Genomic DNA, 230,686 nt, shown 5'->3' on the forward strand with positions numbered 1-230,686 from the left:
GTAGGACCGCAGCCACAGCTCGCCGCGCTCCTGGCAGACCTGCAGGCAGTCGACAAGCAGCGTCTCCGCCTCCTCGAACTCGCCCTGCGCGAGCAGCACCATGGACAGCTCGACGATCGCCGGCAGCAGGCCCGGGTTCAGCTCCCGGCCGCCGCGGTGGAACTCGATCGCGACGCCGAGCAGCGCGGTCGCCTTCTTCGCGTCGCCCTGCAGCATGGCCGCGGTGCCCTGCATCTTGGTCGCGAGCAGCACCGCGCCCGAGTCGCCCACGCGCACCGCGTCGGTGCTGCACTGCTCGGCCGCGGCGAGCGCGCCGGCCATGTCGCCCTGGGCACTGCGGATGTAGGCCAGCACCCACAGGGCCTTGCAGCGTTCCTTGCTGGGCGAGGGGCTGGCCTTGAGCGCACGCTCCAGGTAGATCACGCCCTCACGGGCGAAGCCGCAGGAGACCCACAGGAACCACAGCGCCGACAGCAGCTCGAGGCCGACGCGCTCCTCGCCCGCGGTGGACAGGCAGTAGTCGAGGGCGACGCGGATGTTGTCGTGCTCCTGGCGCATCCGCGTGTACCAGTGGACCTGGCGCGGTCCCGACCACGAGTGTTCGCTGCGCTCGGCGAGCTGGAGGTAGTAGTCGCGGTGGCGGCGACGAAGGTCCTGCGTCTCGCCGAGCTTGTCCAGCCACTCGCCGCCGTACTGCCGCAGCGTGTCGATCAGCCGGTAGCGCTGACCGGCCGGAGTGGGGAAGCTCAGCAGGACCGACTTGTCGACCAGGCCGCCGATCACGTCGAGGATCCGTTCGGAGGGCAGGGCGTCGCCCGCGCAGACGTGCCGGGCCGCCTCCAGCTCGAAGTCTCCGGCGAACACCGACAGCCGCGCCCACAACAGCCGCTCGGCCGGTTCGCACAGCTCGTGGCTCCAGCCGATCGCCGCGCGCAGCGTCTGGTGGCGCGGCAGCGCCGTACGGCTGGCTCCGGCGAGCAGGCTGAACCGGTCGGCGAGCAGCGCGAGGATCTGCTCGACCGACAGCGTGCGCAGGCGCACGGCGGCCAGTTCGATGGCCAGCGGGATCCCGTCGAGGCGCCGGCACAGCTCGGCGACGGCCGTGATGTTGTCCTCGTCCACCCCGAAGTCGGGTACGACGGCGGAGGCCCGCGCGCCGAACAGCTCGACGGCCTCGTTGGTGAACGCGTTGTCCGAGGGGTTGTCGCCGGGCACGGTCAGCGGCGGCACGGCGGCCGTGTACTCGCCCGGCGCGTTGAGCGACCGCCGGCTGGTCGCGAGGATGCGCAGGTGCGGCGCCGTGTTGAGCAGTTCCTGGGTGAGCTGGGCGCACGCGTCGACCAGATGCTCGCAGGTGTCCAGGATGAGCAGGAGCTCCCGTTCGGCCAGCCATTCGGCGAGGGTGTCCGCCCCTCCGCGCGGCGACTGGTCGGCGATGCCGAGCGCGGCCGTGATCGTGTGGTAGACCATCGCGGGGTCCTGCAGCCGGGCCAGGTCGACGTACCAGACGCCGTCCCTGAACTGCCGTCGCACCTGGTGCGCGAGACGCAGCGCGGTGCGCGACTTGCCGACCCCGCCGATGCCCGTCACGGTGATCAGCCGGTACTCCTGCAGCCTCTGTCGCAGCGATGCGAGCAACCGCGTCCGCCCGACGAAGCTGGTCAGCTCCACGGGCAGGTTGCCCTCTTGCCGCCATCCTGCTGGCGTTGCCATGCCGCCTCACGGGGGGGTTCGTCCGGCGTGCTCCCTGCTCCCGCATCGTACCTTTGCGTGCGGTTGGCTGTCCGGTGGTACGGGCGTGACGTTTGCCCGGCGATGAGGCGGCGTGATCTCCCCTCGGGGGAAGGAGTCCCAGCGCCCGCCCGGCCGTGGGCCCGGATCCACGGCTGCCCGGGACTCACCGGTCCCCTGGCCGCGCGGCTCCACGGCTCCCCCGCCTCTTACGGCTTCGCGCCTCTCGCGGCTTCGCGGCTCCGGGGCGGAGCCGGTAGCATTGGCCGCGTGAGTGTGCAGCATCCGGATGACATGCGTCCGGTGGACCTCTTCGACGAGGGGCTGCCGGTGCTGCCTGACCAGACGAGCGACGACACCGACCTCGGGTGGGGCGATTGGCGCTCCGACTCCGACGTCTCCCGCCTGCTGGAGGAACGCCCGCCTCACTGGAGCTAACACCGCACCGCCAGCTCGAACCAGACGGCCTTCCCCCTGCTCGTCGGGTGCACGCCCCAGGCGCGGGACAGGGACTCGACGATCAGCAGCCCCCGGCCGCTCTCGTCCTCGTCCGGTGACCCGTCGCGGGCCCGCAGCGGAACGCGGGCCTCGTCCTCGACCTCGCACCGCAGGACGCCGTCCCGCAGCAGGAGCGTGAGGACAGGTTCCCCCCGCCCGTGCCGCAGGACGTTGGCGACCAGCTCGCTGACGAGCAGTTCGGCCACCTCGGCCACCTCGGCCACCTCGGCCACCTCGGACGCCTCGCCCTCCGCGCTGCCCGCCCAGTCCCGCAGCACGGCGCGGACGAGCCGGCGCGCCCGGCTCGTGGAGGACGGGACGGCGGGGAGGACCCAGGAGGCCCGGCGCACGTTCGGCACGCCGTCGTCGGCCGCGTTGTCCGGCGCGGCTGGGAGCCGTTCCCCCGGGAAGGCGCCGTGCGGCCGCCGGGTCGTGGGGACGAGCGTGGCCACCCCTGCCACGCCCGTGGACTCACGCGGCCCGCGCATAGCAGGCCCGGTGCGGGAGAAGGCTCCGGCCGTCGGGCAGCAGTTCGCCGGTGTCCTCGAACACCACGACACCGTTGCAGAGCAGTCCCCACCCCTGCTCGGGGTGGAAGGCCACGAGACGGGCGGCGTCGTGGTCGGGGGCGTACGCGGGCGGACACGGCGGGGTGTGCGGGCACATGCGTGTCACCTCGATCCTTCAGCAGGCGGCGGACAGTTCACGAAGAGCCGGTTCTAGTGATCTCACCTGCCGCACGGTCGCTCGCTGACACCTCCCACGATGGCCTCTGGGAGGTCCCGCCGTCTGCGCTGGCAGCCCCCATGCGCCGGGCGTGCCCGCGGCACCTCGGCATGCCAGCTAGCTGCAATGACGCGGACGCGCTCCGATGTCACTCTGAAGACGTGCCCCTGCGGTGTCTGATCGTGGACGACAGCGATCACTTCAAGGAGGCCGCCCGCCTGTTGCTGGAGGCGGACGGCGTCGCCGTCGTGGGCGTCGCGTCCACGATCGCCGAGGCGCTCGGCCGGTTCGGCGAGCTCCGGCCGGACGTCGTGCTGGTCGACGTCGACCTGGGCGAGGAGAACGGGTTCGACCTGGCCCGGCGACTGCACGACGCGGGCGACGGGGAACCGCCGCCGGTCATCCTGATCTCGACGTATGAGGAGCAGGACTTCGCCGAGCTGATCGCGACCAGCCCGGCCGTCGCCTTCCTGTCGAAGCCGCACCTGTCGGGACGGGCCATCGACGAGATCCTGCGGGGCGCGGACGCCTGAACCGGCCGCGCGGGCAACACCGGTACGGGCCTCAGCGGGCGTCGAGGAACGCGAGCACCGCGAGCACGCGGCGGTGGTCGCTCTCCGTCTCCGGCAGCCGCAGCCTCGACATGATGCTGCGCACGTGCTTTTCGACCGTGCCCTCGGTGATCCAGAGTTTGTGCGCGATTCCGGCGTTCGAGCGGCCCTCCGCCATGAGGGAGAGCACCTCGCGCTCACGCTGGGTGAGCAGCTCCAGCGGATCGTGCCGTCGGCGGGCGTTGAACAGCTCGGCCACGAGGCTGGGGTCCACGACCGATCCGCCGTGGACGATGCGTTCGAGCGTCTCGACGAAGTCGGACACCGCGGTCACCCGGCTCTTGAGCAGGTAGCCGACCCGGCGCCCGGTGGCGAGCAGCTCCATCGCCTGGTCGACCTCGACGTGCGCCGACAGCAGCAGGATGCCCACTTCGGGCAGCTCCGCGCGGATGACCTTGGCCGCCTCGACGCCCTCCGTCGCGTGCCCGGGAGGCATCCGGATGTCGACCACGGCCAGGTCGGGGCGGCGTTCCCGCACGAGGGCGAGCAGCTCGGCCGCGTTCCCCGCCTGGCCGGCGACCTCGAACCCTGATCGCTCCAACAGGCTGGCCAGCCCCTCACGCAGCAGGACGTCGTCGTCCGCCAGCACCACTCGCGTCGGAGTCTCGTCCACCGCTCTGCCGCCTTCGTCGCGTGCCGGTCCGGCTCGGCGGGCGACGGCGTCGACCAGGGCTTTCGCCCGTACCTCTAGCCGTCCTGCGAGAGTAGTGTGGCCTTGTGCACGCGCGGTTGCTGTCGTTGCTGCTACGCGCGAGCCGCCCGCCTCTCCTGTGGGGCATCCTGACGGGCGCCGCATGCGTGGCAGCCGAGACGTTCATAGCCTTTGCGCTGGTGCAGGTGGCGCCCAGCAACGCCCTGGACGTAGTTTACCTGCTCGGCGTTCTCGTGGTCGCCTACCTCTGGGGTATGTGGCTCGGTGTGATCGTCGCCGTGGCCAGTGCCGTGGTCTACGACTTCTTCCAGGTCCCGCCCCTCCACCAGGTCACCATCTTCAGCAGCTGGACGTGGGTGCCGCTGCTGGTCTTCCTGGTCGTCGGGGTGCTGGTGAGCGCCGCCGCCGCGCTGATGCGGTCCCTGGTCGTCGAGGCGGAGGAACGCCGCCGCGAAGCCGATCTCGACGCCAGGACGGCCCGTCTCCTCCTGCGCGCCGAACACCTGCGCGCGGCGCTGCCGGTCGTGGCCCGGCGCCTGGCGCAGGGACTCGGACTGCCGTTCCTGGCCATCGAACTCGGGCCGGTCGGCGACGACCCACGCCACACCGCGCTGCCGCTGACCGACGACGGCGCCGGGATCGGCACGCTCGTCGTGCCCGCGGGCCTGCCGGCGGCCATGACGCGCCGTCTGCGGGAGCGGGTGGTGCCCTCGCTGGAGGCGGTGCTGGTGGCTGCGCGCGACCGTGAGGCCATCAGCACCGCCCTGGCGGCGAGCCGGGACGAGCTGGCCAGGATCGCCGAGGAGCAGGCCGCCCTGCGACGGGTCGCCACCCTGGTCGCGCGCGGGGTCTCGCCGACGGAGATCTTCGGCGCGGTCGCCCATGAGATGGGATTGATCGTGAACGCGGACCACACCGCGATCGAACGCTACGAGCCCGACCGTACGGTCGTCCTGGTGGGCTCATGGAGCGCGTCGGACCGGGGGGCTCCGCCGCCGGTGGGCTCGCGCCGCCCGATCAGGGAGAGCGGCCTTTCCGCCCTCGTCCTGTGGACGGGACAGCCGGGCAGGATGGCGGCAAAAGAGGGCGCGGCAGGGGAACTGGACGGGTGGGCCGGGGATGAGCAGGTCGTCTCCGCGGTCGCCAGTCCCATCGTCGTCGAGGCCCGCCTGTGGGGCGTGATGATCGCCTTCTTCCGCGCTCCCGAGCCGCAGCCGGACGACGTCGAGGAACGCATGCGGGACTTCACCGAACTGGTCGCCACCGCGATCTCCAACGCCGAGGCCCGCGACGAGCTCGCCGCCTCGCGGGCCCGCGTGGTCGCCGCCTCGGACGAGACCCGGCACCGGATCGAACGCGACCTGCACGACGGGGCCCAGCAGCGCCTCGTCTCCCTGGGGCTGCAGTTGCGCATGGCGGAGACCGTCGTGCCACCGGATCTGCCCAAACTCAAGGAGCAGCTGTCCCACACGGCCGAGGGCCTGACGCTGGTGCTGGAGGACCTGCGGGAGCTGTCGCGCGGCATCCACCCGGCGATCCTCTCCAAAGGAGGCCTCGGGCCGGCCCTGAAGATGCTCGCGCGCCGCTCGGCCGTCCCCGTCGAGCTGGACGTACGGGTCGACGGGCGCCTGCCGGAGCGGGTCGAGGTGGCGGTCTACTACATCGTCTCCGAGTGCCTGACGAACGTGGCCAAGCACGCGCAGGCCTCGACGGTGTACGTCGAGGTCGAGGCGGCGGGCGACGCGGCGAGGGTCGGGGTCCGCGACAACGGTAAAGGAGGCGCCGACCCCGGCAGGGGTTCGGGGCTGATCGGTCTCATCGACCGGGTCCAGGCGCTCGGCGGTGCGATCGAGGTCACCAGCCCGATCGGCCATGGCACCACGCTGACAGCGGTGATTCCGGTCGGCGAGAGCTGACGGAGCGGTCACGCCCCCTCGCCGGGCGGGGTATCGGCGAGTGGCAGGCGGACGACGACGCGGGCGCCGCCCTCCGCCGCGTCCTCCACGCCGATGGTCCCGCCGTGGGCCCGCACGATCTCCCGCGCGATGGTCAGGCCCAGGCCGGAGCCGCCCCGGCCGCGGGACTTCTCCAGCCGGGTGAACGGCTCGAACACCCTCTCCCGGTCGACCTCGGCGATGCCGCCGCCGTCGTCGGAGACGGCGAGCTCCGCATGGGCGCCCTCCTGCCGGACCTCCACCAGCACCCTGCTCCTGGCGTGCCGCTGGGCGTTGTCCAGGAGGTTGCCCAGCAGGAGGTAGATCTCGTGCTCGACGGCGTGGACCGCCAAGCCGGGGATGAGCCGGAGCAGCACCGGCGACCGGTGTGCCCGGCTGGAGACCTCCGTCCGCACCAGCTCGGCCAGGTCGGCCGCTCTTCTTCCGCAGGGCGGCTTCGTCCCCGCCTTCAGGAGCAGCAGCAGGTCGCAGACGACCGCCTGCAGACGGTCCACGTCTCTCAGTGAGCAGTCGACGAGCTCGGCGAGGTCCGTCTCGGCCGGGTGCAGCCGGGCCTCCTCCAACTGCGCCCGCACCCCGGCGAGCGGGGTGAGCAGCTCATGGGAGGCGTCGACCAGGAACCGGCGCTGCCGCTCGGCCTTACGGTCCAAGCGCCCTCCGTCGTCGGCGAGCCGCTCTGGCATCCTCTCGGCGTGCGGCGGCACGGCGGCCCCGTCCTCGCCGATCGGGGCGGGGACGCGGGCACTCGGATCGCCGACGGAGGCGGAGCCGCTGTGGCACATGACGCTCATCGCGACGCTGCCGTCGATCTCGTGGCCCCCACAGGCCCGCCCGGACCGGGAACAGGCCTGCGGCGGCCGGGTGATGCGGGCGCACCCGGCGAAGGCGCCCGGCACGGCCAGGGAGCGGTCGGTTCCGGGAGTGTCCTCGGCATCTGATCACCTCCGGCTGCGGTCGTGTGCTGTGGCGACGTTCTCCTACGTCCTGCGGGGCGGCCGTGGCCGATCGAGAACCACGCCGCCAGGCGTGACGGGCGCCGACCCGGATGTCCTGATCGGTTCCGATATCAGCTTGTCTCCGCAAGCGGTGGCCTGTCTTCGCTGGCAGCCTCCATTCCGGTCCCACCGCCAGCGGTCCCCGGGCCTTCCGGCTGGCCGGAACGGCCCGGGGACGGCGCGGGTTTCGCATCAGGACACGATGTCCCGGCGCCGGAAGCGGCGGAAGGCCAGGGCGACGAGGACCGCCGAGTAGGTCACGGAGACCGCCACGCCCTTCACCATGCCGCTGTAGTCGGGCTCCGGCGCGAGCGCGTCGAGCCACGCGGAGTTCCAGAACGTGGGAAGGAACTCGCGCAGCGAGCCCAGCGCCTCGACCGCCTGCAGGATGCTGCTGACGATCACCAGGCCGACCGCGCCGCCGACCGCGCCGAGCGGGGAGTCGGTGCCGACCGACAGCAGGAAGGCGACCGCGGCGACCACGAGCTGGCTGACCAGGGCATAGCCGATGACGACGGCGAACTTGGGCAGCACGTCGGCGGCGGGGATCACCTCGCCGGTCCCCGGCACGGTGATGTCGTTCCACCCGAAGGCCAGCGTGCCGGCGAGCAGGGCCATCAGCGGAAGCACGGTCACCGCGGCGGCCGAGTACGCCAGCGCCACCACCAGCTTCTGGCGCAGCAGCCGGTCGCGGGGAACCGGCGCGGCCAGCAGGTAGCGCAGCGACGACCAGCTCGCCTCGCTCGCCACCGTGTCACCGCAGAACAGCGCCACGGCGACGACCAGCAGGAAGTTGGCCGACACCGACAGGGCGAACGCGGCGAAGTTGAGCCCGCCCGCCGTGGCCAGATCCGACAGCCGCAGGCTGCCCTGGCCACGCCCGGCCGGCCCGAACTGGAACGCCACCACGAGCACCCACGGGAGGGCGAGCAGTACGGCGAACATCGCCATGGTCCGGCGCCGCCGCAGCTGCCGCACGAACTCCACCCGCAGCGGCAGCGTGCGTCCCGGAGCGTAGCCGGGCGCCCGGCCTCCCACGGCGTCACCGCGCGTGTCCGGTTCGTCCTGGGTGGCCGGCGTGGCCCGCCCGCCGTCGTGGATGTGTTCGGTCAGGTCCGGGGCGGGTCGTTTCGCCGGGCTCAACGGCTCTCTCCGATCAGGTCGAGGAACACGTCCTCCAGGCGGGGGCCGGCGCCGTTGGCGGCCGGCGCGGTGCCGAGCAGGTCGCCGACCGGCCCGGCCGACACCAGCCGCCCGCGGTGCATGACGACCACATGGGTGCAGGTCTGCTCGACCTCGGCGAGCATGTGGCTGGAGACGATGACGGTGCGCCCCCGCTCGGCGTACGCCTTGAGCACCCGGCGCATCTCCGCGATCTGCGGCGGGTCGAGGCCGTTGGTCGGCTCGTCCAGCACGAGCAGGTCGGGGAGGCCGAGCATGGCCTGCGCGATGGCGAGGCGCTGGCGCATGCCCTGGGAATAGGTGCGCACCGCGCGCTCCAGGGCCGCGCCGAGCCCGGCGATCTCCAGCGCCTCCTCCATGCGGGCGTCCTGCGGCGGTCGTCCCGTGGCCTGCCAGTACAGCTCCAGGTTGGCCCGGCCGGACAGGTGCGGCAGGAAGCCCGGCCCCTCGACGAACGACCCCAGCCGCGACAACACCGGAGCCCCCGGCCGCACACGGGTGCCGAAGATCCGGATCTCGCCCTCGTCGGGGTGGATGAGACCCATCAGCATGCGCATGGTGGTGGTCTTGCCCGCGCCGTTCGGCCCGAGCAGGCCGAGCACTTGGCCCTTCTCGACCCGGAACGACAGGCCGTCGACCGCCCGCTCGCCGTTGCGGTAGCGCTTGCCCAGCCCGCTGATCACCAAGGGCACATCGGCCGACTCGGCGTCCACCGCCGGGTCGTCGCCCGCGTCCCCGCCGCGCCTGGCCCTGCCGGTCAGCAGGAGCACGGCCGCGACCGCGATCGCGGCGAGCGGCATGGCCCACGTCCACCACGCCGGGCCGGTGGCGGGCGTCCGCAGCGCCGCGTCCCCGGGCAGCTCCAGCGTGGGGGACTCCAGCGCGACGCGGTAGACGGCGGGGGCGGCGGGCGTCGCGTAGCCGAGATCGGTGGTCGAGACGACGACTCGCATCCTGTGCCCCGCGTCGAAGCGCCTGTCGATGGCCGGAAGCGTCACGGTGACCGGCGTGCCCGCCTCGCTCGCGGTTACCCGCAGTGGAGAGACGAGGCTCGACGGGAGCACCGGAAGGGACCCTCCGGAGACGTCGTAGAGCTTGGCGAACAGCGTGGCCTCACCCGTGCCGTACACCCTGATCGTGACGGTCGGGCTGCCGGTGACCTGCGCGGGCCTGGTCAGCGGGGCGGACTCGAAGGCGGCCGCCTGGCCGGGCATGTCCAGCGCGATCGACGCGCCGCCGCCGTTTCCGCCGAGCAGCCCGCCGAGGCCGGGGACCGCCGAGATCGACGACGGCGACCCGCCCGCCGGGTTGGCGATCGGCTGCTGGGGGCCGTTGAGCGCGACCGTGGTGCGCTCCCCGCCCGGCAGGCCGGGGTAGCGGTCGGCGGTGGCGTGCAGGAGCACGGGGCGGCGCGTGCCCGGGTCCCGCCCGCCGTCCCTGGTCACGGTGAACGCCGTCGAGTCGCCCTCGCCGGCGGAGGACCCCTTGAGGTAGCGGTCGAACCAGCCGGTCGTACGGTCGGACAGCCAGTCCGCCTCGCCGTCGCCGCCGTCATGGCCGCCGTTGAACCAGGCGACCTCGACCGGAGCGCCGGTGGCGGCGATGGCCCGGGCGTTGGCGTCGGCGTGCGAAAGCGGGAACAGCGAGTCGCGCTGGCCCTGGATCAGCAGCGTCGGCACCTTGATCCGGCCGGGCACCGAGATCGGGCTCGACCGCCGCAGGAGATCGACCGCCTCCTTGGTGGCCCGGCCGGTCTCGGCCACCTTCTGGTACATCTCGCAGATCTGCGGCAGGAACCGCCCGCACTGGACCTGCTCGATCCCGGGCGTCCGCCCGGTCACCCGGCCCCCGGACGTGTCGCCTGCGGAGCCCGAAGCCGCGCCGGCGAGGCCGGCCAGACCGCCCGCGCCGAGGCCGCCGTCCGGGGCCAGCCGATCGGCGGCGGCGCTGAAGAAGATGCCGGCCCACATCTTCTTGAAGACGCCGTTGAGCGGACCCTTGCCCGAGGCGTCGGGGAAGAGCGCGTCGGCGAGGTCGTACCAGGTGATCTGGGGGACGATCGCGTCGACGCGGCTGTCGTAGGCCGCGGCCATCAGCGCGATCGCCCCGCCGTACGAGCCGCCGGCGATCCCGACGCGCGGGTCGCCCGGGGCGTCGAGACGCACTTCGGGGCGTTTGGCCAGCCAGTCGATCAGCCCCCGCATGTCCTTGACCTCGTAGTCGGGGGAGTTGAGCGCGATCTGCCCGGTCGAGCGGCCGAACCCGCGGGCCGACCAGGTCAGCACGGCGTAGCCCTGCGCGGCGAGCCGTCCCGCCTGCTCGCGCATGCTCTCCTTGCTGCCGCCGAAGCCGTGGGCGAGCAGCACGGCCGGAGCCCTGCCGCCGGAGGCCGGGGGATAGAAGGTGGCGTCGAGATCGACGTGCTGGTCGTCGGCCGGTCCGTCGACGACGGGGATGACCAGGCCACGTCCCTTCACCACGGGGCCAGAGGGCCATAGAGCCCACGCCACGCCTCCGGCCATCAGGATGACCAGCGTGACCACGATCGCGAGGGCACGCCGCCCACCCGGAAACGTCATGTCGCGATGCTACTTGTCTCTGCTGAGAGACCGCTGAGGAGCCGCCGCGCCTGTGGATAACCGCCACGTCAGCGGGCGCCGACCCGGTCCGCGCACGAATCGTGATGATGCATCGGGGTAAACCCTGATTGCGTCCCACCATAGGGAACGGCATCATTTCGCGCGTGAATGGAACGCCGCTCAAGCAGATCCCCGCTCGCGCGATCGAGTGGGCTCTTCCGTACTGGACGCGGGGGGAGGCGGGCAGGCAGACGCCGCAGGATCTTTTCCGGGTGCTCTACCTGGGCTGGCTCGCGGCGTTCGTCCTCAAGGTGCTCGGGTCGAGCTGGGACGTGTCGTGGCACTTCAGGTGGCTGCGCGACGACCTGGCCCCGCCGCATCTGCTCAACACGGTCGGCACGGTGATCGCCGTCGCGCTGACCATCGTGCACTGGTACACCGGCTACGGCGTGGACCGCACGTCCTCCCGCCTGATCGTGTGGGGCACCGGGGTCTTCCTCATCGCGATCCCGCTCGACCTGATCAACCACCGGGTCAACGGGATCGACATCACCGCGTGGAGCCCCTCTCACGCCCTGCTGTACATCGGCACCGCACTGATGCTCGCCGGAGCGATCCGCGGCTGGTACCTCGGCTCGGGCCGGTACGCCGGGATCACCCGCGGCCGGCGTGCGCTGGTGCTGGGCGGCCTGTTCGCGTTCTTCCTGGAGAACGCGCACTTCCCCGAGTTGCAGCAGGAGTACGGCGTGCTGGAGCTGGCCTCCTGGGATCGCGGGCAGCCGTACGCCGAGCCGACGCTGCTCGAATTCGCGGCCAACCAGATGGGCCGGGGCGTCGACCGGGCCATGGTGCTCAAGTTCTCGCTGCCGATCCCCGACGTCGTCTACGCCCTGTACGCGGGGGTCGTGGGCGTCGCGATCCTGGTCTTCGCCCGCGTCATGGTCGGCCGCCGCTACACGGCCACCGCGATCGCCGGGGTGTACGTGGCCTACCGGTGCCTGATCTGGCCGCTGCTCGTCGGTGGCGGGTTCCCGCCGTCGACCATCCCGTTCTTCTTCCTGCTCGCCGGACTCGCCGTCGACCTGGCCTTCCTGGTGCCGATCCGGCAACTGCGGCCGCTCGTGGGCGCGCTGCTCGCCACCGCCGCGGTGTACGGAGGGCTGCTGGCGCAGGACCGGGTGCTCGAAGCCCCGCCGTACGCGCCGCGGGCCTGGCCGGTGGCGCTCGCCGCGCTGGCCGTCGTGTGGTACGCGGTGGAGTGGTTCGCCGGCCGCAAGGGGCTGACGGCCGCCGCCGCGGAGGACAGGATCGCCAAGGAGACGCGGCCCGCGGAGAGGCAGGTCACGGCCGAGCCCGGCGCGTCGCGCGATGCCGGGCCGGAGACGGCGTCCGAGGCGGCGTCCGAGGCGACCCCCGCGCCCGCCGCCGTGTCGGAGCCGACGGCCTGACGGCCCGCATCCGCGCTCACCCGCCTTTCCTGAGCCGCTCCCTCGCCGGGGGCGGCTCTCGGCGTCTCCGCGGCGGGGCGGGCTGGGCCGTGGGTCAGGCGACCGGGGTCTTGGTCAGCGCGACCGCGACGCCGTACGCGAGGCCCATCACGGTGAGTTCCAAGGCCGCCCAGGCGGCGAACGCGGTCGGGGCCTGACGCGTGACCGCCGGCAGCAGCCGCCAGCGGATGTTGCCCCCCAGCAGTGCGATCACGCCGGTGAACACCGCCTTGGCGACCACGAGCCGGCCGTACCCCGTCGTGACCAGCGACGCGGGGAAGCTCTCGCCGGGCGTGAGCAGAAGCTCCACCAGGCCGTTGAAGAGCCCGGACAGCCCCACGACGACCAGCGCGTAGGTCGCCAGCCGGGAGAACCGGGGCAGCGTGCGGGCGAGCAGGTCGCGATGACGCGGCAGCAGGACGGCGAGCGCGACCAGGCCGCCCACCCAGGCACACGCCCCGATGACGTGCAGCTCCATCGAGACCATGCTGAGGTCGTGCCAGTACCAGTTCGAGGCGTGGCCGGTGACCGGGAGCGGCAGCAGCCCGAACCCGGCGACGAGCACCCGCAGCTCGGCCGGCACCTTCTCGCCGAACCGCACCGCCAGCATCCCCACGGCGGCGCTGGCCAGGGCGCACGACGCGCTCACGATCATGCCCTGCCCCGCGCCGATGCCGTCGACGTACGCCGCCACGTCGGGAAACGCGCCCGGGGTGACCTCGGCGGCGCTGAGGACGGCCGACACCAGCGCCGCCGCGCACCAGACCAGCGAGAACAGCACGGCCCAGTGCCGGGCCCTGGCGGCGAGCGGCTCGGTCCGGTCCGGGTCGTCGAAGCCGAGGAGCTTGGGGAGCAGGCTGAGTCCGATGGTCGCGGTGGCGGCCAGGTCGAGCACGAGCCGGACGACCGGCAGTCCGTACTCCACGATCGTGCCCGGCATGGGAAGCCCGGGCACCGTTCCTGGCAGGGTGAGCCAGGTCGCGATCACGACCGCGAGCAGGGCGCCGGCGGTCAGCCCCGCCGCCGGGACCCGGGCGCGGGCGTGCTCGGTTCCGGAGCCGGACCGGTCCGCCGAGACGCGAGGTTCCGAGGTCGTGGTCACGCGGCGCCGCCCGAGGCCGGGGAGCTTCCTGCACCGGTCCCGGCGGCGGTGGAGCGTCCGGCGGCCGGGCCTTCCGCCCCGGATTCCGCCGCCGGTGCCCCCGCTGCCTCTGTCTCCGACGCGGGTGTGTCCGACGCGGGTGTGTCCGACGGCTCCGGGCCGCCCGGAGAGGCCGCCCGTGGCGTCCCCGCCGCCGGGGGAGCCGGGATCGTCCCGTCGCGCAGGCGCCGGTCGTGCCGCACGAGCACGCGGGCGCACAGCGCCAGCAGCGCGGCGGTGACGGCCAGCAGCCCCCATACCCAGCTTCCGCCGCCCTGACCGGCCGTCCCCACGCCGGCCGTCCCCACGCCGGCCGTCCCCACGCCGGCCGTCCCCACGCCGGCCGTCCCCCCGCCGGTCGTCGGAGCGCCGGGGTTCGCGGTGACGGGGTTCGCCGTGCCGGGCGCGGGGGTGGTGGTCGGCGCGGTGACCGCCCCGGGGGCCGCGCCCCCGCCGGTCACGGTGAACTTCACGGCGCCGGTGACGGGGTGGCCGTCGTTCGACACGATGCGGTAGCCGATCGCGTACGCCCCCGCGGGGGTGCCCGTCCGCACACCGATGGAGACGTTCCTGCCGTCCACCGTGATCTCGCCCTGCTCGTAGTGGGCGCCGTCCGGCCCGGTGACGGCGAGCCGCGCGAAGTCGCGGCGTACGGCCTGGTCGAAGGTGAGCGTCACCGAGGCGGGCATGGCGCCGAGGACCGCGCCGTCCATGGGGTCGCTGGCGACGAGCACGTCGTGGGCCCGCGCGGGCGTCGCGATCAGCATCACCGAGAGCAGAGCCAGCAGCGGCACGGCGAGCGCCCGCAGCCGGCCACGCGCCACGGCGAGCACCCGCGGCGGGTTACGCGGCGGGACGGCGCGCGCGGCCGCCGGGGGCGGAGCGGTCCGTCCGGTCCTTCGCCGACCGCCGCGCGTGGTCGGGGCGTCGTTGCACATCCGGGCGACCTGGTCCACCTGCCTTGCCTTCCTTTTGCCGGCGCCGACCCAGCCATGGTCCCACTGATCGCGGCCCGTGCATGCCGCGCGGCGGACCGGCGACGGCTGCGGACCGTGCCGTGGTGATCGGTTACGGTGATGTGCCGGACGGCGTACGCATTCTCCTGGTTGAGTGGAATCCGGCCTGACGACACCGCGCGAAGGAGGGCTCATTGACCCCCCAGCCGACCGTAGGCGGATCCGAGCGGAGTGCGGCGCCGGTGCGGCGCTCGCCGTGGCTGACGATCGTCGTCATCTACCTCGCCGGCGTCGTGGCGGCGATGAGCTACGGCAAGTTCGCCGCGGTCGGGCCGTCGATGGCCGGCGAGCTCGGGCTGTCGCTGTCGCAACTGGGCTGGGCGATCTCGGCGGTGGTCGGGGTGGGCGCCGTCGCGGGGCTGCCCGCGGGCTATCTGGTCCGCCGGTTCGGTGCGGGCAGGTCGCTCGTCGCCGCCCTGGCGCTGATGGTGGCGGCGAGCGCGCTGAGCGCGGCCGCGGGAAGCTTCGCCTGGCTGCTGGCCGCCCGCGTCGCCGAGGGCGCCGGCTATCTCGTGGTCACCATCGCCTGCCCGGCGCTGGTCCTCCACCTCGCCGAAGAACGGGACCGGGGGGTCGCCCTGTCCGTCTGGGCGACGTTCGTCCCGGTGGGCATCGGCGTGAGCACCCTCGTGGGGGGCGCCGCCGGCGAGGTCCTCGGCTGGCGCGGCTGGGTGCTGCTGATCGCGGGGCTGACGCTGCTGATGACGGTGGCCGTCCGGGTGCGGCTGCCGCGGACGTCCGCCTCCGGCGCGGCCGCCGGGTCCGTGCCCGGTGCGCGGGCGCTGGCGTGGCCCGCGCTGCTCACCGTGTGTTTCTGCCTGATGGTGCTGGTGACGATGCCGGTGGTCGTGCTGCTGCCCACGCTCCTGGTCGACGAGCACGCGAGCTCCGCCGGCGCCGCCGGGGCCCTGACCTCGGCGATCTCGTTCGTCGGCGTTCTCGGCGGGCTGTCCGTGGGCGTCCTGCTCCGGCGGGGTGTGCCGCTCGCCGCGCTCGCCGTGTCCGGGCTGCTGGTCGTGCCGGCCGCCTGGCTGGTCTACGGCGCCGACGGTCCGCTGGCCGCCGCGGCAACCGGCGCGGGGATCGTCTCCCTGGAGAACGGGGTGCTGGGCGCCTTGGCCTTCGCCGCCCTTCCCTTCGTGCTGGAGCGTCTCGACCACGCCGACGTGGGCACCGGGATGGTGGCCCAGATGGGCAGCGTGGGCGCGCTCCTCGGCCCTCCGCTGTTCGGCCTCGTCGCCGGGGCCTCCGGGTTCGGGGCCGTCGTGCCGGTCATCGCCGCCGGGATGCTGGCCTCGGTCGGCGGGATGCTGCTGGTGAGCAGGAACGTCGCCCGCCGCGCCCGGCGTCTGAGCGCGGAGGGATGAGAAGGTCCCGGACGGCGCGACGCCCGGCGGTCTCTCGACTCGTGATCGGCTGAGACCGCCGGGCATCGGCTCCGGGCCGTACCGGTGTCACCGGTCCGGGACGGCCCGGAGGCTGTGCCGTACGTCCGGGCGAGTCGCCGCGGGACGTACGGGCAGGGGCGTGGGTCAGAGCCTGGTCCAGAGGGCGGGGACGTTCGGCGGCTCCCAGCCCGCCAGGGCGGTGTGCGGCTGACGGCACTGGTAGACCGCGCCGCCGTAGGTCACCCGGTCACCCGTCGCGTACGCCGTGCCGGCCGCCCAGCCGGGGTAGCCGCCGGGGCTCGCCGACGGCGAGACCGAAGGCGACGCGGACGGCGACGCGGACGGCGAGGCGCTCGGAGACGGGCTGGGCGAGGCACTGGTGGAGGCCGAGGGGGAGGCAGAGGGCGAGGCGGACGCGCAGGGCCCCTGGTCCAGCCACACCTGCGCGTTGCCGGGCGTCTCGCCCTGGGTCCACCACTGCGCCTTCCACGTGTGACCGGTGTACGAGACGAGGTTGCCGCCCGTGTAGACGGTCGTGGACGACCACGCGGGAGCCGTGCACGTGCCGGCCGACGGCGACGCGCTGGGAGACGCCGACGGGGAGCCGGACGGGGAAGCGGAGGGTGAGGCCGTCACGCCGCCCCTGGCGAGGTCCTGACTGATGCCGTAGGTCGCGCCGCCGAAGGAGACCGTCCAGTTGGAGGGGGTCGAGGTGGGCAGATAGTAGACGAAGGCGACGTCCACCGAGGCGCCCGGCGCGAGGGCCTGCCAGCCCGGCAGCTTCAGCGACACCCGGTTGTAGTCGCCCTTCAGACCGCCGATGTTGTCGGGCGCGGTGTGGTCCCTGCGGATGACCGTGGAGCCGAAGCCCGACTGGTCGGCCGCGTTGCCCGGAGCCGAGCTCGCGTAGTCGAACTGGAACTCCGTCCCGCCCGGCAGCGTCACGCCCGAGTTGTTGGTGATGTGGATCTTCGGGTTGATCGGGTAGTTGTTGTCGCCCAGGGCGAAGTCGCGGAACTCCACCGAGATGTCCAGCTTCTGCGCCGGGATCGGGGTGGTCGCCCGCACGTTCCCGTACGGCGTGGCGGCCTTGAACTTGTCGTACATCAGCGTGGTCAGCGTGGCGCCGGGCTCGTACTGGCCCTTGGCCGAGTTCCAGCCGTAGTCGCCGGCCAGCTCCCAGATCATCGTGCCGCCGATGCCCTTGGAGATCACGTAGTCGGCCTTGGCCGCCACCGACTGGTCGTCCTCGGTGGACAGGAACACCTTCTTGGTGGAGTTCCACAGCCAGGGAGCGGTGAGCGTCGAGTCGTAGTAGCGGGCGTAGGCGCCGGTCAGCGAGGTGTCCGTGACGCCGTAGGCGGCCAGGTAGTCGCCGAGGATGCCCTTCTCGAGGTTCTTTGCGTGCCACATCGGGTTGGAGCCCGCCGGCGACTCCTTGCCGTTGTCGTCGAGGTCGTGCCACAGGTTGTCGATGCCGATCGCGCCGTCGCCGCAGGTGGTGAGGCCGGAGCCGGCCGGGCAGGTGGTGGCGGGGGCGGTCCCCCACAGCCCGCTCGTGCCGCCCTGCACGTTCTTGAACCCCCGGGTGTAGTACGGCAGGCCGATGTTGATCCGGCCCGGCTGCATGGCCCCGCGGAAGTAGTGGTAGGCCCAGTCGGTGTTGAGGTAGCCGATGCCGCCGTACTGCCCGGCCCCGTACACGCCGGCGGCGGCGAGCTCGCCGTCCTTGCCGTCGTCGAAGAGGTACGCGTTGGGGCCGACGTACTTGTTCCACGCGCCGTGCAGGTCGTACGACATGATGTCGACGTAGTCGAGGTACTGCGTGACCTGGTAGGTCTCCATGCCGCGCAGCAGCCAGCCGGACGCGGGCGCGGCGACGGTCAGCATGTAGTACTTCCCGTCGGCGGCGGAGGCGCGGTCCAGCCTCTCGCGAAGCGTCTTCACCAGCGCGGCGTAGCCCTTCATCAGGGTCGCGCGCTTGGAGTTGGCGATCGGCCAGTCGAGCGGGTTGCCCGCGTCGTTGTTCGACGTCGGGTACTCGTAGTCGATGTCCACGCCGTTGAAGCCGTACGTGCGCAGGAACGACACGACGGAGTCCGCGAACGTGTCGATGCCCGCCTGGGTCGACGTCATCGTGTAGAAGCCGCCGCTCGCCTGCCGCGTGCCCGCGTCGTCGAAGTAGCCGCCGGTCTCGGCCCAGCCGCCCACGCTGATCAGGGTCTTGGTGTCCGGAAACTGCTTCTTGAACTTGCCGAGCAGGTTGAAGTGGCCCTTGTAGGAGTACGCCGGGTCCATCTCGGCGCCGGCGACGCCGGGCCAGGTCATGCCGACGGCGGGATTCTTGGCGGTGTCCGACCCGACGGAGATCTTGTCGTCCGGCCCCACGTGGGCGAACGCGTAGTTGATGTGGGTGACCTTGCCCCACGGGATGTCCTTGACCAGATAGCGGGTCTGCCCGTTGGAGCCGTCGCGCCAGCCGGTGAAGTAGCCGATGACGCGGCGGGGGTGGTCCCCGCCCATCTTCTCGCGGCCGTCGGTGTCGTAGGCCAGGCAGTAGGGGACCTGCACGCCGGGCGTCCGGTAGAGCCCGTCGGGCCGGCACGCCTCGTCGACGGCGGCCGCCCCGGCGGCCCCGCCGGTCGCGGCCAGTGCCGCCGCCCCGGCGGCGAACGCGACGCAGACCGCCGTAGCGGTCCGTGCCAACGATGATCTCAACAGGCGCACAGCCATACCTCCGACAGGCGAAGTGCCGATCCTTCACACCCCGCCCCCCAGGGGTTGATCGGAACGTAAGCCGCCGGAACAGCCGCGTCAATGCTCTCTATTAAGAAACTTTCCTTTTAATAAGCGCTTAAGGCGGGCTTGATCAAGACAGCAGCCAGCCGTACAGCCAGGCGAGGAACGCGAGGCCGGTCAGGACGGGGACGATCCGGGCGGCGGCGGCGTTCAGCCGGAACGCCTCGACGATCGACAGCCCGGTGGAGACGAGGGCCAGCAGGCCATACCAGGCCAGGGCGTGCGGCACCCCGATCGCGAGCGTGGTCCAGTCCTGGATCGCCGACAGGCTGAGCGCCGACAGCGCGCACAGCGCGACGCCCGCCAGGCCCGCGAGCGCGCTCAGCCCGCCGCCGCGCCTGCGCAGCAGGGAGACCAGCCCCGCGACGAGCTGGACGGCCGAGACGAGCAGGAAGGCCGCGGGGACGCCCAGCGGGATCGGCGACCGGGACAGCCGGTAGACCGACGACGTGAGGAGCAGACCGCCCGGACGCACGATGGGGTACGGCGCGGCGCCGGGGTCGCACGCGCGGGCCGTGGCGGCCGGATCGTCGAGGAACGCGGCGATCATCTGACGGCTGCAGGCGTTCGCCAGGAAGACGGCGTGCCCGACCCCGGCGAACTCGGCGAACCGCGCGCCCGGCACGGCCGACACCGCCTGCCGCGCGGCCTCCGGCGGGGTGGTGGGGTCGTACTGGCCGCCGAGGACCAGGACCGGCGGCGCCGCCCCCTCGGACGACGCCCCCTCGATCGGCGCGCCGTCCGACGAGGCCGGGGTGACCGACGCGTGCGGGGTCAGCAGGTCGGCGTCGGCCCGCGCGGCCGGCAGATCCCAGGCGTCGCAGACCGCCGCGTCGACGACCCCCGTGAACAGCCGGGGGCCCCGCGAGTCGGAAAAGGAGTTGTACGGCGTCTCGTCCTGGCACTGGACGGCGTAGTACAGGCCCCACTCGTGCGAGGTCAGCCCGTCGCCGGCGGCGTCGACCAGGGGTTGCAGCAGTTCGGTGCGCCCGGAGGCCAGCCCGTCCACGAGGGCCGGCACGATCGGGATCACGTCGGTCTCGTGCAGCGCCTCGCCGAGGATCGTCGCGACGTCGTCCCCGTTGAGCTGCACCGTCAGCCGCTTGCGGGTGAGCGGGTCCCGGGTCTCGTACGTCGCGGGGTGCGCGTTGAGCGCTTTCACCATGGCGTCGAACCGGGCGGCGATCCCCAGTTTGGTCATCGTCGCCGAGAGCGCGGCCGACGACTCGTCGTACCAGCGGGCGCCCGCGGGAAGCAGCGAGTCCAGCACGACCCCTCGGGTGCCCTGCGGGTCGCGCGCCGCCGCCAGCAGCATCGGGCGGGTGGAGTAGCTGACGCCGAACAGGTACCACCGCGGGTAGCCGAGCGCGGCACGCAGGTCCACGACGTCGGCCGCGATCTCGGCGGTCCGGTAGCCGCGCAGGTCGACGTGCTCGCCCTCAAGGCGCGACTGGCAGGCCAGCGCCTGCCGGGCGAGCGGGGCGGTCTCGGCCGACGCGGGCCCGGGCGTGCGCAGGGTGTCCACGACCCCGCGGACGATCTCGGGGCAGCTCAGTCTGGGCTCGGAGTAGCGCCCGCCGCGCTGTTCGAGGACGACCACGTCGCGGCCGGGGAACATCTGGGAGAGGAACCCGGTGAGCTGGAGCGAGGCGGATCCCGGCCCGCCGCTCATGTAGACGACCGGGTCGGCCGCCTGTCCTGAGGCCTGTGACGCCCGGTGCACCGCGTAGCCGACCTTGATGGTCCTGCTGTTGGGGACGTCACGCCGCTCGGGGGCCAGGAGGTAACCGCAGGTCGTGCCGGACGGCACGGCGACCGGACAGGGATGCTCCTCGACGGACGGGCCTTCCGCCGCCCCGGCCGCCCGCCTGCCGGGAAGCGCCGGCACCGGGGCGGCCGCCGCATGCTCCGCGCCCCGCGCCGTCCCGGACCACACCGTCTCGGCCCGCGCCGTCCCGGACCACACCGTCCCGGCGCCATGGCGGACCGGCGCCGCGAGGGCCGCCGACCCGGAACCTCCCAGAAGCATGAGCGCCGCGGCGAATGCCGTGACGGCCGCTCCACGCGAACTCCGCAACCGTCAGCCCCGTCCCGCGAACCCGGCGATATCCGCAGAAACCTTAGCGTGTTCGTCGGTCATCCCGCCCCCATTCGTCCAAGCGCTCCCATTTTGGACGATCATGGGACGAGCTCCGGTTTCACCGGGGCCGTGCGGTGCTCTCCCGGACCACCAGATCGGTGGACAGCTCGACGCGGCGCGCCTCGGTGTTCTCGCCCCGGCCCATGGCCAGCACCATCCGCGCGGCCAGCGCGGCCATCTCCTCCAGGGGCTGGCGCACGGTGGTCAGCGGCGGCCACGCGGACCGGGACAGCGGCAGGTCGTCGAAGCCGACCACGCTGAGGTCCTCGGGCACCCGCAGGCCCCGCTGCCGAGCCGCCTCGAACACGCCGAACGCCTGCATGTCGCTGCCGGCGAAGATGGCGGTCGGGGGGTTGTCCAGCGAGAGCAGCGCGTGACCGGCGTCGTGGCCCGAGTTGACCAGGAAGTCGCCGTAGCGAATGAGCTCGGGCTCGATGGACACCCCGGCGGTCTCCAGCGCGGCGCGGTAGCCGTCGATCCTGGCCCGGCTGCACAGCATGTCCGGCGGACCGCCGATCATGCCGATCCGGGTGTGACCGAGGTCGAGAAGGTGGCGCGTGGCCGCGAGGCCGCCGTGCCAGTTGGTCGCGCCGACCGACGCCACGCCGGGCGGCGGCTCGCCCTCGGGGTCGACGACGACGAACGGGATCGAACGGGCGCTGAGCTGGCCCTGCTGGCGCACCGAGAGCCGGGAGCTGACGATGATCACACCGTCCGTGCGCCGCGCCGCGATGCGCTCCAGCCAGTCACGGCCGGGGCCCGCGTGCGTGTGCAGCACGGAGATCACCACGCTCGCGGCGGCCTCGTGTGCCGCCTGCTCGGCCCCGCGCACCAGTTCCATGGCCCACGGGCTCTCGATCTCGGCGAACACCAGGTCCAGTAACCCGACCGGGCCGTCGCCCTGCCCCGTCCTGCGCTGGTATCCGTGCTTCTGGAGGAGGCGCTCCACCCGCTGACGGGTCTCCGGCGCGACCTCGGGACGGCCGTTGATCACCTTGGACACGGTCGGAACGGAGACTCCGGCCTCCTCCGCTATCTGGGCGATGGTCACCCGCCTCTTCACTGGCATGATGCAGATCGTAGCCGAAAGTTTCGGGAGACCTGAACCGGTTCCCCCTGATGAGACGCGTGACCGCCGTGATCATGCCTTGAGTGCCCTTGACGCTTAACCTTAGCTTTACTTATTCTCCGGACCACGAAACATTCGGCTGTTAGCCGAAACTTTCAGCGCGACTGTCGACAGCGGGTAGCGGAGGAGAAGGCGGGGCCGTCGCTCTCCGGCCACGCCGCCGGTTTCGAGGATTGAGGAGAATCTATGACGCTGCTGCGCGTGTCCGGATCCCGGCTGGTTGACGAGGCGGGCGACCCGGTGAGGCTGCGGGGTGTCGGCCTGGGCGGCTGGCTCAACATGGAGAACTTCATCACCGGTTACCCCGCCAACGAGTCCTCGATGCGCGCGGCGGTGCGGGAGGTGCTCGGCGAGGAACGTCACGAGATGTTCTTCGACCGCTTCCTGACCTCGTTCTTCACCGAGGCCGACGCCGACCTCCTGCGGGACATGGGCGTCAACTGCGTGCGGATCCCGGTGAACTACCACCACTTCGAGGCGGACGACCGGCCGATGGAGATCGTCGAGCGCGGCTTCCACCACCTCGACCGGGTCGTCGACATGCTGGGTGAGCGCGGCGTCTACAGCGTCATCGACCTGCACGCGCTCCCGGGGGCGCAGAACCAGCACTGGCACTCCGACAACCCCACCCACGTCGCCTCCTTCTGGGAGCACCGGCACTTCCAGGACCGGGCGGTTCACCTGTGGGAGGCGCTGGCCGACCACTACAAGGACAACCCGTGGGTGGCGGGCTACAACCCGATCAACGAGCCGGGCGACCCCGGCGGCCGGGTGGTCGGGCCCTTCTACGACCGTCTGGTCAAGGCGCTGCGCGCGGTGGACCCCGCCCACGTGCTGTTCCTCGACGGCAACACCTACTCCACCGACTTCTCGGTCTTCCACGAGGTCTACGAGAACACGGTGTTCGTCTGCCACGACTACGCGCTGGCCGGGTTCGCCCACGGCGGCCCCTACCCGGGCTTCACGAGGGGCGAGTGGTGCGACCGCGACGAGCTGGAGCGCGCCTTCGCCCGCCGCACCGCCTTCCAGCGGGAGACCGGCACGCCGATCTGGGTCGGCGAGTTCGGGCCCGTCTACACCGGCGACCCCTCCGTGGACGAGCAGCGCTACCAGATCCTGCGCGACCAGCTGGAGATCTTCGACGCGTACGAGGCCGGCTGGTCCATCTGGACCTACAAGGACGTCGGCCTGCAGGGCCTGGTCTGCGCGGGCGGGTCCTACATGGAGCGGTTCGGGCCGTTCATGGCGAAGAAGAAGCGGCTCGGCGCCGACCGATGGGGCTCGACGATGGAGGAGACGGCGAGCGAGCTCGCGCCGCTGCACCGGCTGATCGACACGGAGTTCCCTTCCTGGAACCCTTACCCGTGGGGCGCCCGCTACCAGACCGACGACCTCATCCGGCACATCCTCATCGCCCAGGCGCTGCTGCCCGAGTACGCCGAGCTGTTCCGCGGGCTGGACGACGACGAGCTGCTCGCGCTCGCCGACTCCTTCGCCCTGTCCACCTGCACGCGGCGCGAGCCCCTGATCCGGCTTCTCGCCGACAACCTGGCCACGCGCTAACGCGGCACGAGGAGACCCCCCGATGCGCAGCCTCCTTCACCGGGCGGCCGCGGCCGTACTGCGTTTGCTCGCAGTACGGCCCGCTGTCGCGGCCGTACTGTGCTTGTTCGTGGGACTGCCGGCGGTCGCGGCGAGTGCGACTCCCGCCGGCGCCGCTGCCGTGCAGGTCGCGAAGTACGACTTCGAAGACGGCACCACCCAGGGATGGGGGGCCAGAGGCGACGGGGTCGAGGTCGGCGCGACCTCCGACGCCGCGCACTCGGGGTCGCGCTCCCTGCTCACCTCCGGCCGCACCGCCACCTGGCACGGGGCGTCCATCGGCCCGCCCTTTCAGAAGGGCGTCACGTACCAGGTCACGGCGTACGCCCGGATGGTGAGCGGGGAGCCGTCGAGCACGATCGCGCTGACCGTGCAGCGCACACCCGACGGGGGCGACACCACCTACGAACGGGTGGCCGCCGCCACCGTGACCGACGGCGGCTGGGCCGAGCTGTCGGGCACCTACTCCTTCGGCGCCGACTCCACCGACGTGCAGCTCTACGCCGAGAGTTCCGAGGCCACCGCGAAGTACTACATCGACGACATCGTCATCACCTCGGACACCGACCCCGCGCGTTCGGGCCTGAGCACCGACTTCGAGACCGGCACCGCCCAGGGCTGGTCGCCGCGCGCCTCGGCGTCCCTGGCGGCCACGACCGACGCCGCGCACGGCGGCGCCCGCAGCCTCGCGGTGACCGGCCGCTCGGCCTCCTGGGACGGCCCGGCGATCAGCGTGCTCGGCAAGATGGCCAAGGGGTCGAAGTACACCCTGTCGGCCTGGGTGCGGCTCGGTCCGGACACGGCCTCGGGCAACCTCGGCCTGTCGATCGAGCGCCGGACGAACGGCACCCCCAGCTACGAGCGGGTGGCCGCGCCGAAGGCCGTCCCCGAGGGAGAGTGGGTGCAGCTGACCGGCACCTACACGCTCGCCTACGACGTGGACTTCCTCGGCGTCTACGTGGAGTCCGACGCCGGCACGTTCCCCTTCTACCTGGACGACTTCACGCTGACGTACGTCGAGCCCAAACCGATCCAGACGGACATCCCCGCGCTCAAGGACGAGGTGCCGTTCACCCTGGGGGCGGCCGTCGCCCGCGCCCAGACGCTCGGCGAGCACGGCGACCTGCTGCTCAAGCACTTCGGCGGGGTCACCCCCGGCAACGACCTCAAGTGGGACGCGACCGAGCCGCGCGAGGACGAGTTCACCTTCGCCGAGGGCGACTACCTGGTGAACTACGCCGTCCAGCACGGCCTGACCTTCCGCGGGCACACGCTCGCCTGGCACAGCCAGACGCCCGACTGGGTGTTCAAGGACGGCGACCGCGACCTCACCTCCTCGCCGGAGGACAAGGCGCTGCTGCTGAAGCGGCTGGAGAACCACGTGAAGACGCTGGTCGGCCGCTACAAGGGCACGATCGCGGTCTGGGACGTGGTCAACGAGGTGGTGGACGAGAACCAGCCCGACGGCCTGCGCCGGTCGAAGTGGTTCCAGATCACCGGCCTCGACTTTATTCGCACGGCCTTCCGCGTCGCGCACGAGACCGACCCGGCCGCCAAGCTGTTCATCAACGACTACAACACCGAGTTCCCGCGCAAGCGGCAGGCGCTGTACGACCTGGTGAAGAGGCTGAAGGCCGAGGGCGTGCCGATCGACGGTGTCGGCCACCAGCTCCACCTCAACATCGAGCAGCCGCCGGCGTCGGACGTCGAGGACACGATCTCGACGTTCGCCACGCTCGGGGTGGACCAGCAGATCACCGAGCTGGACGTGAGCGTCTACCCCGACTTCGTCTCCACGTACGACGAGGTGCCGGCCGAGGTGCTCGCCGAGCAGGGCTACCGCTACAAGGAGCTGTTCGACGTCTTCCGCAGGCACAAGACGCAACTCAGCTCGGTGACCGTGTGGGGCCTGGCCGACGACGCCACCTGGCTGTCGACCTTCCCGATCACCCGGCTGAACGCCCCGCTGCTCTTCGACGACGCGCTCCAGGCCAAGCCGGCCTACTGGGGCGTCGTGGACCCGGCGAAGCTGCCGCCGCTGGTGCGCAGGCTTGAGGCCCCCGCCGCGACCCCCGAGGTGGACGGCAGGCGCGACCTCGAATGGGACCTGCTGCCCGACACGTCGATCGCCCGCGTCGGTGACGTGTCGGCCGGGTTCCAGGCCCGCTCGTCGGCCAGGTGGCTGTACGTCCTGGCCGAGGTGCGCGACCCGAGCGACGACAGAAGCGACCGGGTCACGTTCACCGTGGGCGGCACGCCGTACGCCGTCCGGCGCGACGGCGGCCACCCGCGCGGCGTCGACGCGGCCGTGAGGAAGACGACCGGCGGCTACCGGGTGGAGGCGCGGCTGCCGATCGGAACCGACGTCGCCGTGGCGGTCACGGACGCCTCCGGCGGCTCGCAGACCTCCTGGACCGGAAAGCTCACGGCCACGCCCGCGGTGAAGCTGACCACCGCGCCGGGCCGCCGGCCGGTGGTCGACGGCGCCGTCGACCCGGCCTGGGCGGCGGCGCCGGAGATCCGCACCGCCACCTGGATCCAGGGCACGTCGGGGGCGACCGCGCGGGCCCGGGCCCTGTGGAGCGGCGACACGCTGTACCTGCTGGCGCAGGTCGCCGACCCCACGCTCAGCGAGCAGTCGGCCAACCCGTGGGAGCAGGACTCCGTCGAGTTCTTCGTGGACCCCGGCAACGGCAAGACCAGGGGCTACGGCGACGACGACGGTCAGTATCGGATCAGCTTCTCCGGGAGGACGTCGGTCGGAGGTCCGCTCGACCCCGCCGCCATCGCGGGCAACCTGAACGCCGCCGCCAAGGCCGTCCCCGGCGGCTACGTGATCGAGGCCGCCGTGAAGCTGCCCACGATCACGCTGCGGGACGGCACGCTGCTCGGCTTCGACGTCCAGGTCGACGACGCCACGGGCGCCGCCAGGACCAGCGCGGCGACCTGGAACGACGCCACCGGGCAGGGATACCGGGACACCAGCCACTGGGGCGTGCTGCGACTGCGGCGCTGACCTCACGTACTCAGTTCACACACTGATCTCCGGCACGGGATCGGACACCGGAGCCCGGCAGACGGGGCCTGGCGCAGGGAGGCCCCGCGCTGAAAGGCTCTGGCGCACCGTGCCGGTGCCGGACGGCCCGGTTCCCCGCATGGGGGACCGGGCCGGTCACGTTCGAGGAAGGGACAAATGATCGACGAAGTCGACGGGTGGGAGTACCGGAACCCCGTCATCCCCGGATTCCACCCCGACCCATCGGTGTGCCGGGTGGGCGAGGACTACTACCTGGTGACCTCCAGCTTCGAGTGGTTCCCAGGCGTGCCGATCTTCCACAGCCGCGACCTGGTCAACTGGCGGCAGCTCGGGCACGTGCTCGACCGCCCGTCCCAGCTCGACCTGGACGGCATGCGGCCCTCGGGCGGCGTCTACGCCGCCACCATCCGCCATCACGACGGCGTCTTCTACGTCATCACCACGCTGGTGGACGGGCCGGGCAACTTCATCGTCACCGCCACCGACCCCGCGGGCCCCTGGAGCGAACCCCGATGGCTGCCGGGAGCCCGCGGCATCGATCCCTCGCTGCTGTTCGACGAGGGCCGGGTCTGGCTCACCGGCACGAGGGAGAAGGACGCGGGCCGCTACCCCGGGGAGACCGAGGTCTACCTCCTGGAGCTCGACCCGGCCACGCTGGAGCCGTGCGGCGAGGAGCGGGTCGTCTGGGAGGCCGCCCAGCGGGGCGCCGTGTGGGCCGAGGGCCCCCACCTGTACCGGATCGGCGGCAGGTACTACCTGCTGACGTCGGAGGGCGGCACGTCGTACGACCACGCGGTCGTGGTCGCCAGGGCCGACCACGTCACCGGGCCGTACGAGCCGAACCCGCGCAACCCGATCCTCACCCACCGGCATCTGGGCCTCAACCACCCCATCGCCTGCACGGGCCACGCCGACCTGGTGGAGACCCCGGACGGCGAGTGGTGGATGGTGCTGCTGGCCACGCGCCCGTACGGCACTCCCGGCGACCTGGGCGCCGGCAACCTGAGAGGCGACAACCTGGGCAGGGAGACGTTCCTCACCCGGGTCTCCTGGGAGGACGGCTGGCCGGTCGCCGCGCAGGTCGCGCCCGTGGCCGCGGGACCGGCGCTGCCCGAGCACCGCTGGCCCGCCGTGCCCGCCTGCGACCACTTCGACGCCGACCGGCTCTCGCCTGTCTGGAACCACCTGCGCACCCCGCGCACGCCCTACTGGAGCCTGGGCGACAGCCGCCTGCGGCTGCGGCTGCGGCCGGAGACGCTGGCCCAGCGGGTCAACCCGAGCCTGGTCGCCCGCAGGCAGCAGCACATGGACTTCGCCGTCCACGCCGCGCTCGACTTCACGCCCGCGGCCGGGGAGTGCGCGGGTCTCGCGCTGGTGCAGGACGACGACCACCACGTGCTGCTCGTGCGGACCGCGCGCGGCCTCGAACTCGTCCGCAGGAAGGCGGGCGGCGACGACCTGCTCGCCTCCGTACGGGTGCCCGGCCAGCGGCGGCTCTACCTCGGAGTGGAGGCGCGCGGGCAGGCCTACCAGGCCAGGTACGCCGTCGCGCCGGGGGAGTGGACCGACCTCGGCGACCCGGTGGACGGCAGGATCCTCAGCAGCGCCGTGGCCGGCGGCTTCACCGGCGCCTACATCGGCATGTACGCCAGCTCCAACGGCCGCCCGAGCTCCAACGTCGCCGCGTTCGACTGGTTCGAGTACCTGCCGCTCGGCCCGTGATCCGGCCCTGACTCAGCGCATGATGCGGCGGAAGGCGGAGCCGGCCGCCCGCACCGCCAGGGCGGGCGAGAGCCGTACGGCCCGCCAGGTGGCGCGGGCGGACGCGGGCGCGACGATGAGCGCCTGGTTCCTGGCCACGCCGCGCAGCACGTCGCGGGCTAGCGACTCCACGGGATACAGGCGGCCCTGGGCCCGCACGGCCGTCGTGCGGGCGCGCAGCCCGATCTCGGTCTGCGGCAGCCCGGGGTTGGCGTTGTCGAGCAGCGGGGTGTCGGTGAACCCGGGGCAGACCACGCTGACCTTCACGCCGTGGACCGCCGCCTCGGCCCGCAGCGCGAGCGAGAGCCCGACGACGGCGTGCTTGGTCGCCGTGTAGGGCAGCATCATGGGCGCGGGGGTCAGCCCGGCCAGCGACGCGGTGTTCACGATGTGCCCGTAGCCCTGCTCGATCATGAGCGGGTACGCCGCGTGCACGCCGTGGACCACCCCGCGCAGGTTCACGTCGATCGTCCGGTTCCAGTGGTCGAGCGTGAACTCCTCGGCACGGCCGCCCACCGCGATGCCGGCGTTGTTGAACAGGAAGTCGAGCCGCCCGTGCTCGGCCGCCACGCCGGTGACCAGTTCCCGCACGGCCTGCGCGTCGGAGACGTCGCACACGACGCCCGCGCAGCCGAGATCCTTGGCGGCGTCCTCGGCCCCCCGGACGTCGGCGATCGTGACGTGGGCGCCGCGCCGTACGAGCTCGGCGGCGACGGCCCGCCCGATCCCCGACGCCCCGCCCGTGACGACGGCGGTCTTCCTCACGCGTTTCCCCTCGCCTGAGCCTTCGGCTCGTCCCAGATGCCCATCGCCCGCCACAAACGGCGGCTGATCGGGTTCATCATGCCCAGATCTGAGCAAAGCTCTCTCGTCCTGGACACCGAGTCACGGGTCTGCGCGGCCGTCTCGGGGTTGTCGAGGTAGACCTCGCGCACGACGTCGTCCGGGATCCGGAACGCCCTGATCATGGAGCCGGGCGGGGACAGCATGATCCGCGCCATGAGGCCGATGATCAGCGGCGTGAGCAGGCTCAGCGCGAAGCGCCGGTAGCGCGGCATGCGCGGCACCCGCCGGCGCAGGTAGTGGCGGGCGAAGGAGATGTGCCGCGCCTCCTCCGCCACGTGGATGCGCATGATGGTCTCCTCGAGCGGATGCCGGATGCGCCCGCTCTTGAGCGTCGTGCGCTGCACGTGGTCGATCGGGTCCTCGCCGCCCAGCACGAAGACGAAGAACAGCTCGGTGGAGATCAGCGGAATCCACGGCACCACCTGGGCGAGCAGGCTGAGCGGCCCGGGGATGCCGCGAATCGGGAGCTTCGTGCGGTTCACGAACTCCTGGAACATCATCCCGTGATGACCTTCTTCGATCATCTCGTGGTAGACGTACCGGAACTCGGGAGAGCCGTTCGGCAGCCGGTAGGCGTAGTTGAGCAGCCCGCGCTTGAGCAGGTTCTCGAACTGCAACCCGATCTTCATGGCGGTCGCGACCCGCCAGAGGCCGATGCGCGCCCTGACCTCCGGCGGCCGGCTCCGATACCAGGAATGGCCGCCCAGCCTGTCGGCCGGCGGCAGCTCCCAGCGCGGGTCGGTCTGGTCCACGTGGAACTCGGGGTCGTCCCAGGGGATGTCGACGTACGGCTCCCAGTGCTTGTCGACCGAGGCCTTCGACAGGCGTTCGATGACGGCCTCGTACGCGCTCCGGTCGGCGACGTGCTCGTCCTTTTCCCTGGTCGCGGTGGTCTTCGGCGCGGCGGACATGCGGCCCTCCCTTCCGGCGCCGCAATTGTACGACCCATCCAATAACTGGGGAAGAGGTCGCCGTGACGCGACTCGGCGGAATTCCCGGCCGGCAAGATTCCCGCGCGGTACAGTTCGGCGAGGTCACCCGTGTGTGACCTTCTTGAACGGCCCTCCCTCGCCTACTGTCGAAGCGAGGGGACGGCGAATTGGAGCCCGCGTGCCTGAGACCTGCGACGTCGTGATCATCGGTGGTGGCGTGATCGGCTGCGCGATCGCGCACAGGCTCGCCGCGCGCGGCACGAGCGTGGTGCTCGTGGACGCGGGGCAGCGTCTCGGGCTCGGCGCCTCCGACGGCGCGATGGGCGGCATCCTGACCCAGACGGAGCCCTCCTGCCTCGGCCCGCTGAGCAGCGTCATCAAGCGCAGCCGCGACGTCTACCCGCAGTGGCTTGAGGAGATCCGCGCCGCCTCCGGCGTCGAGGTCCCGGTGCTGGACGGCGGCGACATCCAGGTCGCGCTGGACGAGGCCGAGATGGAGCGCCTGGAGTCCAAGGTGCTGCCGCAGTGGAAGAACTCGCCGTTCGCCGTCGAGCGGCTGACGGCGGCCGACGCCAGAAATCTCGAACCGCTGCTGAGCGAGCGCGTCGTCGGCGGTTTCCTGCTGCCGGAGGAGCTCGCGCTCGACCCGCGGGTGCTCATGGCCGCCCTGACGACGGCCGTGCTGTCGGGGCGCACGCCGATCCGGGTGCTGAGCGCGGTGCGCGCCACCGGCCTGCGGACCGGGCCCCGCGGTGTCGAGGTGGACCTCCACGACGGCCGCCGGGTGTCGGCGGAGCAGGCCGTCGTCGCGGCTGGGCACCTGAGCGGGGTCTTCCTGCCCCGCCACCGCGCCCACCTGTTCCCCATCAAGGGCGTGGCCTTCGACGTCCGCCCACCCGGGGCCGTCACCTACCCGCTGCGCCACCACATCTTCGCGGAGATCAAACAGGACGGCCGGGAGTACTTCCCCTATCTCGTCCCCCGGCACGACGGCAGGGTGGCCGTCGGCGTCACCTACGAGGAGAACGTGGGGGACGTGACGGTGACCGCCGCGGCGATCGAGGAGATCCGGCGGGGCGTCGCCGCCCTCATGCCCAGGGCGGCCACCTGGCCCATCGGCCGGCGCTGGGCCGGACTGCGGCCGGGCAGCGCCGACCACATGCCCATCCTCGGCCACGTGGACGACCACGGCCGGGTCGTGGCGGCGACCGGCCACAGCGGCCTCGGCGTCACGCTCGCCCCCGTCACGGCGGAGCTGGTGGCGGCCCTGGTCGGCGGGACCGCCGGCGCCCGGGAGAGCGAACTGCTCGCCGTCTGCCGGCCCGACCGCCCCTTCCCGCCCGCGCCGGCCGCGCCTGCGCCGCCTGTCCCGCCTACGCCGCCGGTGTCGCCGCCTCCCACAGTTCGGTGAACCGTTCGGCCCGCTCCCGCACCCTCTCCTGATCCTGTACGAGGATCGTGCTGTGGATCACCGGGGCGATGCCGTCGCCGACCTGCGGGGCGGGGTTGGACTCGTAGTAGACGACCCCGTCGAACAGGATGAAGTCGGACAGCGAGCCGCGCAGCAGGGGCGGCGCGTCGGCGAGGAGGAGCGTGCGCACCTCGATCCCGACCGTGGTCTGCCACTTCCACACCCGGCGGAACGCCTCGGAGTCGAGCCGCTCGGAACGATCCACCACGAACACCCGGCGCACCCGCGCCCCACGCTGGACGAGGTCGCGCTGGAGCTTGACGTAGCGCTGCCCGAGGTCGGTGTGCCAGAAGCCGCCCTCGAACTCGGTGTCGCGGGCGTCCACGCTGGTCAGGCTGATCGCGTCGAGACTGACCCGGGCGTTGCGCGCGAGCGCGAGCAGCCAGTCGCGGTCCTCGCCCTCGTACAGCGCGTACCTGCCGTCGGACAGCTCGCCGAGGAACTTCGCCATCCGGGTGACCTCGTGGTGCACCAGGCTCTTGACGAGGTCGGGCATGTCGTCGCGGATCTTGGCGGCGTTCTGCACCAGCTCGGCCACCCCCCTGGTCTCCAGCGCGGACATCTCCACGACGCCGAACAGCTTGCTCGCCTCGTTGATCTTGGCAAAGCTGTCGGCCACCAGATTGTGGGTCTTCGTATGCTGCCTGCGCTGCTCCTGCAGCACGGTCTCGAGCTGGTCGTCCACGTCCGCGAGGAACTGCACGACGAAGACGACGCCACTGATGAACGTCGCGAGCAGCAGGCTCCACAGGTCCTCGTTCGGCACGCGGATGAGCGCGTTGCTCACGACGTAGCTCACGCCACCCACGAGCACCGTCACGAGGACCTTGCGCACGATCCTCGGGACGAGCGACGGGGAGGGCTCGGGTGCTGCTCCGGTCACGGTCACCTCCGTCCGGCTTCGGCGGTTGCGCTGAGCAGGGCCAGGGCGTTCATCGCGACCTGGTCGCGGACCCGGTCGACCAGGGAACGCCACTGCCGGGTGAACCCCGGCCGCCGCTCCAGGCTCTCCCAGAACGGCGTCAGCCACTCCTCGACCCGGGCTGCGGGCATCCACAGGTGCATGAGGTGGTCGATGGCGGGTGCCAGGCGGGCCGCGGCCTGGGCTCCCGGCGTCCCGCCGATCCGCGCCCGCTCGACGATGACCAGCAGCGACGTCAGCAGCCAGTCGTGCGTCGCCAGGTCCTCGCACAGGTCGACCACGGCGGGGGTGAACGGGCCGGGATGCGTCAGGCGCAGCGTCCGCTCCTGCTCGGTGTGCAGGGTGAACCGGATCGACGGCTCGCCGGTCTCCGCCACCCACCGCAGGCTCGTACGCGGGATCTTGAAGGGGGCCCGCCGGTCAAGCAGCGGGGACGCCTGGACGAGGTCGAGGAAGCGTCCGCTGACGGCCCCCAGGTTGAGGCAGCCGGGTGCGGAGTCGCCGGTGAACCCTTCGGCGAGGTCGGCCGCCTTCGCCTTTCCCAGGACCTCCACGACCCCCGGCCGGGCCAGGTAGTGCGACCAGGGCAGCCTGCGGTCGGCCTCCGAGCGCACCAGCCGGACGTACGACGATCCCTGGGCCACCCGGCCCCCGGTCACCGCGCAGCGGGATACCACCGTGCCGACGCCCCTGACCCGGGAACGGGACGCGGTGGGCAGCGCGCAGTCCACCCCGGTCAGTCGTTCGGGCGACAGCGCGTGGACGATGGGACGGCGGGAGACGCGCACCGTCTCCCCGGTCATGAGCCCGAGCACCTGACGGCACGTCGACTCGGAGATCTCCCCGGAGTTCTGCAGCAGCCCGGTGTGGACTTCCCCCATCACCAGCATCGGGCCCCTCAGATGAAGACGTAGGAGATGCGGTCGACGAGCTCCTCTTCGAGCCGGACTCCCTCGCTCTCGCTCCGGGTGACGACCTGCCGCAGGACCTCGTCGTCCACCGCGACCTGGCTCAGGATCGTCCGTACGGCCAGCTCGACGGGCAGGAACCGGGGGGAGAGGACGGACAGCGTGGTGTACGCGCTGAACGGCGCGGCCTGGGGGTTGAGCCGGACGACCGCGGGCAGCCCGTCCCAGTCGCGGGGCCAGTCGCCGTCCAGGGCGACCGGCGGGAGCGGCACGTGGCCGTCGCTGCGCAGCAGCCCCAGCCGCAGGAGCTGCCAGACGGCCGCGAGGAAGGGGCACGACCAGGTGCGCCGCGGTCCCTTCTCGTCCCACAGCTCGACGTCCACGAAGATCGAGTGGCCGCGCTTGGCGTTCTGCGCGGGCGGCTCCCACGGCCGGGTCTTCCCCATCGCCTGCATCGGCGTGGTGCGGGGCGAGCGGGAGCCGTTGCACAGCCAGCCCGTCTCCTTCACCGGCGGGCGGGACCCGTCGGTCTCGGGCGGCGGGTCGTCCACGAGCCGGTCCTCCACCAGCCGGGCCAGCTCGACGCCGCCCGACTGTGCGTCCTCGAACTCGGCACAGGCCGACTCCCTGGCCAGGTAGTCGATGGTCAGGTCGTGCTCGGCCGCCGCCTCGAGGACCATCGGCACCAGCTCGGCGGGGGTGCTGAAGCGGCTGAAGTAGTCGTCCACCAGGAAGCAGGTGCTCACCCGGGCCCGGCCCCCGGGCACCCGCTCCCGCCATAAGGAGCGGACCGTGGCGAGCCACGGCGCGACCCTGCGGAACTGCTCGCGCAGCCGGTCGGGCCCCGCCTCGTAGTCCTCCATGTACAGGTGCCCGAGCTCGACGGACACATGGGAGAGGGGGACGGAGGCGATCCTGCGCTCGGCCGCCACCTCGCCGAACGTCGCCTGCACCGGCGTCACAAGCCCTCCCACGCGCTGTCGTCGACGATCTTCTTGGCGAGATCGTCGAACGCGGCGGCGGTCTCCGCGTTGGCGATCTTGCTGGCCAGTACGTCCTCATCGGTGATGAGCTGCTCGCGCCACTGGAGGACGGGGTCCAGCGGGATCTTGCCGAGCATGGCCGTACGGCCGACACCGTGGCGGCCCGCCAGCTCGCGCAGCTCGCTGTCGCACGCGCTCAGCCAGGCCCGCTGCTCGTCGCGCAGTCCGACGAGCTCCGCCGCGTCCGGTTCGAGCACGGCCGTGCGCACGAAGCGGATGCGGTCGCGCAGGTCCTCAGGGTCGTGGCCGAACCTGGTGCCGACGTCGAGCAGCCCGTCGGCGCCGGTGACGAGCCCGTCGGCCGCGATGATGTGCTGGCGCGTCCAGCGGTGGAAGACCAGCCAGCGGAACGGGATCGCGGGCATCCGCACGGTCGCCGCCAGGACCAGCTCAGCGGTGAACGACCGGCCGGCGCTGACGTCGACCACGCAGAGGTCGAACTCCTCGTCCAGCCGCCCGAGCAGCTGGACGCAGCGGCCGACGACCTCGTCGGTGAGGGCCGACAGCTCGCCGCCGCCCTCGCTGCCCGGCAACAGCACGAGCCGCCCCGCGCCGGGCGGGCGGGCGCGCAGCCCCTCGCGGTCGGACTCGGCCCACACGTCCACCCGCCGCGGCTGCGGGCACTCGCCCCGCAGGTAGTGGTGCAGGCCGTTCTCCCGGGTGCCGCGGGCCACCGCGCTGACGCTGAAGATGGCCCCCGCGGTCGGCGAGCCGAAGTCGAAGTCCAGGTAGCAGACGTCGTTGCCCTGCAGGGCGTGGCGGTACACGATGTTGGTGCCGGTGACCGAGCGCCCGGTCCCTCCCTTGTCGGAGATCGCGAAGACCAGCATCTAGATCGCCTCCGACGCGCTGTCGCGGGCGGCGGACAGCCGTTCGAGGCCGAGCAGGGCGTCGTTGATCAGCGCCTGGGCGGTGGCCGGCCGGTCGCTGACGATCGCCCTGGCCCGCTGCAGCGACGCCTGGATCGAGCGCAGCTTGGGCTGGATCGTCTGCCCGCCGATCAAGGGCCGGGTGACCAGCTCCTGGTCCAGCAGGTGCTCGGCCTCCCCGAGCATCTGGAGGGCGAGCTCGACGAGCTGGGGGCTGCGCAGCGGCGGTTCCCCGCTGGACGTCGCGGCGGAGACGAGGAACTCGACGACCCGCTCGCTGAAGTACCAGGACGGCTCCTCGTCGCGCACCTCGATGTCGGTGAAGACGTTGCCCGGCTGGTCCCACAGCCCGGCGGCCGAGCCGTCCGTGTGGCGGCGCAGCATGATGTGCCGCCAGATCTGGTCGGCGAGGGCGACCAGCCGCTCGCGCATCCGCGTGTTCTGTGCGATGGAGGCGGCCCAGATGGTCCGTTTCAGCAGCGTGATGGCGAAGTCGGAGACGACCCAGAGCAGGTGGGGGCCGAGCGCGTCGCTGCCGTTCAGGTTGATCGGGACGCCGGGGGAGTGCATGAGCACGGGCGGGTCGCCCGGCACCGCCCTGCGGATGATCCTGGCGCGGACGGCCAGCTCCTCCAGCACGGCGGCGACCCGGCCGAGGTCGACGTCGGCCGCCCGGTTGTTGACCAGGCTCTGCACGACCATGGCGGTGACGCCGAGACTGTAGTAGTCCGACTCCTTCTCGTCGACCGTCCGCCAGGGGATGTCCTCCAGCGGCCAGGTGCCCCGTCCATACGTCGCGATGGTGCGCCAGTAGGACTGGGTGAGGTCCCAGCGGCGCTGGATGGCCTGGGCGAGGGTGATCTGGTCGTCGTTGAGCAGGCTCAGGACGCGGGTGCGGGCGGAGAACAGGTCGGCGATGCCGACGAGGGCGTTGACGGTGAAGTACAGGAACGGCGTGTCGGCGGCCACGCCCTTGGGCTGGGGGCCGATGTCGAGCGGCGTGACGATGTCGGGGGCGTCCTTCACGATGCCCCACGTCCAGCCGCACTCGAACAGCAGGTTCTCGTTGTCCAGGTCCACCTGGCTGCCCGAGCCGATCGTCAGGTCGCGCAGGCCGGCGCGTACGGGCCGCAGCTCGCGCCGCAGGTCGTCGAGCACGCGGCGGGTGGGCGCGCCGGTCTGGTTCACGGTGCGCAGCAGCGCGCGGCCCGCCGTGGAGCCGGGGTCGAACGCGTTGACCGTGAAGCTGCGCAGCAGGCCCGCCATCGCGGCCGACAGCCGTTTGCTGGCCAGGTCCTCCAGCTCGCGGATCTCGCGGCGGATCGACTCGCGCCGCACGCTCTGGCGGAAGACCTTCAGGAAGCCGAGTGTGCCGAGCGCGAGCGTGACCGACATCGAGAAGGAGTCGACCACGTCCAGCTGGAGCTGCTCGGGAGTGACCTTCGCCTCGTCGTCCAACGGCCGGAAGTAGCTGCCGCCGGAGAACAGGGGCCGCCCGTCATCGGCGGTGTAGGTGCGCAGATACTGGCCCATCACCCGCAGCAGCAGCTTGGGGATCTCCACAGAGTCGCCCAGGACCGCGAGCGCGGCCAGCACGTCGTCGGCCGTCTCGTCCGGTGTGTCCAGGCGGAAGCCCGGCAGTTCCGAGGCCGGGTACATGAAGCACAGAAGCTGCTCCGCGTCGGAGATGGAGTTCGACCCGTCCCGGCCGCCCCACGTCCAGACGCGGTCCCGGTAGGAGGCGCGCGCGGCCGCCTCCCACAGCTCCAGAAGCTGCTGTCGCGGCTGGAGTTTCATTCGCGGCCCTCTCTGCGACTGTGCCGTCCTGCGTGCCGTCCTGCGTGCCCTCTCCGTGCTGCCGTCAAGGAGAAAGGCATGCTCGTGTGGCCGGGCGGGACCGAGGCCGGGGTCCCCAGACCCTCCCCAGGGGTTTCCTTTTCCGATTCAGGTGGAGACGGAACCACCACAACCCTTATACCATTGGATTCCTGCTCCGTCGCCTGGACCATCCGTGGTATTTCATGCACCGCCTGGTTGTCGTGATTGGAGAGATACCACAGAGAAAAACAGACATATATGTCCTAAGTCTGAGAGATATTTGAAATGTCCCAAACTGCGGCTCCAAGGGATATAACGGACTATCGTCCCGCGCGGCCGCGGCCGGCGGCCGGAGCGGCGCGCAGGGATGGGACGGTCCTGGTGACCGGCGCCGGCATCGACGGGGCGCTGCTGGAGCCGCTCGCCAGGCAGGGGCTCACGGTGCGGCGGCCCGCGTCGCCGCTGACCGAGGACCTGCTGGCGCGCGAGCTGCGAGGGGCGGTCGCCTACCTGCACGGAGGCGAGGAGCGGGCGACCGCGCGGGCGCTGCGCAAGGCGAAGACGCTGAAGGTCGTGGCCTTCCTCGGCGTGGGCTACGAGAACTTCGTCGACGTGGCGGCGGCCGACCGGCTGGGCATCGCCGTCACGAACACGCCGGGGGCGGCCACTGACGCGGTCGCCACGTTCACGGTCGCGCAGATCGTCAACGCCAACCTGGGCATCCCCCGGCATCTGGGCGAGCGGGTCCCCGGCTGGCAGGGCTCCGACGAACTGCCGCACGAACTCGCCGCCCGCAGCGTGGGCATCATCGGCATGGGCGCGAACGGCCGGCGGATCGCGGAGATCCTGCGCCGGGGCTTCGGGGTCCGCGTGTCCTACTACAGCCGCACCCGCAAGCCGGACGCCGAGCGGGACCTCGGCATCTCCTACCTGCCCCTGCTCGACCTGGCCGCGGCCAGTGACATCCTCGTGGTCATGGTGCCGGAGACCGGCGAGACCAGATCGATGATCGACTCGTCGGTGATCAGCCGGATGCCGGAGGGCGCGATCCTCGTCAACACCGCCCGCCCGGCCATCGTCAGTCCCGGCGCCCTTTACGCCGGTCTGGAGAAAGGCCGCGTCAGCATGGCGGTCTTCGACGGTTTCTATGGCCGGGAATGCGAGGAGGCCGGCGAATTGCGGCGGGATTTTCCCGACCGCCTCCTGGTCACCGGGCACATCGCCTCCCACACCGCCGAGGCGATGCACCGGATGGTGCGCCAGGCCGTGCAGTCCATTGAAAATGTGCTGACGTACGGATCGGACGAACACGAGGTGGGAACGCGTCCCCGTCCCCGTTTCTGAAAAATCCGGCACGCGGAACGGTAGGGCGGTGCCTGGAAGGGGAAACCATTTTGGGAAACCCAAGGGAAACCCCTCCGCTCTCCCGGGAAGTGATACGTGGACGGCCATGACCCGATCCCCCCTGCGGGGACGATCACGACGCCCACGGGGGCGCGCGCCCTGGTCGAGGCACTGAGGCTGCACGGCGTCGACACGATCTTCGGCATTCCGGGCACTCACAACCTCGCGATCTACGAGGAGCTCGACCGGGCGGGCGTGCGCTGCGTGACGCCCCGGCACGAGCAGGGCGCGGGATACGCCGCCGACGGGTACGCCAGGGTGACCGGCAGGCCCGGCGTCGTCGTCACCACCACCGGGCCCGGCGTGGTCAACGCGGCCACGGCCCTCGGGCAGGCGTACTCCGACTCCTCCCCGATCCTGCTCGTCTCCCCGGGCGTTCCCACCGGCCATCCCCGCGACGGCCGCGGCTACCTGCACGAGAGCAGGGACCAGTCGCGGGCGATCGACGCGCTGTGCGCCTGGAGCCACCGTGTGACGACCGTGCGGGAGATCCCCGCCGCCGTCGCCCGGGCCTTCGGCCGCTTCGCCGAGGGACGCCCCCGGCCGGTCCACATCGAGATCCCCTTCGACCTGCTCGACCTGAGGGGCCCGGTCAAGATCGTCCCGCCGTACCGGATCACCCGCCGCGGGCCCGATCCGGTGGCCCTCGACGCGGCGGCCGGGCTGCTGCGCACGGCGCGCCGCCCGGGTTTCGTGCTCGGCGGCGGCGCCCAGTGTCCGGGTGAGAGGCCCCCGGGCGAGGACGAGCCCCCGGTGGGGCGCCTGACGATGCGCCTGGCGGAACGGCTCGGCGCGCGGGTCGTGACCACGGTCAACGGCAAGGGCGCGGTGCCGGAGAGCCACCCGCTGGCGCTCGGCACCACGCTGCACCTGGCGGCCGTCCGCCGGTGGCTCGCCGCGTGCGACGTCGTGCTGGCCGTCGGCACCGAGCTGGGCCCGGCCGACCTGTGGGACGACGCCTTCACCCTCTCCGGCCGTCTCGTGCGCGTCGACATCGACCCGGGGCAGATGCACGGCGACCACGTGGCCGACGTGGCGATCGTCGCGGACGCCGAGCTCGCCCTGCGCGGGCTGGCCGAGCGGCTCGACCGGCAGGGCGTCGTGCCGCGTCCGCGCCGGGAGCGGGATGCCGGCGCCGGCCACGAGGCGGAGCTCGAAGAGCTCACCCGCAGGTGGTCGGACCAGCTCGCGGCGCTGCGCCGGGCCCTGCCGCAGGAGAGCGTCGTGGTGGGGGACAACTCGATGTGCGTCTACCACGGCGCGCTCGTCGGCATGCCGATGGACCCGCCCGGCCGGTTCCTGTTCCCGACCGGGTTCGGCACACTCGGCTTCGCCCTGCCGGCCGCCATCGGCGCCAAGCTCGGCCGGCCCGACGTCCCCGTGGTGGCGCTGGCGGGCGACGGGGCGTTCCAGTTCAGCCTGCAGGAGCTGGCCATGGCGGTGGAGCTGCAGCTGAGCCTGCCGATCGTCGTCTTCGCGAACGGCGGCTTCGGGGAGATCCGCGAGGAGATGCGGGAGCGGGGCATGCGGCCGGTCGCCGTGGACCTGCACGCGCCGGACTTCCCCGCACTCGCCGCCGCGTACGGCGCGCGGGGCCGCGCCGTCAAGACGCCGGGGGAGCTGGAGGAGGCGGTCGCCGAGGCCCTGCGCACCCCGGTGCCCACCGTGATCGTCGTACCCGAGGAGGAGTGACCCGTCAGCGGGCCGGCGCGAGCGGGAGCCGCAGCACGAAGCGGGCACCCTGGTCGCTGTCCTCGATCGTGAGCGTCCCCCCGTGCGCCTGGGCGATCTGGCGGGCGATGGACAGTCCGAGCCCGGTGCCGCCGGCGTCCTTCGACCGGGCGGCGTCGAGCCGGGTGAAGCGCTGGAAGACCAGCTCCCGCTTGTCCGGCGGGATTCCCGCGCCGTCGTCGAGCACCTCCAGCACGCCCTTGCCGCCCTCCCGCCGCACGGTCACGGAGAGCATGGACACCGCGTGCCGCTCGCCGTTGTCGAGGAGGTTGTTGAGCAGGCGGCCCAGGGCCAGCCGGTCGCCGACGACGACCACACCGGGCGTCAGGTGCCGCACCACCTCCACCTTGCGCGACCTGCGGTCGAGCTCACGGGCGACGAGGCCACCGAGGTCGGCGGGCTCACGGCGGGGCGGCGCGCCGGAGTCGAGCCGGGCGAGCTGGAGCATGTCGGTCACGAGCGCCTGCAGGCGGTCGCAACTGCCCAGCAGGGCGCGCCCGGTGGCCGGCCAGTCGGCGTCCTCGCTGTGCAGCAACGCCTCCTCGATCTCCGTACGCATCGCGGTCAGCGGGCTGCGCAGGTCGTGAGAGGCGTCGGAGGCGAAACGCCGCTGCCGCTCGACGGCCGTCTCCGCCCGGTCCAGGGTCTGGTTGGCGGTCTCGGCGAGCCGCCGGATCTCGTCGTGGTACTTCGGCACCGGCACGCGCTGGCTCAGGTCGGTCGCGGTGATCCTGGCCAGGTTGCACGTGATCGCCTCGACCGGGCCGAGCGCCTTGCGCACCGTCTGGTAGGTGCCGAGCGCGGTGAGCGCGACCAGCAGGAGCGAGCCGCCGATGAGCGCCGCCAGCAGCGGGCCGCTGACGTACCACGGCACGGTGTCGTCGGCCGTGTAGATCGTCCAGAGCCCGCCGGTGTTGTGGAAGCGGAACGCGACGACGACCATGCACCGGTCCGGGAACGCAGGGGAGGCGCACAGCACCTTGCTCGTCTCCGGGGTCGTCAGCTCCGGCCGGAACGCGGCCATGCGCGGGCGGCCGGTCAGGGTGTCGCTGACGGAGACGATCCGGCCGCTGTAATCGATCACCTGCACGCCGGCCACGCCCGGGTCCAGCAGCACCGGAGGCAGCCGGTCGCGCTTGGCCTGGTAGGCGAGGCGTACGGCGGTGGTGGTGATCTCGTCGGTCTTGTACCGCTGGGCGGTGCCGTGCAGGACGCCGAGGACCAGCAGCACGGCGACGGCGCACAGCAGCGCCATCACCGCGCTCGCCAGCACCGTCAAGCGGATCCGCACCGAGGATCCCCGCCACCCGCTCATCTGATTCCCCCCGGTAATCAGATGATCAATAAGGCCTCGTGGCCGCCGCCGGGTGTCCCCACCCGGCTCACCTGGCACGTTACCTCTGCCGGTGATCGCCGCCGTGGCCGGGACGCCGCTGTCCGGTCCCTACCCATTCCGGCCCCGTACCCAGCGCCCGGTCACGCCGCCCGTCTCACGCCGCCTGTCTCACGCCGCCTGTCTCACGCCGCCTGTCTCACCGAGGGGCGGGGGAGCGCCGTTCGACGACGTAGCAGCCGCCGGCGAAGCCCGTCACCGGACGGCCCTGCGCCATCAGCCCGCCCAGCACCTCGCGTACGGCGTGCCGCCAGGCCTTGGCCGTCTCCGGGGCGGCGCGGCGCAGGGTCTCCACGTCCGCGGGCACGGCGACGAGCACGGCAGGGCCGTCCGCGGGCAGGAACTCCGGGCACCCGTCCCGCTCGGCGAGCACGGCCACCGCGCCGTCCGCCCCCGCGGGCCGGTGCGGCAGGCCGTCGCACGCCCGCGCCACCCGCGGGTCGTCCAGCCGCCACACCGCGAGGACGCGGTCGGACTCGTCGCCGGCGTTGACCGCGTCGCCCATCGGGCCGTAGAAGTCGGGCAGGTACTCCTCCGGCAGAGCGGCCAGCTTGGCCAGGTTGAAGTGGGCGTTGCGGCGGACGAGGGGATCGAAGGTCCAGGTGACCCGGCTCAGCCCGCGCTCCAGGGCCCAGGCACGCTGGTGCAGCTTGAGCGCGAATCCGGCGCCGGGCCGCACGGCGCCGGTCACGTGCGAGTGCAGCGCCTGCCCCGCGGGCGCCGCGAGGAAGGCGACGGCGGCCCCGACGAGTTCAGGGCCGTCGAACGCCCCGGCGACGTACCCGCCGGCGTGGGTCAGCGCCCGCATGAGCTCCGCCGTGATCGGAGGGTTCCACGGCTCCGGACGCCAGATGCCGTCGAACAGCCGGACCACCCGCTCGAACTCGGCGACCGTGCGCAGCTCGGCGATCCGCAGGCCGCGCCGCGCGGCGGCCCCGTCCGCCTGATCCCGGGCGGCGGCGGGGTCGCACGGGTTCACGCGGTCTCCCCGGCGGTCTGCCTCATGTCCCGCGGCGCGGGATCGGCGCCGCCGGTGACCGGCCCGCCCGACAGCACGTACGCGGCCAGCGCCGCGACCAGATGGGCGCGGACCGGCATCTCGGCGACCAGGACGTGCTCCTCGGCGGCGTGCGCGCCGCCTCCCACCGCGCCCAGGCCGTCGAGCGTCGGGCAGCCGACGCCCGCGGTGAAGTTGCCGTCCGAGCCGCCGCCGACCGGCACCCCGCGCAGCGGCGCCATGCCCAGCTCGGCGGCGAGCCGTACGGCGACATCGAAGAGCCCGGCGGAGGCGGCGGGGTCGAGGGGCGGGCGGTTCGGCCCGCCGCGCAGCTCCAGCCGGACGCCCGGGGTGCGCGGGGCCAGCGCGCGCATCAGCTCGTCCACCCGGCGCTGCGCCGCCCGGTCGGGCACGCGTACGTCGACCGCCACCCGGCCCCGGGCCGGCACCGTGTTGGTGCTCGTCCCCGCGGTCAGCATGGTGGGGGTCACCGACGTCGCCCCCGCCCTGGACGACGACTCGATCTGGGCCGCGATGCCCGCGATGGCCAGCACCTGGTGGGCCAGCTCGACCCCGGCGTTGGCCCCCAGCTCGGGTTCGAGGCCGGCGTGCGCGGCCCGGCCGTGCACGGTCAGCTCGTACCGCGAGATGCCCTTGCGTGCCGTCTTCAGCGCGCCGCCGTCCGCGCTGGCCTCAAGCACGAACGTGGCGGCGCACCGCGACGCGATCGACTCGATCAGCGGGCGGGAGGTCGGCGAGCCGAGCTCCTCGTCCCCGACGACGAGCACGGTCAGCCCGTCGGGGGACGGCAGCGAGGCGACCGCGTGGAAGAGCTGCACGAGACCGGCCTTCATGTCGAACACGCCCGGCCCCCGCGCGACCCCGTCCCGCACCGACCAGGGATGCTCGCGCAGCGTGCCGACCGGCCAGACCGTGTCGTGGTGGCCCAGCAGCAGGACCCTCGGCAGGCCGAACGACCAGCGCAGATGGGTGACCCCGTCGATCACCAGGGTCTCCGGCTCGGCCCCCAGCAGCCTGCGGCCCAACGCCCCCACGACGCGGGCGCTGCGCGCCACCGCCTCGTGGTCGGTGGAGTATGACTCGCAGAGCACCAGTTCCTCGAGGTCGGCCAGCATGGCCTCCAGGTTCACGGCCGCGGCCGTCCCGGCTCGGGCCGTTCCCGGGCCCGGTCGTGAGCCGGGCGGCCCAGCTCCGCGCGGAACAGGCGCATCACGTTGGCGCCCAGGATCTTCTGGATCTCCTCGTCCGAGAAACCCCGCTTGACCAGCGCGTCGGTCACCAGCGGCAGGCCGCGCGGGCCCTCCAGTCCCGGGATGGCGGCGTTGGAGTCGATCCCGGAGTAGCTGAAGCCCTCGCAGCACGGCGGGGTGAGGTCCTCGTTCACCTCGCGCATGAAGTCGGGGCCGAGGCCCACGTGGTCGATGCCGGCGACGCCCGCGACGTGCTCGATGTGGTCCACGAGGTGGTCGATCGTCGCCGAGCGGGCGTCCTCGGTGAGGAAGGCGGCGAGGAAGTTCACGCAGACGACGCCGCCGCCCGCGGCGACGCCCCTGAGCTGCTCGTCGGTGAGGTTCCTGTGGTGGTCGCGCAGGGCGCGCGCGGAGGAGTGGGTCGCGATGACGGGCCGGGTCGCGATCTCCAGCACGTGCGCGACGCCCGTGGCGCCCAAGTGCGAGATGTCGAAGAGCATGCCGAGCCGCTCCATCTCGCGCAGCGCCTCGACTCCGTGGCTGGTGAGCCTGGAGCCGGTGCCGTCCTGGCCGCTGCCGTCGGCGAGAGCCGTACGGCCCCAGTGGGCGATCGAGGCGACGCGGACCCCGAGGCGGTGCAGGGTCGGGATCAGCTCGACGCTCTCGTCGATCCCCGGCATGCTCTCCAGGGCCGGCACCAGGGCGATCCTTCCGAGGGCGAGGGCCTCGTCGATCTGCTGTCCGTCGTGACACAGCGCCACCGCGTCGGGGTTGCCCTCGGCCAGCACGTGGGCGCACTCGATCATCCGCAGCGTCTGGCGCAGCGCGCCCTCCGGGCGGAACCGGCTCTCCACGAACACGGGCAGCACCTGCACGTCGACCCCGCCCTCGACGAGCTGGGGGAGCCACCGCTCGCGGAAGAACGAGGCCCATATCGCGGGCGGCCGGGCGGAGACGGCCATGAGCAGGTCGTTGTGGGTGTCGGCGACCACGGACCTGACGTGCAGGCTCTGCTGATCAACGGGCACGGTGTGGACGGGCACGCTGGGGATCCTTCCTGACGGCGGGGTCAATGGGGACGTTACTCTTCCCGGGTCGTTCCGCCAGCAGGCTGTAGTGTGCGCGGGTGGAATCGATCTCCTGCACCCTCGCCGAGGTGGTCGAGCGCCTGGAGGCGCTGTACGACCCCTCGTGGGCCGAGTCCTGGGACGCGGTGGGCCTCGTCTGCGGCGACCCGGAGCAGGCCGTACGGAAGGTCCTGTTCGCGGTCGACCCGGTCGCCGTGGTCGTGGACGAGGCCCTCGGCTGGGGGGCCGACCTCGTCGTCACCCACCACCCGCTCTACCTGCGCGGCACCACGAGCGTCGCCGCCACGACCTTCAAGGGCCGGGTCGTGCACCGGCTCATCCGCGGCGGCACCGCGCTCTACGCCGCGCACACCAACGCCGACGTCGCCGACCCCGGAGTCTCCGACGCGCTCGCGCGGGCGGTCGGCCTGACGGGGAACCTGCGGCCCCTCCAACCCTCCGCCGACGACCCGCGCCGCGGGCTCGGCCGGATCGGGGACCTGACCGCTCCGATGCCGCTGCGGGAGTTCGCGGCGCTGGCCGCCTCGGGCCTGCCCCGTACGGCGGGGCCGCTGCGGGTCGCGGGCGACCCCGGCCGGCCGGTCCGGACCGTCGCCGTCTGCGGCGGCGCGGGCGACTCCCTGCTGGGCACGGCCAGGGCCGCGGGCGTGGACGTCTTCCTCACGGCCGATCTGCGGCACCATCCGGCGAGTGAGCACATGGAGGCGGACGGGCCGGCGCTGGTCGACGCCTCCCACTGGGCCACCGAGTGGCCGTGGCTGGCGGACGCCGCCGGGCGTCTGACGTCAGCGTTGGCGGCCAGGGGCATTACTGTTGAGGCGCGCGTCTCGGACGCCGTCACGGACGCCTGGACGGCGACGACCACCGACTTGGACCCCCGAGCATCTTGAGGGATTTGGGATGAAGGCCGCACCGGAAGCACAGAAGCGTCTGCTCGATCTCGCTGAGCTCGACACCGGTCTCGACCGGCTGCGGCACCGCCGCCGCAGCCTGCCGGAGCTCGCCGAGATCGACGAGCTGTCCAAGAGGCTGGCCCAGGTCTCCACGCAGATCATCGCCGCCGAGACCGAGGCCGGCGACCTCGCCCGCGACCAGGCCAAGGCCGAGTCGGACGTGGACGCCGTACGCGTCCGGGTCGAGCGTGACCAGAAGCGCCTCGACTCCGGGCAGGTCTCCTCGCCCAAGGACCTGGCGAGCCTCCAGTCCGAGATCGTCTCCCTGCGGCGCAGGCAGTCGGACCTGGAAGAGGTCGTGCTGGAGATCATGGAGCGCCGGGAGGCGGCCGACGCCCGGGTCGCCACGCTCAAGTCGGAGCGCGAAGAGGTGACCGGCTCGCTGCACGCCGCCGAGGACCGCAGGGACGCGGCGTTCGCGGAGATCGACAAGGCAGCCGGCGAGCTGACCTCCGGCCGGTCCGCGATCACCGCCGACGTTCCCGCCGACCTGCTCGGGCTGTACGAGAAGATGCGCGAGCAGACCGGAGTCGGCGCCGCCATGCTGCACGGCGGCCGGTGCCTCGGCTGCCGCACGAGCCTGTCGATCGCCGACCTCAACCGGATCCGGGCCGCCGCCCACGACGAGGTGGTCCGCTGCGAGGAGTGCCGCCGCATCCTGGTCCGTACGGCAGAGTCGGGTCTGTGACGGTCGCCGTGGAGTTCATCGTCGAGGCCGACGGCGGGTCGCGGGGCAACCCGGGCCCGGCCGGGTATGGCGCGGTGGTCAAGGACGACGCCGGGCGGGTGCTCGCCGAGGCCGCCGAGTCGATCGGCACCGCGACCAACAACGTGGCCGAATACCGCGGCCTGATCGCCGGGCTCCGTGCGCTGCTCGCGCTCGGCGCGGAGGGCGGGCAGGTCGAGGTGCGGATGGACTCCAAGCTGGTCATCGAGCAGATGGCCGGCCGGTGGAAGGTCAAGCACGAGGGCCTGCGGCCGCTCGCCCTGGAGGCGGCGGGCCTGGCCCGGCGGTTCCGGATCACCTGGACGTGGATTCCGCGCGAGCGCAACAGTCACGCCGACCGGCTCGCCAACGAGGCGATGGACGCGGCGGCCCGGGGGGAGACCTGGCAGGCGAGCGCGATCACCTCCGCGCCGGAGTCCGCTCCCGCCTTCGAGCCCGGCGCCGAGCCGCCCAACATCGACGCGCCCTCGCTGTTCGACGACGATTCCGGCGCCCCCGCTCCCGTCGCCCAGACTCCGGCCGACGCCGCTGGTCGCACGGGGACTCCCGGCGCGACCGGTGCGGGGACCGCCGCCGCAGATGCGGGCACGGCGGCAGGAACGGCCACGTCCCACGACAGGCGCGGGCACGGGTGGATGCCCAGGGCCACGCGCGTCGCCACGTCCCTGCTCCTGCTCAGGCACGGGCAGACGCCGCTGTCGGTGGAGAAGCGGTTCTCCGGGCTGGGCGACCCGTCGCTCACCTCCACCGGGCTCGCGCAGGCCGAGGCCGCCGCCCTGCGCCTGTCGCGGCAGCCGTACGAGGTCGAGGTGATCGTCAGCTCCCCGCTCGCGCGCGCCCGGCAGACGGCGGAGGCGGTGGCCGCCCGGACGGGCCTGGCGGTGCTGGTGGACGACGACCTGCGCGAGACCGACTTCGGCGAGTGGGAGGGACACACGTTCGCGGAGATCCAGCAGCGCTGGCCCCGCGAACTGGCGTCCTGGCTGGCCGACCCCGACGTCGCGCCGCCCGGCGGGGAGAGTTTCGCGTCGACCGCCCGCAGGGTCGAGCAGGCGAGGGACCGCGTCGTGAAGGCCAACGAAGGCCGCAGCGTCGTCGTGGTCTCCCATGTGACCCCTATCAAGATGCTCGTCCGCTTCGCGCTGGGCGCTCCGCCGGAGGCCCTCTATCGGATGCACCTCGACCTGGCCTGCCTGTCGGCGATCGACTACTACGCCGACGGGCCCGCCGTCGTACGGGCGCTCAACGACACCGCCCACCTTTCCTGACACCGTCCCCGCAGGGGACGACGCGCCGCGGGACCGCACGCTCAGCCGTGCCCCCGCGGCGTCGGCGTTTTCCGACCCGGACAAGCCGTGCCCGCGCGCCAGGGGCGCTTGAAGCCGCCAGTTGAGGGTTTCCCCCGATTGTTCTGGCGATTCGACGGACAAGTCTCTACGTGAGAGTTCAACGATACCGTTGAAGGTATGGATATCGGCATCGTGGACACCGCCCATCCCGTCGAGGCCGCCTCCGTCATGAGGCTGCTCCCGGCCCGGCCACGGCTGCTCGCCCTGGGCGAGCCCACCCACGGCGAAGACCTTCTGCTCGAGGTGCGCAACGAGCTCTTCCGGCAGCTCGTCGAGCAGGAGGGCTACCGGACGATCGCGATCGAGAGCGACTGCCTGATGGGCCTGGTCGTGGACGATTACGTCACCTCGGGCACGGGCCGCCTCGACGAGGTCATGGAGCGCGGCTTCAGCCACGGCTGGGGCGCGTCCGCGGCCAACCGGGAGCTCGTGCGCTGGATGCGCGCGTACAACGCGGGCCGGCCCGCGGCCGAGCGGCTGCGCTTCGCCGGTCTCGACGGTCCGCTGGAGATCAGCCACGCCGCGAGCCCCCGGCGGGCCCTCACCGCTCTCCACGGCTACCTCGCGGCCCGGGTGGACGCGGACCTGCTCCCCTGTGACGCGGAGACACTCGACCGCCTGCTCGGCCCCGACGACCGCTGGGCCGATCCCGCCACGATGATGGACCCGTCCCGATCCGTGGGGCAGTCGGCCGAGGCCGGCAAGCTGCGGCTGCTCGCCGACGATCTCGTGGCGCTGCTCGACGCGGAGACGCCGCACCTGACCGCGGTGTCCTCCCGGGACGACTGGGACCGGGCGCACCTGTACGGGCGCGCCGCCACCGGCCTGCTGCGCTACCACCACTGGATGGCCGACACGTCACCGGGCCGCATGCCGCGGCTGCTGGGCCTGCGCAGTTCGATGATCGCCGCCAACCTCCTCGCCGTCGCCGAGCGGGGCCCGGCGCTGGTCCACGCCCACAACGCGCATTTCCAGCGGGACAAGAGCACGATGCGGTTGGGCGACCTGCCGTTCGAATGGTGGAGCTCCGGCGCGATCGTGAGCGCCCACCTGGGTGAGGGATACGCCTTCCTGGCCACGGCCATCGGCACGATCCGGCACCAGGGAGTGGACGCCCCGCCCCCGGACACGCTCGAAGGGCTCCTGTACGCGCTCCCCGAGGACCGCTACGTGGTCGACGCCCGCCGCCTGGCCGCCGCCCTCGGCGACGCGCGGCCCGCCCCCCGCGAGTCCCCCTGGTTCGGCTACTCCGCGCTGGACCCGGCCCACCTCGCCGCGTACGACGGGATCGTGTTCGTCAAGGACGTCACGCGAAGCTAGGCCCTGCCCGGCCCTGTCCGGCCGCGTGGCGGGAGTCCCTCGCGGGGCAGGACGACGCGGAAGGCGGCCCCGGCGCCGGGCCGCGTCCGCAGCTCCACCCTGCCTCCGTGCGCGGTGACGATCGACCGGACGATGGCCAGCCCCAGCCCGGCGCCTCCGGCGCCGCTGCGGCTGCGTGAGCCGTCGACCCGATAGAAGCGGTCGAACACCCGGGCGGCCTCTTCCGCGGGCATCCCCGGCCCCTCGTCGGCGATCACGAGGACGCCGTCCCCGCCGGCCGTGCCGACGCCGATCCGCACCGGCGTGCCCGGCGGGGTGTGGGCGACGGCGTTGCCCACGAGGTTGGAGATCACCTGTCGCAGCCGCGCCTCGTCGCCGAGAACCGGCGCCTCGCCCGGCGGCCCGCCGTCCGGCCCGGTCAGTGTGACCTCCCGCCGGGGGTCCAGCGTACGCAGGTCGTTGTGGGCGTCGGCGGCGAGCGTCCGCAGGTCCATGGGCGCGAGATCCATGGGCAGGGCGTCCTCGCCCTCGTCCAGGCGGGCCAGCAGGAGCAGGTCCTCCACGAGCCGGACCAGGCGTCCCGCCTCGCTCTCGATACGGTCGAGGGTGAGGTCCACGTCGGGCAGCCCGCCCATCCGGTGCAGTTCCGCGAACCCCTTGATGCCGAAGAGCGGGGTGCGCAGCTCGTGGCTGACATCCGCGACGAAGCGTCGCATCCGGGCCTGGGCCCGTCCCCGCGCGGCGAAGGCCCCCTCCAACTGGCCGAGCATGACGTTCAGGGCGGCCGCCAGCCGCCCGACCTCGGTCTGGGGTGCGGCCAGCGCGGGGACGCGCCGGGACAGGTCGCCCCCGGCGATGGCCGCCGCGGTCTCCTCGATCGTCCGCAGTGGCCGCAACCCCCGCCGGACGGCGAACCACCCGATGACGGCGAGCGACGTCATGAGCGCCGCCGCGGTCGCCGCGCAGACCATCGTCAGGCGGCCGACGGTCGACCTGACCCCGCCGAGCGACGCCGCCACGACGACGCTGCCCCGGCTTGTCGCGGGCGTGGCCGTGAGTGCCGTCGCGGGGGCGGGCTCCGTCGTGGGGGTGGGCCGGGGGACGGCGACGACCCGCCATCCGCCGTCGGAGCCGGTCGCGTCGAACGGCCGCCCGCCCAGCCGCTCGACCGCGGCGGTGTCGAGCCGGGGCAGCGCCGGGCCCCGATCCCGCGGCCCGTCCCGCAGCCACCGGACACTCTCCTGTTCGACGCCGCCGTCCGCGCTCAGATAGGCGACGTACACCTGGTCGATCAGGTCCATACCGGGCACCGTGCTCAATGATTGCGGGCTCAGCGGTTGCGGGCTCTGCCGCTCGGACGGTACGGCGATCAGCCGGGCCGGGATCCGCGACAACACCGCCGCCATCGGTGTGAGCTGCTGATCCACGCGTCCGATGAGGTGGGCCCGCAGCGTGGCGACCGCGACCGCGCCGCTTACGGTCAGGCCCGCCGCGAGCAGGGCCATGGTGGTCAGCAGGAGCCGCCCGCGCAGCGACAGGCCCTTCGTCCACGGACGTGATTCCGGACGCTTCCAGGACCCGGACGGCGTCGTGGTCACGGCCGTGGCCCGCGCAGGACGTAACCCACGCCGTGCATGGTGTGGATCAGCTTGGGCCCGGCCCTGTCGATCTTGCGGCGTACATAGCTCACGTACGTGTCCACGATGCTGGAGTCGCCGGCGAAGTCGTACCGCCAGACATGCTCCAGGATCTGGGCCTTGGACACCACCCTCCCGGCGTTGAGCACCAGGTAGTGGAGCAGCCGGAACTCGGTCGGCGACAGCCGCACGGGGGTGCCCGCCCGAATCACCTGATGGCCCTCCGGGTCGAGTTCGAGGTCGGCCACCCGCAGCGTGCGGTCCTCGGGAGCGGCCCCGGCCCGCCTGAGCACGGCCTCGATCCGGGCGAGCAGTTCCTCCAGGTCGAACGGCTTGGTGACGTAGTCGTCGCCGCCCAGACGCAGACCGTTGATCTTGTCCTGCGTGGTGTCGCGCGCGGTCAGGAACAGCACCGGCACCTGACCGGGACGGCCGCCGAACAGCGGGCGGGGAAGCTCCCGGAGACGGCGGATGACCTCGAAACCATCCATGTCGGGCAGCATGACGTCGAGGAGCACGAGGTCCGGCGGCGTGGTCTGCGCGGTGTCCAGGGCCTGCGACCCCGACGCGGCCGAGGTCACCTCGTATCCCGCGAAGCGCAGTGTGGCCGCCAGCAGTTCCCGCACCACGGGTTCGTCGTCGACCACCAGCAGGTGCCGCCCGTCCACTCCGGCCTCCCTCCGCCGATCATCGGAAGAATAGGTACGCGGTGCTAAGCCCGCCGTACAGGCCGGCGCGTCACGCGTCCCGCCCGCGGAAGACGGCGACGGCGGCGCAGAGCAGGACGAGCACGGTGGCGGCCAGCACACCCGCGCCCGCGAGCGGCGTGAGCAGCTCGGTGCCGGGATGGACCGCGAAGATCCGAGCGCCCGCCGCGCTCGGCCACCAGGTGACGATCCACCTGGCCACCGGCTTCGGGAACAGACTCGCCATGCCGGGCAGGATCAGAAGGAACGTCCCGAGCGAGATGGCCCCCGCCGACCTGCGCAGCAGGAACCCGAGCGCCATTCCGTACAGCCCGATCAGGCCGGTGAACAGGCCCGCGCCCAGCAGTGCTGCGGGCACGCCGGGATCACCGGGTCCCACGCTCGGCACGCCCTGCGCCGCCAGCGCCGCCTGGCTGAGCGTGAACGACAGGAGCGCCAGCGGCGGCCCGACGAGGAGCGTGGTCAGCGCGACGACGGCCCCCTTGCCGAGGAGGAGGAGTCCGCGTCTCGGCACGGCGGTGATGCTGACCGGCATCGTTCCCGCGGCGTACTCGCTGGTCACGGCCAGTACGCCGACCGCGCTGACGAGCACCCCCACCAGCACGAGGGCGCGGAAGGCCGTCTCGGTGGGGTCGAAGGCCGCCCGGTCCGCGGCCGACGCGCCGAGGTACTCGCGTGCGGCCGCCGTGCCGAACAGATAGCCGTACGATCCGGCCGCCACCACAGCCCCAGCCAGGCAGCCGAGCATGGCCCGGACGCTGCGGAACTTCACCCACTCCGAGCGCAGCACGCCGTACGCGGTCATGAGACGACCCCGGCGGCACTCGTGGCGAACTCGACGCTGTCGCCGGTCAGCTCCAGATAGGCGTCCTCGAGGGAGGCCCGCCGGGGCGTGAGTTCGTGCAGGACGATTCCGTGCGCACCGGCGAGACCACCGACCTCGGCACCGGACAATCCGGTCACCATCAGGCCGCCGTCGACGCCCGGCCGCACGGTGGCGCCGGACTCCCGGAGCAGTGGGGCGAGCCGTCGCGCGTCGGGGGTGCGCACGAGCACCCCCTGCCGCGCGGCCGCCTGGACGAACGCCTCCAGCCCGGTGTCGGCGATCAACCGCCCCCGGCCGATGACGACGAGGTGGTCGGCGGTGAGGGCCATCTCGCTCATCAGGTGGCTGGACAGCAGGACGGTTCTGCCCTCGGCGGCCAGGCTCCGCGTCAGTGTGCGGATCCAGCGGATGCCCTCGGGGTCCAGCCCGTTGACGGGTTCGTCGAGCAGGACCACCGGGGGATCACCGAGCAGCGCCACCGCGATGCCGAGCCGCTGTTTCATTCCCAGGGAGAACCCGCCGGGACGCCGGCCCGCCACGTCGGCCAGGCCCACGAGCCCGAGCACCTCCTCGACCCGGCGCCGTCCGATGCCGTTGCCGTACGCCAGGGAGAGCAGATGGTCGAACGCGGTCCTGCGCGGGTGCACGGCATGCGCGTCGAGCAGCGCCCCCACCTCCCGCAGGGGTACGGGCAGGTCGGCGTAGCGCCGCCCGCCGATCGTCGCGCTTCCGCTCGTCGGCCTGTCGAGCCCGAGGATCATCCGCATCGTGCTCGTCTTGCCCGCGCCGTTCGGCCCGAGGAAGCCGGTGACGACGCCCGGCCGTACGTCGAAGCTGAGGCCGTCCACGACGGTGACCTCGCCGTACCTCCTGGTCAGCTGCCGCAACTCAATCATGGGACGCAGCCTCGCCCACCGGTCTGCGTGACCTCTGAGAGGATCTGTGCGGTTCCTGTGAGCGGTCGGCCCCCGACCTGCGCCGGTGCCGTCCCACGCTCCCGCCCGGCGGGAGAACTCAGAGAGTCTTCACATGATCCCGGGCCGGTCCGGGGAAGGATTCCGAAGCCGCTAGGCTTACCTTCACGGTGGACGAGCCGGCCGGGCGGCCGCGTCAGGGCTTCACGGCCCTGCCGAGGAAGGTCCGGGCTCCACAGGGCAGGGTGGTCGGTAACGCCGACCCGGGGTGACCCGCGGGACAGTGCCACAGAAAACAGACCGCCCCCTTCGCGGGGGTAAGGGTGAAACGGTGGTGTAAGAGACCACCAGCGCCCACGGTGACGTGGGCGGCTCGGTAAACCCCACCCGGAGCAAGGTCAAGAAGGGACGTTCTCCGGAACGTCCCGCGCGCGACGTTCGAGGGCTGCCCGCCCGAGCCGCGCGGGTAGACCGCTTGAGGCCGCCGGCAACGGCGGTCCTAGATGGATGGCCGCCGGTCAGCCCTCACGGCTGATCACAGAACCCGGCCTACAGGCCGGCTCGTCCACCTTCACATCCCTGACCTGGGTCTGAGTGCAGGTCAGGTGCCACTGTTCCGGTCCTGTTCCGCCAGCAGCGCGGCGATCAGATTTCGACGGCACCTCTGCCAGGTCTTCATCGTCAGGCAACAGGTGGCCGTAGCGGCGTCCGAACCTATGTGCGGGTTGTGGGGTGGTTGGGGCGCTCCGCGGTGGGTCGACGGCGAACGGGGTGGACACGGGGAGAGATGCACTGGTCCACCATCACTTGCTACATTGCTGGGTCGAAACCGGTCTCGTGGCGTACCTCGCGTCGTTCACCATAAACAGGAATTCCTCGGCGGCCAGCGCGTACCCGCGGTTCGGAGCATCCTTCGACTGTGCGAAAACCATCCCGGTGACCGTGCCCCCGGGAACGACCAGTGGCGCACCGCTCCAACCTGGGGCGATGTTGGCACCGGAGAGTTCGAGGACTTCCTTGGTGACTTTGCGTTTCTCGTAGATGTCCAGGCTCTCTGCCCCGATGTGCCGTTCGATTTTGATCGGCTGTACCACCTCACGCTCTGCGCCCTTCGGATAGGCGAGCGCGTAAGCATCGCCGGGCGGCGCGTCGGCGATGACGAGCGGAGGCGCGGACAGATCTGGTACGTACAGGACCGCGACGTCAACACTCGGATCAAAAACGACGACGCGTGCCGGATAAACCTCACCATCGTCGGTAGTAACGCTGAAGGATCGGGTAACGCCGGCTACCACGTGCGCCGCCGTCACCACCCGCTGGGGGGCATATACGAAACCCGTCCCTTCGATCCTCTTGAAGCAAGCCGGCGCTCGTCCCGAGAAACGCACCACACTCTGCTTTACGCTGACGATCTCAGGCGGGAGAGCGGCCGCACCGGCCGGCGCCGAAGCGCGGATGGGCGGCGGCGAGGAGGGGATCGTGATCGAGCACCCGCCGAGGACAAGAAGGATCGGCAACCACAGCCAGCGCATCATGCCTTCCATTTCTTTCTGGGACACCCCCTGATAGACCCCCTGTCCTGGCCAAGGTCACTCTCCGGGGCATTTCACCCGATCAAGCTACCGAGGTCTGATTGCTCCGCAGAGCGACATCACCTCACACAGGCACCCGCGGCCGAGCCTCAACCACCTATCGAGCAGGGCAAGCATCTCTCTACGGCGTGACTGGCCCCCGTTCGAAAGCAGGAAGTCAGGGAGTGTCCCGCCGGCCGGGACACTGGGCTTTCCCCCAGAGCGTGGACATCCGGATTCACGCAGCCATTTCGGTCGCTCTAGCAACCCGATCTTCGTGAACGGACTGAAGTGGGTTCTCGGTCGCCGAGTGCGTTCACCGGTTGTCGCACCAGGCGATCCGGAGGAAGATCTCCGTCACAAGCGGTCTCATTCCTCGTCGCGGCCATGCAGGTAGTCCTCGAAGGTGGGGCGTCGATCCCTTCGGCGCGACAACACGATGGCGGCCATCAATGCGGCAGGGACCATTGCGAGCCTGAGCGCCCGGCGGCCCAGTCGACGGACCACCCTGAGCAGTTCCTTGAGCGACTGCCAAGGGTGTCTCAGGGCCATGACGGTCAACATGAGGGCCGCGCCGCCGAGGCTGATCCCCGAGAAGTCGTCGGGGTCGTCTCGCTCCTTCTCCTTGGTCACGGTGCGGAACTGAAGCTGCAGGGCAGGAGCTTGATGCTGCGGACCAATGGAATCCTCCCAAGTCAGCATGGACATCAGGGTCGCAATTGAGCCGTGATCGTGAGCGTACATCAGGGAGCTTTACATGGCTCCGGACCATTGGCCCGACGGCATTCCAAGGCGCTTCGGTCGGGGTAGGTCGATACCCTGCTCGCGTTGGGAACGGTCAGAGCTCCCCTGTTGTGGATCCACGGTGCACGCAGGGCGGGTACGGAGCCGACTGAGGTCGGCCAGCGGCGCTACGGTCACCGAGGTCTGGGCCGGCTCTGCGTGACTAACTGCGTGACAACGACAGCGAACACCGCTGAACAGCCATTGGCCATGGCGGACGATTTCAACAGGAAACGCACGAAGCGGGCCGTACGTGATGCATCCGTTGAGGGCAGACCTGGGCGCCCGTGGACAAGCCATCCCTACAGGTGAGCCGCCCAGAACCAGTTGAGACACGTGCTGTCGTTGCCCGACGGGAAAGCAGCGTGCCGGTCCATCACTGTGCCCACTGCATCAGGGTTGCGGACCGTAAATATGGCTACGGAGCATTTGTTCCGCTTCGAGGATATGGTCGACCACCTCCCAGTACTCCTTCAACATCGGGTGCGAAAGAGCTTCGTTTCGCGACAGTTTGTGCCCATAAAGGGGTTCGTCGGGAGCCACGGCAGCCGCGTTGACGAGAGTGCAGGCCGGGAGCGGGCTGTTTTCGACCGGTCCGACTCTGCAACCGAAGGTGACCCGCCGATCACAGGGCAGCTCCAGGTGCTCGGCGCCCCACTGATCATCGAAGATTACGTCTATCCACGCTTCATGGATGCCTTGATGGTGGTAGCAGGTGGCGAAGAAGACCGCGTACTGGCCGACTCCCTGCTTGTGTACGAAACCGCGGGACTGCCGGCGCTGTTCGCCGCAGCAGTCGCACCTCGAATCCTGGATCGTGTAGCCACGATCGATTTGGAGCATCAGCACATTATGCCCGTGGTGCTACGAGCCCGGCGTGCGCTTGGTGGGCGGGCGGTGCGGCGGCATTGTGCTCGGGCTTCCGGCACCCGCGCGAGCCCGCTCGGAGGCTGGCCGTCGTAGTCCAGTCGGCCCATCGGCTCGTCATGTGGATGCCGTGGGCGTCGGCCCTTCCACGCTTGCCGACAAGCCTGCCGAAATTGGTTGGCGTGAGGGGTCTCCGAGTGCTTAGCGTTGATTTCCCTATGGGCGCGGAGGACGTGCCCTGTCTACGGCTTTGATCAGCGAATGGAGGTGCGGAGCGGAATGACATCTCACCTAGTCGCGCTCTGCTTCGATGCGCACGACCCGCTACGTCTCGCGCGCTTCTGGGCCGGCGTCCTGGGCTGGGAGATGACCGAGGACCCCCAGGACGGCATCACGCTCCTGCCGAGCGATGACACCGGGTTCCGGATCCGATTTCTTCCTAGTCAGGAGCAGAAGACCGGCCAGAACCAGATGCACTTCGATCTGACGAGCACGTCCCTTGAGGACCAGCAGCAGACGGTGGAGAAGGCGATCGGGCTCGGCGCCCGGCACATCGACATCGGTCAGGGCCCGGACGAGGATCATGTCGTGCTCGCGGACCCCGAAGGCAACGAGTTCTGCGTCATCGGGCCGGACAATCAATTCCTCGCCGACTGCGGGTTCATCGGAGCGCTGGCATCCGACGGTTCGCAGGAGGTCGGGTACTTCTGGAGCAAAGCACTGGGCTGGCCGTTGGTCTGGGATCAGGACCAGGAGACCGCCATTCGATCGCCGCACGGCGGTCCGAAGATCACCTGGGGCGGTCCGCCACTCATGCCGAAGACCGGGAAGGAGCGGCTGCATTTCGACCTCGCTCCACCCGCCGACGGCGATCAGCAAGCGGAGGTCGACCGTCTCATCTCCCTCGGGGCGACGCGCATCGACATCGGTCAGGGCGAGGTCAGCTGGGTGGTCATGGCCGATCCCGACGGCCACGAGTTCTGTGTGCTGACACCGCGATAGCGCGAACGCGGCGCCCAGGGCCGGGCCGTTGCTTCCGCCGATCGCGAGTCCCTTCTATACGGGAAAATTGGTACAAACCTCGCCGGATTGGGTGCAAGGCTGAGCGCGTGAACCCTACGCACACCGTGGTCCTTGTCGAGGGGATCAGTGACAAGTCGGCCATCAAGGCGTTGGCCGAGCGCCGGGGCCGGAACCTCGCGGCCGAAGGCATCTCCGTCGTGGCGATGGGCGGCGCCACGAACATCGGGGCGTACATCGGCAAGTTCGGCCCTCCCGGTCGCGATCTCCGGCTGGCCGGTCTGTGTGACGCCGGCGAGGAAGGAGCCTTCCGGAGGGGTCTCGAGCGCGCCGGCTTCGGATCCGACCTCACCAGAAGCGATCTGGAGGCGCTCGGATTCTTCGTATGCGTGGCAGACCTGGAAGACGAGCTGATCCGCGCCCTCGGCACCGCCACGGTCGAATGCGTCGTCGATGCCCAGGGCGAGCTCGGCTCGTTTCGCACACTGCAGAAGCAACCCACATGGCGCGAGCGCAGCACCCACGACCAGCTGCGCCGGTTCATGGGAGCGGGCAGCGGCCGCAAGATCCGCTACGCGGGCCCGCTCGTCGCGGCACTGGAGCCCGACCGTGTGCCGCGACCGCTGGACGGGCTGCTGGCCCACCTATGAGGCTGCTCATGCACAGGACGAGCCGGCTGCCGGAGGGCTGCGCCAGGTCGAGGTGTGGATCCCATCGTCAACCTGCTGCGCGGCGCGTGACCCATTCGCCGCGACGCCGGGCTTGACCTCCCGTCACCGGCCCACTGTCCTGTGAATGGCGCCGGGGCAGACGCGTGGGATCAGGCCAGCGGATGCTGTGTGCCCGCACGAGCGTGGGAGAACTCGGTGGTTCAGAGGCGGATTCCCGCACAGGAGGATCTCATAGGCCTGATGAGCGTGGCGTTCATGGAGATTCGCACCATGGGTTACCGTCGTGGTCCGACGCTCATGGAATGGCCTGACGCCCCGGATGATTACCACGAGCAGATACGAGTGATCGCCGATATATGCCACAACCTGCCCGGAGATCTTCGATCCCACAGCAAGCGGCAACGGGAGCGAAGGGCCATTGAGAGCTTGAGAACCCTCCTGGAACGAGCAGACGGCCCGTATGCTCAGTGGATCCGGACCCGCCTTGACATGCTCGGATATGACTACCACCGGTTGCTCGAGAAGGCTGATCGAGAAACCTGAGAAAGGGCTCCTGCGTAAGCGCGACCGGCGGGTTCAGCAGTGAGCGCCATCTCGTGTACGGCTAGCCCGGGAAGAACATGGGCCCCTCACCCCACAGCGAATGCCACATCAGCGCCAGCGCCAAGAAAACGCCTCCTCCGATCGTGGCACCCAATAAGAGAGTCACAACGACCAGCTTCACCAGCGCGTGCGGAGAGCGCCGAGTTTCGCGCAGGGGAAGCGTCATACCAACAATCCTTCGTCACCAGCCCCGACCGGTCAATCCTGTTTCCGGGAGAGTTCCGGACCGTACATGGCTTCGGCAGACGATGGGAGGGACGGCGACGAACGGAAGCTTTATCGCGGGCCCATTGTGGTTCCGAGCAGATCCGTGCAGGTAGCGAGCATCACGAAGGTGAACAACCCCACCGTCGTCCAGATCATCCCGAGCGCGATGACGGGCCCGTCCCGAAGACAAGCGTCCCGGAGACGATGATCAGCCTCGCGGCCAGGGCGCCCGGCAGGACCGGCCGGTCGAGGACCGTGTAGTGCCCGATGGCGCCGACCAGAGCGCCCGTCACCGCAATGACCGCCAGGACGAAGAGGACACCGACCGCCCGTGTGCGTGCCTGCGAACTCATGGCGGCGCGCTACGAACCGGGCTTGCGATGCACACCGGGAAACGGGTCAGACCGGGGCCCGGCCGGTACATCCGCGTGACGCCGCGTTCGACAGTGCGGCGTTCTCCGGCGGCGCGGTCACATCCCAACGGGCGAGGCTCGGCGATGGCGAGGCTCGCGCACCAAGTTGCCGTGGCCGCTCCTCACGAGCGAGGCTGAATGTCGGTAGAGCTCTATATTCCGTGAAGGACGCGCGAGGGACGGTCGTCTTCCACGTACGAGCCACGTCCTCGGCCACCGGTTCTCGGATCTCGGCGATTTGCCGCGCCTCGAAGACCCGCAGGTAACGCAGAACCACATCCGCATCGCGTTTACTGATGTCTTCAGGCATGTTTAGGTCCTGCCGGAGGGACCCTATTTCTGGCCGGAAACAAGTCGTAGATGCTGATTTTAGCTGTCCATGGGAATCGTCGTGGATGGGTCAGGGAATCTCGGAGACGTGACATCCCTCCGCCACCTCCGTGAATGTCTCGGCGAACTCGATGAGCTGGAGCGCAGCATCAAGCACGGCATCGACAGCATGTGCGGCAAGCTGTATCGGGCCATCGACTGGCAGCGGCGGTTCGAGGCCGACGTGTCGCACGAACTGCGCACCCCGATCGCGGGGCTGCGGGCACAGCTGGAGGAGGCCCGGCTGCATCCCAGCGAGATCGACGTGGACGACCTGCTCGAACGGGCGCTCAACGACGTGGAACGGCTGCAGACGCTGGTCGACGACCTCTACCTGCTGGCTCAGCTTCAGGCCGCCGCGCAGCCGGCCGAGCCGTCCCTGCTGGACCTCGGGGATCTCGTGCAGAGCGAACTGGCCCGGCGCTCCGACAGGCTCGACGTGAAGGTGCAGGCCGTCCCCGGGGTTCTGGTGCGCGGTCTGGACGCGCGGCTCAGGCGAATGCTGTCCGAACTGCTCGACAACGCGCAGCGGCACGCCAAGACGGTCGTGTTCGTCCAGGTCCGGCGTACGGCCGATGTGGCGGAGCTCGTGGTGGCCGACGACGGCGACGGAATCGGGGAGGAGGATCGGGAACGGATCTTCGATCGATTCACCCGTCTCGACGCCGCCCGCTCCCGCGACCGCGGCGGGACCGGCCTCGGCCTGGCCATCGTGCGGAACATCGCGTACGGCCACGAGGGCGAGGTGCACGTGGAGCGGACATCGGCCGGCGGTGCGGCCTTCGTCGTCCGGCTCCCACTGGCCTGACCGGTCGCGCTCGCCGGAACCGCGCAACCGTGCAGTGGCACACGGCTGTCTCGCGCGTGCGTATCGTGCGCACCGTGCTGGTGGAACAGCACCCACGCCTGGATCGGCCTCCTTCCAGGAAGGGCGGCCGGGTCGCGGCGTACGGGGAGGCGTAGCCGGGCTTCACAGCCCGGCTGAGGGCCTCAGCCCTGCGGAGAGTCCACCGAGCCGTCCGCATAGGTGATTTCCGGCATCGGGGGCGACGACGCGCCGGTGAGCATCGCGCAGGTGACCATGCCGACCCCGCCCCCCGCCGGATCCTCGGTGGCCACGCAGGCCACCCGGGACGTGGTGGGGGTCTTCGCGGAGGTGTCGACCGGCCGGGACACGCGCTCGGCGTCCATGGTCACGGTGCAGGTCCGCGACTTCGGTCCCTCGTCGCAGCCGTACCAGTAGGGGGTGTTCATCGGCCGGTAGTTGGGATTGTTCTGGGCCCGCATCGGGTTGGGGTCCGGGCCGTGGATCTCGGCGGTGAGCCGGATCCGCTGCCCCTCGGCCAGCTTGAAGCGGCACTGCCGTCCGTCCGTGGAGGTCTCGTTGGTCTCCGCGGCGCAGCTCACCGGAGCGCCCGACACCTTCACACCCCACCCGGTGAGCATCACGACGGAGAAGTCGTACTGCTTCCTCTCCTCGCTCGGCTCAGGGGCCGGGGTGTCACCGGGGACCTTCACGTGGCTGGCACCGGCGGGGCCGGGGATGGTCAGCTTGTGCAGCACCGTGGTGAGATCGTCGGCCGACGTGGCGAACCGCGGTTCGGGTGCTCCGGTGGCGGCGGCGAGCTGCCTCAGGCCGTCCTGCCGGCTCTTGGGCACCTGGTAGCCGACGAACCGGAACTCCAGGGTCAGCCCGGCGGCGGTGATCCTGTCCCGGATGGCTTTCCGCAGTGCACCCTGGTCCTCGGTGCACGCGTCCTCGCCGTGGCCGGTCACCACGACGATCCGGTTGACCTTCTTGCCACGGAACGGATACAGGCCGGAGAAGTCGTCGATCGCCGCGAGGACGCCGTCCCCCAGGGTCGCCGCGCCGGACGGGGTGAGGGTGCGCGCCTCGGTGGCGATCCGGTCGCCCTGGCCCCGGCCCGTGGGCACGACCTCGGCGGTGGTGCCGGTGGCGCCGCAGGTGCCGCCGAACCGGCGCATGGAGAGCGCGTCGCCGTCTCCGGAGTTGCGGGCCGCGGAGCCCACGGCGGCGGCGATCGCGCCGAACCGGCCGGCCGGGCCGGCCGAGGCGTCCACCAGAAACGCGGTGCGGTAGTCGGGAACCAGCACGAACCAGACGTAGGCGCCCGCGCCCGCGACCACAGCGGCGACGGCGAGCAGCACCGCCACCGCGCGACGGCCCCTCCTGCGCGGCCCGGTCATCGCGGGGCCTTCGGCAGAGTGAGCCGGAGCGCGGCGAGTGCTCTGTTCATGGCGTCCACCTCGTCGTTGTAGCGGTCGGCGATCGCGCTGTAGTCCGTGGGTGCGACGGTCCTCGACCGGGCGGCGTCGAGCAGGTCCCTGGCGGCGGGGACCAGTTCCTTCTGCAGGTCACGCAGGCCGATGGCCCTGCGCTGGATGTCCCGGGTGGCAGGGGTCCTCGCCCGGTCGGCGAGCACCTTGAGCTGCGCGTCGGCGTCGCCCGTCCCGGCCCGGTCGAGCTCGCGCTCGGCCACGTCGAGCCGGCCGGCGCCGATCGCGGTCACCGCGGCGTCGACCCGCTTCGCGGTGGGGTCGAGGATACGGATCACCTCGTAGGCGTTCGTCCGCACCGGTTCGGTGTTGGTGAGCCAGTCGAGGGCCACCCGCAGCTGCTCCGGGGTCTCGGTGAAGACAGGTTCCGGCGCGCCGGCGGCCGAGGCGATCCGGCTGAGCCGGTCCCGCTGGTCGTCCGGCACCCGATAGCCGACCAGCCGAAACTGGATCTTCAGGCCGGCCGAGGCGATCCGCTGCCGGATCTCGTCCTCGGCGTACTCGGCGTCGCAGGCGTCCGCACCGTGCCGGGTGACGACGACGACCCGGTTGACCTGGGTGGCGCGCAGGGGCCAGAACCCGGAGAAGTCGCCGGCCGCCTCGACGATGCCCTTCACCAGCGTCGGCCTGCCGCCCGCAGGCACCCGGCGCGCCGCGTCGGCGATCCGGCCCCGGTTGCCGGTGCCGAAGTCCACCAGCCGGGTGGTGTTGCCGTCCCGGCCGCACTCGCCGCCGAAGCTGCGCAGGCCCAGCGCGTCGTCGTCTCCGGAGTTGCCCACGGCGGTCCCCAGCGCCCCTGCGATGTCGGTGGCGTCCGCGCTGGTGTCGATGAGGAACTGGGTCTTGTACGCGGGGGACAGGGCCGGGATCAGCCAGTTCACCGTCGCCCAGCCGCCGCCGGCGATGAGGGCGGCTGCGGCGACGGCGAGGACCAGGGGTTTGAAGTCGACGGCCAGATGGATGATCAGGTCGCGGCCGGCCTGGAGGATCCAGCCCAGGCCGAAAACGCGCGCCTCCTGCCGCACCTCGTCAGGGCCGGTGTCCGTGTCCTGGCTCACCCCCGGCCGATCCGGATGTCGCGGCCCGCCTGGTTCACCCGGCCGAACCCGGAGACCGTGGCGTTCTGGTTGACGGTGATCTGCCGTCCGGCCGGGGGCAGCAGCGGGGTGAGCTCCTCGTCCACGATCCGGCGCAGTTCCCGGGCGGCCTCGGGGTCGGCGGCCGCCAGCCGGCGCAGGCGTTGCCGCCACTCCACCACCAGGGCCTGTTCGGCCTGCTCGTCGCCCGCCTCCCGGGCGGCCAGCAGTTCCGTACGGGCCTCCGCGAGGTCGGCCTCGACCGCCGGTGCCTGCTCCGGGCGGGCGCGCCGCCACAGCGCGACGACGGCCCTGCGGCCGTCCTGCCACCCCTCGCTCGCCAGCACACTTACCAACGCGGAGGCCGCGGCCAGCGCGAGCGCATCCATTGCATCCCCCAGACGAGCGTGATCGGCGGGCCTTCCGAGCCCCGGCTCATGAGCCAGGATCGGCCGGGGTGGTGGCGAAGTCGAAGACGGGCTGCCTATGGGGCATAGGCGACGGCTATGCCCGCAGGTCACCCAGGTCGGAGGAGGCGGGCACCTTACCCGGGGCGGAACGGGCCAGCCCGCGGACGGTCCGGGCCGCGAGCGAGCAGAACGCCTCGGCGAGCCCGCCCCGGTCCTCGCGCCGGCGGGCCGCGACGACCGTCGCCGGCGGCAGGCCGGTGAGCTCGATCATCCGCAGGCCCGTCGGCAGCGCGGTGTCCCTGTAGTTGTACGGGGCCGGGCACACCACCCGGTTCAGGCGCACGCTGAGCAGCATTTCCTCGGGGGTGGCGCCGGGCGCGCCGCGGTATCGGGGCGGCTCGTCGTTGCGCTGCTCGTCCATGGTCCACCAGCGCACCGCGCGGGCCGGGACCTCGGCGTGTGCCGGGGCGAAGGCCTGGCCGAGCACGTCGGTGAAGTGAACGGCGTCCACGTCCCACAGGTCGTGCCCAGTGGACACGGCGAGCCCCCGCGGTTCGTCGAGCACCGGCTCCCAGGCGAGGCGTTCCGGGTCCACCGGCATGAACATCAGCGCCACGTCGATCTCGCCGTGGATCAGCGGGCGGTCGAAGTCGACCAGGCCGAGCTGCCGGGGGCTCACCTGCACCTCCGCGTAGGCCTCGGCGAAGGCGGTGAGCACGGTGAGGTGGATCTCACGCGGCATCGGCAGCGCCACACCTACCCGCAGCTTGCCCTCCCGCAGGCCGGCCACGTACCGGGCGGTCGAGGCCGCGTCGTCCACGGCGTGCAGCACCCCGCGAATCCGCTCGTAGAAGGCGGCCCCAGCGGGGGTGAGCCGGGTCCCGGACGGGTCGCGGACCAGCAGTGGGGTGCCCACCTGGCGTTCCAGGTCCCGGATTTGCTGGCTGAGCGTCGGCTGCGACACGTGCAGGCGGGCGGCGGCCCGGGTGAAGCCGCCGTACTCGGCGACTGCCACGAAGTAGCGGAAATGGCGCAGTTCCATGTGTCCGTCCCCGTGGCCGCTTGTCGGGAGGTACCCGATGTGGACGCTCATCCGGATGTCGCGGCGACGTGCCCCGGCGTTACAAGGAGTCGCTGACCGACCATGGAACGCAGTCGCGCGACGACCCTCGCCGAAATCGCCTGCCGCCTCCCGGGGGTGGCGTCCTACGATCAGGGGCCGGTCCGGGCGGCGGCGATCGCCGCCACGGCGTCGGCGATCTGCGCCCGCAGCGTGGCGGGGTCGGCGGCCAGCCCGGGGCTGAGTCTCGGGCCGAAGGGGCTCGCCGCCGACCAGGCGGTGGAGAGCGCCAGGATGGCCGTCAGCAGGAACTCCGGCGCGAAGCGCGCACCCTGGCCGTCCGCGCGCCGCGCCGCCGCCTCCAGCGCCGACACCTTCGCGCTCTGCGCCGCGTTGCGCAGGGCGACCTCGCCGGTCTCCTGCTCCAGGCCCGCCCACGCCATGAGCCGCATCAGGCCGGGCTGGGCCATCGCGAAGTCGAAGACCCGCGCCGCGTACCCGGGCAGGTCGCCGGGCGTGAACGGCAACTCGTCGTAGACCCGTCGCAGGTTCTGCTCCAGGACGGTGGCGAACAGGGTCTCCTTGCTGTGGAAGTAGATGTAGAGCAGGTTCTTGTTGCAGCCGGCCGCCTTGGCGATGCGGTCGACGCGCGCCCCGGCGATGCCGTGAGCGGAGAACTCGTCCCTTGCCGCTTCGAGGATGCGTGCCCTGGTCGCCTCGGCGTTACCTGTTGCCACGGCGCCATCCTAGCGTTGACTAACCGGTTAGAACATGGCGTATGCTAACTAACAAGTTAGCTAGTGGAAGGGAAATGAAGATGAACGCACGGACCTGGCTGATCACCGGGGTGAGCAGCGGCTTCGGCCGGGAGATGACGGAACAGCTTCTCCGGCGCGGCGACCGCGTCGCCGGGACGGTCCGGCGGATGGAGGCGATGGACGACCTGAAGGCGGAGTACGGCGACCGGCTGTGGCTCGCCCGCCTCGACCTGACCGACGGCCCCGCCGTTGAGGAGGTCGTGGGCCGGGCGTTCGCCGACCTCGGCAGGATCGACGTGGTCGTCAACAACGCCGGGTACGGCCTGTTCGGCGCGGCCGAGGAGCTCACCGACGAGCAGATCGTCCACCAGATCGACACGAACCTCCTCGGCTCGATCCGGGTGGTCCGCGCCGCGCTGCCTCACCTGCGCCGCCAGGGCGGCGGCCGCCTCATCCAGGTCTCCACGTACGGCGGTCAGGCCACCAACGCGGGCGCGTCCGCGTATCACGCGAGCAAGTGGGGCATCGAGGGGTTCATGGAGTCGACGGCCAAGGACGTCGCCCCGTTCGGCATCGGCGTGACCATCGTCGAGCCGGGCAGCGCCCGTACGCGATTCCGCGACGGGAGCTCAAGGCTCGCCACGCCGATGAGCGCCTACGACGCCAGCCCGGCCGCGCTGACCCGAGGCATCCGCAACCCCGCCCTGCCGTCCGTCGGCGACCTCGCGAAGACGGCCGCGGCGATTGTCGGCTGCGCGGACCTGGACCCCGCGCCCGTACGGGTTGCCCTGGGCAGCGACTCCTACGCCCACATCCACAAGGCACTCACCGATCGGCTCGCGGAACTGGAGGCGGGGCGGGACCTCGCCTTCTCCACCGACGCCGGCGCGGCGGCCGCGCGCCGCTGAATCGCGCGCACGCGACGAGCCGGAGCCGGGTCAGGAGAATCGTTCGACGGTCACGGGGACCGGTCCCGCGTGGCGCATCGCCGTCGTCAGCCGCCGCAGCAGCGGCCCGAGGGCTTGGCCGGACGCGGTCCCCAGGTGGGCCGTGAGGTCGAGGCAGCAGGCGACACCGGGCCCGATCCGGCGCACCTCCCAGGTGAAGACGTCCGGGTCCGTTCGCAGTTCGCCCGAGCCGATGACCCGGGTCCGCGGGTCGCCGGTCTCCCCGGCGAGCGTCACCACGTCGGCGAGGCGGGAAAGGCGGGGCTCACCGGCGAACAGGACGCGGTAGACCCGCGTGTCGTGGAACCCGTCGGGGACCCGGGGCGGGCTGAGACGCAGCGGAGGCGAGTCCGGCAGAGGCTGGTGGTCGTGGAACAGCGCGCGCAGCCGCGTCTCGCCGGGCAGTTGGCCCCCGCCGAGACCGCGGTACGCGGCCTCGGCATCGAGGCGGCTCACCGCGCGGGCCCGGGAGCGCAGTCCGGGGTCCTCGCGCATCGCACGTCCGAAGGCCGCGGAAGTCCACCAGACGCCGTCGGCCGCGGTCCATCCGGCGGTGTCCAGGCCGACGGTCCTGAAGTCGCCGGTGAGCGCGAACTCCTCGACGACGATTCCCTCGGCCGGGGCTCCGTCCGCGCCCGCCGAGGTGATCAGGTAGTAGTCGAGAGCCGCCTGCGATTCGGACTCGGCGGTGACCGCCGCCCGTCCGCGCCCGCGCGTGTCGCTGGTCATGGGCGCACCCTACTGACTCTGATCGTGGGTGGCCCGCCCGGCGTACGCGGGGGAGCGGGGCGGGATCAGTTGTGCGACATGGAGCTCATGTCCGAGCCGCTGCCGGAGCTCATGCCGCCCATGTCGTGGCCGGGTACGTTCCCGTTCTCGTCGGCCACCATGAACACTCCGGCCATCCCCATGTCCGAGTGGCTCTGGACGTGGCAGTGGTACATCCAGGCCCCGGGCCCGACGCGCTCTCCGGCGATCACCTGGAAGCCGAACGACTCGGCCGGTCCGGTGATCTTGGTGTCGATGATCCGGGTCTGGTCCTGCGGGTTGTCCAGCAGACCGGTGCGGTTGTCCGCCCAGCGGTGCCCGTGCAGGTGCCAGGTGTGGAAGAAGTTCCCGTGGGTGACCACGATGAACTCCACGCGCTCGCCGATCTTCGCCATGAAGTGCGGGGCCTCGCCGGCCTTGGCGTTGTTGACCGTCATGTCGTTGAAGAAGACGACGGCCTGCTTGTCCGGGAGGATGTCGCCCTTCCGGCGGACCACCAGCGCGCCGTAGAGCCCTCTGCTGATGCCGCCGGTGCCGTGGTCGGTCCCGACGACGTGGTCGTGGTAGTGCCAGTAGCCGGCGCTGCCGGGCTCGATGGTGCCGCCTGGGCGGCGGCCCGGCGCATGGGTGCGCCAGACGTAGGTGCGCCGGCCTCCCGGCTCCACCACGCTGTCGCTCATCCTCGTGCCGTCGCTGGTGATCTCGTAGTCCACGCCGTGCACGTGCAGGCTGGCGGTGACGTCGGTGTTGTTGACCAGTTCGATCTCGAGGGTCTCGCCTTCGACCATCTCGATGAGCGGGCCGGGGATCGTGGCCTTGCCGGGCTCCAGGCCGTATCCCAGCAGATTGTTCGGCAACTTCTCCGCGTAGAGCGTCATGCGGCGGACGTCGTTCCCGGCCTTGCCCGTGACCTTGTCGGACGGCGCCGCGTTGGCCTCGCCCGCCCCGACCAGCGGTGCGAACGCGGCGGCCGTCGCGGCCGTGGTGAAGGCGCGCCGGGAGAACAGGCCTCGCGTCGTACCCCTGCCTACCTCGGTCATGGTTCCCCAATCCGGTCATGACGCCTCACTGCCGTGAGGCGAACGGCATCTGTTCGTGGCGCCGGCCCGGGGGACCGGCCTGGTCGGCGTGACGCCTCGATGCGGCCCCTAGTGGGGCGCGTTCCGGCCGGTGAGCGACCGAGGGGACCGTCAGGGAGGCTTTCGACGCCGTTGATAAAGCTTTTGATGGAAGTAGGCGATAGTTCTGCCAAAAAGTCAAGAAGTCAGTGTGTAAGCAAGAGAACTTTGTCACAGGACTGGATGAAGTGCGGTGAGGCTGCTACGTTGAGCCCAAACCGCCCACTTGACGCAACCGGACTGTCGCGGTCCGGTCCGTCTCCTGGGCATCACCTGGCCCTCGTCCACCCGCCTACGCAACCATCCGCGACTCTCGGAAAGGCTCAGCGGTGCTTCGGCGACACCCCCCACGGCCGACATCCGCCCTGCATGGCCCGCCCTCTCACATCCCGGCGGACCTGCGGCTCAGACATGCCGGACCACGCCCCGGCGCCGCCGGGCGTCGCCGGCTCGGCGGCGCCCCGGTCTGAGATCGGGAAGACGCCCCTCATTTCGGTCGCCGTCCCGACGGGACGGCCGGCTACCGCTGCACGCGATCCGTCCCCGGCGCCCGCGACGACGGGCTCCGCGGCGATCGCCCGCAGAACAGCGCGACGAACGGCGATGCCGCACGCCCGCGACGACCCGAACCGCCCTGACCGCGTCACCGCGATGCCGGGATCAGGGATCAACCGGCGAGCGAGAGGAGAAGGAGACCGGCAAAACCCTCGTGTCCTCCCGGCATCTGCGTGCCCGGTCGCCGCCATGGCCGACCGAACGACCTCCGCAAGGTGCTGATCCAACCCCCCAACCTGAAGGAGCGAACGATGGGTCGCAGAGACCTGCTCGTACACCCCCGGCCACCCGTCTGGCGCCGCGCTCTGATCACGGCGTCGAGCGCCGCCCTGACGCTGGGACTGGCGACGGTCCCCGCCGCGCAGGCGCAGGCCGCACCGGCCCTCCCCGCCGCGCAGCTGCAGGCCCAGGCCAACCCTCCCGAACCAGACGCCGACAAGCCCGATAAGCCTGATACAGATGGCAAGTCGGTCGGTGTGCTGGTGTTCCACGGCCCCGCCAAGGAACAGAGCGACCCGGTCGAGAAGGCCGCCGACTCGATCAAGGACCTGGGCAAGGACAACGGTTTCTCCGTCGAGGTGTCCGAGGACCCGGCGGTGTTCACCTACAGCAACCTGGCGCGTTATCGCGGCGTGGTGTTCCTGTCCGCCAAGGGCGTGACGCTGAACGCCGCCCAGGAGGCCGCCTTCCAGGCGTACATCCGGGACGGCGGAGGGTTCGTCGGCGTCCACGACGCCGTACGCGCGCAGCCCGACTCGTCCTGGTTCACCGAACTGGTCGGCACCCGCCCCGCCGGCAGCCTGCCCCCGGCCGAGAAGGTCGTGGAGATCACGGCGAACGGGGACAACCCGCCGAACGAGACCAAAGAGAAGCTGGTCGACGGGAACAACAACAGCAAGTGGCTGACGTTCAACCCGACCGGCTGGGTCTCGGTGAAGCTGGAGCAGCCGAAGGCGATCGCCCACTACGCGCTGACCTCGGCCAACGACTTCCCCGGCCGTGACCCCAAGGACTGGACGCTGCAGGGCTCCCAGGACGGGAAGAGCTGGACGGACCTGGACAAGCGGACCGGGGAGACCTTCCCCTCGCGGTTCCAGACCAAGGAATACAAGTTCACCAACGGCACGGCGTACGCGTACTACCGGCTGAACATCACGGCGAACAGCGGTGAGCCCCTCATCCAGCTGGCCGAGCTGCGGCTGTTCGGTCCCGACGCCGGGCCTCCGCCGGACAGCCAGGTGCAGAAGGCCACGGTGGACTTCACCGACCGGCAGCACCCGGCGAACAAGGGCCTGCCGTTCAACGCGACGCGGTCCGACAAGTGGATGAACTGGAGCCCGAGCCCGCTGGGCAAGGTCCAGACGGTCGCGCAGGTCGAGGAGTGGACCTACAAGGCGGGCCTGAACGGCAACGGCGCCTTCCACCCGATCTCGTGGTGCCGCGACTACGACGGCGGCCGGTCGTTCTACACCGGCATGGGCGGCACCGAGGACAGCTACACCAAGGACGAGCAGTTCAAGAGCCACCTCGGCGGCGCGATCAAGTGGGCGGCCGGCCTGGTCCGCGGCGACTGCCAGGCGACCATCGCGTCGAACTACAAGACCGAGCGGCTGACCGCGCAGAACCAGTCGGGCCAGCTCGACCAGATCGGCGAGCCGCACGGCCTCACCGTCGCCCCCGACGGCAAGGTCTTCTACGTCGGCAAGGCGGCCTGCCCCAGCGGCCCCATCGCCGACTGGAACAACCCGAAGGTCGGCCTCGGCTGCGGCACCATCCACCAGTGGGACCCGAAGACCAAGCAGGTCAAGCTCCTCACCACCCTCGCCGTCATGGGCAACCGCGGCAGCGGCGACGAGCTGGTGAAGAACGAGGAGGGTCTCCTCGGCATCGTGCCCGACCCCAAGTTCCAGGAGAACGGCTGGCTGTACGTCTACTGGATGCCGCACGAGTCGATCGACAGGGACAAGCGGATCGGCAAGCGGACGATCTCCCGGTTCACCTACGACTCCGCCACCCAGACGATCGACCAGAAGACCCGCAAGGACCTGCTGCAGTGGGACACCCAGATCCACAGCTGCTGCCACGCGGGTGGCGGCATGGCCTTCGACAAGGAGGGGAACCTCTACGTCGGTTCCGGTGACAGCAACTCCTCCGGCGGCTCGAGCGGTTACTCCGGGAACAACTGGACGCAGGACTACAAGGGCACCTCGTTCCAGGACGCCCGCCGCACCGCCGGCAACACCAACGACCTGAACGGCAAGATCATCCGTATCCACCCGGAGGCCGACGGGACGTACACGATCCCGAAGGGCAACCTGTTCACGGGTAAGGAAGAGGGCGGCGGCAAGGCCCGCCCGGAGATCTACGTGATGGGTGTTCGCAACATCGCGCGGCTCCAGTGGGACAACGTGAACGACTGGCTGACCGCCGGATGGGTCGGTCCGGACGCGGGCGGCCCGAGCGAGATCTGGGGTCCGGCGAAGTACGAGACCGCGACGATCCTCACGTCCGCGGGCAACCAGGGCTGGCCCTACTGCATGGGCAACAAGCAGCCCTACCGCGACCGCAGCAACGTCGACGCCAACCAGCCCGCCGACTGGTACAACTGCGACAACCTGAAGAACACCTCGCCGCGCAACACCGGCCTGGTCGACATCCCGCCGGCCCGCGACAACATGATCTGGTACTCGCCGCAGGGCGGCGGCCCGGTCTACCCGAAGCGGACCGACGGCAGCGGCCTGCCGACCTACAAGCTGGGCGACGAGACCTTCACCGAGCCCTACCTCTCGGGCGGCGGCCAGGCGGTCATGTCCGGGCCGACCTACCACCGCTCCGAGGTCGACACCGACAGCGGTGTCGCGTGGCCCGCGTACTGGGACGACAAGTGGTTCATCGGTGACGAGTCCAACGCGAACAACCGGGTCGCCGTCACCGTCGACCCGAAGGGCGTCAAGGACGCGAAGCCGCCGGTCTTCGCGGAGGACCTGCGCTCCATCATCCAGCCCGGCGGCGGCGCCACCCAGCTGCAGTCGTGGATGGACGCCAAGTTCGGCAAGGACGGCGCGCTGTACATGCTGGACTACGCCGGTGGCTTCTTCAGCCTGCACCCCAACCAGAAGCTGATCCGCATCACCTACCAGGGTGGTCCTGCGACGCCGAACCCGAGCCTGGCGACGGTGCGGCCGGAGCGGCAGAGCACGCCGAAGACGGTGGTGTTCTCCCACACCAGGGCCGGCGGCGTGAAGTGGGAGTGGGACTTCGGTGACGGCAGCAAGCCGTCGACCGAGGCCGACCCGACGCACACCTACAAGGACTTCGGCACCTACAAGGCCAAGCTGAAGGTCACCTACGCCGACGGTGAGGTGGCGACCGGCGAGATCACCGTCGAGATCGGCTGCCCGGCGCCCGACGCCCGGCCGACGGTCCGGCTGCTGGACACCGACACCGGCGTGGCCAACCGCGTCGTCGCCGGCGGCTGCACGATCAACGACCTGATCGACGACGAGCGCACGTGGTCGAACCACGGCGAGTTCGTCAGCCACGTCAACGACCAGGTGAACGAGTTCCGCAAGGCCGGCGTCATCGACAACCGCGAGGCCACCACGCTGAGCAAGGCGGCGGCGCAGTCCGAGATCGGCAAGACGAACGGCTACGAGACCGTCTTCGACGGGACCGCGCAGTCCCTGCAGGGGTGGTCGCAGGCTCCGACCGGCCAGTTCATCCTGCAGCAGGACGGCACCCTCCGCACCTCCGGCGGTATGGGCATGCTGTGGTACTCCGCCAAGGCGTACGCCGACTTCTCGGTGCGGCTGCAGTTCCGTGACGTCGCGCCCGGCACGGCTCGGGCCAACACCGGCGTGTTCGTCCGGTTCCCCGACCCGCGGACCCCGCTGGACCAGCGACCGGCCGGGAGCTGCGGCACGGTCGGGTCGGCCCGTACGTCGGAGGCGTGGGTCGCGGTCTACTGCGGCCACGAGATCCAGATCTACGACGGTGACACGGGTGAGCCGCAGAAGACGGGCTCGATCTACAACTTCCAGCCGAACACGATGGACAAGGCGGGGGCGACCCCGAAGGGCCAGTGGAACGACTACGAGGTCCGGGTGGTCGGGCAGCACTACACGATCATCCGCAACGGCGTCGTGATCAACGAGTTCGACAACACCCCGGGCAAGTCGTCGTCCCGCGGCGGCGACCCCGCCACGGACCTGCGTCAGTTCGTCAGCGGGTTCATCGGGCTGCAGAACCACAGCAACACCGACCTGGCGGAATTCCGCAACGTACGCGTGCGGGAGCTCTGACCCGGTAGCCGGGCGGGGGGAGTCCCCCCGCCCGGCCCCCACCCCATGACCTCAGGCGGACGGACGCCGTTCGTCCGCCCACATGCACGTTCTGTGAGGTGCGACCTCAGATGCAGTTATTGACAGGAAGGCTACGCGGGGCGCTACGCGCCGCCGTGGCCGTGGTGCTGTTGTGCGTGGCGCTGCCGGCGCTGTGGCTGTCGCCGGCCGAGGCCGCCGCGCCGCAGCCCGAGGCGCGGCAACAGGTCAGCCAGGCGGCGGCGCAGGTGCTCACCTGGACCGCCGACAACGGCATGACCGCGTACAAGGACGCGCCGACCACGGCGGTCGCGGGACCCACGACGATCGTCTTCGAGAACAGCATGGCGACCGGCAGCACGTTCGGGATGACGCACACGCTGACCTTCGACACGACGACGCCCGGATACAACCACGACGTCACCGTCAACATCATCGCGAGCCCGTACGACGCGGACGGCGGCCGGCACGAGGTCCAGGTGAACCTCACCCCCGGCACGTACCGCTTCTTCTGCGCGATCCCCGGTCACCAGATGGTCGGCGAGCTCGTGGTCACCGCCGGTGGCTCCACCGACACGACCGCGCCGCAGGTGTCCGCCAACGTGTCGGGCGAGAAGGACGCCGACGGCAACTACGTCGGTTCTGCGACGGTGACGGTCTCGGCGAGTGACACCGAGTCGGGTGTGGACAGGGTGGAGTACGCGCTGGACAACGGGGCGTTCACCACGTACTCGGCTCCGGTGTCGGTGAACACGGCAGGGTCGCACACGGTGCAGTATCGAGCGACCGACAAGGCGGGCAACGTCTCGCCGGCCGGGTCGGTGTCGTTCAAGGTGGTCGCTCCGCCGGCGAAGGACACGACCGCGCCGCAGGTGTCCGCCAACCTCTCGGGCGAGAAGGACGCCGACGGCAACTACGTGGGGTCGGCCACCGTCACGATCTCGGCGAGCGACAGCGAGTCGGGGGTCGACACGGTGGAGTACTCCCTCGACTCGCAGCCGTTCGCGCTCTACTCGAAGGCGCTGACGGTCGACCAGCCGGGGGCGCACCGGGTGAGCTACCGGGCCACCGACAAGGCGGGCAACACCTCGGCGGTGGCGTCGGTGACGTTCACGGTCGTGGTTCCGCCGGCCAAGGACACCACGGCCCCGCAGGTGTCGGCGCAGGTGTCCGGTGACAAGGACGCGGACGGCAACTACGTCGGTCTCGCGACGGTGACGGTCTCGGCGACCGACACCGAGTCGGGCGTCGACAAGGTCGAGTACGCGCTGGACGGCGCGGCGTTCGCGACGTACTCGGCTCCGGTCTCGGTGAACAAGACCGGCTCGCACACGGTGCAGTATCGGGCGACCGACAAGGCGGGCAACACCTCGCCGGCCGGGTCGGTGTCGTTCACGGTGGTGGCTCCGCCGGCGAAGGACACGACCGCGCCGCAGGTGTCGGCTCAGGTGTCCGGTGACAAGGACGCGGACGGCAACTATGTCGGTTCTGCGACGGTGACGGTCTCGGCGAGTGACACCGAGTCGGGCGTGGCCACGGTGGAGTACTCCCTCGACGGGCAGCCGTTCGGCCTGTACTCCGCGCCGGTGGCGGTCAAGCAGGCGGGCGCGCACACCGTGAGCTACCGGGCCACCGACAAGGCCGGGAACGCCTCCGACGTCGCGTCGGTGACCTTCAAGGTCGTCGCACCGGAGCAGAAGGACACCACACCTCCGCTGGTGTCGGGGCAGGTGTCCGGTGACAAGGACGCCGACGGCAACTACGTCGGTTCCGCGACGGTGACGGTCTCGGCGAGTGACACCGAGTCGGGTGTGGACAGGGTGGAGTACGCGCTGGACAGCGGGGCCTTCGCGACGTACTCGGCTCCGGTGTCGGTGAACACGGCCGGGTCGCACACGGTGCAGTATCGGGCGACCGACAAGGCGGGCAACACCTCGCCGGCCGGGTCGGTGACCTTCAAGGTGGTCGCTCCGCCGGCCAAGGACACGACCGCGCCGCAGGTGTCGGCGCAGGTGTCCGGTGACAAGGACACCAACGGCAACTACGTGGGGTCCGCCACCGTCACGATCTCGGCGAGCGACAGCGAGTCGGGGGTCGACACGGTGGAGTACTCCCTCGACTCGCAGCCGTTCGCGCTCTATTCGAAGGCGCTGACGGTCGACCAGCCGGGGGCGCACCGGGTGAGCTACCGGGCCACCGACAAGGCGGGCAACACCTCGGCGGTGGCGTCGGTGACGTTCACGGTCGTGGTTCCGCCGGCCAAGGACACCACGGCCCCGCAGGTGTCGGCCGGCGTGTCGGGCACGAAGGACGCCGACGGCAACTACGTCGGTCTCGCGACGGTGACGGTCTCGGCGACCGACAGCGAGTCGGGCGTCGACAAGGTCGAGTACGCGCTGGACGGCGCGGCGTTCGCGGCCTACACGGCCCCGGTCTCGGTGAACAAGACCGGGTCGCACACGGTGCAGTATCGGGCCACGGACAAGGCGGGCAACACCTCGCCGGCCGGGTCGGTGACCTTCAAGGTCGTCGTACCGGAGCAGAAGGACACCACGGCCCCGCAGGTGTCGGCCCAGCTCAGCGGCAGCATGGACTGGGCCTGGAACTACGTCGGCTCCGCCACGCTCACCATCTCGGCGACCGACGGCGAGTCGGGCGTGGCCACGGTGGAGTACTCCCTCGACGGGCAGCCGTTCGCGCTGTACTCCAAGCCGGTGGCGGTGGGCCAGCCGGGGGCGCACACCGTGAGCTACCGGGCCACCGACAAGGCCGGCAACACGTCCAACGTGGGCACGGCGAAGTTCAACGTCGTCGGCGCCGGACCGGGCTCTGACTGCACGAAGCCGGGCAAGGACAAGGGCTGCAAGGACGACTGAGTTCCTTCAGCCACTGACGGCCTCGGTCCGGCGACGGGCCGAGGCCGCCTCTTTTCCCGTCCGCCGCACCCGTGTGGAGTACGCACGAGGCGCGGCTGCGCATGGTGGTCCTGCGCTCGTTGTCGTACGGGTCCCAGCCGGGGTTGCCGGTCCTGGCGAACCTGACCCAGGTCTCGTGCATGCGGGCGGCAAGATCCGCCGGTGGCTCGCCGGGGCCGGCCAGAGCCCACCGCAGCTCTCGAAGATCATTCGGCCCGGAAGGGGTCGTGCTCGGCGAGGAGCTTGTCGAGCCGGGCCTGGTCCACCCGGCTGACGACGGTCGCCTCCTCCTGCCGGTCCCGTACGCACTTGGCGAGCGTGAACGTCGAGGTCACCACGTACATCAGCCCGAGGGCGAGGAAGGAGCGCACCCAGGTCGTCACCGGAAGGTAGAGGATGCCGGCCGCCAGGCCCACGAGGGAGATCGCGAACGAGATGACGGCCTGGACGTAGAAGGCCGTCGTCGTCGAGGGTTTCACCGGTTTCGCCATGGTGCCATCGTCCGCGGCGTACGCCTGCCGGGACATGAGCGCCGATACTCAGTTACCGGTGAGTACGAACCCCCGCTTCAGTGGTCCGGGTTCAGGGCGTTGCCGATGTACATCGCCGCCAGCATGGTGAACAGGAACGCCTGCAGGAACTGGATGAAGATCTCCAGCCCGGTCATCAGGACGGCCATGACCACGCCGAGGAGGCCCACCGGGAACCCGGGCACCGTGGGGTGCTCGGCGAGGAACCAGAATCCCACCGCGCTGAAGAACGCCAGCAGCAGGTGCCCCGCGAACATGTTGGCGAACAGCCGTACGGCATGCGTGAACGGCGCGAAGACGAACGTGTGCAGCAGTTCGAGGGGCGCGTAGAACGCGAGGGCGAGCGGCTTCGGCAGGCCGGGCGGGAACATCAGGCTCTTGAGATATCCGCCCACCCCGTGGTGCCGGAAGCCGAGATAAAGCTTGATCACGTACACGACCACGGCGAACACCACCGGGAACGCGATGTGGGAGTTCACCGGGAACTGCACTCCCGGGATCACGCCGAACAGGTTCCACAGCAGGATCAGCGAGAACAGGCTGAGCAGGAACGGCATCCACCTCTCGGCGTCCGCGCCGAGGAACGGCCGGGCCACCTGGTCGCGGACGAACAGGTAGCCGTACTCGCCGAGGTGCTGCAGGCCGCGCGGGACGAGCGCCGGCCGCGCGAACGCCCCCCACGCGAGCACGCACAGCAGGATCACGCCGACCGCGGCCAGCACCACGGGCTTGTTGAGCCAGTGTGGCGCGCCCGGCCACAGCGGCGGAAAGTCGAACAGTTCGAGACCGGGAACCGTGAAGTCGTCCCCGGCGAGGCTTGCGGGCATGGGGGATCCCCTCGTCCGGCCGTCCAAAAAACTGAGTACGACGTACTCACTTTCTCAATGAGAGCCTACATACCGGGTACCGTGTACGCAATAGCGCGACGACCTGGGACGATCAACCATGACGGGCCACGAGAACCTGTGGATGCGACCCGAACGCCCTGCCCGCGGGCCGCGGCCGAGCTTCAGCCGCGCCGCCCTCGCGCAGGCGGCGATCCGCATCGCCGACGCCGAGGGGCTGGAGGCGATCTCCATGCGGCGGCTCGCCGCCGATCTCGGAGCGGGCACGATGTCCCTGTACCGCTACGTGACGAGCAAGGACGAGGTGTTCGACCTCATGGTCGACACCGTGGTGGGGGAGTACCTGCCGGAGGACCGGCGGCCGCCGGACGACTGGGTCGAAGGACTCCGCCTGCTCGCCTGGCAGGCTCGGCGCACCATGCTGCGCCACCCATGGCTCGCGCCGCTGGCGGCCGGCCGCCCGCAGGCCGGCCCGAACAGCGCGCGCCTGACGGAGACCGCCCTCGGCATGCTCGACGCTCTCGGCCTGAGCGTCGACGAGATGCTGACCCTCGTCGGCGCGGTCTTCGCGTACGTGAACGGCTATATCCAGAGCGAACTGGCCGAGGCCGAGGCGCTCCGGCGGTCGGGGCTCACGCTGGCGCAGCGGCTGGCGCAGCACCTGTCCTACATCCAGTCGCTCATCGCGACGGGGAACTATCCCATGCTGGAGCGGATGACGAAGGAGGGCGGGCGGGAGTACATGGGCACCGACGACCGCTTCGCGTACGGCCTCGACCGGCTGCTCGACGGCATCGCCGCGGGTCTGCCGCCGCGCGGCGGCCCGGAAGGGCCCGCGTCGTCACGGTGACGCCGACGGCCGGTCTCGGAGGCGGGCCCGGTCTCGAAGGGGTATGGCTCAGTTCGGGGTGATCTCGTGGAGGCGGCAGACCTGCCGCCAGACGCGCGCGTCGAGCGTGCCCGCCCTGTCCTGGAAGTCGGAGACGGGCACGCGGACCGGGCCGGTGAGGTCGAGGAAGCTGTTGTGGTCGGCGTCCGGGTCCCAGGTGCGGGTGGGGATCTCCACGTGGTCGGAGCGGTCGCTGCGGTCCTGGCTTGTGATCTTCAGGACCTCGGCGCCGCCCCGGTGTGTCCTGAGCACCACGCAGGGGCGCACCTTGTGGCCCGGCCCGTCCTCGTAGGGCACGTCGGCCCACCAGATCTCACCCGGACGCGGACCGGCCTGCGTTGCCGCACCGCCGCGCGCGCCCGCTTCGCCGCCCGTCGTCCGGCCCGCAGCCCGGCCTCCACCTTGGCCTCCACCCGGGCCTCCACCCTGGCCTCCACTTCGGGCCCCGGCCCCGGAGGTGGTGCCGCGCCTCGTGCCGGGAGCGGTGCCGCCACCGGGCCTGGTGCCCGGCCGCGCGGTCCCGGCCGGGGCACGCCCACCGGGCCGCGCGGTCCGGCCGGCGCGGCCTGACGGGCGGCCGCCCGACGAAGGGCGCGGCGCGGACCGCCGGTGTGAGGTCCCCGGCAGGCGCCCGGTCGCCCCGAGCGCCCCGACAACGACCAGCACGGCCACGATCACAACCACCCAGATCATGGCCGACAGCCTACGGCTCCCCGCGGGCAGCTCAGGTAGGGGAGTCCACCCCCTGCCCGGCGCGCTCGGTTCCACCGCCACCCTGCCCACGCCGCCCTGCCCACGCCGCCCCCGCGCGCCGGCACGCGGGCGGGCACGCGGGTCGCGGTCAGGGGCGGGCGTCCCAGGCGGCGAGGATGCCCGCCTCCTTCTCCGGGGCGATGCCGTGGTGCATCCGGCCGCCGAAGCTGCGCCGCTCCTCGGGGATGTCCTTCAGCCACTCCCAGGTGTCCCGGACGGTCTCCCGCACCGGCCGGCAGGTGAGACCCGCGGCGATGGCCTTCGCCGAGGAGTGCGTCCACACGCCCTCGCTCTCCCCGGAGGCGGACCACAGGGGAAGCTCGGTCCACTGCTCCACGCCCTGGTCGACCAGGAACGCGTCGTCGGCCCAGACGAACTCCGCGTCGGAGCCGGTGACCTCCACGCAGTCGTTCAGCCAGCCGCCGAAGGTGGCGTTGCCCTGCACCCCGCCCGTCATGTAGCGGCCGGTCGTGCCCTTGGTCGCCTGGTCGAGGGTGAACGCCGCGATGTCGCGGGCGTCGATGAGCTGGATCGGCCGCGCCGGGTCGCCGGGGGCGAGCACGCGCCCACCCCTGGAGATGCGGGTGAGCCACCAGGGCAGCCGGCCCACGTTCTCGTGCGGGCCGAGGATCAGGCCGGGCTGGATGACCAGGGCGCCGCCGTCGAAGTGCTGCTCGACCGCCCGCTCGCAACCGGCCTTCAGCACGCCGTAGTCGCCGAACTCGGCGTCCGCGTCCGGCGGGCACTCGTACAGGGGGAAGGTCTCGTCGACGCCGGGCTTGTCCGGCCAGTCGCGATAGGCGGAGATGCTGGAGATGAACGTGTAGTGCGGAGCGTGCCCCGACAGCGTGCGCGCCGACTCCAGGACGACGCGGGGGACGAACCCGCACACGTCGATCACCGCGTCCCACTGCCTGCCGTCGGCGAGCCGCCGCAGGTCGTCGGTGCTCTCGCGATCGCCGCGCACCGCCTCCACGCCGGGCAGGTCCGTTCCGCTCCTGCCCCGGTTGAACGTCGTGACCTCATGACCGCGCCGCAGCGCCTCGTCCACTATGGCGCGTCCGAGAAACACCGAACCGCCGATGACCAGAATCTTCATAACGGTCATCCTTGGCCCGCCCCCGTCACACGTCTGCCCCGTTTCACGGTCGGCGGACACGATCCGCTGACAGCGGAAGGCGGGCGCCGGGACGCCCTCCGGCGCACCGCCGTACGGCCGTTCCCCTCGGCTCGGCCGTGCGGCGCTCAGCCGGTGCGCAGCTCGGGGACCGGCGTGAAGCGCTCCTGATCCAGCAGGTGCACCCGCGCCGCGCCGATGTCGAAGTACAGGCCCGTGAGCTCCAGCTGCCCTGCCCGTACGAGGGTGTCCACGAACGGGTGGGTGCGCAGATTGTCGAGCTGCTGGATCACGTTGGTCCGGCAGAGCCGGTCGAGCGGCCCGGTGTCGTCGTCACACGGCTCGGCGGCCACGAACCTGGCCAGGCTCTGCCGCCCGTGCCGCAGCCAGTTGCGCAGCGCGGGCAGGTCGGGCACCTCGCCCAGCAGGGCGGCCATCGCGCCGCATCCCGAGTGCCCGCAGACCGTGATCGTGCGCACGTCGAGCACCTTCACGGCGTACTCGATCGTGGCCGCTACCGAGTCGTCGGCGGGGACGGCGCCGGCGCGCGGCACGAGATTGCCGATGTTGCGCAGCGTGAACAGGTCGCCGGGACCGCTCGCGGTGATGATGTTCGGCACGATGCGGGAGTCCGCGCAGGTGATGAACAGGTGCGACGGCGACTGCTTGCGGGCCATGCGGTGGAGCACCGGGCGGACCATCGGCGCGGTCCTGCGCTGGAACTCCCGCGTCCCCTCCAGCAGGTCGGGCACGCCCTGCGGCTCGCAGAGCACGGGGACGTCGTCGTGGCTTCCGCCGTCCGCGCCGATCACCGCGTAGGACCCGGCGTTCCCGGTGCCGGCGTGAACGGGACGGGAGTGGCGCCGGTAGGCCCAGGGCAGCCACCAGCGGTCGTGCCGGGGGGGAATCCTGGCCGGGAACAGGCGGACGCCGTTGATCGCGGCGGAGTACCACTCGCCGTGCGGCTCGTCCACGTCGATGACACCGCCGGTGCGTTCGTGCTCAAGCCGCCAGGCGTGCAGTGCCTCGAAGGCGGCGTTGTCCATGAAGTCGAGGTGCAGGTCGAGCTCGACTGCGGCCCCCGCGGGGATGCCGCGCAGCGCCTCGGTCAGCCGGGGCACGCCGAGGAACGTCAGCGACCCGGTGACGACGACCCGCCAGCGCCGCTCGCCCGCCTGCCGTACGTCGACCGAGACCCAGGCCAGGCGGCGCAGGGCGAGCAGGGCGGCCAGCCCGAGGCCGATCGCCACGCCCTCGGCCAGTCCGATCAGCACGACTCCGGCCATCGTCACGAAGTAGACCGGCATCTCGCGGTGGCTGCGCAGGTTGCGGACGTGCCCGAGGTTGACCATCTGCACGCCGATGAACAGCAGCAGCGCCGCGAGCGCCTCCAGGGGGATCAGCGCGATCATCCAGGCGAAGGCCGTGGTGAACAGCAGCACCCACACCCCGTGGAGCACCGTGGACCAGCGGCTGCGGGCGCCCGCCCGCGCGTTGGTGGTCGTGCGCACGACGACGCCCGCCACGGGAAGGCCGCCCAGCGCGCCGGACACCGCGTTCGCCACGCCCTGCGCGGTCAGTTCACGGTCGAGGTCGGCGCGGGGGCCGTCGTGCAGGCGGTTGGACGCCACGCAGGTCAGCAGCGACTCCACTCCGGCGAGGAGGGCGACGAGCAGGACGGCCCCGGCGATCGCGTGCCAGTCGCCCTGTGGCATCAGAGGTCCCTGGACCGAGGAGAACCCGCCCTTCAGGTCCACCTTCGTCAGGTCCCAGCCCGTCGCCGCGGCCGTCAGCGTGGCGACCATCAGCGCGGCGAGCGGGGCGGGCACGGTGCGCAGCCGGGGGATCCGGCCCCATACGAGCAGGACCCCGATGGTCAGCACGCCGATCATGACGGCGTGCGTGTGGTTGTCGAGGATCTGGGCGGGGAGTTCGAGGACGTTCTCCAGCGCGGAGCGCTGCGGCGAACCGCCGAGCACGATGTGCAGCTGGGACAGCGCGATCACCACGCCGACCCCGGCGAGCATGCCGTGGACGACCGCGGGGGAGACCCCGAGCGCCGCCCGCGCCACCTTGAGCCCGCCGAGGACCAACTGGAGCAGACCGGCCATGACGGTGATGGCGCACGTGGCGCGCCAGCCGTAGGTGTGGACGAGCTCGGCGACCACCAGGGACAACCCCGCGGCCGGACCGCTCACCTGGACGACGGACCCGCCGAGGGCGCCGGCCACCACGCCGCCGACCACGGCGGCGACGAGCCCGGCCGCCACCGGTGCGCCGGACGCGACCGCGATGCCGAGCGACAGCGGCACCGCCACCAGGAAGACCACCAGCGATGCCGGCGCATCGTGCCGGAGCACGGACTTCCAGTTACGTGGCGAGATCGTGTCGTCACTGAGTGTCATGGGCTGACAATATGTCAGCCGCGGAGGCCGTCACCAGGCAGGGAACGGGAAAATCACCGGTAGTAGTCGGGATAGTCGCTCTCCGGGTCGCGGTGGCGGCTGCCCCGCCGCCGCCCGCCCGCCGAGGTGGGGGTGTCGCCGTGGACCTCGTCGTAGGAGGGCCAGCTTCCACCGGCGTCCTGCTCGGGCCACGACGGCTGGGCGCCGCCGTATCCCTGCTGTTGCTGCCGGTCGTAGCCGTACTGGCTCTGCCCCGACGGCGCGTCGTAGCCCGCCGACTCGTACGGCGAGGCGGTTCCCGGGGCCGAGCCGGTCACCGTGTCCGAGGCGTCGATCGTCGCCCAGCCCGTGCTCACCTCGTACGACGGGGTGGAGGGCGCGGCGGGTGACGGCGCCGAGGCGGCCGGGTAACCGCCCTCCGCCGGGTAGGTGGACGAGTAGCCGTCGTAGGCCGGGGTCTGGTAGGTCTCCGCGTTGGGCCAGGAGGACGCGCCGTGCGGCGGTTCCGGGTCGTCGAGCACGTCGCGGGCGCCCGACCAGGAGGAGGAGCCCGTCGTGGGGGCGGAGGCGGGGGCCGGCGGGTAGCTGCCCGCGACCGGCCAGCCGGGGTCGGTGGCGCCGCCGGCGTCAGGGCCGGTCACCGCCGCACCGGAGCCCGTCGCACCGGCGCCCGCCGGGTTGGGCGGGTACGACGGCGAGGCGTCGGCCGCGCGGAACGGGCCCGTCGCGGCGCGGGACGGATCGTAGGCGTCGGATCGGGGCGTGTCGTAGCTCGCCGCCCACGCGTCGAAGGAGCCGCCGGTCGAGCGGGACGCGGGGTCGGCGAGGGAGTCGGCCGGCGAGGCGGTGGGCGCCGCGGCCTCGAACGCGCCGCTCGTGCGGGCCGGATCGTACGCGCCGGCGGCGAAGGACCCGGTGGCCGGGATGGGGGAGGACGGCGCCGTGTCGTAGCGTCCGTCGGGGGAGCCCGCGCCGCCCTGCGAGGCGAACGGCCCGGTGCCCGCGGGCGTGTCGTAGGCGGGGGCCCCGAACGGGCCGGTGCTCGCCGCGATCCCCAGAGGGTCGGCGCCCGGCTGCGTCCCGTACGAGGCCGTGCTCGCGGACGACGGGAACGGGCCCGTGGCGCGCTGGCCGTCGTAGGAGCCGCCGGCCTGCCCGGCCTCGCTCGCAGCGGTCGCCGCGGCGGCGCGGCGGGCCGCGGCCCGCGACGAGCGGCCGGACCTGCTCGACCTGCGGTTGGACGCGCCCGGCGCGCCCGACTGGGCTCCGGCGGCGGCCGCGAAGGGGTCGCCGGCCGGGGACGCGGGGGCGCCGCTCACCGCGGGGGAGTCGAACGGGCCGGTCGTGCGGCTCGCGTCGAAGGGACCGGTCGAAGGGGAGCCGGCCGGAGCGGCGGGGACGTCGAGCAGGTCGGGCGTCGGCGCGGAGAAGGTGACGGTCTTCTGGTCGGCGAGAGCCGAGGCGGAGACGGGGGCGGCGGGAAGCACGGGCTCGTCGGCGTCGGCGCGCCGGGCGCGGCTCGGGCGGGCGGGCAGGGGAGCCTGCACGGTCGCGGCGTCGGGGTCGGCCGCCTGGGCCGCCGCGCCGGCGGTCTCGTCCACCGGCCGGGGGGTGGCCATCCTCGCGGCGATCGTCCCCCCGAAGCCGCCGTCGTCGGCGCGTACGCGCGACCAGTAGTCGTCGTCGTAGTCGTCGGCCCCGCCCCACTCGTCCACGCCGCGCTTGCCGCGGGCGGCGGCGGGCTGTTTGCCGCCGCGCTGCGCGGGCCGTGCCGCCTGCCGCCCGCCGGGGCGGGGGGCGGGGCGGGGCGCCGGACGCTGCTTCTCCGGCTCCTCGAAGGCGTCGAACCCCTTGGGGAAGCTCTCGAAGAACGTCTCCTCGGCGGGCCGCCGGGGCTTGGGGCCCTTGTTCTCGGCCATCGCCTTGATGCGCTCAGCGGAGAGAGCGCTCTCCCTGCGGTTCATCGACCGCATGCCCAGCGCCACGACCAGCAGCACGAGAAGCACGACGGCGACAAGACCCACAATGACCGCAGTCATAGCACCACCCTCAAGGCCATGGCCTTTCTGCGGCGCCGGTGAGGTCGCGCGGCCATCGACGCGACCTGCCCCCTTTGATCACCTGCGCTCAGCAATTGGATCCGATTCTGCTCGACCACAATGACCGTTGTCACACCCTAGGTGAAGATTGGTGTAGCACGACTACCTCCGGTGCCCAGCATGTCACTCGATCGTGTTCGCCGTGAGGCGCCCACGGGCGATGGTGTGACTCGCGATGCCCTCCAGGGTCTCCGCGAGGTCGGCGCCCTGCTTCAGGTCGAGCTTCGTGTTCAGCGCGTAGACAGTGAAACGGTAGCTGCCGTCGGCCTGACATGGGGGCGCATAGCCCACCTTCCCGCTCGACGTCATGCCCTGCCGGGCGCCCCGGGGGACGTCGTCCATGCCCAGCTCGGTCGTCGCGGGGTCGATGTCGAACACCACCCAGTGCACCTCCGGGCCGCTGCGGGGATTGTTGTCGTCGACCACGAGGGCCACCGACTTGGCGCCCGACGTGCCCGACCAGCGGAGAGGCGGGTTGCCCTGCCCCCCCTTACAGGAGTAGTCGTCCGGCAGGGGGGCGCCGTCGCGGAACTGCGGGCTCGACACGCTGATGACGTCGAGGTTCCTCGGCGATCCCCCGCCCAGGATTCCGCAGCCCGTCGCGGCCAGCGTGAGCGCCGTCACCGTGACGGCGGCTCGCGTGACCGCTGATTTTCTCGGCGACCCCATGCCCGATGATGCTACGCGGATTGGACAGGTGCCCCGACCGGATCGCGGTGATCCGTACCGATGACCGGGCCCGCGTGAGCCGTTGACCTCCGTGTTCTCCCGAATCGATCGGTACGTGCGGAGAACCGGTATGTGGGGGTGTGAGGCCCCGGGCGCCCTTATCCGCCACAATCGAGGCATGCAGGGGGACACGCCGGGAGCGGGCACGAGCTTCGCCGTTCTGGGCCCCCTCGACGTCCGGCGCGACGGGCGGCCGGTCGAGGTCGGCGGGCAGCGGCTGCGGGCTCTGCTGACACAGCGCGGCGCTCCGCTGACCGACCTGCCGAACGCCGAGGTCGAGGTGGCCCGGCTGGAGGAGCTCAGGATCGCGGCCGCGGAGGACAGGATCGAGGCGGAGCTGGCCCTGGGCCGGCACGCCGATCCGATCTCGGAGCCGCGGCTGCTCGTCACCGCCCATCCGCTGCGGGAACGGCCGCACGGGCAGCTCATGCGCGCTCTCTACGTGGCGGGCCGCCGGGCCGAGGCGCTGGCCGCCTACGAGGAGGCCCGGTCCGTGTTCGCCGACCGGCTCGGGGCCGACCCCTCGCCCGCGCTGGCCGAACTCCGTCTCGCGATGCTGAGGGGCGAGCTCTCCGAGGAGGGAACCCGGCCGCCACCGGCGGTGACGCCCACCGGGCCTGCCCGGAGCGAGCAGGCGCTCGCCCGGAAGGAGCAGGCGCTCGCCCGGATGGACCGGCCGCCGCCGCGCGCTCCGCGCCGGGGCGACCTGAGGGCCCGGCTGACCAGCTTCGTCGGCCGGGACGACGACGTCGGCAGGATCGGCGGGCTCCTCGCCGCCGACCGCCTGGTCACACTGCTCGGCCCGGGGGGTGCGGGCAAGACGAGACTCGCGGTGGAGTCGGCCGAGGCGATCGCCGCGCGCGTGCCCGACGGCGTCTGGCTGGTCGAGTTCGCGCCCGTCGGGGACGCGGCGGAGGTGCCGCGGGCCGCCCTGACCGCGCTCGGCCTGCGCGACACCGGCCTGGTGCCCGTGCGCGCGGTGCCCGCCATGCCGTCCGCGCCGGGTGGGGAGTCCGACCAGGTGACCCGGCTCGTCTCCGCTCTGGCGGCGCGCGACACGCTGATCATGCTGGACAACTGCGAGCACGTGGTCGAGCCGGCCGCCGTGCTCGCCGACCGGCTCCTCGCCGAGTGCCCCGGCCTGCGCATCCTCGCCACCAGCAGAGACCGCTCGGCATCACCGGAGAGCGGCTGTGGCCGGTCGGGCCGCACGGTGCCGGTCCCGCCGTGCGGTTGTTCGCCGAGCGGGCGGCCGCCGTACGGCGATGTCCCGCCACCAGACGCTCCGCGCGGTCGTGGAGTGGAGCTGGGACCTGCTCGACGCCGGCGAGCGCGCGCTCGCGGCGCGGCTGGCGGTGTTCGCGGGCGGGGCCACGCTGGAGGCCGCCCAGCACCCCCTCGTGGCGATCGCGGTGCCGGTCATGTCGATGTTCTCCGGCCTGCAGGAGGAGGCGGAGTTCCAGCTGGAGCCGCTGCTCGGACATCCGGACGGCTGGGTGGCCGCCTCCGCCCGTATCTTCCGCGCCCACCTGTGCTGCAACGCGGGCCGTTCCGAGGAGGGCGAGGCCGACCTGGTGCTCGCGCTCGACGAGTTCAGGACGGTCGGAGACCGGTGGGGGGTGGCGCTCACTGCGGGCGAACGGCGATCGATTCGGCGGAGAGTGTGACCTCGACGGTGATGTGCGGATTGTTCAGCTGCGGGAGCTGAAGCCCACGCGTGAACTCCTCCGCATCGTCCGGCATCACCTTCGGCTGAACTGTGACCTTGACTTGGCCGGTCTCGTCATCTGGGTGCGCCGTCATCGTGGCCACCTCAGGACGGGATCGGAGCCAGGAGACGACCGTGTCCTGGGCCCGCCGGAGGTCCGCGGCCGAGAATCCCTTGCCGCCGATCAGGGTGACCTCCATCGGGAGGGTCCTGGCCAGCTCGATCGCGCGAGTCGGGATGGGGCCCTTGAAGCCGACGCGCAGTCCCCGCTGGTCGTCGACGTATCTGACGCCGGAGATCTCGTCGGGGAACTCCGCATTGAGTTTGTCGATCACCCGGCTGTTGGACGACTGTGAGCCGAAGCGGTCGATGGCCTCCTCGTAGGAGATGCCCTCCGATTTGGCGATGGTCCCGAGGTCGACCAGCTCGGCGTAGGGAATGCCGTCGATCGCCACGTCCGGGTCGGTCACCGCAGGGTCGTATCCCTCGAAGTCCGTCGGCTTGGGCGACGAGGTAGCAGCCATCCGGGTCGCGTACCGCTTGACGACCTCCTCCAGGGGCCGGCCCGACGCCGCCGCCTCTCGCTTGAGCCGCTCCAGGGTGGGTCGATGTGCTTTGGGCTGATCGGCCCGCTGCAACACGATCGTCTCGGTCCCGGCCACAGTGGTTACCGGACCAGCACCGGACTGGCCGCAGGCGCACAACGACGCAAGCACCGCGATGACGGTCAAACGCGATCCCTTCATACCTAAGGGACGCGTCACCGGCCTGGAGGGGTTCATCCAGGCACCCCATCCAGCGGGGGCCTTTCAGACGCGGTTGCGATGTCGACGTTCAATCCGACGGCCGCGGTCATGCTCGCGAACAGCACGTTCTGCGCGACCAGGCCGGGCTGCGCGAACTGGTCATCTTCTCTCCTCGTCGCTTCGTGCGTCCTGTGACCCCCGTCGCGGCCTCACGCCGCGGCCCCGGCACGGTGCCCGGTCAGCGCGAGGTGCCGTCCGGCGGGCTCGCGATCACCTTCCCGTGGTCGAACACCACGATGTCGTCCGCGAGCTGGTCGGCCTCCTCCAGGTACTGCGTGGTGAGCAGTACGGTCACGCCCTCGTCCTGGAGGCCGCGGACGACGCCCCACAACTCGGTGCGGCTGCGCGGGTCGAGGCCGGTCGTGGGCTCGTCCAGGAACAGCACCTGGGGCGGCCCACGAGGCTCGCGGCGAGGTCGAGCCGGCGGCGCATGCCGCCCGAGTAGGTCTTGGCCGCCCGCCCGCGCCGGTGAGCTGGAAGCGGTCGAGCAGGCCGTCGGCCCGGCGCCGTGCGTCCGGCCTCGTCAGGCCCAGCAGGCGGCCGGTCATCACGAGGTTCTCGACTGTCGAACCCGCCGGAGAGTCGGCGAGGCCTCAGGGGCGGCGGGCCAAGACTCCGATGTAACCGCTGTTGCTTGGGTCGCCCGGGTACTGGTCGTGGCGGGGACGCCAGAGCTCGACGGGCACGACGCCGGGCTCCAGAACCTCCATGCCGTCCAGCATGGCGGCGAGTTGCTCGGGGCCACGGTGCACGAAGCCCCCGGCGGAGGTCTTGCCGTAGACCGACTGCGCCTGCTCCACCTTGTTCTGCTCGGAGCGCCGGACAAAAGTGTGGGAGATGGCGAGGTAGCCGCCGGAGGGCAGCCCGTCCTGCAGATTCGAGACGATCCGGCTCACCTCCGCGTCGTCGGTGAAGAAGTGCAGGACCGCCAGCGCGAGGATCGCCACCGGCCGGTTGAGGTCCAGATGCGCGCGGATCCGCTCGTCGGCGAGGATGTCGCCGGGCCGCTGCAGATCCCCCTCCACCACGACGGTGTCGGGTGTGTCGGCGAGGATGGCGCGTGCGTGCACGAGAACCGTCGGATCGTTGTCCACGTAGACGGTGCGGGAACCGGGACCGAACATCGCGGCGACCTGGTGTACGTTCTGCTGCGTGGGCAGCCCGGTCCCGATGTCGAGGAACTGACGCACGCCGGCCTCGGCCAGTTCCCTGACCACCCGCACCAGGAAGGCGCGGTTGGCGCGGGCCAGCGCGGGGATGTCGTACCCCTGCTCGCGCCCGAGCCGGATGACCTGGTCGGCGGCCTCGCGGTCGGAGGCGAAGTTGTCCTTGCCGCCGAGGAAGTAGTCGTAGATGCGCGCCACGCTCGGGACTTTCGGATCAACACCCTTCGGAACGCGTCCTGTCTCCGTCATTCGTCGCCTTTCGCGCGATCGGTGCTTCGGGTGATGAATCCATGCGTTGACGATCATAGGAGGTGTGGGCGCGCCTCACCCGCCGTACGGCGCGGAACCCGGACGAAGGGTCATGCGCGGGCAGGAGGACGAGGGCGACGGGCGCACGACGGTGACATCACGGTGCCGTCGGCCTGGCCGGGATACGTGAGCCGACCTGCACCGCGACTCGTGGAAGCCGCGGCGGGGACGCCCGTACCGGCGGGGGTGCCGGGGACCGCCGACCGGTAATCAGGCGTGGGCCGGGCGGGTGCGGTGGGCGCGCGTCCAGGCCGGGACGGGCACGGGGCGGAAGAGGAACACCTGGTCGCGCCGTCCGGTGCAGGACTCCTGGGCGAGCTCGGCGCCGGGGGCCACGTCGGGCTCGCCGTACAGCGCTCCCAGGCACATTCCGCTGTGCAGGGGACGCAGGGCGAACCCCGCCCCCGCGGGCTGCAGCAGGAACCGCTGGTGCGCCGCCCCGGAGCAGTTCTCGGGAGCGACCAGCGCGCCCGGGCCGCTCAGCGCCTCGTCGACCGTGAGGCAGCCGACGCCCTCCTTGGGATGGTGCCACCGGATCTCGTAGGCGCCGCCGCCGACCGACTGCATGTAAGTGTCGGGGACGACACCCCGGCAGGGCCGCTGCACGGCCAGTGGCCGGTCGGTCCGCCTGTTGCGCTCGCGTCCCTCCCCGACGCACAGGTCGCGATCGGCGACGTGCGACGGGACGACGTGATACCACCCGTCGGGCAGGGTGCGGCCGCTTCCCGCCGTCGGGGCGGGGGAGGCGGAGGGCGGGGTGCGGCCGCTTCCGGACGTCGCGGCGGCGGGGGTGGTCGAGGGCCGTGCGTCGCCGCCGGCCCAGGAGACAGGCAGTTGCGCCAGGACCACGCCCGTGGCGAGGAGCAGGACCAGGACGCCGGCCCCGGCCACGACGAACCGCCGCAGCGCCCGGGTCTTCGGCCGTACGGCGTCTCCGCCCGGTCCTGCCGGGTCGCCCGGCACGGCGGGATCCGCGGGATCGACCTGTTCGCGCCCGTCGAGACCGCCGGGCTCGAGGCGATCGGCCTGATCGGGCCGGCCATCCGGGCCGGGCTGCTCCGGCGGTCCGGGCGGTCGGTCCGGACCGGCGGCCGCGTCGTGGGGATCGGCCGGAGGCGTCATGCCGGCGGCCAGCCGTTTCCTGTGCGCCACCCAGCGCGCCGTCTCGGCCTCGCCGAGCCCGCAGGCTCGTACGAAGGCCGCCACGAACTCCTCCCTGGGAAGGGTCGTGCGCCCGAGGGCCCCCGCGATCGTGCTGGTGGGCAGCACGTCTCCCGACGCCTTCGCGGCGGCCGTGAGCTGCCGGTAGGTCAGCCCGGACCACTGGCGGAGACGGCCCAGCGCGGCGACGAATTCGGCCGCGGTGGTCACGCCGTCGGGCTGGGGAGGCACGCTGAACGGCCCTGACACGACGATCCTCCCAAGCCACGCTTCGGCGTCGATCCGGGCGAAACACTAACAAAGATCGTCGACGCGAGGCAGCCCCCCGGGTCAGCGGATTGCGCCGCCCGGAGGGCCTGGAGGTCGTGCTCGTGTTCCTATCCCTGGTCGCGCTTGGTCACGTAGACGAAGTCACCCAGGTTGAATCCCGCGTCGAGGCCGCGGTCTGCGTCCCAGCGGTAGTGGACGCCGAGCCAGAGCCGGCTGAGGGCGTCCTCCTCTGCGGCCTGCTCGAAACTCGTGAAGGTCCTGGTCTTCGGGTTGGCGTTCGGATCGTCGGTGGGCGCGGTGAAGGTCAGGTCGTGCCCGAACCACCTCTGCATCACGCCCGCCCACGCCCCCGCGAACGTGGCGTGCCCCGATGTGTACGCGGGGAAGGGCGGCGAGAAGTGCTGTCCGGCGGCGTTCATCGACAGCGGCTCCCAGGAGGGATCGGGTGTGATGGCGGCGTTGAGGCTCGTGTCGGCCAGCTTGATCGCGCTCTCCGGCCGCCACAGGTCGATCGGCGAGTCGAACTTCGCTCCCCAGGCGACGATCGACGCGTCGGCCAGTGCCATGGACACGAGGTTGAACAGCTCGGCCGTCTCGTTCTGCCTCAGCCCCTTCTGCCTGGCGACCGTCTGGGTGATGGCGAACAGCTGCCCCACCGGCCGGTAGGTGCCCTTGCCGTCGTTGGCCCAGAAGAACGCCGCCTGAGTCTGGTCGGCGGACCGCGAGGTGGGGTTCTTCGCCCCGCCGTACGCCTTGACCTCGTTGACCTGCTGTGCGTACTGGGAGCTGCGTACGAGCTGGTCGTAGGAGGTGAAGCCGCCGGGCGGCGGCGGCCGGAACTGCGTGGGGGACGTCATGGCGAACGGCTTGAGCTTCCACCAGTTCGGCGCCACCGCCGGTCCGGAGCCCGTCTGCCGCCACGCGCCGGGGACCGTGCCCTCCGTGTACGAGAGGTCGAACGCCGGCCCGTCCCCCGACCTTTCGGCGATCATCAGGTCGCCGATCCTCTCGCCGTCGGCCCGGCCGCCCTGGACGTAGGAGGACGGCACCGACGAGGGGATCTGCGCGAGCGCGTAGGCCAGGTTGGCGTCGAAGTCGATGTACGGATAGAGGTGTTCGAGCACGCGGTGCGCCGCCGCGTCCATCGTGGCCTCTATCGAGTCGTTCGGGTTCTGCTGCGTGATCTTCGGCAGGTACGTGACCGGCGCGGCCGGCCAGTTCGCGTCGTGGAGGGCGATGTGCAGCATGGCGCCGGCCCGCGCGAGCCGGGTCGGGTCCCCGTCGTGGCTGTACTGCGGGTCGACGCCGTCGCGGGGGAGGGTGCGGATGGTGTCGAGGAAGACGCTGTTCCAGTAGAGCACGTGATCGAAGGCGGACGCCTGCGGCGGTGGCCCCGTGACCGCCGCGTGCGCTGCCTGGGGGAGCGCGACCAGCGTGCCGGCGGTCACGACAGCGGCCGCCGCGATCACGCGTACGCGTTCCCACCGTGATCGTCGATGCAAGGAGAACCTCCGTGGGGAAGGCCCCGAGCCCCGGCCGGGTGCCGGGAGAGGGGTGCATCACGGAAGATCCTTGATCTACGGGATCGAGGACAAGGTTCATGATCGTGCGGAACTGTTCCGTACGGTCTCATATGACCCTGCTCGCGTGGGATGCCGGGAGAAGCGCGTCTGGTCACGCCGCGAATCGAGCGTCCCGGGACGCGTCCTGAGGCGACGGGGAGTTCGCGGGCACGGCCCGGACAGACGGCGGAAGGCCGGTCGGCGAGTTCGCGAACTCGCCGACCGGCCTTCTCTCGCCGTTCGTGACGACGCCGACGCAGTGGACGGCTCCGACGCCGTGGACGGCTCCGCTCCCGGCGCCGGAAGACGCCGGGTCCTGCGCGGTCAGTCCTGCTTGCGCGCGCCGAACATGATCTCGTCCCAGGTCGGCACCGACGCCCGGCGTCCGCGCGACTTGCGGGGCCGCGGGGGAGCCGGCTTCGGCACCGGCGGGGCGGGCGTCTCGGGCTTGGCGTCCTTCGGAGCCTCCTTCTGCGCCTCCTTCGCCCCGTCCTTGGACCCGCCGCCCGGGTGCTGGCTCTTCCCGGCGTCCCCCGTCCGGGGCGCCGGGGCGGCAGCGGGCGCCTGGGCCGCGGGTTCCTGCCGCGCCGGTGCCTGCGGCGCGGGTGCGGCCTCGGCCGCGGGCTGCGCGGGCGGCGTGGCCTGTGCCGCCGGAGCCTCTGGCGTGGCCTGTGCCGCCGGAGCGGCAGGCGTGGTGGTCTCTGCCGCCGGAGCCGCGGGCGTGGTGGCCTGTGCCGCTGGAGCGGCAGGAGTCGCCTGTGCGGCTGGAGCGGCAGGCGCCGCGGTGGGCTTCGGGGTGGGCACTGAGGTGGGTGCCGGGGTGGGTGCTGAGGTGGGTGCCGCGGTGCTCTCTGGGGGCGCGCTCGGCGCGGGCACGCTCACCGCCGTGGCGTCCGCCGTGGTACCCGCAGCGGGTTCCTCCGCGGACTCCGCCGGTGGAGCGGGCGCGGGGACGGCAATGGGAACAGCGGCCGTCGGCGACGCCTCGGCCGTCGCGCCGCCCGCGGCCGTGTCCGCCGCCGTGTTCGTGTCCGCGGCCGTGTTCGTGTCCGCTGCCGTGCCCGTGGCCGCCTCGGGGGCCGGCTGCGACGCGGGCGCCTCGGCCGATCGCTCGGCCGGACTCGCGGCCTCAGCGGCTGCGGTGGTCTCCACGGCGGCCTCCGCGCTCTCGGGGCCGGAGGCGCCGCCCTCGGCGTCCTGAGAGGACGCCGCCGCGGCCACGACGTCCGTCGCCCCGGAGCCTGTCGTCCCGGAGTCCGGAGTGGAGTGCGGAGTGGAGTGCGCCGCGGAGTCCGCAGTGGAATCCGGGGTGGTCGTGGTGGTCGTGGAGTCCTCGGCGGCCGCCCGCTCCGTGGGCGTCGCCGGACGCACGGCCTCCTGTGTGTCCGCCGCTCCACCGGATGACGTCACGCCGGTGGAGGCGTCGGGCGCCACGTTCGGGACGACGGGCTCCTGCGGGCGGGACGCCGGTCCGGTGACCGCGGTCTCGCCGACGGCACTGTCCCCGCCGGTCACAGGGACCGATGCGGCGGCGTCCGCCACGGGCGCGGGTGCGACGGCATACGCGGGCGGCTGGGACGCGGCCTGCGGTCCCGCGGCGTCCTGACCGTCCACGCGGACCGCGCCGTCTCCGGCGGCGTCCGGGCCCGGAGCGTACGGAACGCCGCCGGTGGCCGGGTCGGGGTCGGCGGGCGTACGCGGAGGAGCGGCCTGCGCTGCGGATCCGGTCTGCGGTGTGGGCTCCACCCTGGGTTCGGCGGCGGGCGGCGGGAGCACGGGGTCGGGGGTGGCGATGAGCGACTGCGGCAGCCGGAAGGGCACCGGGGTCAGCTCGGGCCGGTAGGCCGCCGGCTCGTCCGCGTACGGCTCGGGCCGCTCGGGCCGGCCGGTCTCCGCGCGCAGCGGCGGGCTCAGCCGCGGCGGCGCCACGGGCTCGGGGAGCGCGGCGGGCTCGGAGCGTACGGCGGGCACGCTGAGACCCGGCTCGTCGCGACGGGGAGAGGTCTCCTCGGGCAGCGGCGGCACCGGGGCGAGCTTGGACGCGAGGCGGGGCACGAAGGGACGCACGGTTGCGTCGTCCCGCTCGGGCTCGACGTACTCGGCCGCCGACAGGCGCATGGCCTCGTCGTCGTTCGGGGTGATGTGGCGGCGGCGCGGGTCGAAGAGCCACTCGGCGTGGCGGGTGTGACCGTTCCAGACGAAGCCGAGCCGCACCCGCCACAGGTTGTCGTCGCGCTTGGCGGAGTCCCAGTCGATCTCGTCGGCGGGCACGCCGCGCCGGGTCAGCCGCTCGGCGACCAGCTCGCCGAGCGTGGGCCCGGGGGTCGTCTCGCCCGGCATCCGGACCGAGACGCGCTGGGCCTGCTGGGCCATGTACTCGCGCTCCTGGAGAACCGGTCCCTCGAACCAGCGGACTCTCTCCACCGGAATGCCGGCGGTGGCCGCGATCTCCTCGGCCGTCTCCCCGGCACGGATGCGCGCCTGGATCTCCTTGGGACGCAACGGGCTCTCCACTTCGATCTCGTACTGGCCGAGACGGGAGAAGTTGCCGCGAACCGCAGCGCGGAGCCGGTCGTCGACGGGCAGCGTGAAGCGCGTGCCCCGCCCGGCGGTCGCCAGGACGAGGTACGTTCCGTCTTCACTTACCGCGACGAGACGGAGCTCCTGCATGCGAGTCCCTTCGTCGTCGTGCTCTGTCTTCCCCCGGACCCTTGAGTCTCTCGCGTGAGCCGGTTGCCTTCCAGCACCGTACCCGGCATGTCCGAACATCGCCTCGCCAGGGGGCGAGGCAGATGTTGTGACCCCGGTCACATTTTTCGCGTTCACCTTTCCGCAACCTGTCGGTCGTCCGGGAGCGGCAGCCCATAGGCGGCGGCCGCGCCGTCGATCCGGCCCAGAAGGCGAGAGCGAGGGTCGTGTCTCCTCAGGTGGTGCGCGCCCACCGCCCGTCCGTACGGCGCGGGCGCGGCGCACGGCGGCGTGACCGTGCCGTACGCCGTGCGGCCGGACCTGCGGGAGGGTCTCATTCCTGCTTGCTCCCTCGGGTTCGAGTGGCGCGCCGGGCTCTGGTGTGCCCGTGCTCCGCAATGTGCCTGCCCGAGGGCCGGCGCGGGCAACGCGACACGCGGAAGACGCCGGACCGTGGAGAGGGACTTTACGCGGCCATGGGGTCAGCCTTCCCGCGACGCGCCGAGCACCCGGTCGAGGTAATCGTTGGAGAACAGCCCGTTCGGGTCCATCTCGCGGCGCAGCGCGAGGAAGTCGCCGAACCTCGGATACACGCCACGCAGGTAGTCCGCGTCGCGGGTGTGCAGCTTGCCCCAGTGGGGCCGGCCCCCCAACCTGGCCATGATTTCCTCCACGCCCTCGAAGTACGCGGGGTTGGGCGCCTGGCGGTAGACGTGGCAGGCGACGTACGCCGAGGGCCTGCCGTACGCGGTGGACAGCCAGGCGTCCGAGGGCGGCGTGACCCGCACCTCGACCGGGAAGGTGATCGGCCAGCCCGACCGCTCCACGAGGTCCCGCGTCTCCCGCAGGGCCTGGGCGAGGTGGTGGCGCGGGACGGCGTACTCCATCTCCAGGAAGCGGACCTCGCGCACCGAGGTGAAGATCTTGTAAGAGGTGTCGACGCACTCCGACGAGCCGAGCATGCGCGCGGAGATCCCGTTGATCGCGGGCACCGCGCCGGGGAGGCGGGCCCCGAGAGCGCAGGCCGCGCCGAACAGCGTGTTCTCCAGGAAGACGTTGTCGAGCCAGCGCTTGAAGGCGGCCGGCGGCCGGGCGGGGCCTGGGTGGCGGTTGTTGCGCTTGACCAGGCAGGTGTCGGTGTGCGGGAGCCAGAAGAAGTCGAGGTGGTCGTCGGCCTCCGTCAGGTCGTCCAGCGCGTCGAGGATCCGGCTGAACGCCATCGGCTCGCGACGGTTGCGCAGCAGGAACGCGGGTTCGACCCGGAACGTGACGGCGGTCAGGATGCCGAGCGCGCCGAGGCCCACCCGGGCCGCGTCGAACAGGTCGCCCTCGCGCACGGTCGTCACGGAGCCGTCGGCGAGCACCATCTCCAGCTCGACGACCTGGTCGGCGAGACCGCCGACGTGCCTGCCGGTGCCGTGGGTCCCGGTCTGGATCGCCCCGGCGGCGGTCTGGGCCGTGATGTCGCCCATGTTGGCCAGCGCCATCCCACGCCGGTGGAGTTCCTCGTTGAGCGCGTGGAGCGGGGTGCCCGCGGCGACCTTGACCCACCCGTCGCCCGCGTCGAGGACACCGGTCAGCGCGCCGGGGCGCAGCAGGATGCCGTCGGTGAGCGCGACCCCGGTGAACGAGTGCCCCGTGCCGGTCATGCGCACCCGCCGGCCCGTCTTCGCGGCGTCCCGTACGGCGTCGGCGACCTCGGCCGCCGACGCGGGGGCGCGGACCTCCGCGGGGGTGATCGACTGGTTGCGCGCCCAGTTGACGAAGGCGTCCATGCTCCTCCTCGCCCCGGCACCTGCCCCGGGGTGAACATGAACACTACTCATGAATCGCCCCGCTGCCTACGGGGCCGGCCTCGGTCTCAGTTCGTGTGCTGGTGACGCACCCGGACCAGCGCCGAGCCGGCGAGGCCCACGACGGCCGCGAGCAGCGCGCAGGCGTAGGAGAAGCCGTACGCGTTGGACGCCCCGAACACGTCGGTCAGCCGTCCGCCGGCCCAGGAGCCCACCGCCACACCGAGGTTGATCGAGGTGGTGATCCACGCCATGCCCTCGTTGAGCTGGGCCGCCGGAACCAGGCGCTCCACCAGCGAGAACCCGGTGATGATGGTGGGTGAGATGGACAGGCCGGCGACGAAGAGCGCCAGCGCCATGACCCGCACGTCGCGCATGAGCAGCACCGGCGTGAGCCCGGCGGCGAACAGCGACAGCCCGCGGACGAACCGGGCGCGCAGGCTGATCTTCCACTGCCGGGAGCCGTACCACAGGCCGGAGACCGCGCTGCCGCACGCGATCGACGCGAGCAGCAGACCGGCCGCGGCCTTGCTGCCGTGCTCCTCCGCGAAGGCCACGGTGGTGATGTCGACGGAACCGAACACCGCGCCCATGGCCAGGAACACCGCCGACAGCAGCGCCACGCCCGGGATCGCGATCGGGGACCCGGCCGCCCCCCGGTGCCGTACGGCAGGCGGTTCGGTGGCGCGGAGCGAGGCGAACGCCACCGTGCCCGACACGGTCAGCACGATCGCGGCGATCAGGCCCGCGTAGGGGTTGATCGCGATCGTGAGGGCGGTCACGAAGGCGGGGCCGCCGACGAAGATCACCTCGTCGGCCACGGACTCGAACGAGAACGCGGTGTGCAGCTTGGCGGGGTCACCGAGCACGTGCGACCAGCGGGCCCGGACCATCGAGCCGAGCGAGATCCCGGTGGCCCCGGCCGCCGCGCCGGCGGCGTACAGCGTCCATTCGGGGGCCCCGGCGTGCGCGCACAGCATCAGGGTGGTGAGCGAGCAGGCGTGCAGCAGCACCAACGGGAGCAGCACCCGCGCCTGGCCGAACCGGTCCACCAGCCGCCCGGTGAGGGGCCCGGCCACGGCGACCGCGATGGAGAAGGTCGCCGCCACGGCCCCCGCCTTCGCGTACGAACCGGTGATGGCGGTGATCAGCAGGATGACGCCGATGCCGAGCATCGACATGGGCGCCCGCCCGACGAACCCCGCGATGACGAAGCCCTTGACTCCGGGCGTGCCGAACAGCCCGCGATACGGCCCGACCATGGTGTGTTCCCCTTCGGCACTGTGGTGCGTGTGCGTCCGGGCCGGTCGTTCGACAGCGGCGGCGGCCCCGGGCGGTCCCGGGACACGCGGACGGCGTTTGTCTCCGTTTCGACCATCGCCCACCCGCATATCATGAGGCAAGTGATTTTTCCGCGTCGGGGGTGGAGGGGCTGAGGTGAGGTCGTCCACTCATTCCGCCTCCATGCGGCTCCGCCCGATCGTGACCGGCCTCGCGGTCGTGATCCTGAGCGTCATCGCCGCGGGCACCGCCTTCCTGGTCACCTGGCCCGGTGACGGCGCGCTGGCGGCCGGCGGCGGCCGGGCGGAGACGGACCGTACGCGGGCCGACAACCCCCTTCCGGCCGCGCGGGCGACGGCGGGAAGCCTCATGCCCGACCGTACGCTGCCGTCGAGCGCGCCCGTCGTCGGCGGGCCCGGCGTGCAGGTCACGCTGCCGCACCTCCTGGCGATCTCCCCGAAGCGGGTGCCGCAGAGCACCCTGTTGAAGATCGCCAAGCTGCGGCACGTGCAGAAGGTGGTGGTCGCCGACGGCGGCGCGGTGCACGTGTCCGGCACGGCCCTGCGGCTGCTCGCGGTCGACCCGGCCACGTTCCGGTCGTGGACGCCGAAGAACGTGGCCGATCACCCGGAGGTGTGGAGCGCGCTCGCGCGGGGCGAAATGGTCGCCGACGCGGCCACGGTCAAACGTCTCGGCATGCTGCTCGGCGCGGAGTACCAGATCGACCGGGGCCCCCGGCTGCGCGTCGCCGCCTCGGCCTCGCTCGGGCTGCCCGGCGTCGACGGCCTGGTCAGCCAGGACCTGGGCCGCAAGCTCGGCTTCCCCGGCGGCGTCGTGGTGCTGGTCCACGGCGACCCGGGCAAGGTGAGCGACAAGGCGGTCGCGCGATTGCTCGGCAAGGGCGCGCAGGTCGAGAGGGTCGGCGCGGCCGCCGTCCGGCCGCGGGCCACGGCCACGCCGGGGCGGGCCCTGGTGGGACGGCCCACGAGCTACCTGGACCTCTACCAGCGGTCCGCCACCGTCTGCCCCGGCCTCTCGTGGACCGTCCTGGCCGCCATCGGCCAGGTCGAGAGCAGCCACGGCCGCAACAACGGCCCCTCGTCCGCGGGGGCGCTCGGGCCGATGCAGTTCATGCCCGCCACCTGGAAGGTGTACGGCGTGGACGGCGACGGTGACGGCGAGGCGGACATCTGGAGTCCCTACGACGCGGTGCCGTCGGCCGCCAAATACCTGTGCGCCAACGGGGCCGGCGCAGGCGGCGACAAGCTCAGGAAGGCCGTGTGGTTCTACAACCACTCCTGGGACTACGTGAACAAGGTCCTGTCGCTCGCGGAGGCGTACGCCCGCACGTACGCCTCCTGACGCGCGGGAGGGACCCGCGACGGCGGGTCCTGCCGTCCCGCTCCGGCGCCGCTAACGGCCCGGCCGGTGGGCGGGCCGGACGGGCGCCGGGCAGCAGGTCGCCGCGCACGGCGCGGGCTCGGGCTCGGCGAGCAGTTCGCCCACCATCGACACGAACCGCGGGTGGGTGCCCGCGGTCGAGGCCCTGGTGAGGGCCATGCCGAGCTTCTCGGCCGTGGCCGCGGCCTCCACATCGAGGTCGTAGACGACCTCCATGTGGTCGGAGACGAACCCGATGGGCACCAGGACGGCCGACCGCACGCCCTCGGCGTGCAGCGCCTCCAGGTGGTCGCAGACGTCGGGCTCCAGCCAGGGCACCTGCGGCGGGCCGCTGCGGCTCTGCCAGACCAGGTCCCAGGCCCGCCCCTCGTCGACGTGCGTGGTCACCAGTTCGGCGGCCCGCCTGAGCTGGGCCTCGTACGCGCCCCCCGCGGGTCCGGCCGTGCGGGCCATGGAGACGGGGATGCTGTGCGCGGTGAACACGAGGCGGGCCTGTTCGCGGGCGTCGGCGGGCAGCCGGTCGAGGGCCTCGCGGGTGTGGTCGGCCATCGCCGCGATGAACCCGGGATGGTCGTAGTAGTGGCGGAGCTTGACGATCTCGGGGGCGCCGGGGACGGCGGCGCGGGCACGGGCGATGTCGTCGAGGTACTGCCGGCAACTGGAGTAGGAGCTGTAGGCCGCGGTGACGAAGGCCGCCGCCTTGCGGACGCCGTCCTCCTTCATCCGCAGGACCGTGTCCTCGAGGAACGGGTGCCAGTTGCGATTGCCCCAGTAGACGGGCAGGTCCACGTCGAGCGCGGCGATCAGGTCGCGGCACTGCCGGTTGATCGGGCTGACCCCGCCGAACCTCTGGTAGTGCGCCTCGACCTCCAGCAGCCGCTCGCGCGGCACGCCCCGGCCGCGCACGACGTTCTCCAGGAACGGCATGACGTCGTCGGGTTTCTCCGGCCCTCCGAAGGAGACGACCAGCAGGGCGTCGTATCCGTTGGTGCTCCCCATGCGCCACACCTTACGCGGACGGTACGACGGTTCCGCCCGCGCCTGTATCGCTTGGGTGGTGCGTGCGTCAGCGAGTAGGTTCGAGCGGTGAGCCAATTTCCGGACATCCGCGAATACATGGCCCTGCCGCGCGTGAACGCCCTGCGGCTGTCGCCCGACGGGACCCGGCTCGTGTCCGTGGTCCAGTCGCTCAACCCCGACGGCAAGTCGTACGGCGCCGCGCTGTGGGAGATCCCCCAGGACCCCGGAGGCGAGCCCCGCCGGCTGACCCGGTCGGCGAAGGGAGAGGCGGGGGCCGAGTTCGCCCCCGACGGGACCCTGTTCTTCGTCTCCCGGCGGCCCGACGAGACGGCGAAGGAGAGCGGCGGCGACACGGCCGCCCTGTGGCTGCTGCCCGAGCGCGGCGAGCCGGTGCGCGTCGCCACCCGCCCCGGCGGGATCGGCGGGGTGCGGGCGGCGGGCGGCGCGGTCGTCTACACCTCCGAGGTGCTGCCCGGCGACGCCGCCACCGAGGAGGAGCGGCGCAAGGCCCGCGAGGAGGCCGGGGTCAGCGCGATCCTGCACGAGGGCTACCCGGTGCGCTACTGGGACCACGACCTCGGCCCGGCCGAGACCCGGCTGTTCGCCGGCCGCGCCGTACGCGAGGGCCTGGAGGACGTGCGCGATCTCACGCCCGCACCCGGCGGCGCGCTGAACGAGCACCTGTCTTTCGACCTCACCCCGGACGGGCGGACCGTGGTCGCGACCTGGCGGGTGCCGCTCCCGAACGGCGACGTCCGCTGGGACCTGGTCGCGATCGACGTCGCGGACGGGTCGCGGCGGACGCTCGCGACGTCCGAGGGGCACGACTTCGCCGGGCCGGTCACGGTGTCGCCGGACGGGCGGCGGGTCGCCTGCGTGCGGGAGCGGCACGGCGCCGAGGAGACGCAGGTCGCGCTCGACCTGTGGGTGATCGACCTGGCCACCGGTGAAGGGCGCGCGGTCGCCCGGGAGATCTTCCCCGCCTCGGTCGCGTGGGCGCCCTCCTCGCGAGAGCTCTTCTTCGCCGCCGACCACCGGGGCCGCAGGCCGGTCTTCCGGGTCGGCACAGAGGTCGGCACAGAGGTCGGCACAGAGGGCGAGCCCACGCGGCTGACCTCGGACGACGGCGCCTACGCCGAGCTGTGCCCGGCGCCCGACGGCTCGGTCTACGCCCTGCGCGGCGCGATCGACTCGCCGCCGCGGCCGGTGCGGATCGCGGCCGACGGCTCCGTGACGACCCTGCCCTCGCCCGTGCCGCCGCTGGACCTGCCCGGCACGCTGACCGAGGTGACCGCGACGGCCGAGGACGGGACCGAGATCCGCGGCTGGCTGGTCGTCCCCGCGGAGGCGACCGCCGAGGACCCCGCACCGTTCCTGCTGTGGATCCACGGCGGTCCGCTGTCGAGCTGGAACGACTGGAGCTGGCGCTGGAACCCCTGGCTCATGGCCAGGCACGGCTACGCCGTGCTGCTGCCCGACCCCTGTCTGTCCACCGGGTACGGCCAGGACATGATCAAGCGGGGCTGGGGCGACTGGGGGCCGGTGACCCACGCCGACCTCATGGCGATCACGGACGAGTGCCTCAAGCGGCCGGAGATCGACGAGCAGCGGACGGCGGCGATGGGCGGCTCGTTCGGCGGCTACATGGCCAACTGGGTCGCCGGGCACACCGACAGGTTCCGGGCGATCGTGACGCACGCCTCACTGTGGAACCTGGACCAGTTCGCGGGCACCACCGACGGCGCGAACTACTGGCAGCGGGAGTTCGGCGCCCTCGGGTCCGCCCGCTACGCCCGGTTGTCGCCCCACCGGTGGCTCGGCGAGATCAGGACGCCCATGCTGGTGATCCACGGCGACAAGGACTACCGCGTGCCGATCGGCGAGGGCCTGCGGCTGTGGTGGGACCTCCAGCGCTCGGGGGTCGAGTCGAAGTTCCTCTACTTCCCCGACGAGAACCACTGGGTGCTCAAGCCCGGCAACGCGATCGCCTGGTACGAGACCGTTCTGGCCTTCCTCGCGCAGCACGTCCTGGGCGAAGGGTGGACCCGGCCGCCGTCCCTGAGCTGACCGTTGAGTGGCGGTACACCCTGATTTGGGAGGATGTCACCCATGCGGCCGACGCCCGAGCCGGGCGCCGGCCGCTTCGATGTGAGCACGTACGAGGAGGGGGCAGGCCAGGATGGACGAGCGGGAGTACCGGCATGACCGCGCGCGGGCGGAGGAGCTGCTGGAGCTGGCGACCGGCATAGCGGAGGAGGCCGGCCAGATGCTTCTCGCCAAGCGGCCCGCGCGGCCCGAGGTGCTCGCCACCAAGTCGAGCCCCACCGACGTCGTCACCGCGCTCGACCGGGCCGCGGAGGAACTGATCCGCAGCAGGATCGCCGAGGCCAGGCCGCGCGACGCGGTCCTCGGCGAGGAGGGCGGCGACACCCCCGGTGAGGGAGGCGTCCGGTGGGTCGTCGACCCCATCGACGGCACGGTCAACTTCCTGTACGGCCTGCCGGACTGGGCGGTCAGCATCGGCGTCGAGGTGGACGGCGAGATCGTCGCCGGAGTGGTGCACAACGTGCCGCGCGGCGAGTTGTTCACCGCGTCGAAGGGCGGCGGCGCCTGGCTCAGGGGCGAGCGGCTGCGCTGCAACACCGGTGTCCCGCTGGCCAAGGCCCTCGTCGCCACCGGGTTCGGCTACGCGGCGGGGCGGCGCCGGGTGCAGGCCGAGGTGCTGGCGCAGGTGGTGCCCCAGGTCAGGGACATCCGGCGCGGCGGCTCGTGCGCGGTCGATCTCTGCTCGGTCGCCGCGGGCCGCGTCGACGCCTACTACGAGCGCGGCGCCAACTACTGGGACCACGCGGCGGCCGGCCTGATCGCCGTGGAGGCCGGAGCCCGCCTCGGCGGCCTGAACGGCAGGCCGGTCAGTCCCGACATGGCGCTGTGCGCGGCCCCTGGGCTCTTCGAGGAACTGCACGACCTGCTCGTTCCCCTCGACCCCGAGCGCGACTGAGGACCCGCACGTCTGTCTCGGAGCCGCCGTGAATTCGCGCCGCGTTCGCGCTGACTTCGCGCGGACTTCACGCTGACTTCACCCTGCGCACAGGCGAGGGGGCCCGCCGTACGGCGGGCCCCCTCGTCAGTGTCGGTTCCGATCAGCGCTGGATGTCGATGCCGTGATCCTCGGCGAGGCGGTGAAGGTCCTCGATCTCGGCGGTGAGGGTGTCGGCGAGGAAGTCGTCCCCGCTCGTGGTGGCCTCTTCAAGACCCTTGTAGGCCTGGTCGAGCCTGGTTTCGATCGTGGTCGTGAACTCGCCCATCTCACCTTCTTTCTCAGGGGGCGAAACGTGTCACGGGGGGCTACGGCACGGGTCCTACGGAGAGGCGCGCCCTTCCCCGGCACACGACAATGGAGGGTGTCACGGGCCTACCCATGTCCGGGTCGGGCGTAAACCTGTGAATTTCTGTGCTCTACGTCACGTAGAGCGCCGGAACCGCTTACCGGCGGCTTACGTCGAATATGGCCACAATGAGGGGCGTCGTACCAGCTAGGAGGACTTGATGCGCGTGCTTGTGGTGGAGGACGAGCGGGTGCTCGCGGACGCGATCGCCACCGGCCTCCGCCGGGAGGCGATGGCCGTGGACGTCGCCTACGACGGCGCCACCGCCTTGGAGAAGACCGGCTACATCGACTACGACGTGATCGTGCTCGACCGCGACCTGCCCAAGGTGCACGGCGACGAGGTGGCCCGCCGCCTGGTCGCCCAGCGGTCGGCTTCGCGGATCATCATGCTGACGGCCGCGGGCGACGTGGACGACAAGGTCGAGGGGCTGGAGCTGGGCGCCGACGACTATCTGGCCAAGCCGTTCGTGTTCATGGAGCTCGTGGCCCGGGTGCGCGCGCTCGGCCGCAGGTCCGCGCCGCCGCTGCCGCCCGTGCTCGAACGCGCCGGCATCCGGCTCGACCCCGGCAAACGCCAGGTGGCGAGGGACGGAATCGAGGTCAACCTCACCAAGAAGGAGTTCGCGGTGCTGGAGGAGCTGATGCGGGCCGAGGGCGCCGTCGTCAGCCAGGAGGACCTGCTCGACAAGGCGTGGGACGAGAACATCGACCCGTTCACCAACGTGGTCAGGGTGACCATGATGACGCTGCGCAAGAAGCTGGGCGATCCGCCGGTCATCGAGACCGTGCCCGGTGTCGGGTACCGGCTGTGACGACCCGCGCCATCACCGCGTCCCGGGAGAGGGGGCCCTGTGAGCGAACCGCGTGACGCCTCCGAGGGGAGGACGCCCCGGATTCTCCCGCCGCCCGCTGAATCGGACGCCGCCACGACCTCGCCGGACGTGGTGGCTCCGCCGGCCGGCGGGCAGGCCCCGGCGGGTCGCACCCGGCGGATGTCGAACCCGATGGGCACCGGCCCCTACCGCAGCCAGGTGCCGCCGCCGCCCAGCGGCCCGCCCGCCTGGGACGGCCCGCCGCCCCTGGTCGCCCACCCCGTGCAGCGGGGCACCCTGCTCAACGAGATCAAGTCGCTGCAGAACCGCGTCAGCATCCGCTGGCGCCTGACCCTCACGTACGCCGCGCTGGTCTTCGTCGCCGGCGCGCTGCTGGTCATGGTCATGTATGTGCTGATCGGCCAGGCGATCGACATCGGCTGGCAGAGTGTGCCGCAGATCATATTCCCGCGGGGGAGCGTGCCGCAGGAGTGGATCGACGAGGCCAACCACCAGTTCGCCCAGTCGCAGGCGGAGGTCACCGCGGTGGCGCGGGCCGAGCTGCTGAAGCGGGCGCTGCTGGCGCTGCTGGGCGTGGGGATCCTGGCGCTGATGCTGGGATACCTCGTGGCGGACCGGGCGTTGCGGCCCGTCATCAAGATGACGGCGACCGCGCGGAAGCTGTCGGAGACCTCGCTCGCCCACGAGCGCATCGACCTCCAGGGCCCCGACGACGAGCTGAAGGAGCTGGCCGACACCTTCGACGCGATGCTCACCCGGCTCAACACCGCCTTCGACGCGCAGCGGAGGTTCGTGGACAACGCCTCGCACGAGCTGCGGACGCCGCTGGCGATCAACCGTACGGTGCTGGAGGTGGCCCTGTCCGACCCTGAGGCGTCGGACGATCTCAAGGTGCTGGGGCGCACGCTCCTCGGCACCACCGCACGCAACGAGCGGCTGATCGAGGGCCTGCTGCTGCTCGCCCGCAGCGAGCGCGAGCTGTCGGTGCGAAAGCCCGTGGACGTCCAGGAGGTCGCCAGGACGGCGGTGGAGCAACTGGCCCCCTTCGCCGGGGAAGAGGGCGTGACGGTCGAGCACGACCTCCACCCGGCGGCCACGACGGGTGACCCCGTTCTCATAGAACGCTGCGTCTCCAACCTCGTCGAGAACGGCATCAAGCACAATCTCGGCGAGTCCGGAAAAGTATGGGTCCGGTCGGGAATTGTCGACGGGGGTGCGGTTGTTCAGGTCGCGAACACGGGACCGCACGTTCCCGCGTACGAGGTGGAGAGCCTGTTCGAGCCGTTCCGGCGCTTGAATGCCGACCGGGTTCAGTCCGCCAAGGGCGCGGGTCTCGGCCTGTCCATCGTGCGCGCGATCGTCCGCGCGCACGGCGGAACGGTCGCCGCCGTCCCCCGCGACGGGGGCGGTCTCGTGGTGACGGTGCGTCTCTCCGGGGCCGGGGCATCTCCGGGGACGCCGCAGTCGGCGCGCTGATGGAGCGTGCACGCCGCACATGTGGTTGGATGTGCCGTCGAACGCGGTGGGGATACCGCCGATACTGTGGTTTTCGCCATATTTGGCTAACCGCAGCCCCCGGTGGGATGCCCCTCGCGTGTCGGAAGGTTCAGTGTTCGTTCAAGCGGGTACCGAATGCACAATTTACCGGCCCCCGCGGGCACAACACCGGCCTTCCGAGCGTTATCCACGCGCGACATCAGGCGCAGGCAGATAGATGAGGGGGATGGAGTAGCAGATGGCTACCGACTACGACAGCCCGCGTAAGACCGACGACGACCTCAACGAGGACAGCCTCCAGGAACTCCAGGCGCGCAGGAGCGACAAGTCGTCGGGCAGCATCGACATCGACGAGACCGATCTGGCCGAGTCGTTGGAGCTGCCGGGGGCGGATCTGTCGAACGAGGAGCTCTCGCTGCGGGTGATTCCTCGGCAGGCCGATGAATTCACCTGCTCGCGGTGCTTCCTGGTGCACCACCGCAGCCAGCTGGCCTCGGAGAAGAACGGCCAGCAGGTCTGCCGCGAGTGCGCCGCCTAGGAGACCCTTGGGAGGGTCCGTGACTTCAGCAGCGGATGAATCAAACAACGAGGTGGCCGACCTGGTCGGCAAACTCGTCGCCCCTGAGGAGACGGACGGGGCCGAGCGGCGTCGGCTGCTCGGCCGCCTCAGCGGGGCCTTGGCAAGGTCCGCCAGGAAGGCACGTGAACGGGGGGTCGGCCGGGGCCGATGGCTGGCCGACGTCTTCATGAACATCGCCCCGCGGTTACCGGTCAGGGATTACGAGACGCTGCGGGAGCACCACTACGGGCTCACCGGCGAGCAACTCGCCGACGATCTCGTCCGCACCGCCGCGAAGGCGACGACGGCGGTCGGCGCGGTCGGCGGAGCGCTCGCCGCGGCCGAGTTCGCCGCCCCGCCGCTCCTGCTTTCCGCACCCGCCCAGATCGTGGCCGAGACGCTGGTCGTCGCGGCCATCGAAGTGAAGCTCCTCGCCGAACTGCACGAGGTGTACGGCGTGAAGGTCCCCGGCAACGGCACCCAGAGGGCGGCCGCGTTCGCGCTCGCCTGGTCGAAGCAGCGGGGCGTCAACCCCCTCGCCCCCGGCTCGGCCACGCTCGCACTCGGGGCCGCCGCCAAGACCGCCCTGCGCAACCGCCTGATGCGCACGCTCGGCCGTCACCTCACCACGCTCGGCCCCTTCCTCACCGGCGCCGTGGCCGGCGGCGCGCTGAACCGGGTCGCCACCAGAAAACTCGCCGCCGCCGTGCGCGCGGATCTGCGCCGCCAGCACGCCCTGCCGCCAGGCTGACCCCCTCCCTCCGGGCCGATCTCCCCTCCCGTGCCGGTCCCCGTACCGCGGTCTCGGCCCTTTCCCGTCCGGTCTCCGTCCCTCCGGTGACGCGCGGCGGCCCGGTGCCCGTCCCAATCGGCACTCTCCGGCCGTCCTGATCTTCCAGATAGAGAAGTGTCACCGATTGGTCTAAACCTCTTGCCGACCCCGTATGAGCTGCGTGAGATCATTCTCACAGTCATAGGCGTGGATTGTGCACGTTCTTACGGGTATGGGGGTCACTGGTGACTTTCCGTATGGTGGTCACAGGCGACCACCTGGAGGGGATTCATGCGTGGCACCAGCTCATTTCTGATCGTCGCGAACCGGCTGCCGGTCGATCGCGTGGGCGAGAACGAGTGGCGGCGCAGCCCGGGCGGGCTCGTAACCGCCATCGCGCCCGTCATGCAACGCCGTGACGGGGCCTGGCTCGGCTGGACCGGGGCGGCGGGAGAGGAGCTGAAGCCTTTCGACCACGACGGGATGCACCTGATCCCCATCCCGCTGTCGCAGCTCGAGGTCGAGCTGTACTACGAAGGCTTCTCCAACGCCACACTGTGGCCGCTCTACCACGACGTGGTCGCCACGCCCGTCTACTCGCGTGTGCTCTGGGACGCGTACCGGGCGGTCAACGACCGGTTCGCCCGCGCGGCCGCGGACGCCGCCGCGCCCGGCGCGGTCGTGTGGGTGCAGGACTACCAGCTCCAGCTCGTGCCCGCGATGCTGCGGAAGCTGCGGCCCGACCTGAAGATCGGGTTCTTCCTGCACATCCCGTTCCCGCCGGGCGAGCTGTTCTACCAGCTGCCCTGGCGCAACGAGATCCTCGAAGGACTGCTCGGGGCCGATCTCGTGGGCTTCCAGCGGCCGGGCGGCGCCGCCAACTTCCTGCGCCTGTGCCGCAGACTGCTCGGCGTGCAGTACCTCCGCAACGAGATCCAGCTCGAGGACCGGACGGTCCGTGCCGAGTCGTTCCCGATCTCGGTCGACTTCGGCGAGCTGGACCAGCTCGTCCGGGAGCCGCGCGTCCAGCAGCGGGCCAAGGAGATCCGCGCCGAGCTGGGCGATCCCGAGCACGTGCTGCTCGGCGTCGACCGGCTCGACTACACCAAGGGCATCGGCCAGCGGCTCAAGGCGTTCGGCGAGCTGCTCGACGACGGCTCGATCAAGCCGGACGAGGCGGTCTTCGTGCAGGTCGCCACGCCCACCCGCGAGCGGGTCGCCGAGTACATCCGGCTGCGCAACGACATCGAGCTGCGGGTGGGCCGCATCAACGGCGAGCACGGCGTGCTCGGCCGCATGCCGATCTCCTACCTCCACCAGTCGTACAACAAGGAGGAGCTCGCGGCGCTCTACTGCGCGGCCGACGTCATGGTCGTCACGCCGCTGCGCGACGGCATGAACCTCGTCGCCAAGGAGTACGTCGCCTGCCGCCACGACCTGCGCGGGGCGCTCGTGCTGAGCGAGTTCGCCGGGGCGGCCGACGAGCTGCGCCAGGCCTACATGGTCAACCCGTACGACATCGCCGGCATGAAGCGGACGATGCTGGCGGCGATGCGGGCGACCCCGCACGAGCTGGCGCGCCGGATGCGCTCGCTCAGGCGCAGGGTCGCGACCTACAACGTGGACAGGTGGGCCAGCGACTTCCTCACGGCCCTGGAGTCCGGGGAGCCGGCCGCTCCTAGGGAGTGAGGTCCCGGGCGGCGTCCTTCCAGGAGCGCCACTTCTTCGCCGCCGACCGCGTGACGACGATCCGCGTGATCTCCATGCCCAGGCCCATCACCACGGCGTACGCGATGGCCTCGCCGAGCCCGATGTCGGGGGAGTCGGCGCTCGCCGGCGGCTTCTTGCCGGTCGCCTTCTCCCACGCGAACGACAGCACCTTGCGCGAGCAGAAGCCCACCGCCAGGCCGAGCAGGCCGCCGACGATCCGCCACTGCATGTCGGGCTTGTCCGTCGCGCCGAGTTCGCGCTTGGCCTCCCGAGCCATGTCCGCCATGATTCCTCCTCGATAACGACCTTAGTGTCTCCCCGCGGGGTGACGGTCCACGCCATACCATGTGGTGGCATGACCGAACAGCGACTCCCCGCAGCCATGCCCGAGAAACCAACACTCGACGGCTTGGAGGCGGTATGGGTAGCGCGCTGGGAGGCCGAGGGCACCTACCGGTTCGACCGGTCCCGGAGCAGGGACGAGGTCTACTCCATCGACACCCCGCCGCCCACCGTGTCCGGGTCCCTTCACGTGGGGCACGTCTTCTCCTACACGCACACGGACACGATCGCCCGCTACCAGCGGATGCGGGGGCGCGAGGTCTTCTACCCGATGGGGTGGGACGATAACGGCCTGCCCACCGAGCGCCGCGTGCAGAACCACTTCGGCGTGCGCTGCGATCCCTCAATGCCGTACGACCCGGGCTTCACGCCGCCGGAGAAGCCGGACGCCAAGCGGCAGGTGCCGATCTCGCGCCGCAACTTCATCGAGCTGTGCGAGCGGCTGACCGCCGAGGACGAGAAGGCGTTCGAGGAGCTGTGGCGCCGCCTCGGCCTGTCGGTGGACTGGTCGATGACCTATGCGACCATCGACGCCGACGCCCGGGCGGCATCCCAGCGCGCGTTCCTGCGCAACCTCGCCCGCGGCGAGGCGTACGTCGCCGAGGCCCCGACTCTGTGGGACGTGACGTTCCGCACGGCGGTGGCCCAGGCCGAGCTGGAGGACCGGGAGTGGCCCGGCGCCTTCCACCGCATCGGGTTCGAGGGTCCGGACGGCGGCGGCGCCGACGGCATGGTGTGGATCGAGACGACCCGGCCCGAGCTGATCCCGGCCTGCGTGGCGCTGGTCGCCCACCCCGACGACGAGCGCTACCGGCCGTTGTTCGGCACCACCGTCCGCACCCCGGTCTTCGGGGTCGAGGTGCCGGTCGTGGCCCACCACCTCGCCGAGCCCGACAAGGGCTCGGGCATCGCGATGATCTGCACGTTCGGCGACGTCACCGACGTGACCTGGTGGCGCGAGCTCGACCTGCCCACCCGGCCGATCATCGGCTGGGACGGCCGCCTGCTCCCCGAGCCGCCGCAGGGCGTGCCGGTCGAGCCGTACGCCGAGCTGGCCGGCAAGACCGTGCACAGCGCGCGCGAGCGCATCGTGGAGATGCTGCGCGAGTCCGGCCACCTGGACGGCGAGCCGCGCAGGATCCAGCGGCCGGTGAAGTTCTACGAGAAGGGCGACCGGCCCCTCGAGATCGTCACCACCCGGCAGTGGTACATCCGCAACGGCGGCAGGGACGTCAAGCTGCGCGCCGAGCTCCTGGAGCGCGGCCGGGAGCTGGAGTGGCACCCGCCGCACATGCGGGTCAGGTACGACAACTGGGTGGAGGGCCTGGCGGGCGATTGGCTGATCTCCCGTCAGCGGTTCTTCGGCGTGCCGATCCCGGTCTGGTATCCGCTCGACGCCGACGGCGAGCCGATCTACGAGGCGCCGGTCGTCCCGCCGGAGTCGGCGCTGCCGGTGGACCCGTCCAGCGACGTCCCGCCCGGCTTCTCGGAGGACCAGCGGGGCAAGCCGCTCGGCTTCACCGCCGACCCCGATGTCATGGACACCTGGGCGACCTCCTCGCTGAGCCCGCAGATCGCGGCCGGGTGGGAGCGCGACGACGACCTGTTCCGCCGCGTGTTCCCGATGGACCTGCGGCCCCAGGCCCACGAGATCATCCGCACCTGGCTGTTCTCCACGATCGTGCGGTCGCACCTGGAGCACGGCGGGCTGCCCTGGCGGCACGCGGCGATCTCCGGGTGGATCCTCGACCCCGACCGCAAGAAGATGTCGAAGTCCAAGGGCAACGTGGTCACGCCCATGGGCCTGCTGGAGGAGTACGGCTCCGACGCGGTCCGCTACTGGGCGGCGAACGGGCGTCCCGGCACCGACACGGCGTTCGACACCGGGCAGATCAAGATCGGCCGCCGGCTGGCCATCAAGATCCTCAACGCGTCGAAGTTCGTGCTCGGCTTCCGGTCCGAGGGCGGCGGCGAGGTCACCGAGCCGGTCGACCTGTCCATGCTCGCCGCGCTGGGGGCGGTCGTCGCCGAGGCCACCGAGGCTTTCGAGTCGTACGACTACACCAGGGCGCTGGAACGGACCGAACGCTTCTTCTGGTCGTTCTGCGACGACTACCTGGAGCTGGTCAAGGCCCGCGCGTACGACGGGGACGCCTCGGCCGTCGCCGCCCTGCGGCGGGCGCTCGGCGTGCTGCTGCGGCTGTTCGCGCCGTTCCTGCCGTTCGTGACCGAGGAGGTCTGGTCGTGGTGGCGCGAGGGCTCGGTGCACCGCGCCGCCTGGCCGTCCCCGGACGAGCTGCGCGAGGCGCGGCACGGCGATCCCGCGGTGCTGGACGCCGTGGCGGAGGTGCTCCGCCGGGTGCGGCGGGCCAAGTCCGAGGCGCGGCTGTCGATGCGGGCCGAGGTCGCCCGGCTGACCGTGTCGGGGGACCAGGCGGACCTCGTCCGGGTGGCCCAGGACGACCTGTGCGCGGCCGGCAACGTCGAGGAGTTCGTCCTCGAATACGGTGACGGCCCGCTCGACGCGGTGGCCGAGCTAGGTCGTGTCCCGTGATCTTTCTCGCCTACTGCGGTCGCTACGGCAAAAGATCACGGGACACTCCCTGACCGCGTGAGGCCACCGCCGGCCACCGCCGCGCCTGCGGGTGACGGCGGTGGCCGGCGACGCTTTGGGGCGTTCCAGGGCGTTCCCGGGTATTTCGGCGCGCGGCCGGGGGCCCGCGGAGGGTTGGTGGCGAAACGACCGCCATACGCGGGTAAAACGACTGCGCGTCCCGCCCGCCGACATGCCAGGCTGGATCCGTGATCCCGTCTAACCGCAGTACCACGGACAGGGTTCCGCCGACGCTGGCCACGATGGCCGCGTGGAGCTGGCGGCTGCTGCTGCTCGGCGGGATGGTCTACGTCCTGTGGCTGATCATCGAGAGAATCAGCTTCGTCGTCATGCCGGTGGTGGTCGCGCTGCTGCTCGCGGCCCTGCTTCATCCGCTGACCCGGCGGCTGCGCGCCACCGGGCTCCGGCCGATCTACGCGACGTGGATCACGATGCTGCTCGGCCTCGCGCTGATCGTCGGCATCGGGTTCCTGATCGGCGTGCGGGCGAACGAGGAGTTCCCCCGGCTGGTCCTGCAGATCCAGGTGACCGTGCGCAACGCGCAGGACTGGCTGCTGCACGGGCCCCTTCATCTGAAGGAGGCGCAGATCGCCGACTTCGTGGACCAGCTCAGCAGCCAGGTGACCCAATACCGCAGCCAGATCACCAGCACGCTGCTGAGCGGCGCCACCGCGGTCGTCGAGGTGCTCACCTCCATCGTGCTGATCCTGTTCGTGACCTTCTTCCTGCTGAAGGACGGCGAACGGATCTGGGCCTGGTTCCTGCGCTCCTTCGGCCGCGCCGCGCCGCGCGTGGACCGGGCGGGCCGTGCCGCATGGGCGACGATCTCCCACTACGTGCACGGCACGGTCGCGGTCGCGGCCATCCACGGGCTCGTGATCGGAGTGGTGCTCGCGGGGATGCAGGTGCCGCTGTGGGCGCCCCTCGCGGTGCTGGTCTTCGTGGCCAGCTTCATCCCGATCGTCGGCATCCTGTTCGCGGGCACCATCGCGACGCTGGTGACCTTCGGCTCCCGGGGCTGGTTCCTGGCGCTGATCTTCGTGGGCATCCTCGTGGTCGAGCAGCAGCTGGAGAACCACGTGCTCCAGCCGCTCATCGTGGGCCGGGCCCTGGAGTTCCACCCCTTGGCGATCATCCTCGTCCTCGCGGTGGGCGGCGTGCTCGGCGGCATCGCGGGCGCCGTGGTGGCCGTGCCGCTCACGGCGGTCATCTACCGCGCGCTCCCCGAACTGCGCCGCGGCCAGCCCGCCATCGAGCCACCGGCCGAAGGCGGCCCGCCCGGCGCCGCGGAGGCCGGAGCCGGGGACGTGCCCCCGCACCCGGAGCCCGGCGCCGAGGAGCTCGCGCACTCTCACGCGTCCCAGCCCGCCGCTTCAGGGCACAGCGAGCAGAGCGGACAGGGCGGGCAGGAGCCGGAGACGGCACGCCCGTCCTCCGGAGCGGGAGAGGCGGTGTCCCCCCAGCGCAACGGGTAGGGTCTTGCCCCATGAGCGACCGCATCAGGGAACACGTCGAGGCCGCCCGGTGAGCGTCGAGATCCTGATCCACCGGCTCGACCCGGACCTTCCGCTCCCGTCGTACGCGCATCCGGGCGACGCCGGGGCCGACCTGTACGCGGCGGAGGACGTCGAGTTGCTGCCCGGCGAGCGGGCGGTTGTGCGGACCGGCGTCGCCATCGCGCTGCCGGACGGGTACGCCGCCTTCGTCCATCCGCGTTCGGGTCTGGCGGCCCGGCACGGCGTCACGCTGGTCAACGCGCCGGGCACGATCGACGCCGGCTACCGGGGCGAGATCAAGGTGACGATGATCAACACCGACGCCAAGGACCCGGTACGGCTCCGGCGCGGTGACCGCATCGCCCAGCTCGTCGTCCAGCGGGTGGAACGGGCGGCGTTCTACGAGGTCGACCGGTTGCCCGGCTCCGTACGGGGCACGAACGGGTTCGGCTCGACGGGGAGCTGACACCGCGGGGCCCGGGAACCGGGCCACGATGCGAGGAGAGTGAGAGAAGTGGTGCGACGCCGGCAACGCGCTGAGGAGGAGACCGCACAAGCCGTCGTGCGGGGGGAGAGCCCCGCCCCGGTGCGGACGACGGGCCCCTGGGACGCCGATGACGACTACCCGGAGGCCGAGCGCGTGGACCTGGGGGGCCTGCGCCTGCCCGTCGGCCCCGGATTCGAGATCCAGCTCAGCATGGCGGGCGACCAGGTCGACGGTGTGATCGTCCTGGTCGAGGAGAGCGCCCTGCAGGTGAACGCCTTCGCCGCGCCCAAGCGCAGCGGGATCTGGGACGAGGTGCGCGCCGAACTCGCCCGTGAGGTGGTGGCCGCCGGCGGCTCGGCCGATGACCGGGACGGCCCGTTCGGCCCCGAGATCGCGGCCGAGGTGCCCGCGCAGGGCCAGGCGCAGGGACGGCAGCCGGTGCGCTACGTCGGCGTCGACGGGCCGCGCTGGTTCCTCCGCGCCGTGATCAGCGGCAGGGCGGCGGTCGACCCGGAGGCGGCGCGGATCCTGGAGGACGTCGTGCGCGGCATCGTCGTCGTGCGCGGTGACGAGCCGATGCCGCCCAGGGAGGCGATCCAGCTCCGTCTGCCCGCCGAGGCGAGACAGGCCATGGAGGAGCAGCAGGGATCCGGGCGGGAGGAGTTCCGGCCCTTCGAGCGCGGTCCGGAGATCAGCGAGATCCGCTGACGCCCGTCCGGGATGCGCCGGTTGACCGAATCGGGGGGCAAGCCCATCCTGACCGTCCTTCTGACCCGTAAGCGGCTCACGTATGCTGCGGTGGGAAACGACCGGCCTAGGCTGGAGCCAGGACGACGAATCCCTCCGAAGGGGATCGCGAACGAGGAAGCTGGGTGAGTGACCGATGGGCACGCCGGAGCCTGCCAGACGCGGCGGACTGCGGGGCTTCTTCCGAAGGCTGACCACCAGCCAGGCCGAACTGGAGGCCGCCGAGCTCCAGGAGGACCTGGAGCAGCAGGGGGCCACTCCCATCGCGCGGTGCGGTGAGCGCCAGCGGACGTGCGTGGCGGGTACGCTGCGCACCGTGACCCTCCGCCCGCGCGGCGGCGCGCCCGCCCTCGAGGCGGAGCTGTACGACGGTTCGGACGTGATCGACCTGGTCTGGCTCGGCCGCCGGAAGATCGCCGGCATCGAGCCGGGCCGGGTGGTGCGGGCCGAAGGACTGGTCAGCGTCCAGGACGGCCGCAAGGTCATGTTCAACCCCCGCTACGAGCTACGCCCGGCCGGTGGCCCTTGATCTCTCAGGAGACCGTATGAGCACAGCGGACATGACGGCGCCCGCGGCGCACGCCACCGTCGAGGCGGCGGTTCGCGCCCAGATGAGCAAGGCGCTGGGCGGCAGGCGCGGGATCGTCGAGGCGGCGGTGCCCACAATCGCCTTCACCGGCACGTGGATGGGCACCAACGAGCTGAAGACCTCGCTGATCGTCGGCGTCGCCTCGGCGGTGGTGCTCCTGCTGGTGCGGCTCGCACAGCGCACGACGCCGCAGTTCGTGCTCAACAGCCTCGTCGGCATCGGGATCGGCGCGTTCTTCGCGGCCCGCACCGGCGACGCCAAGGACGTGTTCCTGCCGGGGATCCTCTACAACGCGGCCTACGCCGCCGGCATGCTGCTGTCGATCGTGGTCCGCTGGCCGATCGTGGGCTTCCTGATCGGCTCGGTGACCGGCGACCCGACGGCGTGGCACAGCGACACCGCGCTGGTCCGGCTGTGCTCGCGGCTCACGTGGCTGCTCATGCTGCCCTGCCTGCTGCGGGTGGTGGTCCAGCTGCCGCTCTACTGGGCGGACCAGGTGACCGCCCTCGGCGTGGCCAAGATCGCCCTGGGCTGGCCGCTGCAGGTCGCGGGGCTCGCCGCGATGGTGTGGGTGCTCGCGCGGGGCCGCACCCCGCTCGAGCCGCCGGCGCAGCCGTCCGTCTGACACTCAGGCGCAGAGACGACTCAGGCCCCGGGCACGCGCCCGGGGCCTGAGTCGTGTGCGGGTCAGGGACGCTCGTGGGCCGACAGCAGCTCGGTGAGCTCCTGCTCGACCTCCTGGCTGGCCACGAACAGCAGCTCGTCGCCGGCCTCCAGCGGGTCGTCGGCCGAGGGGACCAGCACCCGGCCCTCGCGCAGGATCGCCACGAGGGCGGCGTCCACCGGCCACGGCACCGACCCCGCCCGCTGGCCCACCACCGGGGCGTCCTCGGCCAGCGTGAGCTCCACCAGGTTGGCCTGGCCCTGCCGGAAGGTCATCAGGCGCACCAGGTCGCCGACGCTGACCGCCTCCTCGACCAGGGCAGACAGCAGGCGCGGGGTGGAGACGGCGACGTCCACGCCCCACGACTCGTTGAACAGCCACTCGTTCTTGGGGTGGTTGACCCGGGCGACCACCCGCGGCACGCCGTACTCGGTCTTGGCGAGCAGCGAGACCACGAGGTTGACCTTGTCGTCGCCGGAGGCGGCGATCACGACCTGGCAGCTGTTCAGCCCGGCCTCGTCCAGCGAGGAGATCTCGCAGGCGTCGGCGAGCAGCCACTCGGCCCGCGGCACGCTGTCGATCTTGATGGCGCGGGGGTCGATGTCGATGAGCAGGACCTCGTGCCCGTTCTCGAGGAGCTCCGCCGCGATGGAGCGGCCGACGGCTCCGGCGCCGGCGATGGTGACGCGCATCAGTGCTCCTCGTCGGACGGCGGGGCGGACAACACCTTGTTGATGCGGTCCATGTCGTTCTCGGCGGCGACCAGGTGGAGGAGATCGCCCTCCTGGAGGACGGTCGCGTCCTTCGGCACGAGCGCCTCGCCCATACGGTTGACGAAGGCCACGCGCGCGCCGGTGACGTCCTCGATCACCCTGGCCCGGGTGCCGATCCAGCCCTGGTGGAAGGCCACCTCGGCGAGGACGACCGTGCCGGTCGGGTCCCGCCAGAAGGGCTCGGCGCCCTCGGGCAGCACCCGGCGCAGGATCTGGTCGGCGGTCCAGCGGACGGTCGCCACGGTGGGGATGCCGAGCCGCTGGTAGACCTCGGCCCGGCGGGGGTCGTAGATGCGGGCGACCACGTTGTCCACGCCGAACATCTCCCGCGCGACCCGGGCGGAGATGATGTTGGAGTTGTCCCCGCTGCTCACGGCGACGAAGGCGGCGGCCGAGGCGATGCCGGCCTCTTCGAGCACGTCGCGGTCGAAGCCGATGCCGGTGACCCTGCGGCCCCGGAAGCCGGCCCGCAGCCGCCGGAAGGCCTGCGGGTCGCGGTCGATCACGGCGACCGAGTGCCCGTTGTCCTCAAGGATGTGCGCCAGAGTCGAGCCGACCCGTCCGCATCCCATGATCACAATATGCATGCTCCCCCGCCGTGGGTTGTGGCGGTCTCCTAATGCAGACAGTATGTCGCCACTGCCGGGCACCGCATGACCCGGGCACGGCGCCGGGGGACTAGGCTCAACAGACGTGTCGAAGGTGCCAGATCTTGTCAAGCGGCTCCTCGTGGGGCGGGCTCTGCGGAGCACCGCGCTCCACCATCAGCTGCTGCCCAAGCGCGTGGCACTGCCGGTCTTCGCCAGTGACGCGCTGTCCTCGGTGGCGTACGCACCGCAGGAGATCCTGGTCATCCTGTCGATCGGCGGGGTCAGCCTCTACAGCGTCAGCCCATGGGTCGCGGCGGGCGTCGTCCTCGTCATGCTCACGGTGGTCGCCTCCTACCGGCAGAACGTGCACGCCTATCCCAGTGGCGGCGGCGACTACGAGGTGGCGACGACGAACCTGGGACCGACCGCGGGCCTGACCGTCGCGAGCGCCCTGCTCGTCGACTACGTGCTGACCGTGGCGGTGTCGGTCGCCAACGGCGCCGACTACGTGGGTGCGACGATCCCCTTCGTCGCCGAACACCGTCCACTGGTCGCGATAGCCATCGTCGCACTCTTGACGATCATGAATCTGCGCGGCCTCAGGGAATCGGGTGTCGCGTTCGCCGTTCCCACCTACGCCTTCATGATCGCGGTCATCGGCATGGTCGCGTGGGGCCTGTTCCGGCTGATCGTGCTCGGCGACGACCTGCGCGCCCCCACCGCCGACTACCGGATCATCGGGCAGCAGGCCGATCTCGCCGGATTCGCGATGGCGTTCCTGGTGCTTCGCGCCTTCTCGTCCGGATGCGCCGCGCTCACCGGCGTCGAGGCGATCAGCAACGGCGTGCCGGCCTTCCGCAAGCCCAAGAGCAAGAACGCCGCGACGACGCTGCTCATGATGGGCCTGATCGCGGTCACGATGTTCAGCGGGATCATCTTCCTCGGCCTCCAGTCAGGCGTGAAGCTGACCGACCCGGCGTTCGTGGCCAGGAACATCATCATCGACGGGCACCCGGCCGGGCCCGGCTACTACCAGCAGCCGATCATCGCGCAGGTCGCCTCGGCCGTCTTCGGCCACGGCTCGTTCCTGTTCGTCGTGATCGCCGCGGTGACCGCCCTCATCCTGTTCCTGGCGGCCAACACCGCGTTCAACGGTTTCCCGGTGCTCGGCTCGATCCTCGCCCAGGACCGTTACCTGCCGCGTCAGCTCCACACCCGGGGCGACCGCCTCGCGTTCAGCAACGGCATCGTCATCCTCGCGGCCGGGGCCTGCCTGCTGATCTGGGCGTTCGACGCGGACGTGAGCAAGCTGCTCAACCTCTACATCGTCGGCGTGTTCGTCTCGTTCACCCTCAGCCAGATCGGCATGGTCCGGCACTGGACCCGTCACCTGAGGACCGAGACCGACGCGAGGGCGCGCTTCCACATGATGCGCTCGCGGGTGATCAACGGCTTCGGCGCGGTCATGACCGGGCTCGTGCTCGTCGTCGTGCTCGCCACCAAGTTCACGCACGGCGCGTACATCGTCTGCATCGCGATGCCGGTGCTCTTCCTCATGATGAAGGGCATCAGGCGGCACTACGACCGGGTCGCCGAGGAGCTCGCCGCGCCGGAGGGGCACGAGGCCGACGAGTCGCTGCTGCCCGCCCGCAACCACGCGATCGTGCTCGTCTCGAAGATCCACAAGCCGACGCTCCGCGCGCTCGCCTACGCCAGGGCGACCCGCCCGTCGAGCCTGGAGGCCGTGACCGTCAGCGTGGACGCCGACGAGGCGAACAGGCTCAGGGAGGAGTGGGACCGGCGCGGCATCGAGGTGCCGCTCAAGATCCTCGACTCGCCGTACCGGGAGATCACCGGCCCGGTGCTCGAGTACGTGAAGTCGCTGCGGCGGCGCTCGCCGCGCGACGTCGTGACGGTCTACATCCCCGAGTACGTGGTCGGCCGCTGGTGGGAGCACCTCCTGCACAACCAGAGCGCGCTGCGGCTCAAGGGGCGGCTGCTGTTCAAGCCCGGGGTCATGGTCACGAGCGTGCCGTTCCAGCTCGCCTCCTCCGACCGCCTCAAGGGCCGCAGGGAGCCGTCCGCTCCCGGCGCCTCCCGCCGCTCCTACCAGCCCCCACCGAAGGACACGCAGATCAAGGCATGAGCGACACGAAAGAGGCCGACATGGGCGGCGAACGGCTCGAACTGACGGTGGACGCCGTCGCCAACGGCGGCTGGTGCGTGGCCAGGCACGAGGGCCGGGTGGTCTTCGTCCGGCACGCCCTGCCAGGCGAGCGGGTGCTCGCCGAGGTCACCGAGGAGACCGCGCGGTTCCTGCGGGCCGACGCGGTCGAGATCCTGGAGCCCTCACCCGACCGGGTCACGCCGCCCTGTCCGTTCGCCGGTCCCGGCCGCTGCGGCGGCTGCGACTGGCAGCACGCGTCGCTGGAGGCGCAGCGCCGGCTCAAGGCCGACGTGGTCGCCGAGCAGTTCCGGCGCCTGGCGGGCCTCGACCTCAAGGTCGTGGTCGAGGAGGTGCCAGGGGCGGAGGACGGCCTCGGATGGCGCACCCGCGTGCGGTTCGCCGTGGAGCGGGACGGCACGGCGGGGCTGCGGCGCCACCGGTCGCACGAGATCGAGCACGTCACCGAGTGCCTCATCGCGCACCCCGCCGTCGAGGGGGTCGGCGCCGAACGCCTGGCCTGGCCGGGGGCCGCCTCGGTCGAGGTGGTGGCGGCCTCCGGCGGCGACCGCGCCGTGATCGTCGAACCCGTCCCGCACCGCCGGGCGGACATCCCGGACGTGGACGCCGCGGTCCTGCTCGACGAGGGCAGGCGGGGCACGCGGGCGCTGCGCGGCCGGGCCTCGCTGACCGAGCGGGTGGGCGAGCGGGACTTCCGGGTCACCGCGAGCGGATTCTGGCAGGTCCACCCGGGCGCGGCGGCCACGCTGCTCGGCGCGGTGCTCGACTTCGGCCGGCCCGAGCCGGGGGAGTGGGCGCTCGACCTCTACTGCGGCGCCGGCCTGTTCGCCGCCGGGCTCGCCGAGGCCGTCGGCCCCGAGGGCGCGGTGCTCGGCATCGAGTCCGAGCCGCAGGCGGCGCAGGACGCTCGGTTCAACCTGCGTGACCTGCCGCAGGCGCAGGTCGAGCGGGGCAGGGTCGAGGAGGCGCTCGACCGGCTGCGGATCGAACGGGCCGACCTGGTGGTGGCCGACCCGCCCCGCGCGGGTCTCGGCCGTCCGGTGGTCGAGCGCGTCGCCGGACTGGAGGCCTCGCGCGTGGTGTACGTCTCGTGCGACCCGGCCACCCTGGCCAGGGACGTCGCCTGGTTCGCCGGGCACGGCTACCGGTTGGAGGACCTGCGGGCCTTCGACCAGTACCCGATGACCCACCACGTGGAGTGCGTGGCGCTGCTCGTCAAGGACTGAGCCCGGCGCCGCCTCACGGGTGGGGCCGGGCCATGCCGGCGACCAGGAGGTCGGCCAGCCTCCGGACCGCCGCCGCCGCGCTTTCGGGCGAACCGGCGCGGAAGGAGGCGATGGCCCTCAGGCCGATCCTCACGTCCTCGACCGACAGCTCGGGACGGACGCCGCCCGCGCTCCGGGCCCGCTCGACGAGCTGCTCGAGCCTTCGGGCCTGTGCGCGGCGCTGCCCGGCGAACGCGGCGCCCGCGGGGTGGGAGCCGAGCAGCGCTCCGTTCAACCCGCGGTCCCGCACCTGGCCTTCGGCGAACCGGTGGACGGTTCCGCGCAGCGCGCGCCAGGGGTCGGGGTCGTCCAGGGCGGCACGCATCTGCGCGCGGCACACGGCCACCTGCTCGGCGAGCACCGCGCCGACGAGGTCCTGTCGCGACGGGAAGTGCCGGTAGACGGTCGCGACGCCCAGGCCGGCACGCCGGGCGATCTCGTGCACCGGCAGGTCGAGCCCGTCCGCGGCGAAGGCGGCACGGGCGACCGCCACGACGTGCCGCCGGTTGTGCTCCGCGTCCATCCGGGGTTTCCGAGTCAATGTCGTCCGCGCCCCTCTCACTTGCGGCGATCCGAGGCAGTCGCTCCCGTCCGTCCGCCTACCGTGGTCGGCGGCCAGTCGGAACAGCCGGATAGGTGATTATGTTCCCGGATGTGGAAATGTTTGCGGTGCGGTTCGAGCGGTTCGGTCCCCCCGAGGTCCTCGCCGTCGGGGGATTGCCCGAGCCTCACGCGGGTCCCGGCGAGGTGCGCGTCAGAGTCAGGGCCGCCGGGGTCGCACCGGTCGACCTCGCGCTGCGCGCAGGCGCGTCGCCGTCGAGCGAACAACTCCCCCTGCCGCACATCCCCGGCGTCGACGCCGCCGGGGTGATCGACGAAGTCGGCGCGGACGTCACCGGGTTCGCCGCCGGGGACGAGGTCTTCGGCGCCGTCGACGTCTCGCGGCTGGGCGGCGCCGCCGCCGAGTTCGCCGTGCTGGCGTTCTGGGCCGCGAAGCCGCCCTCGATGTCGTGGGAGGAGGCCGGAGCCGCCGGCACGAGCGTCGAGACCGCCACCCGGGCGCTCGACAGGCTCGGCGTACGCACGGGAACGACGCTCCTGATCGACGGCGCCTCCGGCGGCGTCGGCAGCGTCGCCGTCCAACTGGCGGTCGCCCGCGGCGGCCGCGTGATCGGCACGGGCCGCCCGGAGAGCCACCCCTTCATCGCCGGGCTCGGCGCGGTCCCGGTCGCCTACGGGCCCGGGCTCGCCGAGCGCGTCCGCGCTCTCGCGCCCGGAGGGATCGATCTCGCGCTGGACGTCGCCGGCGCCGGCTCGCTTCGCGACCTCATCGCGATCACCGGTACGCCGGCATCGGTCCTCACCATCGCGGACTTCGCCGGCCCGCAGCTCGGGGTCGGCATCTCCCGCGGTGAGCTCGGCGGCGAGCCGGACGGGCGCCATGGTCTCGCCCTCGCGGCCGCACTGTCGGCGGAGGGGCGCTTCCGCGTTCCCGTGCGGGCGGTGTTCCCCATGGACCGGGCGGCCGAGGCGCACGCGGCCGCCGCGCGAGGGCCACGGCAGGGCAAGGTCGTCCTCGCGGCTCCTCCCGCTCACGGCGAGCACGACGGAGCCGCCTCGATGTGACGGCACGGCGGTGGCGGTCACCAGGGGCGGACAGGACGGGCGCCGGGCGTGACCTCGGGGCGGGCGACGCCCGCGTCGGGGGGTGACGGCCGGGCCAGGATCCGTACGACGTCGTCGGCCGGTGCGGCGCCTCGCAAGGACAGCCAGCCCAGGCCGTTGCGGGCCCGGAAAGCCGCCAGCCGCCCGGCCTCGCCGGGGCCGAGGTCGCCGGGGCCGGCGAGGACCGGCGCGAGGCCCATCCGCCGCCACGCCCGGTCGGGCGGCACGTCCAGCGCCGCGGCGATCTGGAGACGCGCCGCCCGCGCGGCGACGGCCAGGTCGTGGAGGTTCGAGACGCCGGAGGCGATCGGCACGAGCAGGCCGACGGACTCGATCTCCGTCCCCTCCTCTCGGGCCGCCCGCAGCATCTCTTGGTCTGCGGGCTCCAGGCCGCGCCGGGAGGCGGGGAGCGTGAACGTGACCCGCAGCGGGCGGCCGCGCGCCCGCGCCTCGCGCTGCAACCGGGCGACGGCGGCGGCGCGGCGGCGGACGGCGGCGGGCCCGGCCGACCCGCCTGCCTCGAAGTCGACGCCGGAAGGGTCGAGCGCCGTCAAGACGTGGCGGTAGGCCGCGAGCAGCCGGGCCGGGTTCTCACAGGTGACCGCCAGCTCCTGCCCGTACGGCCCGCCGAACGCCGGCCACACCTCGCCGCCGTCGGCCCTCAGCCGCTCGATTCGCGCGGCGACGGAGTCCCCGCCCCGCGGTCGCGCCCCCGCCCAGTGAGGAGCGCAGCCGCCCGGGCCTGCGACGATGTGACCGATGGCGAACGAGCGCACGCCCACCCGCAGCAGTTCCGGGTGCGGCTCCCCGGCGGCGTCGAGGAACCCCCGATAACGGGCCGCGGGCTCGTCGGCGGGGGGAGCGGCGGCGGGCGGGGCCGGCGAGGCGACCGTCTGGCGCGCGGCGACCAGCGTCTCCGGCACCGGGGAGGCCGGACTTCGCGCACCGGTGGCCGTGGCCGTGGCACCGTGCCTGCTTTCGGGCCTGCTTCCGGGCCTGCCCCCGGGCGTCGCGTCCCAGCCGCCGGGCGGGGTGGCGGGCAGCGCCCACAGCGCCGCGCCGGTGCCCGCGACGAGCGCGGCCGATGCCAGGAGGACGAGGGAGCGCGGGGGGCGGCCCGCTTCGCGGGAATGACGTGCGGAGTCCACGCTCACCACCCTGAGTTGCGATACGACCACGTTGCGCACAGGCGGCTCGCACTCTAGCAAGTCGTGGACGCGGGGGCGGGGATAATGGACGGATGAAATTGAGGATCTTCACCGAACCCCAGCAGGGGGCGAGCTACGACGACCTGCTCAGGGTGGCGCAGGCGGCCGAGCGGCTCGGGTTCGACGCGTTCTTCCGGTCCGACCATTACCTGCGGATGGGTGATGGCGACCCCGCCCCGGGCCCGACCGACGCGTGGATCACCCTGGCCGGTCTCGCGCGGGAAACCTCGCTTATCAGGCTGGGCACGCTGGTGAGCGCCGCGACGTTCCGGTTGCCCGGGCCGCTGGCGATCAGCGTCGCCCAGGTCGACCAGATGAGCGGCGGACGTGTGGAGCTGGGTCTCGGCACCGGCTGGTTCGAGGAGGAGCACACGGCGTACGGGATCCCGTTCCCCTCCCTGGGCGAGCGGTTCGAGCGCCTGGAGGAGCAGCTCGAGATCGTGACCGGGTTGTGGGCGGCGGCCAAGCCGTTCTCCTTCGAGGGCGCGCACTATCGGCTGGCCGACTCACCGGGGCTGCCCAAGCCGGCGCAGCGGCCCCGGCCGCCCGTCATCATCGGCGGCGGCGGCGCCAAGCGGACGCCGCGGCTGGTCGCGCGGTTCGCCGACGAGTACAACGTGCCGTTCCATCTCCCCGAGGACACCGCCGCGGCCTTCGACCGGGTCAGGCAGGCGTGCGACGCCGTGAGCCGGGAGACCGTCCTGCTGTCGGCGGCGCAGGTCGTCTGCGCCGGGCGGGACGAGGCGGAGATCGCCCGGCGGGCCGCCAACATCGGCCGCGAGGTCGACGAGCTGCGCGTCAACGGGCTGGCGGGCACGCCGCAGGAGATCGTGGACAAGATCGGCCGGTTCGCCGATATGGGCGCCGAGCGTCTCTATCTGCAGGTCCTCGACCTGCACGACCTGGAGCATCTGGAGCTGATCGCGGCCGAGGTGCTGCCGCACGTGTGAGAAGGGCGCTGCCGCACGTGTGAGAAGGGCGCTGCCGCACGTGTGATAGTGCCGCACGTCTGAAAAGCCATAGCCGGTCGAAGGGGGCATCCGGCACACTTTGCCGGGTGCTCCTCACGATCTCGACGACTCTGCGGCCCGCCACGGACCTCGGCTTCCTCCTGCACAAGCACCCCGACCGGGTGCAGGAGTTCGAGCAGTCGTTCGGCATGGCGCGGGTCTTCTACCCGGAGGCGGGCGAGGACCGGTGCACCGCGGCGCTGCTGCTGGAGGTCGACCCGGTGCGGCTGGCCCGTTCGCGGGGCTCGTCCTCGCCCGACTTCTCCCTGGGGCAGTACGTCAACGACCGGCCGTACGCCGCGTCCTCCCTGCTGGCGTCGGCGCTCGCCGACGTGTTCCGCACGGCGCGGACCGGCCGGTGCGCCTCCCGGCAGGACCTCGCGGACGGGCCGATCCCGCTGGAGATCGGCCTTCCGGCACTGCCGTGCCGGGGAGGGGCCGATCTCGCGCACCGGCTGTTCGGGCCGCTGGGCTGGGAGGTCGGCGCCGAGGCCGTGCCGCTGGACCCCGGTTTCCCCGAGTGGGGCGAGTCCCGGTACGTACGGCTCGCGCTGCGCGGCAACGTGCGCCTGGCCGACGCGCTCAACCACCTGTACGTCCTCCTCCCGGTGCTGGACGACGCCAAGCACTACTGGCTGGCGGGCGACGAGGTCGACAAGCTCGTCCGCGCGGGAGAGGGCTGGCTGGCCGGCCATCCGGACAAGGGGCTGATCACCCGTCGCTATCTCGGCCGGCGGTGGGCGCTCACCCGCACCGCCTTCGCCCGTCTCGCCGAGCTGGGCGACGATGTGGAGGAGAGCCTGGACCCGCCGGTGGAGGAGGAGCCGGGCGCCGAGGCCCCCGGCTCCGCCGCACCGGTCAGCGGAGCCGGGCAGGCGGAGCCCGACATCACCGACCCCGATGTCGCCGACCCCCAGATCGCCGAGCCCGGCCGCACGCCCGACGCCGCCCCTGAGGAGCGGGTGCCGCTGAACACGCTGCGCCGGGAGGCCGTCGTGGCGGTGCTGGAGGAGGTCGGCGCCCGCACCGTGCTCGACCTCGGCTGCGGCTCGGGGCAGCTGCTGTCGGCGCTGCTCGCCAAGCCGGCCTTCGCCAAGGTGGCCGGCATGGACGTGTCGGCCCGCGCGCTCGCGATGGCCAAGCGCCGCCTGCGCGCCGACCGGATGCCGGACGCCAAGCGGGCCAGGCTGGAGCTGTTCCAGGGCTCGCTGACCTACACCGACGCGCGCCTGGCCGGGTATGACGCCGCGGTGCTGATGGAGGTCGTCGAGCACGTGGACCCGCCGCGCCTTCCCGCGCTCGAACGCGTGGTCTTCGGCACGGCGCGGCCCGCACACGTGATCGTCACCACGCCCAACGTGGAGCACAACGTCAGGTACGAGCTGCTCGCGGGGGCGCGCCGGCACCCCGACCACCGGTTCGAGTGGAGCCGGGCGGAGTTCGCCCGGTGGGTGGCGGGCGTGTGCGAGACGTACGGCTACACGGCCGAATCGCGGCCGGTCGGCGAGGACGACCCCGAGGTGGGCCCGCCCACCCAGATGGCGGTCTTCAGCAGGAGGGAGGAGCGGCCGTGACCGAGATCAGCGTGCCGGAGCTGTCGCTGGTGGTGCTCGTCGGCATCTCCGGGAGCGGCAAGTCGACGTTCGCGGCCCGGCACTTCGCGCCCACGCAGGTCGTCTCGTCCGACTTCTGCCGGGGCCTGGTCGCCGACGACGAGAACGACCAGACGGCCACGCCCGAGGCGTTCGACCTGCTCCACCACATCGTGGGCATCCGCCTGAGGCGGGGCCTCCTCACGGTGGTGGACGCGACCAACGTGCAGTGGGAGGCCCGCAAGAAGCTCATCGAGCTGGCCAGATCTCACGACGTGCTCGCCGACGCGATCGTGCTCGACGCGCCGGAGGAGGTGGCGCGCGCCCGCAACGCGGCCCGCCCCGACCGGGCCTTCGGACCTCACGTGATCACGCGGCAGCGCAAGGAGCTGCGCCGGTCGCTCGGCAAGATCGCCAAGGACGGCTTCCGCCGGGTCCACGTGCTGCGCGGCGACGAGATCGACGACGTGACCGTCACGTACGAGAAGGCGTGGACCGACAAGACCCACCTCACCGGGCCGTTCGACATCATCGGCGACGTGCACGGCTGCCGGGCCGAGCTGGAGTCCCTGCTGGTGAAGCTCGGCTGGGAGGTCGGGCCGAACGGCGCCGTCCACCCCGAGGGGCGGACCGCGGTCTTCGTCGGCGACCTGGTCGACCGTGGCCCGGACACGCCGGGCGTGCTGCGGCTGGTCATGAGCATGGTCGAGGCCGGGACCGCGCTGTGCGTGTCCGGCAACCACGAGCAGAAGCTGGTGCGGGCCCTCGACGGCCGCAAGGTGCGGGTCGCCCACGGCCTTGAGCGGTCGCTGGAGCAGCTCGCCGCCGAGCCGGAGGAGTTCCGCACGGCCGCCAGGACGTTCATGGACGGTCTCATCAGCCACTACCGCCTCGACGGCGGCAGGCTGGTGGTCGCGCACGCCGGGCTCAAGGAGGCCTACCACGGGCGGGCCTCCGGGCGGGTGCGGGCGTTCGCTCTGTACGGCGACACGACCGGGGAGACCGACGAGTACGGCCTGCCGGTGCGCTACCCCTGGGCGAACGACTACCGGGGGCGTGCCATGGTCGTCTACGGGCACACCCCGGTGCCCGAGCCGGAGTGGGTCAACAACACGATCTGCCTCGACACCGGCGTGGTCTTCGGCGGGCGGCTGACCGCCCTGCGCTACCCCGAGCGCGAGCTCGTCTCGGTCCCGGCCGAGGACGTCTGGTATGAGCCGGTTCGGCCGCTGGCCGCGGCCACCCCCGCCCGCGATCCCGGCGTGCTGGACATCGGCGACGTGGACGGCACCCGCTTCGTGGAGACGCGGTTCGGCGGCCGGATCAGGATCGCGGAGGAGAACTCCCGCGCCGCGCTGGAGATCATGAGCCGGTTCGCCGTGGACCCCCGCTGGCTGGTCTACCTCCCGCCGACCATGGCCCCGCCGGAGACCTCCGCGCTGGAGGGCTACCTGGAGCACCCGGCCGAGGCGTTCGACGAGTTCGCCCGGGCGGGGGTGACCCGGGTGGTGTGCGAGGAGAAGCACATGGGCTCGCGGGCGATCGCCGTGCTGGCGCGGACGCCGGAGGCCGCCGCCCGCCGCTTCGGCGTCGCCGACGGCACGACGGGCAGCGTATACACCCGCACCGGGCGGCCCTTCTTCGACGAGCGCGTGCCGGAACTGGTGGACCGGCTGCGCGAGGCGGCCGCGCCGCTGTGGGAGGCGCTGGAGACCGACTGGGTGGTGCTCGACTGCGAGCTGCTGCCGTGGTCGGCCAAGGCGGAGGGACTGATCCGCGACCAGTACGCCTCGGTGGGGGCGGCCGCCCGGGTGGCGCTGCCCGAGGCGGTCGCCGCGCTGGAGTCGGCGGCGGGACGTGGCCTGGATGTAGGCGCTCTGCTCGACCGCACCCGCCGCCGTGCCCACAACGCTGCCCGGTTCCGCGACGCCTATGCCCGCTACTGCTGGCCGGTCTCGGGCCTCGACGGCGTACGGCTCGCGCCGTTCCAGATCCTCGCCTGCGAGGGCAGGGCGACGGCGGCGGAGGAACCGCACGAGTGGCACCTGAAGACGCTCGGCCTGATGGACGCGCCGATCGTCACTCCGACCCGCCACGTCTTCGTCTCCCTCGACTCGCCGGAGGAGCGGGAGGCGGCCGTCGCGTGGTGGACGGCGCTGACCGAGGCCGGGGGCGAGGGCATGGTGGTCAAACCGGCCGCGAATCAGGAGGGACGGGTGCAGCCGGGCGTGAAGGTGCGGGGCCGTGAGTACCTGCGGATCATCTACGGCCCCGACTACACCGAGTCGCTCGACGTGCTGCGGCGCAGGTTCACCGGCAGGAAGCGGTCGCTGGCGCTGCGGGAGCACGCGCTCGGCCTGGAGGCGCTGACGCGCCTGGCCGGGGGTGAGCCGCTGTGGCGGATCCACGAGGCGGTCTTCGCCGTCCTCGCGCTGGAGTCCGAGCCGGTCGACCCCCGTCTTTGAGACAGGACGGCCCCCGGTCCGGCCTCCCGCTCACGCGACGGGAGCCGTACTCGGGGGCCGTGGTCAGGGAGCCGTGGTCAGGGGACAGGGCTCGGCGGGACAGGGCTCAGCGGGACTCGGCCGCGGCGGGCGCGTCCGCTCCGGCGGCGGCCGGCTCGGCCAGGTCCACGCTGTCGCGCAGCCGCACCTGCGGGAGGAACAGCACGGCGAGGATGCCGACGACCGCGATGCAGGCCGAGATCAGGAAGATGTGGCCGGTGGCGTCTCCGTAGGCGGCCCGCACGATGGTGCGGATCGGCTCGGGCATCGCCTTGATGTTGAGGGTGCCGGCGCCCTGCGACCCGGTCGGCCGGATGCCGGCCTTCGCGAGGCCCGCGACGATGTTCTCGGTGACCCGGTTCGCCAGCACGGCGCCGAGGATCGAGACGCCGATCGTGCCGCCCAGCGAGCGGAAGAAGGTGACGGCGCCGCTTGCCGCGCCCAGCTCGCGCAGCGGGACGGTGTTCTGCACGGCCAGGACGAGGTTCTGCATGGACATGCCGACGCCGACGCCGACCACCAGCATCCCCGCGCCGACGAGGACCAGCGAGGTCTGGTGGTCGATCGTGGACAGGGCCAGGAAGCCGAGCGTGAGCACGATCGAGCCGACGAGGATGTACGGCTTGACCCGTCCGCTGCGGGACACCATCCGCCCCGAGATCGTGGACGACACGAGGACGCCGAACATCATCGGGATGGTGAGCAGGCCCGCCTCGGTGGGGCTGTAGCCGCGGCCGATCTGGAAGTACTGGCCCAGGAAGACCGCGCCGCCGAACATCGCCATGCCCACGGCCAGGCTGGCCAGGATGGCGAGGGCGGGCACGCGCCGCCGCACGACGTGCAGGGGGACGACGGGCTCCCGGACCACGGTCTCGACCCACACGGCCAGGACCAGCAGCACGATCGCGGCGCCGACCATGGCGAAGGTCTGCCAGGAGATCCAGTCGAAGGAGTTGCCGACGAACGTCACCCAGATCAGCAGGACGCTCACGCCGATCGCGATCAGGAGGGCGCCCACGTAGTCCACCGAGGTCTCCGGACGGCGGATGGACGCCACGTCGAGCGTGCGGTGCAGGACGACCAGGGCGATGAGGGCGAACGGGATCGGCAGGAAGAAGCACCACCGCCAGCCGAGCCAGGAGGTGTCGGTGATCAGACCGCCGAGCAGCGGGCCGCCGACCGTGGCCACGGCGATGACCGCGCCGAGGTAGCCGTTGTACTTGCCGCGCTCCTTCGGCGGGATCATCGCGGCGATGACGACCTGGACCAGGATCTGCAGGGCGCCCATGCCCAGGCCCTGGACCGCGCGGAAGGCGATCAGCATCGGGGTGTTCTGGGCGAAACCACAGGCGATCGAGGCGACCAGGAAGATGCCGATGGCGACCTCGATCAGCAGCTTCTTGCTGAACAGGTCGGCGAGCTTGCCCCAGATGGGGGTCGAGGCGGTCGTGGTGAGCAGCGCCGCGGTGACCACCCAGGTGTACTGCGACTGGGTGCCGTTCAGCGCACCGATGATCTGGGGGAGCGCGACCGACACGATCGTGCTGCTGATCATCGCGATGAACAGGACGAGGAGCAGGCCGCTCAGCGCTTCGAGTACCTGCCGGTGGCTTTTCGGGCCGGCCTCCGGCAGCGTGGGTGCGCTCACGCGCAGCCTCCAATCGGATGGGTGAGGACAACTGCCCCAAGATTACATGCCCATTGGGCAACTTTGCGCAGTGGGCAATCTTTGAGCGGCTAAGCTGAGCCCACCATGGAGACGACGGCGGGATTGCGCGAGCGTAAGAAGGCCGAGACGCGGCAGGCCATCCACAAGGCCGCCCTGCGGCTCGCCGTGGAACGCGGGCTCGACCACGTCACCGTCGACGACATCGTGGAGGCCGCCAACATCTCGCGCCGGACCTTCTCCAACTACTTCGGCAGCAAGGAGGACGCCCTCCTGTACGGCGAGGAGGAGCGGGTCCGGTCCCTGGTGCGGGCGATCCGCGAACGGCCGGCGGGGGAGTCGGGCTGGCAGGCGCTGCGCGGCGCCGTGCGCGACGAGCTGGAGGACATGGGCGAGCTCGACCGCGAGTGGGCGGTGCGCACCTCGCTCACCAAGCGCCACCCGTCCCTGCTCGCCCGGCAGCTCGCCAACCACGCCGCGCTGGAACGGGAGCTGGTCCAGGCGATCTTCCATCGTGACGGGGCGGGAGAGCCGGCCGCCGACCTGAAGTCCCGGATCATGGCCGCCGCCTTTCTCGTCGCGTTGCGCATCGCGACGCACGTCTGGATCGAGGAGCAGGAGGCCCGCCCGCTCTCCCAGATCATGGAGCAGGCCCTCGACGAGGTGGCGCGGCCTTTCCCCTGAGCCTCGGGCCCTTCCGCCGGCCGGTATGGGCCCCCGTCTGGACGCCCGGTTCGGGCCTCGGGAGCTCGGCGGTGGGGCTCAGCCCGTGAAGCGGGCCAGGAGCAGCCCGAGCCTGAGCTCGTGGTGCTCGCGCGGGAGCCGGCCGCCGCGCATGAGGGTCACCAGGCCGTGCAGGGCGGCCCAGAAGGTCTCGGTCAGCGCGCCCAGGTTGTCGCCGCCCGCGTGGGGGCGGACGGTCTCGGCCAGCTCGCCGAAGGCCGCCTGCAGGGCGGGCGGGGCCTCGGGGGTGGCGAACGGCAGCGGGACGGCCTGGCTGAACATCACGTCGTAGAGGGCCGGGTGCCGGTCGGCGAAGGCCACGTAGGCCGCGCTGACGCCGGCGATGGCTAGGCGGGCGTCCGGCGCCGCGGTCCGGGCCGCGCGCAGCTCCACGGCCAGGTCGGCGCAGCCCTCCACGGCGACGGCCGCCATGATCGCGTCCTTGCCCTTGAAGTGGCTGTAGAGCACCGGCTGGCTGTACTCGACCCGCTCGGCCAGCCGCCGGGTCGTCACCGCCTCCCAGCCCTCGGCCTCGGCCAGCTCACGGGCCGCCGTGATGATCAGCTTCTCGCGCTCGGCGCGCTCGCGCTCCCTGCGTGACTGGATAGACATGCTTGGGACTCTAGCAGCGCTAGCGTTTATCGCAATGCTCTGCTAGCGTCATTCTCGTTCCTAGCGCTGCTAGTTCTCGGAGAGAGACATGCTCACCCCCATCGCGTACGGGCTCGCCGTCGTCCTCAACCTGTTCGTCCTGTTCATCGGAGCCCGTTTCCTGCTCGTGCCGCACGCGGCGGCCGCCGGCTACGGCGTCCCGGCCAAGAAGGACGGCGACGTCGCCTACCTGACGATCAAGGGCCTGCGTGACGGGGGCTACGGTCTGCTGGGTCTGGCCCTGCTGGCCTTCGCCGGCGCCCGCGCCGAGGCCTGGTACATGCTGATCGTCGCCCTGTTGCCCCTGGGCGACACCCTGATCGTGCTGCGCAACGGCGGCACCCGGGCGGTCGCCTTCGGCATCCACTTCGCGACCGCCGTGATCGTGCTCATCAGCGCCGCCCTGCTCTTCGCCGTCTGACCCCGCATCCGTCGCACCACTTTGTCGAAGGACTCCCAAATGTCGCTGACCGTCCCCCATTTCGCCGAATCCGTGATCGTGCGCTCCGCCGACGCCGAGGTCATCGGCCGGGCCCCCACCACCATGCGGCTGCTGGCCGACAGCAGCGCCACGGGCGGCGCCCTGTCCGCCCAGCGCATCACCCTCAACGACGGCGCGGACGGCGCCGCCCCCCATCACCACTCCGGCTCCGCCGAGCTGTTCTACCTGCTCGACGGCTGCGCCCAGCTTCTGACCGGGGACGAGGTCGTCACCGCCGAACGCGGCGACCTCGTCATCGTCCCGCCCGGGCTCGCCCACGCGTTCGCCGCCGCCCCCGGCCACGACGCCGACATCCTCATCGTCGTCACACCGGGCGTGGAGCGCTTCGAATACTTCCGTCAACTGGAGCGCATCGCCTACGGCGAGCAACCCCCGGAGTCCCTCCTGGAGGTTCAGGAGCTCTACGACAACCACCTGCGCACCAGCGCCGTCTGGAACGCGACCAGGAGCGGGCGGCACTAGCATCGCGGCATGGCCCCCACCAAGGCCGACCTCGAGGCGGCCAGGAACGCGACGATCGAGGACGTGCTCGGCCCCGGGCTCGACGTGCTGTTCTGCGGGATCAACCCCAGCCTCTACTCGGCCGCGACCGGTCACCACTTCGCGCGGCCGGGCAACCGGTTCTGGCCCGCCCTGCACCTGTCCGGTCTCGTGCCGCGCAGGCTCGCGCCGTCCGAGCAGCAGCTGCTCCCGGCGTACGGGCTGGGCATCACCAACATCGTGGCCCGGGCGACCGCCCGGGCCTACGAGCTGGCCCCGGAGGAGCTCCGCGTGGGCGGTGAGCGGCTCGCGCGGCTGGTGGCGGAGGTCCGCCCCCGCGTCCTGGCGATAGCGGGGGTGTCGGCCTATCGGGTCGCCTTCGCGCGCCCCGCGGCCCGGATCGGCCCGCAGGAGGACGCGATCGGCGGGACGGCGCTGTGGGTCCTGCCCAACCCCAGTGGGCTGAACGCCCACTGGAGGCTGGAGGACATCGCGGCCGAGATGGCCCGCCTGCGCCCGCCGCGTTCCTGACGGGATCGACCGCGGCGGTCAGGGGCGGCCCGCCCTGGGCTCCTCAGGGTCCTCGGAGTCCTCCGGGTCCAGGCGCCGGTCCGCCTGTGCCTCGTGCCCGGCCCGCACCCGCGCGGACAGGAAGCGGGCGGCCTCGTCGAGCGCCTCGTCGGCCTCGTCGAGGTGGCCGAAGTGGTTCTGGAAGACGTGCGGCACCTGCGGCCAGACCCGCAGCGTGACCTCCACCTCGTCGGCGGCCGCGCGCCCGGCGAGCCGGACGGCGTCGTCCAGCAGGATCTCGTTCGAGCCGGCCTGCACCAGGAGCGGGGGCAGGCCCCGCAGGTCGGCGAACACGGGGCTCGCCAGCGGCTGGGCGGGATCCTGACCGGCCAGGTAGGGGGTGGCGAGCGCCTGGAGCGCCTCCCGGGTGAAGATCGGGTCGGCGTCCTTCTTCGTGCGCATGCTCTGCCCGCCGAGTGTCAGGTCGACCCACGGGGAGAAGACGACGGCGCCCGCCGGCTGCGGCAGGCCGGCGTCGCGAGCCGCGACCAGGGTGGCGACGACCAGCCCGCCGCCCGCGGAGTCCCCGGCGAGCACCAGTTCCTCCGCTCGCACACCCCCGTCGAGCAGTGCCCGGTAGGCGGCGAGGCCGTCGTCCACCGCGGCGGGGAAGGGATGCTCGGGGGCCAGCCGGTAGTCCACGGACGTCGCCCGAAGCCGGGCACGGCGCGCCAGCTGGGCGGTGACTCCCGCGTGCGTGCCGGGCGACCCCACGACGTAGCCGCCGCCGTGGAAATGGAGCAGCCGCCCGCGGCCGGTGGCGCCTGCCGGGGTCAGGTCGAGCGCGGGACGGCCGGCGAGCACCGTCTCGTGCGCCGCGACGTCGCCGGGCAGGGGCCGGGAAATTGCCTGGGCGAATCCGGCGCGCCGCTCCGCCAGCGTCGGGTTCGGGTGGACGGGGGCGTTGCGGTACAGGGCGTCGACGGCCTCGCGCTGCCTGCGGGTCATCAGGACCTCCATGATGTCGGGGGTGAGAGGATGCATTCCGTGGAATGCACATATGACCCTCAATCCGATTCCGCAGAAGATGATTCCCGGGAATCAACCGAATCGGTGGATGTGACGGACATCACTCGTCTGTTCACCGATCTCGTCCGCGTCGAGACCCGGCTGTACAACGTGGTGAGCGACCGGCTGCGCGCAGAGCACGGCGTCGGCCTGGGTCAGTTCGAGTTCCTGGAGATCATCGACGGCCGCCCCGGGTGCCGGGTGCTCGACATCGTGCGCGAGGTGGGGATCACCGTCGGAGCCGTGAGCAAGGCCGTCGACCGGCTCGAGAGCGCGGGCCTGTGCGTGCGCGCGGCGCATCCGGAGGACCGGCGGTCCTCGGTGCTCAGCCTCACCCCGGAGGGTTCCCGGCTCCTGGCCGCGGCCCGTCCGACCTTCGAGGCCGAGCTGGCCGCCTACACCGCCACCGTCCCGGCCGCCGACCTCACCCGCACCGCCGCGACGCTCGCCACCCTGCGCGCGGTGCTGGAGGAGCACCGGCGGGACGGGGCCTGAGCCCTGTCCCGCCGGCTGGTGCTGGCGCGTCTCAGGGGTGACCGGGGCGGGACAGGATCCGCCGGGCGACCGGCGGCGGCAGGTGCGCCACCTCGCGGTCGTGGAAGGCCACCATGTCCTCGGCGTCGGCGTACAGTTCGGCGACGGCTCGGGCGCAGCCCTCGACGACCCGGGTGTCCGTTATCCGTCGTCCGCCCACGTGGGCGCCGATCTCGTCGTAGAGGACCTCGTACATCAGGTCCCGGTCGAGGATCAGCAGCTCGGGCAGCGGCGCGCGGCTCTCCAAGTGGCGTACGGACCGGGCGTGCAGCGCCCGTGCCCGCTCGCCCGCCCGCGTGCGCGCCGCGAGCAGGACGATCTCCCACTGCAGGTAGGGCGTCGGCGGCATCTCGACGATCCGCAGCCGGCGCAGCTCCGCCCGGGGCGGCAGGTCGTCGGCGAAGCGCATCTCGTCCATCAGCGCGAGCGACCGGTCCCAGTTTCCGCTCATCATGGCGACCCAGCTCGGGGTGTCGGGTTCGTGGAAGTGCTGGGCGCGTTCCAGCTTCCATACCACGCCCTCGATCCGGCGCAGGTGGTCGTAGAGCTCGGTCCGGTACTCCGCCGCGGGAAGAACCTGTCCCGTGGCCTGTCTGACGTGCTCGAACGCTTCTCCGGGCATGAAGTCTCCTTCGGCCGAAGCCGAATCGCTGGTCGGAGCGCGCCAGGTTCCGGCCCGGATCTGGAAACGTGGCGCGCGTGGGTCTTCCGCGGACGTCCGGTGGATCAGTTCCCCGTCGAGTTGCTGCACACGGCCGTCTCCGTCGCGTCCAGCAGCCTGATCCTGATCTGCCTCGTCCCCGCCGTTCCTTCGGTCTCCTGCACCACCTCGGGTTCTGGCTCGGCCGGCTTCATCTCACCCTCCGTTCGTCGGCGTGGCCGCAAACTCTCCCCCGAGGGCGACATGTCGATCGTTGGCCGCTCCCGATCCGGGGTCAAGGCCCAATCTGGGCGGGCTTGTCCGACAGGCCGGGCGGAGGCGGCAGCGGGGCCACCTCACGCTCGAAGAACGGCAGCAGGTCCTCGCCCTCGCCGTACAGGGAGACCAGGGCGGACAGGCAGGGTGAGACGACGCCGGGATCGGTGATCCGGCGGGCGCCGACGGCGGCCCCGATCTCGTCGTAGCGGACCTCGTACAGCAGGCCCGGGCCGAAGACCACCAGTTCGGGCAGCGGCGCCCGGGTCTCCAGCGGTGCGACCGCCGCAGCCCCGATCACCCTGATCTCCTCGCCCGCCGCCACCCGCACGGCGAAGATCTGCGCCTCCCACTGCAGGTAAGGGGTCAGGGGCAGCTCGACGACGCGCAGCCGCCGGAACGGGGCCCGCTCGCGGTACATCGCGGTCAGCGGGGCCCGCATCTCCTCGATGAGCTCGACGGCCAGCGCCCAGTCGCCCGCGTCGGCGGCCCGCCAGCTCGGCACGGCCGGCTCGTGGAAGTGCTGGGCGCGCTCCAGCTTCCACACCACCCCCGCCGCGTCGCGGTAGACCTCCTCGAACTCGGCCTGGTAGGCGTCCAATCCGAGGAACTCGCCGTCGGCGGCCCTGACGTCATCGAACACGTCGCTCGGGATCACGGTTCCTCCTCAGCAGTCCGGCGGCACGGCGCGCCTTCGGGCCGTGCCTGCGCCACCACGTTGTGGCCCAGAGAACGTGGAACCCGGTGACGACCAGCACCGTGACCACGCCGTCCGCCGCGGCGACCCAGCCGGGCGGGTCGAGCAGCGCGCGCACGGAACCGGCGAGCAGCCCCAGGGTCGCGGGAATCGTCACCGCGACGGCGAGGCAGAGGCACAGCGCGGTCCCGGCGAGGAGCAGCGCGGTGTACGCCCGGACCCAGCGGCCCTCGGTCCGCGGCAGCCGGGTGAGCGGATCGGCCGACCGGCGCAGCAAGGCCCGGCGGCACACGTGCGCGGCGTACGCGGCGGAGTCGCCGTACAGGTTCCGGCAGCCCGTCACGTCCTGCAGGACGAAGTAGAGATCGGTGCGCATGAACACCAGGAACTGGGCCGACAGCATGAGCAGCGCCGTCATCGCGACGACGGACAGGGCCGGTCGCGGGCCGGCCGGCACGGTCAGCAGGAGGCAGACCGCGCACACGGCGGCGTCCAGCGCCATGCCGGAGAGGTAGACCGTCAGCCGGACCCGGCGCTCCGCCAGCCAGATGCCCGACACCTCGGTCTGCGCCGTGAGGAACTGCAGACGGGTGCCGAACCTGATGCGCCCGGGCACGCCGGCGGCGCGAGCCGTGCACAGGTGGGCCAGCTCGTGCAGGAGGATCAGCAGCCATCCGGCCGCCGTCTGCGCGAGCAGGACCAGCGTCCCGCGGTCGCTCCAGAGCAGGTCCCGCCAGCCGGGTACGACGGCGGGCCGCAGCACTGCCACCGCCGCCCCGGCCAGGATCACGGCCGCCAGGGCGGCGTGCAGGAACGGGTTGAGCGTCCACCGCACGTGGCGGGGCAGCAGCCGGGGAAAGGTGGGCGGCGGGGGAGGGGCCGCGGGAACGGGGCATCCGTCGACCGCCGCTACCAATCCCGCACGGACCAGGCCGTCGACGAACCCGCCCACGTTCACCCGGGTGCCGGTCTCCGCGCCGAGCCGCCGCTCCACCTCGGGGACCGTCGCCCCCTCCTGGAACAGGCGGATGACCCGCATGCCCTGCGCGGGCACGGCGATGACGTCGCCCGTCTCCACCCGCCCGACGATCCACTCCTCGCGATCCCGGCGTACGCCGAGGTCGTGCAGGGTGACCCGGGTCGGTGTCATGACGAGTGGCCCGTGGGGCGCACCGGGGCGGGCGTACGGCCCGCCCCGGTTTCGGTGGCTGGAAGATCACGCCCTGCTGCGCGCGGCCAGGGCGGCACCTCGCCGCGCATCACCCATGGGGAGCTCCTCGCGGGCACGGACTTTTCGCGGGGCCCGAAATCGTCGCCCCGCCCGTGGGAATTCCCCGCATGCTCGGAATTCCTGCGGGGCCCGAAACCCCACTCGCGAGAATTCCCCGTAGGCTCGGACTTTCCGCGGAACCCGGGAAAGGCGCCCATAGCTCCGCTACGGCCTCCTCCGCCTCGCGGTGCGTCCACCCGGATCCCCGCTCCCGCTCCTGACGGGCAGCATGTGTCAGGCACTCGCGGGCCGGCCTCAGGTGGAGTTCCCCTGACTGAAGGCCGTCGTCTCGATCTTGTCCAGTCTGCGGATAGCGATCTCGGCGGCGACAGGTTCGGCCGATTCCTCCGGCTGGGTCTGGTTTTGCTCTTGAGGGGTCATCGAGCACCTTCTGCTGTGGATTGTTGGTGCGGACCTCGCGCGAGAAAACATCTAAATGTTCGGATGCCGCACATGATCGGTCAAGTCCTATTTTGCGACTCGGTCGATTTCCGCTGACTTCCACAGACGGGGCAGTCCGGACGAGGCGGATGCCGCACCCAGACGTGCTGGTCCGGTGCGATGAGGTTCAATCCGACGACCGTTCCGGTGACAGGCTCGGGCACTCCGGTGATCAGCGAGATCACCGAGTGGGCGACCAGGTGGCCCGAGACGCCGGCCGAGGCGGCGACCACGCCCGGTCCTCCGAGGTCCACCGGAAGACCCGGCCTGCGGCGGCGCGCCTCGCCCGCGGCCAGGCACTCGTAGCAGGCGCCCCGCCCGGGGGCGAAGGCGCCCACGGTCACGAGGGGACCGTTGTAGCCTCCGCCGACCCACGGCACGCCGGCCCGCGCGCAGATCCGGTTGGCCCAGATCCGGATGCCGGGCTCCCTCGGCTCGTCGGCGCACAGCGCGAGGACGTCGGCGTCCGCCACCACGGACAGCAGGTCCCCCTCGCTGCCGATCGCCCGCCGCTCGCCGGTGACCTCGATGTCGGAGTTGAGCCGGCGCAACCTGCCGACGGCCGCGTCCACCTTGGCGCGGCCGAGGTCGTCCTCCGTGTAAAGGACCTGCCGGTTCAGGTTCGACAGTTCCACCACGTCGGCGTCGACGCAGTGCAGGCGACCGACGCCGGAGGCGGCGAGCGCCCACGCGGCGTGGCTCCCCGTGCCGCCGAGGCCCAGCACCACGACCCGGGCGGTCCGCAGCCGGATTTGCGCATCCCACCCTTGCCGTCCCGGCGAGAGGTCGACCTGATGGAAGAACGCCTGGCTCCTGTCGTACCGCTCGCGCTCCCGTTCGCTGAGCTCCCCCGGTATCGGGGCCGAGGCGTCCTCCACATGTCCCGACGCGATGAGGGCGGCGACGATCCGCGATGCCTGGGGCGCGGAAACGCCGGGCAGCCGCCGGCACACGGCCTCCGCGACGTCGGCGGGAGACCGGGTGCCGTCCATCAGGGTGAGCGCGGCCCACGCGCCGCCCGTCGGATCGCTGATCTCGGTGGCCAGCCCGTAGATCTCGCCTCCGATGCGCACCGTTCCGTCATCGAAGCGGTGCGGCTCGTGCTTCCGCTTGACCCGTGGCAACAGCACGTGTCCCGGCTCCTCCTCGGCAGACGGCTGACGCGCTCCTACCGAGAAGTCATCACCTGGAGCTCCATTACGCAAGACCCGGAGGTCAGTGCCGGGTGGGGTACCGGTGGTGACGGCGGTGGTGGGCCAGGCCGAGCACCACCTTCACCAGCAGGGCGACGAACAGAAGCTTGAGCACCAGGAAGGGCGGCCACATCGGACCGGCCGCCAGGACGACGATCGCGGCCACCGGGATGAGGAACATCGCCGGATGCCGATGGCGGCCGTGCCGTCGCGGGGCCATGCCGTGTCCCCAGTTGCCGTATGCCCAGTTGCCGTACGCCCAGTGCGGGCCGCCGGGCCGGGAGGGACCGTACGAGCCGTACGGCCCGGGGCGGGAGCCCACGGGGGAGCCGGGGAAACCGGGCAGGCCGGCGGGCGGGAAGCCCAGGCGCCACGGGCTCCCGGCCCGCGCGTCGCCTGCCCAGCGGCCGCCGCCCGGCGCGCCCCCCGTCCGGGCGTCGTCCGGCCACGCACCGGGCAGGTCGGCGGTCACCCGCCGCAGGTCCTCGGCCGTGCGCGCCGAGAGCGTCGCGTCGAGGCGCTCGTCGAGTTCCTCGCGGGTGATGCGGCCCTGCGCGAACGCGTCGTGCAGGAGCCGCGTCACCTCGTCGCGCTCCCGGTCGCCGATCCGCAACCCGCCGTTCGCCGAACCGCTCGGCGGGGCGTGGCCCGCTGACCCTGCGCTCGGCGCCTCGCCGCCGCGGGAGGCGTGTGCGCCGCCTGCGGCGGCGGGCTCGTCGGGGGAGACCATCGTCATTCCTCCACAGGGTCGCCGTCGGCGAGGATCCGGTACAGCTGCCGCCTGGTCTCGGTCAGGACCTGCCTCGCCTGCCTGACCTGCCCCTCGGTGCCCGAGTGGGCGATCTGGAACAGCGCGGACGCCGCCTGTCTGGACAGGTCGAACAGCTCGTGGACGTTGTCCCCGATGTCCGGCGTCATCTCCTCCCAGGGCGCCCGGACCTCGTCCCCGTGCTCCTCGACGTAGGCGCGGCCGGCCTCGGTGAGCTGGAACGTCTTGCGCCCGTCGGTCTCCTCCGCGCGCACCAGGCCCTCGTCGGTGAGCTGCTGCAGCGCCGGGTAGACCGCGCCCGGGCTGGGCTTCCATCCACCCTGGCTGCGCTCGGCGATCTCCTGGATGATCTGGTAGCCGTTGCGCGGCTCCTCGGAGAGCAGGGCGAGGATCGCCGCCCGTACGTCACCGCGCTTGGCCTTCCTCGGCCGCCCGAAGCCCCGGGGGCCGAACGGAAAGTTGCCGCCCGCCCACGGCGGCCCGAACGGGCCGGGCCCGAAGCCGCCCCAGGGGCCGCGCCCCCGCATGCCGCCCCTGTGCCGGTGCTCGTGAGGGCCCCCGCCCTCGTGATGTTCCTGGTGCCACATGACTGCCCCCTTCACCAACGCCTCGCGCAGCGCGCGCCGCATCTCATGCCTGAACTCGTGTCGGAACCGGTGTCCGAACTCCGGGCGGGCCCAGGGCCCGCCGACCGCGTGTGCCGAACTCATCGCAGTGCCCCCTTCTGGTTCACGATTCGTCTGGTTCACGATCCGTTCTCGATGGCTCAACGATATATCGCGATCGTTCTCGCGACAATCCCCGGGTAAGAGTGACATAGCTCACGCGGAAGTTTTTCGAGTAGGGGGAACAGGCCCCGAGACCGTAGCGTTATCTCTCACGAAGACGGGATCGTTCTGCTCTGAGAGGGCTGGGGGGTGCTCTTGGAGCGGGACGATCCCGTCTTTGTGTTTTCGGCCGCCGTCACGTGACACGTTCCTGCCGTTGCCGTGCCCCTGGGGTGCGACACGGGCCCGGGCGGGTGGGCGCTTCGCGGAATTTGTCGGTGCTTTGCCGTAGAGTCTCAAAGCGTGATCTTGTCATGATGGGGCACTCGCACGCCCTCAGCGGGGCGGCGGTGTGGCTGGCGGTCGCGCCGGCCCTGGTGGCGCTGCCGGACGCGCTGGGACATCCGGAGCTGGCGACGTTGACGGGGCCGATCCTGACCCCGCCCGAGCTTGTCGCAGGCGCCGTGGTGTGCGCGGGCGCGGCCATGCTGCCCGATCTCGACCACCCCAGTGCCACGATCGCCCAGACCTTCGGACCGGTGACCTGGCTGCTCAGCAAGGGTGTGAACTTCGTGAGCGGCGGGCACCGGCACGCCACCCACTCGCTGCTGTTCAGCGTCCTGGCGGGAGTGGGCGCGCACCTGCTCGGCGACCGCTACGCCATCGGCCGCGACATCCTGGTCGTGCTGATGATCGGCCTGGCGATCCGCGCCGTGGGCATCGGCGTGCCCGGCAAGACGCTCACCTCCGCGATCGTGAACGTGGGACTCACCGCGGGGCTGTTCCTGACCTTCATGACGCTCGGGGTCACCTACTCCTGGCTGGGGCTGGCCATCGGCGTCGGCTGCCTGGTGCACGTGATCGGCGACTGCCTGACCGAGCGCGGCTGTCCCGTCTTATGGCCGATCCAGGGGCGCTGGCTCCTGCCGTGGGACATCGGCATCAAGACCGGCAAGGCGTTCGAGAAGCAGTTCCTCGGCCCCGCCCTGTCGATCGTCGTGATCGCGCTGTTCTGCCTGCGGCTGATGCCCGCCTGAGCGGGGACGCGCTCGGCGCGTCCGCAGGAACTTCCCGAAAGCTGAAAAATCCGGCTGTTTGCCGATGTCAGCGCTTTGGCCGATGGCCTACCCGCAAGTAACTTGATGTCGAGATATCTTGAGGGATATCTTGACGTCGAGACATCCGCCGACCCGCACAGGTTAGGGCAACCTAATTGTCAGGAGTGTCCCGTGCGTGCGGGAGGATGCACACGAAACCTGAGACAAGCCCGGAACCCTGGGGAGGCGAACTTCGTGTCCGCGAACAGCTTCGGCAGCCGTGACACGCTGCGCGTCGGTGACGCGTCATACGAGATCTACCGGCTGGACGCCGTCGAGGGGTCGGCGCGCCTCCCGTACAGTCTCAAGATCCTGCTGGAGAACCTGCTCCGCACCGAGGACGGCGCGAACATCACCGCCGACCACATTCGCGCCATCGCGGGCTGGGACCCGAACGCCCAGCCGAGCGTGGAGATCCAGTTCACCCCCGCCCGGGTGATCATGCAGGACTTCACCGGCGTGCCCTGCGTCGTCGACCTCGCCACGATGCGCGAGGCCGTACGCGACCTGGGCGGCGACCCGGCGAAGATCAACCCGCTCGCGCCGGCCGAGATGGTCATCGACCACTCGGTCATCGTCGACTTCTTCGGCCACCCCGACTCCTTCGTCCGCAACGTCGAGCGGGAGTACGAGCGCAACCGCGAGCGCTACCAGTTCCTGCGCTGGGGCCAGACGGCGTTCGACGAGTTCAAGGTCGTCCCGCCCGGCACCGGCATCGTCCACCAGGTCAACATCGAGCACCTGGCCCGCGTGGTCATGACCCGCGACGGCAAGGCGTACCCGGACACCTGCGTGGGCACCGACTCCCACACCACTATGGAGAACGGCATCGGCGTGCTCGGCTGGGGCGTCGGCGGCATCGAGGCCGAGGCGGCGATGCTCGGCCAGCCGATCTCGATGCTGATCCCGCGAGTGGTCGGCTTCAAGCTGACCGGCAAGCTGCCGGCCGGCGCCACCGCGACCGACCTCGTGCTCACGATCACCGAGATGCTGCGCAAGCACGGCGTGGTCGGCAAGTTCGTGGAGTTCTACGGTGAGGGCGTCTCCAGCGTGCCGCTGGCCAACCGCGCCACGATCGGCAACATGAGCCCCGAGTTCGGCTCCACCTGCGCCATCTTCCCGATCGACGGCCAGACCATCGACTACCTCAAGCTCACCGGCCGCTCGCCGGAGCAGGTCGCGCTGGTCGAGGCGTACGCCAAGGAGCAGGGCCTGTGGCTCGACCCCTCGGCGCCCGAGCCCGCCTTCAGTGAGTACATCGAGCTCGACCTGTCGACCGTCGTCCCGTCGATCGCCGGGCCCAAGCGCCCGCAGGACCGCATCCCGCTGGCGGACGCCAAGTCGGCCTGGCGCGCCGCGGTCCGCACGTACGTCACGGACGAGTGCATCGAGGGCCCCGCCGACGAGGCGTCGGCCGAGTCGTTCCCGGCGTCGGACTCTCCGGCGATCTCCCACAGTGGGGCGGGCGACGTGCCGCACACGGTGCGGCGTAACGGTGAGCGGCCGCACCGGCCGACCCCGGTCACGCTGTCGGACGGCACCTCCTTCGAGATCGACCACGGTGTCGTCACGATCGCCGCGATCACGTCCTGCACGAACACCTCCAACCCGTACGTCATGCTCGGCGCGGCCCTGCTGGCGAAGAACGCGGTGGACAAGGGCCTGTCGCGCCAGCCGTGGGTGAAGACGTCGCTCGCCCCGGGCAGCCAGGTCGTCACCGGCTACTTCGAGCGGTCCGGCCTCCAGCCCTACCTGGACAAGCTGGGCTTCAACCTCGTCGGCTACGGCTGCACCACCTGCATCGGCAACTCCGGCCCGCTGGAGCCGGAGATCTCCACGGCGATCCAGGAGAACGACCTCGCGGTCACCGCCGTGCTGTCGGGCAACCGCAACTTCGAGGGCCGGATCAACCCCGACGTCAAGATGAACTACCTGGCCTCGCCGCCGCTCGTGGTGGCGTACGCGCTGGCCGGGACCATGGACATCGACCTGAACAACGAGCCGCTCGGCGTCGGCTCCGACGGGCAGCCGGTCTTCCTCAAGGACATCTGGCCCGCGCCCGAGGAGGTCGCGGCGGTGGTGTCGGAGTCGATCAGCCAGGACATGTTCCAGCGTGACTACGCGGACGTGTTCAAGGGTGACGAGCACTGGCAGTCGCTGCCGATCCCGACCGGCGACACCTTCGAGTGGGACCCGGAGTCGACGTACGTCCGCAAGGCGCCGTACTTCGACGGCATGCCCGCCAAGCCCGAGCCGGTCACGGACATCCGGGGCGCCCGGGTTCTCGCCAAGCTGGGCGACTCGGTCACCACCGACCACATCTCGCCCGCGGGCGCGATCAAGGCCGACACCCCGGCGGGCCGCTACCTGCGCGAGCACGGCGTCGAGGTCAGGGACTTCAACTCCTACGGCTCCCGCCGCGGCAACCACGAGGTGATGATCCGCGGCACGTTCGCCAACATCCGGCTGCGCAACCTGCTGCTCGACGGCGTCGAGGGCGGCTACACCCGCGACTACACCAAGGGCGGGGAGCAGGCGTTCATCTACGACGCGTCGCAGAACTACCAGGCCGACGGCATCCCGCTGGTCGTCCTGGCCGGCAAGGAGTACGGCTCGGGGTCGTCGCGTGACTGGGCGGCCAAGGGCACCGCGCTGCTCGGCGTGCGCGCCGTCATCGCGGAGTCGTACGAGCGCATCCACCGGTCGAACCTGATCGGCATGGGCGTGCTGCCGTTGCAGTTCCCCGAGGGGGAGAGCGCCGACTCGCTGGGCCTGACCGGCGAGGAGGCCTTCGACATCGTGGGCGTCGAGGAGCTCAACACCGGCTCGACCCCCGGCACCGTCACCGTGCGGGCCGGGGACGTCGAGTTCCAGGCCGTGGTGCGGATCGACACGCCCGGCGAGGCGGACTACTACCGCCACGGCGGCATCATGCAGTACGTCCTGCGCTCCCTGCTCGCCAAGAGCTGAGCCGAATCCTTATCGGACATGACGCTGTCCTGGACGGGATCTCAGTCCCGTCCAGGACGGCGCCGCTGTTCTCTACAGCATGTCGACGACCCAGTCGGCGATCTCCGACAGTATGTCGGGCGGAACGACTCCGATTCTTGTGCCGAACCGCTCAGGTGAGAGCGCGCGTAGCTGTTCGACCATGGCCCAGCTTGTCTTCGGCAGCCCCGTTTCCTCAGGCGCTATCTCGATGTGCGTGTCCCAGCCGCGGAATCGCGTCGTCAACGGGACGGCAAGCACGGGGTCCCGTACGAGCCTGTTGAAGATGTCGTTGCTGACGACGACGGCAGGCCGGCCGTACCCTTGCTCGCGGCCGATCGGCTCGCCGAGGCTCGCCCACCAGATGTCGCCTTGCCTAACCCTCATCCCTCTCCTTGGGTTCGTTGGGGAGATCGTCGGGCAGATCGATCAGACCCTCCCACTCCGGGGCGATGCGGTTTGACGGAGGGCCGAGCCACAGGTCGCGCTCTGCGACGTACTCCGCCCAGCTTTCCGGGTCGTCCCTTCGGGTCCGCTCCATCTGCTCTGCGACACGCTGCCAGCGGAGCTTCTTCCTGTGCTCCCTCACGGCGTCCTCGACCAATGCGGTCATGCTCTTGCCTTCCTGCTCCGAGAGTTGCGCTATCAGGTCTCTGATCTCGACGCTGACCCGGATCGTCGTGTGGCGTTGCTCGCTCCCCATACCGCGAGGCTACGATCCTGTCTACAAAAAGCGCTATGGCGATGTCGCCACGTGGGAGTCTACGAAGGCTCTGATTACTCTGACAACATATTTCAATTACTGACGGTGATTGTCCGAGTTCCTGGGCCCGGATAACCGGTTGCCGGGTGGCACGCGGGCACCGCTAGGGTCCGGCGCATGGATCACGACGTGGCGTTGCTGCTCATCGCGGGCGTGTCCGTCTTCATCGGCGCGGTCGTGCAGGGCGGGGTGGGGTTCGGGCTGGGCCTGGTGGCCGCACCCCTGATCACGCTGCTCGATCCCTCGGTCATGCCGGGGGCGGTCCAGGTCGTCAACATGGCGATGCCGATGTTCACCCTGGCCAGGGAGTGGCGCAGGGCCGAGTGGCGGGGGGCGGGGTGGGCCCTGCTGGGCCGGCTGCCGGGCAGCGCGATCGGCGCCCTCGTGGTCGTCTACGTGAGCGCGGCGACGCTCGGCGCGCTGGTCGGCGTGATGGTGCTGGTCGCGGTCGTGCTGACGGCCCGCGCCGTGTCCGTACCGCGCAACGGCGCGACGCTGACGGCCGCCGGGTTCCTCTCGGGGATCACCGGCACGGCCACCGGGATCGGCGGCCCGCCGATCGCCCTCGTCTACCAGAGCGCCCGGGGCCCGCAGATCCGGGCGACGCTGGCGATGTTCTTCTGCGTGAGCGCCGCCCAGTCGCTCGTCATCCTCGCCGTCCTCGGCAGGCTTCCGGGGCGCGCCCTGGCCGCGGGAGCGGCACTGGTTCCCTTCGTCCTGCTCGGTTTCGCGGCCGCGGGGCCGCTGCGCCGCTACCTCGACGGCGGGCGGGTCCGTACGGCCGTCCTGGCGGTGGCCGTCGTCTCCGCCTGCGCGCTGCTCGGGCAGAGCCTCGCCCACTGAGCGCGCCTGTCGGAGATCCGCGGACTGGACAGTCCCTCTCAAGATCGGCAGTCTTGTGTCCTCACACGTTGGGGGACCGATGATCCGCAGCGTCCTGGGGGTGCTCATCTCGGTCGCCGTTTCGGCGACCGTGATGTTCTTCGTCATCTACTGGGCCGTGCGGCTGGGATTGCGGCACGAGCGGATCAGGGCGCAGCACGCGCAGGTGATTCAGCAGCCCGCATACGGTCCGCCGCAGCGGCCTTACGGGCCGCCGCCGGGTCACGGCGGATAGCCGTCGGCGGCAGACCGCGGAATCGGGTCAGGCGGACGACTCCCGCAGGCGCCGCCGGGCGGCCGCGTACAGGGCCAGGACGGCGCGGCCGAGGGCGAGCAGGGCGGCGGCGCCCGCCGCCACGACGAGGAGGATCAGCGCGAGACCCGGCCCCTCGCTCGCATAGCCGGTGCGCAGATCAGCGGTGGTGCGGGTGGACAGATCGGCACCCCGGCGGCGCGATGTCGAGCGACAGGTCGTGCACGACCTCACGGCCGCCGGCGCGGCAGCTCGGCGACTGGCAGGACAGGACGGGCTGGGGCATCACCGGCCTCCGCATCGCCGGCCCCGCCGCCACACACGGAGGGCGTCCCTGCCGACGGTAGGAGTAGCGGGATCACGAACGTGTCACGATCATCCGTCGAAGCCGGGCGGGACGTAACGCCGTCCGATGTTGATCGTGCGTTTCTTCATTGTTACCGCGGACAACAAACGTTACCGTCCTGTGTCTTTCACCACCTGGGCTTTGGGCTTACGTTGTCTCAAACAACATTCCCTGGAGCGGTGAACGCCGTGACCCGGCCCCTGCCGTACCGGGTGGCCAAGGTGCCTACAGCCCACAAGATCTGCCCAGACGGCGGGAAGGGGCACCGGCTCGGCCGCACCCCCTCATAGACCCCCAGCCAAAGAAAGGACCCACGCATCATGCGCAAGGGGATCCTCAGCATCGGCGCCGCCGCCGCGGCGCTCACCCTCGGTCTCACCGCCTGCGGGGGCGAGAGCGGTGACACCTCCGCGCAGACCAGCGGCGCCCCCTCGGCCGCCGCCGGCGACGCCAAGCCCGGCAAGATCGGCGTCATTCTGCCGGACAGCAAGTCCTCCGCCCGGTGGGAGACCGCCGACCGCAAGTACCTGGAGGAGGCGTTCAAGACGGCGGGCGTCCAGTACGACATCCAGAACGCCCAGGGCGACAAGACCGCCTTCCAGACGATCGCGGACCAGATGATCACCAACGGCGCGACCGTCCTGATGATCGTCAACCTCGACAGCGGCACCGGCAAGGCCGTCCTGGACAAGGCCAAGTCGCAGGGCGTCGCGACGATCGACTACGACCGCCTCACGCTCGGCGGCAGCGCCTCCTACTACGTGTCGTTCGACAACACGGCGGTCGGCAAGCTGCAGGGCGAGGGCCTGGTCAAGTGCCTGACCGACAAGAAGGCCGACAAGCCGATCATCGCCGAGCTGAACGGCTCGCCGACCGACAACAACGCGACGCTGTTCAAGCAGGGCTACGACGGCGTGCTGCAGCCGAAGTACGACTCCGGCGACTACAAGAAGGGCCCGGACCAGTCGGTTCCCGACTGGGACAACACCCAGGCAGGCACGATCTTCGAGCAGATGCTGACCCAGGAGCCGAAGATCGCCGGTGTCCTCGCGGCCAACGACGGCCTCGGCAACGCCGCGATCTCCGTGCTGAAGAAGCAGAAGCTGAACGGCAAGGTCCCGGTCACCGGCCAGGACGCCACCGTGCAGGGCCTGCAGAACATCCTCGCCGGCGACCAGTGCATGACGGTCTACAAGGCCATCAAGAAGGAGGCCGACGCCGCCGCGCAGCTCGCCGTCTCGCTGGCCAAGGGCGAGCAGCCGCAGGCGAGCGGCACGGTCAAGGACACCGAGGGCAACCGTGACGTCCCCTCCGTGCTGCTGGAGCCCCAGGCCATCTTCTTCGACAACGTCAAGGACGTCGTGGCCGACGGCTTCGTGAGCAAGGACGAGCTGTGCACCGGCGACTTCGCCGACAAGTGCACCGAGGCCGGCGTCAGCTAAGCACATCCATCCACCGGGTGCGTACGGCGACGCGGACCCCCTGAGCGGGTGACGTGCTGAGCCGCGACGAGCACCGTGCGGGGCGCCCCGTCCTGACCTGGCACCGTTCTGACCAGGCACAGGGCGCCCCGCACCGCCCGGAGCGACGAGAGGCGGCCCGGAGAACGGCGCCGTACCGGCCCCATCGATCTACGGAGTAGCCCATCGTGTCCCAGGGACCGATCCTGGAACTGCGCGGCATCAACAAGAGCTTCGGCCCCGTGCAGGTCCTTCACGACGTCGCCTTCTCGGCCTATCCGGGCGAGGTGACAGCACTCGTCGGCGACAACGGCGCCGGCAAGTCGACGCTGGTCAAGTGCATCGGCGGCATCCACCCGATCGACTCGGGCGAGTACTTCTTCGATGGCGAGCGGGTCCACGTGAGCGGGCCCAGGGACGCGGCGGCGCTGGGCGTCGAGATCGTCTACCAGGACCTCGCCCTCTGCGACAATCTCGACATCGTGCAGAACATGTTCCTCGGCCGCGAGCGCCGCAGCGGTCTGGTCCTGGACGAGGACACGATGGAGGAGATGGCGGCCAAGACCCTGGCCGGCCTGTCGGTCCGCACCGTCAAGTCGCTGCGCCAGCACGTCTCCAGCCTGTCCGGCGGTCAGCGGCAGACCGTGGCGATCGCCAAGGCCGTGCTGTGGAACAGCAAGGTCGTCATCCTCGACGAGCCGACCGCCGCCCTCGGCGTCGCGCAGACCGCCCAGGTGCTCGAGCTGGTCCGCCGCCTGGCCGACAGAGGTCTCGCGGTGGTGCTCATCTCCCACAACATGAACGACGTCTTCGCCGTGTCCGACCGGATCGCGGCGCTGTACCTGGGCCGGATGGCGGCCGAGGTCAAGGCATCCGAAGTGACCCACGCGCAGATCGTGGAACTGATCACCTCCGGGCGCAGCGGGGAGCTCGGCCTCAAGAACGGCAACGGAGCGGCATCATGACAACCGAAACGCTCCCCAAGCAGGAGAACGCCGAGTCCGCGCTCGGCGGGCACGTCAAGGGCTACCTCGAGCGGGTCAAGGGCGGTGAGCTGGGGGCGCTTCCCGCGGTCTTCGGCCTCGTCATCCTCTGCGTGGTCTTCTCGGTCCTGCGCCCGGCCTTCCTGTCGGCGGTCAACTTCGCCAACCTGTTCACCCAGGGCGCGGCGGTCGCCGTCATCGCCATGGGCCTGATCTTCGTGCTCCTCCTCGGCGAGATCGACCTGTCCGCCGGTTTCGCGAGCGGCGTCTGCGCGGCGGTGCTCGCCGTGCTGCTGACGCTGCAGGGCTGGCCCTGGTATCTCGCGGTCCTGGCCGCGATGGTCACCGGCGCGGTCATCGGCCTGGTTCTCGGGTCGCTGGTGGCCAAGCTCGGCATCCCGTCCTTCGTGGTCACGCTGGCGGCGTTCCTGGCCTTCCAGGGCGTCGTGCTGCTGCTGGTGAAGGACGGCACCAACATCTCGATCCGCGACGAGACGATCCTCGCGATCGCGAACAAGAACGTCCCGCCGGTCGCCGGCTGGGCGGCGCTGGTCGTGGGCGTCGCCGCGTACGCCGCCATCCAGTTCGTGCAGGCGCGCCGCCGCGCGTCCCGCGGCCTGGTCGCCACCCCCGTCGCGGTCATCGCGGCCCGGGTCGCGACGCTCGCCGTGGTCGCCGGGATCGCGGTGTACGTGCTCAACCTGGAGCGCAGCCGCAACGCGGCGCTCGTGTCGCTCAAGGGCGTGCCGATCGTCGTCCCGCTGATCGTGATCCTGCTGATCGTCTGGACCTTCGTGCTGCGGCGCACGGCGTACGGCCGGCACATCTACGCGGTCGGCGGCAACGCCGAGGCCGCCCGCCGGGCCGGCATCAACGTGGACCGCATCCGCATCTCCGCCTTCGTCATCTGCTCCTTCATGGCCTCGCTCGGCGGCATCATCGCGGCGTCGCGGGCCAACTCGGTCGACCCCAACACCGGCGGCAGCAACGTGCTGCTGTTCGCGGTGGGCGCTGCCGTCATCGGCGGCACCAGCCTCTTCGGCGGCAAGGGCCGGGCGCTCGACGCGCTGCTCGGCGGCGCGGTCGTCGCGGTCATCGAGAACGGCATGGGCCTCATGGGCTACAGCGCCGGCGTCAAGTTCGTCGTGACCGGCTCGGTGCTCCTGCTCGCCGCGGGCGTGGACGCGCTGTCGAGGAAGCGCGCGGCGGCGACCGGCAGAAGATGACGTGATCGGGCCCGATAAGGTGATCTCCGACCCCTGACCTGCTCAGGTTCCCCCCGACCCCCGGAATCCGAGGCTGCCCCGATGATGCGCGCCGGTCCCTCACAGGAGGAGATCCGCAAGCACAATCTCGGGACGCTGCTGCGGCACGTCCATCTCGGAGGGCCGACCTCGCGGGCCGAGCTGACCTCGCTGATGGGGCTGAACCGGAGCACCATCATGGCGCTCACGGCGGACCTGACGGCGGCCGGCCTCGTCAGGGAGGAACTGCCCAAGGACACCGGCCGGGCGGGACGGCCGTCGCTGGTCGTCCGCCCGGAGACGGCCCGCGTCTACGTGCTCGCCTTCGAGGTCGGGGTCGACCGGCTGGCGGCCGCGCGCATCGGCCTCGGCGGCGTGATCCTCGACCGCCGCGAGGCGGCGCGGGCGCGCGAGCCGTTCGACATGGCACAGGTCGTGGGGACGCTGGCGGGCTTCGCCCGGCAGATGCGGCGCAAGACGCGCGAGGACACGATCTGCGTCGGCGCGGCGGCGGCGGTCTCCGGAGTGGTCCGCGCCTCCGACGGTGTGGTCAGGATCGGGCCGAACATCGGCGCGTTCGAGGTGCCGCTGGGGGAGGAGCTGACCAAGCGGCTCGCGCTCGGGCTGCCCGTGGCGATGGGCAACGAGGCGAACCTCGGCGCGCTCGCCGAGCACACCCGCGGGATCGGCGCCGGCTGCCGTGACCTGATCTACCTGCACGGCGACGTGGGCATCGGCGGCGGCATCATCGTGAACGGCCAGCTCCTCGGGGGGTACGGCGGGTATGGCGGAGAGGTGGGCCACATGATGGTCAACCCCGACGGCCGCCCGTGCGCCTGCGGCTCGCGCGGCTGCCTGGAGGCCGAGGTGGGGGAGCCGGCTCTGATGGAGCACGCCGGCCGGTACGGCGAGATGATCGGCAGGGACGCGGTCCGCGCCGTCGTCGACGCCGCCGACCGGGGCGACGTGATGGCCCAGGAGGCCCTCGCCCACGTGGGCAACTGGCTCGGGCTCGGCGTGGCCAGCCTGGTGAACATCTTCAATCCCGAGATGGTCGTCTTCGGCGGCATCCTGCGGGAGATCTACCTGGGCTCGGCCGCCCAGGTGCGCAGCCGGATCGCCACCGGCACCCTGCGCGCGACGCGGGAGCAGGTGCGGCTGCGCACCTCGGCCCTGGGCGACGACGCGACGCTGATGGGGGCGGCCGAACTGGCGTTCGCCCAGGTGCTCGCCGACCCCCTCGAAGCGCTGTCCCGGGTCGCCCCCTGAGTGACGGCGTCGGGTGGCGCGGCGGGCGGCGCCGTCCCAGCCGGCTGGTGGACCGCCTGGTGGACGCCGGTCTCGTCCAGCGGCGCATTCCCCCGGACGACCGCCGCCGCGTCGAGATCACGCTGACTCCACGGGGGCGGGCCCTTGCCCCCGAGATCATCCAGGCCCAGCAGTCGATGCTGGCCTGGGGCGCGCAGGCGCTCACCGGCCACGACGTGGCCGGCGTCCTGGCGGCCCTGCACGCCATCCTCCGCGACAGCCCGCTGGCGGACGTCCTCGGTGTCACCCCCGGGTGACCCGCCCGTGCGGCGCCGGCCCTCGCCGGGCGGCGTCACCGGCCGGTCCAGGTGCTTCGGCACCCGTGCCCGGGTACGGGCCCTCCTCCTGATCAGGCGGCTCGGGATGCGGGTAGGTGGCCCGGTAGCGGCCGGGCGTGATGCCGTACTCGCGTTTGAACGCGGCGGCGAACGCGATGTCCGACGAGTAGCCCGTCCGCCGCGCCACCGTGCGCAGCGGCAGGTCGGACTCGCGTAGCAGCCGTGCCGCGATCGTCATGCGCCACCAGGTGAGGTATGTCAGGGGTGGCCGTCCGACCAGCGTGGTGAACCGGCCGGCGAAGGCCGCGCGGGACAGCCCCGCCCGCGCGCCCAGCTCGGCGACCGTCCACTGCCGGTCGGGAGCGGTGTGAATGGCGGTGAGTGCCGCCATGACGGCCGGGTCGGCCAGCGCCGCCGTCCAGCCGTCGGCCGCGGGGTCCCCGGCCCGCTCCTCGAACCAGGCCCGGACGATGTAGAGCAGCAGCGTGTCGAGCAGTGCCGACACGGCGGCCGTCGCCCCGGGTCGCGGCTGCTCCAGTTCGGCGCCGAGAAGGTCGACGGCGGCGCGCAGCGACAGGTGGCGGCCGATGCGCGCGGGCAGGTGGACGACCGGTGGAAGCTCCGACAGCAAAGGGTGCGCCCTGCCGGCGTCGAGCAGGTAGGCCCCGCAGAGCACGACGGCGGCGACCCCGTCACTACGAGGCCGGACGTTCGGGCGCCGCGGGTCGAAGTCCACCAGCGAGCTGGTGGGACTGTCGGCGATCCCGTGTATGCCGGTGCCGTGCAGGAACGCCACATCGCCGGCGCCGAGCCGGATCGGCGCGCCTTCCGGCGGCAGCAGCCAGCACGACCCTTGCAGCACCACGTGGAACCCGGCCCCCTGGCCGTCGGGGAATCGCATGCCCCACGGGGCGCACAGCTCGTAGCGGTTCGCGTGCGGCCGGCCCGCGCGCATGACGGTGATCGCATCGCTCAGGACGTCCATGTCCGGGAGTGTATGTCGATAGACGATCGCTTGGCCGGAGTGGACTTTCACTTATTGAGGGTCCAGATCCGGCGCTCGTACGGTGATCGTGCATGCCCGCGTAGGAGCGGGCGGCACGACACGAGGAGATCGGCGATGACCACGGCAGTGCTCTTTGACGAGATCGGCGGGCCGGACGTGCTCCGACTGGAGGAGGTCACGCTGAGGGAACCAGAGCAGGGCGAGGTCCGCCTACGGGTCGACGCCATCGGCCTGAACCGGGCGGAGGCGTTGTTCCGTTCCGGCACCTACGTCTACCCCGCGAACCTCCCCGGATCCCGGATCGGATACGAGGCCGCCGGTGTCGTGGAGGCCGTCGGCGAGGGAGTCGAAGGGTTCGCCCCGGGCGACGCCGTCAGCACGGTCCCCACGTTCCCGATGACCGACTACGGCACCTACGCCGATTCGGCCATCCTCCCGGCGCGTGCCCTGGTCCACCGCCCCGACGGCGTGGACGCCGTGACCGGCGCGGCCACCTGGATGGCCTACACCACCGCCTACGGCCTGCTGATCGAGTTCGGCCGCATCAACCCGGGCGACACCGTGCTCGTCAATGCGGCCTCCAGCAGCGTCGGGCTGGCAGCCATCCAGGTCGCCAACCACATCGGCGCCGTCCCCATCGCCACCACCCGCACTCACGCCAAGAGACAACGGCTGCTGGACGCGGGCGCCGCCCACGTCATCGCCACGGAAGAGGAGGACCTGGTCAAGGAGGTCGCCGCCGTGACCGGCGGCAGGGGAGTGGAACTGGCCGTCGACGCCGTCATGGGCCCAGCGGTGACCACCCTCATCCAGACGGTCGCCCCGGACGGCACCCTCCTGTTCTACGGCTGGCTCGACCCCACCCCCGCACCGATGCCCATCGCCCCCGACTTCCGCGGCCGAAACATCCGCACTTATGCGTTCACCGAGCTCACCGTCGAGAACGAGCCGATGCTGCGCCGTGCCAAGCACTTCATCGACGCGGGCCTGCGCATCGGCTCCCTCTCCCCGTTGATCGACCGCTCGTTCGACCTGACGGACGTCGTCGCCGCCCACCGCCACCTGGAGTCCAACACCCAGTTCGGCAAGATCGTCCTCACGGTACGGCGTTAGGCGGTCCTGGACGCGGGGGCGGAGAACGTGTCGCACACCCGCGGGCCGCCGCCGGACCAGCCGCGCTTGAGCCAGTAACGGATGTTGCCCGTCCTGCCGTGCCACCTGTCGCCGACGACCCACGTGAGCTGCTCGTCCCAGTCGTGCCGGTCGCGGCCGAGCGAAGGCCAGACGCTGGCGACGAAGGCGCCGGAGAAGCACTCGGCCTGCAGCTCGACGCGGCGGTTGAGGTCGTCCGCCCGCTTCCTGCCCAGCGTGTGGGACTGCCGGGCGAACTCGGCCAGGATGCCGGCGCGGTCCTGCGCGTAGTGGCCGTACTCGTGGGCGACGACCGTGAAGAGATCGAACCCCGTGGGGTCGGACAGCTCCTCCTTGGACAGCAGGATCCACATCGTCTTGTTCCTGGGGCAGTACAGGCCCGCGGCGTAGCTCGCCACGTACTGGCCGCAGCCCGTGTTCACGCTCTTTGTGATGTAACGCACCTTGGGCGGGGAGAACCTCAGCCCGGCCTGCCGGAACTCCTCGCGCCAGGCCCGGTCGAGGCAGCCGAACAGGTCGTCCAGGTAGGCCCGGTAGGAGTCGAGGTCGCCGGCCCGGCGGCCCGGCTCGGCGCACTTCGAGGATTCGAACTCGCCCGTGGTGTAGAGCGGGTTCCTCGTCAGCGCTCCCGGGCCGGTGGGCACCGGCCGCGCCGGGGTGCCGGAGGCGCCCGCCGTGCCGGTGAGGGACAGGGCTCCCGCCACCGCCGTGACCGCGACGGCGGCCACGTGGAGGCTTATGCGAATCATCAGTGGGCATCCCAAGCGGACAGAGAGCTAGTCAGGAATGTGGCGAATCGCCCGAAGATCCCATAATGCGGATTTTCCTTCCGATGGATCATGAGGGTAGGGCAGGAGGCGGCGACGGGTAAAGCGGGATCGACGTCGGCACCGGGAGGGTCTTGTGGAGGTTCGGTGCAACCCCTGATACCCCCGCACCTTCCTCGAACTAGACTCGATCCGTTCGATGGCGAGCGGGAAGGATGAGCGGTGGGGATTCTGGAGACGATCAAGGACCCGCTCGACGTGAAGCGCCTTGAAGAGGGGGAGCTGACCGTGCTGGCGGCGGAGATCCGCGACCTGCTGGTCTCCTCCGTCGCGAAGACCGGCGGCCACCTCGGGCCCAACCTCGGCGTCGTCGAGCTGACGATCGCCCTCCACAGGGTCTTCGACTCGCCGCGCGACCCGATCCTGTTCGACACCGGCCACCAGGCGTACGTGCACAAGATGCTGACCGGGCGGGCCGGGCAGTTCGGCACGCTGCGCCAGGAGGGCGGCCTGTCGGGGTATCCCAGTCAGGCCGAGTCCGAGCACGACGTCATCGAGAACTCGCACGCCTCCACCGCCCTGTCGTACGCCGACGGGCTGGCCAAGGCGATCACGCTGCGCGGGGAGGCCGGCCGCACGGTGGTGGCCGTGATCGGCGACGGCGCGCTGACCGGCGGCATGGCCTGGGAGGCGCTGAACAACATCGCCGGGCGCAAGGACCTGCCGCTGATCATCGTGGTCAACGACAACGGCCGCTCCTACTCGCCGACGATCGGCGGTCTCGCCTCCCACCTGTCGTCGCTGCGGATGACCCAGGGTTACGAGCACGTGCTCGAACTGGTGAAGAGCAACCTCGGCCGGGTGCCCGTGGTCGGCGCGCCGCTGTACGACACGCTGCACGGCATCAAGAAGGGCCTGAAGGACATCCTGACCCCGCAGGTCATGTTCGAGGACCTCGGGCTGAAGTACGTCGGCCCGATCGACGGCCACGACGAGGGGGCGGTGGAGGCCGCGCTGCGCCGCGCCAGGGGCTTCCGCGGGCCCGTCATCGTCCACGTGCTCACCCGCAAGGGCAACGGCTACACGCACGCGGAGAACCACGACGAGGACTGCTTCCACGGTCCCGGCCCGTTCGACCCGCTGACGGGCGAGGAGCGGCCCAAGCCGCACAGCTGGACCAACGTGTTCAGCGAGGAGATCGTGAAGATCGGCGGCGAGAGGGACGACGTCGTCGCGATCACCGCGGCGATGCTCCACCCGGTCGGCCTGGCGGCGTTCGCCGAGGCGTACCCGGACCGGACCTACGACGTGGGCATCGCCGAGCAGCACGGCCTGACCAGCGCCGCCGGGCTCGCCATCGGCGGCCTCCACCCGGTCGTGGCCCTCTACGCGACATTCCTCAACCGCGCCTTCGACCAGCTCCTGATGGACGTGGCGCTGCACCGCCTGCCGGTCACCGTCGTGCTCGACCGCTCGGGGGTGACGGGGGACGACGGCCCCAGCCACAACGGCATGTGGGACCTGTCGATCCTGCAGGTGATCCCCGGGCTGTCGATCGCCGTCCCGCGCGACGGCGCGCGGCTGCGCGAGCTGCTGGCCGAGGCGGTCGGGATCGACGACGGCCCGTCGGTGGTCCGCTACCCCAAGGGCGCCCTGCCCAAGGACGTGGAGGCCGTCGGCAAGCTCGGCGAGATGGACGTGCTCCGCGCCGGCGACGCCGACGTGCTGCTGGTCGCGGTCGGCCCGATGGCCGAGATCTGCATGGAGGCCGCGAACCTCCTCGACGCGCAGGGCATTTCGGCCACCGTGGTGGACCCCCGCTGGGTGAAGCCGCTGGACCAGGCCCTGGTGCTGGCCGCCGCCGCGCACAAGCTGGTCGTCGTCGTGGAGGACAGCGGCCGGGTCGGCGGCGTGGGCGACGCCGTCGCGCGCCTGCTGCGCGACGCCGACGTGGACGTGCCGGTGCGGACCTACGGCATCCCCCAGCGCTTCCTCGACCACGCCAAGCGGGCCAAGATCCTCTCCGAGATCGGCCTGACCGGGCAGGACCTCGCCCGTCAGATCACCGAGGCCGTGGCGCGCCGGTCGCAGGTGATGGAGAGCCATCCGGCGCGGCTTGTGCAGCCCACCGATTGATAACCAGGAGTAATACCGGTGTGACCGGGAAGTCTGCAGGTCATCGACGTGATGAGGAGCCTGCGGATGAGCCTTTTCCGGACGAAGCCGGTAGAACAGTCGATTGAGGATGCCGAGGGCGGCGAGCATCGGCTCAGGCGCAGCCTGAGCGCTCTCGACCTCACCGTCTTCGGCATCGGCGTCATCGTGGGCACCGGCATCTTCGTGCTGACCGGCGTGGCGGCGCGCAACACGGCCGGTCCGGCCGTCGCGATCTCCTTCGTGGTCGCCGGGATCGTGTGCGCGCTCGCGGCCCTGTGCTACGCCGAGTTCGCCGCCACGGTCCCGGTCGCCGGCTCGGCCTACACCTACGCGTACGCGACGGTCGGCGAGTTCCCGGCCTGGGTCATCGGCTGGGACCTGATGCTGGAGCTGGCACTGGGTGCGGCGGTGGTCGCCTCGGGCTGGTCGGGCTACTTCGCCTCGCTGCTGAAGAACTTCGGGATCTACCTGCCGTCGTCCATCGCCGGCGACGACGCCGTCTTCAACATCCCGGCGGCGCTGATCGTGATCCTGCTGACCGGGGTGCTGGTGGCCGGGATCAAGATGTCGGCCCGGTTCAACGGCGCCATGGTGGCGGTCAAGCTGGCCGTCGTGCTGCTCGTGATCATCGCAGGGTTGTTCTTCATCAAGGGGGCCAACTACCGGCCGTTCATCCCGCCGGCCCACCATATGGCCGCCGGAGAGGGCATGAAGGCCCCGCTCATCCAGGTGCTGTTCGGCGTGCAGCCGGTCGCGTACGGCGTCTTCGGCGTCTTCACGGCCGCGGCCCTGGTGTTCTTCGCCTACATCGGGTTCGACGTCGTGGCGACCGCGGCCGAGGAGACCCGTCGCCCGCAGCGCGACCTGCCGATCGGGATCATCGCCTCGCTGGTCGTCTGCACGATCCTCTATGTGGCGGTCTCGCTCGTGGTCGTCGGCATGCAGCACTACTCGGAGCTCAGCGCGTCGGCCCCGCTCGCCGACGCGTTCCGGTCGGTGGGCCAGCCCTGGATGGCGACGCTGATCAGCGTCGGAGCCATCGCCGGGCTCACCACCGTCGTGATGATCCTCATGCTGGGCCAGAGCCGGGTGCTGTTCGCCATGTGCCGCGACAGCCTGCTGCCCCGGTCCCTCGCCAAGGTCCACCCGACGTTCCGCACGCCGTACCGGATCACGATCGTCATCGGCGCGGTCACCGCGCTGCTCGCGGCGCTGATCCCGCTGAGCGCCATCGCGGAGCTGGTGAACATCGGCACGTTGTTCGCGTTCGTGATCGTCGCGGTGGCGGTGGTGGTCCTGCGCAGGACCCGCCCCGACCTGCCCCGTTCCTTCCGCACGCCGTTCGTGCCGGTGGTGCCGATCCTGTCGGTGCTGGCCTCGGCCTACCTGATGCTCAACCTGCCCGTGGAGACCTGGATCCGGTTCTTCGCCTGGATGGTCGTGGGCACCGCCGTCTACTTCCTGTACGGCCGCCGCCGCAGCAGGGTGGCCGCTACCACCCCTGGGGAAGCAGTCCTCGAACGGTGAGCACGGCGCCGACGGCGGCGAGCAGCGCCCCGCTCGCGCCCAGCAGCAGGCGGTAGCCGCGGGGGGTCAGCCGGTGCCGGCCGGCCCCCACGGCTCCCGCCAGGGCCACCTTGGAACCCACCAGGACCAGGTAGAACCCGCCCACGAAGGCCAGCGCGTACGCCGGGAGCCGGTCCCACGCCGAGACGAAGATCGGTGAGCCGACCGCGATCCAGAAAAGCCAGGGGTGGGGGTTGAGCAGGTTCACCACCACACCGCGCAGGACCTCCCGGGGCGAGGAGGGCGCGTCCTCGCCGGGGCGGGGCGGCAGGGCCGTACGGGCCTCGCGCAGCGTCTCCACGCCCAGATACACGACGTAGAGCCCGCCTCCGACCGACAGCACGCGCAGGAGCACCTGCGGCAGCGCCCCGACGGCCGTCACGGCGAGCAGCACCACGGGCAGGTCGGACAGCAGCGGCACGCAGGCCAGGCGCACCCCCGAGCGGAACCCGCCGCGCAGGCTCGCCGTGATGACGAGCGTCAGCAGAGCACCGGGCGTGACCCCCGCGCCCAGGCCGAGGCTGAGCCCCATCAGCAGTTCCGTCACGCCGGTAACCTCCCGTTTCGTCCGCACGAGAGGCTATCGCCGGTCGATCAGCGCGAGTACGCGGCAGGCGAGATCACCCCGGGCGAACCACCACGCCGGCGCGATCGCGGCCCGTCGCCGCCCCGATCGAGGCGTGGTCACCCCACCGGCGACCATGGCCGGTTGCTGGGCCGGTTGTGCTGATTGACCCCGGTTCACGCCGAATGAACCGGCGGTGGACCCGGTCCTGATCTCCTTGCGGCGAACCATCGCGGTTCTGTGTGTACCCCCCGCTCGTTGGAGACCCGATGCGCCTTCGCCCGCGCGGCATCGCCCTGGCCGCCACCGTCCTGCTGACGGCCGGTGCCGTACACCTCGGATCCGCGCTGCCCGCGGCGGCCGGGCCCACCTCCGGCCCGACGCCGTCTCCGGCCGTCGCCCATACGGAGAGGGAGGCGGTCGAGCTCGCGCGGACGTCGCGGCAGCGGGTGGAGGTGCTGTCGCTGCGTACGGAGAACCGCCAGGTGTTCGCCAACGCCGACGGCAGCCTCACCTCGGAGACCTCGGCGCTGCCCGAGCGGGTACGGCGTGGCACCGGCTGGGCCGATGTCGACCCGACTCTGGTCTTCGGCGCGGACGGGACCGTGCACACGGTGGCGACCCCGCTGGAGCTGACCTTCTCCGGAGGCGGGACGGCCCCTCTGGCCGCGATAGGCGAGGGCGGGCGTTCGGTGGCGATGACCTGGCCGGAAAGTCTGCCCAAGCCGTCCCTTGAGGGGGACGTCGCGACGTATGCCGAGGTGCTGCCGGGGGTGGACCTGAAGGTGACCGCGTCGGTGCTCGGCTTTTCCGAGGTGCTCGTGGTCAAGTCCAGGGAGGCCGCCGCCAACCCCGCGCTGAACCGGCTCACCTTCGGCCTGCGCGCCAACGGGCTGAGCGTGCGCAAGACGGCGACCGGCGGTTTGAGCGCGGTCACCGAGTCGGGGACCGAGGTGTTCCACGCGCCCGCGCCGCGTATGTGGGACTCCTCGGGCGGGCAGGCCGCCGCCGCCACGCTTAAGGCGGGGCCGGCGGGCGAGGGCAGGCAGGCCGTCATGGGCGTGGACGTCGGCCCGGACCGTGTCGCGCTCACCCCGGACGAGAACCTGCTGACCGCCGCCGACACCACCTATCCGGTCTACATCGACCCCCAGTGGTCGGGGTCGAAGCTGGCCTGGACGTACGTGGACAAGGCCTACCCGTCGCAGGAGTACTGGAACTCCAGCCACATGCCGGAGGCGGGCTCCTACGGCGGCGGCGTCAAACGGTCGTTCTTCCGGATGGACTCCGACAACGTCAACGGCAAGCACATCCTGAAGGCGACGTTCCGCATCACGCAGGTCAAGTCGTGGGGCTGCACCTCCGATCCGCAGGCCGTGCAGCTCTGGCTGACCGGCGGCATATCGTCCTCGACGACCTGGAACCGTCAGCCGTCCTGGAGCAGCCATCTGGACAGCGTCGCCTCCGACGCGGGATACAGCTCCTCCTGCCCGGACAAGGGCATCGAGTTCGACGTGACCGGCGCGATCGTCAAGGCCGCCAAGTCCGGCTGGTCGAACACGACGTTCGGACTGAAGGACTACAACGACACCGGCGGCAGCGTGTGGGGCTGGAAGGGCTTCAGCAGCTCGCCGAAGCTCGTCATCGACTACAACACCCCGCCGGCGGCCCCGTCGGGCATCGGCACCTATCCGGCGACCCCCTGCGTCACCGGAGCCTCCCGCCCGGCCGTGAACGCCGGTGACGCGGCCAACCCGCTCCAGCTCAAGGCCCGCATCTACGACCCGGACAAGGCCAACGACGGCGTACGGGCCGAGTTCGTCCTGCACCACTACAACGCGGCCACCGGCGTGTGGGACGACATCACCTCGACCATGCCCGGCGGCGGCAAGACCGCCTACAAGTACACCACCTCGGCCACCGACCACTCGGTCAAGCTGGCCGGGCTCGTCACCGGTCACAGCTACGGCTACAAGGTAAGGGCCTACGACGGCACCGACTCCAGCGCGTGGAGCAAGTGGTGCGAGTTCACCGTGGACACGATCGACCCGACCACCCTCCCCAAGGTGACCTCCGCCGACTATCCGGCCGACACCCCCGACGACTGGAAGGGCAGCGTGGGCTGGGCGGGCGCGTTCACGCTGGCCCCCGGCGACGGCGAGAGCGACGTGACGGCCTTCCGGTGGGCGCTGGACGACCCGGCCCTGGCCACCGCCGCCACCCAGGTGCAGATCCCCGCCGGGCAGACGTCCGTCAACGTGCGCCTCGCCCCTCGCCATGACTGGCTGAACGCCCTGTACGTCTATCCGGTCGACCGGGCGGGCAACGTCGGCAAGACCCCCGCCGTCTACAGCTTCTACGTCGACGCCGGGTTCGGCCCGGAGGGGCACTGGCGGCTGGACGAGACCTCGGGCACCACGGCGGCCGACTCCGGGGCGACGACACATCCGGCGACGATCGCGGGCGGCGCCACCTGGTCCGGCGGCCGCGTGGCCGGGGGTCTGCGCCTGGACGGCGGCACCGGGTACGGCAGCACGGACGGTCCGGTGGTGCACACCGACAGGAGCATGAGCGTCTCGGCCTGGGCGCTGCTGAACGACAAGAGCAAGAACTCCACCGTGGTCAGCCAGGACGCCGTACGCGGCACGGGATTCCAGCTCTACTACTCCTCCGGCTCCAAGCGGTGGGTCTTCAGCAAGTTCGACGCCGACGTCGACGACAAGACCATCATCCGGGCGATCAGCGACGCCGAGCCGACGACCGGCATCTGGACCCACCTGACCGGCGTGTGGGACGCTCCCCACAGGCAACTGCGCCTTTACGTCAACGGCATCCTCCAGTCCACGACGGGTCCCTTCCCCTACGCGCCCTGGGACGCGACCGGCCCGCTGCAGATCGGCCGGGTGCGGTCGCACGGCGCGTACATCGAGAACTTCGCCGGCGACGTCGACGACGTGAAGATCTGGAAGCGGGAGCTGTCGGACGACCCGCGCACCGTCAACGACCCGGCGCTCGGCAACGAGATCGCCGCCATGGCCAAACAGCCGCCCATCCAGCGCGGCTGGTGGACGTTCGAGGAAGGCGCCGGCACCACCGCGGCCAACTCCACCGACAGCCGCTGGCCCGCGGCGCTCGGCGGCGGCGCCGGCTGGTCCGGCGACGGCTTCGACGGCGGCGGCGCGCTCAGCCTCAACGGCACCACCGGCTACGCGACCACCCCGTCGGCGCCGCTGCGCACCGACCACAGCTACGCGGTGACGGCCTGGGTGCGCCTGTCAGGCGACGACACCTGTGTGCTGCCGAGCCACGCGATCACCGTCCTGGCCCAGGACGGAGCCGCCTACAGCTCCTTCTACCTCGGTTACCGGCTCATCGCCGAGAACGGTGTCGCGGTGCCGCACTGGTCGTTCTCGACGACCCCTGACGCCGCCAGCGGCACCCTGACGCACGCCATCTCGGCCGAGCCCGTCGACTGCTCGGCGCTCAACACCTGGACCCACCTGGCGGGCGTGTACGACGAGCAGTCCAAGCAGATCCGCCTCTACGTCAACGGCCAGCTCAACGACCAGCGTCCCGTCACCGGCGGATGGGCGGCAGGGGCGCTGCAGATCGGCCGCGCCAAATACCGCAGCGCGGCCGTGGACTACTTCAGCGGTGACATCGACGACGTCCGCGCCTACACCGGCATCCTGACCGACCGCCAGGTCGTCAACATCGCGATGAACCTCCCCCTGGACGGCTGACCGCCGCCTCGTCCCCCTCTCATCCACGTTCAACCGGAGGTAGTCGTGCTCGCTTCATGGCGAGGCTGGGCCGGGGTCGCCGGAATGCTGGCGGTCGTGGTGCCGGCCGCTCTGGCCGTACCCGTCCCGGAGGCGCGGGCGTCGGGCGACCCGGGCTGGCACGAGGCGCAGGACCAGCGTCCCGTGCCCGGCCACGAGAGCCGCACGCGGGCCGCCGTGCCGGACCCCGGGGCCCGGTTCGACCTCAGGGGCGCCCCCGTGGTGACCTGGCCGCAGGCCGGCGCCGCGGTGGTCTCCCTCGGCTCCCCGGCCGGGAACGCGGCGGCCGCCACGGCGCCCGCGGGCGCGGGGGCGGGCATGGCGCGGGCCGGCCTGCTGCCGGTGTGGATCGGCCCGGCGGGCGCGGCGAAACCCGGCACGGCGCCGCCGTCCTCGGACGCCCCCGCCGCGGCGAGAGCCGGCACGGCGCCGCCGTCCTCCGGCGCCTCGGCGGCGGCCGTACAGGTGCGGGTGCTCGACAGACCCACGGCTGAGCGGTCGCACGTCACCGGCCTGGGCCTGCAGCTGACCCCGCAGGCGGGAGGCGCGGCACGGCGGGTCGCGGTCGAGGTGGACTATTCCGGATTCCGGTACGCTTACGGCGGCGACTGGGCGTCCCGGCTGCGCCTGGTACGCCTGCCGGACTGCGCGGCCGCCACCCCCGATCGGCCCGGCTGCCAGACGCGTACGCCGCTGCCCACGCGTAACGATGTCACGACCGGCCGGCTGACCGCCGACGTGGATCTCGCCGCCGCGACGACGATGACGCTGGCGGCGGAGGCCGCGCCCTCGGGGTCGGCGGGCACCTACGAGGCGACCTCGCTGTCGCCGTCCGCGACGTGGAGCGTGAGCAACCAGACCGGCGCGTTCTCCTGGGCTTATCCGCTCCGGCTGCCGCCGGTGCCCGGCGGTCCGACGCCGAACATCGGGTTCGCCTACTCCTCCGGCAGCGTGGACGGCCGCACGGTCGCCACCAACAACCAGGCCTCCTGGATCGGCGAGGGCTTCGACTACTGGCCCGGGTTCATCGAGCGCAGATACAAGGCATGCGCCGACGACGGCGTCACGCCCAAGCGCAACGACCAGTGCTGGGGCAACTCGAACGCGACGCTGTCGCTGAACGGGCAGGCCACCGAGCTGGTGCTGGACGACGCGACCGGCACCTGGCAGCCGAAGGACGACGACGGCGCGAAGATCGAGAAGCTGTCCGGCGCCGGCAACGGCGACTTCGACGGCGACTACTGGCGCGTCACCAGCCCCGACGGCACCCAGTACTACTTCGGCCGCAACCACCTGCCAGGCTGGGCCGACGGCGAGGCGGAGACGAACTCCACCTGGACGGTGCCGGTCTTCGGCGACGACGAGGGGGAGCCATGCCACAAGAGCGCCTTCTCCGACTCCTGGTGCCGGCGGGCCTGGCGGTGGAACCTCGACTACGTCGTCGACCCGCACGGCACGGTCAGCACCTTCTGGTACGGCAAGGAGACCAACTACTACCGCCGTGACGTCACCACGCTGACCGACGGCGTCCCCAACGGCACCCCGACCTCCTACGACCGGGGCGGTTACCTCAAGCGCATCGACTACGGCCAGCGCTCGAACGCGATCTTCACCTCGTCCGCCCCGGCGCGGGTCTCCTTCGACGTGAGGGAGCGGTGCATCCCGACGTCGAGCTTCGACTGCGCGGAGAGCAAGTTCACCAAGGACAACGCCAAGTACTGGCCCGACGTGCCGTACGACCAGAACTGCGACTCCGGTGAGAAGTGCATCGACAAGTACTCCCCGACGTTCTGGACGCGCAAGCGGCTGGCCGCCGTCACCACCCAGGTTCTCTCCGGCGGCACGTACAAGGACGTCGACACCTGGACTCTTGACCAGCAGATGCGCGCCCCCGGCGACGGCACGGCCGCCACGCTCTGGCTGGCGGGGATCACCCACACCGGCAAGGTCGGCGGCACGGCGTCGCTGCCGTCGGTGAGGTTCGCGGGCGTCCAGAAGCCCAACCGCGTCGACGCCCTCGAAGGACGCCCGCCGCTGACCAAGTGGCGGATCTCGGCGATCGACAACGAGACCGGCGGCTCCCTGTCCGTCGCGTACTCCGGCGAGGACTGCACGGCCGACGACAAGCCGGACATCGGGACCAACACCCGGCGGTGCTACCCGCAGTACTGGTCGCCCGAGGGCGCGACCTCGCCCAAGCTCGACTGGTTCCACAAGTACGTCGTCACCCAGGTGCGGGAGATCGACCGTACGGGCGGCGCGCCCGACGAGGTGACGAGCTACGAGTACCTCGGCGGCGGCGCGTGGCACCACGACGACGACGACGGGCTGACCAAGGAGAAGTACAAGACCTGGTCGCAGTGGCGCGGGTACGGCAGGGTGCGGGTCACCCACGGCGAGGCGCCCGAGCAGCGCTCTCGGTCGGAGTACCTCTACTTCCGCGGCATGGACGGCGACGAGCTGCCCGGCGGGGGCACGCGGAACGTGAAGGTCACCGACTCGGCGGGCACCGCGGTTGACGACGCCGACGACCTGCAGGGACGGGTCCGCGAGGAGATCCACTTCGACGGTCCCGAGGGCGCGGCGTTGACCGGCACCGTCACCGGTTACTGGGTGAAGCGGACGGCCAAGCGAGTGCGGTCCTGGGGCACGACCACCGCGAGCATGGTGCGCGAGGACACCGAGCGCGCCCGCACCGCACTGGCCTCCGGCGGCTGGCGCCGCACCCTGACCGACACCGACTACAACGCCGACGGCCTGCCCACCCAGGTCGACGACCTCGGCGACGAGTCGACCGCGAGCGACGACCAGTGCATCCGCACGGAGTACGCGCGGGACGAATCCCGCTGGATGATCTCCTATGTCTCCCGAGTGGAGACCGTCACCAAGGCGTGCGACCTCACTCCGAAGCGGCCGGACGACGTGGCCTCCGACGTGCGCAAGTACTACGACGGAAAGGCGTTCGGCGCCGCGCCGTCCAAGGGCGACGTCACCAGGACCGAGAAGCTCGGCTCGTGGAACGGCGGCCCGCAGTACGTCACCGTCGGCACCACCGCGTTCGACGCGTACGGCCGGCCGCTGGTGGTGACCGACGCCTCGGGCGGCAAGACGACAACGGCCTACACCCCGGCGACCGGCCTGGTCACCGGCACCACGGTGACCAACGCGCTCGGGCATGTGGACAAGACCGAGGTCGAGCCGGCCTGGGGGCTCCCCACCGCCACGATCGACCTCAACGGCAAGCGCACCGACCTGGCGTACGACCCGCTGGGCCGGCTCGCCGCCGTGTGGCTGCCGGGCCGGGCGAAGGCGTCGTACGCCTCGACCCCGAACATGAAGTTCGGATACCGGATCCGCACCGACGGGCCGACCACGGTGACCACCTCGACGCTCCGCAACGACGGGGCGACCTACACCACCGGCTACGCCCTCTACGACGGCCTGCTCCGTCACCGGCAGAGCCAGCAGCCCGCCCCCGGCGGCGGCCGCGTGGTGAACGACACGCTGTACGACACCCGCGGCCTGGTCTACAAGACCAACGCGGACTACTACGTCGAGGGGGCGCCGGGTGCCACGCTGTGGACCCCGGGCAGCGACGACGACGTCCCCGGGCAGAGCGTCACCCTCTACAACGGCATGGAGTGGCCCACCGCGCAGATCTTCCGCAAGCGCGGCAGCGAGCAGTGGCGGACCACCACCACGTACGGTGGCGACCGCATCAGCGTCGACCCGCCGGCCGGAGCCACTCCGACCACCAGCATCACCAACGCGCGCGGGGAGCTCGTCGAGTTCCGGGAGTACGGGAGCGACGGCCCGGCCGGGGACTACGACGCCACCACCTACACGTACACGCCCACCGGACGGCCCGAGAGCATCAAGGACGCCGACGGCAACGCGTGGACCTACCACTACGACCTGCGTGGCCGCCTCGTTCAGCTCGACGACCCCGACAAGGGCACCGCGAAGCTGACCTACGACGACACGACCGACCGGCTGCTGACGACCACCGACGCCCGCGGCAAGAGCGTCTTCTTCACCTACGACGCGCTCGGCCGCAAGACCGCCGAGTATGAGGGCACCTCGGCGAGCGGCACCAAGCTCGCCGAATGGAGGTACGACACCCTGCTCGACGGCACCGTGGTCAAGGGCCAGCCGACCGCCTCCATCCGGTACGTCAGGAACGCCACGACCGGCGCCATGGACGCCTACACCACGGCCGTCACCGGCTTCGACGACGCCTACCGGACACTCGGCGCCCAGACCGTCATCCCCGCCTCCGAGGGCGCGCTGGCCGGCACCTACAAGGTCAGCACCGACTACAACCTCGACGGCACCGTCCACCGCACGGTGCTGCCCGCGGCCGGTGGTCTGCTCGCCGAGACGATGCTGTACGGCTATGACGAGCTCGGCCACCCCACCACGACGCGCGGCCTGACCAACTACGTCACCTCCACCACCTACTCCAAGCTCGGCCAGGTGCTCGACATGACCATGAGCACCGGTCTGAAGCGGGTGAAGGAGACCAACTTCTACGAGGAGGGGACGGGCCGGCTCACCCGATCCCTCTTCGAACGGGAGACCTCCCCGATCTCGATCGCGGACACCAACTACTCGTACGATCCGTCGGGCAACATCACCAAGATCGCTGACACTCCGTCCGGCCAGACGCCCGACGTGCAGTGCTTCCGGCAGGACCATCTGCAGCGCCTGACCGAGGCCTGGACCGCCACCGACGGCTGCGCTTCGGGGCCCTCGGCCGCAGTGATCGGCGGAGCCGCGCCGTACTGGCAGTCCTTCGGCTACGACAAGGTCGGCAACCGCACCAAGGAGGTCGACCACCAGGCGAACGGCGACGTCACCAAGACCTACGCGTACGCGGGGGCAGGCAAGCCGCAGCCGCACACGCTGACGTCGGTCGCCTACCAGGGCGGCGACCGCGACGGGCAGATCGACAGCTACACCTACGACGCCGCCGGCAACACCACCGAGCGCGGCTCGGGCCGGGCGCTGGAGTGGGACGTCGAAGGGCACCTCGCCAAGTCCACCGATCCGTCCGGCGTCAGCACCTTCGTCTACGACGCCGGCGGCGAGCGCCTGATCCGCCGCGATCCCGCCTCGACGACCCTCTACGTCGCGGGCATGGAGATCCGGCTGGACAAGACCACCGGGGCCAAGACCGCCACCCGTTACTACTCACACGGCGGCCAGGTCGTCGCCGCCCGCACCACCGGCAAGGCCCTCACCTGGCTCGCCGCCGACCATCACGGCACCACCGACGTCTCGGTGACCGACGACGACGCGCAGACACCCGTCCGTCGCCACTTCACCCCCTTCGGGCAGCAGCGCGGCACGCCGCCGTCGTCCTGGCCCGGTCAACGGGGCTTCGTCGGCGGCGTCATCGACGAGGCCACCGCTCTCACCCACCTCGGCGCCCGCGAGTACGACGCCGAGACCGGGCGCTTCATCTCCGTCGACCCGGTGTTCGACGCCTCGGACCCCCAGAGCTGGAACGGTTACGCCTACGCCGACAACGACCCGGTGAACGGGTCGGACCCGACGGGACTGATGCTCGACGGCGGCGGCCAGTGCGGCGTCATCCCGTCGAATCCGTGCAATCCGCCTTCCGGTGGTCACGGCGGTGACGGTGACGGCGGTGGCGGCGGTCACCCGACGTACAACCCACCGCCTCCGCCGAGCAGCCCGCCGCACTGCGGGCGCTGGAACTTCGGCTGCAAGGCCAAGAACCTCTGGCACGAGCACAAGGCCACCATCGTCAACGTCGCCGTCTCGGTGACCGTGACCATCGGCTGCGAGGTGGCCACGGGAGGCGTCGGCAGCGTCGGCTGCGCCGCGGCGGGAGGAGCCGCCGGCAACCTCGCCGGATACCTCGTCTCGACGCCGCGTGACCAGTGGAGCATGGGCGGCGCGTTCAAGTCCGCGGCGGCCGGAGCCATCGCCGGGGCGGCCGGCGGGGTGCTCGGCAAGGCGGCCGGGGCGGCGCTCGGCAAGCTGGCCACCACGGCGGCGGGCAAGACCGTCGCCGGGGTCGTCGGCAAGGCCGCGAGCAGGGCGAGATCGGCACTGGGCAAGGTGGGCGGCGCCGCCGAGGACGCGGCCGCGGCGGGAGAAGGCGCGGCCGCGCGATCGGCCGGCAGGAGCGCGGCCCGCGGGAAGCCGCGCGCCTCGTCCGGAGCCCCTCGGGGCTGTAACAGCTTCGTCGCCGGCACCCTGGTCAAGCTCGCCGACGGCGCCACCAAGGCCATCGAGAAGGTCAAGCCCGGCGACAGGGTCCTCGCCACCGACCCGTCGACCGGCAGGACGGCGCCCAAGCTCGTCGTCGCCGCCTTCTCCGGCGTCGGCTATCTGGGCCTCGTCCAGATCACCGTCGACACCGACGGCGAGAAGGGCCACGACACCGGCGTCGTCCTCGCCACCGAGCACCACCTGTTCTGGGACAGTCAGGACAAGGCGTGGGTCCGCGCCGACCGGTTGACGCCGGCCGACCGTCTCCGGACCCCGTCCGGCGCCACCGTCCAGGTCGTCGGCACCACCGCCGTCCCGGCCCACCCCACCGTCTACGACCTCACCGTCGCCGACACCCACACCTTCTACGTCCAGGCCGGCCCGGCTCCGGTCCTGGTCCACAACTGCCCCCCTGGCCTGCACACCGCCGGCGGACCTCGCGTACGCCCCCGTGACCCGGCCACGGGCAGGGGCGACATCACCGTCGACGATCAGGGCATGGTGCATCCGCCGAGCGCGGAGGACCTGGAGAACCTCAGTGTGGAGGGTCTGTCGACGTACGACACCGTGGAGAATCTCCGCGCTATCGGGTTGAGCGGTCAGGTGCGTCAGCCGACCAAGCCGCTGGCGGAAGGTCTGGGCGTCGTCTCGGACGGTGCCGGTGTCGGCGGGCCCATGCCAGAGGGGCATCACACCATCTATCCGACGGAGAGCATGCCCTTCGACGACTTCGTCGGACTCATCAAGAGCATGGACTGGCAGAACATCGGCGTTAAGCTCTAGGGCTCGTTCCTGAAGTCGGCAGCATCCACTGACCCGGCCCACGAGCTACACGCACAGCGGAGGATGAATGGGTCAGCAGGCCACCGATCGGCGTATGTGGGAGGCGATCGTCGCAGCCGAGCAGCAGTCCGCTCGGCTGCGCGCCGACTTCTACCGCCACGCGGCGTCGAGGGCCGACACGCTCTCGGCCGCGCTGAGGGGTTCCACCTGGGATCGTGGAGCGGCGCTGACATTCCTGCAGACGTTTCCCTCCGATGTCCCGGCTCTCCTGCGCCCGCTCGTGGAGTTGGCCCTGTCGCAGGCGTGGGCCCTGGACGCCAGGAAGGCGATCGCCCGGGGGAGGAGGGATCTCGTGCTGCCCAGACTGCGGGACATGGTGGTCGAACGACTTCCCACGGCGGATGCGGACGACCTTCGCAGGATGGCCGAACTGCTCGGCAGCATCGAAGCCTGGCAGATCCTGCGGGTCCTGGTCCAGAACGCCGCCGGCAGCGATGATCTCGATGCCCGTGAAGTAGCCGAGGATTTCACCGGCCGCTACGGTCCGATGCTGGTGACAGGTGGTTGATCCGGGCGCCGGAGGTGATCGGGAAGCCCGATCGAGTGAGGGGCCACACCGTGATCTTGCTCTGAGTCAGGGGGATGCCTAGGATCTAGGCGTCTTGCGACTCAGGGTGGAGGCGGCGTGGATTACCGGCTCCTCGGTTCCGTCCGGGTCCGCGACGCGGACGGCCGGGAGATCCCGCTCGTCCGCCCCAAACACCGCCAGGTCCTCGTCGCCCTGCTCGTGAGCGCCAACAGGGCCGTCACGGCCGATCAGCTCGTGAGGCATCTGTGGGACGGCGCCGCGCCCCGTTCTGCCCGGGGCAACCTCAAGACCTACATCTCGGCCCTGCGCCGGCTGCTGTCGCCCGCGGACCCGGGGGCCGCACCGATCGAGACGGTGGGAGACGGCTACCGCCTCGACGTACGACCCGGCGAGCTCGACCTCCTCACGTTCAGGGACCTTGCCCGGCAGGGGCGCCGCACGCTGCAGGCAGGTGACGTACGGCGGGGGGAGGCCACGCTCCGGCGGGCCCTCCTTCTGTGGCGCGACGACCCCTTCCACGACGTGCCGCGCACCCTCGCGCTTGAGGAGATCGCGGTAGGGCTGCGGGAGGAGCGGCTGGGGGTCTTCGAAGACTGGGTCGACGCGCGGCTCGAACTCGGCCTGCACACCGAGGCGATCGGCCCGCTCAGACAGTGCGTGCGCGACAACCCCTTGCGTGAGCGCCCATGGGGCCAGCTGATGCTGGCCCTGGCGCGTGACGGCCGGCGTGCGGAGGCGCTCGCGGCCTTCCACGAGCTCAGAACGCGTCTGGTCGGGGATCTCGGTGTGGAGCCGGGTCACCCCGTCCAGCGGCTCCACCAGCGAATCCTCGCCGGAGACGCTGAACTTCTCCTCGGCGCCCCCTCACCGCATGCCGCGGGCGACGTCCCCAAGGCGTCCGACGGCGAGGCATCGGCGAGGCCTCCGACGGTGCCGAGGCAGCTTCCCTCGGACGCGCCGCACTTCGTGGGCCGGGAGCGGGAGCTGAGCCGCCTCGAGACCTGGCTGAACCCGCCGGACGGGTCGCCGCCGACGCCGGTGGTGGCGATCTGCGGCCCGCCGGGTGCGGGCAAGTCCGCCCTGGCACTTCACGTGGCGCACCGGGCCGCGGCCCGTTTCCCCGACGGCCAGGTGTACGTCAACCTGCGCGGCGCGATGCCCGGGGTGCGGCGGCTCGACGCGGGCGAGCTGATCGGCCGGCTCCTGCGGACGTTCGGCACGCCGGGGTCGGAGGTTCCGGCCGACGTCGACGAGGCCGCCTCGGCCCTGCGTACGATCCTCCACGACAGGCGAGTGCTCTTCCTTCTCGACGACGCCTCCTCGATCGCGCAGGTCGGTCCCCTCCTGCCGATGACGGCCGGCTCCACCGTCCTGCTCACGTCCCGCCAGAACCTGGCGCAGGCCGCTCCCGCCGCGCACGTCGACCTCGGCCCCATGACACGGGGCGAGGCCGTCGCCATGCTGACCCGGCGGTTCCAGGCCGGTGGCATCGGGTTCTCGCAGCGAGCCGTCGAACGGCTGGCCGACCTCTGTGACGGGTTCCCCCTGGCTCTGCATGTCGCCGGCGCCCGGTTGGCGAGCCGCTCCGGCTGGTCGGCCGACATGCTCATCGAACGCCTGGAGGACGAGAGCAACAGGCTGGACGAGCTGCGCACCGGGGATGCCGGCGTGCGGAGCAGCATCGCGGTCAGCTACACGGCCCTGGCCGACAGCGGGCAGGCCCTCGACCGCGAGGCCGCGCAGGCGTTCCGCCTGATCGGCCTGCTCCGCGTACCGGATTTGAGCCTGGAGGTGGTGGCCGCGCTGCTGGACGTGCCGCCGCGGGCCGCCGAGCAGGTCGTCGAGAGGCTGTTCGACGCGCGGCTGGTGGAGAGCCCGACTCCGGGCCGCTACACGATGCACGACCTCATCAGGTTGTACGCGCAGGAGCGCGCACTGGACACCGAACCGCCGGACCGGCGGAAGGCCGCGCTCCGCCGCGTGCTCGGCTTCTTTCTCGCCACCACGAGCGCGGCCGTGCGCGTGATCGACCCGCACCGCCTGCATGCCGGCGTGCCGGAGGTGCCGCAGACGCCCAAGCCGTTGCACGATCGGGAAGAGGCGACCCGCTGGCTGGAAAGGGAACGGCCCAACCTGATGACGATCGTCGGCCAGGCCTGGGACGCGGATGCCGCGACGGCCCGTCTCGCCGTCGGCCTGGCCCTCAGCCTGCAATGGCATCTCGCCGCGCAGGGATACCGTCACGAGATGCTCTGGCTCGGCACGAGGTCGCTGCAGACCGCGCGCCGGCTCGCAGACCGGGGGAGCGAGGCACAGGCGCTGGCGATGGTGGCGATGGCGCACCGCCTGCTCAACCACGACGCGGAAGAACTGAAGTGCCTCAACGAACTGCTGGATTTGTGCCGGGAGCTCGCAGACCCCCTCGGAGAACTGCGGGCGCTCGGCAACCTCGCCAGCGCCTGTCTCCTCCTGGAGCGTCCGGAGGAGGCGTTGCGGTACGCCGAGCGGCAGTTGACGATCAGTCGCCGGGTCGGGTCCTCCGTGGGCGAGCGCTATGCGCTGATGATGATGGGCGACGCGCGTCTGGTGCTCGGATCCCCCGCCGAGGCCGTCGCGACGCTGCGGCAGGCGCTGCGACGCGCCCGGGAGGCGGGTGACGCGATGCACGAGGCGATGACGCTCCGGCGCCTCGGGGAGGCGTACCTCGCGGCCGGGGACGCCGTCGCCGCCCGCGCGCATCTGCGGGACTCGCTGTCGAGCTTCGACGCCTGCGCGCAGGGGCCGCAGGAGCGTTCTCAGGCCCTTGTCGCGCTCGCCAGGTCGTCCCGCATGCTCGGCGACCTCGGTGAGGCGGCGAGGCACGTCGCGGAGTCGCTGCGGATCGCCAGGGAGAGCGGCGACAGGCATGACGAGCGACGCGCCCTCGCGGAGCAGGCCGAGATCCACGGCCACTGCCGGCCGTTCCGGGGCCGTCCGAACTTTCTCGTCAGGAAGGGCGTTGATTTCCCCGAAGGAAGGCAGTCCGAATGGGAGGAAAGATGAACAGGCACATGAAGCACCTCCTGGTCGCCGCGTTGATCGGAGCGGGGCTGGTCGCGGGGGTCCGCGTCGTTGCTCCGGCCCATCACGTCAAGGCGATCGTCCCGGCCCCCATCCCGGTGGGCAGCTGCTGCTGACCGGCCGGGGATCCGGAAAACAGCGGCCCCCGGCGATACGGCAGTAATGAGGACTGGTCAAGCGCCGGCGACGGTTGCGCCGTAAACATTACGGGTTACGTTTCCGGTGGGAACAGGATTCACCGCCGGACGCGTCGCTCGCAGAAAACCGGCCGTCCGGCGCCAGCCGCCGCCGGACAGTGGACATTTACGAGGTCGCCCTTGCGTCCGGGGGCCGGCGCCATATTCGCCGTGCTCCCCTGGACGTGACATGCCCTGGGCCGACGCCGCAGAGCCGTCCTGCCCTGGCCGCTGTGCGCGATTCGGCGGCGTACTTTCAGAGGCTTGTGTTTCCAAACTGTATCAATTACCTTGACTCGGTGGAATCGGGACTGATAGCGCTCGCGGCTGAAAGAGAGTGAATGCGCCCGTGACGGCGGAGGTCAGGACGCGGAATTCACGGCCGCATTCCACCGATGTGTCAGGTCGGTAGGTCGGACCGACCGCTGTCGGCCATCAAGGGAGTTTCGGTATGACGTTGTTCCATCACGGCAGCGTGCGCCCCATGGGCGTACGCCGGCTCTCGGCGGTGATCGCCGCCGGAGTCATGGCGATCGCGTCGGTTCTGGTCGCGCTGCGACCGGCGGTGGCGGACACGCCGTGGCTGAGTGTCTCGGACGACGGCTACGTGTCGATCAGCGTCCCGGCGGCCTACATCGAGGCCAACATGGGCCAGGTGTCCCAGGTTGCCGTCGAGGGGAACTTCGGTCCCTCCTCCGCCTGGGCGGAGTACGGTCTGACCCGCAGGGGCGACGTCTGGTGGGGGGCCCTCGGCCCGCTCAAGCCGGGGCTGTACTACTACCAGGTCACGGGTGACGACACCAAGGGTCTGAAGGACCCGACGAACGGCACCACCGTGGCGTCCAAGCCCCTGTGGAGCACTTTCCTCGTTGCGGGCGACTCGGCGCGTCTGCTGGCGGACGCGCCTGAGGGGCAGGGCGGCAAGGTCGAGACCCTGGCCTATCGGGTCAAGACGGAGGAGCGGTCGGCTCTGGTCTGGACCCCGGCCGGGTACTCGGCCAAGGGCGGCAAGCCATATCCGGTGCTGTTCCTGCAGTCCGGCGCGGACAGGAGTGCCACCGACTGGCTCGACCTCGGTCGCGCCAAGCAGATCCTCGACAACCTGTCGGCTCAGGGCGCCGTGGAGCCGATGGTGGTCGTGATCACCGACGGTCGCGGGCCGGACGACGACAAGGACCTCAAGGACCTCCGTAAGGCGGTCGGGGACGCCTACCACGTCTATCGCGACCGGGAGCATCAGGCGATCGCCGGTGTGTCCGAGGGCGGGTCGCAGGCGTTGCGCGCCGCGCTGACCGGCCCGGGCCAGTTCGCCTACGCCGGCTCGTTCTCGGGTCTTCTGACGAACGGCGTGGGCCGGGCGAAGGCCAACGCGACCGACCGCAACCTCAAGCTGGTGCGTCTGTACACCGGGAACGTGACCGATCCCGCGTACAACGCGACCGTCCGCCTGACGAAGGCGCTGAAGCACGCCGGTGTCAGGTACGAGTTCGACGGGGTCAACCCCGACGCCGGGGCGAACTGGGCCGCCTGGCAGGAGAACCTGATCGATTTCGTGCCGAGGCTGTTCCGCAAGGTGTCGGACCACGGTCCGAGCGCCGGGCACGGGCCGCTGAAGGGCGAGTTCACCCCGCCGCCGGCGGGTACCACCCCGACGCCGTTCGTGTCCGAGGGCGGCTTCGTCACCTTCGAGACCACGACGGACTTCAAGGACGCCAAGCACGTCACGGTGTGGGCGAACGACGCTCCCGGCGGAAGCTGGCTCCGCGTTCCGATGTCCCGTGACGGCGACCGGTGGCGGGTGACCGTGGGCCCGCTGGACCCGTGGTTCTACTACTACCAGTGGATCGTGGATCGGGTCTCGGTCAAGGACGCGTCGAACCCGACGAAGGTGACCTCCGAGCCGAACTGGAGCACCTTCTTCATCCCGGGCGAGAGGTCGCGCCTGCTTTCGGACGTTCCCGCCGGCCAGGGCGGAAAGGTGGAGAGCCTGACCTACCACAGCAATGTCGCGAATGCGGACCGGACGGCGTTGGTGTGGACCCCGCCCGGATACGACCCGAACCGCGCGGAGCCGTACCCCGTTCTCTACCTCCAGCACGGCAGCGGTCAGAGCTACACGGACTGGGTGGAGATGGGGCGCGCCAAGCAGATCCTCGACCATGAGTCCCTGGACGGCAAGCTGGTGCCGATGGTGGTCGTGATGGGCAACGGCAACGTGTCCGACTTCAACAAGGAGCTGCTGGAGAACATCGTTCCGGCGGCCCGCGCGCACTACAACGTCTCCGGCGACCCGTCGCGGCAGGCACTCGCCGGTCTCTCGATGGGCGGTGTGCAGACGCTCGGGGTGCTCAAGGCGTACCCGGGGAAGTTCGCCTACGTCGCGGCGTTCTCGTCCTGGTTCGGCGACGGTACCGGCGTCGACGTGGCGGCGATCAACAACGGGACCACGATGCTGCGCCTGTACGTCGGCGATGTGACCGACTTCGTGCAGCCGTTCTTCATGTCGTCGCTGACCACGATGAAGGATCTCGGCATCCGCTACGAGTTCGACGGGGTCACCCCCGGACCGCACGGCTGGGACGTGTGGCAGAAGAACCTCATCGACCTGGCGCCGCGTCTGTTCAAGCGCTGACCGGCGGCTTTCCGCGGCGCGGTCGTCCGGCATCACGGGCGGCCGCGCCGCGTCCACGGCGCCGCATCTGAGTCCTCACCTGCCCGGGACGAACGCGCCCCGCTGATCGCGGAGACGCACCGATGGCCGTACAGCGGGCATGGCTCCTGTGGGCGGCTCCGCGGGTCGCGTCGGGCAGGCAGATCCGGCCGTGACCTCGTGTCAGCCGCGCAGCGGCCGACAGCCGGCCAGGGCGGGCCTCACCGGGGGGTCTGCTGGTGGAAGGCGAGCTTCCAGCCATCCTGCCTGAGCACGTACAGGCTGCTCATCAGCGCCGAGTACGCGGGGCCGCCGTCCCGTTTGGCGACGACCCCATACGTCACCAGTCCGGTGTCGTCGGTGAGGCGTACCACGCGCGAGTCGTGGAGTTCGTAGGAGGTCCACGGCTGTCCAGCCATGGACTTCACGATCGCTGCTCGGTCGTCGAGCACCATGCCGCCCGGCAGAAGCATGACGACGGTACGGTCGAGGACCCGCTCGTAAAACGCGGCGGCGGCCTCGGGGGTGGAGGAAAGTGCCGCCCAGCCCTCCCTCTCCAAAGCGATCAGTTCGTCGTGTGTCCTTTCCATGTCCGGCCTCTTCTCGTCGTCGTGAACGATGACACAAGGGCTGCTTTCCCGATCGCCGGCGAGCATGCGATTTCCGCGGAGGCCGGAGGGCGGCGCGCAGCAACTTGCTGCCCCATCCGTCGTGACGGCTGTCCTCGCGCACCCGGGCGGGGCGTGTGGCACCGGAGGGCCCGCGAGATCGTGACCACCGCTCGACGGTCGGCCCTGCGGTGGGAGGAAACGCGGCGCTCACCTGGCGACAGGGTGCGAGAGGGCGCGGAATTCGGCTTGACCGCATAACGATCACTGGGCATATTCGCCGACATGTCTGATGGGACCGAGCCGAGATCCTCCCGGTCACGACTTCTGTGGATCGCGGGTCCGCTCGTCGTCGCCGTACTGATCGCCGCCGCCTGGGGGCTTCCCCGGCTGCTGGCCGGTCCGGCCGGGCCGCCTCAGGGGCCTCTCCCGCCGCCGCCCGGCCCCTGGCCCACGACCGGCACGTTCCAGGTGGGCTTCGATTCGGCGACCGAGGCCCAGAAGAAGGCCGTCGTCGCCGCGCTGGAGGCCCGCTCCGACGTACGCGAGGTCAGGTACCGCTCGGCCGAGCAGGACTGGAAGGAGTACCAGGAGTCCGGCAAGGTCACCTGGATCAGAGATGGCGGACCCGCGTTCAGCCGCGAAGACATGAGCGACACCGTCCTCGGCGTCCTGCTCGACCGGTCGAAGTCCGACGAACTGTCCCGCGTGATCGAAGCACTGCCGGGTGTGGACGCCGTCTATTCCCAGGGCGACGGATTCTGGTACGGCAAGGCGCACGTGACGCTGCGCCTGTGCCTGCGTAAGCCGATCGAGGGAACCGGCTGCCGCGAGCCCCTGACCACGGCACAGCAGGACGCAGTCGTCGAGGCCATCCGCGGCACGCCGGAGGTCGAGGCGTTCTACTTCGAGGATCCCGAGCACGCCACCAAGGACCTGCGGTCTCGCACCGACAGCGACTTTACAGCTGAGGTGTCCTACTACCACCTGAAGCTCAAAGACCCCGACGACGTCCAGACTGTGATCGACCGCTTCCGCGGCATGAAAGGCCTTTGGCAGGCCCGGCCGGTCGAGCGCTGTCTGCTGTGCTGAAGCAGGGCCGTGCCGGGCACCGCGTTTCCTCGGGCAGCTCGGAGATCCGCCACCTATGCGCGAAGGCATGAAACGCACCCAGGTCAAGGCCTGCCCTCGTCGCCGCTGGACCTCGCCAGGAGAACATCGAGGCTCGCTTGCCGGTGAGGCGGGGTGATCAGTTCTGTGGCGGATAGCTATGGCCATTCGAGGCGAACAAGGTGGCTCTCACGCTGCTCCTCCAGGACGACGTAAGTGGCTAGGCCTCGTTCACCGAAGGGGTGGGTGAGCATTTCGATCTCGGCTTGGGCACGAAGTCGTGCGGCTGCGCTGTCATGTCCTGCTCCCTTCCTGCTCATGGAGACTACAGAGGAGGGGTGACATCCTCGGCGTTCCAGGGCTTCAGAGCCCACCCAGGTCGCAGCTTCGGTAATGGGGAGCCGCCGCGCCGGGTGGCGCGGCGGCTCGGATCGGGGCCCCTGTGGTGCGGGGCCCCGCTGTTCCGCGCGGCCCTGCGGATGGAGGGCCTGGTGGGTCCGCGGTCTCGTGGTTCGCGGGTCCGTGGCGGAAGGATCAGGCGGGCCGCCCGGCGCGGGGCGTGTCAGCTCGGGCCGGGCGGCTCGTGCAGGAGAACTCAGGCCGGTACGGAGGCGACGCCGGGCTCCAGGAAGCGGGAACCGGTGACCTCCTCGGAGATGCCCGTCCGGTCGAGGTAGGGCGTGATGCCGCCGGTGTGGAACGGCCAGCCCGCACCGAGGATCATGCACAGGTCGATGTCCTGCGGGGCCGAGACCACGCCCTCGTCGAGCATGAGCCTGATCTCCTGGGCGAGGGCCCGGAGCGCGCGCAGCCGCACATCGTCCGCCGTCGAGGGGGACGAGCCGCCCTCGAACAGCGCCCGCACCTCCGGGTCGATCTGGAAGTCCGGGCCGTAGAGGCCCGGCTTGCCCGCCGCGACCAGCTTGGCGAGGTTCTCCGAGACGCCGAACCGGTCCGGGAACGCCGCGTGCATCGTCTCGGCGACGTGCAGCGCGACGGCCGGGCCGACGAGCTGGAGCAGCGCGAACGGCGTCATCGGCAGGCCGAGCGAGTCGAGCGCGTGGTCGGCGACCTCCAGCGGGGTGCCCTCGTCGGCCGCCGCCGTGACCTCGCCCATGAACCTCGTCAGCAGCCGGTTGACGACGAAGGCAGGCGCGTCCTTGACCAGCACGCACGACTTCTTCAGCGTCTTGCCGACCGCGAAGGCCGTGGCCAGCGTCGCGTCGTCGGTGGCGGCGCCCCGGACGATCTCCAGCAGCGGCAGCACCGCGACCGGGTTGAAGAAGTGGAAGCCCACCACCCGCCCCGGGTGCCGCAGGCCGGCCGCCATGTCGGTGACCGACAGCGAGGAGGTGTTGGTGGCGAGCACGCAGGTCTCGGAGACGACCTCCTCCACCTCGGCGAAGACCTTCTGCTTCACGCCGAGGTCCTCGAACACCGCCTCGATCACGAAGTCGGCGTCGGCGAAGGCGTCCTTGGTCAGCGACCCCGTCACCAGGCCCTTCAGCCGGTTGGCCTGGTCGGCGGAGATCCGGCCCTTGCCCAGCAGCTTGTCGACCTCGGCGTGCACGTAGCCGACGCCCTTGTCGAGCCGGGCCTGGTCGAGGTCGGTCAGCACGACCGGGACCTCCAGGCGGCGGGCGAACAGCAGCGCGAGCTGCGAGGCCATCAGCCCGGCGCCCACGACGCCGACCTTGGTGACCGGGCGGGCGAGCGACCTGTCCGGCGCGCCGGCCGGTCGCTTGGCCCGGCGCTGCACCAGGTCGAAGGCGTACAGCCCGGCCCGCAACTCGTCGCTCATGAGCAGGTCGGCCAGCGCCTCGTCCTCCGCGGCGAAGCCCTCGTCGCGCGACGCCGTACGGGCCAGGGCCATGAGATCGAGCGCCCGGTAGGGCGCGGGGGAGGCCCCGCGCAGCTTGAGATCCACGAGGGTCCTGGCCTGGTCGATCACCGGCGCCCAGTCCGCGGCGGTGTGGTCGGCCCGCTCGACGGTCACCTCGCCGCGCAGCACCTGGGCCGCCCACCGCAGCGACTCCTCGACGAAGTCGGCCGGCTCGAACATCGCGTCGGCGATCCCGAGGGCGAACGCGTCGCGGCCCTTGATCATGCGGTTCTGCGACAGCGGGTTCTCGACGATCAGCTTCAGCGCCTTCTCCGGGCCGATCAGGCGGGGGAGGAGCTGGGTGCCGCCCCATCCGGGCACCAGACCGAGGAAGCACTCCGGCGTCGCGACGGCCGGGACGCCCGACGACACGGTGCGGTAGGTGCAGTGCAGGGCGATCTCCAGCCCGCCGCCCATCGCCGCGCCGTTGACGAACGCGAACGACGGCACGCCCAGCTCGCCGAGGCGGCGGAACACGTGGTGCCCGAGCTGTCCGATGGCCAGCGCCTCCTCGCGGGAGGACACCGCCGCCGCGCCCTTGAGGTCGGCCCCGACGGCGAAGATGAACGGCTTGCCGACGACGCCGACGGCCGCGAGGTCGGAGCGTGCGGCGATCGCGTCGAGCGCGCCGTTCAGCGCGAGCAGGCCGTGCGGGCCGAAGGTGTTGGGCTTGGTGTGGTCGAGGCCGTTGTCGAGCGTGATCAGGGCCATCGTGCCCGCGCCGTACGGAAGCTCGACGTCGCGCACGAGCGCCTTGGTGACGACCTCGTCGGCGTTCTTGCCCTCCAGGAGGGCCTTCCAGGTCTCGATCGTGCTCATGCGAGGTTCTCCCAGATGACCGTGCCGCCCATGCCCATGCCGACGCACATCGTGGTGATCCCGTAGCGGACGTCGGGACGCTCGGCGAACGCGCGCGAGAGCTGGATCATCAGCCGGACGCCCGACGACGCGAGCGGGTGGCCGAACGCGATCGCGCCGCCGTACGGGTTGACGCGCGGATCGTCGTCGGCGATGCCGAAGTGCTCGAGGAAGGCCAGCACCTGTACGGCGAACGCCTCGTTGATCTCGAACAGGCCGATGTCGTCGACGGACAGCCCGGCCAGGCGCAGCGCGCGCTCGGTGGAGGGGATCGGGCCGATGCCCATCACCTCGGGGTCCACACCCGCGAAAGCGTAGGACACGAGCCGCATGCGCGGGGTCAGGCCCAGCTCCCCGGCCACGTCCTCGGCGGCCACGATGCAGCCGGTCGCGCCGTCGTTGATGCCGGAGGCGTTGCCCGCCGTGACCCGCCCGTGCGCGCGGAACGGCGTCTTGAGCGTGCGCAGGCCCTCCAGCGTCGTGCCGGGGCGCGGCGCCTCGTCCACGGTGGCCAGGCCCCAGCCCTCGGCGGCCTTGCGGGCGGCCACCGGCACCAGGTCGCGCTGGATCCTGCCGTCGGCGTACGCCTTGGCGACCTTCTCCTGGGAGGCGACGGCGAAGGCGTCGGCGCGCTCCTTGGTGATGGACGGGTAGCGGTCGTGCAGGTTCTCCGCGGTCATGCCCATGACCAGCGCCGAGCCGTCCACGAGCTGCTCGGACAGGAACCGGGGGTTGGGGTCCACCCCCTCGCCCATGGGGTGGCGCCCCATGTGCTCGACGCCGCCGGCGATGGCCACGTCGTACGCGCCGAAGGAGATGCCGCCCGCCACCGTGGTGACGGCGGTCATCGCGCCGGCGCACATGCGGTCGACGGCGTAGCCGGGGACCGACTTCGGCAGGCCGGCGAGCACCGCCGCGGACCTGCCGATGGTCAGGCCCTGGTCGCCGATCTGGGTGGTGGCCGCGATGGCCACCTCGTCCACCCGCTCCGGCGGGAGGCCGGGGTTGCGCCGCATCAGCTCGCGGATGACGCGGACTACCAGGTCGTCGGCACGCGTCTCGGCGTACAGGCCCTTCGGGCCCGACTTGCCGAAAGGCGTCCGAACGCCGTCGACGAAGACGACTTCACGGGACGCAGGCACGGGTTCGCTCCTACTTGTCGGTAGCTTCCGGCCCCCTATGCTACTGGTCAGTAACCGGTCCCGGGATCGGCGGGTCCGCCGCGCCTGTGAATGATCGTTAACCGGTCGGAAACTGGCAGGAATCAGCGCATGCCGCCAGTGGCGATCTCATTCGGGATGCAACCCCTCAAACCCCAAGAATCCCTCCTGTAGCTCTCGTGGGCGGCTTTCTTGGGGCATTGCACTCGAAAAGGAACCAATGCGCTCTCCTGTGCGCGCCTGGGCCAAGGCGCTCGCCGCGGCCGTCACGGCCGCGACCCTGTCCACCTCCCTCCTCACGGGATCCGCGCACGCCGCGCCGCCCGGCTCACCCGGCGAGGACGGCACCTGGACCGTCGAGCCCGTCGGCGGCGGCCACCGTGTCACCCTCCACCTGAACAAGCCGCTGCCGGTCCGCGACGCCGTCCCCGAACTCGCGGCGGACGGCCGGTCGCTCGGCCCGGCCGAGGAGTCACCGGACGGCATGACGCTGACCGTCGTCACCCCCGACCCCTCCGTCGCCACGGCGTCGTCCGTCGACGTGGCCTGGAACGGCGAGGTGCCCGAGGCCGCCGCGGCGGCCGCCGGCAAGGCCGCGCCCACGCCCGCCGACCCGCCCGCCAAGACGCACGGCAGGCCGGCTCCCGCGCCCGTCGACCCCGCCGCGCCCGGTCCGTACGCCGTGACCCACGACGAGTACGACCTCGGCGACACCGCCATCACCCTGGAGGGGCTCGGCGGCCGTCAGGCCGAGATCCGGGCGAAGGTCTACCTGCCGGAAGGCGCCCGCGGCAGGCGCCCGCTGGTCGTCTTCCTGCACGGCCGCCACTCGGCCTGCTACGACCCCACGGCCTGGACGACGTCCAACACCCAGTGGCCCTGTCCGGCGGGGCAGCGGCCCATCGCCAGCTACCAGGGCTACGACGGCCCCGCCGACGTGCTCGCCGGCCACGGATACGTCGTCGTGTCGGTCAGCGCCGACGGCGTCAACGCCGCCGACAACCCCTACAGCGAGGACCGGGGCGCGCTGGCCCGGGGCGAGGTCGTCATGCGGCACCTCGACCTGCTCGCCGACGCCGACGAGGGCGTGGGCGACGCGAAGCTGGTGAGCCTGTTCAAGGGCCGCCTCGACATGTCCGACGTCGGCCTGATGGGCCACTCGCGCGGAGGCGAGGGCGTCGTCAAGGCCGCGCTGATGAACGCGGGCAGGGCCAGGCCGTACGGCATCAGGGCGGTGCTCCCGCTCGCCCCGACGGACTTCGCGCGGGCGACCCTGCCCGGCACGCCGATGGCCGTCATCCTGCCGTACTGCGACGGGGACGTCTCCAACCAGCAGGGCCAGCACTTCTACGACGACTCCCGGTACGCCGTGGACGGCGACCCGGCCTTCCGCTCCTCGCTGATGGTCATGGGCGCCGACCACAACTTCTTCAACACCGAGTGGACGCCGGGCGTGGCGCACGCGCCCGCGTCCGACGACTGGTCGAACCGCAACGATCCCGTCTGCGGCGGCGCCGCGCCGTCGCGGCTGACCGCCGCCGAGCAGTACGCCGTCGGCACCGCGTACATCGCGGGGTTCTTCCGCCTGGTCCAGGGCGGCGAGCAGGGCCTGCTGCCGCTGTTCGACGGCAGCGGCGGCACCCCCGCCTCCGCCGGGCGGGCCCTCGTGCACGCGGTCGCCCAGGCGCCCGCGGGCAAGCGCCTCGACGTGGCCTCCTTCGCGTCGCTCGCGCCGTCCGCGCGGGTCTCCGGCTCGGCCGCCGCGGTCGTCTGCGCCGGGATGCTCGACCGCTCGCCGCAGAGCCGCCTGCCGTCCTGCGCCTCCACGCTGACCACCGCGCAGGCGCCGTCCTGGACGCCCGCGACGTACGCGAACAACGTCGCCTCGACACCGGTGCTGCGGTTCTCCTGGAGCGACCCCACGGGCACGGTGACGGTGCCGCTGGACACGCCGGACCAGAACGTCTCCCGCTACGACGCGCTCACCTTCCGCGCGGCGAGGGACGAGACGGCGACCGGCGACGTGGACCTCGCGGTCGAGATCGTCGACAGGCGCGGCGCGTCCCGCACGGTCAAGGTGTCCGAGGTCGGCGACGCGCTCACGGCGTTCCCCGGCGCGTCCTCGCCGCTGCCCAAGACCTGGCTGCGCACGGTCCGCGTCCCGCTGAGCTCGCTCACCGGCGTCAAACCGCAGCAGATCAGCGAGATCCGGATCTCGGGTGCGAGCCGGAAGGGCGCGGTCTACCTCGCGGATCTCGCGTTCACCGCGACGGCGGCGGGTGAGGTCTCCACCGACAGGCTGCCGCAGGTGTCGGTGGAGGGCGCCACGGTGGGCGAGGGCGACGGGCCGGGCACGGCCACGATGACGGTGCGGCTGTCGGAGAAGAGCGCCACGCCGGTGACGGTCCAGATCCAGACGATCGCGACCGGGGCCGCCCCGGTGATCGCCTCGGCGGCGCAGGAGGTCGTCATCCCGGCCGGGTCCCTGGAGGCGTCCTTCCGGGTGCCCGTCAACGGCGACACCGCGGTGGCGTCCGCGCCGCAGTCCTACCAGGTGGTCGCCTCGGTGCCGGTCAACGCGACGATCGGCGGCGGCTTCGCCCGGCTCGTCGTCGTCGACGACGACGCGAGCTGAGTGAACAGGCTCCCGGGGCGCGCCGGCGACGGCCGCGCATCCGGGAGCCGCCACGTGCTCACGCCGGTTCGAGGAACTCCAGGCGGTTGCCGACGTTGTCGTGGGCGTAGAAGCGGCGGTGGCCGATCTCGGTCATCCCGAGCACGCCCACGTAGAAGGCGCGGCAGTCGTCCTCCGCTCCGGGCGGAACGGCGAGCTGGACGTGGTGCGGGCGGTAGCCCAAGGGGGACCTCCCGTCCGGCCGTCGCCCCGCATGTCACACCTCTCCCTTGATCTCCAGCCGCTCCAGTGCCTTGGCCAGCGGGTGGACGGTCAGGCCGATCTGCCACTCCCGCGCGCCGAGTGAGCGCAGCCGCGCCGCCACGGTCTCCTCGCTGATCGGCGCGGGCGGCTCCCAGGTCAGCCTGCGTACGGCGTCGGGCTGGAGCAGGTTCTCGGTCGGCATGCGGTGTTCGTCGGCGAGCGCGGCGACGACGGCCCGTGCCGCCACGAGCCGCTTGGCGGCGGCCGGGTCGCGGTCGGCCCACCGGTTGGCCGGGGGAGGGCCGTCCCCGGGCCCCACGGGCTGCGGCAGCGCCGTCTCCGGCATCGTGCGGGCCCGGTTCACCGCCGCCAGCCAGTCGTTGAGGTGGCGGCGGGCGCTGCGGCCGACGAACGGGGTGATCTCGGTGAGGGCCTTGGTCGTGCGCGGCTGGTCGAGGGCGGCCTGCACGATCGCCGAGTCGGGCAGCACGCGGCCCGGCGCGAGGTCGGCCTCCCGCGCGATCTCGTCGCGCAGCGTCCACAGCTCCCGCACCACGGCGAGCCCGCGCAGCGTGCGCACCCGGTGGATGCCCGAGGTGCGCCGCCACGGGTCGGTACGCGGGGGATGGGCGGGAGCGGCCAGGATCGACGCGAACTCCTCCAGCGCCCACTCCAGCTTGCCGGTGGCGGCCAGCTCGTCGTGCAGGACGTCGCGGAGCTCGACCAGCACCTCCACGTCGAGCGCCGCGTAGCGCAGCCAGTCCTCCGGCAGCGGGCGGGCCGACCAGTCGGCCGCGGAGTGCCCCTTCTCCAGCCGCAGGCCGAGGACGAGCTCGACCATGGTCCCCAGCCCGACCCGCTCGTAGCCGAGCAGCCGCCCGGCCAGCTCGGTGTCGAACAGCCGCCGCGGGCGGAAGCCCAGCTCGGCCAGGCACGGCAGATCCTGGTTCGCGGCGTGCAGGACGATCTCGGTGTCGCGTACGGCCTCGTCCAGGGCCGACAGGTCGGGACACTTGACGGGGTCGATCAGCGCGGTGCCCGCACCGGCCCGGCGCAGCTGCACCAGGTAGGCGCGGCCGCTGTAGCGGTATCCGGAGGCACGCTCGGCGTCGACGGCCACCGGCCCCGTCCCACGGGCGAAGGCGTCCACGGCGGCCACGAGCGCGGCGGAGTCCTCGATGACGGGCGGGATTCCCTCGCGCGGCTCCAACAGAGGCTGGACTACGGGTTCTGTCACGGGCTAAGGAACTTTCGGATCATCTCGGCGGGCGGGGCGCCGATGCAGCGTGGCGACGTCGGGCGGCAGCGGGGGGATGCCGGCGGCCAGGCACATGAGGTCGCACCAGGCGGCCGCGTGCGACGACAGGTCCTCGTCGAGCGGCGACCACGAGGCCCGCAGCTCGATCTCCGTGGTGACGGGGTCGTCCGCCTTGCCGCCGAACCCCTCCGAGACGGCGCGGGTGACCGTGCCGCCCACCGCGGCGTACCTCGCGCCGTGGGCGTCGAGCGCCTCGGTCAGCCAGCTCCAGGCCACCGGCCCCAGCAGCGGGTCTGTGGTCATCTCCGGCTCCATGTCGGCGCGTACGTAGGCGACGAGGCGGAACGGCCCCTCCCAGCCGCGCTGGCCCTCGGGGTCGAACAGCATGATCAGGCGGCCGACGGCGAGTTCGTCGTCGTCACGGTACACGGAGGCCCCGACCGCACCGGAATACGGCGCGAGCCGCTGGGGGGCGGGGATGTCCTCCAGCTCGATCTCCGGCCGTACCTCGGCGGGGCGCAGCGTCTCCAGCGCGCGCCGGAAGGCGGCGGGAGGCGCGGGCGGTTCACCGAGGGTCATGACGGAAGAGTAGGTCGGATTCGGGATAGCGCGAAGCAGGGGGGCGGCTGTGGGGGGCATCGGAAGTCGTCAAACCGTCGCCGCCAGTCGAGCCGTCACCCGGTCGGCCGTCCGTGCCGGGGCGCGCCCGCGCATGCGGTCCCGGCGGTCGCCGCGGCCGTCCGCGCGCTCTCGCCGCCCCGTCGCGCGCGGCGCGCCGCTCGGGCGGGCGGGGCGCGCGGCGTCGCTGCCGGCACAGTGCTCAGTGCGGCGTTCGGGGGAACTCCACATCGAAGTCATCGCTCCGGGGCCTCTCGTCGGATCCACGGTCGTGGCGGTCGCTCGGGACTGATCCGACGTTGGCACGTCCCGGCGACATTTCCCCGCATCGCACTCGGCGTGTCTCGAAAGTGGTATTGGAATCGATGCCGGATGGCCGATTGGCGAACACATTACCGAGCTGTGAGATGACTCACAGGAGGGGATGGGGTTCACCTTACGCGATCAACGGCCATCCTCGCGTCGTTCTGGAGCCCCAGGTCGTGGGTCCGGGCACGGGGCGGCGTGGGGACATGGCAGGCTGGTGCCGTGAAACCCCAGCTCGCCGATTCCGTTTTCATTCGCGCCTGCCGGCGCGAGCCCGTTCCGTACACGCCGGTGTGGTACATGCGCCAGGCCGGGCGGTCACTGCCCGAGTACCGCCGGGTGCGCGCGGGCGTCGAGATGCTCACCGCCTGCGCCACGCCCGACCTCGTGGTCGAGATCACCATGCAGCCGGTCCGCAGGTACGGCACGGACGCGGCGATCTTCTTCAGCGACATCGTGGTCCCGCTCAAGGCCGTCGGCGTCGACCTCGACATCAAGCCGGGCGTCGGCCCGGTCGTCGGAACCCCCATCCGCGACAAGGCGGGCATGGAGGTCCTGCGGCCGCTGGAGCCGGACGACGTCCCCTACGTGACGGAGGCGGTCGGCGCGCTCACCGGCGAGCTGGGCGGCACCCCGCTGATCGGCTTCGCCGGAGGGCCCTTCACGCTCGCGTCGTACCTGATCGAGGGCGGCCCCTCCAAGAACCACGACCGCACCAAGGCCATGATGTACGGCGAGCCCGAGCTGTGGCACGAGCTGATGGAGCGGCTCGGCGCGATCACGCTCGCCTTCCTGCGCGTGCAGGTGGCGGCGGGGGCCTCGGCCGTCCAGCTCTTCGACTCGTGGGTGGGCGCGGTCGCGCCGCAGGACTACCGCACCTACGTGCTGCCGCACACCGGCAGGATCTTCGCCGGCCTGGCCGACCTCGGCGTGCCGCGCATCCACTTCGGCGTCGGCACCGGCGAGCTGCTCGGCCTCATGGGCGAGGCCGGCGCCGACGTGGTGGGCGTCGACTGGCGGGTGCCGCTCGACGAGGCCGCGCTGCGCGTGGGCGCGGGCAAGGCCCTGCAGGGCAACCTCGACCCGGCGATCCTGCTCGCGCCCTGGGAGGTCGTCGAGAGGCGGGCCAGGGACGTGCTCGAACGCGGCCGGGTGGCCGAGGGGCACGTGTTCAACCTCGGCCACGGCGTGCTTCCCTCGACCGACCCCGACCAGCTCGCCCGGCTCACCGACTTCGTCCACGAGTCGTCGGCCCGCTGAGGCGCCAGGTCCCTACCCCGGCGTGCGCTCGGATTCCCGGCCCTGATCCTGGTTCTCGTCCCGGTCCTCGCGGGCAGCCGGCTCCGGTGAGCCGAGGTTCGGCTGCCCGGCGGGGTCGCCCGTGGGCGCGGGACCCGCGGGGAAGCCGGGCCCGTGCCCGGGAGGAACGGGCCCGGGGGGTACGGCACCGGGGGGCACGGGACCGGCCGGCGGGGCGGCACGGCGGCGCATCCGGCGCATGACGACCCGGACGGCCAGCCACACCACCCCGGCCACGACGATCCAGGGCAGCAGCGCGCCCAGCACGGTCAGCGCCATCACGGTCGACGTGGTCAGGGTGTCCCACCCGGCGCGCAGGCCGGCGAGGAAGCCGGTCTCGTCCTCCTTCTTCTCGGGCCGGGCCCAGGGCTTCGGCGGGAGCACCAGGGTGAGCGTCACGGTGGCCATGCCGGTCTGCGCCTCCAGGGCCTTCTGCCTGGCCTGCAGCGACTCCAGATCGGCCTCGCGGCTGGAGATCTCCCGCTCGATCTCGAGGATCTCGCCGATCTTGTTCGCCTTCGACAGCAGCGTGCGGAACTGCCCGAGCGCGGCCTCGGCCGACTTCACCCGGCTGGCGACGTCGGCGACCTCCTCGGTGACGTCCTGCGCGTTCTGCTGCACCGACGTGCGTGTGCCGAGGTCGCGTCCGAGCTGGGCCAGCACGTCGGCGTAGCGCGCCGGGGGCACCTTGAACGCGATCGTCGACCGGTCGCCGCCGGAGACCGACTCGCTGCGCTCCTCGGCGACGTACCCGCCCGCGCCCGTCACGATCGCCTTCGCGCGGTCGGCCGCCGCCGTGACGTCCTTGGCCTCGACGGTGAGCTCGGCCTGGTAGATGATCGCCCGGTCGGCCGGGTCGATCCTGGTCTTCTCCTGCCCGCCGCTCGCGCCACTCGTGGCGGGCGCCCGTTCCTCGCTCTGGTCCGTGGCCCCGGCCGTGGCGGCCTCCCCGGCCGGCGCCATGGGAGCGGCGGCGCTGCCGGCCGTGTCGCTGCTGGATTCGCCCGAGCCGCCGCACCCCGTCAACAGAAAGGCGACGGCCGCCAGGGCCGCCGCGCCGTACCGGATTCGCCTCATGTCCTTACATCGGCTCACCGATGTGGACAGTTCGACGCCGGCGATCACGATGGCATCACGATGCCGCCGTGGTCGCCGGCGCCTCTGTTTTCGGGGGGTGCGAGGGCTGTGGGGGGTGTGAGGCCCCGTGGGTCCGGCCGGGCCGGGCCGGACCCACGGGACGTCTGGCTAGCCGCGCAGCCGCTCGATGAGCGCCTTCGCGTCGCGGACGAGCGCGTCGCTCGCGGCCTTGTCGGTCACCCTCTTGGCGTCGCCGGCGAAGCCGGTGAACCGCTCCAGGGCCTTGATCGCGTCATCCTTCTTGCCCTTGCCGGCCTGGACGGCCGCCTGGTCGAGCTGCGCGATCAGCACGTCGCCGTCCTCGGTCACCGTGCCGGCGCTCCGGAAGGCGGCGAGGAGGGCCTTCACGTCCTCGAAGGAGGTCGTGACGGTGAAGGTCACGGACTTCTTCGTGGTCTGCCCGGCCTTGTCCTTGGCGGTCACGACCAGCTCGTTCTCGCCGAGCGGCAGCTTCCACAGGGGCAGCGCCTCACCCGACTCGACCTGCAGGTCACCGATGGCCGCCGTCACGCTCGCCACCCCGGACGCGGCGTCCGTGGCGGAGAAGACGGGCGTGATGGAGGTCGAGTCGCCGTGGTCGCCGGACTCGACGCCGCTGACGGTCAGCGCGGGCGCGGTCTTGTCGATCTTCACCGTGATGGTGCCGATCTGCGAGACGTTGCCGCCGCTGTCGGTCGCGCGGTAGCGGACCTCCGTGGCGCCCTCGGTGCTGAACGTCACCGCGTTGTTGGCGCTCAGCCAGGTGGTGCCGCCGTCGATCGAGTACTGCCGGCTCGACACCGTGCCGTTGTCGGTCGCGGTGACCGTCATCGTCACGTTGCCGGTGTACCAGCCGTTCTCACCGTTCGGCTGGGCCGGGTTGAGCGCGGCCGTCACGGTCGGCGGGGTCTTGTCTGCGACGCCGTCGCCCGCGAAGGTGAACGCGTCCACGTCCACGCCGCCGGTCGAGGTGACGTACAGCTTGCCGCTGCCCGTGGGGGCGTTCTTCAGGTCGGTGGTCACCGTCTGCCAGCCGGAGCCGGCCGGGATCGCGACGGTCGCGAACGGGGCCGCGGTCGGCGAGTTCCACCGCAGCGACAGGGTGCCCGCGCCGGTGGCCGTGGTCTTCACCGACGTGATGCCGCTGAGGTTCACCGGGTCGTAGCCGATGTAGTCGCCGGCGTCGAACGAGGTGACCTTGTTGAGGCCGGACGCCGTCTCGTCCTGCGTCTTGGTGACGCCCTTGCTGTCGTCCCCGTGCTCGGCCTGCATGAGCTTCGGGTTGAGGATCAGCGTCGCGTCGCTGCTCGCGCCGGGGATGCCGTTGGCGCCGTTGTCGCGGTAGCTGACCACGACGACGCCGAAAATGTTCTCGGTCTCGCCGTGCTCGGGCGCGTCGGCCGGGGTCGCCCAGGCGACGGTGCAGCCGGTGCCCGTGGTGATCGGGTGGGCGTGCGTGTCGTGGCCGAGGCCGAAGGTCCACGCGACCCTGCTGCAGGTCGGGTTGTCGCCGTCCTCCTGGTCGGTCACCTTGACCTTGAACGGAACCGCGTTGCCCCAGTCGATGAAGCCGCCGTCGCCGGGGGTCTCGATGCCGACCGTGGGCGCGGTGTTGCCGACGGTGATCTCGGTCGTGGCGAGGCCGAACCTGCCGCCCGCGTCGGTCACGCGGAGCCGGGCGGTGTACTGCCCGAGCTTGTCGTAGGTGTGGCTCGCGGTCACGCCCTTGGCGTCGAAGGTGCCGTTGCCGTCGAAGTCCCACTCGTAGGTGAGGTCGCCCGCCTCCGAGTCGGAGGACTTGGCGCCGCTGAACTGGACGGTGAGCGGCGCGTTGCTGCCCGACGTCCTGTCAACGGTGATCTTCGCCTGCGGGGCCTTGTTGCCGGGCGAGTAGTCGATGCGGTAGAGGCCCGAGTCGGGGTTGGCCCGGAAGAAGCCGTCGCCGTACTCGAGCACGTACAGCGCCCCGTCGGGGCCGAACTCGAGGTCCATCGGGTTGTCCGTGATGGGCATCGCCATCTTGGTCAGGTCGGCGTTCGGCAGGAACTGCTCGATCTTCGACACCGGGCCGTCGGCGCCGGACACGGTGAACGCCGCCAGGTAGTCCTGGGAGAACTCGCCGAAGAAGAACTTGTCGTCCCAGTATTCGGGGAACTTCGTCGTCGAGGGGTTGTCCGCGTCGTAGTGGTAGACCGGTCCGCCCATCGGGGCCTGGCCGTTCTGCTTCGGATCGAACTCGGTCAGCCCGGACCACTCGGCCGGCTGGTCGCTCGCGCGGTCGCCGTAGTACAGGTCGGCCGGGGTCGCCGGGGGCAGCTTCTCCAGGCCGTTGTTCCACACGGAGTTGTTGGTCGGACCGCCCGCGCAGTCGAAGAACTCACGCGGCTTGGAGTTCGCGTAGTCCCAGTGGTTGTAGTTGAAGTTGTCGCCGGTGCAGTACGGCCAGCCGCCGTTCATCGGCTTGTTCAGCGGGGTGACGTTCCACTCGACGTACCCCATCGGGCCGCGGTTGGGGTCGGCGGCGCCGGCGTCCGGTCCGTAGTCGCCCCACGACAGCGTGCCGGTCTTCCCGTCGACGTCCATGCGGAACGGGTTCCGCACGCCCATCACGAAGATCTCGGGCCTGGTCTTGGCGGTGCCCTTCGGGAACAGGTTGCCGTCCGGGACGGTGTAGGAGCCGTCCTCCCGCACGTTGATCCGCAGGATCTTGCCGCGCAGGTCGTTGGTGTTGCCGGCGCCGCGACGGTCGTCGAAGCCGGGGTTCATGCCGGGGGCGTCGTTGTTGGGCGCCATGCCGTTGGCGCCGGGGGTGCTGGCCGGGGTGTTGTCACCGGTGGCCAGGTAGAGGTTGCCGTCGTCGTCCCAGTCGAAGTCGCCGGCGACGTGGCAGCACTGCCCGCGGTTGGTCTCGACCTTGATGATGACCTGCTCGGTCGACAGGTCGAGCTTGTCGCCGGTCCACTTGAACCGGGAGAGCTGGTTGTAGCCCTTCCACTGGTTCCAGTACGACTCGTCGGCGCCCGCGGGCAGGGAGTTGGGCGCGGAGCCGGTCGGAGTCGTCTCCGGGTACGGCCCGGTCATCTTCCTGGGCGCGTAGTAGACGTAGACCCACTTGTTGTTCGCGAAGTCGGGGTCGAGGCCGATCGTCTGCAGGCCGTCTTCGGAGTTGTTGTAGACGTCGATCGTGTTGACGACCTTGGTGACGCCGGTGGCGGGGTCGGTCATCCGGATGTCGCCGTTGCGGGCGGTGTGCAGCACCCGGCTGTCCGGCAGGATCGCCATGTCGATCGGCTCGCCGACGTCCTTGGTGAGGGTGACCTTCTCGTAGTTCTCCCAGTGCAGCGCGTCTTCGTGCGCCTGGGCCGGAGCGGCGGTGAGCGCCGCCGCGAACGGGAGCGTCAACGCGGCGGCGAGACCGCCGACCAGTATGCGAGTACGCTTCAAATCCGCTGCGCCTCTTCTTTCAGGGGGGTGGCAGGAAAAGGCGGGCCGCCGCGTGCCGGTGGAACGAACGCGTGGCGGTCCGCCATGGAGTCAGAGGACTGGCCGAGGGGCCCCGGGTGGGCCTCAGCCGCGGAGCTTGGCGATGTTGTTGTAGCTCAGCTCCGCGTACTGCAGCGACTGCGCCGGGTTGGCGGTGCCGCCGGGGGCGTTGTCCTGCTCGTACATCGGGTTGTGGTAGCCCTTGGCGCCCATCTCCGAGAAGAAGCTCTTGTAGTCGATGTCGCCGGTGCCGAACGGAACCATGTCGTAGCCGTTGGAGGTACCGGTGTTGATCTTGCCGTCCTTGGCGTGGAACAGCGGGAACCGCGTCGTCTGGGCCTGCACGACGCCGAGCGGGTTGAAGACCTGCGTCTGGGTGGAGCCGTCGGTCGCGGTGTAGGTCTTGTACTTGTACTGGGCCACGTGCGCCCAGAAGATGTCCATCTCCAGCCAGACCTTGCCGGGGTCGGTCTGCTGCAGGAAGTACTCGAGGCGCCGGATGCCGGAGGAGCGGGTGGGACGGCCCCGGTCGTCGAGCGGGCCGCTGTCGAGCAGGAAGCTGTAGGCCACGTCGTGGTTGTGCGTGTACAGCTTGAGGCCGGCCGCGGTGGCGAGCTCGCCGAGCGTGTTCCACTTCTCGGCGGCGACGTCCCAGTCGGCCTTGTAGGCGCTGCCGGTCGGGTCGCTGCCGGTGCCCACGTGGCCCATGCCGAGGATGTTGGCGATCTCCAGGTGGAGCTTGAAGCGGTCGAGGTCGGCCTGGCTCAGCGGCCAGGAGCCGGGGATGAAGCCGTGGTTGCCCTCGGCCTCCAGGCCGTTGTCGTCCAGCCAGGTGCGCAGCAGGCGGGCGCCCTCGACGCTCTCCAGGCTGGCGCCGCCCTCGGCGTTGGCGTGCTGGCCGTAGCCGGCGAACTCCACCTGCTTGTAGCCGATCCGGGCGAGCTCCTGAAGCACGGCGCGGAAGCCGGACGGGAGGCTGGTCGACAGCGGGTCACGCGAGATGGCGTCGCGGACGGTGTACAGGATGATGCCTCGCTTGCCGGGCGGCACGAGCACGCCGTTGCCCGCGGTGGCCGCACGCGCGGCCGACTTCATCGGGCCGGCCGCGGCCACGGCGGCGGCCGCCGCCATGCCGGTCGTGGCCGCGAGGAACTGGCGGCGGTTCAGCCCCAGCCTGCGTCCGAGGTTGCCGGCCGTCTCCATCTCTTCTTCGTACGCGCTCATCGTCTTGCCAACTCCATCTGCGTGAAGAACCTTGATCCCCCGATGACGCGGCCGTGCCGCGGGTGACTCCGCTCCTTCGCCTCACTCCGGCCCCTTGTGACTGTGCGGAGCACTTGGCGAGCAAGTTACGCGACTTTTACTTAACGGGGAAGAAGTTTTTCCATGATCTTTTGAACTTTCTCTTCCCAGAGGACAAAGTCCAAGGTTCGGTGAGAGCTCAGGCGTTGGCGGCCGCTGCGGCCCCCGCCGCGAGGCGGCCGTGAGGGTCGGCGGCCGAGGTCTCGTCGCGCAGGTTCGGTGAACTTTCTGTACCCCTCCAGAAACTTTTTCTTGTCAGTGACGAAAGATCCCTCTTACTATCCGAATGTTCCGGGGTCATCCTTCATACCCGAGTTGACGGGAGAGTTACAGTGCCCATCGGTGTCTGGCTGGTCGGCGCCCGCGGGTCCGTCGCGACCACGGCGGTGGTCGGGGCGGCAGCGGTTCGCGCGGGAGCGGCCCCGCCCACCGGCTGTGTCATCGAGGCCGCGGACTTCCCCAGGGACTTCACCCCCCTGGGCGACCTGGTGTTCGGCGGTCACGACGTGGTCGCCACACCGCTGCGCAAGAGGGCCGAACTGCTCGCCCAGGCGGGCGTGCTCCCTCCCGTCCTGGCGACCCTGCTCGCCGCTGACCTCGACGCCGCCGAGGCCGAGATCAGGCACGGCTACGTCCCCGGCGAGGAGAGCCAGGCGCAGGCCGCGCGGCGCCTGGCCGGCGACATCGCGGACTTCCGGGAGCGGCACGGCCTGTCCCGCGTCGTCGTGGTGGACGTGTCGTCGACCGAGCCCCCCGCCGAGGTGCCGTACGCCACGCTCGCCGACCTGGAGGAGGCGCTCGCGTCCGGCCGGGACGCGCTGCCCGCCAGCTCCCTGTACGCCTACGCGGCCTTCACGGCAGGATGTGGCTACGTCGCGTTCACCCCCTCAGCGGGCCCGACGCCGCCCGCACTGGACGAGCTGGCCCGGCGGGGCGGCCTGCCGTACGCGGGACGCGACGGCAAGACCGGGGAGACGCTGGTCAAGAGCGCGCTCGCGCCGATGTTCGCCGGCCGCGCGCTGCGGGTCCGCTCGTGGTCCGGGCTCAACCTCCTCGGCGGCGGCGACGGCGCCACACTGGCCGACCCGGCGGCCCGGGAGAGCAAGTCGGCGAGCAAGGCGCGGGCCGTCCCCGCGATCGTGGGCGAGGACGTCGAGGGCCTGACGCACATCGACTACGTGGCCGACCTCGGTGAGTGGAAGACCGCCTGGGACCACATCACGTTCGAAGGATTCCTCGGCGTCCGGATGACCATGCAGTTCACCTGGCAGGGCTGCGACTCGGCGCTCGCCGCCCCGCTCGTCCTCGACCTCGTCCGGCTCGTCGCGCGGGCCCACGAGGCCGGGCACAGCGGCGTGTTGCCCGAGCTCGGCTACTTCTTCAAGGACCCGCTGGGCGGCGCGGGGCACGACCTGCCCACCCAGTACGCCCGCCTGGTGGCGTTCGCGCAGGCCCTGTCGGAGGGGCGGCCGTGAGGGCCTGGCTGGAGCTGGTCCGCGCGCCCGCCGCGCTGTCGGTTCCCGGAGACACGCTCGCCGGCGCGGCGGCGGCCGGGCGATCGGCCCGGCCCGGCCTCGCCGCCGCGTCGGTGCTGCTCTACTGGGGCGGAATGGCGCTCAACGACTGGTCCGACCGGAAGATCGACGCGAAGGAGCGGCCGGAACGGCCCATCCCCTCCGGCCGGATCAGCCCGGAAGGGGCGCTCGGCCTCGCCGCCGCGCTGACCGGCGCCGGGGTGGCCACCGCCGCGGTCTTCGGCGGACGTCGCGGGCTCGCGCTCGCGGGCCTGCTCGCCGGCGCCGCCTGGGCCTACGACCTGCGCCTCAAGCACACGGCCGCGGGCCCGGCCGCGATGGCGGCCTGCCGCGTGCTCGACGTCCTGCTCGGGGCGGGCCCGCACACGCGGGCGGCCGCCCCCATGGCGCTGGCCGTCGGCGCCCACACCTACGGGATCACCCTGCTCGGCCGCGCCGAGGTGGACGGCGCCACCCCCGCGACCGTCACCCAGGCGCTGGCCGCGACCGGCGCGTCCGCGGCGCTGGCCGCCGTCGCCTGCCGCGGCGGCGAAACCACCGGGCGGCTGGGCGCCGCCGCGATGATCGCCGGCTACCTCGCCACCGCCGGAAGGGCGCAGGCGGCGTTGCGCGCCGACCCCGATCCCGAGCAGGTGCGGCAGGCGGTGCGGATGAGCATCCTCGGCCTGATCCCGCTGCAGGCGGCCGCGGTGGCCGGGCGGGGCAGGTTCGCCCAGGCGGCGGCGCTGCTGGCGGCGCTGCCGGCCGGCCGGTGGCTGTCGGCGAAGGTGGCCACGTCGTGAGCGTGCCTATGAACTGGGCCTACTGCACCAACGGCTTCCGCGATCACCCGCTCGACCAGACGCTGGAGGTGCTCGCCGACCTCGGCTACACGGGCGCCGCGGTCACGCTCGACCACGGGCATCTCATGCCCGGCGCGTCCCCGGCGGAGGTCGGGCGCATCGCGGCGCTCGCCGGGCGGCTCGGCCTGGCCCTCGCCGTGGAGACGGGCGGCAGGTACACGCTCGACCCCCGGCGCAAGCACTTCCCGACCCTGCTGCACGACGAGGCCGAGGCGCGGGTGCGCTTCCTGTGCCGGGCCATGCGGATCGCGGCCGACCTCGGCGCCCCCGTGGTGCACCTGTGGAGCGGCATCCGGCCGCCCGAGGTGCCCGAGGGCGAGGCGTGGGACCGGCTCGTACGCCACTGCGAGCGTCTGCTCTCCGAAGCGGACGAGGTGGGCGTCACGCTCGGGTTCGAGCCCGAGCCGGGCATGCTCGTGGCAGACCTCGCCGGATACGAACGGCTGCGCGACCTGCTCGGCGGGCATCCGGGGTTCGGCCTCACCCTCGACATCGGGCACTGCCGCTGCCTGGAGCCGTACGACGTGCCCGAGTGCGTCGAGCGGGCGAAGCCCTATCTCGTCCACGTGCAGATCGAGGACATGCGGCGGGGCGTCCACGAGCATCTCGAGTTCGGCGAGGGCGAGATCGACTTCCCGCCCGTGCTCGCCGCCCTCGACGGCTTCGGCGGGCTGGTCGCCGTCGAACTGGCCAGGCACAGCCACGCGGCGCCCGAGGTGGCGAGAAGGTCGATCGAATTCCTGAGGAGGGCACATGACCTGGCTGGCGCGGGCCGTAGCCGACGTTGAGCGCGACCCGGAGACCGTCTACGCGCTGTTCCCACGGGCCGCGCGGGAGGGCGGCCCCGGCGCCCGCGCCGAGCTGCTCGGCGCGCTGGCGAAGGCCCTGCCCGACCCGGCGGCGGCCGTCATGAAGCTCTACTGGCAGGGCGACGCGGGGGAGCGGCTGGAGATCCTGGAGTCGCTTCCGCAGCTCGACCTCGGTCCGGCCGCTCTCCCGCTCGTCCACGACGCGCTGCGGACCAACGACACCCGGCTGGTCGCCGCCGCGCTCGGCCCGTACGGCTCGGCCTGGCTTGACGACCACGCCTTCCGGCAGGGCGTGCTCAAGTGCGTCTTCATGTCCGTCCCGCTCGCGTCGGTCGAAGGCCTCGGCCGGCGGTTCGACGAGGAGTTGCGGCGCATGCTCGCCGACTTCGCCGCGGAGCGCCGCGCGGCCGGGCGTCCCGTTCCCCCCGACGTTCTCGAGAGGCTCTGATTCCGATGAGGATCTTCGACCCCCACGTCCACATGACGTCCCGCACGACGGACGACTACGAGCGCATGTACGCCGCCGGGGTCCGGGCCGTCGTGGAGCCCGCCTTCTGGCTCGGCCAGCCGCGCACGAACGTCGGCAGCTTCCTCGACTACTTCGACGCGCTGCTGGGCTGGGAGCCCTACCGCGCCGCGCAGTACGGCATCCGCCACCACTGCACGCTCGCCCTCAACCCCAAGGAGGCCAACGACCCGCGCTGCGCCGGCGTGCTGGACGAGCTGCCCCGCTACCTGCTGAAGGACTCCGTGGTGGCGGTCGGCGAGGTGGGCTACGACTCGGTGACGCCGGAGGAGGACCGCGTCTTCGAGGCCCAGCTCGCGCTGGCCGAGGAGCACGGCCTGCCGGTGCTCGTGCACACGCCGCACCGCGACAAGGCGGCCGGCACCCGGCGCACGCTCGACGTGGTCAAGGGCATGGACCCCGGCGTGGTGCTGGTCGACCACCTCAACGAGCTGACCGTCGGCATGGTCCGCGACGCCGGGTGCTGGGCGGGCTTCTCGATCTACCCCGACACCAAGATGGACCCGGACCGGATGGTGGCGATCCTCAAGGAGTACGGCACCGAGCGGATGATCGTGAACTCCGCCGCCGACTGGGGACGCAGCGACGTGCTGAAGACCCGCGAGGTCGGCGAGGCCATGCTGGCCGCCGGGTTCACCGACGAGGACGTCGACCGGGTGCTGTGGCAGAACCCGGTCGCCTTCTACGGCCAGAGCGGGCGCCTGCACCTGGACGACGTCGAGTCCGGCGGCGACTACGAGGGCAACACGATCCTGCGCGGGACCCGCTGACCATGCGCCTGCTGCATCCCTCCGGCTCCGTCGTCCACCTGGCCTACTGCACCAACGTCCACCCCGCCGAGGACCTCGCCGGGATCCACGAGCAGCTGTCCGGCGTCGCCGCCCGGGTGCGGGCGCTGACCGGCGCCCCGGTGCTCGGCCTCGGGCTGTGGCTGTCGTCCGGCGCGGCGCGGGCGCTGCGGGCCGACCCCGGCGAACTGGCGCGGCTGCGCGCCCGGCTGGACGAGCTGGGCCTGGAGGTCGTCACCCTCAACGGCTTCCCCTACCAGGGCTTCCACGACCAGGTCGTGAAACTCCGGGTGTACCGGCCCGACTGGGCGGAGCCGCAGCGGCTCGCCTACACCCTCGACCTGGCCGAGATCCTCACCGCGCTGCTGCCGGACGACGTGACCGAGGGCTCGATCTCGACCCTGCCCCTCGCCTGGCGCACCGGCTGGACGCCGGACAAGGCCGCGGCCGTCGCCGCCAACCTGGACGCGCTCACCCGGGGCCTGCGGGCGCTGGCGGAGCGCACCGGCAAGACGATCCGCGTCGGGTTCGAGCCCGAGCCGGGCTGCATCGTGGAGACCACCCCTCAGGCGGTCGAGCTGCTGGCAGGCACGGACCCCGCGCACCTCGGCGTCTGCCTGGACGCCTGCCACCTCGCCGTCGGATTCGAAGAGGCCGCCGACGCGGCCGGCCTGGGGCTGCCGATCGTCAAGCTCCAGGTCTCGTCCGCCGTCGAGGCGCCGCCGGGCGGCCAGCGGGCCCTGGCGGCGTACGAGGAGGAGCGGTATCTCCACCAGACGCGCTGCGCGGCCGGATACGCCGACGACCTGCCGGAGGCGCTGGCCGGCGGGCTCCCGGCGGACCTGCCGTGGCGCACGCACTTCCACATGCCGCTGCACGCCGCGCCCCCGCCCCCGCTCACCACGACCACTCCATACCTGGAGGAGCTGCTCGGGCGGCTCATGACCCCGGACGAGGGCCTCACCGCGCCCCTCACCCGGCACCTCGAGGTCGAGACCTACACCTGGAGCGTGCTGCCCGGCCCGGTGGACGTCGCCGAGGGCATCGCGGCCGAGCTGGACTGGACCCGGCGGCGGCTCGCCGCCCTCGGACTTAAGGAGATCTGATGGCGCCCGTCGTCGTCGTGAACGTCGTCGGCCTGACCCCGCGCCTGCTGGCGCACATGCCGAACGTGTCCAAGGTCGGCACCGCCGCGTCGCTGCGGCCCGTGCTGCCCGCCGTGACCTGTTCCGTCCAGGCCACGCTGCTGACCGGATCGATGCCGCGCGACCACGGCATCGTCGGCAACGGCTGGTACTTCCGGGACCTGGGCGAGATCTTCCTGTGGCGGCAGCACAACCGGCTGATCCAGGGCGAGCAGCTGTGGGACGCGGTGCCCGGGATCCGGACCGCCAACGTCTGCTGGTGGTACGCCATGGGCGGCTCCAGCGACTTCATCGTCACCCCGCGCCCGATCTACTACGCCGACGGGCGCAAGGAGCCCGACTGCTACACCAGGCCCCCGTCGCTGCACGACGACCTGGTCGCCGAGCTGGGCGAGTTCCCGCTGTTCACCTACTGGGGGCCGACGGCGAGCATAACCTCGTCCAAGTGGATCATCGCGGCCGCCCGCCGGATCCTCGCGAAGGAGCGGCCCGACCTGCTCATGGTCTACATCCCGCACCTCGACTACGACCTGCAGCGCTTCGGGCCCGACGCGCCCCAGGCCGTCGCGGCGGCCCGGGAGGTCGACGCCGCGCTCGCGCCGCTGCTGCGGGAGGACGCCACCGTGGTCGTGCTGTCCGAGTACGGCATCACCAACGCGTCCCGCCCCGTCGACGTCAACCGCGCGCTGCGCCGGGCCGGGCTGCTGGAGGTCTACACCCAGGACGGCATGGAGTATCTCGACCCCTGGGCCTCGCGGGCCTTCGCGGTGGCCGACCACCAGGTCGCCCACGTCTACGTGAACGACACCGCCGACCTGCCCCGCGTGCGGGACATCGTGGCCGAGTTGCCGGGCGTGGACGAGGTGCTGGGCCAGGAGGGCAAGGCGAAGTACGGCCTCGACCACGAGCGGGCCGGTGACCTCGTCGCCGTGGCGGAGCCGGACGCGTGGTTCACCTACTACTACTGGCTGTCCGACGACCGGGCGCCCGACTTCGCGAAGCTCGTGGAGATCCACCGCAAGCCCGGATACGACCCGGCGGAGCTGTTCATGGACCCGAACGACCCGCTCGTGAAGCTGCGCGCCGGTACGGCGCTGGCCCGCAAGAAGCTGGGCATGCGCTACATGATGTCGGTGGTGCCGCTCGACCCGGAGCCGGTGCGCGGCAGCCACGGCCGCCTGCCCGACGCGGCGGCGGACGGGCCGGTGCTGCTCGGCCCCTTCGACAGGGACGCCTACGCCGCGACCGAGGTCAAGGGCCTGCTCACGCAGCTACTGAAGCGCTGAGCCTGTGAAGACGGCCGCCGTCCCCTCGGGGGCGGCGGCCGTTCCGCGTCCGGGAGGCCGCGTGCTCACTCGACGGAGAAGACGTGGTCGCTGATCAGCCGGGTCGCGCCGATGATCCCGGCCGTGTCGCCGAGCTCGGACAAGACGATGGGCAGGTTGCCGGTCGCCAGCGGCAGCGAGCGCTGGTAGACGACGCTGCGGATCTCCGCGAGCAGCGCGTGGCCCAGGCCGGCCACCCCGCCTCCGATGATCACCAGGCCGGGGTTGAAGAAGCTCACGAGCGAGGCCAGCACCATGCCCACGTGCCGGCCGCCCTCGCGGATCATCCGTACGGCGGCGGCGTCACCCGAGGCCGCCGCCGCGGCGACGTCCTCCGCCGTCAGCGTTTCCTCGTGCGCGAGCCGTTCCGCGAGAAAGGGGGACTCGCCCGCCTCCGCGGCGGCCTGGGCGTCGCGGGCCAGCGCCGCGCCCCCGAAGTACGCCTCCAGGCAGCCCGTGTTGCCGCACGTGCACAGCGGGCCGTCGTCGGACACCCGGATGTGGCCGATGTCACCGGCGCTGCCGGTGACCCCGCGGTAGATCTCGCCGTCGACGACGATGCCGCAGCCGACGCCGGTGCCGATCTTCACGAGCAGGAAGTCGCCGACGGCCCTGGCGAGGCCCGCGTGCAGCTCGCCGAGTGCCATGATGTTCACGTCGTTGTCCACGAGCACCGGGCAGCCGAACTCGCGGCTCAGCGTCTCCCGCACGGGGAAGCGGTCCCAGCCCGGCATGATCGGGGGCGAGACCGGTGTCCTGTCGAGGAAGCTCACCGGGCCGGGGACGCCGATCCCCACGCCGTGGATCTCGGTCGTCTCGCCGGTCCGCAGCTTGCCGACGAGATCGAGGGCCTGCTCCAGCACGGCCTCGGGGCCGTCCCGCACGTCCGCGGGCTTCGACAGATGGCCGAGCACCTCCAGCTCGCCGTTGGTCACCCCGACGTCGATGGATGTGGCGCCGATGTCGATGCCGACGAAACGCAGGTGCGAGGCGATCCGTACGATGCCCGACCGCCGGCCGCCCCGCGAGGCCGCGAGCCCGCCGGATTCGAGGAGGTTCAGCTTGGTCAGCCGGTCGAGTTCGAGTGCGAGCTTCGACGGTGACAGACGGGCCACCTCGCCGAGTTCGGCGCGTGAACGCGCGCCGTCCTGACGCAGGAGGCGCAGGATCCGCGCCTGGTGCGGGTTCTCGGGGCGAGCCGTCATTCGCTTCACGCCGCTCTTCGGGTCGGGAATCGGGTGCGTGCCAGAAGTGACTCTACTTCTGCTCTGACTACAACAACTTTATTACAGCGAAGCCTTACTTTTTGCCCTGCAGGTGAAAAGTTTCTGAGAATCTTGCGTTCCTGTTGGCTTTGTCGGCCACTGTTCCGATACGTGACTATCCGTGCTCTCTCGGTGGCGGCGAGGTTCCCCGCTTCGCGGCGGACACGCCTCGCGCCGGTGCGGGACCCGGGCGTACGGGCCGGTAGCTTTGCCCCATGGACGGGATTGCGGGTCGTCATGTGGTCGTCGTCGGCGGGGGCATCGCGGGTCTGGCCGCGGCGCTGCACCTGAACCGGGCCGACGCCGGTCTGCGGGTCACCGTGCTGGAGGCGGCGCCGAGGGTCGGCGGCAAGCTGCACGCCTCGCAGGTGGCGGGGGTGGAGGTCGACGCGGGCGCCGAGTCGATGCTGGCGCGGCGGCCCGAGGGCAAGGAGCTGGCCCGGCTGGCCGGCCTCGGCGACGACCTGGTGGACCCCGGCACGACCAGGGCCTCCGTCCTGTCGCGCGGGTCGCTGCGCCCGCTGCCCCGGCAGCAGGTGATGGGCGTCCCCTCGGACGTGGTCGCCCTCGCGCGCTCGGGCGTCCTGTCGCCGGCCGGACTCGCCCGCGTGCCCCTCGACCAGTTCCTGCCGCCCACGCTCGTGACCGGAGACGTCTCCGTCGCGGCGTACATCCGGGCCCGGATGGGGAGCGAGGTCGTCGACCGGCTGGTCGAGCCGCTGCTCGGCGGCGTCTACGCGGGCCGGGCCGACATGCTGTCGCTGGACGCGACCATGCCGCGGATCGCCGCCGTCGCCCGCACCGAGCGGTCGCTGCTGCAGGCGGCCAGGAGCATCACCGCGGAGGCCCCCGCGGACGCAGGGCCAGTCTTCACCACGCTCAGGAACGGCCTGGGCGCGCTGGCCGCCGCGGTGGCCAAGGAGTCGGGCGCGCAGATCCGCACCGGCGTCACCGTGCGCGACCTGATCAGGACGCCGGACGGCTGGCGGCTGGTCACCGGTCCCACCAGGGACGAGGAGGTGATCGACGCCGACGCCGTCGTCCTGGCGGTCCCCGCACGGCCCGCCTCCCGCCTGCTCGGGCGCGAGGTGCCGAAGGCGGCGGCGGAACTGGCCGCGATCGAGTACGCCAGCATGGCGATCGTCACCCTCGCCTATCCCAGGACGGCCTTCCCCGAGCCGCCGGAGGGCAGCGGCTACCTCGTGCCGCCGGTCGAGGGCAGGCCGGTCAAGGCCGCGACGTTCAGTAGTGTCAAATGGCCCCATCTGGCCGAGGCCGACCGCAACGTCATGATCGTACGGTGCTCGCTCGGCCGTCTGGGCGAGGAACTCGTGCTCCAGCGCGACGACGCCGAGCTGACGGCCCTGGCGATGAACGAGATGGCCGAGATCATGGGTGTGCGGGGCCTGCCGCTGGACACCCGGGTGACCCGCTGGGGCGGCGCGCTCCCGCAGTACGACGTGGGCCACCTCGACCGGATCGCCCGCGTGCGCGCCGCGATCGCCGGGCAGCCCGGCCTCGCCGTCTGCGGCGCCGCGTACGAGGGAGTCGGCATCCCGGCCTGCGTCGCGACCGCCCGCACCGCCGCCAAGCTCGTCCTCGAGCACCTGCGGGACGCCCACGGCGCACCGCCCTCCGAAGCCTGACCGGCCGCGTGGGCCCCGGCCGCAGGTGCGCCTGATCGGCGGCACCCGGCGGCCGGACCACCACCCCCTACCGGCAGAATGGGAGGCATGACGGAGCCTGCCCCGCGGCCCAAGGCGCGCGATCTCAACCTGGTCATCCGCTACACGATGTGGTCGGTCTTCCGGCTGCGCGACCAGCTTCCCGCCGCCCGCGAGGGCGTGGCCGACGAGGTCGAGGAACTGCTCGCGCAGGCGGCAGGCAAGGACGTGACGACCCGAGGCTGCTACGACGTGGCCGGCTTCCGCGCCGACGCCGACTTCATGTTCTGGTGGCACGCCTCCTCGCCCGAGGACCTGCAGGAGACCTACACCCGCTTCCGCCGCACCGCCCTCGGGCGCGCCAGCGAGCCGGTCTGGTCGGCGATGGCCCTGCACCGCCCCGCCGAGTTCAACAAGTCCCACATCCCGGCCTTCCTCGCCGAGGAGGAGCCCAGGGGCTTCGTCTGCGTCTACCCCTTCGTCCGGTCCCTGGAGTGGTACCTGCTGGAGGACTCCGAGCGGCGCAGGATGCTCGCCGAGCACGGCATGATGGCGCGCGAGTACCCCGACGTGCGGTCCAACACGGTCGCCTGCTTCGCGCTGAACGACTACGAGTGGATGCTGGCCTTCGAAGCCGACGAGCTGCACCGCATCGTCGACCTGATGCGCCACCTGCGCGGAGCCGAGGCGAGGCGGCACACCAGGATCGAGATCCCCTTCTACACCGGCACCCGCAAGCCGGTCAGCGAGCTCGTCGCCGCGCTGCCCTAGCGATCCACCACCCCAGGGCGGCCCAGGTCAGGGCCTCCACCAGGGGGCCGGCCTGGCCGGGCGCCATCGTCAGCGGCAGCGTCGCCGGGAGGGCGACGGCGACGGCGTGCCCCGCGCCCGGCCGTGGACGCCGCCCAGCGCCCCGCCGGCCGCGACCAGGACGCAGGCCGGCCCGAACACGAGCTGGGACATGACGGCCGGCCCGCACCCTCCCTGTGAACGGCGGAGGACAGGACCCGTTCAGAAAGGACATTCTGGCGGATCTTGCGCGAAGCGTCGGAAACGGTCTTGGCGGCTCGAAGTCTTTGCCATACTGTGACGAAGGATCGACGTCTATGTGAGGCAGAGTGGCAAACGGGCTGGCACGTTCCAGGGGGCGCCGTCGCAAGAGGCGGGCCCGTTCGCACGTCGTCGAGGTGTCCCTGGGGGTGGCCGCCTTCGCCGTCGGAGCCGTCGCGATCGCCTGGCCGCTGTCGCGTTCCGACGCGGCGCCCGGGCACGTGGTCGCCGCACCCACGCCGCAGGCTTCCCCGGCCGGCGAGCTGACCGTCGCCAGCGTCGACACCGGGAAGAAGGCGACCACCAAGCGGGGCAAGAAGGCGGCCGAGGAGAAGGCGTCGGGACCGTCGAAGTACACCGACACCAAGGCGGAGGCCTACTTCCGCAGCAGGTGGAAGGACAAGACCGCCAAGCGGGTCAAGGACATCCGCACCGAGGGCGGCTACCTGCGCATCTACACGAACCTCCCGGAGAACGCCGACAACTCCAAGGCCGCGATCACCCTGTGCAAGCGCGGCCTGGAGTACCTGGCCGAGCGGGGGGAGGCGAACCCCGTGGTGTTCGTCCAGTCCAGGTTCGGCGAGAACGGCAACCCCGTCCTCGCCAACGTCCTCGGCCCGAGCGACGACGACTGCCGGGTCACCTACCCCAAGCCGAAGTAGGCCTCACCCGGCCGGCTGCAGGGTCAGGCAGACGGAGTTGATGCAGTACCGGTCGTCGGTCGGCGTGGCGTAGCCCTCGCCGTGGAACACGTGCCCGAGGTGCGAGTCGCAGCGGGCGCAGCGGACCTCCACCCGGCGCATGCCGAGCGAGTCGTCCTCGTGCAGGGTCACGGTGTCCGACTCGGACGGCTCGTAGAACGACGGCCAGCCGCAGTGCGACTCGAACTTGGCCTCCGACCGGAACAGCTCCGCCCCGCAGGCGCGGCAGGAGTAGACGCCGACGGTCTTGGTGTCGACGTACTCGCCGCTGAACGGGCGCTCGGTCCCTGCCTGCCGGAGGACCCGGTACTCCTCGGGGGAAAGCTGCGCGCGCCATTCGGCGTCGCTCTTGATGACCTTCTCCATGCTCACCACCCTGCCTTCGGCGGCCCCTCGCGGGGGTTACGAAGTGAGGAACTCCGGGGAGGCCCGGGATCTTCCCCGCACGTGTTCGCGGGCCGAGGCATCCTTTCCCGGGTCTTCCGGCGTCTTCACTGACGAGGGGGTTGATCGCCGTCACCCGCGCGGGGGCGGTCACCCGCACCGCCGTCAGGGCGGCGAAGCACCCGACCCGTGCTGGACGCCGCCGGACGGTGAGAGGAGGCCGCCCGCGGGCGGCCGCCGTGGTCCGTCCCGTCGCGTGCGGCGCCGTCCGAACGCGAGCGCGCCGTACGCGACCACGAGCCTGCGCCGCGAGGGCGCGGCCGTGGGAGCGCCCGGTCCGGCCGCCGTCGGCAGCCCGGGACGGACCCCCTCATCCGGGTAGGGTCACCTCCATGGCTTCGCCGTACATCGAGATAGAGGTGGGTGGCCGCACCGTCAAGGTCACCAATCCGGACAAGGTCTACTTCCCGGAGATCGGCGCCACCAAGCGCGACCTGGTGGAGTACTACGTGAGCGTGGGGGACGGCGTGCTGCGCGCTCTGCGGGAGCGGCCGACCTACCTCAAGCGGCACCCCGACGGCGTCGGCACCGAGGCGATCTACCAGAAGCGGATGCCCCGGCATCCCGACTGGATCGAGACCGTCACCGTGCGCTTCCCGAGCGGGCGCACGGCCGACGCGTTCTGCCCGACCGAGGTGGCGGCCATCGCCTGGTGCGCCAACCTCGGCACGATCGACTTCCACCCGTGGCACGCCCGCCGCGCCGACCTCGACCATCCCGACGAACTTCGCATCGACATCGACCCGCAGCCCGGCACCTCGTTCGAGCAGGCCCGCACGGTGGCCTTCACGGTCAAGGAGATCCTCGACGAGCTGGGCATGACGGGCTTCCCCAAGACCTCGGGCAGTCGCGGCATCCACGTGAACGTGCGCATCGAGCCCCGCTGGACCTTCACCGAGGTGCGGTACGCCGCGATCGCTCTCGCCCGCGAGGTCGAGCGGCGCTCGGACCTCGCGACGAGCGCCTGGTGGAAGGAGGAGCGGGGGGAGAAGGTCTTCATCGACTACAACCAGAACGCCCGCGACCGCACGGTGGTGGCCGCCTACTCGGTCCGCGCCCGGCCGGACGCCCGGGTCTCCGCTCCCGTGACCTGGGAGGAACTGGCCGACTGCGACCCGCGCGACTTCGACATCACGACGATGCCGGAGCGGTTCGCCAAGCTGGGCGACGTGCAGCGGGCGATCGACGACCGGGCCCACGACATCGGCACGCTGCTGGAGTGGTACGACGCCGACGACCGGGGCGACATGCCGTACCCGCCGAACTACCCGAAGATGCCCGGCGAGCCGAGGCGCGTCCAGCCCAGCAAGGCGAGGCCGTCCAGCTGATCGTGACCGGCGGGGTGACGATTTTGTCCGCCTGTCTCTGCTCTTGATCGGCTCTTGCATTCCCGCCCGGTGTCCCTGGAGACGGGTGCGGGGATGGTCCTGGCGAGCGCTCGCCGACGGGGGAGCGGGCGCTCGTCCCCGGGCAAGACCGCGCACGGACGAACCTGGAACACCCGAAGAGCCTCGCCCTCATACCGCTGCGGAGGGCGGGGCCGTTGTGCACAAGACCGAGCGGGGGGAGACATCCGGATGTGCCTGAGCTGCGGCTGCGGCGAGCCTGACGACGACCACGGGAATCCCGACCACATCACCTGGACGGATCTGCGGAAGGCCTCCAGGGCTGCGGACATCAGCCCGGCGCAGGCCGCCGACAACATCAGGTCCGGGATGGAAGCCCTCGGCACGCCGCCTTCCTGACGCCGCGCCGTTCTCCCCTGGCTGGAACAGCTGGAAGCCGCCGCTAGACCGATATGTATGGAGAGTGACCAAGTGACGACACCGGTCAAGAGGATCACGATGTCCAAGCCGTTCTGCGCCCTCGCGGGCGTCGGCCCGTACGCCCTCGCCAAGGCCGGCGAGGTGTACGAGGACATGGCCGTCCGCGGCCGCAGGATCGTGAGCAGGATGAGCCGGGAGGCCGCGCAGGAGTTCGAGGAGACCGCGCACGAGCTGGAGGACCTCTCCAGGTCCGCTCGCCAGCAGGAGAGGCAGGAGCGGGAGAGGGAGACCGTCGCCCAGCCGACCGGCAGGGCCCGCGCCACCACGAGGGCCTGACGCGCGGCCGCGTCCATCGCGCCACGAGCGAGGCACGCGGCTCCGGTCACGCCGCCGGGCATCCCGGGAACCGATCGGGACGCGGAGCGGCCCCGCCTCTCTCGATTTCGGGAGAAGCGGGGCCGCTCCTGGCGCGGGCGGTGTGTCAGTGGTGGAAGCTCGTGGCGTCGTCCGGGCCGAACATGGGCGCGGACTGCCGGTGCAGCCAGGGCAGCAGGCCGCGTAGGTCGTCCGCCAGGCGGTCGGCCAGATCGAGCGAGAACCCGTTGCGGCACACCACCCTCAGCACACGCAGGTCCTCCCGGTTGGGCGGGAAGGCGTACGCCGGCACCAGCCAGCCCCACTCCCGCAGCCGCCGGGAGACGTCGTAGACGTTGAACCGGGTGACGTCGTCGGCGGTGGTGAAGGCGAACACCGGCAACTCGTCGCCGCGGGTGAGGAGCCGGAAGCAGCCGAGGCCCTCGATCTGCCCGGCGAGGTGGGTCGCCACCTGCCGGAGGGCTCCCTGCACCTCGCGGAAGCCCTCGTAGCCGAGCCGCAGGAAGTTGTAGTACTGCGCGACGACCTGCGATCCGGACCGGGAGAAGTTGAGCGTGAACGTCGCCACGTCTCCGCCGAGATAGTCCACGTGCTCCACCAGGTCTCCGGGGAGCGCGTCCCGGTCCCGCCACAGGACCCACCCGAGCCCCGGGTAGACCATCCCGTACTTGTGACCCGAGACGTTGATGGAGGCCACACGCGGAAGGCGGAAATCCCACACCAGGTCCGGTTCGAGGAAGGGGGCGATCATCCCGCCCGACGCGGCGTCCACGTGCACGGGCACGGACCACCCCGTGCGTTCCTCGAGCACGTCGAGTGCCGCGCAGATGTCGGCGACCGGCTCGTAGCTTCCGTCCATCGTGGAGCCCAGGACGGCGACGACGCCGATGGTGTTCTCGTCGCACCGCTCGGCCGCCTCTTCGGCGCCCAAATGGAACCGGTCGCCCTCCATGGGGACCAGGCGGGGCTCCACTTCCCAGTAGTTGCAGAACTTCTTCCAGCACACCTGGGTGTTGACGCCCATGACCAGGTTGGGCCGCGCCCCGGCGGCGTAGCGGTCGGCGTTGCGCTGCGACCAGCGGCGTTTGAGCGCCATCCCGCCGAGCATGCACGCCTCGCTGGACCCGACGGTGGAGGTCCCGAGCGAGGCGTCCGGGTCGGGGGCGTTCCACAGGTGGCGGAGCATCGGGATGCAGCGCTGCTCCAGCTCGGCCGTCGCGGGATACTCGTCCCTGTCGACGAGGTTCCTGTCGGCGATGTCGCCCATGAGCGCGTGCGCCTCCGGCTCCATCCATGTGCTCACGAACGTGGCGAGGTTGAGCCGAGGGTTCCCGTCCAGCATCAGCTCGTCGCGAATGAGCCGGGACACGGTGGCGGGTGCCGTGGGCCCCCCGGGCAGCCGCCGCCGGGAGGGAACCGCCGTGATTCCGGAGGCGGGGTTGGCCGCCCCGATGAACGGATTCACCCATACCGGCCGATGCCTGGCTTGCCTGCCTTCCTGTGAGGTCACCGTTCTCTCCTCTCCGTCGCCTCTGTCATCCAGGTGCCGCCGGGCTGAAGGGATGCATCTCGAAGACGCCGGGTTCGACCACTGTGTAGGTCGACTCCGGAACCTTCAGCCACAGGCCGGGCAGGTCGCGCAGGGGTTCTGACACGACGACCCGAGCGTCGTCGGAGAGCTCCACGGACTCGAAGACCTCCGGATGCAGATGCCGGAGAGCCTGGGTGCTCCCGCTGTGGAAGAGCGACCGCGAACGATGGTCGCTGGAGTAGCGGAAGGACCACAGCCGCTCGCCGTTCGATGTGGCCAGCGACATCTGGAGCGGGTGCTCCACGTCGTGTCTCCGCCCTGTCCGCTCCACGAGGCCGGCCATCCGCTCCACCGCCCCCGGCGGGTCCTCGGGCAGCCCGAACGTGAGCGCCAGGAAGAACATGACCTCCGAGTCCGTGGACCCCTCGATCGCCGGGAACAGATCCGGGGCGATGGCCATGACGAGGTCCCGTTTGACGCGGCCGAACCCGGAGATCGCGCCGTTGTGCATCCACAGCCATGGGCCGTGTCTGAACGGATGGCAGTTCGTCTGTTGTATCGCCGTTCCAGAAGACGCGCGCACGTGCGCCATGAACAGCGGCGACCGGACATGGCGGGCGAGTTCGCGGAGGTTGCGGTCGCCCCACGCGGGCTTGGTGTCCTTGAACACCGCGGGCGGCGCGTCGCCGTCACCGCCGTAGTAGCCGACGCCGAACCCGTCGCCGTTCACCGTCTCCTTGCCGTACCTGGCGTGGAGACTCTGGTCGATCAGCGAGTGCTCCGGCTCGTAGAGCAGTTTCTCCAAAGCGATCGGCGCCCCGCAGTAGGCCAGCCAGCGGCACATGTGTCCTGTCCCCCGTCACACAAGCTCGTCCGGTATCCCGCGCGGGTGGGCTGCCACGGCCTCGATGGATGTACACGACCCGCTTCCGCTCGATCGGGCTCTCGGCGCCGTCGAACGCCCGCTGATCCGGCCGCACCGCCATGGCGCCCCCTGATCTGCCGTTCCCCTGCGGGCAGGTCCGTACGCGCGGTGAGGCGCATTCCGGGGGGTGTACCCGGCGTCAGCGCGTACGCGGCCACACGCCGTCGTAGCGGTAGCCCAGCTTCTCGACGTCCAGGACGTTCGCGACCGGGTCGCCGTATCGGGGCAGGCGGCTCTCCTCGGTGACGTCCCCGTACGCCGACCGGACCGGAGCCTCGGGATGACGTGAGCGCCACATGTGCCACAGCAGGTCGCCGAGGCAGGCGACGACCCAGTACAGGGGGTCGTTCGGGGCGGCGGACTGGGCCAGGTCCCCTCCGATGCCCATCTGCACCGCGCCGATGTGGATTTCCAGCTGCATGTTGAACACCTGGAAGTCCGGATTTTTCAGCATGTTCGCGATGAGATCGGGCGAGGCCCATGGGGGGATCTTCCCGCCGTCGGCGTACGAACGCCGGAGCGGATGAACCCGTGGGACTTTGGCGGTCCACCCGGCGAACGCGCCGTCGAGTACGGCCTGATCGTGCTTCGCGCTGCCGTTTCCCCCGAAATACGCCTTCGACAGCACCGCCGAGCGCTCCGGCGCCCGGCCGTCGCGGGGCCAGTCCCAGTACGGCACGGACACGGCCGGATCGATGCGCTGGAGCTCCCGCTCGAAGTGCAGGAGATATCTGCGCTGCCACGGCAGGAAGAAGCCGTTGGCGTGGGTGGCCGCGAAGTCGTCCGTGTAGGTCTTGACCAGCGCGTCGTAGGTCCCCCGTGCCTTCAGCGCGCGCACCGCCCGGACGAACGCCTCCCACTGCTCCTTGGTCATGTCGCCGACCCGCCTGCGGGCCGGTGGCCGGGCCGGGTCCGCGTGCGCCGCCGTCCCGCGCACCCCGAACGCGATCGCCGCCGTGCCCCACACCGCCGATGACAGCAGCTCCCGCCTGCTCGGCCCGCGCATATATCCGCCCCCCGAATATCACCGGATTCCGTGGCCTGTTCCGATGGGCGGAAAGATTAGAACGGCGAAGCCGCCGGGGTGCTGGATTTTGCGCCGTGTCGGCCATGAGAGGGACCGGCCGTGGCCGTGGCGGCAGAGAGGGGTGGCGGCAGACAGAACGGGGGCGGCAGAGAACGGTGCGGTGGTGGGGCCGCGGCGTCGCGCGGAGAAGGCGGCACGGGGCTCGCGGGGGCGTCGCGGCGGTGTTGTCGGTGCGGTGTGCCACTGTAGGAAGCGTGCGCCGCATCCACCCCTACGTCGAGGACGAGCCGGACATCCCCGCCGCCTACGCCTACCCGCGTGACCACTGGTTGCGCCTCAACATGGTGGCCAGCGCCGACGGCGCGGCCTGGGTCGAGGGCCACTCGGAGGGCCTGTCCGGCCCGGCCGACAAACGGATCTTCGGACTGCTGCGCGGCCTGGCCGACGTGGTGCTGGCCGGAGCCGCCACCGTCCGCACCGAGGGATACCGCCCGGCCCGCCCGCGCGAGTCGTGGCGGGCCCTGCGGGAGGGCAGGCCCCCGGCGCCGCCCATCGCCGTCGTCACCCGCCGCCTCGACCTCGACTTCGGCAGCTCGCTGTTCACCGAGGCGGAGCCGTACGCCCGGACGATCGTGATCACGACGGAGTCGGCGCCGAAGGACCGCCGCGAGGAGGCGGCCGCGAGGGCCGATCTGATCGTCGCGGGCGACGAGCGGGTCGATCTCGCGACGGTCGTGAGCGAGCTGCGCGACCGAGGCCTCGGCCGCGTCCTGTGCGAGGGCGGCCCCCGGGTGAACGCGCAGCTGGTCGCCGCCGGCCTCGTCGACGAGTTGGCGCTGACCGTGAGCCCGCTGCTGGCCGGCGGCGACGCGGCGCGCATACTGGACGGCGTCGCATCGCGCACGCCGCTGACCCTCGCCCAGGTGCTCGAAGAGGACGGCTTCCTCTTCTGCCGATACATCAGGGAGGCGCAGGATGAAGCTTCCGGTTGAGCCGCAGATCCCCGACCTGGACCTGCCGGTCGTGCCGCCGGTCGCGCCGATGCTCGCCAAGGCCGTCAAGGGGCTGCCCAAGCAGGACGGCACGCTCTACTACGAGCCGAAGTGGGACGGCTTCCGCTGTATCGTCTTCCGCGACGGCGACGAGGTCTTCCTGGGCAGCAGGAACGAGCGGCCCTTCACGCGCTACTTCCCCGAGCTGGTCGAGGCCGTCAGGCGGGAGCTGCCGCCCAAGTGCGTCGTGGACGGCGAGATCGTGCTGATCAGGGGACAGTCGCTCGACTTCGACGCGTTGCAGCAGCGCATCCATCCCGCGCAGTCCCGGGTGCGGCTGCTGGCCGAGAACACACCCGCGTCCTTCGTCGCCTTCGACCTGCTCGCCACCGGGACGGAGGACCTCATGGAGGCGCCGTTCGCGGAGCGGAGGGCCCGGCTGGAGGAGGTGCTGGCGGGCGCGGGCCGGTCCGTACGGCTCACGCCGGTCACCCAGGACGAGAGCCGGGCCGCCGAGTGGTTCGACGCGTTCGAGGGCGCCGGTCTGGACGGCATCGTGGTCAAGCCGGGCGACCAGCCGTACACGCCGGACAAGCGGGTGATGTTCAAGGTCAAGCACGAGCGGACGGCCGACTGCGTGGTGGCGGGCTACCGCGAGCACAAGTCGGGGCCGGTCGTCGGCTCTCTGCTGCTCGGGCTCTACTCGCCGGACGGCCGCCTGCACCACGTGGGCGTCGCCGCGTCGTTCCCGATGAAGCGGCGTGAGGAACTCGTCGAGGAGCTCGCGCCCTACCGCGTGGAGGACCTGAGCGAGCATCCGTGGGGACACTGGGCCGAGGTCGCGGCGGGTGGCGCCGAGGGCCAGCGCCTGCCCGGCGCCGTGTCGCGGTGGAACGCCAAGAAGGATCTGTCGTTCATCCCGCTGCGGCCGGAGCGGGTGATCGAGGTGGCCTACGACCACATGGAGGGCGACCGGTTCCGTCACACCGCCCAGTTCCGCCGCTGGCGCCCGGACCGCACCCCGGCGTCCTGCACCTACGAACAGCTCGAACGTCCGGTGAGCTACGACCTCGACAAGATCCTCGCCCGCTGACCGGCCGGACCGTCAGCCGGCCAAACCGTCAGCCGGCCAGCGCGCGGACGGCGGCGGTGACGACGACGGCGACCGCGACGATCACCAGGAACGGCGCGCGCAGCAGCAACGCGACGGCCGCCGCGGCGAGCCCGGCGGCCCGGGCGTCGACGACGAGCGTGCGGCCGTCGGCGAAGGTCTGCAGGGCGATCAGCGCGGCCAGTGCCGCGATCGGCACCAGGGCGGCCAGCTTGCGGACGAGCGGCCGCTCCAGCACCGCCGCCGGCACCGAAAGACCGAGCAGCTTCACGGCGTAGCATCCGGCCGCCGTGACGACGATCGCGACCCAGATCATCGGCGTCCTCCTCGGGGCGAGCGGCGGGCGAGGAGCCGTGACGCGGCCAGCACCGCGGGCGCGGCGAGCACGGCCACCAGCACCGGCACGCCCGCGGGCACGAGCGGCACGCAGGCGAGGGCGAGCACGACGGCCAGCACCGCCACCGCCGCCTCCTCGCGCCGGACGAGCGCCCGGAGGAGCGTCCGGACGAGGGAGGCCCGGGCCGGCGGTGTGCCGGGCGGCGCCGCCTGCGGGCGGGCCGCGTCATCGGCCGGTTCCGGAGAAGTCGCAGGAGCGGCAGGGGGAGCGGTGGCGGGCGCGGCGGAGGAACGCGCCCGGAGCATGGGGAGGAGCAGGGCGAGGAAGACGGCCGGGCCGGCGGCGTCGAGCCCCCAGGCCCCCGGATCGCCGAGCGCGGAGGCGCCCAGCGCGCCCAGGAACGTGGTGATGTTCCACCCGGCGTACAGGCTGACCCCGGTGACCGTGAACCCGAGCCGGGCGAGGCGCCGGTCGGGCTGGGCCAGGGCCACGGCGGAGGTCTCGTCGATCACCCACTGCGCGGCGAGCGGGCGGACCGTTTTGGGAAGCCCGAGCAACTGCGACAGCCGCAGCCCGTAGAAGGCGTTCCGGACGCCGAGCAGCAGCGCCCCGGCCGCGGCGGCGAGCGGGTTCCCGCCGGTGCCGAGCGCGCCCACCAGCGCGAACTGGGACGCCCCGGTGAACACGAACAGCGACAGCACGCAGGTCTGGACGACGGTCATCCCCGCACCCGCCGAGGTGACGCCGAACGCGAAGCCCGACAGGCCGACGGCCGTGCCGACCCCGAGGGCGTCCCGCACGACCGCCGCCCGGGGCTTCGGCGGCAGGCCGGCCTGCACTGGTGTCGTGGTCACCCGCCCGAGAGTAACGAAGTGTGCAGGAATGTCCCCTATGGGGGTAAGTGGCCGAGTTTGCGACACCGACCCGTACGACGGGGAGGCTCGCCCCGAGTCGTGCCCGGCCGCGACCCGGCCTCCCGGCGGGCCCGGGGCGGCAGCGGGGACGGCTCAGCCGCCGGCGGAGACCAGGACCCGCATGGACCGGTCGGCGAGGCAGACCTTGGCCCCGGCGGGCAGGGTCTCCTCGGCGTACGGGTCGTCGCGGACGTCCTCGTCGGCGGTGTCGAGGACGGGACGCCAGGCGGTCCCCAACTCCGGGCCGGGGAGGGCGAACGTCAGGTTCTCGTGATGCGCGTTGATCAGCAGCAGGAAGGTCTCGTCGCTGATCCGCTCGCCGCGCGGGCCGGGCTCGCTGATCGCGTCGCCGTTGACGTACACCGCCAGCGACTTCGCGTAGCCCGTGTGCCAGTCGCCGTCGGTCATCTCCGTGCCGGACGGCGTGAGCCAGATGACGTCCCTGCTGCCGTCACCGACCGTGCGGCCCTGGAAGAACCGGCGCCGCCGGAAGACGGGATGCGCCCGCCGTAACGCGGCCAGGCGGCGGACGAAGTCGAGCAGGTCGCCCTCCTGCCGGATCAGCGACCAGTCGATCCAGGAGGTGTCGTTGTCCTGGCAGTAGGCGTTGTTGTTGCCGTGCTGGGTGCGGCCGAACTCGTCGCCCGCCAGCAGCATCGGCACGCCCTGGGACACGAACAGCGTGGTGAGGAGGTTGCGCCGCTGCCGGCGGCGCAGCCGTACGATGCCGGGATCCTCCACCGGGCCCTCGGCGCCGCAGTTCCAGGAGCGGTTGTCGTCCGTGCCGTCGCGGTTGCCCTCGCCGTTGGCCTCGTTGTGCTTGTGGTCGTACGACACGAGATCGGTGAGGGTGAACCCGTCGTGGGCGGTCACGAAGTTGATCGAGGCGACCGGGCGGCGGCCGCTGCTGGCGTACAGGTCGCTCGACCCGGCCAGGCGCGAGGCGAACTCGGGCAGCGCCTGGGATGCCCCGCGCCAGAAGTCCCGCACGGAGTCGCGGTATTTGCCGTTCCATTCGGTCCACAACGGCGGGAAGTTCCCGACCTGGTAGCCGCCGGGGCCGACGTCCCACGGCTCGGCGATCAGCTTGACCTGCGAGATCACCGGATCCTGCTGGATGAGGTCGAAGAACGCGCTCAGCCGGTCGACGTCGTGCAGCTCCCGGGCCAGCGCGGCGGCGAGGTCGAAGCGGAAGCCGTCCACGTGCATGTCGAGCACCCAGTAGCGCAGCGAGTCCATGATCAGCTGAAGCGCGTGGGGCGAGCGGACGTTCAGGGAGTTGCCGCACCCGGTGTAGTCGAGGTAGTAGCGGCGGTCCTCCTCGCGCAGGCGGTAGTAGGCGACGTTGTCGATGCCCCGGAAGCCCAGCGTGGGGCCCATGTGGTCGCCCTCGGCGGTGTGGTTGTAGACGACGTCGAGGATCACCTCGATGCCCGCCTCGTGCAGGGCGCGCACCATCGCCTTGAACTCCTGGACCTGCTCGCCGCGCTGCCCTGAGCTGGCGTACGTGTTGTGCGGCGCCATGTAGGCGATCGTGTTGTAGCCCCAGTAGTTGGTCAGCCCTCGGGCGACCAGGAAGTGCTCCGGCACGAACTGGTGGACGGGCATGAGCTCGACCGCCGTCACGCCGATCGACTGGAGGTGGTCGAGCACGGCCGGGTGCGAGAGCCCCGCGTAGGTGCCCCGCTGCCGCTCGGGGACGGCGGGATGGCGCATGGTCAGGCCGCGCACGTGCGCCTCGTAGATCACCGTCTCGTGATAGGGCGTGCGGGGCGGCCGGTCGTTGCCCCACTCGAAGAACGGGTTCACGACCACGTTCTTCGGCATGTACGGCGCGGAGTCCTCCGTGTTGAGCCGCGCGGGGTCGGCGAAGTGGTAGGAGAACAGCGACTCGTTCCACCGCACCGAGCCCTCGATCGCCTTGGCGTACGGGTCGAGCAGCAGCTTGGACGGATTGCACCGGTGCCCGTGGTCGGGCCGGTAGGGCCCGTGCACGCGGAAGCCGTACCGCTGGCCGGGCATGATCCCCGGCACGTAGCCGTGCCAGACGAACCCGTCGACCTCGGGCAGGTCGACGCGGGTCTCTCCGCCTCTGTCGTCGTACAGGCACAGCTCGACCCGCTCGGCCGCCTCCGAGAACACCGAGAAGTTGGTGCCCACACCATCCCAGGTGGCGCCGAGCGGGTAGGGCTCTCCAGGCCAAACCTCGCGCATGTAACCTCATTCTCCACTGCCGGGGCGAATCGTGTCACCCGAGACGACCCCTGCTCTCGCCCGGGAACGCGGGAGCCCCCGCCGGATCGGGTCCGGAGGGGGCTCCCGCTGGTGCTCAGCCGACGAGTTCGGCGTTCAGGGTGATCGTCGTGCCGGCGAGCGCCTTGCTCACCGGGCAGTTCGCCTTGGCCGTCTCGGCGGCCTGCTGGAAGTCCTCGGCCGAGATGCCGGGCACCTGCCCGCGGACGGAGATCACGATGCCGGTGATGCCCTCACCCGGCTGGAAGGTCACATCCGCCCGGGTCTCCAGCGACTGCGGCGGCGTGCCCGCCTTGGCCAGGCCGTTGGACAGGGCCATCGAGAAGCACGAGGAGTGGGCGGCGGCGATCAGCTCCTCCGGGCTCGTCTTGCCGTTGGCCTCCTCCGCCCGCGAGGGCCAGGAGACGTCGAAGGTGCCGACCCCGGAGGAGTCGAGCGAAACGGTGCCCGAACCGTCGAGCAGCGCGCCCTTCCACTGCGTCGTCGCGGTACGAGTGGTCGCCATGGCGACTTCCCTTCACTAGCGAGTCTTAATCCGTCAGCAGCGACCTTAACGCCGCCGCCGACGCGATGGGCTCACCGGCATGGCCGGTCGGCTCACGCCGGCGCCGCGCGGTCGAGGATCGCCTCCAGGTCGAGGCCGGAGGGCAGCGTGCCGAAGGCGCGCCCCCAGTCGCCGGACAGGCGCGACGCACAGAACGCGTCGGCCACCGCGGCGGGGGCGTACCGCACGAGCAGGGACGCCTGCAGGACCAGCGTCATCTCCTCGGCCACCCGGCGCGCGTCGGCCTCTCCCGCCGAGGCGAGCCTCTTCAGCACCCGCTCGGCCGCGTCGGCGACCCTCCTGTCCTGGGCCAGTGCCACCTCGGCGAAGAACGCCTCGACCGCCTCCGGCTCCCTGGCCATCACGCGTATCAGGTCGAGGGCGGCGACGTTGCCCGAGCCCTCCCAGATGCCGTTCAGCGGCGACTCCCGGAACAGCCGGGGCATCTGCGACTCCTCGACGTACCCGTTGCCGCCGAGGCACTCCAGGGCCTCGGCCGCGTGGACCGGCGCCCGCTTGCACACCCAGTATTTGCCGGCGGCGAGGGCGGCCCGGCGGAACAGGCCCTCGGCCGCGTCGCCCCCGATGGCCCGGTCGGTCGCCCCGGCCAGGCGCGTCATGAGCGTGGTCGCCGCCTCCGACTCCAGCGCCAGGTCGGCGAGCACCGAGCGCATCAGCGGCTGCTCGGAGAGTGTCCGGCCGAACGCCCTGCGGTGGCGGGTGTGGTGGAGCGCCTGCGTCAGGCCGTACCGCATGCCGGCGGCCGAGCCGATCACGCAGTCGAGCCTGGTCATGTTCACCATCTCGATGATCGTCCGGACGCCCCGGCCCTCCTCGCCGACCAGGTAGGCCACGGCGCCCTCGTACTCGACCTCGGCCGAGGCGTTCGACCGGTTGCCGAGCTTGTCCTTCAGCCGCATCAGGCGCATCGCGTTGCGGGTGCCGTCGGGCAGCACGCGGGGGAGCAGGAAGCACGACAGCCCGCCCGGAGCCTGGGCGAGCACCAGGAACACATCACACATCGGGGCGGAGTTGAACCACTTGTGACCGGTCAGCGCGAAGGTCCCGTCGCCCAGCGGCTCGGCCCTGGTGCTGTTGGCCCGCACGTCGGAGCCGCCCTGCTTCTCGGTCATGGCCATCCCGGCCAGCACGCCGCGCTTGTCCCGCGGCGGGCGCAGCCCGAAGTCGTACGTGCGGGAGGCCAGCAGCGGTTCCCACTCCGCCCGCAGCGACGGCGAGTGCCGCAGCGCGGCCACGGCGGCGTACGTCATGGAGATCGGGCAGCCGTGCCCGGCCTCGACCTGCGACCAGGTGAAGAACTTGGCGGCCCTGGCGACGTGGGCACCCGGCCGGGCCGACGTCCAGGGCGCGGCGTGCGCGCCGCTCTCGACCGCGACCGTCATGAGCTCATGCCAGGCCGGGTGGAACTCGACCTCGTCGATCCTGTTGCCGTACCGGTCGTGGGTGCGCAGCACGGGCGGGTGCTCGTTGGCCAGCCGCCCCCACTCCTGCGCCTTCGCAGAACCGGCCAGCAGGCCGAGCTGGCGCAGTTCCCCGGTCGCCCAGTCCGCCCCCTCCCTGGCGAGCCCCTCCAGCAGCGCCGGGTCGGCCGAGACGTCGTGGCCGGTCAGCGGGGGCACCTGGTTGGTCACGTCGTGGGTCACTGGGTCCTCCTGTGGTCGATGCCGGGAATCGTCCATACCGGGACGTCCAACATGCCGGGACTCCATCTCAACATCTCGAAGGGCCGGGACAAACACCGGGCGGCAAACGGTCAGGCCCCCGAAATCTCCAGGCCGAGCTCCTGGGCCGCCTCCAGGGCGAGGTCGCGGGCGTAGTCCTGGTCGGCGCCCGCCTCGCACAGCACCCGGTGGACGCCTTCGATCGCGCGCCGGTCCCCGCGCCCGGCCAGGCCCCGCGCGGCCTCGGCCACCGTCGTCAGGTCGCGGTCGGTCAGCCGGGTGACCAGGGCGTCCCTGATGGAGGCGGTGTCGGCGGGCAGCCCCGCGATGCCCATCGTGGCCCAGTCGCGCACCTCGTCGTCGGCGCACCGGCTCAGCCGGATCAGCGTGGTCAGCCCGTCCTCGTCGTCCGGAGGCAGGACCGCGGCGAGCGCGATGGGGTCGTGGACCGTGGGCTCCCGGCCCGGGCTGTTGACGATCTTCAGCACCTCGGGGAGCGCCCGTTCGTCGGCCTGGTGGCCGAACGCGTGGAGCAGCGCCTCGACGACCGCGGGCTCGGTCTCCTGCCGGGCCAGGTCGCGCAGGATCTCCAGAGTGCGGTCCCGGTAGGGGTCGTGCCCCGCGCCCCGGCCGAGCCCCGGCTCGCCGAGCCCCGTCTGCTTGCCGAAGCCTGACTCCTGGCCGAATTCGGCGAGCACGTCGACGCCGAACTCCCGCTCCACCGGGTCGTCGCTCTCGCACAGCCGGGCCAGCGCCAGGAACGTCTCCTCGTCGTGGCGGGACTGGAGCGCGTGGACGGCCGCCCACCACGTCTCGTCGTCCTCGTCCAGGTCGCGGTAGGGCAGCGCGCGACCGAGCAGCACGTCCGCGCGCGGCCGCAGGCCGAGAGCCGCCTCCAGGACCGTCGCGACGGCGGCGTGCCCGTGCTGGCGCGTGATCGCGTAGCCGCCGTCGGCGCCGCGCGCCTCGACCGTGACCCGCCGGGTGCCGTCCGGAGCGGAGGCGTGGGCCACCAGCACGGTGTGGTCGCCCTCCACCCTCGCGGAGACCTCCTCGCGCAACACGGCTTCGAGATCCACCGCCGCCAGCCGCGCGGCGATCTCCAGCGGGGTCGCGCCGTCCCAGCCGGGCGCGGACGGGTCGGCGCCGTGCTCCAGCAGGGACCAGACGATCCCGTACGCCCCGAAGATCGCGGCCAGCGTCAGCGGGGTGTCGCCGTCGTCGTCGGCCCGGCCGGGATCGGCCCCGGCGTCGAGCAGGATGTCGGCCGACTCCAGGTTGCCGTTGGCCGCGGCCCACAGCAGGGCCGTCCAGCCGCCCTCCTCCGCCGCGTCGGGGTCTGCGCCGCCGTCGAGCAGCGCCTGCACGGTCTCGGCGTGGTCCCAGCACGCCGCCGCGCAGAGCGGAAGGCCCTCCTCGTGCCCCCCGCTCGGCTGGTCCGGGTCGGCGCCGTACTCCAGGAGCAGCCTGACGATGTCGTGGTGACCGCCGACGGCCGCCCGATAGAGCGGCGTCGTCCCCTGAGCGGGGTTCACGGCGGTGTCCGGGTGCAGCATCGCCGCCACCCGCGCGACGTCCCCTCCCGCTATCGCCTCCAGCAACCTGCTGCGGGTCACGATTCCATGCTCACACAGTCCCTTCCGGGCCTCGTCCGCAGGGATCGTCTCCGTGGATCGCTCGCAGGATCGTTCCCAGGGAGGAGGGAGAGCGGGAGCGGGCGGGATACGGTGAAGGGCGTGAACGATCCGGGTGGTATGCGGGCGTCCGACGCCGAACGCGAGTCCGTGGTGGAACGGCTGCGCGTGGCGTCCGCGGAGGGGCGGCTGACCCTCGCGGAGCTGACCGAGCGGACCGAGGCCGCCTACCTGGCGCAGACCCACGGCGAGCTCGCGCAGATCACCGCCGACCTGCCGGGCGGGGCTCCCGCTCCCGCTCCCGCGCCTGCCGTACCGGCCACCCCGCAGGGCAGGATGCGCAAGTGGATCGTGGCGGTGATGGGCGACGCCAAGAGGACCGGCACCTGGCGGATCGACGACGGCATCGGCGCGGTCTGCGTGATGGGCGACGTGGTCCTCGACCTGCGCCAGGCCGAGGTGCGCGGGCGTGAGGTGGACATCGTCGCCACCTGCGTGATGGGCGACGTGAAGATCATCGTGCCGGACGGCGTCGACGTCGAGCTCTCCGGCGTCACGATCATGGGGGACAAGAAGGTCCAGGTGGTCGAGGCGCCCCGCGGCCAGTTCGCCCCCGTCGTCAAGGTCACGGCGTACGTGCTGATGGGCGACGTGAAGATCATCGGCGACTCCCGGGCCGAGCCGATCAAGCGCGGCTGGTTCGCATGGAGCGAATGGTGGCAGGAGCGCCGTCAGCGCCCGGGCCACGGGGGATACGAGATCCCCGACCGCCGCCACCACGGCCTGCACTGATCTGTGTCGCCCTGATCTGTGTCGCCCTGATCCGGGCCGCACTGATCCGGGCCGCACTGATCCGCCGCCGGCCGGATGGCCGGACGAGGCAACGGCGGGACGCTCCCAGGGCGTAGTCATCGGTGACCGTGCACCAAGGATCACCGAGAACCTGGGGGCCGCACATGCGCGACCGGGCCGACTTCGAGCGCTACGTCCAGCAGCGCTCGGACCGACTGCTGCGGACGGCCTGCCTGCTCTGCCGCGACTGGGCCACCGCCGAAGACCTGCTCCAGACGGCGCTGGCCAAGGCGTGGCTGGCCTGGCGCAGGGTCGGCGAGAACCCCGACCCGTACGTCTACCGCTGGCCAACACCCACGCCTCCTGGTGGCGCAGGCGCTGGCGGGGCGAGCAGCCGACCGACTCGCTGCCGGAACCGGCCGTCGGCGACTCCGCCGACCTGCTCGGCTCCCGCGACGCCGTACGGCAGGCCCTCGCCTGCCTGCCGCCGAAACAGCGCGCCGTGATCGTGCTGCGTTACTTCGCCGACCTGGGTGACGCGCAGATCGCGGAGATCCTCGGCTGCTCGGTCGCCACCGTGCGGAGCCAGGCGAGCAGGGCCCTGGCCAGGCTGCGCGTCGATTCCGCCGCCCGCTCCCTGATGAGCCTGGAGAGCTGACATGACGATGACCGACGACGATCTGCGTGACCTGCTCGCCCGGGACGCCTCCACGGTGAGGGGCGCGGGCGTCGCCCTGGCCGACGTCGACCGGCGCGTGCGGCGCATCCGGCGCCGTCGCGGTGCCGCCGGGGCGGTGCTGGCCGCCGGCCTGGCCGCCGTGGTGACGGTGGCGACGGCGCCGCGTACGGTCACGATCGCGCCCGACGACGACCCGGGGACCGCGGCCATGGCCGGCCCGTCACCGGCCCCGAGCGTGACGTACCTGACGAGCGACCGGGTGCTCCTGGACAAGAAGATCAAAACTGGCGGGCGCAGACTGCTGTTCGGGGTCACCGCCGACGTCGACTCCGTGAACATCCAAGTCGAGTGCCGCACGCCGTCCTATGTGTTCGTCTGGCACGAGGGGACACTGGTCGACCAGGGGCCCTGCGGAATCCAGGACGACCACGTCGACCACCTGCGCTCCTGGACCGATCAGGAAGGGCGGTTGCCGGCAGGACGCGACGATTTCCACGTGGCGGTGGTTCCGCCGGGCAGCGTGGCGAACGGTCACGGCGCGGTCGGCGCGGGCGACGCCCTCCGCATTGTCGGCGAGACCGGCGAGTACCGCACCGACGCCAGGGTGACGATCCGGGATGCGTTCGCCGTCGTCGACGCGCGATCGCCCAGCGCCTGCCAAGGAGACATCGTGATGCGCAAGCCGAACGGGCAGGAGATCCTGTCCTCGGCCTGCGACCGGCCCACCGGCTTCCCGCTGCCCGTGGACTAAGTGGTCGTGCTGCCGCGGTTCCCGGCGGCCCGCCTAACTGGGCTTACGGGCGTAGACATACATGACCGGCAGATCGAAGGCGTCCGGCTCGTTCAGCAACTCGGCGACCCGAGCAAGGTAGCGCGCCTCGAAGGCGGCCGCTTCCTCCGAGGAGAGCGACGCGACTTCGAAGTAGTTCGGGTTCACCACATGGCCCCGCCACAGGTCCGCCGCGCTTCTGGGCGGGAGCGCGATCACATCCGGCACGGCCCGTTCGTAGACGAAGCCCGCCTTGGTCACCGCCGCGCGGCTGCTCTCCTCCGTGCCCACCTCAGCCATCGGATCGGTGAGGGCGAGGCCGAAGTCCCTGGCGCATTCGCGGAACACGCGAGCCGCGCGGGGGAAGCCGGCCCGCATCGCGGAGAAGCAGAGAAGCCCGCCCGGCTTCAGCGCCCGATGCCAGGCGGCGAACGCCGTCGAGGCCGGCAGATAGAGCATCCCCGCACAGCACAGGACCACGTCGAACGCCTCGTCGTCGAACCCGTCGAGAGCGGTGGCGTCCGCCTTCACATAGCTCACGTTGGTCAGCCCGGACGCGGTGAGCAGCCGGTCGGCCTGCTGCAGCATCCCGGCCGAGATGTCCACGCCGACCACCTGACCGGAGCGACCGACCGCCCGTGCCGCGGCCAGCGCCGCCAGCCCCGTGCCGGTGGCGGCGTCCAGCACGCGCATGCCGGGCGTCAGGCCCCCGAGCTCCACCAGCCGCTCGGCGTAGCCGGCATGCCAGCTCAGATGCCCGTAACCGGCGGCTCGCCCGTCGAAGTACGACTCCATCCGCCTGTGATCCATAACCCCATCATGTCCGCCCGTGGGGAGGCCAGGTCCTTGCTGTCGCCTACTGCCGTCCACATCAGGCATGCCGATGATGATCTTCCTGTCCCTGGACTGCCGCTCTCGTCCTCAGGCGGCGCGGGCTCCGTTCACGATGGCCGTGAATGCCCGTACATCCGCGTTCCGGTCGTCGGTGGGCCAGACCAGCGCGACCTCGACCGGGGGCAGGTCGGGAATCGGCACGAAGACGACGTCGGGGTGCCGGTGGAACTTCAGCAGCGAGACGGCCAGCGGATGCACGCCCTCGCGTCGCGCGACCAGTTCGAGCATCTCGGAGTAGCTGGAGAACGCGCCGCGGCGCGGGATCAGCCTGCCACCCGGCGTGTAGAGCGGGACGAACGGGCAGGACAGACCTTCTGGCGACGATCTGAGCGCGAACACACCCAGGTCGGCCAGGTCCTCCACGCTCGCTGAGCCCCGTTCGGCCAGTGGATGACCGGCGGGCACCGCGAGCAGCCTCTCCTCCCGGGCGATGGTCGGACCGACGGTCAGCTCCGGCCGCTGCTCGACCGGCAGCCGGGCGACCAGCAGGTCGGTCTCACCCCGTAGAAGCGGACCGTACGGGTCGGCCAGCGGGTTTTCCGCCAGCACCACCCGGCACCCGGGACGGCCGGCCCGGAAGGACTCGATGGCGTCGGTGAGCCAGTCGCCCCCGGCCGCCCCGGCGCAGCCGATGCGCAGCGACCGGGTGCGCCGCTCCGCCTCCCGGCGGGCGTCCTCGACGACGGCGTTGAGCTGGGCGTATGTAGGGCCGAGCCCGTCGCGCAGCCGGGCGCCGATCGGGGTCAGCGTCACTGTGCGGCTCGTCCGGTCGAACAGCGAGGCGCCGATCCGGCGCTCGAAGGCACGAATGAGCTGGCTCACCCTGGACTGCGAGAGGTTCAGCCGTCGCGCCGTACGGCCGAAGTGCAGTTCGTCGGCGAGGACCAGGAACGTCTCGATCTCCCTGAGTTCCATGTCGGGGGCCTTCCTTCGATAAGCCAGACTGATCGATCATCGCGCGGATCGCTGTTGATCCACACGATCTTGGGCAGCAGCATGAAGTATCCCCGCGATACGCCACGGCGAGGGTCCGTGGCGAGCGGGGTCCCTACGGCACGGGGTCCACAGGGGGCGAGGTGCCCGGCGAGGACGAGGCACGAAGGTGAAGATGCCCGAGAATCTACCGACGCGACACCGGCCCCGAGCCGCGGGCCCAAGCCGCGGCGACGGCGGCAGGCCGAGGCGCCAGGGCCTCGTTCTGGCGCTGATGGTGACGGCCCAATTCATGGTCATCCTGGACTCGTCCATCGTCAACGTCGCCCTCCCGACCATCCAGCACGCGCTCCGGTTCTCCCCGGTCGGCGTCGAGGGAGTGATCACCGCCTACGCGACGGCCTTCGGGGGCGTGCTCGTCCTCGGCGGCCGGCTGGCCGATCTGCTCGGATACCGCCGGATGTTCGTCGCCGGCCTGCTCGCGTTCGCGCTGACCTCGCTGGCCTGCGGGCTGGCGAACGCGCCCGTGGTGCTCGTCGCCGCCCGGGTCGCGCAGGGCCTCAGCGCGGCGGTCCTCGCCCCGTCCGCGCTGGCCCTGCTGACCACCACGTTCACCGAGGGCGCCGAACGCAACCGCGCGCTGGGGATCTTCGGCGCGGCCACCTCCCTGGGGTTCGTCTCGGGGCAGATCCTCGGCGGCGTGCTGGCCGACACGGTCGAGTGGCGCAGCATCTTCATCATCAACGTACCGGTCGCCGCGCTGGCCGCGGTGCTGGCGGCGCGGGTGATCGCCGCGACCACGCCGAAGGGCGAGCGCCGGGTGCCGGACGTCACCGGGGCGGTCCTCGTCACCGCCGCCGTCGCCCTGGCGGTCTGGGCGCCCGCGTACGGGTCCGAGCACGGCTGGACGTCGGTGGGCGTCCCGGCCGCGGTGGTGGCGGCGCTCGTCCTGCTCGGTGTGTTCGTCGTCGTCGAGACCCGGCGCCGTGATCCGCTGATCCGGTTGTCGATGCTGCGGTCCCGGTGGTTCGCCGGCACCGGTGTCGCGACCATGGTCACCGGCGCGCTCAACGGCGCCGTCGTCCTGTTGTGCACCCTGTTTCTGCAGCAGACGCGCCACTACAGCCCGCTGCAGGCGGGGTTCGCTTTCGTCCCCACCGGCCTCGCCGGCCTGCTCATCGGCGTGAAGGTGGCAGGACCGCTGATCACTCGCCTGGGAGTGCGAGCCGTGCTCACCGGGACGTCGCTGTTGTCCGCAGTGGCGATCGCCTTCCTGAGCACGTTCCCCGGTGGGGGAGGCTATCTGTTCCTGCTCCCCTGGCTCGTCGTGGTCGGCGCGTCCTTCACCGGCGCCGCGGTCGCCACCACCGTCGCGGTCTCGTCCGGTGTCGCGCCGGACGAACAGGGCATGGCCGCCGCCCTGCGGCAGACCGCCTACCAGCTCGGCGTCGCCCTCGGCGTCGCCGTGTTCCTGTCCGTGGCGGCCGCGCACACCGGGGCTTTGCTCGCCCGCCCGGTCCCAGTGGACAGGTCCGAGGCGCTCGCGGCCGGGTACGGCCTGTCGCTGATGATCCTCAGTGTGCTCTCGGCGCTGGGCGGCCTGGCCGCCTTCACGACACTCAGGACCGCCCGGCGGACGACCGCCACCGAGTGATGCGGCTTGACCACTGCGAGCATCAGCCTGCCGCACTCGACGTCGCCACGTTAACCCCCGAAGGGTTCACGGACGCGACCGCTAAGCCGCTTCGCGGGCCTCGCGTACGGCCTGGGCGTGGCGTTCGAGCAGGAGCGCGACCAGTTCGGGGGCGGGGCCGAGGACGCCCGCCACGGCGTGCGCCCCGGCCTCCAGGGTGTCGCGCTCCACAATGTCGGCGAAGTAGCCGGGGGCCAGCAGGTAGGGCGCCACCACGACCTTCGGGGCGCCCGCGCGCGTCAGCCGTACGACCTCGTCCCGGGGCGTGGGCGCGGCGGCCGAGGCGTAGGCGGCGGTGACCGACCACCAGGGCCGGGTGCGCGCCCATTCGCGGGCGACGGCGGCGATCGTGGCGTTCGCCCGGCGGTCGCTGGAGCCGGCCGAGACGAGCACCACGGCGGTGTCCGGGTCGCCGATCTCCACACCGGCCTCGGCGAGGCGGCGTTCGAGGGCCCGGACGAGCAGCGGGTGCGGGCCGAGCGTGGGGCCGCAGACGGCCCGTAGCCGCGGCGTGCGGCCGGCCGCCTCCCGCAGCGCCGCCGGGATGTCCACCCGGCTGTGGTAGGCGGCGGTGAGCAGCAGGGGGAGCACGACGGCCTCGTCCAGCCCCGACAGCGCCTGCGGCAGCGACGGCGGGGCGTGGTCGAGATAGGCGGCGCGGACGTCCAGGTCGGGCCGCGCCCGCCGTACGCCGTCGAGCAGCGCCTCCACGGTCGCGGTGGCGCGCGGGTCGCGGGACCCGTGCGCCACCGCGATCAGCGGTGCGCCTGCGTGCGGGAGGGTCGTCACAGATGGATGCCGCACTCGATCTTGCCGAGGCCGGCCCAGCGGCCACTGCGCGGGTCCTCGCCCGGCGCCACCCGGCGGGTGCAGGGGGCGCAGCCGATCGAGGGGTAGTCGTCGTAGTGCAGCGGGTTGATCAGGACGCCGTTGTCGGCGATGTAGTTGTCCACGTCCTCCTGCGTCCACCGGGCGATGGGGTTGACCTTCACCATCTGCCGCTTGGCGTCCCACTCCACGACCTTGGTGTTCGCCCTGGTGGGCGACTCGTCGCGGCGGATGCCCGACACCCAGGCGAGATAGGGCTCCAGCGCCCGGTTGAGCGGCTCGACCTTGCGCAGGTAGCAGCACAGGTCGGGGTTGCGCCCGTACAGGCGCGGCCCCAGGTCGCGGTCCTGCTCCTCGACGGTCCTGGACGGCTTCACGTTGATCACGTTGACCTGGTAGACCGCCTCGACCGCGTCCCGCGTGCCGATGGTCTCGGCGAAGTGGTAGCCGGTGTCGATGAACAGCACGTCGACGCCGGGCTTGACCCTGCTGACCAGGTCGATCAGCAGGGCGTCGCTCATCGACGAGGTGAGACAGAGGCGGTCGCCGAAGGTGGCCGCGGCCCACCGGATGATCTCCCGGGCGGGCGCGTCCTCAAGGAAGCGCGCCGCGGACTCCACGATGCCCTGGAGGTCCAGCGTCACACGCTGCCGCTCCAGCCCTGCCTCTATCTCCGCCACCGACATCGCTACTCCTCACACGTCGTTCATTGGTTCATCGGATGATTGGATGAAAGCCCTCGGGATCACGAACGCACGCCGAGGCCGAGGAATTTCACCCTGAAGGCACGGGCGCAGGACCTGCAGTACCATCCGTGGCTCTCCTCCTCGGTCACGTAGGGCTCCAGGTCCTCCTCGCCGCAGTACGGGCAGTAGAACGGCGCGGCCCTCTCGGTGGTCACTTGAGGTCGGCCTCGTCGGCGCGCTGGACCCATTCGGCGAAGGTCTCGCCGTCGTTCTTCTGCTTCTCGTAGTTGCGCACGACCCGCTCGACGTAGTCGGGCAGGTCCTCGGCCGTGGTCTTGAGGCCGCGGACCTTCCGGCCGAAGCTCGGGTTCAGCCCGAACGAGCCGCCCAGGTGGACCTGGTAGCCCCCGACCTGCTCACCCTTGTCGTTGACGACGAGCTGGCCCTTCAGCCCGATGTCCGCCGTCTGGATGCGGGCGCAGGAGTTCGGGCAGCCGTTGAGGTTGATCGTCAGCGGCTCGTTGAAGTCGGGCAGGCGCCGCTCCAGCTCGTCGATCAGCTCCGACGCGGCGTTCTTGGTCTCGACGATCGCGAGCTTGCAGTACTCGATGCCGGTGCAGGCCATCGTCTGGCGGCGGAAGGTGGACGGGTTGACCCGCAGGTCGGCCGCCTCCAGGTCGGCCACGATCGACTCCACCTGGTCGGGGGCGACGTCGAGGATGACCATCTTCTGCTCGATCGTGGTCGCCACGCGGGTGGACCCGTGGCGCTCGGCGATGTCGGCGATCCGGTGCAGCAGGTCGCCGCTGAGACGGC

Annotated in this window: 193 protein-coding genes, 1 other RNA gene and 2 pseudogenes (1 of these 196 cut by a window edge); 90 read left to right on the forward strand and 106 right to left on the reverse strand. The window is 71.7% G+C overall.

The features are described from left to right. The coding region (locus tag FH610_RS12735; protein ID WP_139574562.1) for an ATP-binding protein at window positions 1–1,713 on the reverse strand (1,713 nt) is incomplete at its 3' end. A 288-nt stretch (window positions 1,714–2,001) separates the two neighbouring features. On the opposite strand from FH610_RS12735, the gene FH610_RS42840 reads away from it, so the two are divergent. After that, a complete protein-coding gene (locus FH610_RS42840) occupies window positions 2,002–2,169 on the forward strand; it encodes a hypothetical protein (RefSeq protein ID WP_161627988.1) in 168 nt (55 codons plus the stop codon). Here the strand turns inward: FH610_RS42840 and FH610_RS12740 are convergent. Continuing rightward, a complete protein-coding gene (locus FH610_RS12740) occupies window positions 2,166–2,717 on the reverse strand; it encodes an ATP-binding protein (RefSeq protein ID WP_139574563.1) in 552 nt (183 codons plus the stop codon). The two genes, FH610_RS42840 and FH610_RS12740, sit on opposite strands and share 4 nt — an antisense overlap. Beyond that, entirely contained in the window at window positions 2,701–2,895 is a 195-nt protein-coding gene (locus FH610_RS12745) for a DUF5999 family protein (protein WP_139574935.1), read from the reverse strand. The genes FH610_RS12740 and FH610_RS12745 overlap by 17 nt, the downstream gene beginning before the upstream one ends. A 221-nt stretch (window positions 2,896–3,116) precedes the next feature. On the opposite strand from FH610_RS12745, the gene FH610_RS12750 reads away from it, so the two are divergent. Then, window positions 3,117–3,488 (forward strand): response regulator, encoded by a 372-nt coding sequence (locus FH610_RS12750; RefSeq protein ID WP_240808935.1) that lies wholly within the window; start codon window positions 3,117–3,119, stop codon window positions 3,486–3,488. Window positions 3,489–3,519: 31 nt separating this feature from the next. Here the strand turns inward: FH610_RS12750 and FH610_RS12755 are convergent, their stop codons facing one another. After that, window positions 3,520–4,179 carry a response regulator transcription factor gene (locus FH610_RS12755; protein WP_240808936.1) on the reverse strand — a complete coding sequence of 220 codons (660 nt, stop codon included), beginning with the start codon at window positions 4,177–4,179 and terminating at the stop codon, window positions 3,520–3,522. Between the two features lie 104 nt (window positions 4,180–4,283). On the opposite strand from FH610_RS12755, the gene FH610_RS12760 reads away from it, so the two are divergent. After that, window positions 4,284–6,134 carry a GAF domain-containing sensor histidine kinase gene (locus FH610_RS12760; protein WP_139574566.1) on the forward strand — a complete coding sequence of 617 codons (1,851 nt, stop codon included), beginning with the start codon at window positions 4,284–4,286 and terminating at the stop codon, window positions 6,132–6,134. 8 nt (window positions 6,135–6,142) lie between these two features. Here FH610_RS12760 and FH610_RS12765 read toward each other — a convergent pair whose 3' ends face one another. From FH610_RS12765 to FH610_RS12775, 3 genes are all read right to left on the reverse strand, one after another. After that, complete coding sequence (locus FH610_RS12765) at window positions 6,143–6,964, reverse strand: sensor histidine kinase (RefSeq protein WP_139574567.1); 822 nt, start codon at window positions 6,962–6,964, stop codon at window positions 6,143–6,145. A 396-nt stretch (window positions 6,965–7,360) separates the two neighbouring features. Further along, the gene (locus tag FH610_RS12770) at window positions 7,361–8,311 is read right to left on the reverse strand and encodes an ABC transporter permease (protein ID WP_338104540.1); all 951 of its coding nucleotides are present in this window, start codon (window positions 8,309–8,311) and stop codon (window positions 7,361–7,363) included. Beyond that, complete coding sequence (locus FH610_RS12775; RefSeq protein WP_139574568.1) at window positions 8,308–10,929, reverse strand: CocE/NonD family hydrolase; 2,622 nt, start codon at window positions 10,927–10,929, stop codon at window positions 8,308–8,310. The genes FH610_RS12770 and FH610_RS12775 overlap by 4 nt, the downstream gene beginning before the upstream one ends. Before the next feature lie 164 nt (window positions 10,930–11,093). Here FH610_RS12775 and FH610_RS12780 point away from each other — a divergent pair, with 164 nt between their 5' ends. Continuing rightward, complete coding sequence (locus FH610_RS12780) at window positions 11,094–12,377, forward strand: hypothetical protein (protein ID WP_205825737.1); 1,284 nt, start codon at window positions 11,094–11,096, stop codon at window positions 12,375–12,377. Between the two features lie 94 nt (window positions 12,378–12,471). Here the strand turns inward: FH610_RS12780 and FH610_RS12785 are convergent, their stop codons facing one another. Continuing rightward, entirely contained in the window at window positions 12,472–13,518 is a 1,047-nt protein-coding gene (locus FH610_RS12785) for a copper resistance D family protein (RefSeq protein ID WP_240808937.1), read from the reverse strand. Continuing rightward, entirely contained in the window at window positions 13,515–14,513 is a 999-nt protein-coding gene (locus FH610_RS43640) for a copper resistance CopC family protein (protein ID WP_161627990.1), read from the reverse strand. Before FH610_RS43640 ends, FH610_RS12785 begins: the two co-directional genes overlap by 4 nt. Window positions 14,514–14,707: 194 nt before the next feature. Between FH610_RS43640 and FH610_RS12795 the strand changes: the two genes are divergently transcribed. Next, entirely contained in the window at window positions 14,708–15,940 is a 1,233-nt protein-coding gene (locus tag FH610_RS12795; RefSeq protein ID WP_139574571.1) for an MFS transporter, read from the forward strand. A gap of 165 nt (window positions 15,941–16,105) precedes the next feature. Here FH610_RS12795 and FH610_RS12800 read toward each other — a convergent pair whose 3' ends face one another. The 3 genes from FH610_RS12800 to FH610_RS12810 all read right to left on the reverse strand — a co-directional run bounded on the left by FH610_RS12800 (window position 16,106) and on the right by FH610_RS12810 (window position 21,969). Further along, entirely contained in the window at window positions 16,106–18,667 is a 2,562-nt protein-coding gene (locus FH610_RS12800; protein ID WP_276607661.1) for a chitinase C-terminal domain-containing protein, read from the reverse strand. 163 nt (window positions 18,668–18,830) lie between these two features. Then, the gene (locus tag FH610_RS12805; RefSeq protein ID WP_139574573.1) at window positions 18,831–20,789 is read right to left on the reverse strand and encodes an alpha/beta hydrolase; all 1,959 of its coding nucleotides are present in this window, start codon (window positions 20,787–20,789) and stop codon (window positions 18,831–18,833) included. Between the two features lie 169 nt (window positions 20,790–20,958). Beyond that, window positions 20,959–21,969: a LacI family DNA-binding transcriptional regulator gene (locus FH610_RS12810; protein WP_139574574.1), complete on the reverse strand. Its 1,011-nt coding sequence runs from the start codon at window positions 21,967–21,969 to the stop codon at window positions 20,959–20,961. A 246-nt stretch (window positions 21,970–22,215) separates the two neighbouring features. On the opposite strand from FH610_RS12810, the gene FH610_RS12815 reads away from it, so the two are divergent. The 3 genes from FH610_RS12815 to FH610_RS12825 all read left to right on the forward strand — a co-directional run bounded on the left by FH610_RS12815 (window position 22,216) and on the right by FH610_RS12825 (window position 28,390). Then, entirely contained in the window at window positions 22,216–23,592 is a 1,377-nt protein-coding gene (locus FH610_RS12815; RefSeq protein WP_139574575.1) for a glycoside hydrolase family 5 protein, read from the forward strand. A gap of 22 nt (window positions 23,593–23,614) precedes the next feature. Further along, entirely contained in the window at window positions 23,615–26,647 is a 3,033-nt protein-coding gene (locus FH610_RS12820) for an endo-1,4-beta-xylanase (RefSeq protein WP_139574576.1), read from the forward strand. Window positions 26,648–26,824: 177 nt separating this feature from the next. Continuing rightward, window positions 26,825–28,390, forward strand: a complete 1,566-nt coding sequence (locus tag FH610_RS12825) for a glycoside hydrolase family 43 protein (RefSeq protein ID WP_139574577.1) — start codon at window positions 26,825–26,827, stop codon at window positions 28,388–28,390. A 12-nt stretch (window positions 28,391–28,402) separates the two neighbouring features. Here the strand turns inward: FH610_RS12825 and FH610_RS12830 are convergent, their stop codons facing one another. Together FH610_RS12830 and FH610_RS12835 are read right to left on the reverse strand one after the other, a co-directional pair. Next, the gene (locus FH610_RS12830) at window positions 28,403–29,194 is read right to left on the reverse strand and encodes an SDR family NAD(P)-dependent oxidoreductase (protein ID WP_139574578.1); all 792 of its coding nucleotides are present in this window, start codon (window positions 29,192–29,194) and stop codon (window positions 28,403–28,405) included. Next, window positions 29,191–30,186, reverse strand: a complete 996-nt coding sequence (locus tag FH610_RS12835) for an AurF N-oxygenase family protein (protein WP_139574579.1) — start codon at window positions 30,184–30,186, stop codon at window positions 29,191–29,193. The genes FH610_RS12830 and FH610_RS12835 overlap by 4 nt, the downstream gene beginning before the upstream one ends. A gap of 199 nt (window positions 30,187–30,385) precedes the next feature. Here FH610_RS12835 and FH610_RS12840 point away from each other — a divergent pair, with 199 nt between their 5' ends. Beyond that, window positions 30,386–31,618: an NAD(P)/FAD-dependent oxidoreductase gene (locus tag FH610_RS12840; protein ID WP_161627991.1), complete on the forward strand. Its 1,233-nt coding sequence runs from the start codon at window positions 30,386–30,388 to the stop codon at window positions 31,616–31,618. Here FH610_RS12840 and FH610_RS12845 read toward each other — a convergent pair. From FH610_RS12845 to FH610_RS12865, 5 genes are read right to left on the reverse strand one after another with little or no spacing between them, the layout of a single operon-like run. Beyond that, complete coding sequence (locus FH610_RS12845) at window positions 31,581–32,561, reverse strand: phosphatidylserine/phosphatidylglycerophosphate/cardiolipin synthase family protein (RefSeq protein ID WP_139574581.1); 981 nt, start codon at window positions 32,559–32,561, stop codon at window positions 31,581–31,583. The genes FH610_RS12840 and FH610_RS12845 overlap by 38 nt on opposite strands. Window positions 32,562–32,563: 2 nt before the next feature. Continuing rightward, complete coding sequence (locus FH610_RS12850; protein WP_139574582.1) at window positions 32,564–33,490, reverse strand: SCO2521 family protein; 927 nt, start codon at window positions 33,488–33,490, stop codon at window positions 32,564–32,566. Window positions 33,491–33,498: 8 nt separating this feature from the next. Next, window positions 33,499–34,470, reverse strand: coding sequence for an SCO2522 family protein (locus tag FH610_RS12855; protein WP_205825738.1), 972 nt, complete (start codon window positions 34,468–34,470; stop codon window positions 33,499–33,501). Further along, on the reverse strand, window positions 34,467–35,381 hold the full coding sequence (locus FH610_RS12860) for an SCO2523 family variant P-loop protein (RefSeq protein WP_139574583.1): 915 nt from the start codon (window positions 35,379–35,381) through the stop codon (window positions 34,467–34,469). The genes FH610_RS12855 and FH610_RS12860 overlap by 4 nt, the downstream gene beginning before the upstream one ends. Further along, entirely contained in the window at window positions 35,382–37,217 is a 1,836-nt protein-coding gene (locus tag FH610_RS12865; protein ID WP_139574584.1) for an SCO2524 family protein, read from the reverse strand. Between the two features lie 402 nt (window positions 37,218–37,619). On the opposite strand from FH610_RS12865, the gene FH610_RS12870 reads away from it, so the two are divergent. Both FH610_RS12870 and FH610_RS12875 read left to right on the forward strand, forming a co-directional pair. Beyond that, complete coding sequence (locus FH610_RS12870) at window positions 37,620–38,582, forward strand: 2-hydroxyacid dehydrogenase (RefSeq protein ID WP_161627992.1); 963 nt, start codon at window positions 37,620–37,622, stop codon at window positions 38,580–38,582. Between the two features lie 96 nt (window positions 38,583–38,678). Further along, a complete protein-coding gene (locus FH610_RS12875) occupies window positions 38,679–40,334 on the forward strand; it encodes a thiamine pyrophosphate-binding protein (RefSeq protein ID WP_205825739.1) in 1,656 nt (551 codons plus the stop codon). 4 nt (window positions 40,335–40,338) lie between these two features. Here the strand turns inward: FH610_RS12875 and FH610_RS12880 are convergent, their stop codons facing one another. From FH610_RS12880 to FH610_RS12895, 4 genes are all read right to left on the reverse strand, one after another. Then, window positions 40,339–41,664: a sensor histidine kinase gene (locus FH610_RS12880; protein ID WP_240808938.1), complete on the reverse strand. Its 1,326-nt coding sequence runs from the start codon at window positions 41,662–41,664 to the stop codon at window positions 40,339–40,341. Window positions 41,665–41,905: 241 nt separating this feature from the next. Beyond that, window positions 41,906–42,745 (reverse strand): GNAT family N-acetyltransferase, encoded by an 840-nt coding sequence (locus tag FH610_RS12885; RefSeq protein WP_167538714.1) that lies wholly within the window; start codon window positions 42,743–42,745, stop codon window positions 41,906–41,908. Then, window positions 42,742–43,899, reverse strand: a complete 1,158-nt coding sequence (locus FH610_RS12890; protein ID WP_139574586.1) for a M20/M25/M40 family metallo-hydrolase — start codon at window positions 43,897–43,899, stop codon at window positions 42,742–42,744. The genes FH610_RS12885 and FH610_RS12890 overlap by 4 nt, the downstream gene beginning before the upstream one ends. A gap of 11 nt (window positions 43,900–43,910) precedes the next feature. After that, the gene (locus tag FH610_RS12895; protein WP_240808939.1) at window positions 43,911–45,017 is read right to left on the reverse strand and encodes a dipeptidase; all 1,107 of its coding nucleotides are present in this window, start codon (window positions 45,015–45,017) and stop codon (window positions 43,911–43,913) included. An 83-nt stretch (window positions 45,018–45,100) separates the two neighbouring features. Between FH610_RS12895 and FH610_RS12900 the strand changes: the two genes are divergently transcribed. The 4 genes from FH610_RS12900 to FH610_RS12915 all read left to right on the forward strand — a co-directional run bounded on the left by FH610_RS12900 (window position 45,101) and on the right by FH610_RS12915 (window position 49,411). After that, window positions 45,101–45,952: a Nif3-like dinuclear metal center hexameric protein gene (locus FH610_RS12900; RefSeq protein WP_139574587.1), complete on the forward strand. Its 852-nt coding sequence runs from the start codon at window positions 45,101–45,103 to the stop codon at window positions 45,950–45,952. A gap of 10 nt (window positions 45,953–45,962) precedes the next feature. Further along, on the forward strand, window positions 45,963–46,703 hold the full coding sequence (locus FH610_RS12905; protein ID WP_139574588.1) for a zinc ribbon domain-containing protein: 741 nt from the start codon (window positions 45,963–45,965) through the stop codon (window positions 46,701–46,703). Next, window positions 46,700–48,010: a bifunctional RNase H/acid phosphatase gene (locus tag FH610_RS12910; RefSeq protein WP_240808940.1), complete on the forward strand. Its 1,311-nt coding sequence runs from the start codon at window positions 46,700–46,702 to the stop codon at window positions 48,008–48,010. Before FH610_RS12905 ends, FH610_RS12910 begins: the two co-directional genes overlap by 4 nt. A gap of 198 nt (window positions 48,011–48,208) precedes the next feature. After that, on the forward strand, window positions 48,209–49,411 hold the full coding sequence (locus FH610_RS12915) for an erythromycin esterase family protein (RefSeq protein ID WP_139574589.1): 1,203 nt from the start codon (window positions 48,209–48,211) through the stop codon (window positions 49,409–49,411). Here FH610_RS12915 and FH610_RS12920 read toward each other — a convergent pair. The 4 genes from FH610_RS12920 to FH610_RS12935 form a co-directional block, all read right to left on the reverse strand. After that, a complete protein-coding gene (locus tag FH610_RS12920) occupies window positions 49,408–51,009 on the reverse strand; it encodes a sensor histidine kinase (protein WP_205825741.1) in 1,602 nt (533 codons plus the stop codon). The genes FH610_RS12915 and FH610_RS12920 overlap by 4 nt on opposite strands. Then, window positions 51,006–51,716, reverse strand: coding sequence for a response regulator transcription factor (locus tag FH610_RS12925; RefSeq protein ID WP_139574590.1), 711 nt, complete (start codon window positions 51,714–51,716; stop codon window positions 51,006–51,008). Before FH610_RS12925 ends, FH610_RS12920 begins: the two co-directional genes overlap by 4 nt. A 70-nt stretch (window positions 51,717–51,786) precedes the next feature. Further along, window positions 51,787–52,560, reverse strand: coding sequence for a hypothetical protein (locus tag FH610_RS12930; RefSeq protein ID WP_139574591.1), 774 nt, complete (start codon window positions 52,558–52,560; stop codon window positions 51,787–51,789). Next, window positions 52,557–53,477 (reverse strand): ATP-binding cassette domain-containing protein, encoded by a 921-nt coding sequence (locus FH610_RS12935; RefSeq protein WP_139574592.1) that lies wholly within the window; start codon window positions 53,475–53,477, stop codon window positions 52,557–52,559. The genes FH610_RS12930 and FH610_RS12935 overlap by 4 nt, the downstream gene beginning before the upstream one ends. 193 nt (window positions 53,478–53,670) lie before the next feature. On the opposite strand from FH610_RS12935, the gene rnpB reads away from it, so the two are divergent. Continuing rightward, window positions 53,671–54,063: RNase P RNA component class A (gene rnpB / locus FH610_RS12940), an RNA gene on the forward strand. A gap of 235 nt (window positions 54,064–54,298) precedes the next feature. On the opposite strand, the gene FH610_RS12945 is transcribed toward rnpB, so the two are convergent. The 3 genes from FH610_RS12945 to FH610_RS12955 all read right to left on the reverse strand — a co-directional run bounded on the left by FH610_RS12945 (window position 54,299) and on the right by FH610_RS12955 (window position 56,692). Continuing rightward, a complete protein-coding gene (locus FH610_RS12945; RefSeq protein WP_161627993.1) occupies window positions 54,299–55,030 on the reverse strand; it encodes a trypsin-like peptidase domain-containing protein in 732 nt (243 codons plus the stop codon). 405 nt (window positions 55,031–55,435) lie between these two features. Continuing rightward, a complete protein-coding gene (locus FH610_RS12950) occupies window positions 55,436–55,768 on the reverse strand; it encodes a hypothetical protein (RefSeq protein ID WP_139574594.1) in 333 nt (110 codons plus the stop codon). A gap of 474 nt (window positions 55,769–56,242) precedes the next feature. After that, on the reverse strand, window positions 56,243–56,692 hold the full coding sequence (locus tag FH610_RS12955) for a hypothetical protein (RefSeq protein ID WP_139574595.1): 450 nt from the start codon (window positions 56,690–56,692) through the stop codon (window positions 56,243–56,245). A 303-nt stretch (window positions 56,693–56,995) separates the two neighbouring features. Between FH610_RS12955 and FH610_RS12960 the strand changes: the two genes are divergently transcribed. The 3 genes from FH610_RS12960 (at window position 56,996) to FH610_RS12970 (ending at window position 58,950) form a co-directional block, all read left to right on the forward strand. After that, the gene (locus tag FH610_RS12960; RefSeq protein ID WP_139574944.1) at window positions 56,996–57,718 is read left to right on the forward strand and encodes a VOC family protein; all 723 of its coding nucleotides are present in this window, start codon (window positions 56,996–56,998) and stop codon (window positions 57,716–57,718) included. 107 nt (window positions 57,719–57,825) lie between these two features. After that, window positions 57,826–58,386, forward strand: coding sequence for a TOPRIM nucleotidyl transferase/hydrolase domain-containing protein (locus tag FH610_RS12965; RefSeq protein ID WP_139574596.1), 561 nt, complete (start codon window positions 57,826–57,828; stop codon window positions 58,384–58,386). Between the two features lie 261 nt (window positions 58,387–58,647). Next, window positions 58,648–58,950 carry a hypothetical protein gene (locus FH610_RS12970; RefSeq protein WP_139574597.1) on the forward strand — a complete coding sequence of 101 codons (303 nt, stop codon included), beginning with the start codon at window positions 58,648–58,650 and terminating at the stop codon, window positions 58,948–58,950. Between the two features lie 61 nt (window positions 58,951–59,011). On the opposite strand, the gene FH610_RS42845 is transcribed toward FH610_RS12970, so the two are convergent. From FH610_RS42845 to FH610_RS12980, 3 genes are all read right to left on the reverse strand, one after another. Then, a complete protein-coding gene (locus FH610_RS42845; protein WP_161627994.1) occupies window positions 59,012–59,176 on the reverse strand; it encodes a hypothetical protein in 165 nt (54 codons plus the stop codon). A gap of 193 nt (window positions 59,177–59,369) precedes the next feature. Beyond that, window positions 59,370–59,570 carry a hypothetical protein gene (locus FH610_RS12975; RefSeq protein ID WP_139574598.1) on the reverse strand — a complete coding sequence of 67 codons (201 nt, stop codon included), beginning with the start codon at window positions 59,568–59,570 and terminating at the stop codon, window positions 59,370–59,372. Window positions 59,571–59,616: 46 nt separating this feature from the next. Further along, window positions 59,617–59,940: a hypothetical protein gene (locus tag FH610_RS12980; protein WP_139574599.1), complete on the reverse strand. Its 324-nt coding sequence runs from the start codon at window positions 59,938–59,940 to the stop codon at window positions 59,617–59,619. Window positions 59,941–60,048: 108 nt separating this feature from the next. On the opposite strand from FH610_RS12980, the gene FH610_RS12985 reads away from it, so the two are divergent. Beyond that, window positions 60,049–60,807, forward strand: a complete 759-nt coding sequence (locus tag FH610_RS12985; RefSeq protein WP_161627995.1) for a sensor histidine kinase — start codon at window positions 60,049–60,051, stop codon at window positions 60,805–60,807. Between the two features lie 182 nt (window positions 60,808–60,989). Here FH610_RS12985 and FH610_RS12990 read toward each other — a convergent pair whose 3' ends face one another. The 5 genes from FH610_RS12990 to FH610_RS13010 all read right to left on the reverse strand — a co-directional run bounded on the left by FH610_RS12990 (window position 60,990) and on the right by FH610_RS13010 (window position 65,580). Continuing rightward, entirely contained in the window at window positions 60,990–62,207 is a 1,218-nt protein-coding gene (locus FH610_RS12990; RefSeq protein ID WP_139574601.1) for a vWA domain-containing protein, read from the reverse strand. Beyond that, window positions 62,204–63,355 (reverse strand): VWA domain-containing protein, encoded by a 1,152-nt coding sequence (locus FH610_RS12995; RefSeq protein ID WP_139574602.1) that lies wholly within the window; start codon window positions 63,353–63,355, stop codon window positions 62,204–62,206. Before FH610_RS12995 ends, FH610_RS12990 begins: the two co-directional genes overlap by 4 nt. Then, entirely contained in the window at window positions 63,352–63,762 is a 411-nt protein-coding gene (locus FH610_RS13000) for a hypothetical protein (protein WP_139574603.1), read from the reverse strand. The genes FH610_RS12995 and FH610_RS13000 overlap by 4 nt, the downstream gene beginning before the upstream one ends. Before the next feature lie 115 nt (window positions 63,763–63,877). Then, entirely contained in the window at window positions 63,878–64,825 is a 948-nt protein-coding gene (locus FH610_RS13005; RefSeq protein ID WP_161627996.1) for a LysR family transcriptional regulator, read from the reverse strand. A 170-nt stretch (window positions 64,826–64,995) separates the two neighbouring features. Continuing rightward, the gene (locus FH610_RS13010; protein WP_139574605.1) at window positions 64,996–65,580 is read right to left on the reverse strand and encodes a TetR/AcrR family transcriptional regulator; all 585 of its coding nucleotides are present in this window, start codon (window positions 65,578–65,580) and stop codon (window positions 64,996–64,998) included. Window positions 65,581–65,660: 80 nt separating this feature from the next. Here FH610_RS13010 and FH610_RS13015 point away from each other — a divergent pair, with 80 nt between their 5' ends. Beyond that, window positions 65,661–66,509 carry an SDR family oxidoreductase gene (locus tag FH610_RS13015; RefSeq protein ID WP_139574606.1) on the forward strand — a complete coding sequence of 283 codons (849 nt, stop codon included), beginning with the start codon at window positions 65,661–65,663 and terminating at the stop codon, window positions 66,507–66,509. A 30-nt stretch (window positions 66,510–66,539) separates the two neighbouring features. Here FH610_RS13015 and FH610_RS13020 read toward each other — a convergent pair whose 3' ends face one another. Both FH610_RS13020 and FH610_RS13025 read right to left on the reverse strand, forming a co-directional pair. Then, entirely contained in the window at window positions 66,540–67,277 is a 738-nt protein-coding gene (locus FH610_RS13020) for a hypothetical protein (protein ID WP_139574607.1), read from the reverse strand. 65 nt (window positions 67,278–67,342) lie between these two features. Further along, entirely contained in the window at window positions 67,343–68,356 is a 1,014-nt protein-coding gene (locus FH610_RS13025) for a multicopper oxidase domain-containing protein (protein ID WP_139574608.1), read from the reverse strand. Window positions 68,357–69,240: 884 nt separating this feature from the next. On the opposite strand from FH610_RS13025, the gene FH610_RS13030 reads away from it, so the two are divergent. Together FH610_RS13030 and FH610_RS13035 are read left to right on the forward strand one after the other, a co-directional pair. Further along, window positions 69,241–73,290 (forward strand): ThuA domain-containing protein, encoded by a 4,050-nt coding sequence (locus FH610_RS13030; RefSeq protein WP_139574609.1) that lies wholly within the window; start codon window positions 69,241–69,243, stop codon window positions 73,288–73,290. 110 nt (window positions 73,291–73,400) lie between these two features. Beyond that, on the forward strand, window positions 73,401–76,184 hold the full coding sequence (locus FH610_RS13035; protein WP_139574610.1) for an OmpL47-type beta-barrel domain-containing protein: 2,784 nt from the start codon (window positions 73,401–73,403) through the stop codon (window positions 76,182–76,184). A 245-nt stretch (window positions 76,185–76,429) separates the two neighbouring features. Here FH610_RS13035 and FH610_RS13045 read toward each other — a convergent pair whose 3' ends face one another. Beyond that, window positions 76,430–76,714: a YiaA/YiaB family inner membrane protein gene (locus tag FH610_RS13045; protein ID WP_139574611.1), complete on the reverse strand. Its 285-nt coding sequence runs from the start codon at window positions 76,712–76,714 to the stop codon at window positions 76,430–76,432. Window positions 76,715–76,791: 77 nt separating this feature from the next. Next, on the reverse strand, window positions 76,792–77,580 hold the full coding sequence (gene atpB / locus FH610_RS13050) for a F0F1 ATP synthase subunit A (RefSeq protein ID WP_139574612.1): 789 nt from the start codon (window positions 77,578–77,580) through the stop codon (window positions 76,792–76,794). 118 nt (window positions 77,581–77,698) lie between these two features. On the opposite strand from atpB, the gene FH610_RS13055 reads away from it, so the two are divergent. Continuing rightward, the gene (locus FH610_RS13055) at window positions 77,699–78,448 is read left to right on the forward strand and encodes a TetR/AcrR family transcriptional regulator (protein ID WP_139574613.1); all 750 of its coding nucleotides are present in this window, start codon (window positions 77,699–77,701) and stop codon (window positions 78,446–78,448) included. A 48-nt stretch (window positions 78,449–78,496) separates the two neighbouring features. On the opposite strand, the gene FH610_RS45160 is transcribed toward FH610_RS13055, so the two are convergent. The 5 genes from FH610_RS45160 to FH610_RS13080 all read right to left on the reverse strand — a co-directional run bounded on the left by FH610_RS45160 (window position 78,497) and on the right by FH610_RS13080 (window position 85,530). Then, window positions 78,497–79,180, reverse strand: coding sequence for a type II toxin-antitoxin system PemK/MazF family toxin (locus tag FH610_RS45160; RefSeq protein WP_139574614.1), 684 nt, complete (start codon window positions 79,178–79,180; stop codon window positions 78,497–78,499). A gap of 148 nt (window positions 79,181–79,328) precedes the next feature. Further along, entirely contained in the window at window positions 79,329–80,339 is a 1,011-nt protein-coding gene (locus tag FH610_RS13065) for an NAD-dependent epimerase/dehydratase family protein (protein WP_139574615.1), read from the reverse strand. 146 nt (window positions 80,340–80,485) lie between these two features. After that, a complete protein-coding gene (locus FH610_RS13070) occupies window positions 80,486–82,762 on the reverse strand; it encodes a SulP family inorganic anion transporter (RefSeq protein ID WP_139574616.1) in 2,277 nt (758 codons plus the stop codon). A gap of 53 nt (window positions 82,763–82,815) precedes the next feature. Further along, complete coding sequence (locus tag FH610_RS13075; RefSeq protein ID WP_139574617.1) at window positions 82,816–84,801, reverse strand: hypothetical protein; 1,986 nt, start codon at window positions 84,799–84,801, stop codon at window positions 82,816–82,818. Between the two features lie 183 nt (window positions 84,802–84,984). Beyond that, on the reverse strand, window positions 84,985–85,530 hold the full coding sequence (locus FH610_RS13080; protein ID WP_139574618.1) for a YbhB/YbcL family Raf kinase inhibitor-like protein: 546 nt from the start codon (window positions 85,528–85,530) through the stop codon (window positions 84,985–84,987). 178 nt (window positions 85,531–85,708) lie between these two features. Here FH610_RS13080 and FH610_RS13085 point away from each other — a divergent pair, with 178 nt between their 5' ends. Beyond that, on the forward strand, window positions 85,709–87,298 hold the full coding sequence (locus tag FH610_RS13085) for a BTAD domain-containing putative transcriptional regulator (protein WP_240808941.1): 1,590 nt from the start codon (window positions 85,709–85,711) through the stop codon (window positions 87,296–87,298). Here FH610_RS13085 and FH610_RS13090 read toward each other — a convergent pair. From FH610_RS13090 to FH610_RS13125, 8 genes and pseudogenes are all read right to left on the reverse strand, one after another. Next, window positions 87,217–87,960 (reverse strand): hypothetical protein, encoded by a 744-nt coding sequence (locus tag FH610_RS13090; RefSeq protein ID WP_139574619.1) that lies wholly within the window; start codon window positions 87,958–87,960, stop codon window positions 87,217–87,219. The genes FH610_RS13085 and FH610_RS13090 overlap by 82 nt on opposite strands. Window positions 87,961–88,309: 349 nt before the next feature. Beyond that, window positions 88,310–88,664, reverse strand: a pseudogene (locus FH610_RS13095) (ATP-binding cassette domain-containing protein); the annotation flags it as partial. A gap of 33 nt (window positions 88,665–88,697) precedes the next feature. After that, window positions 88,698–89,576, reverse strand: a complete 879-nt coding sequence (locus FH610_RS13100) for an SAM-dependent methyltransferase (protein ID WP_338104541.1) — start codon at window positions 89,574–89,576, stop codon at window positions 88,698–88,700. A gap of 213 nt (window positions 89,577–89,789) precedes the next feature. Beyond that, window positions 89,790–90,989, reverse strand: a complete 1,200-nt coding sequence (locus FH610_RS13105; protein WP_139574621.1) for an XRE family transcriptional regulator — start codon at window positions 90,987–90,989, stop codon at window positions 89,790–89,792. A gap of 128 nt (window positions 90,990–91,117) precedes the next feature. After that, on the reverse strand, window positions 91,118–92,512 hold the full coding sequence (locus FH610_RS13110; protein WP_139574622.1) for a vanadium-dependent haloperoxidase: 1,395 nt from the start codon (window positions 92,510–92,512) through the stop codon (window positions 91,118–91,120). A 384-nt stretch (window positions 92,513–92,896) separates the two neighbouring features. Next, the gene (sepH, locus tag FH610_RS44415; protein WP_240808942.1) at window positions 92,897–95,242 is read right to left on the reverse strand and encodes a septation protein SepH; all 2,346 of its coding nucleotides are present in this window, start codon (window positions 95,240–95,242) and stop codon (window positions 92,897–92,899) included. Between the two features lie 500 nt (window positions 95,243–95,742). Continuing rightward, on the reverse strand, window positions 95,743–97,035 hold the full coding sequence (locus FH610_RS13120; RefSeq protein ID WP_139574623.1) for a D-arabinono-1,4-lactone oxidase: 1,293 nt from the start codon (window positions 97,033–97,035) through the stop codon (window positions 95,743–95,745). A gap of 86 nt (window positions 97,036–97,121) precedes the next feature. Further along, window positions 97,122–98,315 carry an MFS transporter gene (locus FH610_RS13125; protein ID WP_139574624.1) on the reverse strand — a complete coding sequence of 398 codons (1,194 nt, stop codon included), beginning with the start codon at window positions 98,313–98,315 and terminating at the stop codon, window positions 97,122–97,124. A 202-nt stretch (window positions 98,316–98,517) separates the two neighbouring features. Here FH610_RS13125 and FH610_RS45165 point away from each other — a divergent pair, with 202 nt between their 5' ends. Continuing rightward, complete coding sequence (locus FH610_RS45165; RefSeq protein ID WP_139574625.1) at window positions 98,518–99,696, forward strand: lytic transglycosylase domain-containing protein; 1,179 nt, start codon at window positions 98,518–98,520, stop codon at window positions 99,694–99,696. A gap of 51 nt (window positions 99,697–99,747) precedes the next feature. Here the strand turns inward: FH610_RS45165 and FH610_RS13135 are convergent, their stop codons facing one another. Next, window positions 99,748–100,734, reverse strand: coding sequence for a ferrochelatase (locus FH610_RS13135; protein ID WP_139574626.1), 987 nt, complete (start codon window positions 100,732–100,734; stop codon window positions 99,748–99,750). Between the two features lie 117 nt (window positions 100,735–100,851). Between FH610_RS13135 and FH610_RS13140 the strand changes: the two genes are divergently transcribed. Beyond that, on the forward strand, window positions 100,852–102,822 hold the full coding sequence (locus FH610_RS13140) for a S9 family peptidase (RefSeq protein ID WP_139574945.1): 1,971 nt from the start codon (window positions 100,852–100,854) through the stop codon (window positions 102,820–102,822). A gap of 112 nt (window positions 102,823–102,934) precedes the next feature. Further along, the gene (locus FH610_RS13145; RefSeq protein WP_139574627.1) at window positions 102,935–103,756 is read left to right on the forward strand and encodes an inositol monophosphatase family protein; all 822 of its coding nucleotides are present in this window, start codon (window positions 102,935–102,937) and stop codon (window positions 103,754–103,756) included. A gap of 142 nt (window positions 103,757–103,898) precedes the next feature. Here FH610_RS13145 and FH610_RS43280 read toward each other — a convergent pair whose 3' ends face one another. Beyond that, entirely contained in the window at window positions 103,899–104,063 is a 165-nt protein-coding gene (locus FH610_RS43280; protein WP_167530612.1) for a hypothetical protein, read from the reverse strand. Between the two features lie 241 nt (window positions 104,064–104,304). On the opposite strand from FH610_RS43280, the gene FH610_RS13150 reads away from it, so the two are divergent. The 5 genes from FH610_RS13150 (at window position 104,305) to FH610_RS13170 (ending at window position 109,496) form a co-directional block, all read left to right on the forward strand. After that, on the forward strand, window positions 104,305–104,958 hold the full coding sequence (locus tag FH610_RS13150) for a response regulator transcription factor (RefSeq protein ID WP_139574628.1): 654 nt from the start codon (window positions 104,305–104,307) through the stop codon (window positions 104,956–104,958). A 39-nt stretch (window positions 104,959–104,997) separates the two neighbouring features. Then, window positions 104,998–106,455: a sensor histidine kinase gene (locus tag FH610_RS13155; protein ID WP_240808943.1), complete on the forward strand. Its 1,458-nt coding sequence runs from the start codon at window positions 104,998–105,000 to the stop codon at window positions 106,453–106,455. A gap of 259 nt (window positions 106,456–106,714) precedes the next feature. After that, window positions 106,715–107,014: a DUF4193 domain-containing protein gene (locus tag FH610_RS13160; protein WP_030505490.1), complete on the forward strand. Its 300-nt coding sequence runs from the start codon at window positions 106,715–106,717 to the stop codon at window positions 107,012–107,014. Between the two features lie 19 nt (window positions 107,015–107,033). Then, window positions 107,034–107,786, forward strand: a complete 753-nt coding sequence (locus tag FH610_RS13165) for a hypothetical protein (protein WP_240808944.1) — start codon at window positions 107,034–107,036, stop codon at window positions 107,784–107,786. Between the two features lie 312 nt (window positions 107,787–108,098). Further along, window positions 108,099–109,496: an alpha,alpha-trehalose-phosphate synthase (UDP-forming) gene (locus tag FH610_RS13170; RefSeq protein ID WP_139574629.1), complete on the forward strand. Its 1,398-nt coding sequence runs from the start codon at window positions 108,099–108,101 to the stop codon at window positions 109,494–109,496. On the opposite strand, the gene FH610_RS13175 is transcribed toward FH610_RS13170, so the two are convergent. Next, window positions 109,486–109,803 carry a DUF4235 domain-containing protein gene (locus tag FH610_RS13175; protein WP_225898017.1) on the reverse strand — a complete coding sequence of 106 codons (318 nt, stop codon included), beginning with the start codon at window positions 109,801–109,803 and terminating at the stop codon, window positions 109,486–109,488. The genes FH610_RS13170 and FH610_RS13175 overlap by 11 nt on opposite strands. 69 nt (window positions 109,804–109,872) lie before the next feature. On the opposite strand from FH610_RS13175, the gene valS reads away from it, so the two are divergent. The 6 genes from valS (at window position 109,873) to FH610_RS13205 (ending at window position 116,417) form a co-directional block, all read left to right on the forward strand. Next, complete coding sequence (gene valS / locus FH610_RS13180; protein WP_139574630.1) at window positions 109,873–112,413, forward strand: valine--tRNA ligase; 2,541 nt, start codon at window positions 109,873–109,875, stop codon at window positions 112,411–112,413. A gap of 302 nt (window positions 112,414–112,715) precedes the next feature. Further along, complete coding sequence (locus FH610_RS13185) at window positions 112,716–113,948, forward strand: AI-2E family transporter (RefSeq protein WP_139574631.1); 1,233 nt, start codon at window positions 112,716–112,718, stop codon at window positions 113,946–113,948. A 49-nt stretch (window positions 113,949–113,997) separates the two neighbouring features. Beyond that, window positions 113,998–114,435: a dUTP diphosphatase gene (gene dut, locus FH610_RS13190; RefSeq protein WP_139574632.1), complete on the forward strand. Its 438-nt coding sequence runs from the start codon at window positions 113,998–114,000 to the stop codon at window positions 114,433–114,435. Window positions 114,436–114,486: 51 nt separating this feature from the next. Then, entirely contained in the window at window positions 114,487–115,164 is a 678-nt protein-coding gene (locus FH610_RS13195) for a DUF3710 domain-containing protein (RefSeq protein ID WP_240808945.1), read from the forward strand. Between the two features lie 175 nt (window positions 115,165–115,339). Then, a complete protein-coding gene (locus FH610_RS13200) occupies window positions 115,340–115,732 on the forward strand; it encodes an OB-fold nucleic acid binding domain-containing protein (RefSeq protein ID WP_030505482.1) in 393 nt (130 codons plus the stop codon). A 16-nt stretch (window positions 115,733–115,748) separates the two neighbouring features. Further along, the gene (locus tag FH610_RS13205; RefSeq protein WP_139574634.1) at window positions 115,749–116,417 is read left to right on the forward strand and encodes a DUF3159 domain-containing protein; all 669 of its coding nucleotides are present in this window, start codon (window positions 115,749–115,751) and stop codon (window positions 116,415–116,417) included. A 62-nt stretch (window positions 116,418–116,479) separates the two neighbouring features. Here FH610_RS13205 and FH610_RS13210 read toward each other — a convergent pair whose 3' ends face one another. Next, window positions 116,480–117,148 (reverse strand): potassium channel family protein, encoded by a 669-nt coding sequence (locus FH610_RS13210; RefSeq protein ID WP_139574635.1) that lies wholly within the window; start codon window positions 117,146–117,148, stop codon window positions 116,480–116,482. Next, window positions 117,148–117,816 carry a potassium channel family protein gene (locus FH610_RS13215; RefSeq protein ID WP_139574636.1) on the reverse strand — a complete coding sequence of 223 codons (669 nt, stop codon included), beginning with the start codon at window positions 117,814–117,816 and terminating at the stop codon, window positions 117,148–117,150. Before FH610_RS13215 ends, FH610_RS13210 begins: the two co-directional genes overlap by 1 nt. A gap of 106 nt (window positions 117,817–117,922) precedes the next feature. Between FH610_RS13215 and FH610_RS13220 the strand changes: the two genes are divergently transcribed. After that, entirely contained in the window at window positions 117,923–119,965 is a 2,043-nt protein-coding gene (locus FH610_RS13220) for an APC family permease (RefSeq protein WP_139574637.1), read from the forward strand. Continuing rightward, the gene (locus FH610_RS13225; protein WP_240808946.1) at window positions 119,962–121,230 is read left to right on the forward strand and encodes a class I SAM-dependent RNA methyltransferase; all 1,269 of its coding nucleotides are present in this window, start codon (window positions 119,962–119,964) and stop codon (window positions 121,228–121,230) included. The genes FH610_RS13220 and FH610_RS13225 overlap by 4 nt, the downstream gene beginning before the upstream one ends. A 13-nt stretch (window positions 121,231–121,243) precedes the next feature. Here the strand turns inward: FH610_RS13225 and FH610_RS13230 are convergent, their stop codons facing one another. Beyond that, entirely contained in the window at window positions 121,244–121,792 is a 549-nt protein-coding gene (locus FH610_RS13230; RefSeq protein WP_139574638.1) for a TetR/AcrR family transcriptional regulator, read from the reverse strand. A gap of 137 nt (window positions 121,793–121,929) precedes the next feature. Here FH610_RS13230 and FH610_RS13235 point away from each other — a divergent pair, with 137 nt between their 5' ends. Next, window positions 121,930–122,895: an NADP-dependent oxidoreductase gene (locus FH610_RS13235; RefSeq protein ID WP_139574950.1), complete on the forward strand. Its 966-nt coding sequence runs from the start codon at window positions 121,930–121,932 to the stop codon at window positions 122,893–122,895. A gap of 17 nt (window positions 122,896–122,912) precedes the next feature. Here FH610_RS13235 and FH610_RS13240 read toward each other — a convergent pair whose 3' ends face one another. Beyond that, the gene (locus FH610_RS13240) at window positions 122,913–124,082 is read right to left on the reverse strand and encodes a glycoside hydrolase family 18 protein (RefSeq protein WP_139574639.1); all 1,170 of its coding nucleotides are present in this window, start codon (window positions 124,080–124,082) and stop codon (window positions 122,913–122,915) included. A gap of 92 nt (window positions 124,083–124,174) precedes the next feature. Here FH610_RS13240 and FH610_RS13245 point away from each other — a divergent pair, with 92 nt between their 5' ends. The 3 genes from FH610_RS13245 to FH610_RS13255 all read left to right on the forward strand — a co-directional run bounded on the left by FH610_RS13245 (window position 124,175) and on the right by FH610_RS13255 (window position 129,209). Beyond that, window positions 124,175–125,092 (forward strand): LLM class F420-dependent oxidoreductase, encoded by a 918-nt coding sequence (locus FH610_RS13245; protein WP_139574640.1) that lies wholly within the window; start codon window positions 124,175–124,177, stop codon window positions 125,090–125,092. 107 nt (window positions 125,093–125,199) lie between these two features. Continuing rightward, window positions 125,200–126,726 (forward strand): 3' terminal RNA ribose 2'-O-methyltransferase Hen1, encoded by a 1,527-nt coding sequence (locus tag FH610_RS13250; RefSeq protein WP_139574641.1) that lies wholly within the window; start codon window positions 125,200–125,202, stop codon window positions 126,724–126,726. After that, window positions 126,723–129,209: a polynucleotide kinase-phosphatase gene (locus tag FH610_RS13255; RefSeq protein ID WP_139574642.1), complete on the forward strand. Its 2,487-nt coding sequence runs from the start codon at window positions 126,723–126,725 to the stop codon at window positions 129,207–129,209. The genes FH610_RS13250 and FH610_RS13255 overlap by 4 nt, the downstream gene beginning before the upstream one ends. A gap of 106 nt (window positions 129,210–129,315) precedes the next feature. Here the strand turns inward: FH610_RS13255 and FH610_RS13260 are convergent, their stop codons facing one another. Next, window positions 129,316–130,896: an MDR family MFS transporter gene (locus FH610_RS13260; RefSeq protein ID WP_276607662.1), complete on the reverse strand. Its 1,581-nt coding sequence runs from the start codon at window positions 130,894–130,896 to the stop codon at window positions 129,316–129,318. Between the two features lie 105 nt (window positions 130,897–131,001). On the opposite strand from FH610_RS13260, the gene FH610_RS13265 reads away from it, so the two are divergent. Continuing rightward, entirely contained in the window at window positions 131,002–131,598 is a 597-nt protein-coding gene (locus FH610_RS13265; protein WP_139574643.1) for a TetR/AcrR family transcriptional regulator, read from the forward strand. A 78-nt stretch (window positions 131,599–131,676) separates the two neighbouring features. Here FH610_RS13265 and FH610_RS13270 read toward each other — a convergent pair whose 3' ends face one another. Continuing rightward, window positions 131,677–132,249 carry a TetR/AcrR family transcriptional regulator gene (locus tag FH610_RS13270; RefSeq protein ID WP_139574644.1) on the reverse strand — a complete coding sequence of 191 codons (573 nt, stop codon included), beginning with the start codon at window positions 132,247–132,249 and terminating at the stop codon, window positions 131,677–131,679. Between the two features lie 88 nt (window positions 132,250–132,337). On the opposite strand from FH610_RS13270, the gene FH610_RS13275 reads away from it, so the two are divergent. The 3 genes from FH610_RS13275 to mug are packed head-to-tail and all read left to right on the forward strand — an operon-like array spanning window position 132,338 to window position 133,801. Continuing rightward, entirely contained in the window at window positions 132,338–132,709 is a 372-nt protein-coding gene (locus FH610_RS13275; RefSeq protein ID WP_030505467.1) for a DUF4267 domain-containing protein, read from the forward strand. A gap of 39 nt (window positions 132,710–132,748) precedes the next feature. Continuing rightward, entirely contained in the window at window positions 132,749–133,252 is a 504-nt protein-coding gene (locus FH610_RS13280) for a cupin domain-containing protein (protein WP_139574645.1), read from the forward strand. Window positions 133,253–133,261: 9 nt separating this feature from the next. Next, on the forward strand, window positions 133,262–133,801 hold the full coding sequence (gene mug / locus FH610_RS13285; RefSeq protein ID WP_139574646.1) for a G/U mismatch-specific DNA glycosylase: 540 nt from the start codon (window positions 133,262–133,264) through the stop codon (window positions 133,799–133,801). 18 nt (window positions 133,802–133,819) lie between these two features. On the opposite strand, the gene FH610_RS13290 is transcribed toward mug, so the two are convergent. Further along, window positions 133,820–134,824 (reverse strand): alpha/beta hydrolase, encoded by a 1,005-nt coding sequence (locus tag FH610_RS13290; RefSeq protein ID WP_240808947.1) that lies wholly within the window; start codon window positions 134,822–134,824, stop codon window positions 133,820–133,822. A 75-nt stretch (window positions 134,825–134,899) separates the two neighbouring features. On the opposite strand from FH610_RS13290, the gene FH610_RS13295 reads away from it, so the two are divergent. Then, on the forward strand, window positions 134,900–135,343 hold the full coding sequence (locus FH610_RS13295; protein ID WP_139574648.1) for a MarR family winged helix-turn-helix transcriptional regulator: 444 nt from the start codon (window positions 134,900–134,902) through the stop codon (window positions 135,341–135,343). 31 nt (window positions 135,344–135,374) lie between these two features. On the opposite strand, the gene FH610_RS13300 is transcribed toward FH610_RS13295, so the two are convergent. The 8 genes from FH610_RS13300 to FH610_RS13325 form a co-directional block, all read right to left on the reverse strand. After that, window positions 135,375–136,004: a DUF6879 family protein gene (locus FH610_RS13300; protein ID WP_139574649.1), complete on the reverse strand. Its 630-nt coding sequence runs from the start codon at window positions 136,002–136,004 to the stop codon at window positions 135,375–135,377. 104 nt (window positions 136,005–136,108) lie between these two features. Continuing rightward, complete coding sequence (locus FH610_RS45170) at window positions 136,109–136,237, reverse strand: hypothetical protein (protein WP_259405417.1); 129 nt, start codon at window positions 136,235–136,237, stop codon at window positions 136,109–136,111. An 80-nt stretch (window positions 136,238–136,317) separates the two neighbouring features. Continuing rightward, window positions 136,318–136,956, reverse strand: coding sequence for a DUF6879 family protein (locus tag FH610_RS13305; RefSeq protein ID WP_139574650.1), 639 nt, complete (start codon window positions 136,954–136,956; stop codon window positions 136,318–136,320). Then, window positions 136,931–138,145: a hypothetical protein gene (locus FH610_RS13310; RefSeq protein ID WP_139574651.1), complete on the reverse strand. Its 1,215-nt coding sequence runs from the start codon at window positions 138,143–138,145 to the stop codon at window positions 136,931–136,933. Before FH610_RS13310 ends, FH610_RS13305 begins: the two co-directional genes overlap by 26 nt. Before the next feature lie 375 nt (window positions 138,146–138,520). After that, window positions 138,521–138,646 (reverse strand): hypothetical protein, encoded by a 126-nt coding sequence (locus FH610_RS45175; RefSeq protein WP_259405416.1) that lies wholly within the window; start codon window positions 138,644–138,646, stop codon window positions 138,521–138,523. Between the two features lie 80 nt (window positions 138,647–138,726). Then, a complete protein-coding gene (locus tag FH610_RS13315) occupies window positions 138,727–139,836 on the reverse strand; it encodes a HesA/MoeB/ThiF family protein (protein ID WP_139574652.1) in 1,110 nt (369 codons plus the stop codon). Between the two features lie 85 nt (window positions 139,837–139,921). Beyond that, window positions 139,922–140,635 carry a DUF1707 SHOCT-like domain-containing protein gene (locus FH610_RS13320; protein ID WP_139574653.1) on the reverse strand — a complete coding sequence of 238 codons (714 nt, stop codon included), beginning with the start codon at window positions 140,633–140,635 and terminating at the stop codon, window positions 139,922–139,924. Next, window positions 140,632–141,378, reverse strand: a complete 747-nt coding sequence (locus FH610_RS13325) for a PadR family transcriptional regulator (protein WP_139574654.1) — start codon at window positions 141,376–141,378, stop codon at window positions 140,632–140,634. Before FH610_RS13325 ends, FH610_RS13320 begins: the two co-directional genes overlap by 4 nt. A 371-nt stretch (window positions 141,379–141,749) precedes the next feature. On the opposite strand from FH610_RS13325, the gene FH610_RS13330 reads away from it, so the two are divergent. After that, window positions 141,750–142,472, forward strand: coding sequence for a metal-dependent hydrolase (locus tag FH610_RS13330; RefSeq protein WP_139574655.1), 723 nt, complete (start codon window positions 141,750–141,752; stop codon window positions 142,470–142,472). A gap of 255 nt (window positions 142,473–142,727) precedes the next feature. After that, window positions 142,728–145,502 (forward strand): aconitate hydratase, encoded by a 2,775-nt coding sequence (locus tag FH610_RS13335; protein WP_139574656.1) that lies wholly within the window; start codon window positions 142,728–142,730, stop codon window positions 145,500–145,502. A gap of 72 nt (window positions 145,503–145,574) precedes the next feature. On the opposite strand, the gene FH610_RS13340 is transcribed toward FH610_RS13335, so the two are convergent. Both FH610_RS13340 and FH610_RS13345 read right to left on the reverse strand, forming a co-directional pair. After that, entirely contained in the window at window positions 145,575–145,907 is a 333-nt protein-coding gene (locus FH610_RS13340; RefSeq protein ID WP_139574657.1) for a type II toxin-antitoxin system PemK/MazF family toxin, read from the reverse strand. After that, on the reverse strand, window positions 145,897–146,223 hold the full coding sequence (locus FH610_RS13345) for a type II toxin-antitoxin system TacA family antitoxin (protein WP_139574658.1): 327 nt from the start codon (window positions 146,221–146,223) through the stop codon (window positions 145,897–145,899). The genes FH610_RS13340 and FH610_RS13345 overlap by 11 nt, the downstream gene beginning before the upstream one ends. A gap of 177 nt (window positions 146,224–146,400) precedes the next feature. Between FH610_RS13345 and FH610_RS13350 the strand changes: the two genes are divergently transcribed. Then, window positions 146,401–147,126 carry a sulfite exporter TauE/SafE family protein gene (locus tag FH610_RS13350; protein WP_139574659.1) on the forward strand — a complete coding sequence of 242 codons (726 nt, stop codon included), beginning with the start codon at window positions 146,401–146,403 and terminating at the stop codon, window positions 147,124–147,126. A 79-nt stretch (window positions 147,127–147,205) separates the two neighbouring features. Then, complete coding sequence (locus FH610_RS13355; RefSeq protein WP_139574660.1) at window positions 147,206–147,400, forward strand: hypothetical protein; 195 nt, start codon at window positions 147,206–147,208, stop codon at window positions 147,398–147,400. A gap of 27 nt (window positions 147,401–147,427) precedes the next feature. Here FH610_RS13355 and FH610_RS13360 read toward each other — a convergent pair whose 3' ends face one another. Continuing rightward, the gene (locus FH610_RS13360) at window positions 147,428–147,652 is read right to left on the reverse strand and encodes a hypothetical protein (RefSeq protein WP_139574661.1); all 225 of its coding nucleotides are present in this window, start codon (window positions 147,650–147,652) and stop codon (window positions 147,428–147,430) included. A 432-nt stretch (window positions 147,653–148,084) separates the two neighbouring features. Here FH610_RS13360 and FH610_RS13365 point away from each other — a divergent pair, with 432 nt between their 5' ends. The 5 genes from FH610_RS13365 (at window position 148,085) to FH610_RS13385 (ending at window position 153,016) form a co-directional block, all read left to right on the forward strand. Continuing rightward, window positions 148,085–149,206: a sugar ABC transporter substrate-binding protein gene (locus FH610_RS13365; RefSeq protein ID WP_139574662.1), complete on the forward strand. Its 1,122-nt coding sequence runs from the start codon at window positions 148,085–148,087 to the stop codon at window positions 149,204–149,206. A 206-nt stretch (window positions 149,207–149,412) separates the two neighbouring features. Then, entirely contained in the window at window positions 149,413–150,189 is a 777-nt protein-coding gene (locus tag FH610_RS13370) for an ATP-binding cassette domain-containing protein (RefSeq protein ID WP_139574663.1), read from the forward strand. After that, window positions 150,186–151,433 carry a sugar ABC transporter permease gene (locus tag FH610_RS13375; protein WP_139574664.1) on the forward strand — a complete coding sequence of 416 codons (1,248 nt, stop codon included), beginning with the start codon at window positions 150,186–150,188 and terminating at the stop codon, window positions 151,431–151,433. The genes FH610_RS13370 and FH610_RS13375 overlap by 4 nt, the downstream gene beginning before the upstream one ends. An 81-nt stretch (window positions 151,434–151,514) precedes the next feature. After that, a complete protein-coding gene (locus tag FH610_RS13380; protein WP_139574665.1) occupies window positions 151,515–152,720 on the forward strand; it encodes an ROK family transcriptional regulator in 1,206 nt (401 codons plus the stop codon). Window positions 152,721–152,767: 47 nt separating this feature from the next. Next, window positions 152,768–153,016, forward strand: a complete 249-nt coding sequence (locus FH610_RS13385) for a helix-turn-helix domain-containing protein (RefSeq protein ID WP_139574666.1) — start codon at window positions 152,768–152,770, stop codon at window positions 153,014–153,016. Here FH610_RS13385 and FH610_RS13390 read toward each other — a convergent pair. Continuing rightward, window positions 153,003–154,022 (reverse strand): AraC family transcriptional regulator, encoded by a 1,020-nt coding sequence (locus FH610_RS13390; RefSeq protein WP_139574667.1) that lies wholly within the window; start codon window positions 154,020–154,022, stop codon window positions 153,003–153,005. The genes FH610_RS13385 and FH610_RS13390 overlap by 14 nt on opposite strands. 135 nt (window positions 154,023–154,157) lie before the next feature. Here FH610_RS13390 and FH610_RS13395 point away from each other — a divergent pair, with 135 nt between their 5' ends. After that, window positions 154,158–155,156, forward strand: a complete 999-nt coding sequence (locus tag FH610_RS13395; RefSeq protein WP_139574668.1) for a zinc-dependent alcohol dehydrogenase family protein — start codon at window positions 154,158–154,160, stop codon at window positions 155,154–155,156. Here the strand turns inward: FH610_RS13395 and FH610_RS13400 are convergent. Next, complete coding sequence (locus tag FH610_RS13400; protein ID WP_139574669.1) at window positions 155,153–155,944, reverse strand: neutral zinc metallopeptidase; 792 nt, start codon at window positions 155,942–155,944, stop codon at window positions 155,153–155,155. The two genes, FH610_RS13395 and FH610_RS13400, sit on opposite strands and share 4 nt — an antisense overlap. Before the next feature lie 240 nt (window positions 155,945–156,184). Here FH610_RS13400 and dxs point away from each other — a divergent pair, with 240 nt between their 5' ends. Both dxs and FH610_RS13410 read left to right on the forward strand, forming a co-directional pair. After that, window positions 156,185–158,098: a 1-deoxy-D-xylulose-5-phosphate synthase gene (gene dxs / locus FH610_RS13405; RefSeq protein WP_139574670.1), complete on the forward strand. Its 1,914-nt coding sequence runs from the start codon at window positions 156,185–156,187 to the stop codon at window positions 158,096–158,098. Window positions 158,099–158,164: 66 nt separating this feature from the next. After that, window positions 158,165–159,646, forward strand: coding sequence for an amino acid permease (locus tag FH610_RS13410; protein WP_139574671.1), 1,482 nt, complete (start codon window positions 158,165–158,167; stop codon window positions 159,644–159,646). Here FH610_RS13410 and FH610_RS13415 read toward each other — a convergent pair. Further along, window positions 159,612–160,232, reverse strand: coding sequence for a LysE family translocator (locus FH610_RS13415; protein ID WP_139574672.1), 621 nt, complete (start codon window positions 160,230–160,232; stop codon window positions 159,612–159,614). The two genes, FH610_RS13410 and FH610_RS13415, sit on opposite strands and share 35 nt — an antisense overlap. A gap of 287 nt (window positions 160,233–160,519) precedes the next feature. On the opposite strand from FH610_RS13415, the gene FH610_RS13420 reads away from it, so the two are divergent. The 6 genes from FH610_RS13420 to FH610_RS13440 all read left to right on the forward strand — a co-directional run bounded on the left by FH610_RS13420 (window position 160,520) and on the right by FH610_RS13440 (window position 177,515). After that, on the forward strand, window positions 160,520–163,993 hold the full coding sequence (locus FH610_RS13420; protein WP_139574673.1) for a LamG-like jellyroll fold domain-containing protein: 3,474 nt from the start codon (window positions 160,520–160,522) through the stop codon (window positions 163,991–163,993). 45 nt (window positions 163,994–164,038) lie between these two features. After that, the gene (locus FH610_RS13425; protein WP_139574674.1) at window positions 164,039–171,058 is read left to right on the forward strand and encodes a polymorphic toxin-type HINT domain-containing protein; all 7,020 of its coding nucleotides are present in this window, start codon (window positions 164,039–164,041) and stop codon (window positions 171,056–171,058) included. Window positions 171,059–171,125: 67 nt separating this feature from the next. Beyond that, window positions 171,126–171,626, forward strand: a complete 501-nt coding sequence (locus FH610_RS13430) for a hypothetical protein (RefSeq protein WP_139574675.1) — start codon at window positions 171,126–171,128, stop codon at window positions 171,624–171,626. Between the two features lie 117 nt (window positions 171,627–171,743). Beyond that, entirely contained in the window at window positions 171,744–174,689 is a 2,946-nt protein-coding gene (locus tag FH610_RS13435) for an AfsR/SARP family transcriptional regulator (protein ID WP_139574676.1), read from the forward strand. Further along, complete coding sequence (locus tag FH610_RS42850) at window positions 174,686–174,823, forward strand: hypothetical protein (protein ID WP_161627997.1); 138 nt, start codon at window positions 174,686–174,688, stop codon at window positions 174,821–174,823. Before FH610_RS13435 ends, FH610_RS42850 begins: the two co-directional genes overlap by 4 nt. Window positions 174,824–175,334: 511 nt before the next feature. After that, window positions 175,335–177,515 carry an alpha/beta hydrolase gene (locus FH610_RS13440; protein WP_139574677.1) on the forward strand — a complete coding sequence of 727 codons (2,181 nt, stop codon included), beginning with the start codon at window positions 175,335–175,337 and terminating at the stop codon, window positions 177,513–177,515. 239 nt (window positions 177,516–177,754) lie between these two features. Here the strand turns inward: FH610_RS13440 and FH610_RS13445 are convergent, their stop codons facing one another. After that, the gene (locus tag FH610_RS13445) at window positions 177,755–178,123 is read right to left on the reverse strand and encodes a DUF4440 domain-containing protein (RefSeq protein ID WP_161627998.1); all 369 of its coding nucleotides are present in this window, start codon (window positions 178,121–178,123) and stop codon (window positions 177,755–177,757) included. Between the two features lie 303 nt (window positions 178,124–178,426). On the opposite strand from FH610_RS13445, the gene FH610_RS13450 reads away from it, so the two are divergent. Then, on the forward strand, window positions 178,427–179,233 hold the full coding sequence (locus FH610_RS13450) for a permease-like cell division protein FtsX (RefSeq protein ID WP_139574679.1): 807 nt from the start codon (window positions 178,427–178,429) through the stop codon (window positions 179,231–179,233). Between the two features lie 613 nt (window positions 179,234–179,846). On the opposite strand, the gene FH610_RS13455 is transcribed toward FH610_RS13450, so the two are convergent. Next, window positions 179,847–181,952 carry a 3-hydroxyacyl-CoA dehydrogenase NAD-binding domain-containing protein gene (locus FH610_RS13455; protein WP_139574680.1) on the reverse strand — a complete coding sequence of 702 codons (2,106 nt, stop codon included), beginning with the start codon at window positions 181,950–181,952 and terminating at the stop codon, window positions 179,847–179,849. Next, window positions 181,949–183,133, reverse strand: coding sequence for a thiolase family protein (locus FH610_RS13460; protein WP_139574681.1), 1,185 nt, complete (start codon window positions 183,131–183,133; stop codon window positions 181,949–181,951). Before FH610_RS13460 ends, FH610_RS13455 begins: the two co-directional genes overlap by 4 nt. Before the next feature lie 238 nt (window positions 183,134–183,371). On the opposite strand from FH610_RS13460, the gene FH610_RS13465 reads away from it, so the two are divergent. Further along, a complete protein-coding gene (locus tag FH610_RS13465) occupies window positions 183,372–185,786 on the forward strand; it encodes an alpha/beta hydrolase (RefSeq protein WP_139574682.1) in 2,415 nt (804 codons plus the stop codon). A gap of 58 nt (window positions 185,787–185,844) precedes the next feature. Here the strand turns inward: FH610_RS13465 and FH610_RS43285 are convergent, their stop codons facing one another. From FH610_RS43285 to FH610_RS13475, 3 genes are read right to left on the reverse strand one after another with little or no spacing between them, the layout of a single operon-like run. Further along, window positions 185,845–186,009: a VOC family protein gene (locus tag FH610_RS43285; RefSeq protein WP_167538715.1), complete on the reverse strand. Its 165-nt coding sequence runs from the start codon at window positions 186,007–186,009 to the stop codon at window positions 185,845–185,847. Between the two features lie 33 nt (window positions 186,010–186,042). After that, window positions 186,043–187,266: a ribonuclease D gene (locus FH610_RS13470; RefSeq protein ID WP_139574683.1), complete on the reverse strand. Its 1,224-nt coding sequence runs from the start codon at window positions 187,264–187,266 to the stop codon at window positions 186,043–186,045. A gap of 3 nt (window positions 187,267–187,269) precedes the next feature. Further along, window positions 187,270–187,866: a DUF3000 domain-containing protein gene (locus FH610_RS13475; protein ID WP_139574684.1), complete on the reverse strand. Its 597-nt coding sequence runs from the start codon at window positions 187,864–187,866 to the stop codon at window positions 187,270–187,272. 567 nt (window positions 187,867–188,433) lie between these two features. On the opposite strand from FH610_RS13475, the gene hemE reads away from it, so the two are divergent. After that, on the forward strand, window positions 188,434–189,471 hold the full coding sequence (gene hemE, locus FH610_RS13480) for a uroporphyrinogen decarboxylase (RefSeq protein WP_139574685.1): 1,038 nt from the start codon (window positions 188,434–188,436) through the stop codon (window positions 189,469–189,471). Window positions 189,472–189,483: 12 nt separating this feature from the next. On the opposite strand, the gene FH610_RS13485 is transcribed toward hemE, so the two are convergent. From FH610_RS13485 to FH610_RS13495, 3 genes are all read right to left on the reverse strand, one after another. After that, window positions 189,484–190,587 (reverse strand): DUF4349 domain-containing protein, encoded by a 1,104-nt coding sequence (locus FH610_RS13485; RefSeq protein WP_139574686.1) that lies wholly within the window; start codon window positions 190,585–190,587, stop codon window positions 189,484–189,486. A 168-nt stretch (window positions 190,588–190,755) separates the two neighbouring features. Then, window positions 190,756–194,070, reverse strand: coding sequence for a PQQ-dependent sugar dehydrogenase (locus tag FH610_RS13490; RefSeq protein ID WP_205825746.1), 3,315 nt, complete (start codon window positions 194,068–194,070; stop codon window positions 190,756–190,758). 123 nt (window positions 194,071–194,193) lie between these two features. Beyond that, entirely contained in the window at window positions 194,194–195,333 is a 1,140-nt protein-coding gene (locus tag FH610_RS13495) for a sugar phosphate isomerase/epimerase family protein (RefSeq protein ID WP_139574687.1), read from the reverse strand. A 410-nt stretch (window positions 195,334–195,743) separates the two neighbouring features. Between FH610_RS13495 and FH610_RS13500 the strand changes: the two genes are divergently transcribed. Genes FH610_RS13500 through FH610_RS13530 form a run of 7 tightly spaced genes read left to right on the forward strand, consistent with a single transcriptional unit; the run spans window position 195,744 to window position 202,342 of the window. Beyond that, window positions 195,744–196,886: an inositol-3-phosphate synthase gene (locus FH610_RS13500; protein WP_139574688.1), complete on the forward strand. Its 1,143-nt coding sequence runs from the start codon at window positions 195,744–195,746 to the stop codon at window positions 196,884–196,886. Continuing rightward, window positions 196,883–197,728 (forward strand): SCO3242 family prenyltransferase, encoded by an 846-nt coding sequence (locus FH610_RS13505; protein WP_139574689.1) that lies wholly within the window; start codon window positions 196,883–196,885, stop codon window positions 197,726–197,728. Before FH610_RS13500 ends, FH610_RS13505 begins: the two co-directional genes overlap by 4 nt. Further along, window positions 197,725–198,576 carry a sugar phosphate isomerase/epimerase family protein gene (locus FH610_RS13510; RefSeq protein WP_240808948.1) on the forward strand — a complete coding sequence of 284 codons (852 nt, stop codon included), beginning with the start codon at window positions 197,725–197,727 and terminating at the stop codon, window positions 198,574–198,576. Before FH610_RS13505 ends, FH610_RS13510 begins: the two co-directional genes overlap by 4 nt. Beyond that, window positions 198,542–199,045, forward strand: coding sequence for an EboA domain-containing protein (locus tag FH610_RS13515; protein WP_139574690.1), 504 nt, complete (start codon window positions 198,542–198,544; stop codon window positions 199,043–199,045). Before FH610_RS13510 ends, FH610_RS13515 begins: the two co-directional genes overlap by 35 nt. 5 nt (window positions 199,046–199,050) lie before the next feature. Then, window positions 199,051–199,893 carry a TatD family hydrolase gene (locus FH610_RS13520; protein ID WP_139574691.1) on the forward strand — a complete coding sequence of 281 codons (843 nt, stop codon included), beginning with the start codon at window positions 199,051–199,053 and terminating at the stop codon, window positions 199,891–199,893. A gap of 2 nt (window positions 199,894–199,895) precedes the next feature. Next, window positions 199,896–201,017 (forward strand): metabolite traffic protein EboE, encoded by a 1,122-nt coding sequence (gene eboE / locus FH610_RS13525; protein WP_139574692.1) that lies wholly within the window; start codon window positions 199,896–199,898, stop codon window positions 201,015–201,017. After that, complete coding sequence (locus FH610_RS13530; protein ID WP_139574693.1) at window positions 201,017–202,342, forward strand: alkaline phosphatase family protein; 1,326 nt, start codon at window positions 201,017–201,019, stop codon at window positions 202,340–202,342. Before eboE ends, FH610_RS13530 begins: the two co-directional genes overlap by 1 nt. Before the next feature lie 65 nt (window positions 202,343–202,407). Here the strand turns inward: FH610_RS13530 and FH610_RS13535 are convergent, their stop codons facing one another. Beyond that, window positions 202,408–203,586, reverse strand: a complete 1,179-nt coding sequence (locus FH610_RS13535; RefSeq protein WP_139574954.1) for an ROK family transcriptional regulator — start codon at window positions 203,584–203,586, stop codon at window positions 202,408–202,410. 275 nt (window positions 203,587–203,861) lie between these two features. On the opposite strand from FH610_RS13535, the gene hemG reads away from it, so the two are divergent. Together hemG and hemQ are read left to right on the forward strand one after the other, a co-directional pair. Further along, complete coding sequence (gene hemG / locus FH610_RS13540; protein WP_139574694.1) at window positions 203,862–205,292, forward strand: protoporphyrinogen oxidase; 1,431 nt, start codon at window positions 203,862–203,864, stop codon at window positions 205,290–205,292. A gap of 78 nt (window positions 205,293–205,370) precedes the next feature. Beyond that, window positions 205,371–206,081, forward strand: coding sequence for a hydrogen peroxide-dependent heme synthase (gene hemQ, locus FH610_RS13545; RefSeq protein ID WP_167538716.1), 711 nt, complete (start codon window positions 205,371–205,373; stop codon window positions 206,079–206,081). Between the two features lie 69 nt (window positions 206,082–206,150). Here the strand turns inward: hemQ and FH610_RS45180 are convergent, their stop codons facing one another. Continuing rightward, on the reverse strand, window positions 206,151–206,273 hold the full coding sequence (locus FH610_RS45180) for a hypothetical protein (RefSeq protein WP_276607663.1): 123 nt from the start codon (window positions 206,271–206,273) through the stop codon (window positions 206,151–206,153). A 155-nt stretch (window positions 206,274–206,428) separates the two neighbouring features. On the opposite strand from FH610_RS45180, the gene FH610_RS13550 reads away from it, so the two are divergent. Further along, window positions 206,429–207,022, forward strand: coding sequence for a hypothetical protein (locus FH610_RS13550; RefSeq protein ID WP_139574696.1), 594 nt, complete (start codon window positions 206,429–206,431; stop codon window positions 207,020–207,022). Between the two features lie 3 nt (window positions 207,023–207,025). Here FH610_RS13550 and msrB read toward each other — a convergent pair whose 3' ends face one another. Beyond that, window positions 207,026–207,427, reverse strand: coding sequence for a peptide-methionine (R)-S-oxide reductase MsrB (gene msrB, locus FH610_RS13555; protein ID WP_139574697.1), 402 nt, complete (start codon window positions 207,425–207,427; stop codon window positions 207,026–207,028). A 410-nt stretch (window positions 207,428–207,837) separates the two neighbouring features. On the opposite strand from msrB, the gene ligD reads away from it, so the two are divergent. After that, the gene (gene ligD / locus FH610_RS13560) at window positions 207,838–208,833 is read left to right on the forward strand and encodes a non-homologous end-joining DNA ligase (RefSeq protein ID WP_139574698.1); all 996 of its coding nucleotides are present in this window, start codon (window positions 207,838–207,840) and stop codon (window positions 208,831–208,833) included. Window positions 208,834–209,322: 489 nt separating this feature from the next. Then, on the forward strand, window positions 209,323–209,607 hold the full coding sequence (locus tag FH610_RS13565; protein ID WP_139574699.1) for a hypothetical protein: 285 nt from the start codon (window positions 209,323–209,325) through the stop codon (window positions 209,605–209,607). Between the two features lie 145 nt (window positions 209,608–209,752). On the opposite strand, the gene gad is transcribed toward FH610_RS13565, so the two are convergent. From gad to FH610_RS13580, 3 genes are all read right to left on the reverse strand, one after another. Then, window positions 209,753–211,156: a glutamate decarboxylase gene (gene gad / locus FH610_RS13570; RefSeq protein ID WP_139574700.1), complete on the reverse strand. Its 1,404-nt coding sequence runs from the start codon at window positions 211,154–211,156 to the stop codon at window positions 209,753–209,755. Between the two features lie 25 nt (window positions 211,157–211,181). Continuing rightward, the gene (locus tag FH610_RS13575; protein ID WP_139574701.1) at window positions 211,182–212,021 is read right to left on the reverse strand and encodes a class II glutamine amidotransferase; all 840 of its coding nucleotides are present in this window, start codon (window positions 212,019–212,021) and stop codon (window positions 211,182–211,184) included. A 220-nt stretch (window positions 212,022–212,241) separates the two neighbouring features. Next, the gene (locus FH610_RS13580; RefSeq protein ID WP_139574702.1) at window positions 212,242–213,108 is read right to left on the reverse strand and encodes a tyrosinase family protein; all 867 of its coding nucleotides are present in this window, start codon (window positions 213,106–213,108) and stop codon (window positions 212,242–212,244) included. Window positions 213,109–213,383: 275 nt separating this feature from the next. Between FH610_RS13580 and FH610_RS13585 the strand changes: the two genes are divergently transcribed. Beyond that, window positions 213,384–214,121, forward strand: a complete 738-nt coding sequence (locus FH610_RS13585) for a pyrimidine reductase family protein (protein WP_139574703.1) — start codon at window positions 213,384–213,386, stop codon at window positions 214,119–214,121. Further along, entirely contained in the window at window positions 214,105–215,214 is a 1,110-nt protein-coding gene (locus FH610_RS13590; protein WP_240808949.1) for an ATP-dependent DNA ligase, read from the forward strand. The genes FH610_RS13585 and FH610_RS13590 overlap by 17 nt, the downstream gene beginning before the upstream one ends. Before the next feature lie 28 nt (window positions 215,215–215,242). Here FH610_RS13590 and FH610_RS13595 read toward each other — a convergent pair whose 3' ends face one another. The 6 genes from FH610_RS13595 to FH610_RS13620 form a co-directional block, all read right to left on the reverse strand. Next, a complete protein-coding gene (locus FH610_RS13595; protein ID WP_139574704.1) occupies window positions 215,243–215,548 on the reverse strand; it encodes an AzlD domain-containing protein in 306 nt (101 codons plus the stop codon). Beyond that, complete coding sequence (locus FH610_RS13600) at window positions 215,545–216,423, reverse strand: AzlC family ABC transporter permease (protein WP_240808950.1); 879 nt, start codon at window positions 216,421–216,423, stop codon at window positions 215,545–215,547. The genes FH610_RS13595 and FH610_RS13600 overlap by 4 nt, the downstream gene beginning before the upstream one ends. 153 nt (window positions 216,424–216,576) lie before the next feature. Continuing rightward, window positions 216,577–218,697, reverse strand: coding sequence for a glycogen debranching protein GlgX (glgX, locus tag FH610_RS13605; protein WP_139574705.1), 2,121 nt, complete (start codon window positions 218,695–218,697; stop codon window positions 216,577–216,579). Window positions 218,698–218,812: 115 nt separating this feature from the next. Continuing rightward, window positions 218,813–219,241 (reverse strand): OsmC family protein, encoded by a 429-nt coding sequence (locus FH610_RS13610; RefSeq protein WP_079314144.1) that lies wholly within the window; start codon window positions 219,239–219,241, stop codon window positions 218,813–218,815. Between the two features lie 92 nt (window positions 219,242–219,333). After that, window positions 219,334–220,980, reverse strand: coding sequence for an isovaleryl-CoA dehydrogenase (locus FH610_RS13615; RefSeq protein WP_139574706.1), 1,647 nt, complete (start codon window positions 220,978–220,980; stop codon window positions 219,334–219,336). A gap of 74 nt (window positions 220,981–221,054) precedes the next feature. Continuing rightward, window positions 221,055–222,578, reverse strand: a complete 1,524-nt coding sequence (locus FH610_RS13620; RefSeq protein ID WP_240808951.1) for an ankyrin repeat domain-containing protein — start codon at window positions 222,576–222,578, stop codon at window positions 221,055–221,057. Window positions 222,579–222,698: 120 nt separating this feature from the next. Between FH610_RS13620 and FH610_RS13625 the strand changes: the two genes are divergently transcribed. From FH610_RS13625 to FH610_RS13635, 4 genes and pseudogenes are all read left to right on the forward strand, one after another. Further along, window positions 222,699–223,388 (forward strand): DUF1707 SHOCT-like domain-containing protein, encoded by a 690-nt coding sequence (locus FH610_RS13625; RefSeq protein ID WP_139574707.1) that lies wholly within the window; start codon window positions 222,699–222,701, stop codon window positions 223,386–223,388. Between the two features lie 164 nt (window positions 223,389–223,552). After that, a pseudogene (locus FH610_RS44420) lies at window positions 223,553–223,675 on the forward strand (SigE family RNA polymerase sigma factor); the annotation flags it as partial. A 5-nt stretch (window positions 223,676–223,680) separates the two neighbouring features. Further along, window positions 223,681–224,046, forward strand: a complete 366-nt coding sequence (locus FH610_RS13630; protein ID WP_240808952.1) for a sigma-70 family RNA polymerase sigma factor — start codon at window positions 223,681–223,683, stop codon at window positions 224,044–224,046. 1 nt (window position 224,047) lies between these two features. Further along, window positions 224,048–224,818, forward strand: a complete 771-nt coding sequence (locus FH610_RS13635) for a hypothetical protein (protein WP_139574708.1) — start codon at window positions 224,048–224,050, stop codon at window positions 224,816–224,818. Window positions 224,819–224,851: 33 nt separating this feature from the next. Here the strand turns inward: FH610_RS13635 and FH610_RS13640 are convergent, their stop codons facing one another. After that, the gene (locus tag FH610_RS13640) at window positions 224,852–225,646 is read right to left on the reverse strand and encodes a class I SAM-dependent methyltransferase (RefSeq protein WP_161627999.1); all 795 of its coding nucleotides are present in this window, start codon (window positions 225,644–225,646) and stop codon (window positions 224,852–224,854) included. 111 nt (window positions 225,647–225,757) lie between these two features. Beyond that, complete coding sequence (locus FH610_RS13645) at window positions 225,758–226,645, reverse strand: LysR family transcriptional regulator (RefSeq protein WP_205825747.1); 888 nt, start codon at window positions 226,643–226,645, stop codon at window positions 225,758–225,760. A 292-nt stretch (window positions 226,646–226,937) separates the two neighbouring features. On the opposite strand from FH610_RS13645, the gene FH610_RS13650 reads away from it, so the two are divergent. After that, on the forward strand, window positions 226,938–228,317 hold the full coding sequence (locus FH610_RS13650) for an MFS transporter (RefSeq protein WP_161628000.1): 1,380 nt from the start codon (window positions 226,938–226,940) through the stop codon (window positions 228,315–228,317). Window positions 228,318–228,398: 81 nt separating this feature from the next. On the opposite strand, the gene FH610_RS13655 is transcribed toward FH610_RS13650, so the two are convergent. The 4 genes in view from FH610_RS13655 to FH610_RS13670 are tightly spaced (at most 59 nt apart) and all read right to left on the reverse strand, a layout consistent with a single transcriptional unit that may run on beyond the window. Continuing rightward, complete coding sequence (locus FH610_RS13655; RefSeq protein WP_205825748.1) at window positions 228,399–229,145, reverse strand: sirohydrochlorin chelatase; 747 nt, start codon at window positions 229,143–229,145, stop codon at window positions 228,399–228,401. Continuing rightward, window positions 229,142–229,870, reverse strand: a complete 729-nt coding sequence (locus FH610_RS13660) for a phosphoadenylyl-sulfate reductase (protein WP_030505395.1) — start codon at window positions 229,868–229,870, stop codon at window positions 229,142–229,144. The genes FH610_RS13655 and FH610_RS13660 overlap by 4 nt, the downstream gene beginning before the upstream one ends. A 59-nt stretch (window positions 229,871–229,929) precedes the next feature. Further along, window positions 229,930–230,118, reverse strand: coding sequence for an Insertion element protein (locus FH610_RS13665; RefSeq protein ID WP_139574713.1), 189 nt, complete (start codon window positions 230,116–230,118; stop codon window positions 229,930–229,932). Next, window positions 230,082–230,686: the end of a nitrite/sulfite reductase gene (locus FH610_RS13670; protein ID WP_139574715.1), read on the reverse strand. Its footprint extends 1,078 nt past the window's final position; the window shows 605 of its 1,683 coding nt (coding positions 1,079–1,683); its start codon lies off the right edge, out of view — the gene reads right to left on this strand; its stop codon occupies window positions 230,082–230,084. Before FH610_RS13670 ends, FH610_RS13665 begins: the two co-directional genes overlap by 37 nt.

This window comes from Microbispora catharanthi, from assembly GCF_006334915.2.
GTDB classification, from domain to species: domain Bacteria; phylum Actinomycetota; class Actinomycetes; order Streptosporangiales; family Streptosporangiaceae; genus Microbispora; species Microbispora catharanthi.

Coding starts and splice junctions, on each gene's coding strand:
- FH610_RS45160 (WP_139574614.1), bottom strand. CDS start 79,180: ATGATCTGGGTGGTTGTGATCGTGGCCGTGCTGGTCGTTGTCGGGGCG.
- FH610_RS12990 (WP_139574601.1), bottom strand. CDS start 62,207: ATGACCGGGCCGCGCAGGAGGGGCCGTCGCGCGGTGGCGGTGCTGCTC.
- FH610_RS13640 (WP_161627999.1), bottom strand. CDS start 225,646: ATGGATCACAGGCGGATGGAGTCGTACTTCGACGGGCGAGCCGCCGGT.
- FH610_RS13210 (WP_139574635.1), bottom strand. CDS start 117,148: ATGCGCGTCACCATCGCCGGCGCCGGAGCCGTCGGCCGCTCCATCGCG.
- FH610_RS13495 (WP_139574687.1), bottom strand. CDS start 195,333: ATGAGCGCGTACGAAGAAGAGATGGAGACGGCCGGCAACCTCGGACGC.
- atpB (WP_139574612.1), bottom strand. CDS start 77,580: ATGCCCGCAAGCCTCGCCGGGGACGACTTCACGGTTCCCGGTCTCGAA.
- FH610_RS13125 (WP_139574624.1), bottom strand. CDS start 98,315: ATGGTCGGGCCGTATCGCGGGCTGTTCGGCACGCCCGGAGTCAAGGGC.
- FH610_RS13200 (WP_030505482.1), top strand. CDS start 115,340: ATGGGCACGCCGGAGCCTGCCAGACGCGGCGGACTGCGGGGCTTCTTC.
- FH610_RS13025 (WP_139574608.1), bottom strand. CDS start 68,356: ATGACCGAGGTAGGCAGGGGTACGACGCGAGGCCTGTTCTCCCGGCGC.
- glgX (WP_139574705.1), bottom strand. CDS start 218,697: ATGCGCGAGGTTTGGCCTGGAGAGCCCTACCCGCTCGGCGCCACCTGG.
- FH610_RS13120 (WP_139574623.1), bottom strand. CDS start 97,035: ATGGACGCCTTCGTCAACTGGGCGCGCAACCAGTCGATCACCCCCGCG.
- hemG (WP_139574694.1), top strand. CDS start 203,862: ATGGACGGGATTGCGGGTCGTCATGTGGTCGTCGTCGGCGGGGGCATC.
- FH610_RS42850 (WP_161627997.1), top strand. CDS start 174,686: ATGAACAGGCACATGAAGCACCTCCTGGTCGCCGCGTTGATCGGAGCG.
- FH610_RS13035 (WP_139574610.1), top strand. CDS start 73,401: ATGCAGTTATTGACAGGAAGGCTACGCGGGGCGCTACGCGCCGCCGTG.
- FH610_RS13390 (WP_139574667.1), bottom strand. CDS start 154,022: ATGGACGTCCTGAGCGATGCGATCACCGTCATGCGCGCGGGCCGGCCG.
- FH610_RS13635 (WP_139574708.1), top strand. CDS start 224,048: ATGACGATGACCGACGACGATCTGCGTGACCTGCTCGCCCGGGACGCC.
- FH610_RS12825 (WP_139574577.1), top strand. CDS start 26,825: ATGATCGACGAAGTCGACGGGTGGGAGTACCGGAACCCCGTCATCCCC.
- FH610_RS12865 (WP_139574584.1), bottom strand. CDS start 37,217: ATGAAACTCCAGCCGCGACAGCAGCTTCTGGAGCTGTGGGAGGCGGCC.
- FH610_RS12960 (WP_139574944.1), top strand. CDS start 56,996: ATGACATCTCACCTAGTCGCGCTCTGCTTCGATGCGCACGACCCGCTA.
- FH610_RS13290 (WP_240808947.1), bottom strand. CDS start 134,824: ATGCATCCTCTCACCCCCGACATCATGGAGGTCCTGATGACCCGCAGG.
- FH610_RS13320 (WP_139574653.1), bottom strand. CDS start 140,635: ATGACGATGGTCTCCCCCGACGAGCCCGCCGCCGCAGGCGGCGCACAC.
- FH610_RS13410 (WP_139574671.1), top strand. CDS start 158,165: ATGAGCCTTTTCCGGACGAAGCCGGTAGAACAGTCGATTGAGGATGCC.
- FH610_RS13645 (WP_205825747.1), bottom strand. CDS start 226,645: ATGGAACTCAGGGAGATCGAGACGTTCCTGGTCCTCGCCGACGAACTG.
- FH610_RS13400 (WP_139574669.1), bottom strand. CDS start 155,944: ATGATTCGCATAAGCCTCCACGTGGCCGCCGTCGCGGTCACGGCGGTG.
- FH610_RS13660 (WP_030505395.1), bottom strand. CDS start 229,870: ATGTCGGTGGCGGAGATAGAGGCAGGGCTGGAGCGGCAGCGTGTGACG.
- FH610_RS43280 (WP_167530612.1), bottom strand. CDS start 104,063: ATGGGCGAGTTCACGACCACGATCGAAACCAGGCTCGACCAGGCCTAC.
- FH610_RS13485 (WP_139574686.1), bottom strand. CDS start 190,587: ATGAGGCGAATCCGGTACGGCGCGGCGGCCCTGGCGGCCGTCGCCTTT.
- sepH (WP_240808942.1), bottom strand. CDS start 95,242: ATGCAGGAGCTCCGTCTCGTCGCGGTAAGTGAAGACGGAACGTACCTC.
- FH610_RS13000 (WP_139574603.1), bottom strand. CDS start 63,762: ATGGATGCGCTCGCGCTGGCCGCGGCCTCCGCGTTGGTAAGTGTGCTG.
- FH610_RS13045 (WP_139574611.1), bottom strand. CDS start 76,714: ATGGCGAAACCGGTGAAACCCTCGACGACGACGGCCTTCTACGTCCAG.
- FH610_RS13150 (WP_139574628.1), top strand. CDS start 104,305: ATGCGCGTGCTTGTGGTGGAGGACGAGCGGGTGCTCGCGGACGCGATC.
- hemQ (WP_167538716.1), top strand. CDS start 205,371: ATGGGAGGCATGACGGAGCCTGCCCCGCGGCCCAAGGCGCGCGATCTC.
- FH610_RS13440 (WP_139574677.1), top strand. CDS start 175,335: ATGACGTTGTTCCATCACGGCAGCGTGCGCCCCATGGGCGTACGCCGG.
- FH610_RS12905 (WP_139574588.1), top strand. CDS start 45,963: ATGAAGGCCGCACCGGAAGCACAGAAGCGTCTGCTCGATCTCGCTGAG.
- FH610_RS12860 (WP_139574583.1), bottom strand. CDS start 35,381: ATGCTGGTCTTCGCGATCTCCGACAAGGGAGGGACCGGGCGCTCGGTC.
- FH610_RS13135 (WP_139574626.1), bottom strand. CDS start 100,734: ATGGGGAGCACCAACGGATACGACGCCCTGCTGGTCGTCTCCTTCGGA.
- FH610_RS13365 (WP_139574662.1), top strand. CDS start 148,085: ATGCGCAAGGGGATCCTCAGCATCGGCGCCGCCGCCGCGGCGCTCACC.
- FH610_RS13020 (WP_139574607.1), bottom strand. CDS start 67,277: ATGACCAGCGACACGCGCGGGCGCGGACGGGCGGCGGTCACCGCCGAG.
- FH610_RS13280 (WP_139574645.1), top strand. CDS start 132,749: ATGTCGCTGACCGTCCCCCATTTCGCCGAATCCGTGATCGTGCGCTCC.
- FH610_RS13275 (WP_030505467.1), top strand. CDS start 132,338: ATGCTCACCCCCATCGCGTACGGGCTCGCCGTCGTCCTCAACCTGTTC.
- FH610_RS12835 (WP_139574579.1), bottom strand. CDS start 30,186: ATGTCCGCCGCGCCGAAGACCACCGCGACCAGGGAAAAGGACGAGCAC.
- FH610_RS12970 (WP_139574597.1), top strand. CDS start 58,648: ATGAGCGTGGCGTTCATGGAGATTCGCACCATGGGTTACCGTCGTGGT.
- FH610_RS13465 (WP_139574682.1), top strand. CDS start 183,372: ATGCGCTCTCCTGTGCGCGCCTGGGCCAAGGCGCTCGCCGCGGCCGTC.
- FH610_RS12740 (WP_139574563.1), bottom strand. CDS start 2,717: ATGCGCGGGCCGCGTGAGTCCACGGGCGTGGCAGGGGTGGCCACGCTC.
- FH610_RS13580 (WP_139574702.1), bottom strand. CDS start 213,108: ATGCGCGGGCCGAGCAGGCGGGAGCTGCTGTCATCGGCGGTGTGGGGC.
- FH610_RS13055 (WP_139574613.1), top strand. CDS start 77,699: ATGACGGGCCACGAGAACCTGTGGATGCGACCCGAACGCCCTGCCCGC.
- FH610_RS13300 (WP_139574649.1), bottom strand. CDS start 136,004: ATGCCCGGAGAAGCGTTCGAGCACGTCAGACAGGCCACGGGACAGGTT.
- FH610_RS13520 (WP_139574691.1), top strand. CDS start 199,051: ATGAGGATCTTCGACCCCCACGTCCACATGACGTCCCGCACGACGGAC.
- msrB (WP_139574697.1), bottom strand. CDS start 207,427: ATGGAGAAGGTCATCAAGAGCGACGCCGAATGGCGCGCGCAGCTTTCC.
- FH610_RS13515 (WP_139574690.1), top strand. CDS start 198,542: ATGACCTGGCTGGCGCGGGCCGTAGCCGACGTTGAGCGCGACCCGGAG.
- FH610_RS13535 (WP_139574954.1), bottom strand. CDS start 203,586: ATGACGGCTCGCCCCGAGAACCCGCACCAGGCGCGGATCCTGCGCCTC.
- FH610_RS13100 (WP_338104541.1), bottom strand. CDS start 89,576: ATGATCGTCAACGCATGGATTCATCACCCGAAGCACCGATCGCGCGAA.
- valS (WP_139574630.1), top strand. CDS start 109,873: ATGACCGAACAGCGACTCCCCGCAGCCATGCCCGAGAAACCAACACTC.
- FH610_RS45165 (WP_139574625.1), top strand. CDS start 98,518: ATGCGGCTCCGCCCGATCGTGACCGGCCTCGCGGTCGTGATCCTGAGC.
- FH610_RS13265 (WP_139574643.1), top strand. CDS start 131,002: ATGGAGACGACGGCGGGATTGCGCGAGCGTAAGAAGGCCGAGACGCGG.
- FH610_RS13530 (WP_139574693.1), top strand. CDS start 201,017: ATGGCGCCCGTCGTCGTCGTGAACGTCGTCGGCCTGACCCCGCGCCTG.
- FH610_RS45170 (WP_259405417.1), bottom strand. CDS start 136,237: ATGAAGCCGGCCGAGCCAGAACCCGAGGTGGTGCAGGAGACCGAAGGA.
- FH610_RS13445 (WP_161627998.1), bottom strand. CDS start 178,123: ATGGAAAGGACACACGACGAACTGATCGCTTTGGAGAGGGAGGGCTGG.
- mug (WP_139574646.1), top strand. CDS start 133,262: ATGGCCCCCACCAAGGCCGACCTCGAGGCGGCCAGGAACGCGACGATC.
- FH610_RS13575 (WP_139574701.1), bottom strand. CDS start 212,021: ATGTGCCGCTGGCTGGCCTACTGCGGGGCGCCGATCGCTTTGGAGAAA.
- FH610_RS12930 (WP_139574591.1), bottom strand. CDS start 52,560: ATGACCGCGTACGGCGTGCTGCGCTCGGAGTGGGTGAAGTTCCGCAGC.
- FH610_RS12950 (WP_139574594.1), bottom strand. CDS start 55,768: ATGCTGACTTGGGAGGATTCCATTGGTCCGCAGCATCAAGCTCCTGCC.
- FH610_RS13230 (WP_139574638.1), bottom strand. CDS start 121,792: ATGGACGCGGAGCACAACCGGCGGCACGTCGTGGCGGTCGCCCGTGCC.
- FH610_RS13245 (WP_139574640.1), top strand. CDS start 124,175: ATGAAATTGAGGATCTTCACCGAACCCCAGCAGGGGGCGAGCTACGAC.
- FH610_RS13350 (WP_139574659.1), top strand. CDS start 146,401: ATGGATCACGACGTGGCGTTGCTGCTCATCGCGGGCGTGTCCGTCTTC.
- FH610_RS12850 (WP_139574582.1), bottom strand. CDS start 33,490: ATGCTGGTGATGGGGGAAGTCCACACCGGGCTGCTGCAGAACTCCGGG.
- FH610_RS12945 (WP_161627993.1), bottom strand. CDS start 55,030: ATGATGCGCTGGCTGTGGTTGCCGATCCTTCTTGTCCTCGGCGGGTGC.
- FH610_RS13070 (WP_139574616.1), bottom strand. CDS start 82,762: ATGACACTCAGTGACGACACGATCTCGCCACGTAACTGGAAGTCCGTG.
- FH610_RS45175 (WP_259405416.1), bottom strand. CDS start 138,646: ATGACCCCTCAAGAGCAAAACCAGACCCAGCCGGAGGAATCGGCCGAA.
- FH610_RS13065 (WP_139574615.1), bottom strand. CDS start 80,339: ATGAAGATTCTGGTCATCGGCGGTTCGGTGTTTCTCGGACGCGCCATA.
- ligD (WP_139574698.1), top strand. CDS start 207,838: ATGGCTTCGCCGTACATCGAGATAGAGGTGGGTGGCCGCACCGTCAAG.
- FH610_RS12810 (WP_139574574.1), bottom strand. CDS start 21,969: ATGCCAGTGAAGAGGCGGGTGACCATCGCCCAGATAGCGGAGGAGGCC.
- FH610_RS12975 (WP_139574598.1), bottom strand. CDS start 59,570: ATGAGTTCGCAGGCACGCACACGGGCGGTCGGTGTCCTCTTCGTCCTG.
- FH610_RS13145 (WP_139574627.1), top strand. CDS start 102,935: ATGGACGAGCGGGAGTACCGGCATGACCGCGCGCGGGCGGAGGAGCTG.
- FH610_RS12765 (WP_139574567.1), bottom strand. CDS start 6,964: ATGAGCGTCATGTGCCACAGCGGCTCCGCCTCCGTCGGCGATCCGAGT.
- FH610_RS13310 (WP_139574651.1), bottom strand. CDS start 138,145: ATGACACCGACCCGGGTCACCCTGCACGACCTCGGCGTACGCCGGGAT.
- eboE (WP_139574692.1), top strand. CDS start 199,896: ATGCGCCTGCTGCATCCCTCCGGCTCCGTCGTCCACCTGGCCTACTGC.
- FH610_RS13590 (WP_240808949.1), top strand. CDS start 214,105: ATGAAGCTTCCGGTTGAGCCGCAGATCCCCGACCTGGACCTGCCGGTC.
- FH610_RS12815 (WP_139574575.1), top strand. CDS start 22,216: ATGACGCTGCTGCGCGTGTCCGGATCCCGGCTGGTTGACGAGGCGGGC.
- FH610_RS13375 (WP_139574664.1), top strand. CDS start 150,186: ATGACAACCGAAACGCTCCCCAAGCAGGAGAACGCCGAGTCCGCGCTC.
- FH610_RS13235 (WP_139574950.1), top strand. CDS start 121,930: ATGTTTGCGGTGCGGTTCGAGCGGTTCGGTCCCCCCGAGGTCCTCGCC.
- FH610_RS13430 (WP_139574675.1), top strand. CDS start 171,126: ATGGGTCAGCAGGCCACCGATCGGCGTATGTGGGAGGCGATCGTCGCA.
- FH610_RS42845 (WP_161627994.1), bottom strand. CDS start 59,176: ATGACGCTTCCCCTGCGCGAAACTCGGCGCTCTCCGCACGCGCTGGTG.
- FH610_RS13665 (WP_139574713.1), bottom strand. CDS start 230,118: ATGGGTCCAGCGCGCCGACGAGGCCGACCTCAAGTGACCACCGAGAGG.
- FH610_RS13455 (WP_139574680.1), bottom strand. CDS start 181,952: ATGAGCACGATCGAGACCTGGAAGGCCCTCCTGGAGGGCAAGAACGCC.
- FH610_RS13340 (WP_139574657.1), bottom strand. CDS start 145,907: ATGAGGGTTAGGCAAGGCGACATCTGGTGGGCGAGCCTCGGCGAGCCG.
- FH610_RS13030 (WP_139574609.1), top strand. CDS start 69,241: ATGGGTCGCAGAGACCTGCTCGTACACCCCCGGCCACCCGTCTGGCGC.
- FH610_RS13380 (WP_139574665.1), top strand. CDS start 151,515: ATGATGCGCGCCGGTCCCTCACAGGAGGAGATCCGCAAGCACAATCTC.
- FH610_RS13085 (WP_240808941.1), top strand. CDS start 85,709: ATGCAGGGGGACACGCCGGGAGCGGGCACGAGCTTCGCCGTTCTGGGC.
- FH610_RS13355 (WP_139574660.1), top strand. CDS start 147,206: ATGATCCGCAGCGTCCTGGGGGTGCTCATCTCGGTCGCCGTTTCGGCG.
- FH610_RS12745 (WP_139574935.1), bottom strand. CDS start 2,895: ATGTGCCCGCACACCCCGCCGTGTCCGCCCGCGTACGCCCCCGACCAC.
- FH610_RS13225 (WP_240808946.1), top strand. CDS start 119,962: ATGAGCGACACGAAAGAGGCCGACATGGGCGGCGAACGGCTCGAACTG.
- FH610_RS12915 (WP_139574589.1), top strand. CDS start 48,209: ATGGATATCGGCATCGTGGACACCGCCCATCCCGTCGAGGCCGCCTCC.
- FH610_RS12775 (WP_139574568.1), bottom strand. CDS start 10,929: ATGACGTTTCCGGGTGGGCGGCGTGCCCTCGCGATCGTGGTCACGCTG.
- FH610_RS13325 (WP_139574654.1), bottom strand. CDS start 141,378: ATGAGTTCGGCACACGCGGTCGGCGGGCCCTGGGCCCGCCCGGAGTTC.
- FH610_RS13075 (WP_139574617.1), bottom strand. CDS start 84,801: ATGACTGCGGTCATTGTGGGTCTTGTCGCCGTCGTGCTTCTCGTGCTG.
- FH610_RS13015 (WP_139574606.1), top strand. CDS start 65,661: ATGAACGCACGGACCTGGCTGATCACCGGGGTGAGCAGCGGCTTCGGC.
- FH610_RS12805 (WP_139574573.1), bottom strand. CDS start 20,789: ATGCTTCTGGGAGGTTCCGGGTCGGCGGCCCTCGCGGCGCCGGTCCGC.
- FH610_RS13005 (WP_161627996.1), bottom strand. CDS start 64,825: ATGGAACTGCGCCATTTCCGCTACTTCGTGGCAGTCGCCGAGTACGGC.
- FH610_RS13185 (WP_139574631.1), top strand. CDS start 112,716: ATGGCCGCGTGGAGCTGGCGGCTGCTGCTGCTCGGCGGGATGGTCTAC.
- FH610_RS13475 (WP_139574684.1), bottom strand. CDS start 187,866: ATGACCCTCGGTGAACCGCCCGCGCCTCCCGCCGCCTTCCGGCGCGCG.
- FH610_RS13080 (WP_139574618.1), bottom strand. CDS start 85,530: ATGGGGTCGCCGAGAAAATCAGCGGTCACGCGAGCCGCCGTCACGGTG.
- FH610_RS13140 (WP_139574945.1), top strand. CDS start 100,852: ATGGCCCTGCCGCGCGTGAACGCCCTGCGGCTGTCGCCCGACGGGACC.
- FH610_RS13205 (WP_139574634.1), top strand. CDS start 115,749: ATGAGCACAGCGGACATGACGGCGCCCGCGGCGCACGCCACCGTCGAG.
- FH610_RS13160 (WP_030505490.1), top strand. CDS start 106,715: ATGGCTACCGACTACGACAGCCCGCGTAAGACCGACGACGACCTCAAC.
- FH610_RS13420 (WP_139574673.1), top strand. CDS start 160,520: ATGCGCCTTCGCCCGCGCGGCATCGCCCTGGCCGCCACCGTCCTGCTG.
- FH610_RS12980 (WP_139574599.1), bottom strand. CDS start 59,940: ATGCCTGAAGACATCAGTAAACGCGATGCGGATGTGGTTCTGCGTTAC.
- FH610_RS13170 (WP_139574629.1), top strand. CDS start 108,099: ATGCGTGGCACCAGCTCATTTCTGATCGTCGCGAACCGGCTGCCGGTC.
- FH610_RS13215 (WP_139574636.1), bottom strand. CDS start 117,816: ATGCATATTGTGATCATGGGATGCGGACGGGTCGGCTCGACTCTGGCG.
- FH610_RS13615 (WP_139574706.1), bottom strand. CDS start 220,980: ATGGACGATTCCCGGCATCGACCACAGGAGGACCCAGTGACCCACGAC.
- FH610_RS13595 (WP_139574704.1), bottom strand. CDS start 215,548: ATGATCTGGGTCGCGATCGTCGTCACGGCGGCCGGATGCTACGCCGTG.
- FH610_RS13270 (WP_139574644.1), bottom strand. CDS start 132,249: ATGTCTATCCAGTCACGCAGGGAGCGCGAGCGCGCCGAGCGCGAGAAG.
- FH610_RS45180 (WP_276607663.1), bottom strand. CDS start 206,273: ATGTCCCAGCTCGTGTTCGGGCCGGCCTGCGTCCTGGTCGCGGCCGGC.
- FH610_RS13175 (WP_225898017.1), bottom strand. CDS start 109,803: ATGGCGGACATGGCTCGGGAGGCCAAGCGCGAACTCGGCGCGACGGAC.
- FH610_RS13330 (WP_139574655.1), top strand. CDS start 141,750: ATGATGGGGCACTCGCACGCCCTCAGCGGGGCGGCGGTGTGGCTGGCG.
- FH610_RS13345 (WP_139574658.1), bottom strand. CDS start 146,223: ATGGGGAGCGAGCAACGCCACACGACGATCCGGGTCAGCGTCGAGATC.
- FH610_RS13610 (WP_079314144.1), bottom strand. CDS start 219,241: ATGGCGACCACTCGTACCGCGACGACGCAGTGGAAGGGCGCGCTGCTC.
- FH610_RS12935 (WP_139574592.1), bottom strand. CDS start 53,477: ATGATTGAGTTGCGGCAGCTGACCAGGAGGTACGGCGAGGTCACCGTC.
- FH610_RS13395 (WP_139574668.1), top strand. CDS start 154,158: ATGACCACGGCAGTGCTCTTTGACGAGATCGGCGGGCCGGACGTGCTC.
- FH610_RS12890 (WP_139574586.1), bottom strand. CDS start 43,899: ATGCTGGCCGACCTCGAGGAACTGGTGCTCTGCGAGTCATACTCCACC.
- FH610_RS12955 (WP_139574595.1), bottom strand. CDS start 56,692: ATGCTCCAAATCGATCGTGGCTACACGATCCAGGATTCGAGGTGCGAC.
- FH610_RS13450 (WP_139574679.1), top strand. CDS start 178,427: ATGTCTGATGGGACCGAGCCGAGATCCTCCCGGTCACGACTTCTGTGG.
- FH610_RS12820 (WP_139574576.1), top strand. CDS start 23,615: ATGCGCAGCCTCCTTCACCGGGCGGCCGCGGCCGTACTGCGTTTGCTC.
- FH610_RS13650 (WP_161628000.1), top strand. CDS start 226,938: ATGGTGACGGCCCAATTCATGGTCATCCTGGACTCGTCCATCGTCAAC.